Genomic DNA, 230,686 nt, shown 5'->3' with positions numbered 1-230,686 from the left:
ATTTTCGCATCTTAATAAAAAAGACTTATCACAAATTGTTGATTTAATGCTTATTGAAGTAAATAAAACTCTTTCTAAAAAAGAAATTGACTTAGCTGTATCTGATGCGGCAAAAGAATTTTTAACAGAAGAAGGATATGATGAAGTTATGGGAGTACGTCCACTACGTCGTGTAATTGAACAGCAAATACGTGATAATGTGACTGATTTCCATCTTGAAAACCTTGATGCAAAACATCTTGTTGCTGATTTGGAAGATGGTATTTTGGTTATTAAGGAAAAATCAGAAACAGATAAGAAAACTGAAGAAAAAAAAGTGTCTAAAACTAAAAAATCTTCAAAAAAAGATACTGAATAGTTGATAATTTAAAGTTTAATACATAAGAAATAAAGACTCTAACTAAAATTACTTGGTTAGAGTTTTTTTGCAAGGAAAGCAAATTTATCTTTTTTTATTTAACATATTGTTTCTATAAGAAAGTTTTATTTTATAAGACTAAGTCAAAAAAGGCGATTTAACTGAACAATATTAAGAATAAAGTTTAGAATATTCATTATACAAAATTAAGATAACGGCTAAATGATATTAATTTTAGCAAAAGTATTGAAATAATGCTGAAAAAGTGGTAAAGTGAAGTGAAAATAAAATATTTAGGAGGAAATATGGAAATTGACAAATCTGGATTAAAGGACAGTATTCTTAGGGAACTGAGAAGGCAATATGGAAAAACTCTTGAAGAAGCTCATGAATTTGAGTTATATAATGCAATTTCAAAAGTAGCTTTGGATTACGCAATGGAAAAATGGTACAATACTAAAAAGACTTATGCTAAAAAACAGGTAAAGCAAACGTACTATTTTTCAGCAGAATTCCTAATGGGAAGATTTATGGGAAATAATCTGATTAATTTGCAAATTAATGACATTATCAAGGAAACATTGAATGAATTAGGCGTAGATATTAACAAAATTGAAGATCATGAGATGGATGCAGGACTTGGAAATGGAGGACTTGGAAGACTTGCAGCATGTTTTCTTGATTCACTTGCCACATTGGCATTGCCAGGACATGGATATGGACTTAGATACAAATATGGAATGTTTGAGCAAAAAATCGAAAATGGGTTCCAAATGGAATATCCAGATGACTGGACAAAATACGGAGATCCTTGGTCAATAAAAAGAATGGACAGAGTATTTGAAGTAAAATTTGGCGGACAAATTGAAGTTCATCGTGATGAATTTGGGAAAGAATACTTTAAACGAGTAAATACCGAAACAGTTCACGCCGTACCTTATGATGTGCCAGTTATTGGTTATGGAAATGATACTGTAAATACATTGAGATTATGGGAAGCAAGATCACCTGAAGGATTTGACTTAAAATTATTCAATGATCAAACTTATTTACAGGCTTCTGCAAAAGCAGTTCAAGCTGAAGATATTTCAAGAGTATTGTATCCAAATGATACTGAAAAAGATGGAAAACAATTAAGATTAAAACAGCAGTTCTTCTTTACATCAGCTTCATTACAGGATATTATCAGAAGATACAAATCAGTTTTTGGAAATGATTTTTCAAAATTTGCAGAAAAAGTCGCAATTCAGCTAAATGATACACATCCAGTTGTTGCAATTCCTGAATTAATGAGAATTTTCTTGGATAAAGAAAAATTAGGATGGGATGAATCTTGGAATATTTGTAAAAATGTATTTGCATACACAAACCATACAATTTTATCAGAAGCATTAGAAAAATGGGATATTTCACTATTTCAGCCATTACTTCCAAGAATTTATCAAATTATCGAGGAAATCAATAGAAGATTTGTTGCAGAGTTACAGCAAAAATATCCAGGAGATTGGGAAAGAATCAACAAAATGTCAATTATTGGAAATGGACAAGTTAGAATGGCATGGCTTGCCATCGTAGGATCGCACAAAGTAAACGGAGTTGCGGCATTGCATACAGAAATTCTTAAAAACAGTGAATTAAAAGAATGGAACGAATTGTATCCTGAAAAATTCCTAAACAAAACAAATGGAATTACTCAAAGAAGATGGCTATTAAAAGCAAATCCAGAATTAGCTGCATTAATTACAGAATTAATTGGAGACAAGTGGATTACAGACTTATATGAACTTAAAAAATTGGAGCAATACTTGGATGATGACAATGTTTTAAACAGAATTGCTGAAATTAAGCTACATAATAAGGAAAGATTGGCTAAATATATAAAAGATACTACAGGAATTGAAGTAAATCCTCATTCTATCTTTGATATTCAAGTTAAGAGATTGCACGAGTACAAAAGACAGCTTTTAAATGTACTTCATATTATGGACTTGTATAATAGATTAAAAGAAAATCCATATTTAGATATTGAACCAAGAACATTTATTTTTGGAGCAAAATCAGCTGCTGGATATAGACGTGCAAAAGGAATTATCAAATTAATCAATGCCGTTGCAGAAAAAGTAAATAACGACAGCGACATTAACGGAAAAATCAAAGTTGTATTCCTTGAAAACTACAGAGTTTCACTTGCAGAAAAAATATTCCCATCAGCAGATGTATCAGAACAAATTTCTACAGCAAGTAAAGAAGCATCTGGAACTGGTAATATGAAATTTATGCTAAACGGTGCATTAACTATCGGAACAATGGATGGAGCAAATGTTGAAATTGTTGAAGAAGTTGGATTTGACAATGCATTTATCTTTGGACTTTCTGCACAGGAAGTGGAAAATTATCAGGCACATGGAGGATATAATCCATTTGACGAATATAACAGCGTAGAAGGACTTAAAAAAGTTGTGGATCAGTTAGGTGATGGAACTTATGACGATAACCATACAGGAATCTTCAGAGAATTACAAAATTCACTATTATACGGAGTAGATGGCTCTCGTCCAGATGTATATTTCCTATTAAAAGATTTCGCATCATACAGAGAAGCTCAAGACAGGCTTCAAAATGCCTTCAAAGATAAAAGGGAATGGACTAGAAAAGCTCTTAAAAATATTGCAAACGCTGGTAAATTCAGTTCAGACAGAACAATTGCCGAATATGCAAAAGAAATTTGGAATATTGAGCCAGTTGAAGTTCATGACTATATAGAAGATTAATTTTATAGTAAAACTAGTTTAAAATAGAACTCAAAAATTATGACTATTTTACTCAAACTCTAAATTATATAATTTTTATTAGTTCAATTTTAAATGGGTTTGAGAATATATTATAAAGGGAATTGCTTTTTAATTAGAGGAATTCCCTTTTTGTATTAACTATTCTTGCTTTTTCCTTCTGATTTTAGTATAATTTATAATAAGTAAAATGAGTAAAAAATATTATGTATAGTAAAACTAGTTTAAAAAAGAACTCAAAAATTATGACTATTTTACTCAAACCCTAAATTATATAATTTCTATCAGTTCAATTTTAAATAGTTCGAGTATATAATAATTTGGTTTAAAATAGAGCAGAAAATTAGAGAGTCTATTGATTTTTGCATATTATTATTCAAACTTTAAGTGAATTATACAATTTATATTTAAAAAAATAATTAAATTGAGAAAGAAGATTGCAATAAATAATCTAATTTCTAATATACTCTAAAGAAAAATTAAAAAGCTATGTTATAATAAAACAGTTCGTTTTTATAAAAAGAAAAAAGGGAAGATGAATGGATATAAATAAAAATTTGGATTTGGAAGAAATTCGGGAAAAAATTGATAGATTGGATAGCCAACTGGTGAAACTGCTGGAAGAAAGACTGCATATTGTACAGGAAGTGGCACAGTTTAAAAAATTAACTGGAAAGAAGATTTTTGATGAAAAACGAGAAAAGGAAGTTATTCAGAAAAATTTAGAAAGAGTTAAAAATAAGGAACTGAATCATTATATTGAGTTGATTTTAAAGGATATTATGGATTCCAGTAAGGAATACCAGAAGTTTAAAATTGGTATTTCAACTAGATATGTGAATGATTTGGAATTGGAAAATAAAAAACTAGGATATACGGGAGTGCCTGGCTCCTATGCGTACGAAGTACTAATGAACTTGCTTAAGAATAATAAAAATTCAAATATTTATAATATTGAAGAGAATAAAAATATTTTTCATTTTAATTCACATAAAGATTTGGTGGAGGCTGTACATACTAATCAAATTGATATTGCAATATTGCCGATAGAAAATTCTATCGTTGGAGAAGTGCGAGACAGTATTGACTTGATAAATACAAAAAATATCCACATAATTGGAGAAGTCAGACATAAGATTTCACACAACTTGCTTGGTGTAAAAGGAAGTAAAATTGAAGATATAAAAAATATTTATTCTCATGAACAGGCTTTTATGCAATGTTCAGAATTTTTATCAAAGCATGAGTGGCATCTTAATCGAATGACAAATACTGCAATTAGCGGAAAATACATCGCATCAAAAGGTGAAAAAGAAAATGCCTGTATCGCAAATATGAAAACAAAAGAAGTATACAACTTGGAATTACTAAAGGAAAATATTAATAATGAAGAAGAAAACTATACGAGATTTTTTATCATTTCAAATGAGGATATTGTAATTGATGGAAGTGATAAAATAAGTATAGTAACGAGTGCAAATAATGAGTCGGGAGCATTAATTGGATTGTTGCAGATTTTTTATAAATATGGTCTAAATATGGTAAATCTGAAGTCACGGCCAAGAGTAAGTAAACCTTGGGAATATTATTTTTACATTGATTTTGAAGGAAATATGTCTAGTGAGAAAGTAAAAATGGCACTTGATGAAATGAGAGAAAAATCTAATTATTTACAAATTCTTGGAAATTATAAGCTGTATAATTTAGAAATATAAATAAATTTACATTTTAAAATTTTTGATTTTAGCTTGGTTTTAAAGGAGTTTGAGAATAATGAGACTGGATAAATTTTTGGCAAATTCGGGAATTGGAACACGAAAAGAAGTCAAGGATATTTTAAAAAATAAGAAAATTAGTGTTAATGATACTTTTGTAAAAGATGGAAAAATTCAGATTGATGAAGAAAAAGATATTGTAAAATATGAAGATAAGATTATTTATTATAAGCCATTTGTCTATATTATGATGAATAAGCCCGCTGGAGTAATTTCGGCAACGGAAGATAATCATCATAAAACAGTTATTGATTTGTTGAATAACGAATACAGAACTTATGATATTTTTCCAGTCGGACGGCTGGATATTGATACGGAAGGCTTGCTATTGCTTACAAATGATGGAGTTTTGTCACATAATTTACTTTCTCCTAAAAAACATGTAGATAAGAAATATTATGTAAAAATAGCAAATTCTCTTAGTGATGACGATATAAAAATGTTGGAAAATGGAATAAAATTGGAAGAAAACTTTGTAACAAAAAAGGCGAAAGTTGAAATAATTTGTAATAATTCTGAAAAAAATGAAAATTTGGCATATATAACAATTTCTGAAGGAAAGTTTCATCAAGTGAAGAGAATGTTTAAAGCTGTCAATAATGAAGTTCTTTATTTGAAGCGAGTAAAAATGGGAGGTCTTTCGCTGGATGAAAAATTGAAACTTGGAGAATATCGTGAATTGACAGAGGAAGAATTGAATAATTTGAAAGTTTAATTTGCAGAAAGAAGGAAACAATAAAATGGAAAAATATGGATTATTAGGAGAAAAATTGGGACATAGCTATTCAAAGGAAATTCATGAAATTTTTTTTGAGCTGACTGGAAAAAAAGCAAGCTATAAGATGATTGAAAAGGAGATTGGTGAAATTGGGGAATTGATGGAAAGCATAAGAAATGGTGAATTTAATGGTATTAATGTTACAATTCCTTACAAGTTGGAAGTTATTAAATATTTGGATGAAGTATCAGAAACTGCTAAGAAGATTGGGGCAGTAAATACGATAACATGTCGAGATGGCAAGCTGATTGGAGACAACTCTGATTATTTTGGATTTTTGAAAACTTTGGAGTTAAATGATATTGACGTAAAGGGTAAAAAAGTGCTTGTGCTTGGAACAGGAGGAGCTTCAAAGGCTATTTACAATGGGCTGATTGACAGTGGTGCCGAAAATGTTTTTCTTGCTACAATTATTGAAAATGACCCCTTTAATGTGAGGGCGCAAGACAGGTTAATTCATTATTCAGCGATTGCAGGGCTTAGGGATATTGAGCTTATTGTAAACTGTACTCCAGTTGGAATGTATCCTGCGGTTGATAACTGCCCGCTTGAAGAAAAAAACTTGATTAATGCAAATGCAGTGGTGGATATTATTTACAACCCGAAAGAAACAGTTCTTATGATAAAATATAAGTTAAAGGGCGTAAAAGTGGCAAATGGACTAGTAATGCTTATTTCACAGGCAATAAAATCTGAAGAAATTTGGCATAATGAAGAATATAGCAAAGAAATTATAAAAGAGATTCATAAAAGATTAGAAAAAAAATTATACAAATAAAAACAAAGTTGAGAAGAAAGGAAAATTTAATGTTAAAAAAAATAATAATAGGAATACTCATTTTTTCAAGTATTGGTTTTGCACGGACAAATAAGGAGATTATTGATGCAGGAAATGAAAAACAGAAAGGAATTTTTGATAAATATTTTAATTCATCATCAGCAGTAAAAAATGGAACAGCAGTCGCAAATTCTGCCTATGCCGATGTAATGACAAACTTATATAATGAAAATCGTGCATATTTTGATAAAGAATTTGGAAGGCTTACTGGAAATAGACGTTCTAATTTTAGAACAATGTATGCGTTTTATAGTGATTATATTGTGGAATACCGAAAATTTTTACAAAATGCCTTTGGAGCATTTTTGGCTGATACAGGGGAATTTCAGTCATATGCTTACACAAATAATTATTTGTTGCTGGAAACATTCAACTTGAATATGAATACTTATCTTGAAGCTGAAAAAGATGCTAAAACTGTGGACGAAAATATAAATGCAATCTATGACTATTTATATAGCGAAGGAGACAAAATTCAAAAGGAAGATTATAAAGGAATGTCAAGCAGTAAAATGCAGACACTTGTGAATGAAGAGTATGACAAGCTGGAAAGAGTGCTGGATATAAGAGGAAACGAAGGAAAGGAAAAGAAAAAGGCTGCAAATATCGCAAAATCAAGCTTAAAAAAATTAAGAAAACTTTATAGTAATTATGATAAATGGTTTGATGATTATGTGGAGACTTCTTCGTTGTCACGTGAAAATAAAGAAAAATTGAAAAAGTTAGTAAAATTTGAAAATCTTTCAAATATTAAATTTATAATTCAGTCAATTGAAAAAAAATAAAACTATAAATAATAAGTAAAAAAATTCGGAAGGAGTCAAAATGAGTGAGAAAAATATAAATAACAATGAAAATTTAGAAAATGCTAAAGAAGAGAAAAATCAAGTTTACGAAATGGAGAATCTTGAAGTAAATGAAAGGCCTACATTAAAAAGTAGAAAATATGTGAATTTAAGAGATAAAACTGATTATATCGATTTAACAATTTATAACGAACTTGATGATTTTGCGGCAGAAGTATTAGATAGCGACAATTTCTTAAAATATGTGAATGCAAGAAGAGAATATTTATTTGATTCTAACGAAGCTATAAAAAAATATTTTGGGGATGAATTTTTGAATAATAAAGAAAATGAAAACAAATCATAAAATACTTTTTCAGAGTTTTACTATGAATATATGATAAGATATTCAGATTGCTATCTTTATGAATTTATGGCAAAAGGCTATACTGACGGATTTAGGGAATTGCTTGAAAAAAAGGGTATAGATCCTGACAGTCTTGATGTAAATTGGGAAAGTATCCGTTCTAAAGAACTTGAGTATGATGAATCGCTTGTGGACATTTTATATTCAATTATAAATTATGAGCTTGAACATCGTGGATACTCTATTTTTGGAATAAATATGGGATATGAATCAACATTGTATTTCATTGTTCCGCAAAAGGCATTTTCAAGAATTGACAACGAGCCTGAATTATTTACTATTTTTGATATAGGATTTTTAGAAACAATCTATAACGAAATTTATGAAGTGGTAGGAAATCTTGGAATTGAAAATGTTGGAGTTGGAGATTTCCTGGAAAAACGTGGAAACGAGTACTATAGTTTATTTGCTGATGCAAGTAAAAATGTCATAATTGAAAATATTGATGAAAATGATGAGTCGAAAGTGAAAATAATTTTGTAAAAAAGGGAGCAAAGAATGATAAATTTTGAAACTAAAGATACAATGCTGCTTTATAGTCTTGTAAATATGAAGTTGCGTGATGAATTTTTAGATTTAGATGATCTTGTAAATTATTATGGTGTTGATAAAAAAGAACTTTTAGATAGATTTTCAAATGATGGATATGAATATGTGGAAGGGGAAAATCAATTTAAAAAAATATAATTTTGGAAAGTAAAAATTAAAAATTCTATGAAAAAAGGTAGATAATATATGAAAAATATAGTATTGATTGGAATGCCTGCCTGTGGAAAAAGTACGATTGGGTACTGGCTGTCAAAAAAAATTAATTTCCCTGTTATAGATGCAGATAAATATTTGGAAGAAAAGGAAAATAGAGTTATTTCAGATATTTTTTCAAATGAAGGGGAAGAGTATTTTAGAGAACTTGAAACTAAATATTTGAAGGAATTATCGAGAAAAGAAGGAACTATCATTTCAACAGGCGGTGGAGCTGTTAAAAAGAAAGAAAATATTGATATTCTAAAAAAAACTGGGATTGTCGTATTTCTTGATAGAACAATAGATGCCATTTCAAAAGAAAATCATAAAAACAGACCTCTTTTGCAAAATCCTGATAATCTTCAGAAACTGTATGATGAAAGAATAAAGCTGTATAGACGATATGCTGATATTATTATAAAAAACGACGATAGTATAGATATAATTGTCGACAGGATAATTACTTCATTGAAGGGTAAAATTTTATAAAAAGATGGATGGAAAAATAATAATGAAAAAAATATTAATTATAAATGGGCCTAATCTAAATTTTCTAGGAATTAGAGAAAAGGGAATTTATGGAAATCATGATTATAACAGCGTTTGTAAATACATAAAAGAAAAATTTGAAAATGAAGATGTAAAAATCGAGATATTGCAGTCAAATTCTGAAGGAAAAATTATAGATTTTTTGCAGTCAGCATATTTTAATGAAGTTGACGGGATTGTAATAAATCCCGGAGCTTACACTCATTACAGCTATGCAATTTTTGATGCAATAAAATCAGTGTCTATTCCGACTGTGGAAGTGCATTTGAGCAATATTCACGAAAGAGAGGAATTTAGAAAAATTTCGGTTACAGCTCCTGCCTGTATTGCACAGATTTATGGAAAAGGTAAGGATGGGTATGTAGAGGCTGTAGAGCTTCTTTTAGAAAGATAAAAAATATAGAGGATAGAAAAATGGAAGAAAATAATAAAAGTGTTGAAATATGCAGAATAGCATTGAAAATGTCAATTTCTTCACGTGATGAGGAAAAAAAATTGATGCAGGATTACAAAAAAGTTGGTATAAAGACAGCCGCAGTAAATGTTGGTGGTGCAATGCCGCAATCACGTTTTAAATTTATAGAAAGCGCCTTAATGGCAGCCAAAAGAAATAATCTAATTCAAGACGTGCATGCTCATGATGGTGCGGTAATTGGTGCAATGCGGGAAGCAATGAGCCAAATTGAAGCAATTATAAACGGTCTTAGTGTCGGTGGGAAAATTGGGCTGGCAAGAGAAGGGGAACATCTGGCTGTAGCAATATTTTTAAGTGTTGGAATATTACAATTTAATGAAGTGATAACTTCTGTTGCACATCGTTCAGTTTCAATACTTGAAAATGAAAAATAAAATTAAGGAAAGGCTTATTATGGGAAAAAAATTTTTTGATGAAATAGAACTATTTTTGTTTGATATGGATGGATTATTGTTTGATACAGAAACTATTTATGTGGAATATGGACGTGAAGTTGCTAAAGAAAAGGGATATACAATAACAAATGACATTGTGGAAAAAACAACGGGCGTTACAAATGATAAAGCAAGAATATTGTTTAAGGAAGCCTTGGGTGAGGAATTTCCGTATGACGAAATGATGGGAAAAGTTAAAAACTTTATACTGGAAAAAGGACTAAAAGGCGAAGTTCCTCTAAAATTAGGAGCATTAGAATTGCTTGAATTTTTAAAGAAAAATAATAAACAGATGATTTTAGCTACTTCATCGGATTTACATCTGGCAGAGGCATTAACAGAAGGAAAAGACATAAAAAAATATTTTTCCCATTTAGTGACAGCAGAAGATGTTGTTCACGGGAAACCTGATCCGGAAGTATTTCTAATAAGTGCAAAAAAAGCTGGGGCATCTCCTGAAAAAACGGTAGTATTTGAAGATTCGTTCAATGGAATAAGAGCAGCTCACGCAGCTGGGACATTTCCAATTATGGTGCCAGATAAGTTGAAACCAACAGAGGAAATTGAAAAATTGGTTTATAAAAAGTTTGATAACTTAATGGAAGTGCTTGATTATTTTGAGGGGAAGTAAATTACTAAAAACAAAATAGAAATCGATTAATAGGAGTTATTTGTGGCAAATAAGATAACTTCTATTTTTTTGTGAAAATTATTTTATTAAAAGATTTAAATCAATTGAAAAAAAATAGTAAATATAGTAAAATGAATAGTAAAAAGATAAAATTTTAGTAAGGTAAATTTTTTAGTTTTTATGGTTCAGTTTCAAAAAAAGTAAGAAAATTCTAAAAATTTAGGAGGAATGAAATATGGAAAGTAATACTTTTGTAATTGTGGGAACGCAGTGGGGAGATGAAGGAAAAGGTAAAATTATTGACGTACTCTCTCCAAAAGCGGATTATGTAGTTAGATTTCAAGGTGGTAACAATGCTGGACATACAGTTGTTGTAAACGATGAGAAGTTTATTTTGCATTTGCTGCCGTCTGGAATTATTAACTCGGCTGGAAAATGTATAATTGGGGCTGGAGTTGTTGTTGATATTGAAGTATTATTGACGGAAATTGACGAGCTCGAAAAAAGAGGAAAAAAGCTGGATAATTTATTTATCGATGAAAGAGCGCACATAATAATGCCTTACCATATCGAAATTGACAAGGCTAAGGAAGAAGCTATGGGTGAAAATAAAATTGGTACGACTCAAAGAGGAATAGGTCCTTGCTACATTGATAAAATCGCAAGAAATGGAATTAGAATTGGTGATTTACTAGATCCTGAAAGATTTAGGGATAAACTTACTTGGAACGTGAATGAAAAAAACGATATGCTGACTAGATACGGTAAAGGAACTTTCGATTTGGAAGAACTTTACGAAAAATTTATGAAACTTGCTGAAAAAATAAAATTTAGAATATTTGATGCGGTTGTAGAAATCAATGAAGGAATTGAAAACGGAAAAGTAGTACTTTTTGAAGGGGCTCAAGCGTTAATGCTTGACATTGACTACGGAACTTACCCTTACGTAACTTCATCATCGCCAACATCTGGCGGAGTAACAGTCGGAACAGGAGTAGCTCCAACAAAGATCTCAAGAGTGCTGGGAGTTATGAAAGCCTATACAACAAGAGTGGGAGAAGGACCTTTCCCAACAGAGTTAGAAAATACAGATGGAGAAACTTTGCGAAAAGTGGGACACGAATTTGGAGCAACAACTGGACGTCCAAGAAGATGTGGATGGCTTGACTTGGTAATTGGGAAATATGCGGTGTTAATCGACGGATTGACAGACATTGTATTGACAAAACTGGATGTATTGACAGGATTTCAAAAAATAAAAGTGGCAGTAGGTTATGAAATTGACGGAAAAGTATATCATTCTTATCCTGGAAACTTGAGAAAATCTAAAGACTTGAAAATAATTTACGATGAATTAGATGGCTGGAAAGAAGATATTGCACAAATAAAAAATTACGAAGACTTGCCTGAAAACTGTAAAAAATACGTTGAATATATTGAGAAAAAATTGAAATGTAAAATCTCGATGATTTCAGTAGGGCCTGAAAGAAGTCAGAATATTTATAGATATGATTTGGGAGAGTTTGTGAAGTAATTTTTGAAGTTGGAGGAAATTATTTAAGAAATGAAGTAAATTCAAAAGATAAGATTATAGAATTTAGAAAAAGACTTTTGGATAGGAATAAGAATTTTATAAAAGAAAAGCAAGATATTGAATTTGAGAAAAATTATGAAATAAAAAATTTGAATAATGAAATGGAGAGATAAAATGAAAATAAGAAAAATAGCGTTATTAACAATGGTTGGAGTAATTTCTGTGTTGGGATTTTCGTGTAGTAAATCAGGAAATGAAAAAGAAACTTTAGCGATGTCAAAAGAAGCAAAAGCTGGGAAAAAAGCAGAATATAAAAAGATAACTTCAGATGAAGCTAAAAAGATGATGGAAACTCAAAAAGTTATAGTTGTAGATGTTAGAACTTTGGAAGAATATAACGAAGGGCATATTCCAAATGCGATTTCTGTTCCATTGGAAACTATTGAAAATGAAGCAGAAGCAAAATTGAAAAATAAAGATGCTTTAATTCTAGTTTATTGCAGAAGTGGAAGACGAAGCAGGGAAGCAGCATTAAAATTGATTGAAAAAGGTTATACAAACGTGATTGATTTTGGTGGAATAAAAGATTGGAATGGGGAAGTTGTGAAATAATGCAAGCAGGAAAGAGAGCGTTATTGATGAACGATAAAATATAAAAAGATTATTTGAAAAAATAAAAGAATGAGTAATGGAAAAAATATTAGTAGTGTTGATGTTGGCTATAGGAGCAATTTCATTTTCAGCTCCAACACAAAATGTAAAAAAATCTAGGGCTGATAAGTCTGTGAATGAAAATGCTGCACAAAATCTGTCTTTTGGTACAATTACGGTAAAATTGAAAGGTACTAAGCTTTCAAAAACTGATAAAAATAAAATAGAATTAGAATATGAAAATTTTAAGGCAACTGGAAATAATAAAAAAGTTTATACAGAAAAAGACTTTCAAGTAAATGGAAAAAATCCAAAAATTATTATAAATAAAACAATTTCCACTGCAATGATGGAAAATTTTGTTAATAGTGATGAAGAAATAGTTGTAACAGGGTTTTATGAAAATAATGAAGGAATTAAGTATAGACCATTTAATTTTAGTTTTAGTGTAAATAAAGATGAAGTGAAAAAGATGTACTTTAAGGATGGGGCAATTTACATTTGGGATAATTAAGTTAGAAAATTTTGTAAATAAAATTAAGTAGGAGGAATTGAGAAAATGGAAAATATGAGTATATATTCAAATCCGTTGGCGGAAAGATATTCTAGTAAGGAAATGTTGCATATTTTTTCACCTGAGTTTAAATTTAGAACTTGGAGAAAGTTGTGGATAAATTTGGCGGAGGCTGAGAAGGAACTTGGGCTTGATTTTATTACGGATGAGCAGATTGCGGAACTTAAAAAATTTAAAGATGATGTGAATTTTGAAGTTGCAGCAGAATTTGAGAAAAAGTTGAGACACGATGTGATGGCTCATGTTCATACTTATGGAGAACAGGCGAAAAATGCAAGAAAAATCATTCACTTGGGAGCAACAAGTGCGTATGTTGGGGATAATACTGATTTGATTCAAATTAAGGAAGGACTTTTAGTTATTAAAAGAAGAATGCTTGCTTTGATTGAAAAAATGAGAAATTTTGCATTGGAATATAAAGACTTGCCTACTTTAGGATTTACTCATTTTCAAGCGGCACAGCTTACAACGGTTGGTAAAAGAGCGACATTGTGGCTTCATTCTTTACTTCTTGATTTTGAAGAGCTGGAATTCAGACTCGAAAATTTGAGATTTAGAGGAGTCAAAGGGACTACTGGTACACAGGCTAGTTTTAAAGAGCTGTTTGAAGGAGATTTTGAAAAAGTAAAACAGTTGGATGAACTGGTTACTGAGAAAGCTGGATTTAGTAAAAAACAAGGTGTTTCGGGGCAAACTTATGATAGAAAAGTAGATGCACAAATTTTGAATTTATTGTCGAATATTGCTCAATCTTCTCATAAATTTACGAATGATTTTAGACTACTGCAGCATTTGAAGGAACTAGAAGAGCCATTTGAAAAAAATCAAATTGGTTCAAGTGCGATGGCATACAAGAGAAATCCGATGAGAAGTGAAAGAATTTCATCACTTGCCAAATACGTGATTTCAAGTTCACAAACAGGAGCATTAGTTTTTGCAACACAATGGTTTGAAAGAACATTGGACGATTCTGCAAGTAAAAGACTTTCGATTCCGCAAGCATTTTTAGCAGTGGACGCAATCTTGATTATTTGGCTTAACATTATGGATGGAGTTGTCGTTTATCCAAAAGTAATTGAGGCAAATATTCAAAAGGAATTACCATTTATGGCAACCGAAAACATCATTATGGAATCAGTAAAAAAAGGAATGGATAGACAAGAAGTTCACGAAATTATTAGAGAACTTTCGATGGAAGAAACAAAGGAAATTAAATTGAACGGAAATCCTAACAGACTAATTGACAGAATTATAAAAGACGGCAGATTAGGACTGAAAGCGGAAGATATGGAAGGAATCTTGGTTTCAGCTAATTATACTGGATTTGCTGGGCAGCAGACTGAGGATTTTGTGAAGAATGAGATTAATCCGATTTTGGATAGATACAAGGATGAGATTGTTGAAGATAGAGAAGAATTAAGGGTTTAATAAAAAGTGAAAAAGAAAAAACCTCTCACAAGAAGCCAGAACATGGCAAGAATAAAATCTAAAAACACTAACCCTGAGATTTATATTCGGAAATTGCTTTATAAAATGGGATATAGATACAGGGTTAATTATTCGGAGCTTCCAGGAACGCCTGATATTTTTATTTTGAAATACAATACTGCGATATTTGTGAACGGATGTTTCTGGCATAGGCATGAAAATTGTAAAATTGCAACTTTTCCTAAGACACATGCTGAATATTGGGAAAAGAAGTTTAGGAGAAATGTAGAGAGGGATATTGAGGTCCGTGAGAAGCTTTTTGAGATGGATGTTAGTGTTATTACAATTTGGGAATGTGAAGTCAACAAAATACAACGAAATGAAGAATATAGAAAAAAATATCTAAAAATTTTAAGGGATAGGATTGAAAGAGTTTTTAATTATGAAGAAGAGGATATTTCGGTACAAATGGAAGTTGCAGAGAAAAATAAAAAATATATGAAATAGGGAGATATTGCAGTGAAAAGCAAGTTATTATTAATTTTTTTAGTCTTGATATTATCTTTTAACATTTTTTCAAATACAAATTCTAAAGAAAAGCTTAAATTGGCAAAAACATATTTAGATTAGAAAAATTATAGGCAATCTGAAAAAATATACTTGCAATTGGCTAAGTAAAAAGGTATTAATTGCGACATTTTACTAATTTTTTTTAAAACTAATTTCGTACAAAAATTTTTCAAATAGTATAGTTTAAATATGTTCTTGATTTTAAATTTATTAGTATTAAAGGCTCTTAACAAGTCTTCTAGATATATCGGTCTTCTTTGGGTAAAATTCTCTCTCAGAAGACCGTTACTGTTTTCATTATATACTTACCTGTCATGAACAGTAAGAAACTGCAAAATAGAAGTCTATTCTTATCTTCTTTACTTTTTTCCAGCATGAAAATTACTTATCTCTGTCTGATATGAAAATCTTAAAGATTCCTTTGGAGACACTGGTTATCAGCGGTTTTATTGCTTCCAGTATTAAATTTTTACTTTTTGTTTCACTTGATTTGACAATAAACCTAATTCGTAATTTTAATCATATAAATAGAAATCCATTATTTGTAATAGCTCCCTAGAATTATCATCTATATTTTCATTCGCTAATACATCCTTTATTTCCTCTTGCAATTTCATTCTTTCGTTTTTAAATTCTTCCTTTCTTTCAGCATCATAGGCCATATGTGCCATTCTTCCTATTGCTGAAAAACCGAAAGTAAAATAATTAAAAATTGTTGTAAATCGTTTTTTCTTTTTAGTTCTTTTAAATTTCATATATTTTTTATCAATTGAACTTATGTCTAGATTTTCTTGTTTTGCTGATTCAAAAAACTTTTCTAGCCTGCTTACACTATTTCTTGAAAATAATTCTAATCCACGTTCTATTAATTCCTTTACTTTTACCATTTATCTTCCCTCCAACTTATAAATTTATAAACTCTTCTCTGCTTCCTCAATAGAACTGTAACCCTTTTCCAGTACAATGTTTTCCAAATTATTTTCTGCTAAGTTTACATTATTTGTAACACAACTTTGGATATACTCATAATATAATTTCAATGTTTTTACTGAATATGATGATAATTCTCCCTTCAAGTAAGTTTCAATTGAAGTATAGTTGGGTGTGTCATATTTTGAGTATAAAGGACGCCCTTTTGAAGTAACTTTTGGATATTTTTGTATTATTTCTTCTTCCCAATGCAAATAAATTTCTACTATTTTTTGTACCAATTCTTCCTTTTCTTGTGAAATTTCAGGCAAATATTCCTTAATAATTTCGTATTCTTTTGGAGAACTGTATTTCATCATTCTGGCATATTTATCTTGAACAATATTTTCACCACGGTGTTTTGCTAAAATCAAGTCTTCCAAATAACTTTCCAAAATTTCATCAGGCAATGTTTCCCATTGGCTTCTTCTCATAATTTCAAATTCCTGCGGATTATCCTGACAATCAGCTCTTCCTTCCGTATGATGTACATTTTGAAAAAATTCCCATTCTCTTTTTAAAATTTGTCTAATAAAACTTTCTTTTTTACTAATTTCTCTTTCCATTTTCAATTCTCCTATTTTAAATCCAATATTCTTTAACTTTGTTGATTATTTTAAAAATTTTTTATTTTAATCCATCGCAGGATTCCAGTTTCTTAATTTCTCATCTTGAATTTTATTTTGCACAAAAGGCCCATAATCCTGTAAAAAGTCGCTTGTTAATTGTCTTGGAACAATATCTTGATTTTTCATTTCCGTAATTACATCAGCACTTATTTCTTCAATAATTTGAAATTTTCGATTAACTGCACTAGTTGGCAATTTTACCAGTTCTTCAATTAAAAAATAAGTTTTTTCTCCCAAGATTTTCAAGTTTTTTAAGGCTCTTGGCATCCATTTGTAAAAAAGTTTATATTTTTTATTTAATAAAAAAATTATATGTATTGCCTCATTTATAAATTCAGTTTCTGCCAGCCTTGCTGCCACAATTTCATTTCTTTTCATGCACCGCAAGTAGTTATACTGCCCAGATTGTGCCATTTTCATACATCTTGTCGCAATTTTGTTAAGCCGTATATCTTCTGGAAAATATTTTTCCAAACCATTTCTAATTTTTGTGAATTGTCCTGAATTATCCATAAAAATTTCTCCATTAACCGCTGTTGCAAGCAATTCTTCTGGAATTAATCGCCAATCATACAAGTTATCAGGTGCTTTCACATCTCCCAAAAATTTGAAAAACCAGTCATCCATATTAAGGACACCCCGCCGTCCATCTCCAAACTCACTCACATTCAATGCTCTAAATCCCAAAAATTCCTTTGGCAATTCATTAAGCCTTTTTTGCAAATTTAATCCATATTTTTCATAATCTTCTGAACTTAGCCAAATACAGCAGGATGGTCCAAAATCATGATCTTGTGAAATCTCATCATCAAATCCAAAACATTCCGAACCTTCCCCCGCAAGTCCAGCCGCCATTTTTTCAAAAACTTCTGGAAATTCACTTTTTATAACTGGAAGATAAACTTCTTCAAAATATCTTTTTGAAAGTTCCAGCCCTTTTATTTTATTTGAATCCATTTTTTCTCCTTATTCCAAAAATTTAAACCATTTTTTCCTTTACAACTTCAATATTTTCCAAAATATTTTTGTAATTATTGCTTTCTTTCCCAAACGTCTTTTCACAAATTTCAGCACTTTTCTCAAATAATTCCAATGCTTTTTCATATTCATTTTCTGCAAAATAAAAAGTTGCCATATTGTTAAGGACTGCTGCATACAAGTTATGAGTTTTTCCAACTTCCTTTTCGATAAGTTCTAGTGATTTTTGCAAGTATTCTTCTGCTTTTTCTTTATTTTTTATCTTCAAGTAAGGCTGTACAAGATTACTTAGTGTAATTGCATACTGAATAGGATTTTCTCCAACTTTTTCCAATACTTCCAGACTTTTTTCCTGCAACTCAATCGCTTCCTCATATCTTTCAAGCTCCTGATAAAATAAAGCCAAATTATTGCATACGCTCGCATAAACATAGTCATTCTGTAAATTGTTATTTTCGTAAATTTTCATAGTATTAAGATAAATATTCTCTATGTCATCATACTTTTTCATAAATCTGTAAACTTCAGCTAGGTTAAGGCTGCAAGTCGCATAAGGAATACTATCTTTGCCATACTTTTTCTCAATAAAGCCTTGTGCCTTTAATAAAGCATCTTTCGCCGTGTCAAACTCCCCAACATATTTAAGAGTTCCCCCAACTTCATTCAAAATTTTAATATTTTCATTGCTTTCCTCACCAAAAACATCTTCTGTAAGTTCTGCTAATTCTTTTAATACTTTAACCTCTTCCACAACATTTCCCTGTTGCATAAGTTCTTTTCTTAAGTTTGTTAATTCATTTATTCTAATTTTTTTTTCAAATATATTTGACATTTTATATTTCTCCTTTATATTAACTTTATTACTTAATTTTTATGTTATAAAAGTATGATTTGAATCTATTTTAATTATTATTTCTAACAAAAGTTTACCATACAAAATTGCAATCTGCAACAGTATTAAAAATAATTTTAAGATTTCAAAATAGTTTTGCTATAAAATAAAATTATGTTGTTGAAATAAAAAAACTCCTATTATATAATAAAAATAGATTAAATATTTTTAGTGGAAAGAGAGAAAGATAAGATGAATAAAGAAAAAATAGATTTTAAGTACCATCATATAAAGCATTACAAATATCAGGCACAATCAAAGAAAACTTTAATAACTTCAATTTTACTGACATTATTTTTTGCTTTAGTTGAATTATTTGGCGGAATATTTAGTGGTTCACTTGCACTTATTTCAGATTCATTTCATATGTTTTCGGATGTTATTGCACTTTTATTCAGTATTATAGCAGTATTTTATTCAGCCAAAAAGCCAAACAAGAATTTTACTTACGGATTTTTGAGAATTGAGATAATTTCTGCATTCATAAATGGACTGGCTCTTATGATAATTTCAGTCGGAATAGTTATTGAAGCTGTAAAACGGCTTTTTAATCCAGAGCATGTTGATTTTTTTACGATGTTTACAATTGCAGTAATCGGACTTTTGGTTAATATAATACTTATGTTTGTACTTATGAAAAGTTTGAAAAAAGAAAATAATCTTAATGTAAAAAGTGCATTATGGCATTTTTTAGGAGATACATTAAATTCTGTTGGAGTTATAATTGCTGCGATTATTTTAAAATTGACTAACCTTGTTATTTTTGACATAATAATAAGTGTGATTATAAGCATTGTTATTTTTAGTGGCGGTTTAAAAATTTCAAAAGAGGCATTTTTTATTTTAATGGAAGCTGTTCCCAGCGATTTAGATATCGATGAAATTTATGCTAAAATTTTAACAATTGATAAAATAAAGGATATTCATGAATTCCATTTATGGAATATTTCTGAAGAAAATATAAGTATCTCATTTCATATTTTACTTGATGAGTATGATGGTGTAAATGATTACGAAATTGTAAATGATGTGGTAGAACTTTTGAAAAATGAATATGGAATAGAACATGTGACAGTCCAAATTGAAAATCCTGAAATAAATCCACACTTTTAACACATACTTTTAAAAGTGAGAAAATTTTAACTATGAGAGAGAAAGCTGACATTTAGCCAGCTTTTGTTTTTTTATAGAGATTAATCATTGCAACTTTCAATAAATTTATCAAAAATCTTCTGCATTTTCTCATTGCCACGAATTGCCATCATTTCAGGATGCCATTGTACTGCGTAAAAGAATCTATGATTTTTATTTTGAAAAGCTTCTATTATACCATCATTTGCTTTTGCAATAGAAGTCAAATCATTTCCCAAATCTTTTATCATTTGATGATGATAAGAATTGATTCTTGTTTTTTCACCAAAAATTTCAAATAAAATATTATCTTTTTCAATATTTATATCGTGCGTAGGCAGATCAGGAAGCCACTTTTGCATGTGATTAATAGTTGTTCCCGTATATTTTACATCTTGATACAAACTTCCGCCAAAATAGATATTTGCAATTTGCAATCCACGGCAAATCCCAAAAATAGGCTTTCCAGTTTTCATAAACTCATCCAAAATTGTAAGCTCAAATTTATCCCGCTCTGGCGTAATGCTCCCAACTTCCTGCAGACAGTCCTCTCCATATAAAATCGGATCAGGATCTCCTCCTCCAGAAAGCAAAAGACCATCTAAATGCTGAATTTGATCCCTTATAACTTCCATATTTTCTGTTATTGGCAAAATAAACGGTATTCCTCCAGCGTTTATAATCGCCTTGCTGTAATCCACAGAAACTATCGTTTTATGATCATTTAGTCTGTTCGGGTTTAATTCCAGCGAAGTAGTAATTCCTATAATTGGTTTTCTTTTATTGTTCATTTATTAAGTTCCTTTCTTTTCTCAATTTTACTATTATTTTTTATTTGGAATTTCTCACTCTTCCAAAAAAGTCAATAAAATTTTTATAAGTTACCATCTCAATCTCATTTTCGGAATATCCTCTTTTTTTCAAGGCGTTCTTAACATTTCCTAACTCTGTAACATCGTGAAGACCAAGAAGTCCGTCAGCTTCTTCTCCTTCTGGAGTATAATATTCCGCAAAGTCAAGTCCAAATCCAACTTTATCCAGTCCAATTTTTTCAGCTACATACTCTAAATGATTTAAAAGCATTTCCAAATTTTTCTCATTTTCATTTTGACTGACAAAATTGTGGTAACTGTTCATTCCAACCATTCCTCCACGCTCACCGATACATAAAATTTGATCATCAGTCAAGTTCCTCATTGACGGACAAAGGCTTCTGGCATTAGAATGTGAAGCAAAAAAAGGCTTTTTGGAATGTTTGGCAATATCCCAGAATGTTTTATCGTTGGCATGCGAAACATCAAGCAGGATTCCCAACTCATTGATTATTCTCACAGCATCAATTCCAAGTGAAGTCAATCCCCTGTTTTTATCTCCGCTCTGACCTGTTGCAAAAGCGTTTGTTTCATTCCAAGTCATTCCAATATGTCGCACACCAAGCTGATTTAATAAATAAATATAGTCAAGTTTATCTCCAATCCCTGGAAGCCCTTCTATCCCAAGCATAACACCAAACTTTTTATCTTCTTCCTTAACATTTTCCCAATTTTCAAAAATTTTAAAATCAGATGGCTCTTTTATAACCTTTATCAAATCTCTTGCGTGATACAATTCCTCAGTCATTGCTCGCAAATCTGCAAAAAAATATTCTTCAGTATTCTCCACTTCATTCACATTCAAATAAATAACAAAAATTCCTCCAGAAAGTCCTCCTTTCAAGAATTTTTCCTTGTATTTATTTCTGATAATATCCTTATTTCCCTTCTGATATTCCCAGAAATTATCTGTCCACACATCTGCATGCATATCAAAAAACATTGATTTTTTCCTTCTTTCTATGTAAATTTATTTATACTATTTTCTGTACTTCTATTTTTCAAAATAAATTTCATTTATATTTTCATTAATCTTCAAAGTACATTTTGCTCCCATCGGCATTGTTACCAAGTCAGGTTTTTCATGTCCACTTTCAAGTCCATAAATGACAGGCTTTTCATAATCCTTGAAAAAATTTTTTAAAAAGTCCATTAACTCATAATTTTTCCCATAAGTATTCTCACAGCCTGCAAAATTACCTAACAAAACCGCATTACAGTCTTCAAATTTTCCAGCATATTTCAAATGTGTCATCATTCTGTCAATTCTGCTGATTTCTTCTTCGATTTCTTCAATAAAAAATATTTTTCCTTTTGTATCAATTTCATAATCTGTTCCTAAAGTTGTAACAATTATTGAAAGATTTCCACCAGTTAATTCGCCGTTTATTTTTTTATTTTCAAAATCTTTTTTATACAGAAGTGAAGTTTCTTTTTCTGTTCCAGTTTTTTCATCTATTGGATTTTTAAATAACCATTTTTCACCTTTTTTCTTATCCAAGGCATTAAAAAAAGATTTTTTTGTAAACTCATTAAAATCATTAAACATATTCGACTTTATCATAGGACCGTGAAAAACTCCCAAATTACACTTCTGATTAAAAGAAATACTCAAATTTGTAACATCGCTATAACCTACAAAAACTTTAGGATTTTTCTTTATCAATTCATAGTCCAGCTTATCCAAAAGTTGCGAAGCGCTAAATCCCCCCTTCACACAAAAAATTCCTTTAATTTCATCATCAGAAAAAGCCTTGTGTAAATCTTTTACCCTAATTTCAGGCGTTCCCGCCATATATCCTCCAATATTCTCAAAAATACTTTTCCCTAAGACTGGCTCAAAACCTAAGTTTTTCACAGTTTCCTTACATTTTTCAATATCTTCTGCAAAAATAGGCGAAGAAGTGCAAACTAAAAACACTTTATCTCCTTGTTTCAATGGCTCTGGAAAATACATCTTTAAACTCCTTTTTTATTATTTTCTTTAGTTATAAAGTTTTATTTTAAATATTCATTTTGTTGATTTCAATTTTAAAAACAACTTTTGTAACAATTTTTCTTATATTCCCAGAATCATCATTTTCAGAAACATTAAGTTCAGGCTTGTGAACATCATTTGGAAAAAATACAAGAACATCTCCAGTTTTCATAATTATATCAAATGCTTTGTCACCTTCTAAAATTGTAAGATCCTTCTCTTCATCAAAGCTCTTGACTTCCATGTCTCGAATATCATTAATTGCGACTTTTTCAGTTCCATTAATCATAATCTGTACATCCAAATATTTTTTGTGACTTTCCCAAAATTTCTCATTTTCACTTTTCGTAAAATATTTTCCAAGATTCATTTTGATATTGTTATAACCAACATCATAACTTCCATTTACAAGCGATAAAATTTTATTTTCATTTTTTTGGCAAATTCAATACAAAATCGAATATCCTTTGCTAAACTCTTGTTTTGAATTTCATTGTTCACATTTGTAATAATCATTTCTTGCACTCTCCTTCAAAAAAATCACAGTTAACTTTCAACTGTGATTATACCCTTTTTATTAAGAATTTCAATAAAAAAACTTATTTACAACATTTTAATCATCTTTATTTTTCAAAAATTCTTTTTCCAAAATAATCTTATCAATATCTGTTTTCAGATTTTCATTATAAAAGTTCTCAATTACTGTGAATTCACTATTTCTATCTAAATTTTTATCCCAAAATTTTTGAAAATATGGACGTAAAAATTTGTTTATTTCAAGCACAGCTTTCATCTCGCCTTTATGTTTCACAATATTTTGCAGATGTTCCAAAACAAGTGATTTTGTTTCATCAAAAGTTTGAATAGTGTTTATTTTTCCAATCTGTAAAAATTCCCTTGTTTGTGGAATTAGCCAAGGATTACCTATTATTCCACGTGAAAGTATTATACCGTCAAGACTGCAGGAGGATGTTTTTCGTTTTATCTCGGTAGGCTCAAATAAATCGCCATTTCCAAAAAAATTTATATTTCTTGGCATTTTACTTAGTTTTTCAACAATTTCCCAGTTGGCAGTTCCAGAATACATTTGTTTTTGAGTTCGTCCATGCACACAGATAAAATCAAGATTATGCTTATTTGCCAAATTCAAAAATATTTCAGGATTGTCAAAATCTTTATAGCCAACACGTATTTTTATAGAAATTTCAGCATCAATATTTTGTGTTTCCAAAAGAACCTGATCAACTAAGTCATAATTTTCAAGAAGAGCCGAGCCTGCCCTATTTTTTATAATTTTAGGCTGTGGACACCCCATATTTATATTAATTTTTTTAAATCCTAGATTTTTTAGTTTTAAGATTCCTGAAACTAGTTCATCCTTATCTCCACCAAAAATTTGTGTTCCAGTTTGTTGTTTATCATCACACTTTAAAAGTTCATCTATTGTAGTATCATCCTCACGATTCAGTAAATTAGCATTTACCATTTCTGTAAACAAAAAATCTGGCTTAAATTTTTGAAGTATTTTTCTAAAGGAATAATCAGTAGTTCCGGCCATTGGGGCAGTATATATTTTCATTTTTTCTCCTATTTTTTTATTTTACATTATATACTTAAAATGAAAAAAAATCAAATATAGAAAGATATCAGCTTCAATAATTTTCAAACATATTTAAAACAGAAAATTATTTACTTTAAAATTTTGTATAATAATCTATTGACTTTTTGGGAATACGAGTTATAATTAGAATATATAAAATAACAGAATTTAATTTACTGTTATAAAATTTTAGTATACAAATTCTTTAAAGGAGAGGATTATTATGAAAAAAAATAAAAAATTAATGCTGCTTGCAATATCATTGCTTGCTTTACTAAGTTGTACAAGTAATAATGGTAAAGGTGGATTAAAAACAGGAATTGGTGGAACTAGCAGAAATAGCGGAGGTGGAAATGGTAAAGGTTCTGGAAATCCGACAGTTTCAAATCCATCTTCACCAATTTTTCCAGGCGCTCCATCTAACCCAGCAGGTCCCAATCCGTCGACACCGTCAATAAGCACAGATGCGAGATTTCCAAAAATAAATCTTAGCGCGATTCCTAATTCAAAATTAGACATTTTCGCATATAACATTGCTGGAGAAAAACTCGACATACCTAAAACTGCCAGTAGGAATCATTATGAAGTTAAAGACAGGGAAGTTGGATTTTATTTGAATCGTTCAGCTACAAAACCGCTTACTATAGCTGTTCCAACAACAATGGATGTAAAAGCAGGTGGAGGAGCAATGGCATTTTTTGAAGGAAATAGCGTTTACAGTGGAAACACACACTTTTTTACAGATCCTCAGGAAGCCGTTAAGCATTATTTTACAAAACTTATAAACAATGCTGATAAATTGACATTCAATATGGAGCCTAATTCATATTTGTTCGTACTTAAAGGTGTTGAAGTAGAATTGTCTAAAACTGATGTTTCAAATCTTCTTGCCAAAATTCCTGCAAATCAAAGACCAACAATTAATGGTACTGGCTATAAATTAGTTAAATTTGATAATTCCAGACTTTTTGTAGACAAGGATGTAAACTTGGATGACCCTAACGACTTGTATAATAAAGTAGATGTTACAAATTCTACTTTCACTATTAATTCTGGTAAAACAATTACTGGAACAAAAGACAATCAAATTGGAATTAAAGGATTGTATGGATTTGAATATGAATTTGTTCCAAACGATATGAATTATAACCGTGGTACTATCGATATGAAAGGTAGCAACTCAATCGGAGCATACGGTACTGCATCAAACTTTGATAACCGTGGAAAAATTTCTGTTGGTAAAAACTCTGTTGCGATTTACTGGAGTGCAGAATCTGAATTTGACTATGGACTACTTGGACCTTCTGCTCCTATTCCGCACAATTCTGCAAGAAACGACGGAGATATTCTGCTCGGGGAAAATTCTACAGGAATGTATATGGACAAGCCTTACTTTGATAACAAAGGATTTATTACAAATTTAAGCAATGGAAAAATTGAAAGTACAGCACCTAATGTAATCGGAATGTGGTCAAATGTTCGTAACCAGAAGAAAGATCCTGCAGCTTCAGATACTCCACAAGACGTAATTGGAAGTGTCGGGGAAATCAATCTTTACGGAGATAAGTCAATCGGAATCTACGCTGGCGGAGATGGTGCCTATAATGTAGAAAATCAAAAATATTTTGGTTCTACTGGAAAAATCAGAATAGGTGATTCATCTGACAGAAACAACCCAAGCATGGGAATGTACAGCGATAATCCAAATGCAAAAATGATAAATAACGGAATTATAGAAATCGGTAAAGATTCAATCGGTATGGCAGGAATCAACGGAAACACTTTAGAAAACAAAGGAACTATCAGCATCACTAAGGATGGCGGTATCGGAATGTACTTGGCAAATGGTTCTAAAGGTACAAACAGCGGTACAATAACGACTGTTGGAACTCCAAAAGACGTAATCGGTGTAGTTGTGGGAAAAGATTCTGAATTCACAAATACTGGTAAAATACACATTGAATCTGCTGGCGGTGCGGGAATTGTTATTGCTGGCGGAATAATTAAGAATTATGGAGATATTGAAGTTAGTGGCGGTGCCGTAAGAGATCGTGTAGACAACACGAGAACTATTAAAGTTCTCTCAAGTAAAACAAAACCAATCAACGGGGATTTAGGAGTTTACGTAGACACATTAGGAAAAACAAAACCAATTGAAGGACTTTCGAACTTAGGATTACAAAGTGCTGACTTGTTAATCGGAGCTGAAGCTACTGAAAAAACTAATGCTACTGAAGTAACAGTTGGAAATGATGTGCTTGATCCATTTAACAAATCTATTCAGTCAAGCAATATTGCAAACTGGAACGTAAAAACTGGTTCTTTAGTATGGGAAGCTGATTCAGAAATTAAAAATAACAAAGTAGAAAAAGTTACTTTGAAAAAACAATCCTATGCGAAATTTGCAGATAGTGAAACTTCTACAGAAGTGGCTAATGGGCTAGATGAAAAATATACTGGAACTGCGGCAGATTCAAAAGACAAACAAGTATTCAATTACTTAAATACATTGAGTGACAGAAAAGCATTGGCAAGAACTTACCGTGAAATTAATGGAAGTCAATATATCAATGTTCAACAAAGAATTGCACAGACTGATAATATTTTAGACAGCAAACTTTCTGCTTTACAAAAAGAAAATGCTAATAAATCTGGACATCATGTCTCTACTTTCTTTAACAGAGATAAACATGAGGCAAGAACGCCAGAATTAGCAGATTCAAACAGTTCAGCTTACGGAATTTCATATTTATTCAATAACGCTGATGCAAAACAGGGAATTTATGCCGGAACAGTTATTAACAATTTCAAATTTAAAGACAGTGGAAAATCAAAAGAAAATGTAACAATGTTTAAATTAGGCGCTTACAAGACATTTGACTTAAATAATCTTGATTGGACTTTAAGCGGAGATGGATTTGTTTCTAAAAACGATATGAAGAGAAGATTTGTAATCGGAAATAATGTTTATGAAAACAAGGCTAACTACAATGCTTACGGATTTGTAATTAAGAACGAATTAGGAAAAACTTTCCAAGTTGGAGAAAATGTTACAGTTAAGCCTTACGCTGGTCTAAAACTTGGTTATGGTAAATTTTCAAAAATTAAGGAAAAAGATGGAACTTTAAATATGGAAGTTAAAGGAAGCAATTACTATTCTGTAAAACCATCTGCAGGAGTTGAAGTTGGATATTCCGCTCCAATCACAGAAAATACTAAGTTCAAAGCATCTTTAGGACTTGGCTATGAACATGAACTAGGAAAAGTTGAAAGCAAGGCAAACGAAGCTAAATTTACGAATACAAGCGCTAAAATTAACTTAAAAGGTGCAAAATATGAAAGACGTGGAAACTTCAAGAGCGACTTAAAAGTAGGATTTGAAGCAGGAAACTTTAATTTCACAGTAAATGGTGGATATGATACGAAGGATAAAAATTCACACGTTGGTGTAGGACTTGGTGTTTCATTCTAATTTATTTTATATTTGATTTTAAAACAGGGACAGGAATGAATTTGTTCCTGTTTTTTATTTAAAAACTATATCCTTTTTTCAAAAAATCTAAAGTTTTTATTCTAAAAATTTAAAATTTATCAATTTTTTTCACTAAAGCATTTAATTTCTCAAGATAAAATATTTTCAAAGTGAAAATAAACTTAAATAATAGAATAATATAGTACAATATATTGAAAATAAATATTTTCTTATTAAGGAGGAGTCAATATGAAAAAAGTATTAGCAATTATTCTGTTATCATTATTAACAGTAATTTCTTGTACAACTGCTACTGATGGAACAAGAAAAGTTAGTAAAACTGGAGTTGGAGCAGGAATTGGAGCAGCAGCAGGAGCTGTAATCGGACAAGTTATTGGAAAAGATACAAAAGGTACATTAATTGGTACAGCTGGAGGAGCCGCAGTTGGAGCAGCTATTGGAAATATATTTGATAGACAGGAAAAAGAATTAAGAAATAAATTAAAAGGAACAGGAGTGGATGTAAAAAGAACTGGAGAAGGTGAAATCAAATTGACAGCACCTGAAAACATTACTTTTGATTTAAATAGCTACGTAATTAAGCCACAATTTAAAAATACGTTGGATTCAGTAGCAACAGTATTAAAAACTTATCCTGACTCAACAATTGTAGTTTCAGGACATACAGACACAACAGGAAATGATGCAATTAACAATCCACTTTCTGTAAATCGTGCAAATTCAGTAGAATCTTACCTTGAGTCACAAGGTATTTCAAGCTCAAGAATAACTTCACGTGGTTATGGAAGTAAACAGCCAATTGCAAGTAACGCAACAGAAGCTGGAAGAGCTCAAAATAGAAGAGTAGAAATTGCTATAATCGCAAATCAACAATAATCTTTAAAAATTTTTAGGGGTTTTTTCAAATTAAATTTTGAATTAACTCCTTTTTTACGAAGTTTTAAAATGATAGGTAGTATTTTTGAGGTTCAAAAAAATATATATAAAGAAATAACTTGGCTATAGATTAGCCTAATTTTTTACTCTCGTTTTAAACTAAAATTACTATAAAATTTAGGAGATTTTTATGGGAAAAAATATATTATTAAAATTTATGCTGTTAATTGGAATTTTGCTAAGTTTCACATTAAATGCTGGAAATAAAGAAAGTTTTAACAATTTTGAGAAATTTTCATTTAGGATGTCAAATAATCCAGATTATATAAGCTACAGAATAATATCAGGAAATGGGGATAAATATCCTGTTCAGCTAAATGTGGGAAACTATCTGTCTTTTATGCCTTCAAGATATGCTGCAATCAATGTTTATGAATTTTTATCTGATACGTTGAAAAAAGATTTTAAAATTATAAAGGTAAATAAAAAAGGAAAAATAACAGATCAATCTAAAATTATAAAATATTCTTCAAACGATTTTTTTCTAAACTATAAAGATAACGTGGATTTTGAGAAGGCTGAACTAAAGTCGCTAGGAATGGTGTTTGCAGGAGTAAAAAATGTAGGAACAGGAGAATACAAAATAACTGCTTATGGGAACAAGGGAATTTCTGGAGGAATAGACAGTAAAGGGCTAAATTGGTTAAACTTGGCATTTATTCCCACAAATTCAGCATTTTATATAAAAATGACAGGCGATAAAAATTTGGTGTGGAGTCCAAATCGTGACTATAACAGTATTCAATATACATTTTCAGTTGAGAAAGGAAAAGTAGTGGCAGTGGATAAAAAAGGGAAACATTATTTAACTATTTATCAAAAGGATAACTCTCTATTTGTAGATATGGCGAAATATAATCTTGAATTTCGTGTAAATCAGTCTGAAAATCAGTTGGAATATTGGATAAATCATAAATTAAAATATGTGGAAAAATATCAGATTATATAAAAGAAAATTTATACTATTTTTCATCTAAATAGCAAATGTTTAATAAATTTTGAATTGTATACTATTTTCTAATGGGATTTAGTATTGGATTATTCTGTTTAATATAAGTTTTTACTATTTTTATTATGTTTTTTCTTTATTTTCGCAGGATTGCTCATTGCCGCAAATCCTTATCTTACAGTAAAGGTTTATACTGAGAATCTCTGTTGGTTTATTAACAGAAAAAAATTATATTTTACTTATTTTTAAATATTAGGTTTTTATCTTTTATTGGAAAAGTTTGTAATAAATTCATTATTTAAATAGGGTTTAGTGTTAAAATATTTATAAATATAATAAAAAAGGGGATTTTACTCCCCTGCCATTTCTTTAGACTTTTCCGTACAAGCCTTAACGGCTTCCATTACAGTTCCTCTAAATTTACCATCTTCCAGTACTTTCAAGGCGGCAATTGTAGTTCCTCCTGGAGAAGTTACCTCATCTTTCAAAATTCCTGGATGTTTTTTTGTTTCAAGCATCATTTTGGCTGAACCTAACACCGTTTGGGCAATAATTTCATAAGCCCTGTCCCTTGGCATTCCTTCCAGTACCCCGCCATCCGCAAGAGCTTCCATAAATACGTAAACATAGGCTGGTAAAGAGCCACTAATTCCTGTATAGGCATGCATAAGTTTTTCCTCAACTTCAATGCTTTTTCCAAAACTATTCAGTAATTTAAAAATCATACTTTTTTCATTTTCCTGAATGTTATGATTAAAAGAAACTGCCGTCATTCCTTCCATCACTTGAGCAGGCGTGTTTGGCATAGTTCTAATAACTTTTTTGTCAGTTCCAATAATATTTTCAATAAAACCAATGCTAATTCCAGCAGCAATTGATAAAACAATAGTTTTTTCTGACAAGTCATCTTTTATTTTATCCAGTACTTTTGGAATAATATTTGGTTTTACAGAAAGGATGAGAATATCGCTTTCTTTTGTAAGTTCGTTTTCATTTTCTGCTTTTTTTACACCGTACTCTTTTGATAATTCTTGAATTTTTTCCTTGTTTAAATCAAAAATAGCTATATTTTTATTTTCAAGAAAGTTTGAAGATGTAACGCCTTTCAATATAGAGCTTCCCATATTTCCTGCTCCAATAATTCCTAATTTCATTAAATTTTTCTCCTTATTATGATATTAAAAAAATTATTCTAGAAATTTTAAAATTCTAATTTAAATACACACTATTTGCTATTTCTAAAAATTTTTGCACTTCTTTTATAGATAGTTTCGTTATTTCCTAATTTTAGATTTGTAAGGCATGCTACTACAAAGAAATAGTCAGAAAGTCTATTGATATATTGAAGTCCAACTTTATTTATTCCTTCATTTGCTTCAATTACAGCAATCATTTTTCGTTCCAAGCTACGAGTGCTTGTCCTCATAAGATGAAACATGCTTGACATTCTGCTTCCTCCAGGAATTACAAAACATTCTAATTTAGGCAATTGTGGAATATATTCATCCATTCTTTCCTCAAGCCATTTCACATCATTAATTGTTTGCTTATATTCTCGCAATCCATCAGGAGTCGCAAGGTCACTTCCACAGTCAAAAAGCTGCTGCTGTATATTTTCACATTCTTCACGTATCTTTCCAAGTACATCATTCAGCTTTTCATCTTCACGAATTTCAGCAATAATTACTCCAAGTAATGAACAAACTTCATCCATCGTTCCATATGCTTCTACTCTAACATGAGTCTTGCTGACTCTTTGTCCTCCATAAAGTCTTGTAAAACCTTCATCACCATATTTTGTGTATATTTTCATAAATATCAACTTCCTTTTCTTGATTTTTAATAAAGTTTATAAATAATTTATTAATAAGTTTCGCACTTTTTCTAAATATCTCAATTTTTTAATTAAAAATTTCAAAAATCCCTTTAAATATCGTATTTTTCCAATAATCCCACTACTTCAATATGCCCAGTCTGCGGGAACATATCCACAGGAGTAACTTTCGTTAATAAATACCCATTTTCAGCTAAAATCTTCACATCTCGTGCAAAAGTGGCAGGATTGCAGGAAATATAGACAATTTTTTCGATTTTATTCTGTATAACACTCTTTAATGCTGATTCTTCGATTCCTCGTCTTGGTGGGTCAAAAACTATTGCTCCGACATTTTCTCTCTTCAAAATTTTTGGCAGTTCCTTCTCCACTTTTCCATTTACAAATTCTACATTTTGAATGGAGTTTTCACAAGAAGTCAGTTTTGCAGCGAGTGTTGAACTTTCTACACTTTCAATTCCAATAACCTTCTTTATATTTTTTGAAAGCATCATTGCGATTGTTCCTGTTCCAGAAAATGCGTCAATTACTGTTTTTTCGTAGATTTTATCAATATTTTTATTTTCTTCATTCAAAAAGTTTATTGCAGCATCGTAAAGTTTTAGTGCCTGTTTTTTATTAATTTGGAAAAATGAATTTGGATAAATCTTGAATTTTAATCCTTCCATTTCCTCTTCCAAATACTGGCTTCCAAATAAATGGACATTTTTACCTAAAATTACGTTATTCTGTTCAGTTTTTACAGAAATATAGATTGATTTTATGCAGTCATTTTCATCATACATTTCTTCCAGTACTTTTGAAAGCTGATTATACTGCGAATTTTTATTTACGACAACAACTATCATAACTTCATCTTTTTCATTATTTCTAATCATTATCTGCTTCAAAAATCCAGTATTGTTCACTTCATTAAAAACTTTAAATTCCTTTTTTGTACCTGCAAAACTATTTATTTTCTGCAAAAATTTATCAATAATTATTTTGGCAATTTCTGACTTTAGAAGACTTTCTTTAGCCGAAAATACATTGTGGGACTTTCTTGAATAAAATCCTGTCTGAATAATCCCATTCTTTTTGAAAAAAGGTTCAGCTGTCTTGTTTCTATAATTAATTTTTTTATCACTTCCAATAATTTTACTAATTTTTATCTTTTCCAAATCAATTTCAGCAATCTTTGTCAACACTTCTTCAAGCATTTTATCCTTATATTCAAGCTGTTTCTCGTATTTAAGCATTCCAAAATCACAGCCATCAAAATCCTCAAAACTAATTTTGGACAAATCCTCAATCCTGTCCTTTGATGGTTCAATTATCCTAGTTATAAGCCCTCTTGCATACGACTTTTTCACCGAAATAATTTCCACTTCCAATTTATCTCCTGGCACACTCATCGGTACAAATACTGCAAATCCATCAATTCTCCCAAGTCCTTCCCCACCAAATACTATTTTTTCTATCTCAATTTCCAGTTTTTGTCCAATTTTATAATTATTTTTTATTTTATTCATCTCATTCCTTTTTTATTTCAAATATTCTAAAATATTTTTCAATTGCAACCCCATTCCTATTTTTAAACTTTCCTCATCAATATTAAATTTTGGATGATGCAAATCGTAAATTAAGCCTTTTTCTTCCACTCTTGTTCCTAGTCTGAAAAAACATCCAGGGGTTTCATTTAGAAAATAACTAACATCTTCAACATCCATTCTAGGCTGTTTTATTAATTCCAGAGCATTTTCACCGTATAAGTCGACAATATTATTTTCTACTTTTTTTGTCATTTTTTCGTTGTTAATTACAGGAGCATAGCCACGCTTAATATCAACATTTATTGTTCCGCCTAGTGATTCTACAAATTTAGGCAGGTCTTTTTCAAGTGTTTCGATTATAAATGTTCTTGTTTCTTCGGACATTGTTCTTGCAGTTCCTTTCATTTCCACTTTATCGCAGACTACATTATCAGCAAAGCCTCCATTGAATGCTCCGATTGTAATTACAGATTCTTCTCTTGGATCAATTCTTCTGCTAACTATTGACTGCAAGAATTCCATAACTTTTGCTCCAATTAAGATTGCGTCAATTCCTTTGTGAGGCAATGCGGCGTGAGCAGAAGTACCATTTATTGTAAGGTGTATTCTTGCTGATGAAGCGTGTGCTTTTCCATACTTTATCCCAATTTTTCCAAGTTCTATTTCTGGAGCCATGTGTAATGCAAAAAAGGCATCTATTTTTCGAATTGTATCATTTTCAAATTTTAATGCTCCATTTTTTATCATTCTATCAGCACCACCAGTTGTTTCTTCTGCTGGCTGAAAGAAAAATCTCACAGTTCCATGCCATTTATCCTTGTTATCTGCCAAAATCTTTGCTACTCCAAGCTGGATAGTTGTATGTGCATCATGTCCGCAAGCATGCATTTTACCAATGTTTTTTGATTTGTATTCAACTTCATTTTCTTCAAAAATTGGCAATGCATCAATATCCGCACGAGTCGCAACTGTCTTGTTTTCCATATTTTCCTTATCATTATAAATTGTCGCAACCACTCCAGTATTTATAATTTCAAAAAATTCAATCCCATTTTCTTCCAAAAATTTCTTTATTAATTTGCTCGTTTCAATTTCTTCATCCCCAAGTTCAGGATTTTCGTGAATAGTTCGTCTAATCTTTACCATTTCATCATAAATTTTATCAACATTTTCTTTTATAAACTCGTTAATTTTAAGCAATTCCATTTTTCCCTCATCCCTTTCTAAATCTCTGTTTTTTTATAATTTTATTATATCAAAAAATATTGCCTTTGTAAATTTTTGAAAAATAAATGATAATATTTTAAATTGTAATGTAATTACATAAATTGTAATACTAATTACGGCATCAAATTTATAGTGTAAATTTTTATTATAGATTTACCATTCATTTACATAATATAAAAGAGCAAGCCTAATTTGTGTTAAAAGCTCTTCCGAAAGGTTATCGTATTCAATTTCAAGCCCTTTTTTATGTGTATAATAAGGAGGGCTGTCATTCCAGGATCCCATTCCACCAAAAACATTAGAAATTTTGGCTGAATAAAAAAGTCTTGCATTTATTTTGGGTATTTTGAAAAGAGTTTCTCCATAAAAAGTATTTCTTATATTTTCAAAACTTTCACCATTTAAAATGCTAAAAGCTTTTCTAAAGATATTTCCAAAATTTGGAAAATTAATTTTATCAGCTAAAATAGCTATTCTATTCAATACCTCTTTAAAATTTTCGGTATTATCATAAAATTTAGGTTTTGATTTTAGAGGAAGTTTCCATTCATGTTCTGTGTAAATAATATACCATTCATTATTGTAATCTTCCCATTTTGGAGTAAAATAAGTAACTAATTTATTGTCAAAAAAGCAAACTATACTAGCTTGACTTATATTAGTAAAATTAAGAGAATCACTATCTTTTATAGGTAGAGGAATTAAGAACTTAATATTTTGTAATCCTCTATCAATACAATAATCAAACCATTCTTCAATACTTTTAGCCTTATATTTTTTATTATTAAAAATATGAAAGTAGCTTTTTTCGTAATATACAGGTTTATATTTAATTCTGCTTCTTTTTTTTAAAGCACTTTTAGTAGCCAGAACAATATTACATATTTGCGCTATTTCACCATTCATAAAATTAACCTCCATCTTATATTATCTGTTATTTTATTTTTTATTGTATAACAAATCTAAAGTCATAAAATAAACAAAATTTTTACTGTATAATTTATTTTACTACAATTTCGAAAAAAATTAAATATATGTACTTAAAGAAAAAAACTATAATAATATCATAGAGAAATTTAAATAAAATTTCTTAAATATATGCTATAATTAAGTATATTAATCAAAATTTATTTGAAATAGATTTAATATTCAAAAAATATTAAAAAGGAGCTGTTATGAAAAAATTAAATTTAAGAATAGAAGAAAAAGAGTGTATTTTGTATATAAAAGAAAACAAAAACCCAGACTACATTTTAATACAGCCTGTAGACGAAAATGATATCAAAGTTCTAGATAATGAGGTTAAATATATTTCTGAAAATACAAATAAAAATTTTAGTCTTGTTGCATTTAAAATAAATGACTGGAACAGCGAACTGACTCCGTGGGAGATGCCACTTCTTCGTGGAAAAGGAAACTTTGGAAATGGAGCCGATAAAACGTTGAAGTTTATAAAGGAAAAATTAATTCCAAGTTTGGTAGAATTTATGGATATTCAAGATAAGAGTGTGAAATATATTTTAGGCGGATATTCTCTTGCTGGATTATTTTCTCTGTGGAGTGGTTATGAAACTAATACTTTTTATGGAGTAGCAGGCGTTTCTCCTTCTGTGTGGTATGAGGGCTGGATAGATTTTGTAAGAAATGCTGAACTAAAGGCAAATAATGTATATCTGAGCCTTGGAAAACTGGAAGAAACTTCTAAACATAAAATATTAGCTAAAATTGGTGACAATATAAGGGAGTATTCTGAAATATTGAAAAATTCTGGAATTGAAAAAAGTATTTTGGAATGGAATGAGGGAAATCATTTTAATGATTCAGATATACGAACTGGAAAAGGATTTGTTTGGATTTTAGAAAATTGTTAATTTTATTAATTTATAATTTAAATAAGTTGAATAGTTCAAATCCCCTAAAGGTAGAGGCAGATGTGAAATTCGAGATTTTTCGACTATCTAGTTAATCTGTAAATAATATACATAATAACTAGAAGTCTAATAAGTTCATCGCTATTCACTGCTCTAAACCTGCTTGATATGTAATTTGGGCATTGGGATACCCAAATTCAAAATAAGGAACAGTTGCTTTTTTTATACCCAAAAGTGGCAACTTATATTGACGGAGATAGAAATAAAGCGGAAATTTAAGCACAAATAATTAAATATAAAAAAGTGATGTTTAGAAAATTAAATCAAAACATCATTTTTTATTAAAAAAAAGTGAGAAAGGGTATTGACTTTTTTAAAAAATAGGTTATATTACTAGTAAGATATATATAGGAACGTTCTCATATACTTAAATCCAATAGATTATAATAATCATCAGTTATGTAACTGAAATATATAAAGGGAACGTTCCCATAGATAGGAGGAGAAAATTATGATTCTTGAAAAAGAAAGAGAACAGGTAATTGAATGTTCTCTTAAATTATTAAGTGAAGGGCTGACAAATGGGACAGCAGGCAATGTAAGTATTTTTAACAGGAAAAAAGGCTTAGTTGCAATAAGTCCTACTGGAGTGAACTATTCAGAATTAACTCCAGAAATGATTTCGGTCGTTGATTTGAACGGAAAGCTTATTGAAGGTTTAAAACCGTCAAGCGAATTGGAAATGCACATGATTTTGTATAGAAACCGTGAAGATGTAAATGCCGTTATACATACCCATCCAGTGTATACAACAGTATTGGCATGCTTAAGAGAAGATTTACCAGCAATTGATTATATGATTGCTGTTACAGGAGCAACAAAAGTAAGATGTGCAGAATATGCTTCGTATGGAACAAAGGAACTGGCTGAAAATGCCTATAAGGCAATGGGAAGCAGTCTTGCAGTAATACTCGCAAACCATGGATTGACAACAGCTGGAAAAGATATAGCAAATGCTTTCAATATAACAGTTCAGGTAGAGTATATCTCTAATTTGTATATAAAGGCGAGAAATATAGGAGAACCTATTATATTACCTGATAACGAAATGAACAGCATGCTTGAGAGATTTAAAACATACGGACAAATAAAATCTATAAAGTAGGTGATTGCATTGGGAAAAAAAGCAGTTCTGGCATTTGATTACGGAGCTTCGTCAGGAAGATTGGTTTTGGGTATTTTAAATGAGGATACTAAGAAAATAGAATTGAAGGAAATGCACAGATTTAAAAATTGCTCTGTTAAATTAAATCAATATGAATATTGGGATTTTCCTTATTTGTATAATGAATTAAAAGAAGGTTTAAAAAAAGTATTTGCAAAAGAAAGTATTGTTAATAACGAAAATATAGAGGTTCTAGGATTAGGTGTAGATACTTGGGGAGTAGATTACGGATGGATTGATGAAAGAGGAGAATTATTGTCGCTTCCTATATGTTATAGAGATGCGAGAACGGAAGAAGTTTTTGAAGAAGTTCACAGTAAAGTTTCTCTTGAAGAAATATTTAATGAAACAGGAGTGCAGTTTTATTCTTTTAATTCAATTTATCAAATATTTTATGATATACATAAAAGAAAAGTTCTTGAAAAAGGAGCAAAACAGCTTCAATTTATGCCAAATTTATTTGCATATTTTCTTACAGGAAAAAAATCATGGGAATATACAATCAGTTCCACTAGCGGAATGGTAAATATTGATAATAAGAAATGGAGCAAAAAAATATTTGAAAAGTTGGATATTCCTGAAAGCATTGTTGGAGATATAGAACATGGAGGTCAAGTTCTTGCACCATTGAAGGAAACTATTCAGAAAGAACTAGGAATAAAACCTTTGAATGTAATCTTGACTTCATCTCATGATTCAGCAGCCGCAATAGCAGGAGCACCGTTAGTAGAAAATTCTTTATATGTAATAAACGGAACATGGTCAATAATTGGTTTTGAATCAGATGTTCCCGTTGTAAATGAAGAAGCTTTTAAAAATAATATTGTAAATGAAGGCGGAATAGAAAAAAAAGCAAGAGTGCTGAAAATGATACCAGGTTTGTGGATACTGCAGCAGCTGAAAAAAATATTTAATGAAAAAAATCTTGATATAGATTATTCAGATTTTGGAAATATGGCTAAGAAATCAAACTTGATTTCATTTGTTGATTTAGAAAATGAAAGATTTTTACACGCTGAAAAGATGGACATTGAAATAAAAGAATATTGCAGGGAAACTGGGCAAGAAGTTCCAGAGACAGATGAAGATTTACTAAGAGTAGCATACAACAGCTTAAAGAAACAGTACAATAAGAGTATAAAGGAACTAGAAAAACTGGTTGGAAATGAATTTACTTCAATTATAGCAATTGGAGGAGGAATACAGGATAAATTCCTATGTCAGGAAATTTCAGATGAAACAAATAGAGTAATTAAGGCAGGACCAATAGAAGCATCAGCATTTGGAAATATAATAACACAGTTTATCGCTCTTGGACTTGTTAAGAATTTAGAAGAAGGAAGAGAAATTGTAAAAAATTCTGTAGAAATAATAGAATATAAATCTAAAAGAAAGGAGGAAAAATAAATGGCTGAAAAAATACTGGAAATGAAAAATATAGTTAAAACTTTTCCAGGAGTAAAAGCTCTGGATCATGCTTACATTGATTTGTATGCTGGAGAAGTAAATGCTTTTCTAGGAGAAAACGGTGCTGGGAAGTCAACATTAATGAAGGTTCTTACCGGAGTATATCAAAAGGATGAAGGTGAGATAATTTACAATGGAAAAAGTGTAAATTTTAAAAATCCTAAAGAAGCGCAGGAAAATGGAATAAGTATAATTTATCAGGAATTTAACCTGCTGCCTCATCTTTCAGTTGCAGACAATATATTTATTACAAGAGAATTCCAAGGAATGAAAGGGATTGTAAATGAGGCTAAACAAAATGAAGAAGCTCAAAAAATTCTGAATCAGCTAGGATTAAAAATATCACCTGAAGAAAAGGTAATGAATTTAAGTGTAGCGGAACAACAAATGGTGGAAATAGCAAAAGCACTTTCAACACATGCAAAAATATTGATTATGGATGAACCGACTGCAGCTCTTACAGATAGGGAAATTGAAAAACTTTTTGAAGTCATTGAAAATCTTAAAAAGGATGGTGTAGGTATAATTTATATTTCACATAGGATGGAAGAACTTAAAATAATTGCAGATAGAGCAACAGTAATGAGGGATGGTAAATATATAGACACTGTAAATTATAAGGATACAACGAATGATGATTTAATAAAACTGATGGTAGGTAGAGATATAACTGAACAATATCCTGCAAGAAATGTTGAAATTGGTGAAGCTTTGCTAGAAGTTGAAGATTTGTCATATAAAAAACATGTAAAGGCAATAAATTTCTCAGTTAAAAAAGGAGAAATTTTAGGTGTTGCAGGATTAATGGGATCTGGAAGAACAGAAATGGCAAAAGTTATTTTTGGAGCCTATGAAAAATCAGGTGGAAAAGTCTTCATGGAGGGGAAAGAGGTACATATAAAAAATCCTAAGGAAGCAATAAAGTTAGGTATCGCATATTTGACAGAGGACAGAAAAAAAGATGGACTTTTTCTTAATTTATCAATAGAAGACAATATTATGATTGCAAATTTAAATTTAGTATCAGATAAATCAGTCTTAAACAAAGATAAATCTGAAAATATAACAAAGAAATACATAGAAAAAATGAAAATAAAAACTCCATCAAAAGAACAATTCACAAAAAATCTGAGTGGAGGAAATCAGCAAAAGGTTATATTGGCAAGATGGCTTTGTCAAAATAAGAAAATAGTAATATTTGATGAGCCTACTAGAGGAATAGATGTAGGAGCGAAAAGAGAAGTTTATAATCTTATGAATGAACTAGTTGAAACAGGAGCAGGGATTATAATGATTTCATCTGAATTACCTGAAATACTTGGAATGAGTGATAGAGTAATGATTATGCATGAAGGGAAAATAGGTAATATAATAGATATAAAAGATGCAACAGAAGAAAGAATACTATATTTTGCGACAGGAGGAATAAATAAATATGAAAAAGAATAAAATAATGCAACAATTAGTTACATTTGCCAGTTTAATAATAATGATAATATTTTTCTCAATAACATCCAGTCAGTTTTTTTCAATAACAAATTTCATGACAATCGCTTTACAAACTGCTATTATTGGAATTATAGCTATAGGAATGACATTTGTAATAATAACAGGAGGTATTGATTTATCAGTAGGTTCCATTGTAGCCTTTTCAGGAGTTATAATGGGAATGGCAATGAAAGCTGGAATTCCTACAATTCTAGCAATAATTTTAGGATTAGTAAGTGGTATAGCATGTGGAATAATAAATGGACTATTAGTATCTAAAGCTAATTTACCTCCATTTATAACTACTTTAGGTTTAATGATGATTACTAGAGGGCTTGTATTGGCAATAACAAACGGAATTCCAGTTTCAGGATTAAACGATGGTTTTGATAAATTATCAGGTGGAACAGTATTAGGTATTCCAAATCCAGTAATTTATCTAATTATAATAACAGCAATATTTTCTTTTATACTTAAAAAAACAGTCATTGGAAAATATACTTATGCAGTTGGAAGTAACGAAGCCGCTTCAAAACTTTCAGGAGTAAATGTAGATAAAGTAAAATTATTTGTATATGGATTAAGTGGTTTTCTATGTGCTATTTCAGGAATCCTTCTTGCATCAAGACTAATTTCAGCACAACCTACTGAAGGAACAGGATATGAAATGGATGCCGTTGCTGCAGTAGTAATCGGTGGTGCAAGCCTTATGGGAGGTTCAGGATCAATTTTAGGAACAATACTAGGAGCTTTTATAATGAGTACATTGAAAAATGGACTTAATATGCTTAATGTATCAGGATTCTGGCAACAATTTGCCATAGGAGTAGTAGTGCTTGTGGCAGTATATATAGATAGTTTAAAAAATAAAAAATAAATTTAATTTAAAGGAGAGATTTCTTATGAAAAAGTTATTATTATTTTTAGTAGTATTTGCAGCGGTTCTTAGCTGTGGAAAAAGTGAAGACAAAAAAGATGCTGGATCAGGACAAGCTGCAAATTCTGGAGACAAAATTAAAATTGAATTGGTAAGTAAAGGTTATCAACATGAATTTTGGAGATCAGTAGAAGCAGGAGCTAAAAAAGCTGGAGAAGAATTAGGAGTAGAAGTAAACTTTATCGGGCCTGAAAAAGAAACTGAAATTGGTAAACAAGTAGGTATGGTTGAAAACGCAATTAACAAAAAAGTGTCTGCGTTAGGAATCGCAGCTCTTGACCCAGATGCATTGGCAGTAGTAGCAAAAAAAGCTATGGATGCAAAAATACCAGTTGTAACATTTGATTCAAATGTAAAAGGTGACATTACATCAAGTTTTATTGCGACAGATAATAAAGTTGCAGGAGCAATGGCTGGAGAACAACTAGCAAAACTTATAAACGGAAAAGGTAAAGTGGCAATAGTATCTCATAACCCTGGAACAACAACAGCTATAGAAAGAGAAGCTGGATTTAGGGAAGCGTTGGCAAAATATCCAGATATTAAAATATTAAATACACAATTTAGTGACGGGGATAAATCAAAAGCATTGGCAATAACTCTTGATATTATTAATGCAAATCCAGATATTGCAGGAATTTATGGAACAAACGAACCTTCTATTTTTGGTGTTGCTAAAGGAGTAGAAGAAAAAGGTCTAACTGGTAAAGTAGCTCTAGTAGGAATAGACTCATCTGAAGATTTAGCTAAATTCCTTGAAAAAGGAGTTATCTCAGGGCTAGTTATACAAGATCCTTACAATATGGGATATCAAACAGTACAACAATTGTATAAACTTTCAAAAGGTGAAAAAGTTGAAAAAAGAATAGACACAGGAGCAATTCTTGTAACTAAAGAAAATATAGGTAATGCAGATATTGTTAAAAAGATGTTTCCGTTTGGAAGAAAATAAATAAAGATTTAAGGAGTGATACTAATGAACAGATTAAGAGGAGAACTTCCTAAAGTAGGAATTCGACCTGTTATTGATGGAAGAAGAAACGGAGTTAGAGAATCTTTAGAAGAAAAAACAATGGGAATGGCAAAAAAACTTGCAGAACTAATTTCTTCCACATTAAGACATCCTAGTGGAGAACCAGTAGAATGCGTGATTTCTGATACAACAATTGGAGGATTTTCTGAAGCAGCAAAATGCAATCAGAAATTTAAAGATCAGAATGTAGGATTGTCAATAACTGTTACACCTTGCTGGTGCTATGGAAGTGAAACAATTGATATGACACCTGATATTCCAAAAGCAATTTGGGGATTTAATGGAACAGAAAGACCAGGAGCAGTTTATCTTGCAGCAGCATTGGCAGGACATGCACAACTAGGATTTCCTGCATTCGGAATTTATGGACACGATGTACAGGATTTATCTGATGATTCCATTCCTGACGATGTAAAAGAAAAATTACTGAAATTCACAAAAGCTGGATTGGCTGTTGCAACAATGAAGGATAAATCTTACTTATCTGTAGGTGGAGTTTCCATGGGTATAGCAGGATCTATGGTTAATAATGAATTTCTTTTGGACTACTTAGGAATTCGTCCTGAATTCAAAGATATGAGTGAAATTACTAGAAGAATACAAAATGAGATTTACGATAAGGAAGAATATGAAAAAGCATTGAAATGGGTCAAAGAGCATTGTAAAGAAGGATTAGATATAAATAAAGTTTCTAGAACAGAGGAAGTTAAAAATAAAGAATGGGAAACAGTTGTGAAAATGACTCTTATAATAAGAGATATGATGATTGGAAATCCTAAATTGGCTGAAATGGGATTTGTTGAAGAATCTGAAGGAAATAATGCAATAGTATCAGGTTTCCAAGGACAAAGACAATGGACAGATTTTATGCCTAATGGTGACTTTTCTGAGGCTATATTAAATTCATCTTTTGACTGGAATGGAATAAGACAAGCATTTACAGTTGCAACTGAAAATGATGCTTTAAATGGAATATCTATGCTGTTTGGACATCTTTTGACTGGAACTGCGCAAATATTTGCAGATGTTAGAACTTACTGGAGTCCAGAAGCTGTAGAAAGAGTTACAGGTAAAAAATTGACAGGAAAAGCTGAAAATGGAATAATTCACTTAATTAACTCAGGATCAGCTACGTTAGATGCAACTGGAGATCAAATAAGAGATGGTAAACGAGTTATGAAACCATACTGGGAAGTTACAGAAGAAGAAGTTAACAATGCTTTAAAATCTACAAGCTGGCCTGCTGCAGATTATGACTATTTCAGAGGTGGAGGATTCTCTTCATGCTTCCTTACAAAAGGAGAAATGCCTGTTACAATGTGCAGAATAAATCTTGTTAAAGGGCAAGGGCCTGTACTTCAAATTGCTGAAGGATATGCAATTGACATAGACAAAGATATTCATGAATCACTTGACAGTAGAACAAATCCAACTTGGCCAACAACTTGGTTTGCACCTATACTTACAGGTAAAGGAGCATTTAAAGATGTTTATTCTGTAATGAATAACTGGGGAGCAAATCACGGAGCAATATCTTATGGACATATAGGTGATGAACTTATAACATTAGCATCTATGCTTAGAATTCCAGTATGTATGCACAATGTAAATCCTGATAGAATATTCCGTCCTAAAGTTTGGGCAAGTTTTGGAGACATGAATGAAGAAGGTGCTGATTACAGAGCATGTGAAAATTTTGGACCAATTTATAAAAAAATAGGTAAATAGAAAATATCTAAATGAAGGAGTAAAAAAATGCTTAAAAATATACCTAAAAATTTAAGTCCAGAATTGCTTAAAATATTATGTGAAATGGGACACGGAGATGAAATTGTGATAGGAGATGGAAACTTTCCTGCTGCAAGTCATGCACAAAGACTTATCAGGTCAGATGCAAGCGGTGTAGCAGAACTTCTAGAATCAATACTAGAAATATTTCCCCTTGATACGTATGTAGAAAGTGCAGTTTCATTAATGAAAACAGGAAGCGAGTATGTAGGAGAACCTGAAGTATGGAGTGTTTATAGAAAAACTTTAGAAAAACATGAAGAATTTAAAGACTTTGAATTTGTAGAAAGATTTGAATTTTATGAAAGAGCAAAAAAGGCATACGCCATAATTGCTACATCTGAAGAAGCTATTTATGCAAATGTTATTTTAAAGAAAGGAATTATAAAATAACGTATAAATAACAAATATCAAAATAAGGGAACACGATTTTATAGATTTTTAAGCTTTAAATTTTAATCTTTAAATCGTGTTCTTTTTATAGATTACAATTATTAAATATTTTTTAATCATAGATTTTATAATATATTGCGACAAACCGAAAAAATAATTTTATTATATTCAAAAAATAAAAAATTCTAAACTGATATTTAATATTTAAATGGTAAAATATGATATAACATTTATTAATGATTGAAATAAAAAAATAATATTTATGATTTAAGGAAGTAATATAATGAAAATAGAAGAAATAGCTAAATTATCAGGATTTTCAAAATCAACAGTATCTCGTGTGATTTCAAATAATGGTTATGTTAGTAAAGAAACAAAAGAAAAAATATTAAAAATTATTGAAGAGGTAAATTATATACCAAATGGAATCGCCCGTTCCTTATCTAGCAATAAGTCAAATACAGTAGCTGTAATTATACCAGATATTCAAAATTCATATTTTGGAGATATAATAAAGGGAATTTCTAATATAATGGATAAAAATAATTTACATATGCTTGTTTACAGTACTGACGAAAATATAAAGAAAGAAAAAAAGGTATTTCAAAACGTAATTGAACAGAGACCAAGTGGTATTATACTTTCAATATCTCTTCAGCATCATAAAAAAAAGGATATAAAAGTATTGCTTGATTCAGGTATTCCTTTTGTTTTATTTGACAGACAAATTTTTGATGAAACTTTTACGGGAGTATTTTTTGATGATATAAAAGGTGGTTATTTAGCAACAGAAGCATTAATTAATTCAGGACATGAAAATATTGCGATAATTACAGGACCTTTTTCTACAACAAATGGATTAAATAGGTTAGAAGGATACAAAAAAGCAATGTTGGAAAAAAACAAAAAAATATCTGAAGAAAATATATATGAAGGGAATTTTCACTTTGATAGCGGATATGAAAACACAAAAAAAATTCTTGAAAAAAATAAGGAAATAACTGCAATCTTTATATGTAATAATGAAATGACTTTAGGAGCATTGCAGGCAATAAGAGAAAAAAATCTAAAAATACCCGATGACATAGCAATAGTATCCTATGACAATCATAAATATTTTGAAATATTAGGAATAAATATAAGTGCAATAAATAGAGACATAGAAGAAACAGGAATGGAAATAGCAAAACTTTTACTTGAAGAAATGAAAAATAGTAGTAGAAGTAAGAAAATAGTTATTGTATCTCCAACATTGACTCTCAGAAATTCAGAAAAATTAGTAAAAATTAAAGATAAAAAATAATAACGATAATGTAATTATATTTTTACTAAAAATCAAAATAAAATTGATGTAATAACTGTAACATATACAAGAATAATAACAGGAGAAGTTAAGGGGGAAATTATTTTTAACAAAGATAATAAAAAATATAAAGGAGAATAAATGAAAAAGTTAAAATTTACTCGAAACTTTAGGGAAATTAATTCAAAATGTTATCATCATATCAGAAGAGTCAGGACTGGATGCATGAATAATGAAAGTTACAAAGTTATAAATACATCCAGAAATTTTTTAGTGAATTTTTTATATTTTATATTTGAATTATTATCATTTTTATAAATATAACTATTTTATTTAGTCTAATTCTTTTGTTTTATACACTTTTTTCTTATCCTTCATTTTGTACCCGTTATTATTTTCATCATAATGTTTATGAAGAGTTTTTACATCTGCTTCCTTAAAAATCTTACCTGTTTTGGTAATAGGCATTATTACAAATCTTATGCATAATCTTCATCAAGAATTTGAAAAGTATCAATATCGACATTTTTACTTTCTAATGGAACAAATTTTGTGTTATTATTTTCATCTTCAGTAAAATAGTACAAATCTTCATTTTGCTTTACTAAAGAATAGTCTATTACTTCAAAGTTTTTAGGTTTGAATATTTCCAACTTTTTATTTTTATAATAAACATTATTTTTATCCTTAAAAAAATCATTTTTCAAAACTTCAAAGCTATTTACATCCACTCCATTTACTTTACGAGTTTCATAATATACTCCCATTTTATCTTTTCCAATAGAATACCCTTTAGGTTCAAAAGTTTTTATATCAGCACCTTCTATTTTTTGAAAATGATAATAAACGTTATTTTTATCTTTTGAATATTCAGAATAATTTTCGATAGGTTGTAAAGTTTTTAAATCAATTTCTGGAGAAATTTCAACTTTTTCAACAACAACTTCATTTTCTTTTTGATAAAAAGAATATATTCCATTTTTATCTTTTACATGTGTATAATTTACAAATGGCTCAAAAGATTTTGAATCAATTCCTTTCATTAGCATTCCTTCGTAGTAAACTCCATTCTTATCTTTGTAAAAATTTCCGTTTAAATCTTCAAATGTCACAGGGTCTAAGCCCTTTATCATCTTCCCTCTGTCGTAAACAGCATTTTTATCTCTTCCTAATGCATAGCCTTCTATTGCTTCAAAAGTTTTTGCATCTGCCCCTTTAACTTTTTTTACATCGCCATCATAATTATCATAATAATAAACATTATTTTTATCTCGATAATATTCTTTCGATACTTCTTCAAAGCTATTTATATCGGCATTCTGAATTTTTTTTGCTTCTTCTCTTCCAAGATAATAGACACCTTTATCATCTTTAAAAAGAAGTCCATTTTTATTTATTATTTGGAAAGATTTAGGGTTAATGCCTAGCAATTTTTTTCCAAAAGCGTATATATTATTCTTATCTTTCCCATAAATTTCAATAATTTCAAAACTATTACTATCCGCTCCTATTATTTGTTTTATATCAATTTCGATATTTTTTCTGTCGTCATAATTTTCTTCATCTTTGGTATAATCATTATTATCTTTACTTTCCACATAATTAACATAATACACATTATTTTTATCTTTTAAATACAAAATTATCGATGTATCTCTTAATATTTCTAAACTGTTTATATCCATTTCTTTAGTTTTTATTGATTTTAATGTGATTTCACCGTTTTCATATTTATCAAAAGTAAAAATTCCATCTTTATTTCGTAATATACTTGGCATAAAAGGTTGTAAAAAAATCTCACTTTTCTCTGGACTAAACCCTTTAAATTTTATAACCTCATCTCTTGTCACAAAAAACACACTACTCTTATCCTTTGCTATTAAAAATTTTTCCACTTGAAAAGAATTCACATCTACATTTTTCAGCTTTTTATTCTTATAGTAAACATTATCCTTGTCTTTCGCAAAATTATCATTCTCTTCAAAAATTTTAAAAGTCCTAAAATCAATATTTTTTACAATTTCTTTTTTCTCAGAATCTTCCATTGTGTCAATGAAATAAATTTTATTTTTTTCTTTAATATAGCCCGCATTTATAATGTTTCCTGATAAAATAAGCAATGTTAAAATTTTTAACAAATTTTTCCTAATTTTCATATCGACTCCTTTTAAATATCTAATTCTTATACTAAAACCTCGTTTAAAATACAGTAATTTTTTGTTATACATATTATTTTTTTTTAAATTTCTGGTTTTATTATATCATTTTTTTTGAAATTTATACTATTTAATTTCTCTATTTTCTCTAATCTTTTCTCCACGATAATATTCACCATTCTTATCTTTTGCATAGTCATCATTCATTATTTCAAAACTTTCACTGTCTACATTTTTAATTTTCTTTATCATTTTTTCTTTATCTGAAAAATAGTAAACATTTTTATCATCTTTAAAATAATTAAGTTCAATCATATCAAATATATTAGGATTTGCATCACTTAATTCATTTATTTTATAATCAATTCCTCTAAAATTGAAAACAGTAGCAATTTTATCATCATCTGTATTTAAAGTATAAACAGTATTTTTATCTTTAAAAACATAAGGATAATTTGTAATTTCTTCAAAACTATTAAAATCAATATTCTTAATATTTTTATCAATTTTAATTGTTTTTATGCTACTCTCTTTAGTTAATATATAAATTCCATTTTTATCTTTTATTATAGAATTATCGTAAGATTCATTTAATACTTTAAAACTATTTCTATCTATTTTTTCTAATTTATCGCCTTTATAATAAATATTATTTTTATCTTTTCCAAAATAAGAATTTTCTTCTAGTATTCCAAAACTTTTGAAATTTACATCTTCTATTTTTTTTAATTTTCCATTTTTATCATAATAAATGTTAGTTTTGTCCTTATAATATCTGTTATCAATATGTTCAAAAGTGTTTATATCAACTGTTAAAGGTGCTATTTCAACTTCTTTTTCCTCAAAATTAGAAATTTCATATAATGTACCTTTTATTTTGATAAAGTCATTTTCAATTATTTCAACATCATTAGGATTAACATTTTTTACTTTTTTCCATTTAAAGAACAAATTATTTTTATCCTTTTTGTATCTTGTCATAGAAATATTTTGATAAGTCTCAATATCCAAATCATCTAACCTATGAAGTTTATACTCATCCAAATAATAAATATTATTTTTATCCTTGAAATAATCATCCAACGTTTCATTCGCTATTTCAAAACTTTTTGTATCTATCTCATCATTTCTAAATTTTATTAAAGTTTTTTTATTCTCATCAATATAATAGATACCATTTTTATCTTTTATCAAATTTTTGGGTTCTGATATTCTATTTTCATAAATAACTTTAAAGCTGTTAACATCTAAACCTTTTATTTGTTGATTTTCAAAATAGACATAATTTTTATCTTTTAAAATATTTTCACTTAATTCATTAACACTGTTTCTATCTGCATTTTCTAGTTTCAACATTTTATCTTCAGAAAAATAGTAAACATTGTTTTTATCCCGATAATATTTATTATCAAGATAGCTACGTCCATTTATTTTTTCAAAAGTTTTTGCATCCACATTTTTAATTTGTAAAATTTTTCCACCTTTTTGGAAATAAATATCATTTTTATTTTTATAAATAGTTGGATCTTTGCTTGAAATTACTTTAAAGTCATTAAAATCTATATCAATCCCATTTTCTTTAAAATTTATAATTTTTAATTTATCATAATTTTTTCCAAAAGTATAAATTCCATTTTTATCTTTAAACATTGTAATGTAATATCCTTCAACTACTTCAAAAGTTTTTGGATCTATTTTATTTAATTTTTCATCCCAATAATAAACAGAATTTTTATCTTTTGCAATATGATAACCCAAAATCTCAAATGTTTTCGCATCTGCATTCGGCAATTTTTTTAATCCATTTTCTGTTCTATAGTACACACTATTTCCATGAATTTCATAAAAAGGCATCACACGAATATCTGCATTCACAATACTCCCCGCCAAAACAAACAAAAGTAGAATTTTTAACAAATGTCCTTTAATGTTCACAACAACTCTCCTTTTTTATTCTCAAGTTAACAATTCAAATAAAATAATTTTTATTACTTAATCTCCATTTCCTCCTCAAAGTCAACTGGATTTTTCCCTTCCATTTTCTTCCCTTCGAAATAAACGTTATTCTTATCTTTTCCGTATTTTCCAGTCATTGTTACCCTAAAACTGTCTTTATCTGCTCCATTTATTTTTACAAATTTATTTCCATCCATAAAATAAACGCCATTCTTATCTTTGAAATAATAGGAACTGTCCATTGGCGAATAAATTCTTTCAAGAGTTTCTAAATCAATGCCTTTACTATCCAATCGAGTTACTTCTATTGTTTTTTTGTTATCTTCAGTTTCAGTAAATTTATAAACACCATTTTTATCAGATAGTATTATTTCATACCATAATCCGCCATCAAAATAACTAAAATTATCAGAGCTGATTCCTTTTAATTTTTTTCCTTTATAGTAAACGTTATCTTTGTATTTTATCCACGTTCCCTCCAGTTCTATAATTGACCATTCCTCATCTCTATTTTCAATATCTTTAAAATCCATTCCAACTATCTTTTTACCCATACATAGTCACCTAAGTTGTATTTAGGTTCTTTGTAAAAACCAGTATCTAAAGATTCAAATGAACTAGCCTCTGCCCCTTCTATTTTTCAAATTTATCCACGTCAAAATAATAAACATTTTTGCTATCTTTAAAATATCCCAAATCTAAGTTTTTAGATTTTTGAAATCAATTTTTATATTGATTGGAACTATTTTAAATTTGTATTTTCCCTCGTCTTCTTCAATTTTATAAATACCATTTTTATCCCTTATAAGATTAGCCCGCATTTTTTCAAAAGTTTTTGCATCTATTTCTTCTAATTTCTTATTATTTAGATAAATATAATCTTTATCTTTTGAGAAATTACCATAACCAGTATAACTTGAATCTAAAATTTCAAAAGTTTTTAAATCAGTATTTTCTATTTTATAAAGATTATTATCTGATTCATAATAAACATAATTTTTATCTTTATAATAGTTGCCATCAATATGTTCAAAAGTTTTTAAATCTAATCCTTTTATATTTAGTTTTCGAACTTTTATTTCTATATTTTCATTTTCTTTTTCAATATCTTCTAAGAAATATAGTCCATTTTTATCTTTTACTATTTCATAACTTAATTTTTTAAATGTCTTTGGATCAATTCCGTTTAATTTATATTCAAATATATAAAGGTTTTTATCATCTCTCGCAAAAGTATCATCCACCATTTCAAATGTTTTCGGATTTACATAGGATAATTTTTTGAATTTTATTTTACCATCTCTGTTATCCATAAAATAAACATTGTTTTTGTCTTTATAATATTTGCTATAATGTCCTCCAGCAAATTCCAAAGTTGCAATATCTACTCCTTCTATATTTTGCACTCTTGGTATGAAAGTTATGCCATCCTCTGCTCTATCCAAATAAAAAACATTCTTATAATCTTTTATAAAACTCAAATCACTGTTCAATACTTCAAATCCTTTTGGACTAACACCTTCCAATCTCTGTTTGTCAACATATACGCTATTTTTATCTTTTGAAAAAATTCCCAGCTCAAATGTATCAGCATCTGCTCCTTCCAGTTTTTTTAATTCCTGTTTATCTTCAGTCATATCGACATAATAAATCGAATTTTTATCTTTATAAAATGCTTCTTTTAAAATATTCTCAAAACTTGTCACATCAATGTTTAAATTTTTTATTGTTCTTATTTTAGTTTTTCCGTCATCTGTCGTATAAATCTCATAGACATTTTTATTATCCTTTAAGTAACTATCATCAAAAATTTTAAGCCCTTCAATACCAACAGAATCTAGCTTTTCTCCATTATAATAAACATTTTTTCCATCTACTCCATAATTTCCGTTTACAATTTGAAATGTATTTTTATCAGCATTTTTTACTATTTTTACTTTCCGTTTTTATTATCTACAAAATATACGTTATTTCTATCTTTTATATAATTGCTATAAGAAGAATCAATGTCATCAAAAAATTCTAAACTTTTTACATCAATATTCAAATTTATTTTCTCAATTTTTCCATTAGAAAAATAATACAGATTATTTTTATCTTTTACAAAATCATTTAACTCAAGCATTTTATCAGCACTTTTAACATCAATTTCACTTTTGATTTTTTTAAATCATTATCTGAACGATAATAAAAACTGTTTTTATCTTTATAGTAATTTAAAATTTCAAAATACTTAAATGTACTAAAATCAATGTTCAAATTATTTATTTTTTTTGCTTCAATTTTATCGTTTTTTCTGTCATACAAATCGCTATTGCTATTAAATGTCAAATAGTAATTATTTTCGCTTTGAAGAATATAATTATCCTGTCCCATTTCTTCAATAACTCTAACATTATTCGGATTAATTTCTTTTATTTTTTCACCAAAATAGTAAACGCCGTTTTTATCTTTTCCAATTTCCTCGCTCAAAGTAATAAAACTGTTTCTATCAATATTTGGTAATTTTATAAAACCTTGTCCAGCAGGAAACTCATTACTGTATTTAATAACAAAAATATTATTTTTATCTTTAAAATAATAAGTATCTCCCATTATCTCAAAACTTTCCGCATCAGCATCTTTAATATCCTCATTTCCTGTAATGTAAAAAACTCTATTTTTATCTTTTCCTATAAAATTACCAAAATTTTTAAAACTCTTAGAATCCACGTTTTCCATCTTTTTACCGTTATAATAAACATTATTTTTATCTTTTGCGATCATAATAACCCAAAACCTCAAAAGAATTTTTATCTGCTCCTTGTATTTTTTCCAAATTCTCATAGGCATAGTAAATATTATTTTTATCAACAAAATAATCTATGCTAGTAACATCTTTGCTATTTTCTAAAGCTCTAAAAGTTTTAACATCAAGTCCATCTAAAGATATTTTTTTCGTATTTATTTTATTATCCGAAGATATTGGTATACTATCTGTAATCTCAGCTTCAATTTTATATACATTTTTACTATCTTTCACATAATTTTCTTTTACTGTTTCAAATCCTTCAGGCAAAACATCTTTAAGTTTCTTACCATAAAAATAAACATATTTATTATCTTTTGCATAATAATCACCAATAAGCTCTCTATCTTCCTTTAAAGGTTCAAAACTTTCAATATCTACATCTTTTACTTTCGACTTAATCTCATAATATGGCATTTTATAATAAATTTCACCATTTTCCTTTAAATATTCCGCATTTGCAATGCTTCCTGCTAGGATAAATAAAATTAATATTTTTAATAAATTTTTTCTTTTCATACACTTACTCCTTTTTTATAATCTTTAATTTTTAGTAAATAAAATACCTTTTTAACTTTTCAACTTTTTATTTTCTTTCTATTTTTATAAGATTCATATTTTCATCAATTTTATAAAACACATTATTATATTTTATTTCATTGTCTACAATTTTAAAGTAATTTGGATTAACATTATTTAACTTTTTCCCTTGATAATAAACATTGTTTTTATCCTTTGCATATAAGTATTCAATAACTTGAAAGGTTTTGTAATCAGCATTTTCTATCTTTTTTATCTCTACATTTTCTTCATCCACATAATAGACATTCTTTTCATCTTTTATATATTCATCACTTTTTTCGCCATTTTTTTCCTTCAAAAATTTAAGTGTTTTTATATCAGCTTCATTTTTAAATTTAATAAGTGTTTTTCCTTTTTTTATATCATCAGTTTCATCATAATAATAAAAATTATTTTTATCTTTATAAACCCTCATGGAAAAACTTTCAAAAGTATCCTTGTCAATTGGAAAATCCATTTTTTTGGCATATATTTTTTCATTCGAATTATTTTCATAAACAAGATAAAAATCATTTCCGCTTTTAATGATATTGTCAGGAACACTGCTTAACGAAGTCCAAAACTCAAAATTATTCGGACTTACACCTTTCACTTTTTGTCCATAAAAATACAGATTATTCTTATCTTTAGCATAAAAAAAGTCCAAATAAACAAATGTCTCTAAATCAACTTTTTCATCAATTTTTTTCATATCAAAATAAGCATTGTTCTTATCTTTAAAATAATAATCTCCAACCGATTTAAGCGTTTTCGTATCCACATCTTTCAATTCCTTTTTTTCATCAGCATCAAAAACCATTTTCTCATCCTTCACAAAATGACTTCCAAATATTTTAGCACTTTTAGGATCTATCTTTTCAATCTTTTCCCCTTGATAATAAATATTATTCTTATCTTTTGCAAAATCATTTTCCAATATTTCAAAGGATTTTTTATCTATATTTTTTAATATTCTTGTCTTTTCTTCACTCCAGTCCCGATAATAAATTTCTCCATTTCTTTTTATATATTCTGCATTTCCAATATTTCCTGCCCAAATTAACAACCCAAATATTTTTAACAATTTTTTTAAATTCAAAATTATCACTCCCTAAATTTCTTTCGTTTTTAAATAAAATGGCATCAGTAATTTAAAGCCTTTTAAAAATTCCTTTGTCAAATCTTCAAGATTTTCAAATTTTTCAATTTCTTCCACATCAAATTTAACAAGCACTTTTCTGATATTTTTCTCTTTCATATCTTCAAGTAATTTTTCCCTATTTTTTTCACTTCCTTCAATTCTATCCAGCATACAGTTTTCCTTACTTTTTGAAAACTGCACAAAATAATAAAGTGGCTTCTTAATTGGCAAGTCTAAAACCTTATTCTGTCTTTCAAGAGTATTTTCCCCAATTTTACGTTCAACAAAATTCACTTCCATCGAAATTCCGACTTTTTTAGTTTTCTCATTTTTAAAGACTCTAAGTGCAATTCCAGATTCATTTTCAGTATCTCCATCCTGCTTCAAAAACACCCAAAGATAAGGTCTTGCAACCTGTCCTTGATTCATCCAGCTGCTAACTTTCTGCAAATGAAATCCCTCCACATTTTCCTCAACAGATTTGGCTATTTCAGTAAAAATCTTTCGTGCATTCTGTCCATTTTTTCTAAAAAGCTCCATATCTTCCTTTAAATCCCCTGCTTTTTCAGGTTTAATATATTTTCTCCCAGCATAATCTGTATATTCAATTAATGGCTTGTAATAAAATTTTTTATTCATATTTTTTCTCCTTAAATTTTTTTGATTTCAACTTCTTAAAAACTAAATAATCTTAGAAAATTTTTCTGAAAGAATTATAAATACTAAGTTCAAGTTTAAAGAGAGTTTTCTATAAAATTATAACATACTTTCTCAAATTTCTAAAAAGGTTTTAATTTTTTCTTATATTTGCATAAAATAAATTTAAAGGTTTTCAAATGCTTTTTGTATATTATTTCAATTTTTAAATTTTTTGAATATATACTCGAACCCATTTAAAATTGAACTGATAGAAATTATATAATTTAGGGTTTGAGTAAAATAGTCATAATTTTTGAGTTCTGTTTTAAACTAGTTTTACTATAAATTTGATTTTTTTAAAAAATAGTGTATAATAGTATTGATTAAAAAAAGGTTAAAAATAAGGGGTGAAAAAATGAGAATAAAGGGGAATAATGATGGGTTTACACTCATTGAGGTTTTGTTATACATTTCAATTATGGCGATTTTGTTTATGGTAGTTTCTGTGAATTTACATAAACAGAGGCAGAATCAGGAGTTTGCAATTCAGAAGAGGAATATTAGCCAGTTTATCAGAAAAATTCAGCAGTATGCACAGCACAACAGGAAGGAATATGTGCTAGATTTTAAAATATCTGAAAAGAGGGCCTATTTTTTGGATGAAAAAAATGGGAAAAAGGATATTATAGATAAAATGGAGATTTCCCAAAACTTATCTTATATGACAAATAATTCTAATAAAAATGCTGATTTTAGAAGACGTACCACAAATGAAGGGAATTTTGAAAAAGGATTTTCCGTTTATTTGCTGGATAAAAAGGGAGAAAAAATTTATTACAGGATTTCTACAAACACAATAAATGCGGCAAAATATCCGATTATAAGTATTTATAGGGCTAAAAAGCCGATTAATCTTTCGGATGATTATTCAAAGGCTAATTTGTGGGAGGAGGAAATTTAGATGAAAAATGGGGGAAATTTTGAAAATAATGAGATAATTGAGGAAAGAAATAAAAAAATAGATTTTGAGAATATAAAATTTCGTAAAATCGTGAAAAAATCTAATAAAAATGAAAATATAAAAAATTCTGGAAATACAAAAGTGAGTAAAAATAATGACAATAGTCAAACTCAAGAAAACATAAATAAATTTGAAAATAAGGAATTTGACAAATATATTTTGGAAATGCAGAAATTCAGAGAAAAAGAAGCTAGAAAAAAGTATATAAAATCTGAACTTTCACGCAGGAAACAAAATTTAGTAAGGTTTTTTAATATAGAAATAGGAATTGAAGAAGTTAAAAGAACTTGGCAATTTGGAATTTTAATTTTGGTAGGGATTTTTTTGTTTGTGTTTTATCTGAATTTTGTTACTTTTAAAGGGGAGCTTTCTGGAGAAAAGACGCTTTATGTGAAGATTGATGGAAATCGTGGAAGTGTCTTGAAGGTTAATAACAAATATTTGAAAAGTCAGGCGAGCATTGAAAATAAGAAGGGGCTTGAATATGGATTTTACCTTATGCGGTACAAAATTAGGAAAATTGTAAATAAAAATGGCAATATTAAGATTGAAGGGAAAGTATTAGGATATAAAGAATCACGATTAAATGGTGTTCGTAAATATATTTTGGAGATTTTTGATAATTTGTTTATAACTGAAGAAAATTTGTATGCTTTTTCACGTGCTGCGATTCTGGGAGAAAAGGCGGAAGTTTCTAAGGATATGAAGGATAAGTTTAAATACACGGGATTGGCTCATTTAATTGTAATTTCTGGAACTCATATAAGTCTAGTTGTTATTGGAATTGTGAAAATTTTGGATGGACTGTCGCTAGGGTACAGGTTTAAGTATTTAATGGCACTTGTTGCACTCACTTTTTACTGTGCATTAATTGGATTTTCTCCAGGAATTTTGCGTGCTTATATTATGGGAGCGATGATGATTTTGGCAAGGATTCTTTTTGAGCAGGAAGACAGTAAAAAATCTTTGTTAATATCATTTATTGTTATAATTGTACTAAATCCATATTCACTTTTTGATATTTCTATGCAGCTTTCATATGCAGCAGTTGTAGCAATAATATTTGTAAATCCTGAATTTAAGAAAATTTATCAGGAAAAAATTTTGGATAAAATAAAAAACGAAGTATTGAGAAATACTGTAGATTTGATATTTTTAAGTTTAACAATACAAATTACGAGCATTCCTTTATTTTTGTATTATTTTGAAAAACTGCCATTGTTTTCATTTTTATTAAATATTGTAGGAATACCGATTGGAACAGTTGTTATACAATGTTTATTTTTTGCAGTGCTTTTAAATATTTTTAAATTATCTTTATTTAATGGAATAGTAGTTTTTATTACAGAAGTTATTTTTAAAGCTTTTGAAGGGTTCATTTATGCTGGAAGTAAAATTCCGCTCTTACAGATTAGTATCAATGGAAAAGTACCGTTGTGGACGATTTTTGCATATTATGGAATGTTATTTTTTATAACATTTTTTGTAATGCCCTTGTTTACTGCAAAAATTGATATGTATTCAAGTTCTTTTAATACTGAAACAATAAAATAATTATAGAAATGAATTTAAGAACGTTATTAGTAGTATAAATGAAAATTATGATAATAAACATATTTTATAAGTTCCTGTTTCGTGGTATAATAATATGATAAAAAAATAATAAAATTTGAAAGGGAGAGATAGAATATGAGTTTACCAAATTGTCCAAAATGTGGATCAGAATATGTTTATGAGGATGGAAATATGCTAGTTTGTCCAGAATGCTTTTATGAATGGGCTGAAAATGGGGAAGAAAGCAGTGATGAAAACGTTGTGAAAGATTCAAACGGGAATATTTTGCAGGATGGAGACAGCGTTACAATTATTAAGGATTTGAAAGTAAAAGGTGCATCATCAGACTTGAAGAGAGGGACAAAAGTTAAAAATATAAGATTAATTGATGATGGAATTCATAACATCGACTGTAAAATAGATGGTTTTGGTGCGATGAAGCTGAAATCTGAATTTGTAAAAAAAATATAAAAAATAGATTTTTTAATAACTTACTTTAGAAGTTTTTTTCTTAAATATACAACAAAGTAATTTTCATAAGTTTAGATTATTTTAGTTTTTTTATTTTATGTTTATTTAAGCAGAGAGATCAGACGCCATCTCCCTGCACCCACGCTTAACGCAAAACTTTCTTATAAAAGAAAAATAGAACTCACTTTTGAATTTATATTATTCTAATACAAACAACTTTGTACAACTTGAAATTGTTCCAAAAGCTCAAACAGCTATTTTCTTCTAACGAAATTTTGCTTATTAAAGTTTTTACAGATTATTTTGAATAATTATAATTTTTTAATCAAAATAATTGTTATAATTAAATTAAAAATGCTTAGACAAACTGGGATTGGTGCGTAGCACTTTCGCCTATATCTAAAAATATTATAATTTGAAGAAATTAAAATAACTAATATTGCGAAATAAAAGGGGATGGTATATGCTCTCTTTTACGTATAAAAAAATATATATAAATTATAGAAAAAATATTTATTAACAACAAATTATTTTATCCAAAAAAACTGTTATTTAGATAAAAATTACTTAGTTAAACATTTAAGAATTGAATTTATAAAATAAATTGTTAAATAAATTTATTATCATAATTAAATTAAAAAAATAGAATTGGAGAAAGAATGAAGTCAGGATTTATAACAATTGTTGGACGTCCGAATGTTGGGAAGTCTACGCTTATGAATAAGCTTGTGAAAGAAAAAGTTGCGATTGTGTCAGACAAGGCTGGGACGACTAGGGATCAGATAAAAGGTATTGTAAATATTGGAGAAAATCAGTTTATATTTGTTGATACGCCAGGGATTCATAAACCTAAACATTTACTTGGGGAACACATGACTAATGTGGCGTTAGAGGCACTTGAAAATGTGGATTTGATAATGTTTATGCTGGATGGGACACAGGAAATTTCAACTGGGGATATGTTTGTTAATGAAAATGTGCGAAGTGTAAAGACACCAATTGTACTTGTTATTAATAAAATTGATAAAATGTCGGATGAGGAAATTGAGGAGAAGAAAAAGGAAATTCGTGAAAAATTGGGAGAGTTTGATGAAATAATAACTCTTACAGCGGAATATGCAATTGGAATTCATAAGATATTTGAAGTTGCCGAGAAATATTTGTCAAATGATGTATGGTTTTATCCAGAAGATTATTATACAGATTTACCAGTAAATAAGATTGTTGTGGAAACAGTCAGAGAAAAAATTTTACATCATACAAAAGATGAAATTCCGCATAGTGTAGCTGTGGAGATTATAAATGTGGAAACAAAGCCTACAATTAGAAAATATGATATAAATATTTATGTTGAAAGAGATAGCCAAAAAGGAATTATTATTGGAAAAGATGGGGCTATGCTTAAGAAAATTGGGACAGAGGCTAGACGTGAGATTGAGCATCTGATTGATTTGAAGGTTAATTTGAAATTGTGGGTAAAAGTTAAGAAGAAATGGAGAAAAAATAAGAAATTTCTTGATGAAATGGGTTATGGAAAATAATTTTGTTTTTAGGTTATATTAAACCTTATTTAAAAAATAGGAATAAATTTTTATAATAAGGTTGTTTGATAACTAATTCATAATCATTCAATTAAATTGTTTTTTATTATTTTTTGTATATTTTAATTAAAAAATATTTTTTCATATTACTTGTTTTATCTTTTTTACTTTTCGTAGGATTGCTCATTGCCGCAAATCCTACAACCTATGGCTAGTCTACGACATTTTTCAGCACTGACAAAAAACTCGCTATGCTCAAACAGTTTTGCCAGCACAGAAAAATGCTCCGACAGATTAGTTTGTAATAGATTTTGTTTAAAAAGTAAAAATTATGTTTTAATTAGTTGAAAATATTTTTTATCCTTTGTTAGAAAAGGTTGTAATAAATTCGTTATTTAAAAGGGGGTTAGTATTACTATAGCAGGGGTTCGTCAGAAAGTAATAAAAAATAAAAAAATCAAAAATGAAAAATTGTATTATTTGAGAGTTTATAAACTTTTATAAATAAGCAAAAGGTTTGTTTTGAAAGGAGGAAAAATAGAGATGGATTTTAAGATACATTCAAAATTTAAGCCTACTGGAGATCAGCCTCAGGCTATTAAAAAGATTGTGGAAAACTTGGAAGATGGGATTACAGATCAGATTTTGCTTGGGGTTACGGGATCGGGAAAGACATTTACAGTTGCGAATGTTATTGAGAAAATAAATCGTCCAGCTTTGATAATGGCGCCGAATAAAACACTTGCAGCACAGCTTTACAATGAATATAAGCAGTTTTTTCCTGAAAATGCTGTTGAATATTTTGTGTCTTATTATGATTATTATCAGCCTGAAGCGTATATTATGCAAACTGATACGTATATTGAAAAGGACTCTTCAATTAATGATGAGATTGATAAATTGCGGCATGCGGCAACAGCGGCACTTTTGAACAGAAGAGATGTTATTATTGTGGCTTCAGTTTCGGCAATTTATGGATTGGGGTCGCCAGAGGCATATAAAAAGAGATCGATTCCGATTGATGTGGAAACTGGATTTGAGAGAAATGAGCTTATAAAAAGGCTGATTTCACTTAGATATGAGAGAAATGATATTGCATTTGAGCGTGGAAAATTCCGTGTGAAAGGTGATATTCTTGATTTACATCCATCTTATCAGGATACAGGGTACCGTTTTGAATTTTTTGGAGATGATTTGGAAAGTATTTCAGAAATTAATACGCTTACTGGACAGAAAATTAGAAATATAAAAAGAATCACAATAATGCCTGCAACTCACTATTTGACAAATGAAGATACAAAAGTGATGTTTGAGGCAATAAAAAAGGAAATGGAAGAAAGAGTGCATTTTTTCCAAAAGGAAGGAAAACTACTGGAAGCACAGAGAATTGAGCAAAGAACGAAATATGACTTAGAAATGATTGAAGAAATTGGTTATTGTAAAGGTGTGGAAAACTATTCCAGATATTTGACTGGAAAGGGTGAAGGAGAAGCGCCTGATACGTTGATTGACTATTTTCCAGAGGATTTAGTCGTATTTCTGGATGAGTCGCACATTTCAGTTCCGCAGATAAATGGAATGTATAAGGGAGATAGGGCAAGAAAGAAGGCTTTAATTGACAATGGATTTAGGCTTCCAAGTGCTTACGACAACCGTCCGTTGAAATTTGAGGAATTTTTTGAAAAAGTTCCGCAAGCTGTGTATATTTCAGCCACTCCAAGCGATTACGAGCTGGAACATTCAAATGGTGAAGTTGTAGAGCAGCTTGTCCGTCCAACAGGAATTGTAGAGCCAAGTATTGATATTCGTGAAACAAAAAATCAAATTGATGACTTAATGGATGAAATAAAGACAAGAACTGCAAAAAAAGAACGTATTTTAGTAACAACTTTAACAAAAAAAATGGCAGAAGAACTGACAGATTACTATTTGGAATATGGAATAAAAGTAAAATATATGCACTCTGACATTGATACGCTAGAAAGAACAGAGATAATAAGAGGCTTGAGAAAAGGTGAATTTGATGTTCTGGTTGGAATAAATTTGCTGCGGGAAGGGCTGGATATTCCAGAAGTTTCATTAGTGGCAATTTTGGAAGCAGACAAGGAAGGATATTTGCGTTCCAGAAGATCTTTAATTCAGACAATGGGACGTGCCGCAAGAAACGTAGAAGGACACGTTATCTTGTATGCCGACAGAATAACAGGCTCTATGCAGGAAGCCATTGACGAAGTAAACAGACGGCGTGAAGTTCAGGAAAAATACAACTTGGAAAACAACATTAATCCAAAATCAATCGTAAGAGAAATTGCAGAGTCAATCGTAGACTATGAAATTGAAAAAGAAAATGAAGCAAACAAAGCAATTAAACAGTATAAGAGCGAAAAAGACGTGGAAAAGGAAATTAAAAAACTTGATAAACAGATTAAAAAACTGGCTGAGGAGCTTAATTTTGAGGAAGCTATTAAATTGAGGGATAAAATGAATGAATTGAAGAAGTTGTTAATTGAGTTATAGGAGAGTATCAGATATGACAGATGGTGAAAAATCAAAAGTTATAAAGAATTTTTATCAGAGAGATGAGCATATTTACATAAAATACATGGAAAGATATAGTCAAGCTGAAGGGTTAAACGATGTTGATATTTCTGAAATAATAGAAAAATTAGGATATAACGGAAAAGTTTTAGTGAAAAAAGAAAAAAAAGAAGCCATATATAGAATAACAGGAGAATTATTTCATGAAATATTAAAAAAACTGGATTCTTTTAATAAATTTGAAATATTGATATTTTTATTAGAATGTTTAATTGAAAATAGGCGACAAGCATTATCAAAAGTTTCCCAATTTTATAAAAAAAATGATTATGAAAAAATAGAAATAGAATATACAGTAAATCATGTATTATCAATAGATAGATTGTCAATTGAACTAGGATTGGGTTTAATTTTGAAAATTATAATGATGTATCAGAATACAATAGTAATATCTTAGATGATAACAAATATTACGAAATATTAGACTCATTAAAAAAACTTGAAAAATTTAGAAATATTACCATTGAGTTGATAGATGGAAAATATAAAGATAAGTTCATAATTTTTGAAAGAGGTAGATTATTAATATCTAATAGTGGAAAAGAAAAAGATTATGCTCCTTTTTTATTGATGAAATTAAAAATAATAAATTAGAAGAACATAATCAAAATAATATTAGAGATAATCAAATTATTCAAAATTTATATGATAAATTTAGTAATTTTTTGGATTTAAAATAGAAACGATACAAAAATAATAAAGGAATTAGAAAAAAATTTAGGGGGAGGATACAAGTATATTTTTAGGTTTGAAGATAACCTATTAGAATTATTGAGTTATTGGGGAGAATGTGAAGAAAAGGAAAGTCAAAAGATATTTGAATATTTTTTATATAATCCTCAAAAAGATAATATTTATGATAAAAATTTAAATGATAAAAATAGAGTTTTAAGAAAGAGTATAATAAAATTAGAAAATCAATATTTGATTAATAATTTTTTATTTTTAAGTTCTTTAAATTTGTTGTTAGAAGATATTAAGAATAGATATCTACCCGATGATATAATAAAAAGTGCTAAGTTAGACAAAAGTTATAATAGTCTAAATGATAATTTTGAAATTAAAATTTTAAATATGATAGAAAATGAAATTTCTAATTTATGGATAAAACCCAATATAGATCTTGTAGGTTCTCCTGGTCAGATAGATATATTATGTATAAAGAATAGAAAAATTTTAATTATAGAATGTAAAAATTTGAATTTAAAATTTAATACTAAATCAAGAATTAATAGTGAGGAAGTAGATGAAAAAAAGAAATTTCAAGATAAATTGCACAAAAAAGTAGAGTGGGTAAGTAATAATAAAAATAAAATATTAGAAGAAATGTCTGAAAATGATAAACAAAAATATATATTTGAAATAGAAGATTATATAGTTTGTGGCGTAATAGTACGAAAAGAATATTCAAATTCTATATTTAATCAAAATTTGAAATATCCTATTGTAACAAGTAATAAGATTTGTGAATTTATTAAAAATATATAATTATTATAGAAAATTTAAAAAGGGAGTTGAGATGATGTTTATTTTGAAAATGCTGTTAGAAATAGTAATAATGCTTATTTTGTGTGTGATTTTAAATCTAATTTTTGTGAAGAAAATTCTTAGAGTGAAAAATAAGAAGAAATTGCCTTTAAAAAAGGTAAAAACTGTTGTGTTTGATATTAAAAAATTGAAGGAAGATGTGGCTATGTCTGCATTAAAGGGGAAAGAGAAATTATCGTATTATCAAATATTAAAAGGATTAAATAATCTTGCGGAAGATAAGAATATAAAAAAAGTGATTATTGATGTGGATAAGTTGAATTTGACACTTTCACAGCTGGAAGAGATTTCTAAAATTTTTGATAAGATTAGGAAAAACAAGGAAGTAGTGGCAATAGGTACGCTTTTTGAGGAAAGTAGATATAGAGAGGCTTTGCTTGCGGATAAGATTTTTATGTTTGACACAAGGCAGTCAACTATTATTTTTAGGGGATATTTGCATAAGGAATTTTATTTGAAGTCGTTTCTGGAAAAGTTTGGGATAAGGATGAATGTGCTTCATATTGGTAATTACAAGGTCGCTGGAGAAAAATATAGCCATAATAGAATGTCAGAAGAGAAAAAAGAATCAATTAAAAATATAAAAGATAAAGTTTTTAAAGATTTTGTGGAACTGGTAAAAAGTAAAAGAGGGGTTGACATTGAAAATGAAATATTGAGTGGAAATTTGATTTTTGCTGGAGCGAAAAAGGCTTTGGAGTATAAATTGATTGACGGTGTTACTGATTATGATGAGATTGGGATAAATTATGAGGAAGACACTGCTTCAATTGGAGATTACATAGGAATGTTGAAAGAAAAAAAAGAAAAATCAAAAGATACGATTGCTGTGATAAATCTTGAGGGTGTTATTGATGTGAAAAATCCCAACAAAAATATTACCTATGATAATGTTTGTGAAAAACTCGAGGAATTAAAAGAAATAAAGAATTTGAAAGGGTTGGTGTTAAGAATAAATTCGCCTGGCGGGAGTGCTTTAGTTTCTGAAAAAATATATAAGAAATTAAAAAAATTGACTGTGCCAATATATGTTTCAATGGGAGATGTCTGTGCAAGCGGTGGTTATTACATTGCTACAACTGGAAAAAAATTATTTGCGAATAACTTTACTTTGACAGGCTCAATCGGTGTTGTTATGATGTATCCTGAAGTTGCAGGAACAATGAAAAAGTTAGACGTTAATTTGGAAGGATTTGGAAAAGGTGCTGGCTTTGATATGCTGAATCCGTTTGAAAAGTTGGGAGAAGATTCAAAAGAGAAATTAATTCATAATATGAACGAAGTTTATGGCGAGTTTAAGGAACATGTAATGGTAGCCAGAGGAATGAATGATGAGGAACTTGAAAAAATCGCACAGGGAAGAGTATGGCTTGGAAGTGAAGCCAAAAATATCAATTTAGTTGATGAAATTGGAACTCTTGAAGATTGTATAAAATCAATGGCAAATGATTTAAAACTCGATAAATATAAAGTGCAAATAGTGGAGTTAACACAAACTTTAAAAGAAACTCTGTCAGATATAAAAATGCCGTTTGTATCTGAGGAAATTAGGGAAAAGGTTGAATTTTTGCAAGGAAATATGAATCAAGTTTTGTATTATGAGAGTGATATTGAATTATAGTAAGTTTTTCAATCTTTAAAGAAACAAACCTGTTCAATAATTGTATAAATTTTGAAATATAGTGAAATAAATATTATTAGCAAGGAATCAAGCCCCTTTGTTAAAGATAAAGTATATTGAATCACTAAACAAGTATAATGAATCAGAAATGCAAATTTTTAATAAGAATTTTGTGAAATCTAGATATTTTTTATATTTTTATTATAAATTTAGCCAAAATATCTAAAAAAGACTATATTTTTGATTACGCTAAACTTTTAGGAATTATGGAATTGATAAAAAAAGGACAAGAAAGTATAATTAAAATGCTGATGGATAGAATAGAAAAATTAAAATATTCAAAAGATTATTTAGATAAATTAGATTTAGATAATTTAAAGAAGAATATATTGTTTGTTTATATTCAGAATTATATCTTTTCTGATTTTCCTTTAGAAGATCGGCAATTAGTCGAAATAATTAAAGTAAGCATGCCTACATTGAAAAAAAATATAGAACAATTAATAAAACAAGAATACTTAACAGAAATTTCTAAAAGACCAATAACACATATTATAAGCGATAAATTACAGGAAGTTCTTGATTAAAAAGTCAACAGTTTGTTGATGAATTTAAATTTTAATAAATTACGAAAGGAAGTAAAAAAATGAACAAAGTATATTGCTATCCAAGATGCACAACTTGTAAAAAGGCTATAAAATGGCTGGAGGAAAATGGGATTGATTACGAATATAAGCACATTGTGGAAGAAACACCGTCGAAGGAAGATATTAAGAAATATTATAAAGAAAGTGGATTGCCGTTAAAAAGATTCTTTAATACAAGCGGGAATGTTTACAAAGAGCTAAACTTGAAGGAAAAATTGGCAGAGATGTCAGAAGATGAGCAGTTTGAAATACTTGCAAGCAATGGAATGGTATTGAAAAGACCACTTTTGGTAGGGAAGGATTTTGTGCTGGTTGGATTTAAGGAAGCTGAGTGGGTTGAAAAATTGAAATAAACTTGAATTTGCTTAAAATTTATAATTTAATATAGATATTTGATAAAAAGATTATAATTTTTGAGTTTGAAATATTTAGATTAAAAAAAGTATTTTAGGAAAAAAGAATATGATTTTAAAAATTTTGAAAAAATTGAAAAAAATTTTGTAATTGTATTGAAAATTAATGGAAAATGTGATAAACTTAATAAGTTATTGAATAAAAGGATATTCCGCTTTTATTGTTGCTACCAGTTTTGTAAAGGATTTATAAGCAAGAAAAGTTTGTGAATTAGTAAAATTGGTATAGATAGAAAGAATGTCTTAGAAAGAAGGGAGTGAATTTCTTGAAAGAGAAATTAATCGAATTAGTAGAAAAAAATTACTTGAAAGCTGACGTACCTCAATTTAAAGCAGGGGATACAGTTGCAGTTCACTACAAAGTAAAAGAGGGAAACAAAGAAAGAATACAGGTTTTTGAAGGTGTAGTTATTAGAGTTTCTGGTGGAAGTGTTGCTAAAAACTTCACAGTTAGAAAAGTATCTTCAGGAATCGGTGTAGAAAGAATCATTCCTTTAAATTCTCCATTAGTAGAAAAAATCGAAGTTAAGAGAATTGGTAAAGTAAGAAGATCTAAATTATACTACTTGAGAAACTTATCAGGAAAAGCTGCTAGAATTAAAGAAATTAGAAAGTAGCTTCAAGGCTAGCAAAATGCTAGCTTTTTATTTTTATAAAACTAAAAAATTTAAAAATTATAAAATTTCAAATTTAGGAGAGGAAAAATTATGAATATGTTATTGTGGGGAGTATTTTATCTTATTGCAACGTTATTTCTGTTATTTTTCTTTTTTAAGGAAAAACAGGTCATACATTGGATAAGAACTAAAGAAGATGAAATATTGCAGAAAGTTTCACTTGAGAGAAGCGATAGAAGTTTTATTGCAGGGAATATATTAACAATAGTTGCATTAATTATTACATCAGTATTTTTCGTGATTGTTGATAAAACGCCAGATTCTGATATTTTTATAAAAGTTTGGGGAATTCTTGGAGTGTTTATTATAAATTTAATAATTTATGTTCTAAGAAGACAACATGAATGGATTTTTTTACTTAATCTTGTAATGTTGTTTTTGAGCAGATTAATGTTTAATATTATGGATATAAATTTTCATATTTATTTGGGAATAAATGTTGTAATTTCATTGATTCTTATTTATTTGTTTAAAGATTTACCAAAAGAAAAAATTGATGAACAAATGATTCTAAAGGAAGCTGTGTATGGAAATAAAAAAATGGAGAATATATTGACTGAGGCAAAAGTAAAGAATGAAAGCACAGAAGAAATTTTTAAAAAAATGTTTCCAAAGGAAAATATTACAGTAGAAGAGAGAATTAAAAGAGAAGAAAGAAAAAGAAGTACATTTGGGAAAGCAATTTCAAGAATTGATAATGCTTTAGTTGCAATTATTTTAGTGGGACTGATACAAATGTTTTATATAGGAAATTATGTAATTCCTACAGGTTCAATGGAACCTACAATTAGGATTCAAGATAGGGTTTTTACGAATATGGTTAAATATCATTTTTCACACCCTAAAGTTGGACATATAATTGCGTTTAAAGAACCGATGGAAAATAAACTGATGTTTACAAAAAGAATAGTTGGAGCAGCCGGAGATACTTTACAAATTGCAAAAGGGAAAATGAGTATAACAGAATTTAGAATCGCAATTCTTGACAGCGAACCAAAAATTGAATATACTGGCGATGAAAAACACGACAAACTTGAAGAAGCAAAATATGAAAAAGAATTACAGGAACGTCAAGTTAAAGAAGTTGGTGGAGCAATGATAATAAATGGACAGGAATCAGAAATTTTAAAAAGAGTAACACCTCAAAAATTATATTTACCTGAAGGAATTCTTATGAATAATAAAATTTATATTCCTAAAAAAGGTGATAAAGTAAAACTAGATAAAGTCATTGCAATTGATAAAGTATTTAGAAAAACGGAAGACAAAGATAATACTTTAATTGGTCAAGTAAACTGGGAAAGCTACTATGATGGAAAAGGTTACAAAAAATTAAGTGGAAAAGAGTTTTTAGATTTAATAAAGACAGATAAGAATTTTAAAGATATAATAGGAAGTAATGATATCTATAAAGCTAGCCCTGATAATGTGCTAACTAATAAATACTATACGTTTACTTTAAAAGTTGAAGGTAGAGATGAAATGGTTATGCCAATTATGGACTTTAAGTATAATGATGAATTGTTTAAGAAGTTGTTAAATGGAGAAACTATAACACTTGATACTAATTATTACATGGCTATGGGAGATAACACTTCAAATAGTCATGACACAAGATACTTTGGGCTTGTAGCAGAGCCAAGAATTAAGGGTGAATTGCTTGTAAGATGGTGGCCATTGACTAGAATTGGGCTATTATAATTTAAGAGCATTTACATTTATAAGTGTATTTATTTTAATAATTAAAGAAGAGTTTGATAAAGTTAAATAAAAATGGAGAATAAAATGGAAAATATTGTCGATGAATTGGTTAAAATTCATAATGAGAGCTTTAAAAATAAAGTTGAAGATAAATATTTTTCTGAAATGATGTTAAGTGAGCAGTATGAGATATACTGCTTATTTAATTTTGTGAGAGAAAATATTTTTATAGAAAAATTAAAAAAAGAAGATAAAAATAAAATTTTTGAAAAAAGTCAAAAAGAAAAAACGGATTTTGGTAAAAATGAAAAATTTGAAAAAAATATGTTGGGATATGTCGCATTTTATGGTACAATAGAGAGCATAGATATTTTTGAGGTAGCAATAAAAAAAGAATATCAAGGACAAGGTTTTGGCGAAAAATTGTTAATTGAAAGTATGAAAAATCTGATTAAGGATAATGAAAATATAAGAATTAAAAATATACATTTTTCAGGAGAAAAATTTTTGCTGGAAGTTAATGAGAATAATGAAAAAGCGCTAAAACTTTATAAAAAAATTGGATTTGAAGAAATTTATGTAAGGAAAAATTATTATGGGAATAATGAAAATGCAATAATAATGATGAAATCTATTTAAATTTAGATTTTAAAATTCTGAATAGTTTTTTATTATGTCATTAATTTTTGATAGAATAACGGAATCTATTGGGGGAATTGTAAAGAGGAAAGTTGAAAATTAAAAGATTTTTTTAAAATAAAAGCAGGGAGAGATATGAGAGAGAATAGTATTTCGTTAGAATTAAAAAAACAGATAACGCCAAGTATTTTCGTAATCGGAGAGGAATATTATAATAAGAGTTTGGGGAATATAACTGCACTTTTCGCTGATGGAAATTTTATAACGGTGGAAGGTGAGTACAAGGAAAACAGCCTTTGTAAGACATCAATTACGGTAGAACAGAAAAAAGGGGAATTTATCGAAGCAAACTGTGATTGCATGTTTTTTAAGAATAATAAGAAAAATTGTTGTAAACACGTTGTAACTTTGGGGATGATGGCAGATCATTCAGAAAAAATTTCAAAAGTTATTGGGACAGATGAAATTGAAATGATGTTTGAAGATGATTTTGAGGAAGATAATAAAAAAATAGCTAAGATTAAGCAAAAAGAGCAAAATATTAGAACTGAAAAAGCTACTGTGAAAAATTCAGAAAATGATAATAAAAATAAATCAAGACAGAGATTAAAACTAAAAAGTGAAAATACAAAAAATTAGATAAAACAGTTGAAACTTTTGAAAAGAGGAAAATATTCAAAATGGTGCATTTACAAATTTTGATAAAAAAATAAAAATTTGGAAATTAAATTTGAAACAATTGAAACAAATACTGAAAAAGCTGTAAAAGATGAAATTGAAAAAGAGAATATAGATTTTCAAAAAAAGAAAATAAATGAGGAAATATTGGAAAATGTTGAAAGTATTTCTAAAAAAATTAATGAAATTTATAATCTTTATTTAGAAATCGAAAATATTCAAGCTGATGAAAAACAAGAAATGAGACTGGAAATAGAAATTGATGAAGGAAGTTATAGCGACTATAAATATGGGTATGACTATAATCAGGAAAATAATGTGCCAGACTATATTTTGCGAATAAAGACAGGATTTAAGAAAATATATTATGTAAAAGATATTTTGAAGTTTATTGAGGCTATTGTGAAAGAAAGGGAATATGAAGTTACTTCCAAAATTACTTACAGTCCTAAGAACTGTTTTTTCAATGAAACAAATAAAAAAATAATCAATGCAATTTACGAATACAGCAAAGAGATTCAAAGTGTTATAGATAGCGGAATTAAAGATAAAAAAGGCTTGAAAGTATATGAAATGCTTTTAAATAAACTGCTTGTAGCTATGGAAAAAGGAAAAAATCTTATTTTGTTAGGGGAGCAAAAACAGATAATGAGCAGTTATGAGCCTTTATTTGTAATCGAAAATGGAAGAATTATGATGAGAAATATAGAAAAAATCTCAGAAAATAGCCCGTTTTATTCTTTTTCAAATGATACAACGAAAGTCTTTAAGATGGATGCAAATGAGGAAAGATTTTTCGGAAAGTTTGATTCTCTAGATACAGATTTATTTAATCAGCTTTCGTTTGAGGATAATCAGAAGCTGGGAGCAGTTTTGAGATATGAGAATGTAAATGTTGCTGAATATATTGAAGAAGATGGAAATATTGATATTTTTGTTTCAGAAACTGATGAAAAGGAAGTAGTGAAGGTTAATCTGTCAAATACTATTTGTGCAATAAAGAAAAATGGAAAATATTTTATTCCAAGAAAAAATATGAATTTATTCAAGGAACTAAGAAAACTTGTAGAAAGTTATTCAATTGCAAGTATAGAATTGACAGAAGGTACTTATAATATAAATTATGAAGGTCTAGGGAAAATTTCAGAATATATTGATAAAAAATATTCAAACAAGGTAAAAATTCATTTAGACAATAAAATAAAAAATGCAAGAAATATAGATGTTCATATTGGAATAAAGAAAGTGGAGCATAATTTCTTGAATATCAGTTTTAATATTGAGGGAATAAAGACTGAAGATGTGGAAATTGTGATGGAAGCCATTAAAAATGAACAAAAATACATAACGCTTTCAAGTGGAGAACTTGTAAAAATTGCCAACAAAAGTATTGAGGAATTAGTTGGAATTACAGATTCTATTTCCAATCTGAAAGTAGGAGAAAATAAAATTTCTAAAATAAAGGCATTGCAGCTTGCTCAAGTTTCAAAAAATATTCAGGAAGAACTTGTAAAAATGGATGAATTTAAGGATTTGTTCCATAAAATAAAAAATCGGCAGGAAATTGAGCCACATAACATAAATGTAAAATTATTTCCATATCAAAAATTAGGATTTAACTGGTTAAAAAATATGTATGATATTGGATTTGGTGGAGTTTTAGCCGATGATATGGGTCTTGGTAAGACTTTGCAGACAATTTCGCTATTAAATGAGATTTATCAGGAAAACAGAGATTTTTCGGCATTGATTATTGTACCAAGTTCATTATTATATAATTGGAAGGAAGAGATTATCAAGTTTACAGGGATAAGTCCAACTCTAATTGAAGGAACGGCAGTTCAAAGAAAAGAAATTATTTTAAGAAAATCAAAAGGATTTATGATAACAACTTATCAGGCTTTGAGAAATGATATAGAGGAATATAAAAACAGAGAATTTGACGTAGTAGTGCTAGATGAGGCTCAAAATATAAAGACAACGACATCTCAAATAAAGAAGGCGGTTATGAAAATCAATAGCAAAGTTAATTTTGCATTGACGGGAACGCCAGTTGAAAACAATATTTTAGAATTATGGTCAATCTTTGATTTTGTAATACCTGGTTATCTCGATAATTTGACAAAATTTAAAAAAACTTATAAGGAAGCCATTGCAAATCCAAATTCTTCTAAAATAAATAATCTACGTGAAATCATAGCTCCATTTTTGTTAAGAAGAACAAAGAAGGAAGTGCTGACTGAATTGCCAGACAAGATTGAATCAAATATGGTTGTAACATTAAGTAAGGAGCAAAAGCAGCTATATATGTCCTATATTAAGCAGGCCAAGAGTGAAATGAAGAAATTCAACAAAAATGACAACAATAGAATGAAAATACTTGCAATCTTGACAAAACTTAGACAAATCTGTAATTCGCCAACTTTATTCAAGCAAGACTATAAAGGTGAGGTAGCAAAGATAGAAGTACTTCGGTATTTACTTCCAGATATTACAGAAAATGGGCATAGATTATTGATTTTTTCACAATTTGTAGGTACTTTGAAGGAAATTGAACAAGAGCTTGTAAGTATGGGGATTGAATATTTTTATATTGATGGAAACGTAAAGTCTAAGGAAAGAGTTGAGATTTGTAACAGATTTAACGCTGGACAAAGACAAGCTGTCTTAATTTCTCTAAAAGCAGGTGGAACAGGATTAAATCTTGTTGGAGCGGACGTTGTAATCCATTATGATCCATGGTGGAATATTGCTGTGGAGAACCAAGCAAGTGACAGAGCATATAGAATTGGACAAAAAAAAAGTGTGCAAGTTATAAAACTTGTGACAGAAGGGACAATTGAGGAAAAAATCATAAAAATTCAAGAAAATAAACGTCAATTAAGCGAGAATTTACTAGAAAGTAAAGACGGAGAGAAAGTCCTTTTTGAAATGAGTGATAAGGAATTAATGGAATTATTAAGCTAAACTAAAAAATTTACATTATTATTAGTAAATTTTAGTTGCATTTTTTACATTCATTTGGTATAATAATTCTAGAAAATTAATATGGAGGTGGCATTATAATGCTAGATAAAATTAAATCAATAGTAGTAGATCAATTAGGAGTAGATGAAGATCAAGTAACTGAAGATGCATCTTTTGTTGATGATTTAGGAGCAGATTCGTTAGATACAGTTGAATTAATCATGGCTTTTGAAGAAGAATTTGACATTGAAATTCCTGATGAAGATGCACAAAAAATTAAAACAGTTAAAGATGTAATTGAATACATCGAATCTAAATAAATAGATAAAACTTTTGGGGGACTTTCCCCCCTTTTTTTATTGAAAAAAAAATGAAAAAATGTTAAAATAATCTTATTGTAAAAAAGTTATTATTAAAATAATAAAATAAATAAGTAGTTGTTTGTAATTTTTATAAAAACAAGATTACTATTAATAAATACTTTTTTTATAATATTTATGTTTTTTCTTTTTTTAAGCAAAGGGGAACAGTCGCTATCCCCTTTGCAAACCCAGCTCGTCTAAGCATTTTTTGAAAACAAAATCGAAACTCGCTACGTAAAACTACGCTCAAACAGTCGATTTTATTTACAAAAAATCACGACAATTTTAGTTTAATTAAAACAGTTAATTTAACTAAAACAAATAATAAGCAAAATTTCGTTAGAAGAAAAATAGTTGTTTGAGCTTTTGCAGTAAATTTTAAATTGGATAAAGTTATTTAAATTAAAAATAATCTATATTCAAAAGCGAGTTCTATTTTTCTTTTATAAGAAATTTTGCGTAAAGCGGGAGTGCAGAGGTATGGCGTTTGATACCTCTGCTTAAAATAAATAATATAAGAGAAAAATTAAAATATTATCTCAATAAATTAAATATATTTAAAATAAAAAAAATAAAAGATGAGAGGTGTATTAATGAGAAGAGTAGTGATTACAGGAATAGGACTGGTAACTCCGTTGGGAACTGGAAAACATAAGGCTTGGAAAAATTTGTTGGCTGGAGAATGTGGAATTGATAAGATTACACAGTTTGATACTTCGGAACATTCAGTGCATATTGCAGCGGAAGTGAAAGACTTTGTGCCTGAAAATTATATTGAAAAAAAAGAATTGAAAAAAATAGCTAGATTTTCGCAATTTGCGATTGCGGCTTCTAAAGAAGCGTTGGAAGATGCTAAACTTGAAATTACAGAAGAAAATGCTGATAGAATTGGAGTGATTATCGGTTCAGGGATAGGGGGACTGGATGTAATTGAGCAGGAAGTGGAAAAGCTTGTTACTAAAGGGCCTAAAAGAGTATCACCATTTTATATCCCAGCGGCAATCTTGAATATGGCTTCTGGAAATACTTCAATTTATATTGGAGCAAAAGGTCCTAATAAGACTGTTGTTACAGCTTGTGCTTCAGGAACAAACTCAATTGGAGATGCTTTTCAAGCAATTTTATTAGGAAAAGCTGATGCAATGGTAGCTGGAGGGACAGAAGCAACTGTAACTCCATCGGGAATAGCAGGATTTGCAAACTTGAAAGCATTGTCAACTAATCCGGATCCTAAAACTGCATCACGTCCATTTACAGCGGATAGAGATGGATTTGTACTTGGGGAAGGTGCTGGAGTGCTAGTGCTGGAAGAATTGGAACACGCTAAAAAACGTGGAGCAAAAATTTATGCAGAAGTTGTTGGATATGGAGAAACAGGAGATGCTTTTCATATGACAGCTCCATCTGATGGTGGAGAAGGAGCGGCAAGAGCGTTTAAAATGGCTTTGGAGCAAGGAAATATTAAACCAGAGGAAGTTGGATACATTAATGCACATGGAACATCAACACCTGCAAATGATAAAAATGAAACACAAGCAATAAAAACAGCATTTGGAGAACATGCGTACAAACTTGCTGTAAGTTCTACAAAAGGTGCGACAGGACATTTATTAGGTGGAGCAGGTGGAATTGAGGCAGCATTCTTGGCACTTGCGATTTCAGAAGGAATCATGCCTCCAACAATAAATTATGAAAATCCAGATCCATTATGTGACTTAGATTATGTACCAAACAAACCAGTTAAAAGAGATATTGAAGTAGGAATGTCAAGCTCACTAGGATTTGGTGGACACAATGCCGTTTTAGCATTTAGAAAATATAAATAATAAAAATATTTTGAAATAACTAAGGGGAGAATAAATATTAATTTTCCCCTTGATTAAACAATAAAAAATAAGATAGAATAATAGAAAATAAAAGGAGGTGAGACGGATGGAAATAAATAGGAATAGAAACGCTGATGAATTAATGAAAAAAATAGGATACGAATTTAAAAATAAAGAGTATTTGGAAGAAGCGTTGACACATAGATCGTATTCCAATGAAAGCGAGAAGGATAGAAGATTTAATAATGAAAAGCTCGAATTTTTAGGAGATGCGATTTTGAATCTTATAACAACGGAGTATATTTATGAACTTTATGAAAAAAAGACAGAAGGAGAACTTGCAAAGCTTAAAAGTCAGATTATAAGTGAACCTGTATTTTCAACTATTGCGAGTGAACTTGAGCTAGGAGAGTATTTATACTTGAGTAATGGTGAAATTATGTCTGGCGGAAGACACAGAAGATCTATTCTAGGGGATGCTTTTGAAGCTTTGATTGGTGCGATTTTTAAGGATTCCGATTATTATACTGCGAAAAATATTGCATTAAAATTTTTACTTGGAAAAATAAATAAACTTGAAGAAATAGAAGGAACAGGAGACTATAAAACAGTTTTGCAGGAATTTGTACAAGGAAAGTACAGAAAAATGCCTGAATATAATTTGATTAAAACTAGTGGACCTGACCATGACAAAGTTTTTGAAATGTCTGTAAGCTGGAATGATAGAATTCATGGTATAGGAACTGGAAAAAGTAAAAAAGAGGCAGAAAAACATGCTGCAAGAGAAGCTCTCGCAAGATTAAAAAAATCAGAAAAGTAAAAAAATGCAATCAAAAAATAGGAGAACAGGATGGGAAAAGTAGCGTTATATCCAGGAAGTTTTGATCCAATAACGAAGGGGCATATTGATATTATAAAGCGTTCTTCAAATTTATTTGACAAGTTAATAATAGGAATTTTTAAAAATTCTACAAAATCAAAGGCTTGGTTTTCTGATGAAGAAAAAGTTGAAATGATACAGGAAATCTTAAAAAAAGAGAATATTAATGCTGAAATAAAAATTTTTAAGGGATTATTAGTCGATTTTATGTGCAAAGAAAATGTAAATATTCTGATAAGAGGATTACGAGCATTGTCAGACTATGAGTATGAGCTGCAGTTTACCTTGACAAATAAAACACTTGCAAAAAGTGAATTTGAAACGATATTTTTGACAGCTTCAAGAGAATATTTATATTTAAGTTCGAGCCTTGTAAAAGAAGTGGCTTTAAATAAGGGAAATTTGAGATTTTTTGTGACAAAGAATGTAGAACAACGTTTGATTGAGAAGGTTAAAGAACTGGAAAAACATTAAAATTGGTGTTTCACAGTTAATAAAAAGAAAAAAAACATAATTTTGTTAAAAAAATTTGATAAGATAAAAACGTAAAAAATAAAAGGGGAACTCAAAATGGCTGTAAAAAAGGAGAAAACAAAATATATATGTTCAGAGTGTGGATATAATTCACTAAAATGGCTTGGAAAATGTCCTAACTGTGATTCGTGGGGAACATTCGAAGAGGAAATTGATATAAAAAGTACATTTAGGAATGTGGAATCAAAGGAAGTTTCGATAAGCAAGATAACAGAAATTGAAATAGAAAAGGAATTTCGGATGGTAACGCCTTTTGAGGAATTTGACAGAGTCCTGGGAGGCGGGCTGATAAAGGGAGAAGTTGTATTAATTACAGGAAGTCCAGGGATTGGAAAATCAACTTTTCTACTTCAATTATCGCAAGAATATGCAAAAATTGGAAATGTATTCTATGTTTCTGGAGAAGAATCACCACGACAGATAAAGCAGCGTGCAGAACGTGTCAATGTAAAAAGTGAAAATTTGTATATTTTGAATGACACAAATATTGAAAAAATTGAAAGTGTAATTTTGAAGGATAAGCCAAAAGTTGTTGTAATTGATTCGATTCAGACACTTTATTCAGAAAATGTTAATTCCATTCCTGGAAGTGTAACTCAAATTCGTGAAACAACTTTAAAAATCATTGAAATTGCTAAAAAAAATGAAATTGCATTTTATATTGTGGGACATGTTACAAAGGATGGGAAACTAGCGGGACCAAAACTATTGGAACATATGGTAGATGCAGTATTGCAGATTGAAGGGGAAGAAAACAATTACTACAGAATTATCCGTTCAATAAAGAATCGTTATGGATCTACAAATGAAATTTCAATTTTTGATATGAAAGAAAATGGAATTAGTGAAGTAAAAAATCCGTCTGAATTTTTTATAAGTGATAGAGATGAAAAAAATATTGGAAGTATTATTGTACCAATTTTTGAAGGAAGCCGTGTGTTCTTATTTGAAGTGCAGTCGTTGCTAGGAACTCCGAATTTTGGAATGCCACGAAGAACAGTAGAAGGATACGACAAAACTCGTGTAGAGATATTGAGTGCGGTGCTGTCACGTTCCTTGAAGGTAGATGTAAATTCAAAAGATATTTATATAAATATTCCAGGCGGAATTGACTTGAATGATAGAAGTTCTGATTTAGCAGTGGTTTTTTCGCTTTTATCCTCAGTAAAGGGAGTGCCGATAAGCCAGAAAATAGCGGCTATTGGTGAATTAGGTCTGAGAGGAGAGGTAAGAAAGGTTTCTTTTATTAAAAATAGAGTGAATGAACTAGAAAAGATGGGATTTTCAGGAGTGTATCTTCCAAAAAGCCATCAGGCAGACTTTGAGAAGGAGAAAACAAAAATAAAACTTAATTATATAAGTAACATAAGTGAACTTGTTGAGAGGGTAAGGTAAGCCAAACGGAGCAAAAAGGCGAAAGGATAATAAAGATGATAAAAAAGGCAGTTAATAAGAAGAAAATATTGGAGCATATATTTGATAGGGTAGCACCGGGAACAGCTTTAAGAGAAGCAATAGACAAAATTCAGGAAGCAAAGTTGGGAGCATTGATTGTACTGGGAAATCCTAGCGATCTGAAAGATGTGATGGGAGGTGGATTTGAGCTAAATACTGTATATTCGCCACAAAAAGTTTATGAACTGTCCAAAATGGATGGTGGGATTATTTTGTCAGAGGATATAAAAACAATTTATGGAGCAAATATTCAATTACAGCCAAATTATTCCATAGAAACAGATGAAAGCGGAACAAGACATCAGGCAGCACATAGAATCGCTCAACAAAAAGGAAATTTAGTTGTAGCAGTTTCTGAGAGAAGAAATAAAATAACAGTGTATTATGGTAAATTCAGATATTTGCTAAATGAAATTGGAGATTTGCTGACAAAATCTTCACAGGCAATAACGGCCCTTGAAAAATATTCCATTGCGATTGAAAAAAATCACGTGAACTTGTCAATTCTTGAGTTTGACAACATGGTAACACTTTATGATATTGTAGAATGTGTTAGAATGTATGGACTGCTTTTCAGAATGTCGGAAGAATTGATTGAATACATGGCAGAGCTTGGAAGTGAAGGACGGCTTATAAAAATTCAGTATGAAGAAATAATGTTAAATAAAAATGAAAGTTTTGATGCTCTTATAAAGGACTATAAAATAAGTGAGAAAACAGCAGAAAAAATTGGTTTAAGAGTGAAATCCTTAACGAAAGAGGAATTGCTGGATGATGAAAAAATCGTGTGTTTACTTGGATTTGATACAAATATTATAAATTTTGATGAAAAGATAGAGCCTCGTGGTTACGGACTTTTGAGCAATATAACAAAAATAAGCAAAAAGGATAGAGAAATTCTTGTAAAGGAATTTTCAAACGTTCATTCGATCTTGATGTCAACAGCCTCAGATATTGCGAAAATAAAAGGAGTTAGTAAATATAAGGCTGAACACATTAATAAATCACTAAAACGTATAAAAAATAGAACTGTAATTGACAGGGAATAAAATATTAATCGAAACTAAGAAGAATTATAAAAATAGAAAAATTAAGAAGGTAGGTAAAAATGAAAGATAAAAGAGTAACTGTTGGAGGGCAGGCTGTTGTGGAAGGGGTTATGATGAGAGGACCTAAAGCAATCGCAACTGCTGTTCGTAAGCAGGATGGAAGTATTGTTTATAAAAAAATAACACTTACTGAGAAAAATAATAAATGGTTAAAAGTGCCTTTTGTTAGGGGAGTTATAGCACTTTATGATGCAATGGTAGTTGGGACGAAAGAGCTTATTTTTGCATCAAATCAGGCTGGACTGGAAGAGGAGAAATTGACAGATAAACAAGTTGGATTTACTGTTTTGACCTCAGTTTTGATGGGAATTGCAGTGTTTATGTGGTTGCCATCTGCTATTGGAGGATTTTTCTTTAAAGATAATGTTTTGATGGCAAATATTGTTGAGGCTGTTATAAAGTTAATTCTTTTTTTAGGATATATCTATGGAATTTCATTTTTGAAGGATATACAGCGAGTTTTTGAATATCATGGAGCAGAACATAAAAGTATTATGAATTACGAAATGGAAAAGGAATTAACACCAAAAAATGCAAAAGAATGCACAAGATTTCATCCAAGATGTGGTACAAGCTTTCTTTTACTTGTAATGTTTATAAGTATTTTAGTATTTTCAACAGTTGATTTATTTTTTAAAGTTCCAACTGGACATTTTACGATGCTTCTTTATAAATTAGTGACAAGAATACTGTTTGTACCATTTGTTGCTGGACTTTCTTACGAAATACAGCGTTGGACAAGTTATCATTTGGATAATGTTTTTGCTAAAATGATAGCTGTTCCAGGAATGTGGCTACAAAAAATTACTACAAGCGAACCTGATGAAAGTCAATTGGAAGTTGCGATTGTAGCATTAAATGTGGCATTAGGAAATGAAGTTACGAATGCGACAGAAGTCTTTGAATAGATATTTGAAAATAAAATTTGTAAGCACTTTATGTAAAGTGCTTTTTTATTTATATAAAAATTAATAAAATAAGTAATTTCAAAAGATTATTTCAATGATTACTATCTTAAGTTTTAGAATATAAATTAGTAAATTAAAATACCAATAGAAATCAAATATAATTTTTAATTAACCTATGTAAAAATGAAAATTTTGGGTAAGTTTTAGAAAAACTTTTTATAAATCAGTTTAAATGTCTATTTTATTTGATTAATTTTTAATGATAATAAGTTTTTATATAAATAAAAAAGATGAAATTAAGTTGATTTTTAGAATTTGTTTGGTACAATGAAAATGTGATAAAAATTCAGTATACAAATGTATTGAAATTTTGAAAATTATTTGATGATATAAAAAATAAGTAAATTTGTTTTGAAAAATAAAAATCACTTAAAAATCACCTAATCATTTCTATATATTCTTTTTTTTGAGTTATTTTTTTATATAGTCAATGTGAAAATTTTCTTTAAAAATTTCTAATACAAAATAACTTTAAATTTAGATAAATTATAACTATTTTACTCAAGTTCTGTATTTTTAGTTTTTATTGTTTAATTTAATTTTAAAGTTTTTTGTAATTATCACAAAATTTTATATTCAGAGCAAAGGAGAAGAGTAAAATGACAAGTAATCTTAGAAAAATTTCGCAAGAATTACGTGCATTTGCGAAAAGAACAAAAGACTTTAAATATACAGAAGCTGCCTTGATTGTTTTTGCAATGACAGGACTAGTTTTCACAACAAATAATCTTTTTGCAACAAAAAAAGATTCCAGTATTCAGAATCAAGTTAGCCAAATAAACACATCAATAAATCAGATACGTACAGAATTTAAAAAAGCAAGAAAAGAAAATGATAAATTAGTTAAAAATACAAACTTAGAATTAATTCAATTAATGGAACAAGGAGACCATGTTGTTAAATCGCCTTGGAGCAGTTGGCAATACGGAATAAACTATTTCAATAATAATTGGAATGGAGTTTATAAAGGGCGTGGAGATAAAAAGGCGAAGTACCCTTATGAAGGAATATTTGAACGAAGCCTTGATGTCTATGAAAGATCAATTTCTCCAGATAGTAGCAACTATGGATTATTAGGAAGAAATAGAAGACCAAATTTCGCTTCAGGTTCAGCAGCAGGATATGGTATAGCAAGTTTCAAACCTGTAAAAGAGCCAATCATTCCATTTGAAGTGAATGCAAGCATCAGACCAAGAAATATTAACAAATCAGCAATTACAATAGCCGATAAAACAGCAGTTACACCTACATTACCAGAGGCAATTAGTTTTACACCGCCAAGTCCAGTTATTAGTGTGCCTGAATTGCCAACATTACCTGCTCCTCCAACATTTAATATAAAATTAGGTTCATTTTGTAATAACATAACAGGCTGTGTAGGTAATGGAGAACAAGGGGGACTTCATTCAGGAAATGCAAGATCATTTTCTAATGGTTCTATAACAAGCGGAAGTTTAGTAGTTGGACAACCTGGAGTTGTTCACTCTTGGGCAACTCCTGGACCTAGTGGTTATGGTTCGTTTGATTCTACACTATTAAAAATATATTTTGATGTAACAGGAGGTGGAACTGCTACATTAGACGCTGACTTAACAATTGATTCAATACGAGATTCATCAATTACAGATAGTAGATCGTGGAATTCACAGCCATTTTTGGTTGGTGGTTCGAGAATAGCGACATTAGATAATGCGCCTAATGGAGGAATAGTAAATAATGCTGTAGTTAACTTAGTTGGACCTTTAGTTACAGGGTTTGAAGCACAATCAGATACAATTGGAAGTGGTACAAGAGAGCTAAAAAATGCTAAAACTATAACAGATGAGGCTGAAAAAACAAGTACTGCATTAGATGCAGTTTTAGCTAAAGGATCTGAAATAGAACTTAATTTGCCTCCTTATGCTGGCGGCGGAAAAATCAAAGTAAAAAGAACTGCAGAAGGTTTTACAGGATATAAAGTTGGATTAATAATGACATATGAAAACGATGACACAAGAGCAGCTAGCCTATATAAATTGACAAATGATGGGACAATTAAATTTACAGGAGAAAAATCAATAGGAATACAAGTATATGCTCCTGGTTCAGCATCTAATGTTGAAGTTGCAAATAATGCAAATGGAACCATATCTGTAGGTGGAATTGAAAGTTATGGTATGAAATGGTCATCACGAGTTTCAAATAATAGTACAATGGAAAATACTGGAAATATTGAAGTTTCAGGTGATGGGACAACAACGCCTCCAGGTGGTACTCCAGTTATAGGAAATTCTTTATCTTCAGGAATTGCAGTTGTTGAAGACGGAGATAATCAAGGGGCAAATGCAATAAGAGCCTATACAGGAAAAGTAAAAAATAATGGAACAATTAAAGTATCAGGTGGTAAGGGTAACACTGGTATGGTATTGATTGTAAATGCCGCTGATGATATAACTAATGATACAAAAGGAACAATTACAGTCAGCAGTACAGAAAAAAGACAAAATATTGGTATGAGAGTAGATAAAGGAACAGTTTCAACAGATGCTCCTGGAACTCCTAAAGCAATAAATGATGGTACAATCAATCTGGATGGAAACTCATCAATAGGAATGGTTGGAACAAATGCTGACGTTGTAAATAATGCTAATAAAACAATAGGAACTACTAGCGGTAAGACAATTATTAATGGAATTGGTATGGCAACTAGTGGTGGAAAACTTGAAAATAATGGAACGATTGATTTACAAGGAACAGGAACTGCAACAAATATTGGTGTTTATTTGGAAAAAAACACAACAACTGGAACTAATCCATCTGGAACTCTTGGAGCAAATAGTACTGTTAAGGTAAAAGGAGACAACTCTACTGGTGTATTAGTTAAGAATGGAACATTAAATTATGGAGGAGATACAACTGTCGAAGGAAATGGAGTTACAGGATTAATCATAGGAGACAATACTGCTACGAATACTGCTGTTGTAACGGCCGCAAAGACAGGAACAGTTACTGTAAATAATGGAACTTCAACATCCGCTGGAATTTATTCGTATACACAAGGTAAAAGTACAGTTAAAAAAGGTTCTTATGGTATTGTTGTTGGGAAAAATTCAAAACTTGTAAGTAGTGGAACAAATAATGTTAATGTTGATGTAAATGTTACGGGAGCTGAATCCATAGGGCTATATTCTGGAGAAAATGCTGAGCTAGAAGTTGGTAATCATACAGTAAAAGCCTACGAAGGAGCAGTAAACTATGATGCTGAAAAAGGTTCTACATTGACATTGAAAGGAACAGGAACTGCAACTACAGGACAAAAATCATTGCTATTCTATACAGGATCAGACAATACAAACCAAGGAAAAGTCTTTATAAATGGAACTATGACGGCAACTATTGAAGGAGGAACTACTCCTAATACTAGAGGTAACGCTTTTCTTTATGTTGGAAATGGTGGAGACTTTGGAAAATCTCAAATTGAAAACTGGGCGAAGAATAACTTTGGAGATGGAACAAAGACAACTTTAAGCAATCTTACATTGAACATGAATCAAGGATCAAGACTATTTATTGCACAAAATGTTAAGATGGACTTATCTGATACGACTGGAAATACAGTTTCATCTGCTACAGGTGCACATATAAATGGAACTGACTACAAGACATTTATGCTATACTTGAGTAAATTAACAATTAATCAGGATGTAAATTTAGATGACACAACTGATGCATATAATCAGCTTGAAATATCAAATTCATCAATAACAAATGCAAACACTAAGACAATAACAGGAACAAAGGCTGACCAAGTTGCAATGGCTCAAGAAAATGACAGCAAGTTGTATGCAAGAAATGAAGTTACATTATCAAACGAGGGAACAATCAACTTGAGTGGAACAGGCTCTACAGGAATGTATGCCAAATTTGGAGAATTGCACAACAAAGCTACAGGAGTTATGACAATTGGTGATAAATCGACGGCTATTTATGGAATTGAGGATTCATTGATTGAGAATGCAGGAAAGATTACGATTGGTTCAAATTCGACAGGGCTGTATTCAGAAGGGGCTAAGACACAGACAATAGCAAATACAGGAACTATTGAATCAGCTGGAAATGATTCGGTTGCAATTTCATACAAGCCTGATGCGGCGCTTGCTTCAGGAACTGTACTTGAAAACACAGGTAAAATAACTATGACAGGTGACAGAAATACGGCAATTTATGCAACAGGGACACCTGGATACATAGCTAAGAACAGTGGAACTATCACATTGGGAGATTCTGCATCAATTACAAGCCCTAATGTGGCACTTTATACAGACCACAATACTGTAACATTGCAGAATGCAGGAACAATAGAGTCTGGAAACAATACAATTGGAATCTATGGACATAATGTAGACAATGCGGGAGACCTTAAGATAGGAAATGCGGCTGTTGGAATTTATTCGCAAAGCGGAAATGTAAACCTTAATGGAGGAACAATCACAACTGGAACAGATGAGGCTGTCGGAGTTTACACAGTAGGAAGCGGACAGACAGTAATAAATAATGGAACAGCGTTTAACATTGGAAACAACTCATTTGGGTTTGTAAACGTGGGAACAGGAAATACAATAATTTCAAGCATTGCAAACGTGGGGCTTGGAAACAACAATGTGTACCTTTACTCAAATGATGCGTCAGGTACAGTCACAAACTCTACGGCTATAACTTCTACTGGTGAACAAAATTACGGTATCTATTCAGCAGGAACTGTAACGAACAATGCAAACATTGATTTATCAAGCGGAAAAGGAAGCGTGGCAATATACAGTATAAAAGGCGGAACTGCAACAAATAATGCGACAATTACAGTGGGAGAATCAGATGTTGCAAATAACCTTTATTCAATAGGAATGGGTGCAGGATACTCTACAACTGACACAGGGAACATCGTAAACAGAGGAACAATCAATGTAAACGGAAAACATAGTATCGGAATGTATGCGAGCGGGGCAGGAAGTACGGCAACAAATGATGGAGATATTGTACTGAATGCAAGCAACACTACAGGAATCTATGTTGATAATGGAGCGACTGCAGTTAATAATAAATCAATTACGACTGGTTCAGGAAGCTATATGAATGCAGTAGGGGTATATCTTGGAAAAGACTCTAAGCTGATAAACAGTAATGGGGCAACAATTAACATAAATGCCAGAAACGGTGTAGGAGTTTACTTGAAAGGTGGAACGATAGCAAACTATGGAACTATTACAGTAAATGGAGCTTCCAAGACGAACAACAACGATATAGATGGAAATATAATATACCAGTTTACAACACCTGATACAGGAAAAGGTGTAGGAGGCGTATCGATTGACGCGCCAGCGGGAGCACAGTCAGCTACAATTACCTTGAATGGTGTTCCGCAAACGCCAGTAGTAGTAAATACAGCAGGAAGAAACCCTATAACAGTTTCAGCTTCAAGCATCGGTCTGTATGTAAACACTTCAGGAGTTGACTACACAAGATCGATAGAAGGGCTTCAAAACTTGACAAGCGAGGCTGACCTGATTATCGGTGCTGAAGCGACAAGCTCTACAGATAGCAAATATATCCTTGTAAATGACCCTAATATCATAAATCCATACAGACAGGCAATGCTAAGCAACCCTAACATCAAATGGAACGTATATTCTGGATCGATTGGATGGATAGCAACTCCGACACTTGACTCAGATGGAGTAATAACAAGCCTGTACATGGCTAAAATTCCATACACAGCATGGGCAGGAAGAGAAGAGTCTCCAGTAAACAGCACTGACACATTCAACTTTGCTGACGGATTGGAACAAAGATACGGTGTCAAGACTCTTGGAACAAGAGAACGTGAACTATTCCAAAAACTAAATGGAATTGGAAACAACGAGGAAGTGCTGCTGTATCAAGCATTTGATGAAATGATGGGACATCAGTATGGAAATGTTCAGCAAAGAATCAATGCGACAGGAAACTTGCTTGATAAAGAGTTCAAGTACCTGAAACATGACTGGAGAAATCCGTCTAAACAAAGCAACAAGATTAAAGTATTCGGCATAAGGGATGAATACAATACAGATACGGCAGGAATTATTGACTATACAAGCAATGGCTATGGAGTGGCTTATGTTCATGAAGATGAGAAAGTTAAGATGGGTAATTCTGATGGATGGTATGCAGGAGTTGTAACTAACAGATTCAAGTTCAAGGACATCGGTAGATCAAAAGAAAATCAGACATTATTTAAGGCTGGAATATTCAAGACAATGTCACCTAAGAAAGATTACAACGGAGCACTGCAGTGGACAATCGGAGGAGATGTATTTGCAGGTATTAACGATATGAAACGTAGATATCTTGTAGTGGATGACATATTTGAGGCGAAGTCTGACTATCATTCTTATGGAGCAGCTTTAAAAACAGATTTAGGATATGATATAAGATTAAGCGAAAGAACGCATTTCCGTCCTTATGGGGCATTGAAGATGGAATACGGAAGATTTAACAGCATCAAGGAAGACAGAGGGGAAATGAGACTAGAAGTAAAAGGAAACGATTACTTCTCTGTTAAGCCTGAAGTAGGAATGGAATTCAAATTTGTTCAGCCGCTAGCAGTAAGAACTAAGTTATCTGTAGGATTGACTGCAGCTTATGAGAATGAACTAGGAAAAGTTGGAGATGTAAACAACGAAGGAAGAGTTAGATATACTACAGCCAACTGGTTCGGAATCAGAGGAGAAAAAGACGATAGAAAAGGAAACGGTAAGTTTGACTTGAATATCGGAGTGGACAACACAAGATTCGGAGTAACAGTAAATGGAGGATATGACACTAAAGGTAAGAACGTAAGAGCAGGAATAGGATTCAGAGCTATTTACTAGAACGAAGATAAAATACAGAATAAAAAAGAGAGGACAGTAGAACTTAGGTTTTACTGTTCTTTTTTTCCTCATAGATTGTATAATATACTCGAATTTAAGATTGAACTGATAGAAATTATATAATTTAGGGTTTGAGTAAAATAGTCATAATTTTTGAGTTCTATTTTAAACTAGTTTTACTATAAATAATACTGAATTCCATTTAAGAAATGAAATTATTAGAAACTTTTTTTATAGGGGGATAAAACTAATATCGTCAAATAATTAAAATAGAAGTTTTAGGATTTGTGACAATAAGCAATCCTGCGAAAATAAAAAGAAAAAATATAGTAATATAAAAAAAGTAAAAAATAATTAAATTAAATGACTATGGATTAGCTATTAAACACCCCTATTATAAAATTCTTTTTTATTTTTAAGCGATAGTACAATATAAAAAATCATTAAATATATGAAGTGCAAAAATCAAGTTTTGAAATGAGTGAAGATTTTGATATAGGAAGAATAACTTATTATAAAAAAAGGGTATACTGAGTGATACCCTTTTAACTTATATTCAAATCGGTTTTTAGAAAACTAAATAAAATAGAAATTTGAAAAATAATCATAGATTTTAAACTTATTTTATGATTGATTATAAAATCTCAAATTCCTTAGTATTTTTAACATCAAGAGTAACAGTTGCTTTTGTAAAAGATACTTCATATAATGCCATAAAGTTTTCTCCTTCATCAATATTCTTTTTTACTTCTGGTATTTTTTCTATAAATTTGTTTTTTAAATCTTGAACAGTTTTTTGGCTTTTTCTTATAATTCCTTTAGCTTTAACGTGTTTTAGACCATCTATGGGGATTGTTGTAAAAGCTACTTTGTTATTTTGTTCAAATTCTACTGTTTTTTGACTATTCTTTAGTGTTAAAAAATATAAAATTTTCTCTTCAGGATTATAATAAAATCTTACAATTCTTACATTAGGCTGATTGCTGGAGTCTGAAGAAGCTATTGCCATATCAGTAGTTTTTTCCATGATTTCTAAAAAGTTATTTGTTATATCCATAATTTCCTCCTTAAATTTATATTTTAAATTATACTTCAAAATGGTATCAAAATATGATACTATTAAAATAAAAAAATTGGGAGAAAAATGAAAAAATCAGAACGGATTAATGATATGATGATGTATCTTAATAATAAAGAGACTTTTAATTTAAAAGATATTATGGAAAAATATAGTATTTCAAAAATACAGCTTTAAGAGACATAAGATCTCTTGAGGAAATTGGAATGCCAATTTATTCTTTTAGCGGGAGAAATGGAAGGTATAAAATTTTAAAAATAAATTGCTCTCTCCTGTCTTGTTCAATGTAAATGAAATATATGCGTTATACTTCACTATGCTTACGTTAAAAGGCTATAAAACAACACCTTTTCATTTAGATATTGAAAAATTGAAAGAAAAATTTAAAAGCTGTCTTCCACAAAATCAAATGGAAGAAATTAATAAAATGGAGGCAATATTAAATTTTGAAGTTTCAAAGCATCAAAAGGAAAGTCCGCTTTTAAAGAAAATTCTTGAAAATTCAATAGAAGAAAAAGTTTGTAAAATTTTGTATAAAGAAGAAAAGAAAGATAAATATTATTTTGTTCAGTTTTTCAAAATATCATCTGCTTACGGGCAATGGCTTGCTTCAGGATATGATTTTGAGGATAGGGAAATTAAAAATTTTCAATGTGATAAAATTATCCATTTGGCAGAAGATGATAAATTTGAACCAATTTCTTTTGAAAAGTTTGTTAATTTAAATTCAGATATGTATAAAATTCATGATTGCAATATGATAAATTTTGAGCTTAAAATATAGTTTAAGTAAAGAATTATAGTTTTGTAGTTATATATGTTGAGGTAGTTTTAAAATTGAGCTCAAAAGTTATGACTATTTTACTTAAACTTTAAATTTATATAATTTTAGTAGTTTAATTTAAAATAGATTTTAGGATATATTATAAAAATTTTAGAAATTATTTAAATTAATTGTATAAAAAAATTTCATCAGTTGAGAAAAGAGATGAAATATGTTATTATTAAAGAACAAAAAATGTAAGAAATGGGTGAAATTATGGAACAGACAGTATTTTCCGTAAGTGATATAAATAGGGAAGTTAAAATGTTTTTGGAGGGGACAAGTACTTTTAAGAACATTTTTATTGAAGGGGAGCTTTCTAATATTACATATTATCGTTCGGGACATTTGTATTTTACGTTAAAAGATGCAAGTGCAAGTGTGAAATGTGCTATTTTTCGTTATAAATATAGAGGAGTGCCTGAAGACTTAAAGGAAGGGGATTTAGTAAAAATTCGAGGTAGCGTTACGCTTTATGAAGCAAATGGAAGTTATCAGATTGTAGCAGATTTTCTTGAAAAAAGTAATTCTCTTGGGCTGCTTTATGAGAAAATGGAAATGCTTAAAAAGTTGTATTTTGAAAAGGGGTATTTTTCTGATGAAATAAAAAAACAGTTACCCAAATTACCTATAAATATCGGTGTTGTAACGGCTGATACAGGAGCAGCAATCAGAGATATTATAAATACAACGCATAAAAGATTTCCAAATGTGAATATTTACCTTTATCCAGCAAAAGTTCAGGGAGAAGGCTCAGCACGGGAAGTTTCGGCAGGGATTGAGTTTTTTAATAGAATGAATGAAGAGAAACAGCTTGAAATAGATACGCTTATTGTTGGACGTGGTGGAGGAAGCATTGAGGATTTGTGGGCATTTAATGAGGAAGCTGTGATAGAAGCCATTTATAAGTCTGAGATTCCTGTAATTTCAGCGGTAGGGCATGAAATTGACAATCTTCTTTCAGATTTAGTCGCTGATAAACGGGCAGCTACACCAACTCAGGCAGCAGAAATCTTGATTCCTGAAAAAGATAAATTAACAGATGAACTGGAAAGTAAAAAGAATCTTTTGAGTAAATTACTTTTAAATAAAGTTACAATGATGAAAAAAGAGCTGGAATACAGAAAAAATAATTATTATATAAAGAATTTTGCAAATATTCTGGATAATAAAAAATTTGACTTGATGGAAAAAGAACAGAAATTATCAAGAGAACTTAGAAGAATTGTACAAAAATCACGAGAACAGCTGGATTATCGAAAACAGAGATTTGACAGAATTAATTTGCAAAAAATAATTTTAAGTGAAAAAGAAAATTTAAAGAAAAAATCAGCCGAGCTTAATCAAATAATACTGGAATTTTTTGAAAATCGAAAAAAGGAACTCAAATATAAAAAGGCACAGCTTTCGAAATATTCAGTAAGTGATATTTTGAAACAAGGTTATACAATAACTCGAAAAAATGGGAAGATTGTTAAGAGAGGGATTGAGCTTAGCAAGGAAGATAAGCTGGAGATAGAGTTTTCAGATGTTAAGAAGAAAGTGGTTGTTAAGTAATTCAGAAATATTGAATACTTTAGAAAGTGGTGTATGAAGAATGTCTAAAAGAGATAATTATTTATCATGGGATGAATATTTCATGGGAATTGCATTTTTGTCTGGAATGAGAAGTAAAGATCCGTCTACACAGGTGGGAGCATGTATTATTGATGAAGATAAGAAAATAATAGGAATTGGATATAACGGGTTTCCAATGGGAAGTTCTGATGATAGTATGCCTTGGGATAAAGAAGGAGAATTTTTGGATACGAAATATCCTTATGTTGTGCATGCTGAACTGAATGCTATTCTTAATAGTATAAAATCATTGAAGAACTGTACTATTTATGTGACACATTTTCCATGTAATGAATGTGCAAAAGCAATCGTACAGTCGGGAATAAAAAAGGTAATATATTTTTCCGATAAACACAAGTCGCTTGATTCTACAAAGGCTTCAAAAAGGATTTTTGAAAATGCACAGGTAGAAACGATACATCTTGAAATTGAGAAAAAAGCAATAAATATTCAGTTTAAAGATTAAATACAATTTAATAAAATTTGTGAAAAAGTATTGTTATTTTTAGTTGAGAAAAAAGTAATATTAGTATATAATGTATTTAAACTTTTGAAAATTTTAAAAGAGGTGAGACTAATGGAAGCAACAGCAATTAAAAAAGTGGTAGCAATGGGAATCGGTGCAGCGATTTATATTGTATTATCAAGATTTGTAGCAATTCCGACACCAATTCCTAATACGACATTACAAGTGACATTTGCTTTTGTAGCGTTGATGGCATTTATATATGGTCCTGCAGTTGGTCTAGGAATTGGATTTATTGGGCATACGCTTAATGATATTTCAGGATATGGAAATGTGTGGTTCAGCTGGGTTGCAGCGGCGGCATTTTTTGGACTGGCAACTGGATTTTTAGGAAAAATTGTTAAAATCGAGAATTTTAATGGAGCAAAAATTGTAAAATTTATAGTGGGAGAAGTAATTATAAGCTTGATAAGCTGGGTAGTTCTAGCTCCAATTATTGATATTGCAATATATAAGGAACCGCAGGCAAAAGCATTTGCACAAGGAGTTACAGCGGCACTTGGAAATATGATAGTTGTAGCAATTTTAGGTACAATTTTAATATTTGCATTTTCAAAAACAATAGTAAGCAAAGGAAGCTTAAAACAGGAATAATACAAATAACCCGCATTTTTCAAAATAGTTTTAGATGGCTATGAGAAGATTAGGCGGGTATTTTGTTTAATCTTTATAAAATAAAAAGTTTACAATTTAGATTACTGAATAGATTTAAATAAAAATATATTTTCAACTCGAAAGGAGGAGAGTTTGGACGAAAATAGAAAAATTGCTGTAAATTTTGAAAATTTTACATTTAAGTACGAAAGTCAGTCGGAACCTACATTACATAATATAAATTTGAAAATTTATGAAGGGGAGAAAGTCGTTATAATAGGGCCGTCAGGCTCTGGGAAAAGTACTTTGGGACATTGTATAAATGGACTTGTTCCTTATTTTTACAAGGGGGAAATAACAGGAAAGTTTGAGATTTATGGGAAAAAGTGCAAGGAAGTATTTGAACATTCTAAATATGTGGGAACTGTTCTTCAGGATTCGGATGCACAGTTTGTTGGGCTTACTGTTGCGGAAGATATAGCGTTTGCTCTGGAAAATGATGAAGTAAAGACACAGATTATGAAAGAGAAGGTAAAGAAAATAGCAAAATTTGTAAAAATTGAAACACTGCTTGACTTGAAGCCGCATGATTTATCTGGGGGACAGAAGCAGAAAGTGTCACTCGCTGGAATAATGGTGGACGATACCAATATTGTTCTTTACGATGAACCGCTTGCAAATCTTGATCCTTTGAGCGGAAAATATGCGATTGAACTTATAGATGAGCTTCATAATAATAAAAAATTGACTACAATAATTATAGAACATAGACTTGAGGATGTATTGCACAGGGGAATTGACAGGATTATTGTTGTAGATGGAGGAAGAATCGTTGCTGATGACACGCCTGACAATATTTTGAACGGAAATTTGTTAAGTAAGATGAATATAAGAGAGCCTTTGTATATTTCCTTGCTAAAATACAGTAATGTCAACCTTGAGAAATATAGCAGTATTTCTAATATTGAAAAGATTGACTTTTCCGAAGCAGAAGACGGCATTTTAAACTGGATAAAATATAATTCTCCCAAGGCAAGGGAAAAATCTGAAGAAACATTATTAAAACTTGAAAATATCTCATTTTCATACAATGAGAAAAGAAAAATATTAAAAAACATAGATATAGATGTAAAAAAAGGTGAAATGATAAGCATAGTTGGTTCAAATGGAGCGGGAAAATCGACGCTGTCAAAGGTTATCGCAGGATTTGAAAAGCAGGACAAAGGAAAGATTTTTTATAAAAATTTGGACATAAGTGATGAAAATATAACAAAAAGAGCTGAGAAAATAGGTTTTGTGTTGCAAAATCCGAATACAATGATTTCAAAAGTTACAGTTTTTGATGAAGTTGCATTAGGGCTAAAAACTAGAGGAGCTTCAGAAGATGAAATAGAAAAAAGAGTTATTGAAATTTTGGAAATATGTAAATTAAAGCCATTTAGAAAATGGCCTATAAAAGCACTTAGCTATGGGCAGAAAAAAAGGGTTACAATAGCATCTGTCCTTGTATTGCAGCCTGAGATGATAATAGTGGATGAGCCGACAGCAGGGCAGGATTTATTTCATTATAGGGAAATAATGGAATTTTTGAAACAGCTGAATGAATTAGGGATTACAATTTTATTTATAACGCATGATATGCATTTGATGCTAGAGTATACTGACAAGGCATACGTTTTTAATGAAGGTAAAATTATAAAATCAGGAAATCCAGCACAGATTTTGGCAGATAGAAATGTATTGGAACAGGCAAATTTGAAGGAAACTTCACTTCACTATGTGGCGGAAAAGACCGGGATAAATTCCGAAGAGCTTATAAGAACATTTGTGCATTATGAAAAAGAGCAGAAAAAGGCAGGTGATTAGATGGCAGGTACATTTTTACTGGAATATATCGAAAAGGATTCTGTGATTCATAGACTAAATGGAGCGACAAAACTAATTTGTTTCATATTATGGACTGTTGCAATTATGTTTACTTACGATACGAGGCTTCTTTTAGCTTTGACATTTTTAGGATTTGTACTTTTTAGAATTTCCAAAATAAAGTTTAATGAAATAAAAATTGTATTTTATCTAATTACTATTTTTCTTGTATTAAATTTAATTATGATTTTTTTATTCTCTCCTCTTGAAGGAACAAAAATTTATGGAACAAGGCATGATATTTTAAAAATTTTTGGAAATTATGTGATAACGAAGGAACAGCTATTTTATGAGTTTAATATATTTATAAAGTATTTTTCGGTTATTCCTGTCGCTTTACTGTTTATAATTACAACAAATCCAAGTGAATTCGCCTCTTCATTAAACAGAATAGGTGTGCCGTACAAATTTTCTTATGCAGTTTCGATTGCACTTAGATATATTCCAACTGTGCAGGAAGATTTTATAACCATTAGTAAGGCACAGCAGGCAAAAGGAATAGATATTTCCAAAAATGTAAAATTAATAACAAGAATAAAAAATATATCCTATACATTAATGCCGTTAATATTTTCAAGCATTGAAAAAATAGATATTATAAGCAATGCAATGATTTTAAGAGGATTTGGAAAAAGAAAAAAGCGAACGTGGTATCAGGCAAGAAAAATGAAAATGCCAGATGTTATAGCAATCTTTGTAACAGTAATATTCGTAATTATTTCAATTGTACTTATAAAAATAAATGGTGGAAGATTCTATAATCCTTTTGTAAATTAGGAAAATTTGACTGTGAAATAAGATTTGAATTTTTAAGGAGAGGAATGATTGGAAAATGGTTAATATTGGAAATGACTGGGATGAAATTTTTAAAAAAGAGAAAGAATTTGAAAAAGATTACTATTTAAATTTGAGAAAATTTTTAATGAAAGAATATAAGACAAAAACAATTTATCCTGATAAAAATGAGATTTTTTCTGCATTTAAGCTAACTAGTTATAAGGACTGCAAAGTTGTAATTTTAGGACAGGATCCGTATCATGGCGAAAATCAGGCACATGGACTGGCATTTTCTGTAAAGCAGGGAGTTGCCTTGCCACCTTCCCTAAAAAATATTTATAAAGAAATTGAAAATGAATTTGGGTATAAAATGAGTAAAAATGGATTTCTTGAAAAATGGGCAAAACAGGGAGTATTACTTTTAAATACAGCACTTACTGTAGTCGCTGGAAATGCCAACTCACATTCAAAAATAGGCTGGGAAATTTTTACAGATAATGTGATAAAATATTTGAATGAACGTGAAGAGCCAATAATTTTCATACTTTGGGGAAATAACGCCAAAAGCAAGAAAGCCTTTATTGATATAAATAAACATTATATTCTGGAAAGTGTTCATCCAAGCCCATTATCTGCAAGCCGTGGTTTTTTTGGCTGTGGACATTTTAAGAAAGCTAATGATGTCTTGAAAAAGCTGGGAAAAAAAGAAATTGACTGGCAAATATAAAAATAAAAACTATAAAATTAGAGTAACATTGCTATATGAGTCAAGTTCTCTTATATTTAAAAATATAAAGTTACTGTATCAACCAGATTCTACAGAATTTTTTAAAATAATTATTTAAATTTTATGAAAGGGAGGAGTTTTTGTGAATTTTAGAAAATCAACTTTTGATGATGTGGACAGAATTTTGGAAATCATTGAAAAGGCAAAAATTGAATTGAAGAAGTTAGGGCTGGATCAATGGCAAAATGGATATCCAAATAGGGAAGTTATTGAAAATGATATAAAGTTGGGAATTAGTTATGTTCTTGAAGATATTGAAAAAAATAGAAATGAATTAGAATCAGAAAATTTAAAAAAAATTTTAGGAACAATTGTTTTATCGCCTGAAAAGGAAGAACCGTATTCCAAGATTGAAGGGAAATGGATATCAGATGATGATTATATCGTAATCCACAGGCTGGCAGTTAATTCTGAAATAAAGAATAAAGGAGTTGCAACAAAGATATTAGAATTTTCGGAAAAAGAATGCATAAAAAACAAAATACTCAGTATAAAAACAGATACGCATGAAAGCAATGAGCCAATGAAAAAGTTTCTTGAAAAAAATGGATTCAGTTATTGCGGTGTTATTTATTTAGATAGAGAGCCTGACGTTGGTGAAAAGAGAATTGCTTATGAGAAAATAATAAAAATATCGCATAAATTATTTTAATTATTTGTTTTTAAACCTTCAAATGAAACATTTTTTATATTTTTTGATATATTCAATCTATAAAATAAATCGACGGAGCTTTTATTTGTTCAACTACGACTGTTCGACGACTGGAAGGAGGAGTTTCGGAGTTGGGCAAATAAAAGTCGTAGTCTAGCCATAGGTGAAGGATTTGCGGCAATGAGCAATCCTGCGAAAAAAATAATAAAAATAGTAAAACTGTTATTAAATAAACTAACATTTAAAATATAAACTATATTGAGGACAAGAAGTTTTAATTCCTTGCTAAACATTATGAAATGGAGTGTTTTTTTGAAATAAAAAGATATTAAAAGAGATAAAAAAACAAATATTAATAAAAACAACTTATAACATAAGAAGTATAAAAAATCATTAATTTGCATAATAAAAAATAAAAATTAAATATTTATAAGATTAGAACAGTATCAAAAGTTTAGATTGTAAAATAGTAAAAAAAGAAATGGAGTGTGAGATTGTTATGAGATTTGAAACAAAAACAATACATGGAATAAGAAATGGAAAAAAGAGAGAACTTTGGGGAACAAATGTTAATTTTGCTTCAACTTTTCCTGTTGCGGAATTTGGAGTGACGCAGGAATTTGAATATTCAAGAGTTTCGGCTCCTACGAGAAATGAGCTTGAAGAAATACTTGCCGCATTGGAAAATGGTAAATATGGATATGCCTTTTCATCGGGAATGGCGACTACAACGTCTGTATTTACAATGTTTAAAGCTGGAGATCATATTATTTTAGGTCAGGATATTTATGGTGGGACTTATAGGATTGTTCATGATATTTATTCAAAATTTGGATTGGAATACACTTTTGTCGATACAACTGATTTGGATAATATTAGAAATGCTATTAAAGAAAATACAAAGGCTATCTTTATTGAAACTCCGTCAAATCCATTGCTTGATGTTACGGATATGGGAGGAGTTGTAGAGATTGCAAAAGAGCATAACTTGATAACAATTGCAGACAATACTTTTATGACTCCATATTTGCAAAAACCGCTTGATTTTGGGATTGATATTGTAATTCATAGTGCAACTAAATTTTTATCTGGGCATCATGATTTGCTGGCTGGAGTTGCGATTACAAATGATGAGGGACTTGCGGAAAAAATTAAATTTTCACAAGTTGCGGCTGGAGCTTTAATTTCTCCATTTGACAGCTGGCTTTTGATGAGAAGTCTTAAAACATTGAAACTTAGAGTGGAAGCGGCACAAATGAATGCGGGAAAACTAATAGAATTTTTTCAAAGCCATGATGCGGTTGATAAAATTTACTATCCTACTTTGGATACAAATAAAGGTAAAAAAATTCATGAAAGTCAAGCAACAGGTGGAGGTTCAGTATTCTCATTTACTTTAAAGGATGATTCAAAAGTAAAAATGTTTTTTGAAAACTTGAAAGTGGCATTATTTGCAGCGAGTCTTGGTGGAGCAGAAACATTAGTAACTCATCCAAGTACAATTACGCATGCCGAAATGCCTGATGAAGAAAAAGAGGCTAGAGGATTTACAAATTCATTGATAAGAATAGCTGTTGGATTTGAGAATATTGATGATTTGATTGAAGATTTTAAACAGGCGTTGGAAAAATAAAGAATAAAGGAAAAACAGATGGCAACAAAAAGAAGAAGAAAAACTGGAAGAAGTTCGAAAGCTGGAAATGAAAAACTGATTGCTGCAATAATTACTGTGTTATTAGCAATATTTGGATTTGCATACAATGGAGTGAATTTAGGATTTGGTAAAAAAAGATCAAAAACAAGTAATTCTAAAAAAAATACAGCTTCAAGAAGTACAAATACTAATTATTCAAATAGTGCAGCTGTGCAGAATCCAACTATTCTGAAAGGTTATCAAGCTATAAAAGTAAGTGATGGAGATACCATGAACGTTCAGAAAGTGGAAAATGGGAAATTTACTGGAGAAATTATAAAAATCAGGATGTTTGGAATTGATGCTCCTGAAAAGTCGCAGGATTATGGGAGCGAGAGTAAGCAGGCGTTGGAAAAGATGGTAAATGGAAAGACACTTGAAATTGAGGAGAAAAATAGGGATAGATATGGCAGAACGGTGGCTGTAGTCTATGCTGACGGGAAAAATGTAAATGAGGAAATGGTAAAAAATGGAAATGCGTGGTGGTATCAGGAATACGACAAAAATGATGCTAGAATGCAGGCTTACCAGGAAAATGCCAAAAAGAATAAACTTGGCCTGTTTGGAAAAAAAGGATATGTAGAGCCGTGGAATTACAGAAGAGAGAAAAAGGCGGCGGCAACAAGTAGAACAAAAAACAGATAATGAGTTTAAGTAATTGTATTAAATGAAAAAAAGAACTATAATAAAGAAAAGGTGATGAAATGTTTATAGATGAAAGTGTAATTACAGTAATTTCTGGAAATGGAGGAGATGGAGCAGCTACGTTCAGACGTGAAAAATTTGTTCAGTTTGGAGGGCCTGACGGTGGAGATGGCGGAAAAGGTGGAGATATCGTCTTTATCGCTGATCCAAATATTAACACGCTTGTAGATTTTAAGAGCAGTAAAAAATTTAAGGCACAAGACGGAACAAAAGGGGCTGCTGCACGTTCTACTGGAAAATCAGGTGAAGACTTGATTATAAAAGTTCCAGTTGGAACAATGATTAGAGATTTTGAAACAAATAAACTGCTGCTTGACTTGGACAATCCAAATGAAAAAGTAATATTTCTAAAAGGTGGAGATGGCGGACGTGGAAATATCCATTTCAAGTCATCAGTAAAAAAAGCTCCAAGAATAGCAGAAAGTGGTCGTGAAGGTGTAGAATTAAAAATAAAGCTGGAATTAAAATTGCTGGCTGATGTGGCTCTTGTGGGTTATCCAAGCGTAGGAAAATCAAGTTTTATTAATAAAGTATCAGCTGCCAAATCAAAAGTTGCAAGTTACCATTTTACTACATTAAAGCCTAAATTGGGAGTTGTAAGAATGGGAGATGAGGAAAGTTTTGTTGTGGCGGATGTGCCAGGTCTTATTGAAGGAGCTCATGAAGGAGTAGGGCTTGGGGATAGATTCCTAAAGCATATTGAAAGATGTAAATTGATTATTCACATTGTGGATATTTCAGGATTAGATGGACGTGATCCTAAGGAAGATTTTGTAAAAATAAATCACGAATTAAAAAATTACAGTGAAAAATTGGCAAATAAACCTCAAATTGTTGTGGCTAATAAGATTGACATGCTTTATGAAGATGAAAAATATGATGAATTTGAAAAATTTGTTAAAGAAAAAGGTATAAGATATGTTTACCCAGTCTCTGTAATTGCAAATGAGGGACTAAAGCCGGTTTTATCAAAGGCATGGGAATTAATTCAGGAAATACCTAGGGAAGAACTGGAAGAAGTTCATTCTGTTGAAGAGCTGATTCAGGAAAATAATAAAAAAGATGACTGGATTGTTAAGAAAACATCTGACAATGTATTTGAAGTAGATGGACGTATTGTGGATGATGTGCTTAAAAAGTATGTGTTTATTGGAGAAGAAGGAATAATAAATTTCCTTCAGAAGATGAGAAGTCTTGGAATGGAAACAGAGCTTGAAAAAGCTGGGGTTGAAGAAGGAGATATTATAATTATTGCTGGGTATGAATTTGAATATATAGTTTAGTAATAAATTTTTTTTAAAAGATTTTCAGTAAAGATGTGGTTTACTTATAATGGGAGGTAAAGAAGATAGCAGTAAGGAAAAAAGGAATTGTAATCGCAGGTGCAACTGGAGTAGGAAAAACAGACTTATCGATAAAGCTTGCTAAAAAGATAGATTCAGCAATTATATCAGCAGATGCTTCTCAGATTTATAAGGAGCTGGATATAGGAACAGCTAAGATAACAAGTGATGAAATGCAGGGAATACAGCATTATATGATTGATGTTATAAACCCTGATGAAGACTATTCTGTGGGAGATTTTGAAAAAACTGTAAATAATATTTTGAATGAAAATGGTGAAAAAAATGAGAAAAATATTATTATTACAGGCGGAACAGGACTTTATATAAAATCAATTACAGATGGATTTGCAAAACTGCCATCAAAAAATGCAAAAATCAGAGCTGATTTGGAAAGCAAAAGTATTGAGGAGTTACAGAAAATTCTCAAAGAAATGGACGAAAAATCGTATAATGAAATTGATTTGTCTAATAAATTGAGATTGGTTAGAGCAATTGAAGTTTGTATTTTGACCGGCGGAAAATTTAGTGAGCTACGTATACAAAATATAAGAAATAATAATTATGAGTTCTTAAAGATATTTCTTACTAGAAATAGAGAAGAACTTTATGAACGGATTAATAAAAGAGTTGAAATTATGATTGCAAAAGGACTTGTAGAAGAAGCAAAAAAAGTATATAATAAATATACAGAAAGTCTTTATAAAATATCTTCAATCGGATATAAGGAACTATTTAAATATTTTGAAGGGAAAATCACGCTGGATGAAGCGATTGATGAAATAAAAATGGAGAGCAGAAGATATGCAAAAAGACAGATGACATGGTTCAAAAAAGAAAAAAACTATATTACTTATAATTTATCAGAAATGTCTGAAAAGCAAGTGCTAGATGATATTTTGAAAAAATGGGAAAAATTTTAGAAAGGAGAATACAGGAAAATCCTGTAAAAAAAACATGAAAATATTAGAATATTTGGTACCAGAAAGAATAAAAGTAAATTTAGAAGGTAAAACAAAGGAAGAAATTATTAAGGAAATGGCACAATTATTTGTGAAAAGTGAAGTTCTTAAGCCAGAAGACCTGGAAGAATTTGTAAAGGAAATAAATGAAAGAGAAAAATTGACACCAACTGGAATGCAAGACGGAATAGCTATTCCGCATGCCAGAACACCACTTGTAAAAGAACTTTCCCTTGCTCTAGGAATTTCTCATGAAGGAGTAGATTTTGAAAGTATGGATGGAGAACCTTCAAAATTAATTTTTATGATTGCGGCTCCAGAAGAAACAAAAAAAGAACATTTAGATTTATTGGCGGAGATTTCAAAATTATCTTATGAGGAAGAATTAGTAGAAGAATTAAAAACTGCTTCAACAATAGAAGAAATTACAAATAAATTAAAAAAAAGTTAATAAAATCATAAAAAAAAGAAGTTTTCGTATTGAATTTAAAGGAATTTTTATATAAAAAAAACAATTTTTGTATTTTATTTGAAAAATTAATTGTATTTTTTTATATAATTTGGTATAATAAGGGTAAGTGATGATAGGTAAGTGATTTAATAGTGATTTCATATTCAATTATTGTTATGAAATTAAAAAATTAGGAGGAAGATCGAATGAAAAAGACAATATTCTTTTTGGTTGGAATAATGATGGTTTCGTCAATAGGTTTCTCTGCTGAAAAAAAGAGCTTAGAAAGTAGCTTAAGTTCAATTGAAAACCAATTCAATGAATTAATCAAAAAAGAAGAAGCACAAAAAGAAAGCTATAGACAGCAAAAAGCACAATTGGAAGCTGAAGTAGAAGATTTGAAATCTAAACAAACAAGTAGAGAAAAATTATTAGAAAAATTAAAAGTAGATTCAGAAGTAAGATGGCATAGAGACAAATATAAAAAAATATTAAACAATGCCGAAACTATCTACAAAAACATTAACAAAAGCATAGCAGAAAAAGAGAAAAAAATTGCAGAATTGGATACATTATTGTCAGTAATGAATTAATGGAAAGGAATGGTAATTAAAAGATGAAAGCGAAAAAATTATTATTGTGTGGGATAGTAGCAGCATTATCTGTTCCAATGATGGCAGCTTCTCCACAGGAAGTATTGAGACAAGCTAGAGACGATTACTATAAAAGCATGAAAGCACCTAAAGAACGTGAAATGACAACAGAAAAAATAGTAACAATTGATGAAGACGGTGTTGTAGAAGAAAAAGAGAGAGTTAAACCTAAATCACCAATTGAAAAGCTTGAATATAATGCAGCTAAGGCAGCAGCAAGAGTGGACTTCTATGAAAGAGTAGTAAGAAGTGTGCAAAGAGAAGAAAAAGAATTAGGAGAATTTGACAGCGTTCTTGGAAGAGATGGTGTTAAAAATAGTGCTAAAAAAACTAGAAGAACAGCTAAATAAAACAAGCTAATTCAGTTATTTTAAACAAAACAATATTTTAAATAATATGTTAGAAAGGAAAATCGATGAAAAAAATATTAGGATTAGCAGCTGTAATGGTGCTAGCAATGAGTCAAGTATCATTTTCAGCTCCAACAAATACTGATGCCGCAGTACAAAGATTAGTTAAAGTGGCTAAACAAAGACAGGCACAACAAGCTAAAGAAGCAGCAAAAGGTGTTGTAGAAGAAGAAGTTATCGTAGTTCCAGTTGAAGAAACTGTAGAAACACCTGGTATGAGCCCAGAAGCACGTCAAAAAGCAGAAACTGCTAGATTACAAGCAAAAGAAAGAGCAGAAAAAGCAAGAGAAGCGGCTAGACAAAGAAAAACAAAAACAAGAGATTTAAGAGCTCAAAGAAGAAATATGTCTGAAAGTAAAATGATGGACGTAGAAATTCAAAGAATTAGAAAAAGAGTAGATCAAATCAACGGTAACATTGAAAAATTCCATAAAACAAACGAAATGTTAGATCAAATGGAACAAAGATTAGACGCTATTCAAGATAAAATGAACTAAGAGTAAATTAAAAAATTTTAAAAAAATAAATTTGGATGAATTAGAAAGGAAATAAGAAATATGAAAAAAGTAGCATTATTATTAGTAGGATTAGGAGCTTTGTCTTGTACAAATGCAAAATTAGTAGATTATAACACAACTAGATTAAATCATATTGAAGATTACTTAGATGAAAACAGACCAAATCCAGGTAGCCAAAAATATAGATCATTAGAAAGAGAGGCTGAAAAATGGGTAGACGAACAACAACAACAATAATTGCATTAGGGTTGTTAGTTGCTTCACCATTGATGGCAAGAAGGCTGACAACTACTCAAATGAGAGAAAATACAATTAGAATTAACGCTCTTGAGTTAGAAGAGCCAGCTCCAGAACCAATTCCAGAACCAACTCCAGAACCACCAAAAGAAGAAACATTTGTGTTCGATTCTGGAAGATTGAACTTTGACTTTGATAAATCTGTAGTTAAACCACAATACTACGAATTATTAAGAAACGTTAAAGACTATGCTGAACAAAAAGACTTGAAACTTACAATTATAGGACATACAGATTCTAAAGGATCAGATGCTTATAATATGGCTTTAGGTATGAGAAGGGCAGTAGCAGTTAGAGATAAATTGATAGAATTTGGATTAGATCCTGCAAGAATCCTAGGTGTAGAATCAAGAGGAGAATCTGAACCAATCGCTCCAAATGATACTGATCAAGGAAGATTTGAAAACAGAAGAATCGAATTCAAAGCTACAAAATAGTAATAACCAGTATTAATAAAAATATTTTTATAAATTGTCTAGTTATTTCGATATTGAAATAATTAGGCAATTTTTTTTTGGAAAAGTTTTAGAATTATAGTGAAATAAATTTAATTTTAGTGTATAATATAGGAAATATTTTTATATAAAGGAGTCTGATAGAAAATGTACTAAACTTATGTAAATTTATATTATTTAATAGAATGAAAAATATATAAATTATAAAATTAATTTTAGTATAATTTTAAAATATATTCGAATTTTATATATCTAAATAAAAAAGTAAATGTAATTACAGAAAGAGGTGAAAAAATTATGTGGTTTACAAAATCACAAAATGAAGTTTTGAAAGAATTAAATGTAAATCCTAAGGTTGGATTGACAAAAGATGAAGTAAATGCAAGGCTTGAAAAATATGGACAGAATAAATTAAAAGGAAAAGCCAAAAAGACATTGATGCAATTATTTATTGCACAGCTTCAGGATATGCTGATTTATGTATTAATTGCGGCAGCTGTGATAAATCTGATAGTGGATATTAAGCACGGCTGGACAGATGCTTTGATTATAATGGCGGTAGTACTTATAAATGCTATAGTTGGAGTGGTACAGGAGTCTAAGGCTGAAAAGGCACTTGAAGCACTGCAGCAAATGACAACTCCTAAGAGCTTGGTTCGAAGAAATGGAGAAGTTATAGAGGTTAATTCAGAAGATTTGGTTCCAGGAGATATTTTGATAATAGATGCTGGTAGATTTATTCCAGCAGATGTAAGGCTTATAGAGAGTGCCAATTTACAAATTGAAGAGTCGGCACTTACGGGAGAATCAGTACCAAGTGAAAAAAATGCTGATTTTATTACCAAAGATGAAAAAATTCCTGTTGGAGATAAGGAAAATATGGCATTTATGTCAACCATGGCTACTTATGGACGTGGTGAAGGTGTTGTAGTTGCAACAGGAATGGAAACAGAAATTGGTAAAATTGCAAAAATACTTGATGAAGATGAAAATACATTAACTCCTCTTCAGATAAAGCTAGATGAACTTGGTAAAACTCTTGGTTATATTGCAATGGGAATTTGTGCTGTAATATTTATTGTTGGAATTATTCAAAAACGTCCTATCTTAGAAATGTTTATGACGTCAATAAGTCTGGCAGTTGCTGCTATTCCTGAAGGGCTTGTTGCAATTGTTGCAATCGTACTTGCGATGGGTGTAAATAAAATGTCAAAGAAAAATGCGATTGTAAGAAAATTGCCTGCTGTTGAAACATTAGGAGCAGTAAATATAATTTGTTCAGATAAAACAGGAACATTGACTCAAAATAAAATGACAGTTGTAAAAACTTACACATTTGATAATTTGAGAGATATACCTTCAGAAGGTAGAGATTTTGTGGCAAATAAGGATGAAACTGAGTTAATCCGTTCGTTTGTTCTTTGTTCAGACGCTTCAATTGACAGCGGACAGGATATTGGAGATCCGACAGAAGTAGCACTGGTTGTACTGGGAGACAGGTTTAATCTTGAAAAAAATACTTTGAATACAGAGTATAAAAGAATTAGTGAAAATCCATTTGATTCAGACAGAAAATTAATGTCAACCTTAAATGAAGAAGGGGATGGCAAGTATAGAGTCCATACAAAAGGTGCTATTGACAATATTCTGGTAAGAGCGGATAAAATTCTGTTAGATGGAAAAATTATTGAACTGACAGAAGAAATGAAGGAAAAAATATTAAAAGTTGCGACAGAAATGTCGGATGATGCGCTTCGTGTGCTTGGAGTGGCTTTTAAAGATGTGGATGCTGTGATTGCTCCAGAGGAGATGGAAAAAAATCTGGTTGTAGTTGGAATTGTTGGAATGATTGATCCTCCAAGAACGGAAGTAAAAGATTCGATAACAGAAGCGAAAAATGCTGGAATTACTCCGATTATGATTACAGGAGATCATAAAAATACCGCAGTTGCTATTGCGAAAGAATTAGGAATTGCTACAGATATAAGTCAAAGTTTGACTGGTACTGAAATTGATGAGCTTTCAGATAAGGAATTTTCTGAAAATATTGGTAAATATAGAGTTTTTGCAAGGGTTTCTCCTGAACATAAGGTAAAAATCGTAAGAGCGTTTAAGGAAAAAGGTAATATTGTTTCAATGACAGGAGATGGAGTAAATGATGCGCCGTCGCTTAAATTTGCCGATATTGGTGTCGCTATGGGAATTACAGGAACTGATGTTTCCAAAGGTGCAAGTGATATGATTTTAACAGATGACAATTTTACTACAATTGTTCATGCGATTGAAGAAGGAAGAAACATTTATAACAATATCAAAAAAACGATAATTTTCTTACTTTCATGTAATTTGGGAGAAATAATCTGTATTTTTCTTTCAACATTGCTAAATTGGGATTTGCCGCTTATTGCAACACAATTATTATGGGTAAACTTAGTTACTGATACTTTACCAGCGTTAGCACTTGGAATTGATCCGGGGGATAAGGATGTAATGAAACGTCAGCCAAGAAATCCTAAGGAAAGTTTCTTTTCTGAAGGTGCAGGAATGCGGGCAGTAATTGGTGGAACATTAATTGGTTTGCTGACATTAGCTGCATTTTATATTGGAATTAACGAAACTGGAATGATTGGGAACTTAGGACAGCTGGAAGCAATGGCAAAAAATGGAAATGAAGCTGCAAAACACGCATTGACACAAGGTAGAACAATGGCGTTTATCGTGCTTACGGTGTCGCAGTTATTTTATTCATTAACAATGAGAAATAGCCAAAAAACAGTATTTGAAATTGGAATTTTCAAGAATAAATATTTAATTTATTCAATTATAATTGGAATTGCATTACAAATAGGATTGACTTCATTTGCACCAATTGCACAAGTATTTAAAGTAACAAAAATTTCATTTGAAAATTGGGATATTGTCTTGCTGTTTGCACTAATACCATTCGCAGTTAATGAAGTAATAAAGCTAATTTCAAGAAAGAAAAGTAAGTAAAAAATTATAAAAAGTTAAGTTTTAATTTCAAGAAACCTTGACAAATGCTGAAAATGTGGTAATATATAGTAAATGATTTAGTTTATAAATTTAAATTTGGAGGAGATACAATGTCAAAAAAAGAATTTGTAGATGCTTATGCAAAAGCAACAGGAGAAACTAAAAAAAGAGCAGAAGAATTAGTTAACGCTTTTTTAGGAACAACAGAAGAATTTTTAGTAAAAGGTGAAACTATCCAATTTGTAGGTTGGGGAACTTTTGAAGTGAAAAAAAGAGCTGCTAGAGAAGGAAGAAATCCATCAACTGGTAAACCAATCAAAATAAAAGCTAAAAAAGTTGTAAAATTCAAAGTTGGAAAAAAATTAGCTGATAAAGTTGCTGGAACTAAGTAATAAAATATTTTATTTTTTATAAATTAAAGCTATCTTGAAGATTATTTATTTTTTCAAGATAGTTTTTTTTATATCATTTTATTTTGATTTATAGTTATTTTAATTATATTAAATCTAATTTTTACAGGGATATTATACTAAACTTCATTTAAATAATGAAATTATTATAAGTTTTTTCAATATAGGATAAAAATTCAACATTTCAAAACAATTAAAATATGATTTTTAGTCTAAATAAAGCGACGGAGCTTTTGTTTGTTCAACTACGACTGTCTGACGACTGAAAGGAGGAGTTTTGGAGTTGGGCAAATAAAAGTCGTAGTCTAGCCATAGGTGTTGCGTAGCAATCTTGCCATACATTTTGATTTTCAGGATAAATCTTTATTGCAAGATAAGGATTTGCGGCAATGAGCAATCCTACGAAAAGAAAAAATATAGTGATTAGTTTAATAATTATAAATTAGCTAAGAAATATCCCTGTTATAAAAATTTATTTCTATTTTCAAAAAGGGTTTAGTATAAAATGTTTAGAGAGAAAAAGCAAAAAATAAATCAAAAAAAATTGTTATAAAGGAAATAATAATATTGCTTTAAAGAGAAAAAAATGTTATTATTTCATAGTAGGAAAAAATATTATCTAAAATTCGTTGAAAGGATAATATTTTGTTAACTCAAAACTTTAAGAATATATTTGAAAATTATTTTGAATGTTTTGGGAAAATTTGTAGGATAGTAGGAAAGAGAGGAAAAATTGATGAAAAAATTATTGATTTTGATGAGTGCTTTGGCACTTATGATTTTGAGTTGTGGTAATTCTGGGAGTGGAAGTAAAAGTAGTGATGGAGCTGGTACAGGCTCTAAGAAGTATAGAATTGGAATTACACAGATTGCATCACATCCAGCACTTGACAGTGCAAGAGAAGGATTTAAGGATGCTTTTAAAGAGGCAGGGATTGAGGCTGATTTTGATGAGAAAAATGCCAATGGTGAAACAGCTAATGCAAATTTGATTGCTAATAACTTTGTTAGTTCAAAAGAAGACTTGATTTTTGCAATTGCGACAAATGCAGCTCAGCCAGCTTCACAGGCAACGAATGAAATACCAGTTGTATTTTCAGCGATTACAGATCCACAGGCTGCTGGGATTTTAAAGGATAATGTGACTGGTGTAAGTGATAGAATGGATGTAAAACAGCAAATAGAATTGTTATTAAAATTAAATCCAAATATAAAAAATCTTGGAGTAATTTATAATTCATCAGAGCAAAATTCAAAAATTCAAGTAGAAGATTTGAAAAAAGCGGCAAAAGAATTAGGAATCAATGTGGTTGAAAAAAGTATTGTTCAGGCAAATGAAATACCACAGGCAGCAGATAGCCTGGTAAGAGAAGCAGATGCAGTTTATTTGCCAACAGACAATCTTGTAGCATCAGTAGTAAGTCTGATTACAGAAAAAGCAACTACTGCTAAAAAAATAGTATTTGGCGGTGAAGCGGCCCATGTAAAAGGTGGTGCTTTGATTACACAAGGTGTTAGTTATTACGAAATAGGAAAAGAAGCTGGTAAAATGGCAATTGATATTTTGAAAAATGGCAAAAAGCCGAATGAAATTAAATTTAAGACTATGCCTCTTAATGAAATTGTAGTAAATGCAAAAACACTTGCAGCACTTGGAATTTCATTACCTGAAGATGTAAAATCCAAAGCTAAGCTGGTTCAATAAAATTTATAAAAAATAAATATGTTTAAGAAAGAAAGGAAAAAGAATGAAAAAAATACTGTTAATAATAATAAGTATGTTAATGCTGGCATGTGGAAACAGCAACGATACAGTGAGTGGAAATAAAGATTCACAATCATCAGAAAATAAACAAAGCTATAAAATCGGAATAACTCAATTTATGGAACATCCGTCACTTAACTTAACAAAGAAAGGATTTGAAGATGCATTCAAGGAAGCTGGAATAAATGCTGATTTTGATGAAAAGAATGCAAATGGGGAAGTAACAAATGCTAATCTTATTGCCACAAATTATAAAGCGGATAAAAAAGATTTAGTATTTGGTATTGCAACACCATCTGCACAAGCATTGGTAAACAATATTTCAGACATACCAGTGCTATTTTCAGCGGTAACTGATCCTGCAAGTGCAAAACTTTTGAATCCAAATGTAACAGGAACAAGTGATAAAGTCGAAAATGTAGCAGGACAACTAGATTTACTTTTAAAAATAAAACCTGATGTAAAAAAAGTTGGAGTTTTGTATAATCCATCAGAGCAAAATTCAGTTGTGCAAGTTCAAGAAATTCAAAAAGTTGCTAAGGAAAAAAATATAGAAGTTGTGTTGCAGGGAATAAGCAATTTTGGTGAACTGGCACAGGCTACTAAAAATTTATTGGGAGTAACTGATGCATTGTATTTACCAACAGATAATCTTGTTGTATCAGGGGCAAACTTTGTCGCTTCCGAAGCGATTGCAGCTAAAAAACCTGTAATTGCAAGTGAAAACTCTTCTGTAGAACTGGGAGCATTGTTCACAATGGGGCTTGACTACTACGCATTAGGAAAACGTACTGGAGAAATGGCAATCGAAATTCTTAAAGGAAAACCTATTTCTCAAATTCCTTTTGAAACTTCAAAACAAATGAAACTGTACGTAAACCAAAAAACAGCACAGGCATTAGGACTGGATATAAAAAATCCATTGTTTAATGGAGCTGAATTTGTAGGTAAATAAATAACAAATCAGAGAAAACAGAACAGAAAAGAAAGAGAGAAAAAAGTTAAATGAATGAATTATTAGTATTTTTACAAAGTCTTCCAGAGGCTTTTAAAACTGGATTTATATATTCGATAATGGTTATGGGAGTGTATTTGACTTATAAAATACTCGATTTTCCAGATATGTCGGTGGATGGGACATTTCCACTTGGAGGATTTGTATTTGCGGCATTTGCACTTTCTAAAAATGGTTTTTTTGGAATAACAAGTCCGATTATGGGACTGATTCTTGCGGTTATATGTGGAATGATTGCAGGATATGTGACAGGAGCCTTGCACGTTTATTTAAAAATTAACGGACTGCTTTCAGGAATTTTAGTAATGACGGGACTTTATAGTATAAATTCCAGAATTGTTGGAATGCCTAATGTATTTATATCGCCAGAAAGAAGTATTTATGAAATAATTTCTTATGAAAAGAACTTTATACCTTTTTCAATTATATTTGTAATTTTACTTGTATTGAAAGGGCTTTATGACTATAAAATTAAAGAAAATAAATATATGGTTAGAAGTCTTGCTGTTTATACTATTTTTGTAATTGGACTTATAATTTATGTTGCAAATACAAAAGATGTAAAACTTATGCTTACAATACTTATCGCATTTATTATAAAAATGATTATTGATTATATCTTGACATCAAAATTTGGATTTGCATTAAGAGCATTAGGTAATAATGAGCAGCTTGTAGTCAGTCTTGGGGTAAATGAAAAAAGGCTAAAAATATTTGGATTAATGCTGGCAAATGGAGTCGTGGCATTAGCAGGTGCATTATTTGCACAAAATATTAAAGTTGCAGATTTGCAGTCTGGAGTAGGAACAATTGTTATTGGTCTTGCGGCAATTATTTTAGGACTTGGAGTATTGAAAAAATCACAAGTAATAAACGAAATTTCCATTGTTACAATCGGCTCTTTAATGTATTATTTCATAATAAATCTAGCTCTAATGTCAAACAGCTGGACAAGAAATATGTATGAAGGACTTCATTTTAGTGATAATGTTATAAAGATACTGGAAGTTAAACCAACAGATGTAAAAGTTATAACAGCGATAATTCTTGCAGTAATTTTATGGAATGAATTAATTCAAAAAACTAAAAAAGGTAAGAAAAAAGTAAAATTAATTGAGAAGGGAGAGGCAAATTAATGATAGAGTTAAAAAATTTACATAAAACTTTCTTCTCTGAACTGGGAACAGAAAAACAAGTATTTAAAGGCTTGAATTTTACAATAAATGACGGGGATTTTATAACAATTATTGGAAGTAATGGTGCTGGAAAGTCTACACTTTTGAATGTATTAAATGGACAAATCATACCAGATGGAGGGAATGTTGTTTTAAACGGAAATGATATAACAAATGTAGAACAGCATAAAAGAGCAAAATGGATTTCACAAGTTTACCAAAATCCAACAATGGGAACAGCTCCATCAATGACAGTGCTGGAAAATTTGTCAATGGCTAAAAATAAAGGAAAGCGTTTTAACTTTACTTTTGGATTAGATGTAAAAAATATCGAATTTTATAAAAAACAATTGGCAAGTTTAGGACTTGGACTGGAAAATCAATTGTTTACACAGGTAGGACTTCTATCTGGTGGGCAAAGACAATGTTTATCATTAATAATGGCAACTCTAAATCGTCCAGATATATTACTGCTGGATGAGCATACAGCAGCACTTGATCCTCAGACTTCAGAAATAATTTTGGAAAAAACAAAGGAAATTATTGAAAAAAATAATATAACAAGTCTTATGATAACACATAATATGCAAGATGCTATAACTTATGGAAATAGACTTATTATGCTTCACGCGGGAGAGATAATTTTTGATATAAAGGGTGAAGAAAAGAAAAGATTGACAGTGGAAAAATTGCTTGAAATGTTTAAAACAAAAGATGCAAAGTTATCAGACAAAGATATCTTTTAAAATTTAACAATTTCAAAACATAACCTAAAAAAATTGATAATGGAAATTCAAAGATTTTGGGTTATGTTTTTTTTATTATTTTTAGAATAGTTTTGTATAAAAAATAAAAATATTTGTAATAATTCATAAAACTATCGAAAAACATTTATGATTTAAATAATTCAATAAAAAATATTTTTATATTCTTAAATTTGTTTTTTGTAAAAAATTTGGAGATAATACTATAAATACTTATTATTAAAAAAATATTTAGTTAAATTACATTATTATAGAGATAGTTATAAGTTAATATTTTATTGAAAAATCAGATTAATTTTAGAAATTTTAAACATAGAACTATTTTGAATATTTTTTAAAAACTATATATGAAGAATATTATAGTAAAACTAGTTTAAAACAGAACTCAAAAATTATAACTATTTCACTCAAAACCTAAATTATATAATTTCTAGCAGTTCAATTTTGAATGGGTTCGAGTATATATTTAAAAATAGTAAAAACATATGTAGGAATCTGGTTTTATATTTTTTAAAGTATGAAAATGAGAGAAAATAGGTTTATTTTTAATTTAAGAATTTTTGAAAAATGGAGTTTAGAAACATAAGAACAGAAATAAAAGGTAATTTAAAAAGATAAAAGATAAGAATTATGTGAATAGACTAAAATATTAGAATTATGAAAATGTTTTAAAAATTAATATAGAATTTGTAAAGAAGAATCCAGCTGTCAATAATAGACTGAAATTAATTAAAATAATTGAAATTGAGAAGTTTTTATTTATTAAATAGGAACTATATTTTTATTTTAATTGACTTGAAATTCAAATTAAAGGTTCTAACATCAATTTTGCAAAATCCAACTAAAACAATAGTTTTTCATAGGTGTATTTAAATTATAATTAATACAAATTTATGTAAAATATTTTTTTGTAAATACTATTGACATTTTTTTAAATTTGATATATTAAATGGGTGATAAAATTTCTAAGAGATTTTACTCATTTCCTTTGTACGAAGATATATTTTCGTGATATATCTTCATTTCTTAATATATAGAGAATTAGTTAAAATAACATAACTTTTCTGAATCAAATTCTTAATTTTTAGTTTTAACTAAGTATTATAAAAATCATAGTGCATAAAAAATATAAATGTTTAAAATAATCAATTAATTTAGAGTATAAAATTATTAAAGTTTTGAATCACTAAAATCACTAAAAATCACACTTTAAAAAAATACTTTTTGATATATTTAAAATTTATATTTTTTTAAATAAACTTTGAAATTATAATGCTAGTTCAAGCAAAAATTAGAAAAAATTGTTATCTCAGAGGAATAATTAAAGAGAAGTATCACAAAAAAAATTAAAAGGAGAACATGTTTATGACAAATAATCTTAGAAAAATTTCGCAAGAATTACGTACATTTGCGAAAAGAACAAAAGATTTTAAATATACTGATTCTGCGTTAATAACTTTCTTAATGACAGGTATGATTTTTACTGCAATGAATATATTTGGGGCAAGTGAAGATTCAGGTATTAAAAATCAAGTTACTCAAATAAATTCTTCAATAAATCAAATACGTACAGAATTTAAAAAAGCTAGAAAAGAAAATAATAAATTAGTAAAAGATACAACATTAGAATTAATACAATTAACAGAACAAGGAGACCATGTAGTTAAATCGCCTTGGAGCAGCTGGCAATATGGTATAAATTATTTCAATAATAATTGGAACGGAACTTATAAAGGTAGAGGAGACAAGAAAGAAAAATATCCTTATGAAGGAATACTTGAAAGAAGTACTGATCCTTATGAGAGATCTGTATCACCTGAAAGTAAAAATTATTCATTACTTAGCACAAGCAGCAATCCTCGTTCAGCTTCATCAAACAATAGACAGGGATTGTCAGGTTACGGTATAGCAAGTTTTAGAAAAGTAAATGAACCAATTGTAGCGTTTGAAGTAAGTGCAGGAATTAACCCAAGAGTATTTACAGCTCCAACAGTTACTCCGCTTTCAGCTACACAGCCTAACTTACCACGGGCTATAAACTTTACACCGGTAACGCCAGTTTTAGTGCCACCAACAGTGGATGCAATAACAATACCAACGATAACAGTTCCTGGAACTGGAAATGGTGATGATATGTATATTAGAAATGGGGCAAGCATGACTGCTTTAGCAGGAAGCCTTTCTAACTCAGACGTAGGGATGATTGGTCAGTACAGTACATCTGGTGGTACAATGAATGTAAATGTAAACAATGGTTCTACAATGGATATAAGTACTTCAGGAGTAACGTTTACAGGACATAAAGGTCCTAGCCATAATGGTGGAAGTACATATTCGACAGATTTAAACACGACTGGATATCCTGGTTATGCTGCAATGAAATTAGTAGGTGGTCACGAAATAAAAATAGACAATACAACTATTAATTTTAAAGGAACAGGAACAAACTATCAAAGATGGTTATTCCACACAGATGGTCATAATGATAATGGAAACTCTACTTGGAATATAGGAAGTGGATCAAATATTAATATAGATGGAACTAAATTGGTAATGTATACTTCTCAGTATCATGGTAGTGGAAATACAACAGTAGGGATGACAAACAGTGGTAATATAACTACATCAGCTACTGGAAGTGACAACTACATATGGATGACACTGGAAGCTGGAGCATGGCCTGCAACAAGGGTTATGGCTTTCGAAAATAAAGGTACTATCGCATTAAATGGTACAAATGACACTCTTGTCCTTTTAGGAGCAGAATATCAAAATACAGGAGGTTTCACATTTATAAATGATGGAACTCTTCAACTTAAAGGAGCAAATAATAAAGGAATACTAGTAAAATCTGGACATAATTATTTAAGTTCTGAGATATTATTAAATCAACCAATGGAAATCTCAGGAAACAATTCAGTTGGGGTAGGATTCTTAGGCTATGCAGAACTTGAAGGGGGAAAAGCATATAATGATGGTAAATCTGCAAACAATGCAGTTATTCCACTTCTTACTACTTCAAGAGAATCTGTATTAAATGTAGATTTGAAAGATAATGAAAAATCTACAGCATTATACTTTAATAATAATGGATCAACACCATTTGTTCTTAATAACTTTAACTTGACATCTACTAATGGTACAAAAAATACTTTAGTATATGTTGAAGATGGTGTAGTAAATCTTAATGCAACTACTGCTGGTAAGATTGAGATAAAAGACGGTAAAAATAATGTTGGAATTTATACAAAAGCTTCTGATGCTTTCACAAATAAAGGGACAATATCTATAGCTAATTCTGATAGTTCAGTAGGAATTTATGCAAAATCATCTGGTGCAGTAACTAATACAGGTGCAATAAAAGCTACAGGGAAATCAGTAAAAGCTATAGTTGCAGATGCTTCAACAATAACAAGTAGTGGTAAAGTAGATGTAACAGGTACAGCTTTAAGTGATAGTGATGGTGCAGTTGGATTAGTTGCAACAAATGGAGGAAGTTTAACTCAAACTGGTGGTGGAGACATAACAGTTGATGGAAGTGCTTCAATTGGTGCATTAGGTCAAAGTGGAGGTACTGTTGACATTACAGGTGGTACTATAAAAGCTACAGGAGGTGCATTTAATACATATGCACAAGGTGGTACAGTAAAATTAAATGGTACAACAATTAATACAGAACAAAAATCATTGGCATTCTATGCAGATAATACAGGTGGAACAGGGAAAATTAATTTCACAGGTGCAACTACTGCAAATATAGCAGGTGGTACTGATGCTAATACAAGAGGTACTGCGTTCTATTATAAAGGTAGTGGATATTCTCCATTTACAGCATCTGATATAGGAACTTGGGCGGCAAATACATTTAGTGGTACAATAAATAATTTAACACTTAATATGGCAAGCGGATCAAGATTATTCATAGCTTCTGATGTAGCTATGAACTTATCGGATACAGCAGGTAGTGGATTAGCAAGTTCTTTAGGAGCAAATATAGTAGGAAATGACTATAAAACATTTATGCTATATTTAAGTAAATTAGCATTAAACCAATCAATTGATTTAGATAATGCAAATGATGCATATAATCAATTAGAAATTTCAAATTCATCAATTGATAACAACAATAGTAACACAATAACAGGAACTCAAGCAGGACAAACTGCAATTGCACAAGAAAACTTAACAACTAACAGAAATGCCGTTACATTAAACAATGATGGTTCAATCAACCTTAGCGGTGCAAACTCAACAGGTATGTATGCTAAGTTTGGAGTTCTTAATAATAATGCAACAGGAACAATTACACTAGGAGATACATCAACAGGTCTTTATGGAGTAGGAGATAGTATCTTAACAAATACAGGAACAATTACAATGGGAAGTAATTCAACAGCTATGTACTCTGAAGGTTCAACAACTCAGGGTGTAACAAATGCGGGTACTATAACAAGTGCCGGAACAACTTCAGTAGGTGTTCTATTTAAACCAGCGGCAACTCTTGCAGCGGGTGCAGTTCTTGGAAATACTGGAAATATAACATTAGGAGATAGCAGTGTAGGTTTATATGGAGACAGTACAGCTACAAATTATACTACATCTAACTCAGGAAATATAACAGTAGGTCAAAATGGTATTGGTATGTTCGGATATGCTTCTGATGTATCAGGAGGAATAATTACAGTAGGAGATAAAGGTGTAGGTGTATATTCTCAAGGTGGAAATGTAAACCTTACTGGAGGAACAATTGCTACAGGAGCTTCTGAAGCAGTAGGTGTATATACAGTAGGAAATGGACAAACTATAACAAATAGTGGAACAACATTTAACTTAGGAAACTCATCAGTTGCAATTGCAAATTCAGGTACTGGAAATACAATTAATTCAACAGTAGCAAATGTTGGATTAGGAAATAACAATATTTATGTTTACTCAAATGATGCTGCAGGTACAGTTACTAACTCTACTAACTTGTCAGCAACAGGTAGTGGAAACTACGGTATTTACTCAGCAGGAACTGTAACAAATTCAGGTAATATGGACTTTGGAAACGGTATCGGAAATGTAGGTATCTATTCAATTGGTGGAGGTACAGCAACAAATACAGGTACAATCACAATTGGTGCTTCAGATGCAGCAACAAACGCATTTGGAATAGGTATGGCAGCAGGATACCAAAACAGTGACACTGGTAATGTTATAAATAACGGAACAATAAACGTAAATGGTGAATACAGTATCGGTATGTACGCAAGTGGAGCAGGAAGTACAGCAACAAATGGAGGAAACATAGTACTAAATGCAAATAATACAACAGGTATTTATGCTGATAACGGAGCAACTGTAACAAATACAGGTAATATTTCAACAGCTTCAGGAAACTATTCAAAAGTTGTTGGTGTGTACTTAGGAAGAGGATCAACACTTAATAATACAGGTTCTATTAATATAGATGGAGCAAGTGGAGTTGGAGTATACTTAAAAGGTGGAACAATTGCTAACTACGGTAATATAACAGTAAATGGAAGTAGTAACCAAGCCGATACTGTGCAAGAATTCACTACACCTCCAACAGGTAAAGCAGTAGGTGGAGCAGCAATAGACGCACCTGCAGGAGCTCAAACTGCAACAGTAACAATAAATGGAGTGCAACAAACACCGGTTGTAGTAAATACATTTGCTACAAATCCAATTGATGTATCAGCATCAAGCATTGGTCTTTATGTAAATACATCAGGAAAAGACTTCACAAATTCAATTAATGGATTAGGAAACTTAACTCAAGAAGCTGATTTGATTATTGGTACAGAAGCAACAGAAATGACAAATAGTAAATCAATTTTAATAAACGATCCTAGAATCTTAGATCCATATAACAATGCAATTAGAACAAGTGGAGTTGCTAACTGGAATATTTATTCTGGAGGATTAAACTGGCTTGCAACACCAACATTGAATCCAAATGATGGAACAATGACAAGTATTTATATGGTTAAAATACCATATACAGCTTGGGCTGGAAGAGAAGAAACACCAATAAACAGTTCTGATACTTACAACTTCTTAGATGGATTGGAACAAAGATACGGTGTTGAAAATCTTGGAACAAGAGAAAGAACATTATTTAGTAAATTAAATAGCATTGGAAAAAATGAAGCTGCATTATTCTATCAAGCAGCAGATGAAATGATGGGACACCAATACGGAAACCTTCAACAAAGAATTAACTCTACAGGAAACTTGCTGGATAAAGAGTTGAATCACCTTCAAAGAGACTGGAGAAATCCATCTAAACAAAATAACAAAATCAAAGTATTTGGTATGAGAGATGAATATAGCACAGATACTGCAGGAATTATTGACTATACAAGTAATGTTACTGGAGTAGCTTATGTTCACGAAGATGAAAAAATTAAGATGGGTAACTCTGATGGATGGTATGCAGGGGTTGTAAATAACAGATTTAAATTCAAAGATATTGGTAAATCAAAAGAAAATCAAACTATGATTAAATTAGGGGTATTCAAAAAGATGTCACCTAGCAGCGATCATAACGGATCATTACAATGGACAATTGGTGGAGACGTGTTTGCAGGTATAAACGAAATGAAACGTAGATACCTTGTTGTAGACGAAATATTCGAAGCTAAATCTAACTACAATTCTTATGGAGCAGCGTTGAAAACAGATTTAGGATACGACATAAGATTAAGCGAAAGAACACATTTCCGTCCTTACGGAGCATTGAAAATGGAATATGGAAGATTCAACAACATCAAGGAAGACAGAGGGGAAATGAGACTAGAAGTTAAAGGAAATGATTACTTCTCTGTTAAGCCTGAAGTAGGAATGGAATTCAAATTTGTTCAACCATTAGCAGTAAGAACTAACTTATCAGTAGGATTGACTGCAGCTTATGAGAATGAACTAGGAAAAGTTGGAGATGTAAATAACAAAGGAAGAGTTAGATATACTACAGCAGACTGGTTTGGAATCAGAGGAGAAAAAGACGATAGAAAAGGAAACGGTAAGTTTGACTTGAATATCGGAGTGGACAACACAAGATTCGGAGTAACAGTAAATGGAGGATATGATACTAAAGGTAAGAACGTAAGAGCTGGAATAGGATTCAGAGCTATTTACTAGAACGAAGATAAAATGTAGAATAAAAAAGAGAGGACAGTAGAACTTAGGTTTTGCTGTTCTTTTTTTGATAAAAAAAAGGTATAATATTTATAAGGATAAAAATATAGATAATTCATTTAAAATTGAAGTCAAAATATGTAAAAATCGTTGTAGTTGTTAAAAAACACAATAATCTTTTATTTTTATTTTAAATAGAAAGTGTTGCATATTTTTTAGGAGGGATATTATGAAAAAAGTATTCATAGGAGTAAATATAATTTTATTGTGGATCACGATTTGGCATTTTTATAGATTTCCAATAACTGAAAATATGAGTTTGTCTCTGCACAATAAAAAAATTTATAGAAGGCTGATATTTAATACAATTGATTCGCTTGTTAAAGATAAAAATGACTTATTATTTAATATTAATTTTGGCGGGGAAGAGCAGGATGATGTAGGAAGAGCGTATGTGAAAGGATTGATGAAAAAAGGAGATGTGTGGATAGGATATGTTTACTCTTTTGATGAAATTATAAAAGAAAGTCCAGCTTATGCTAGCAATCCACCAAATGGAGATGAATTGGTAGTGGAAGAATACGTAAATAAACATTCAGGATATTTTTATGTAACTTCAAATGAGACTAAATATCATTTAACAAAAGAAGAAGTAATGAGAAAATTTAATTTAAAAGTATTAAGTTTAAAAAATCCTAAATTTTTTGTAGATAAATTTGGGACGGATAGAGAATTGTCAAATTGGCATAAATATACTTATGAACTGCCACAAAGTAAATTAAAGGATAAGAAAGATATAAAAAACGCAAAGAATATTGAAAAAAGAATAAAGAGAAGAAGAATTTTATGGTTAGTTATATTAATTCTTTGCTTAAAATTACAGGTATCATTTTTAGTAAAAGATAAAAAGGAGACGATACATAATGATTAATTTTATTGAAATAACAAATGAACTTTTTAAAAATAGCTTTGTAAATAAATTAACTGTAGAAGTTGTTTCTCTTAGATTGCTGCTGGCAGTTATTTTTGGTGGAATTGTTGGATATACACGTGAAAAAGATAATAAACCTGCAGGATTTAGAACGCATATATTGGTATGTTTTGGAGCGGCGGTTATTTCTATGGTACAGGATCAGTTGAGACTTAATATTCTGGAACTTGCCAGAGTAAATTTAAAATTATCTGGGGTTATAAAAACAGACTTGGGAAGGCTAGGTGCTCAAGTTGTAAGTGGGATAGGATTTTTAGGTGCAGGAAGTATAATGAAAGAAAAAGGGGAAACTGTTGGAGGTATGACAACTGCTGCTGGAATATGGGCAACAGGCTGTGCAGGACTTGGAATAGGATGGGGATTTTATAATTTAGCAATTCCAGCAATAGTATTTATGCTTGTAATAATAGTGATATTTAAAAAATTTGAACCTAAAATTGTAAAAAAAATAAAAGTTTTAAAATTTGAAGTAAAATTCATGGAAAATCAAAATTATGCCAAAGGGCTTTTGGCAACATACGAAGTATTTAATCAGAAATTGATAAAAATAACACAAATAGATAAAAATCAACCTGAGAATACAGTAATTTTTACTGTAAATATGGATGAAAAAATTGATATTTCTGATGTAATTGTATCACTTTCAGCGATTAAGACTGTGGAAGTTGTGAAAGAGAACTATAACTAAAAAAGGAGCCTTTGATGCTCCTAAATTTTTTATTTATCTCGATAATGTGAACCACATTGCCATATTTCTAATGTATTATAGTAAAACTTATTTAAAACCAAACTCAAAAGCTATGACTATTTACTCAAACCATAAATTTATATAATTTTAGCAGTTTAATTTAAAATAGGTTTGAGCATATTTACAATTTTAAAAACAATTAGGTTTGCTGTATCAATTCTGACACTCCAATATCCAGCAAGATTTCCCGATAATTGTTCAGGTTTCTGTACAATGATATCTATATCTTTAATTAGATTTTTTTTTATAATTTTTTTGTCTTGAGTTTGCCAATAGAGATATTCTTCCTATATCTCATCAGACCATACTTTTTTCACTATTCCACCTCAATTAATTCGTGTTCTTTTAATGTAGTTTTTCCCTCTTTTACATTTTGGATTGATTGATTTAGACGTTCCAAATTTTGTTTGCTATACAAAAAGTTTAGATAATTAGAAATTTGGCTCTGATTTTTATATTATTATAAATTTTAAAAAATATTTTATATTTTCTAAATACCGTAATTACAGTCTTTGTTGAGTATATTATAAATTTTTTGAAAAAATTTAAAAAAATTTTCAAAAAAGAGTTGACAAAACTATTAAATAGTGATATATTATATCTGTTAGCAATCATATAAGAAGAGTGCTAATAAATAAAAATAATTTAAACTAAAAAAAGAAGGTGATGTGTATGGAACAGAACTTTACGCAAAAAAGTATTGAGGCTATTTCAGAGGCTAATAACTTTGCGATTAGATATAGACATTCTGATATAAAGGTGGAACATTTGTTGCTTGCACTTGTGGGGCAGATGGATGGATTGATTCCTAGCGTGCTTAAGAAAATGGGAATTGATACGACTGATATGATTAGGAAAATTGAAAGCAAACTGGAAAGTTTTCCTAAGATTGAAGGCGGAAATAGTGAGCCAAGAGCGAATAGTGAATTAAATAGAGTTCTCGTTGGAGCAAGAGATATTGCAAAGAAAATGGGAGACAGCTATATTAGTACAGAACATTTGTTTTTGGCAAGTTATGATAATAACAGCTTTTTAAAAGATTATGGAATAAATAAGAAACAGTTTGAAACTGTACTTGAAAATGTAAGAGGAGGTAGAAAAGTTATGACAGATAATCCAGAAAGTACATATGAAGCATTAGATAAATTTGGAAAAGATCTTGTTGAACTGGCTCGAAAAGGTAAACTTGATCCAATTATTGGAAGAGATAATGAAATCCGACGGGCTATACAGATTTTATCAAGAAGAAATAAAAATAATCCGATTCTGATTGGTGAGCCTGGAGTTGGGAAAACAGCTATTGCAGAAGGGATTGCACAAAGAATACTAAAGGGCGATGTGCCTGAAAATTTGAAGGATAAGACAATTTTCTCGCTTGACATGGGTGCCTTGGTTGCAGGGGCGAAATATCGTGGGGAATTTGAGGAAAGATTAAAAGCGGTATTGGAAGAAATTGAAAAAAGTGAAGGAAGAATAATTCTTTTCATTGATGAAGTACATAATATTGTGGGAGCAGGAAAAACAGAGGGATCTATGGATGCTGGAAACCTTTTGAAGCCAATGCTTGCACGTGGGGAAATAAAGGTTATCGGAGCTACTACAATTGACGAATATAGAAAATATATTGAAAAGGATGCGGCACTTGAGCGTAGATTTCAGCCTGTAATGGTAGATGAGCCGACTGTGGAAGATACAATTTCAATCTTACGTGGATTGAAAGAAAAATTTGAGATTTTCCATGGAATCAGAATTACGGATAATGCGATAGTTACAGCGGCTACAATGAGTGACAGATATATAAATGACAGGTTTTTGCCAGATAAAGCGATTGACTTGATTGATGAGGCAGCTGCGAAAGTTAAGACTGAAATTAATTCAATGCCGACAGAATTGGATGAAGTGACAAGACGTGTTATGCAGCTTGAAATTGAAAAAGTGGCACTTGAGAAGGAAAAAGATCAGGCTTCTAAAGATAGACTTGTTACATTGGAAAAAGAATTGGCAGAACTTAACGAGAAAAAAGCCGCATTTAAGGCACAATGGGAAAGTGAAAAGCAGGAAGTTGAAAAAATTCAAAATATTAATACAGAAATTGAGAAAATTAAACTTCAAATTGCTGATGCACAAAGAAAAAATGACTATAACAAACTGGCTGAACTGCAATACGGTAAACTGCCAGAACTAGAAAAACAAAGAGCAGATGAAGAAGAAAAAGCCAAAAATCAAAATCCAAGTGCAAATAAATTATTAAAACAGGAAATTGACAGTGAAGAAATAGCAGAAATTGTTGGAAAATGGACTGGAATACCAGTTTCAAAATTATTACAGGGAGAACGTGAAAAAATCTTACATCTTGCAGAACAAATGATGAAAAGAGTAATCGGACAAGATGAAGCGATTACATCAATAAGTGATACAATAATCCGTTCACGTGCTGGATTAAAAGATCCAAACCGTCCAATCGGTTCATTCATCTTCTTAGGACCAACAGGAGTAGGTAAGACTTATTTGACAAAAACTCTTGCATTTAACCTGTTTGACGATGAAAGTAATATTATTAGAATTGATATGAGTGAATACATGGATAAATTCAGTACCACAAGATTAATCGGAGCACCTCCAGGGTATGTAGGATATGAAGAAGGTGGGCAATTGACAGAAGCTGTAAGAAGAAAACCTTATTCAGTAATCTTATTTGACGAAATCGAAAAGGCTCATCCAGATGTATTTAATATTCTGTTGCAACTACTTGATGATGGAAGGCTTACAGATGGAAAAGGAAAAGTTGTAGACTTTAAGAATACAATTATCATTATGACTTCAAATATTGGAAGTGAAATCATATTGGAAGATCCGCAAGTTTCAGAGTCTACAAAAGAAGCTGTGTTAAACGAAATGAAACATAGATTCAAGCCAGAATTCTTAAACAGAATTGATGATATTATCGTATTTAAAGCATTAGGAAAAGAAAGTGTGAAAAATATTATTTCACTTATTCTTGATGAAATAAACGATAAATTAAAGGAACAATATATAAAAATTGAATTTACAGACAAAGCTCTAGATTATATTGTAAACGAGGCTTATGACCCAGCTTATGGAGCAAGACCTCTAAAACGTTTTGTTCAAAAAGATATAGAAACTAACTTATCAAAAATGATTTTGAGCAACGAAGTACCTGAAAATAGTACAGTTGTGCTAGATAGCGATGGGGAAAAATTAATTTATAATGTAAAGAAATAGATTGATGTTTGTACAGCGGAATCAAAAAATAATTTTTTAGAAGGAAGCACCAAAAATGGTGTTTCTTTTGTTTAATACTAAAATTTATTTAAATTATAAACTTTTTTTAAAAATTTATGTCAATGAAAAAATTTTGTGAAATAAAAAGAAAAACATAGTAATACAAAAAAATATTTATTTATAAAAATATCTAAAAATAATTTAGTTGAATGATTATAAATTATTTATCAAACAATTTTATTATAGAAACTTATTCGTATTTTTAAATGGAGTTTAATATTAAATGGTAAAGAGTATTGATTAGAGCAAAATTAAAGTGAAGATATTTCAAAAATTTGGAAAAAGCAATAAAATATGGTAAAATGTAATGAAAAACAAAAATAACAAAATATAAATAATAAAATACTTAATTTAGATTTAATAATTTGGAAGGTGGCTTAAAATATGGATTTTACAAAAGTCAAAGAAAATGAGGAAAAAGCAATTTTAGAAAAAAAAGAAATTGTTGAAAAGGATTTTTGGCGACAAAAATATCATATTCAAGGAATTGTGGGGTTAATCAACGATCCAAACGGATTTTCACAGTTTAAAGGAAAATATCATATGTTTTATCAATGGAATCCATTAGGAACCGATCATAAAAATAAGACATGGGCTCATAGTGTAAGTGATGACTTGCTACATTGGAAAAGGCTAAAAACGGCTTTGCGACCTAATACCAGGTATTCTAAGGATGGCGTTTATTCTGGGAGTGCGATTGTAGATGATGAAAAACTTTATTTGTTTTATACAGGAAATGTGAAAGATTCTGATGGAAATAGGGAATCTTACCAATGCTTAGCAGTTTCAAGTGACGGAGAAAATTTTGAGAGATGGGAGCCAAGCATTGTAAATCAGCCTGACGGATACACTCGACATATAAGAGATCCAAAAATTTGGAAAAAAGATGGGAAATTTTATGCGGTAATTGGTATTCAAAGTGAAGATTTGGAAGGAAAAGCAGTTTTATACAGTTCAGAAAATATAAAAGACTGGAAATTTGAAGGGGAAATTGCAGGAGCAAATCATGGAAAAATTAAAGACTTTGGATTTATGTGGGAATGTCCTGATTACTTTCAGTTAAAAGATGAAAAGACAGGAGAAATAAAGGATTTATTGGTCTTTTCACCGCAAGGATTAGAGCCAGAAGGAGATTTATACAACAATAAATATCAGACAGGATATTTATTTGGAAAATTAGATTATAAAAACCCTGAATTTGAAATCTCATCAAACTTTGTGGAAATTGACAGAGGGAATGACTTTTATGCACCACAGTCAATGGAAGATGATAAAGGAAGAAGGCTTATTGTAGGCTGGATGGGAATTCCAGAAGAAGAAGATTTTCCAACTGTAAAAAATAAATGGCTTCACTGCCTAACTTTACCAAGAGAACTTAAAGTAATAGATGGAAAACTTTATCAAGTGCCTATAAATGAAATGGAAAGTATCCGTGGAGAAAAAATTGAGTTTAGTGGAAAAGTTACTGGAGAAGTGAAAGTTGGAACAGGAGTAACTTATGAATTAAAAGCTAAATTTACTGATTTTAATTCTGATTTTGGATTAAAATTGCGAACTGGTAAAAATAGTGAAACAGTTTTAAAATTTGACTATAATGATAAAAAATTCGTATTGGATAGAACAAAGGGAGAACAGCCTGATAAAAGATTAAGAAAAGTCTATTTAGGAGATATTTCGGAGCTGGAACTTACTATATTTGTTGATAATTCTTCTGTGGAAGTGTTTATTAACGGCGGACAGGAAGTATTTTCTTCACGAATATTCCCTGAAAAAAATGCAGATGGAATAAGTGTATTTGCAGATAAGGATGTAAATGTGGAAATAGAAAAATGGGAATGGAAATAAAGTTATGGCGAAAGAAACACATAAATGTGTTTAGTCGTTTTTATTCCAAAAAAAATCACGACATTTTAATTTTAGTGCAACAGATTCTTAAATAAATATCAAGCAAAATTTCGTTAAAGAAAAAATAACTGTTTGAGATTTTGGAATATATTTTAAATTACGTTCAGTTATTAATGTTAAAATAATCTTTTTTCAAAATCGAGTTTTATCTTTTCTTTATAAGAAAGTTTTGCGTAAAGCGGGTGTGCAGAGGTATGGCGTCTGATACCTCTGCGTAAAAACTAATATAAATATAAAATAAATTTAGATTGTTTAAAAATATTTATAAAAAATATTGTTATAAATTGTTTAATAAATTAGAAGGGAAGAAATTGGTAGAGAAAAATAGAAATAATATAAAATTAGACATAGTAAATTTACTGGATGAGATTCAGAATGGAAAATACAGTAATATCCAGTTGAATTACTATTTTTCTAAAAATAATTATACAAAAAAAGAAAAAATGTTTATTACAAATGTAATAAATATTGTGATAAAAAATTTGATTTATATTGATTATCTGATAGGGAAAAGTGTTAGAAATGTGAAAAAACGCAAAATAAAGCAACTTTTGAGAATTTCGGTTGCTCAATTATTTTTCATGGAATCGGATAATGTGGGAGTTATTTTTGAGGCTGGGGAAATTGCAAAAATTTTGAATGCACATCAAGCTGGATTTGTGAATGCAACTTTGCAGACGATTTTGAAAAATAAAGAAAAATTTGATGAGGAAATTCCAAAAGATAACAGGGAAAGTATTGTTTTGTCATATCCGCAATGGTTTGTGAATAAGATGAAAATTGATTATCCTAATGATTATTTGGAAATGCTTAAATCTTATAAAAAAAGAAGTTATTTGTCAGTTAGATTTGATAAGAATAAAATTACGAGTGAGAAATTTCAGGAATTGCTGAAAAATATTAAGACAGATGTCTTATTTTCTGTTGGGGAAGTTTATTATTTATCAAATGCGAATATTTTTGATACGGAAATTTATAAGAATGGGGATGTTGTGATTCAGGATGCATCGTCTTATCTGGCTGTGAGAAATTTAGGCGTGGAAGATGGAGAAACTGTACTTGATGCCTGCTCTGCTCCTGGTGGAAAATCCCTTGCGATTTTACAGCTGTTTAATCCGAAAAAACTGATTTCCACTGATATTCACGAGCATAAAGTGAAATTATTGAATGAACTTAAAAGTAAATATGGTTACAGCAATTTTGAAGTGAACTTAAATGATGCTACACAAATTGAGAATTTAGATACAATGTTTGACAAGATACTTTTGGATATGCCCTGCAGCGGACTTGGAGTTCTTCGGAAAAAGCCTGAAAAAATATATGATTTGACAGCAAATGATATAAAAAATTTAAAGAAACTTCAGAAAAAAATATTTGAAAGTGCATATAAATCTTTGAAAAATGGTGGAGAAATAGTTTACAGCACTTGTACATTTTCTAAAAATGAGAATACTAATAATATTCAGTATTTTCTCGAAAAATATGAGGATTTGGAAATTATGGAAGTAGAGATTCCTGAAAATATTGACAATATAAGAGATGAATTTGGGGGAATTTATATTTCATATAAAAATAAATATTTAGATGGGTTTTATATTGCAAAATTAAGAAAAAAATAAAAAATTTTTGAGTATAGTAAACTAAAAATGAAATTAAATTTTTTAGAGCTAGTTTATAAAATAGAAATAAATTTGGAAACGAAATATTCTATAAAAGTACCGAAAAAATAATTGAAAGGACATATTTGGAATGCGATTTGATTTGGATGATGATGTAAAATTCATATTGGAACAACTGAATAAAAACGGAACAGGATTTCTTGTTGGTGGAGCAGTTAGAGATAAAATTCTAAATAAGGATCCCGGTGATTATGATTTCGCAACTGATATAGGTTATTCAGAATTAAAAAGAATCTTTGCAGATTATAGCCCAAAAGAAATGGGAGCCCATTTTGGGATTCTTATGATAAATGTCAATGGAAAAAGTTATGAAATAGCAAAATTTCGTAAAGAAACAGGAGTTTACAACAGCAGATACCCAAAGGAAATAAAATTTGTAAAAACAATTGAAGAAGATCTAGCAAGACGTGATTTTACAATAAATTCACTTGCTTACAGCAAACAAACTGGAATAGTTGATTTGTATGGCGGAAGGCAGGATATTAGAAGGAAAGTTATAAGATTTGTAGGAAAACCTAAGTTAAGGATAGAAGAGGATGCACTTAGAATTTTGAGGGCCTTTAGATTTGTTTCAAAGTTAGGATTTAATTTGGATAAAAAAACATCAGAAGCTATTTATAAAAAAAGGAAATTTTTGTCAAAAATATCTAAAGAGAGAATTTTTGACGAATTAAGTAAAATTTTAATGGGGAAGTATTCAAAAAAAGCTTTTATCGAAATGAAAAAATTACGAGTTTTAGAAATAATAATTCCAGAATTTCGTTATACCTATAATTTTAATCAGAATAATCCCAATCATACTGATGACTTGTTTAACCACATTATAAAAGTTATTCATCTTTGTGATTACGATTTGATAACGAGATTTGCCGCACTTTTTCACGATTTAGGAAAAATAAATGTTAAAATTATTGATGCAAAAGGTATTTTTCATTTTTATGGACATGAAAAGGAAAGTGCATTAATCGCGGAAGAAGAGTTGAGAGAGCTTAAAGCTTCTAATGATTTTACAAATTCAGTAAAAAAAATTGTAAGAAATCATATGTTAATTTATCAGGACGTTTCAGATAAGACATTGAAAAAGCTGATTATAGAAATGGAAGAAAAAAATTTGAAAAGACTTTTCAATTTATTTTATGCAGATTTAAATTCTAAAGGAATTAGCAGAAAAAAAGAAAATGAAAAGATTTTGCAAAATTTTTGGGATAAAATTGAAAATATAAAAAAACAGGGGAAAATACCACAGTTTAATGATTTGGATATAACTGGAATTGATTTGATTAATCTTAAATTTAGCAATCGCGAAATTGGAGAAGTCAAAAATAAACTGTATGAACTTGTGTTAGGGGATGAAATTGAGAATGAAAAGGAAGCGTTGTTAAAATATATTGTAAAGTATTATAACCTGAATGATAAATTTGAGTATGAAAATTCGTGCGGTGCAATTGTATTTAATGAAAATACTGAGAAAATTTTGCTTGTGAAAATGCACAATGGTAACTGGGGATTTCCAAAAGGGCATATCGAAAACAATGAAACAAAGGAAGAAACAGCAATTCGTGAAGTTCAGGAAGAAACAAATGTAAATATAAAAATTATTCCAAATTTTGAACGTGAAATAAAGTATATTCCAAATGAAAAAACTATTAAGAAAGTTACGATTTTTGCAGGAATTACACAAGATGAAGATGTCAAGATTGATACTTTTGAAATTGAGGCTTTTCAGTGGTGTACTTATGAAGAAGCATTAAAGCTAGTTACTTATAAATTACAGAAGGATGTACTGGAAAAGGCAAGAAAAGTATTTGTAAAGTCGAAGACAGGTTAGAGTTTAGAAAAATAAATGTATGAGGAAAATAAAGTAAAAAAATGAAAACAGAGAAAATTTTAGGTTATGAAGTTCACAGAAAAAAAGTAAAAAATATAAATTTACGAATAAAGCCCAATATGGAGGTTTATATTTCTGTGCCAATGAATTTACATCGTGATCACATCGAAAATTTTATCCGTTCTAAAGAAGGATGGATAAAAAGTGTTTTGAAAAAAGTTGAAGATGTTAAGGAAAAACAGAAGGGCTTTGAATACAAAACTGGTGAAATTCATAAATTTTTGGGAAAAGAATACTATTTAACTGTGAAACTAGGAAACTTTAATGGAGTGAATTTGGTAAATAATGAAAAAAAGCCGAGTATAATTTTAACAGTTAATGAAAATATTTTGGAAAATATTGACGAAAAGAAAAAAATTATGGAAAAATGGTATTTTGAAAATGCAAAAAAATTATTTCCGAAAATTATGGAAAAATGGCTAAAAATATTGGATGAACATGTGGAAAAAGTATCAATAAAGCCTATGAAGACTAGATGGGGTTCGTGTAATTATGTAAAAAAGTATATAAATCTTAATACGGAGCTTATAAAAAGAACACCTTTTGAGATAGAATATGTGGTTTTACATGAATTGACTCATTTAAAATATCCAAATCATGGGAAAGGTTTTTACAATTATATCGAAAGATATATGCCAAATTACAAAATTGCTGAAAAAATGCTAAATGCTAAACATTAAGAATATTTTTTCTTTAATACTATTTCCCGTTTAAATAGCAAATGTTTAACAAATTTTGAATTACATACTATTTAGTAAGGAATTAAAACTTTTGGTTCTTAACATAGTTTCTATTTTATAAGAAGATTTAATATTGGATTATTTTATTTAATATCAGTTTTTTACTATTTTTATTCGTTTTTTTCTTTTTTTCGCAGGATTGCTCATTGCCGCAAATCCTGCACCTATGGCTAGACTACGACTTTTATTTGTCCAACTCCGAAACTCCTCCTTGCAGTCGTCAAACAGTCGTAGTTGAACAAATAAAAGCTCCATCAGTATTAAATTATATTTTAATCATTTAGCAATATTAGGCTTTTATCCGTTGTTTAAATGAGGTTTAGTATAAATTAAAAGAGGAACTATCATTCAAAGACAGTTCCTTTATTTTTTTATTGACTTAATTAATTAGTATCTGTTATATCATAATCCACTAAAATTTCAATTTCTCCATTTTCATAAACAAAAAGTCCAGTAACAGCTTCGTGAGGCAAGTCACTATGCATTTTCTCGGCTGCTTTACGAATATATCCTTTTTGTGTTTCATCATCAGTAGGACAACCAGCACAGTCGCTATGCCCTGCCACAAAGATATGGTCAGATTTATGTTTATTAACTGAAATTAAAACAACCTTATCTTCTATTTTTTTTAAATACTCCTCATCACTAACAATTTTATTTACAGCTCCTGCATCAGTAATGGTATCAACAAAAGTATATCTATAATTACTTCTGATATATTCATTCAAAATATGAATAAATCTACCATCCATACAGCATACTAAAGTACAAAACATAATATCCTCCCTCATTCAAACAACTATAGATTTTAAATTGTTACAAATTTGAATTTGCTTGAAAAATATCTTAAAGATGTTGAAATTATAGCATATTTATTGGTAAAAATCAAAAATTTTAACTTAATAAATTTTCTAGAAAATATTCAATCACATATTCTGCACATTTTATTCCATCAACTGCCGCTGACATAATTCCGCCAGCATACCCTGCGCCTTCTCCGCAAGGCATAAGTCCTTCGATATTTGAGAAAAATCTTTCATTTCTAGGAATTTTCACTGGAGATGAACTACGGCTTTCAACACCTGACAAAATTGCGTCATAACTGGCAAAACCTTTTATTTTTTTATCCATTAAGGTAATTCCTTCTTTTATAGAATCGTTTATAAATTGTGGAAAAATTTCATTTAAGTTTGCAAATTTGTAGCCTGCTAGGTAGCTTGGCTTTACTTTTCCTAATTTTGTTGAGATTTTATTATTTACAAAATCACCAAATAGCTGAATAGGGGCTTTGTAATCTTTTCCACCAAGCTCGAATGCTTTTTCTTCCAATTTTCTTTGAAATTCAACTCCAGCCAGAACACTTTCTCCTGGAAAATCCTCGGGAAATACATTTACCAAAATTGCTGAATTTGCATTTTCTAAATCTCTCTGTGAATAACTCATTCCATTTACGACAAGTCTGCCTTCTTCACTTGAAGATGGTACAACGACACCTCCAGGACACATACAGAAAGTATAAACTCCACGTCCATTGCTTGTCTTTACATTTAATTTGTATTCTGCGGCTGGCAATTTATCAGTAAATTTTCCATATTGCGAATAATTTATCATACTTTGAAGATGCTCAATTCTGACTCCTACCGAAAAAGTTTTCCGTTCCATTGCCACATTTTCTTCGTTCAACATAAAGAAAGTTTCTCTTGCGCTATGTCCAATTGCGAGAACTACAATATTTGTTGGGATTTCATAAATTTTATTTTCATCAGAATTTTCTACATTTTCAACTAAAATGCTTTTTATTTTGTTATTTTCAGAATTAGATTTTTCATAATTTATTTTTGTTAATTTTGTGCTAAATCTGTATTCTCCCCCAAGACTTTCGATTTTATGCCTGATTTTACGCATTATTTCGATTAATTTATCGGTTCCAATGTGGGGTTTGGACATATAATTTATTTTTGGATCAGCACCAGCGAGAATTAATTCATCATAAACCTTTTGAATCCGAAAATTATTTGTATTCGTGTTTAGCTTCCCATCTGAAAATGTTCCGGCTCCTCCCTCTCCAAACTGTACATTTGAATACTTATCAAGTTTTCCAGTTTTGAAAAAATTATAAACATCCTTTTCACGCTCATCTACATTTTTTCCTTGCTCAATGATAATTGGCTTTAGTCCAGCTTCAGCAAGCACAAGTCCAGCAAAAATTCCAGCAGGACCGCTACCCACAACAACAGGACGTTTCACATTTTCATTTTCTGTAAAATTCTCAATTTTATCCCCAGAATAAGGTTTTTTCTCAATTTTTCGCACATTTTTCACATTTTCAAATCTTTTCTTTTCTGTTTCCTCATCAAAATTAAAAGAAATATCGACTGCATAAACAAATACAACATTATCTTTTTTTCTGGCATCAATCGCCTGTCCTGCTATTTCAAATGATTTTACTTCATTCTCATTGATTTTGTAAAGTTTGTAAACTGTTTTTTTTAAATCATTTTCGTTGTGTTTTACAGGCATTTTTATATTATTTATTCTAATCATTTTTCTCCTTATTAGTTTAGTTGTTTTTAAAAGTTTTTAACATTATTTTTCATTTTAAATAGTAAATTTGCTATAAATCTATTTTAGCAATAGAGTTAAAAGTAAATAATTTATAAAATTTATTATTAATATATTTAATTTAGCAACATTTAGTATTTTTTTTAAAGATTTTCTCCTAAAAAATATCCAGATGTCCAAGCCCATTGTAAGTTAAATCCGCCGCATTCACCATAAACATCCAGTATTTCACCAGCAAAATGAAGGTTTTTAATTTTTTTTGATTCTAAATTTTCTAGATTTACTTCACTTAAAGGAATACCGCCAGCGGTAACCTGAGCTGCTTTAAAGCCATTTGTATCAATAATTTTTATTCTATATTTTTTTAAAGTTGTACAAATTTTGCGAATTTCGTTGTCTGTAAGTTTATTTATACTTTTCGATAATTTTTCAATTCCTGCCGATTTTGTCAAAAATTGTCCCAGTTTTTTATTGACAACTCCATTAAAAAATTGTTCCATTGTAAAATCCTTTAATATTGTCCGACGTTTTTTCAAAATTTCAAAAATTTCATTATAAGTAAATTTTGGCATAAAATCAATTTCAAATTCCACGTTTCTGTAAATTGGGAAAACATACGAAATATTAAAAACTACATTTCCAGAAATGCCAAAATCAGTAAACAGCAGTTCACCATCATAAGTACAGATTTTTTCCTTTTCACCGTTTCTATTTTCTCCAAAAGCTGTAATTTCCACATCTGACTTAATTCCTTTTAGACCTTTAATTTTTTCTTTTTCTGCCTTTAGCTGTACAATAACAGGCGTTAATTCGGTAACAGTATGCCCAAAGGTCTTTGCCAGCTCATAGCCGCTTCCGTTCGAACCAAGTTCAGGATACGATTTCCCACCAGTTGCAAGCACTATCTTTTTGGTAATTATTTGTTTTTTATCTTCAGAAATTATCTTAAAATCAAACATTTCCTTCTCAATTTTTGTAACATAAAAGTCTGTAATTATATCTATTCCAAGACTTTGTGCATAAAATCTAAGTCCATCTACAATTGATGCAGCTTGTCCGCTAAGAGGATAAACTTTACCACGGTTTTCTTCATTACAAATAATCCCAACTTCATCTTCAAAAAATCTCATTGCATCTTCTGAAGTAAAACTCTCCAAAATTTTCTCAATAGGCTGCTTCATTTTCTCAATTCCAAAATAATTTCTATTGGAAGCATTTACATTTGTCAAGTTGCATCGTCCATTTCCAGTTGTAAGTACTTTTTTCAGAACTCTGTCCTTTCTTTCCAGAATGACAACATCCCTTCCGTTTTTCTTTGCAGTAATCGCTGTCAGAAAACCTGACGCACCACCACCAATTATGGCTATTTCTCTTTTCATCTTATAATTCCATTCTCCTAAATATTTATGATAAATTTTTTAAATTTTATTAATTTTTTGTTTAAATGCTAATTTATAAAATAAAAACGAGCCGTGTGCTCGTTTTTTTGTATGAAAGAAGTCTAAATGTAGAGATGGGGCGTCTCTATTAGACAGTTATTTATATCACATATATGTATATTTGTCAATATTCTAAAAAAATTCAAAATTAATTTTTTGTTGTAAATATTTAAAATTTATACTTCCAATATTTACAAATATTGGAATTTACCTTGCTTTTTTATTTAGAATATGTTATTCTTTGCTTATGAAAATATTGAAATTTATGAAAAAAAATAGTATATTATAGAGTAGTTAAATTTTATGAAAAAATAGGAGGTAATATGGCTTTAATTATACAGAAATATGGCGGAACTTCCGTTGCAAATGCCGAGAGGGTAAAGGAAGTGGCTAAAAGAGTTGTAAAGTATAAAAAGGCTGGACACGATGTAATCGTTGTTGTTTCTGCACCGGCTGGGAGGACTGACGAGCTGATAAAAAGAGCTTATGAGTTGTCAGATTCGCCGAATAAACGTGAATTTGATATGCTTTTGACTTCAGGAGAGCAGATTTCGATTGCATCACTTGCGATTGCTGTAGCTGATATGGGGGAAAAGGCTGTTTCGTTAAATGCTTTTCAAGTTAATTTTAAAACGACATCTGTGCATACAAAAGCTAAAATTATTGACATTGATACACAAATTATACAGGAAAAACTAAATGATGGAAATGTAGTGGTATTTGCTGGATTTCAAGGAATTACTGAAAATAATGAAATTACTACGCTTGGACGTGGTGGTTCCGATACAACCGCTGTTGCATTAGGAGCAGCTCTTAATGCTGATGAAGTAGAGATTTACACTGATGTTGACGGAGTTTATACAGCAGATCCAAGAATTGTAAAAAATGCAAAAAAATTAGAAACAATTTCTTATCAGGAAATGCTGGAACTGGCTGCCTCAGGAGCAAAAGTCCTGCATCCAAGATCAGTTGAAATTGCAGCAAAATATGGTATAAAAATACATTTACGTTCATCATTTGACGATTCTGAAGGAACGATTGTGCAAAGGGAAGAAGGATTTGATGAAATAGGAAATCAAAATATTGACATAAAAGGAGAAGCTATGGAAAAAGTAAAAATCGCTGGTATTACCTCTTCTAAAAATGAAGGAAAAATAACACTTTTTGGAGTACCTGATAAGCCAGGAATTGCAGCAAAAGTATTTTCTAGACTTGCTAAGGAAAAAATTAATACAGACATAATTTTGCAAAGTTCAAGTGTAAACAAAGAATTAAATAATATATCATTTACTGTAAAAAGTGATGATTTAAAGGAAGCTGTGGCTATTTCGGAACAGATAAAAGAGAATATTGGGGCTGAAGGTGTTTCATATGAAGAAAAAATTGCAAAAGTCTCTGTTGTTGGAATCGGATTAAAAAGTCACTATGAAACTACTGCCGAAATATTTGATACACTTGCTGAAAATAATATAAATATAGATATGATTTCTTGCTCAGAGATTAATGTTTCTTGCATTATTCATGAAAATGATGTGGAAAAAGCAGTAAATGCACTTCATAAAAGATTCATTGAAATGGACAGCTAAGCTAGAAATAAAATATCAGAATAACCAAAAGAGAGGACTTTAGAAAATATGAAAATAGGAATTATTGGATTAGGAACTGTAGGAGAAGGAGTTTTTAAGGTATTAACAAATGAAAAGGAAAGCATTTTTGAAAAGTCAAGAGCTGATATTGAAGTAAAATATGCGTGTGATTTAAATATTGAACGTGAATTTTCATTTGATTTTGACAAATCAGTTCTTACAAATGACTACAAAAAAATATTAAATGATCCTGAAATTAAGATTGTTGTAGAGCTAATCGGTGGAGAAACTATTGCAAAACAGATAATTATTGAAGCATTTCAAGCTAAGAAAAGTGTCGTTACAGCAAACAAGGCACTAATTGCAAAATATGGAGTAGAATTATTTCAATTAGCAAAGGAAAATGGAGTTTCATTCCTGTTTGAAGCTGCTGTTGGCGGAGGGATTCCTATTGTAACACCTTTGATGGAAAGTCTAGTTGCAAATACAGTTACTGAAATTCGTGGAATTATGAACGGAACTTCAAATTATATTTTGACAAAAATGAAAGAAGATAATTTATCATTTGATGAAGCACTAAAAATTGCTTCTGAAAAAGGGTATGCGGAAGCTGATCCTACTTATGATGTAGATGGAATTGATGCAGGACATAAAATAAATATTCTTGCCTCACTAGCCTATGGAGGTTCAATCAAGTTCAAAGATATGCAATTATCAGGAATAAGAGAAATCAGCACAGTTGACATTTTCTCAGCAAACCAACTAAACTCAACTATAAAATTAATTGCAAGCTCAAAACTTTTATCTGATAAATCAGTACAAATTTCAGTAGAGCCAACATTAATTCCAAATAGTGAAATTTTAGCAAAAGTTGATGATGTTTACAATGCGATTGAAACAACAGGTTCTTATACAGACAAAACTTTATTTTATGGAAAAGGTGCAGGAATGGATCCAACTGCATCAGCTGTAGTTGCGGACATCGTAAAAATTGTAACAAGAAACCATATTGAATCAGATTATTTCTTTAATTCTACAAAAGTATTTGAAATTGTGGACTCAAACACAGTGAAAGATTCTTACTATATAAGAGTTTCAGATGACTTTGATATAGAAAATTCGCCATTTGAACTAATAAATCAAATTGAAAATTACTATATCATCTTGGCAAATAATATTTCAAAAAATGAAATTAATGAAATTTTGAAAGATGCAAAAGAGAAGCTTATATTGAGAGTTATGAAATAATATATTTTTATAATTTACATAATTAAAGGGGCATTTTTATGCCCCATTTTTTGTATTTTTATTATTTTGTTTCTTTTTCTTTAAATGAATTTATAAAATCAATTCTTTCTTCACATTTTTTAGCAACAAACTGTATAAAATCACTCCAGTCGCCTGTTAGTGGACCTTTTTCCAGACTTTCAAAATAAATTGCTCTTTCCGACTTTTCAATAATTATCGGAGGATAGCCATTTTTCATAAGTTCAAAATTTAGAAGCAGTCTGGAAGTTCTTCCATTTCCATCTAAAAATGGATGTATTTTGACAAATTCACCGTGTAAAATAGTCGCTCTTTCTATCGGATGCAACTCATTTGCCTCATTTCTATACCATAACATTAATTTTTCCATTTCAGGAAGTATCATGTAAGGCTGTGGTGGAATATGCTCTGCACCACTTATATAGACTGGGACTCTTCGATACTGTCCCGGATTTATATTTTCAATGCCTTTTGTTATTAAACTGTGAATATTTCTTATCTCTTTTTCTGATAGTTCTGTATCATCTTTTATAATTTCTTCCAAATAATAAATGGCTTCAGCATGCCCTATTATTTCAAGATGTTCTCTCATAGTCTTCCCACCAACAGTTATCCCTTCTTCCAGCAGAACTTTTGTTTCCATCAATGTAAAAGTGCTTCCTTCAATTGCATTGCTGTTGTATGTCCATTTTATTATCAGATCCTCTCTTAATTGTTTCAATAAATGTTCATTAAGTTTTGTTTCTTTGTATTTATTTAATTTTTTATTTATTTCTTCAAAATTTATTTCATATTTTTTTATTTTCATATTATTCCTCGCTTTATTATTTTAAAAATAAACTTGAAAACTATAACTATTTTCTCGAAACTTTTGTTTTATTTGACTTTTATAAACTTAATTTAATAAAACAAGTATATCAAATTTTTTTTTTGAAATACAATTTTGATTCTTAAGAAAAAGAAAGAATATAAAAAATCAGAAAATCCTTCTAAAAGTCATTTCTGATTTCATTTAATACAAATTATTTCACAATGTCTAAAATATCCTGTGTAACCTGCTCTTTTGTTAATCTATTATTTTTAAACGACACATCTGGAGCCACTCTATCAGTAAATTCTTTCTTAATACCATAATTTAACACTTTCATATCAGAAGCCCCGTAGAATCTCGCAATTTTTTCTCCAAATCCACCGTCAATTACACCATCTTCTAGTGTAACAACTAATTTATGTTCTGCTTTTAATTCGTTTAACAATGTTTCATCAATCCCTGAAGCATATCTTGGATTAATTAATGTTGCATCAATTCCATTTTCTTTTAAAAGTTCTTTTACTTCTTTTCCTAATTTGTAAAAGTTACCTAGCCCTAAGATTGCTACATCTTTTCCTTTTTCAGTAACAAGATATTTGTTTAAGTCGCTAAAATCTTTTTGTACATTTCCTGTATCTTCTGACAATTGAGAAGGCACTCTTATTGCAACTGGATGCCCTTTGTATTCAATTGACCAGTCCAGCATTGCGAAATATTCTTCCTTGCTTGTTGGAGCTAGAAATACGATGTTTGGAATATTTGACACTAATGAGATATCAAACCAGCATAAATGGGTAACATCACTCATTCCACCTAGTCCTCCGCCGAAAATAAGAATGGTAGCTGGATTATTATTTATTGCCAAATCTTGAGAAAGCTGATCGTAAGTTCTTTGAATAAATGTGCTAAAAACTCCATATATTGGTTTTCCTCCATTTTTAGCCATTCCGGAAATCATTGCTACAGCCTGTTCCTCTGCAATTCCGACATCAATAAACTGTTTTGCAAATTTTTCTCTTCTATCCCTTGTAAATCCTAAAACAGTTGGTGTTCCAGAAGTTATAACAGCTACTGTCGAATCTTTTTCCATTTTATCCATCAAAAATTCAGCAGTATCATTACTCAATCCACCAGAATATGAATTACGTTTTTCTCCTGTTTCTGGATCAAAAGGCATTCCATAGTGCCAAGTTTCCTTATCTTTTTCAGCATAAGGCAGTCCTTTTCCTTTTTGAGTATGCACGTGAACAACTATTGGATGATCAATATCTTTTACTTTCTCAAAAACTTCTATCAAAGCTTTCAAGTCATTTCCTTTATCCACATAAATATAGTCAAGTCCTAATGATTTAAAATAATTATTTTGAGCCTGTCCGTTACTTTCTCTTAATTCTCTTAAATTTTTGTAAAGCCCTCCGTGATTTTCAGCAATCGACATATCATTGTCATTTGCAATAATAATCATATTTGTATTAAGTTCAGAGGCTACATTAAGCCCTTCAAATGCTTCTCCGCCACTAAGAGAACCATCCCCAATAATTGCAATTATATTTTCTTTTACACCACGTAAATCTCTCGCTTTAGCAAGTCCAGTCGCTAGACTCACAGATGTCGAAGTATGCCCGATTTTAAAGAAATCATGTTCACTTTCATCTTGATTGGTATACCCCGAAACTTCCGAATACCTATCCAAATCTAAAAATCCAAATTTTCTCCCAGTAATAATTTTATGCGGATAACATTGGTGTGAAACGTCAAATACAAATTTATCAACAGGTGAATTAAACACTTTGTGTAATGCAATTATTAGTTCAACTGCTCCAAAGTCAGGTCCCACATGTCCCCCTTTATTACTAACTCTGTGAAGCATTGCATCCCTAACATCCTGTGCCAATACTATTAATTCTTCTCTACTCAATTTTTTTAAGTCTTTTGGAGAATTTACCTTTTCTAATGCCATTTTTTTCCTCCTGTAATTCATAAAATTTCTTTCCTGAATTGTAACAAATATCCCTTATAATTTCAAATGCTTTTTTCTTATTAGTAATTATGCCTTTTAGTAATAACTAAATCTAAATTTTTAAATTTTGATATTTTTTTGAAAATTAAAAATATTTTTAATGGTTTAAATTATAATAAATTAACTTTGAGATTAATCAAAAAAAATTGTTGACAATAAATATTAAATATAGTAAAATAAATATATGAATAAATGTTCATACGTTTAAATAAAATAAATTTGATAAATAAAAAATGGAGGTTAAGTTCATGAAAACTAATGAATGCACATTGTTTATTGACGGGGTAGACTGCCCAAATTGTGCTGCTAAGATTGAACGTAAATTAAATACATTGCAAAGGATTAAGGCGGCTACTGTCGATTTCCTTGGAAAACGAGTTATTATAGAATCTGAGAATTTTTCGCAAGATGAATTGGCAAAATTTATTCAAGAGGAAGTAAGCAAAATTAAGGACGGAGTAAAGATTTCTACTAAAAAGCTTCATGCTCACAGCCATAGTCACTCACATTCTCATGCACACGCTCACTCCCATGATCATAGTCACGCTCATGGAGAAGAGGATACTGATAAAATAAAGAAAAAATTATTAATTGGTGGAATTTTATTTGTTTTAGGAATTTTTATTCCAAAAACTCTATTTATTCCTAAATTAGCTGTATTTTTAATAAGTTATTTCATAATCGGTGGTGATGTGCTGCTGTCTGCTGTAAAAAATATTTTGAAGGGTCAAGTCTTTGACGAAAACTTTTTGATGGCTATTGCTACAGTTGGTGCATTTGCTATTGGAGAATATCCTGAAGGTGTGGCTGTTATGCTATTCTATCAACTTGGAGAACTGTTTCAAGGCATTGCAGTTAATAATTCAAGAAAATCTATTATAGCGTTAATGGACATTCGTCCTGATTATGCAAATCTTAAAACTGATAATGGAATAAAAAAAGTAAATCCTGAAGAAATAAAAGTCGCTGACATTATTGTAGTAAAACCAGGAGAAAAAGTACCTTTGGATGGAAGAATTATAAATGGAAATTCAGCTTTTGACACTTCTGCACTAACAGGAGAATCGTTGCCACGTGAAGCAAAAACAGGAGACAACGTCCTAAGTGGATTTATAAATAAAACAGGACTTGTGGAAATTGAAGTTGCAAAAGTGTTTTCAGAATCAACTGTTTCCAAAATACTTAACTTGGTGGAAAATGCCAGCAGTAAAAAGTCAAAAACAGAAAATTTTATTACAAAATTTGCAAAATATTATACTCCAGCAGTTGTAATAACAGCTTTAATTATGGCAATTTTCCCTCCATTGTTAATTTCAGGCGCAACATTTACAGATTGGATTTATCGTGCTTTAATTTTCCTTGTTGTATCTTGTCCATGTGCTTTGATTATCTCTATTCCATTAGGGTTTTTTGGTGGAATTGGTGGTGCTTCAAAACACGGGATTCTGGTAAAAGGTGCAAATTATCTGGAAGCATTGAATGATGTGGAAAGTGTCGTTATGGACAAAACTGGAACTTTGACAAAAGGTGTTTTCAAAGTTACTGAAATAAACGTTGAAAATAATGTAAAAATAAATGATTTTGAAAATAATAAAACTGATTTGACACAATCTTTACTATTAAAATACGCCGCACACATTGAAAAATTTTCAAATCACCCTATTGCTCAGTCAATAGTTTCTGAATATGAAAATACTGCTACAAAAATTGATGAAAGCGTTATAAAAGATTTTGAAGAAATTTCAGGATTTGGAATAAAAGCTAACATAAATAACCATCAGATTTTGGCTGGAAACTCTAAACTGATGAACTTGGAAAATATTAAATTTACTGAAAAAGAGAATTTAGGAACTGTAATTTACATTGCATTTGATGGGCAATATATCGGAAATATCCTAATTTCTGATGAAATAAAAGCAGATTCTCCAAAAGCAATCAAGGGAATGAAGGCAAACGGAATCAAGGAAATTGTAATGCTTACTGGCGATAACAAGGCAATTGGTAAAAATATCGCCCAAAAACTTGGAATTGACAAAGTGTTTGCTGAACTGCTTCCAAATGAAAAAGTTGAAAAATTGGAAGAAATTTACAAGACTAAAAGTGAAAAAGGGAAAGTTGTATTCGTAGGAGATGGAATAAATGATGCTCCTGTACTTGCCAGAGCCGATATTGGAATCGCAATGGGAGGTGTTGGAAGTGATGCCGCCATCGAAGCTGCCGATGTTGTAATAATGAATGACGAACCTTCAAAAATTGTAACTGCTATGAAAATAGCTAAAAAAACTAAAACAATTGTTTGGCAAAACATTACTTTAGCATTTGCTGTAAAATTAATAGTTCTAATTCTAGGGCTTTTTGGGGATGCAACAATGTGGGAAGCTGTATTTGCAGACGTTGGTGTTGCCTTGCTTGCAGTATTAAATGCAACTAGAGTTTTGAAATATAAAGTTGATGAAAATTAAAATGTAAATAAAAAATCGGAAGAAAATATCTGACAAATTAGATTAACTTCTGATTTTTTTTATAAAAAGAAAAGTTTGCAAATAATAATAAAATTTGCTATCATAAATTTGAGAAAATTATTTGAAAATATATAATTGCAAGGAGAGATGGCTGTGGGAAATATTATTTCTATGAATGATATGAAAAAAAAGGAAATTCTTGATATTTTAGAGCTGGCAAGAAAGATTGAAGATTGTTCGGAAGAGAAAAAATTAAAATTTTTACATGGAAAAATAATTGCAACATTATTTTTTGAACCAAGTACACGAACAAAAATGTCTTTTGAATCAGCAGCAATGCGATTGGGAGCTAATATTCTCTCATTACCGCCTGTAGAACAGTCGTCTGTTCAGAAAGGAGAATCATTTACTGATACAATCAAAATGGTAGAAAGCTATTCAGATTTAATAGTTGTAAGGCACCCGCTTGACGGAGCGGCAAAACTTGCCTCAGAAACTTCAAAAAAGCCTGTGATTAATGCAGGAGATGGATCAAATCAACATCCTAGTCAGACTTTACTTGATTTATATACAATTCTTGATGAAAAAGGAACACTTGAAAATTTAAAAATAGCATTTGTTGGAGATTTGAAATATGGAAGAACAGTTCACTCACTTGCAAAAGCACTTACACACTTTAATCCATCAGTAATGTATTTTGTAGCACCGCAGTCATTGCAGATGCCTGAATATTTACTGGAAGATTTGAAAAAAAATGGGATAAAATATGAGATTTTAGAAGATTTTAGGAATTGCCTTGATAAAATTGATGTTTTTTATATGACCAGAATTCAGAAAGAACGATTCCCAGATATTAAGGATTATGAGAAAGTAAAAGGAATTTATGTTATAAATTGTGAAAATATAGTTGGAAAATGTAAAGAAGATATGATAATTCTCCATCCTTTGCCAAGAGTAGATGAGATTGAAACAGATTTAGATGATACAAAATATGCACTATATTTTAAGCAGGCCAAAAATGGTATTCCAGTAAGGCAGGCTATGATGATGAGCGTGTTAGGTAAAAATAAGGAGTTTTTTAATCAAGATACAGAATATAAGAGTTCCCAAAATATTAATTATATAAAAAATATAAAATGTAATAATCCAAAATGTATTTCAAATCACGAAAATATTCAAGCAAAATTTATTTGTATAAACGAAAATTCTGAAAACTTAGATGGAAATAATTTAAAAGAAAAAACGAAATATAAATGTTTTTATTGTGAAAAAGTAATTTTGGAAGATGAAATAAAAATTCAATAGTTAATTTAAAAATAGTTTATTAAAGAAAGGAAAAGAAATGCCTAAAATAATTATAGAATCAAAAATATCTTCTAATGGTGCAGGAGATAGGTTTAAATTAAAAATAAATGATGAAAAAATTGTAGAAGTAAAATTTAATGAAAAAACAGAAATTGATGTAGACTATGGAGAACAAATGCTTCAAGTATACAATAATTTTTTAATAAAAACTCCTAAAAAAGTTATAAATGTGGAATCAGATAATCAAAACTACAGAATAACACTTCATTTTAAAGCATGGGGAATTACTTTTGTTTTTCAGATTCTAATGGCAATGTTAATTATGAATTTACATCAAATAGCTGTTTTTATTGCAATTCCAATATTTATTTTAGAAATTTTGATTCTAATTTTTATGGGAATGTTTGAAATAAAAGAAGTTAAAAGGAGGGAAGATTAGAATGGCTAGAATTGATGAGAGAGCAAAAGATAGAATATTTGTTGCGCTAGATTATGATAATATGGAAGATGCAAAAAGACTTGTAGAGAAACTTGGAGATAATATTTCAATGTATAAAGTTGGACTTGAGAGCTATCTTAATACAGACGGAAAATTAATAGATTATTTGCACGAAAAGGGGAAAAAAGTATTTTTGGATTTAAAATTTCACGATATAACGAATACTGTGAAAATGGCTTGTGCGAATGCTATAAAAAAAAATGTATTTATGTTTAATATTCATTGTTCAAATGGAACCAAAACTATGAGAGAAGTTGCTGAATTGGTAAAAGAAAGTAAATCAGAAAGCCTTTTAATTGGAGTGACAATTTTGACAAACTTGGGTGAAAATGATATTTTTGAAATGTATAAAAGTGACTTAAAATTAGGGGAAATTGTTTTGAATCTTGCAACGCTTGCTAGAAATAATGGAATGCATGGAATTGTGTGTTCACCGCAGGAGGCAAAGGATGTAAAGGAAAAATTAGGAGAGAAATTCGTAACAGTTTGTCCTGGAGTACGTCCTAAATTTACATTAAATGCTGATGGGAAAAGTAATGATGACCAGACACGAATTATGACGCCGGCAGATGCGATAAAACAGGGGGTAGATTTTCTTGTAGTTGGGCGCCCAATAACTAGGGCTGCAAATCCAGCAGAAAGTGCAAAATTAATTCTGGAGGAAATTTCAGAAGCATTATAAAGGATTATTTCAAAGAAATAAAAAATTAAAGTAATAAAAAAAATCAAATTTTAGAATAGAATAAATACAATTCAAAGATAACTGTATTAAAATAGAGTGTACAAAATTTAAAAAAATAAGGAGAAAATTTATGAAAAAAAATTTATTGTTATTAACATTGGGAATTTTGGCAGTATGTCAGTTAGGGTATAGTGAAAATACAGATGTTAAAGTTGAAAAAACTCAAATTGAGGATGTAAAACAAACTCAAGACGAGGTAAAAACAAATGAAATGGAAAATACAGAAAATACAGAAACAGAACTAAAACAATCACAAGAACAAGAAGCAGAAGAAACAAATCAAGCACCAAAACAAGTTCAAAAGCAAGCACCGAAAACTAAAAGACTTACTCCAGAACAAGAAAGAAGATTAGAAGCAAAAGCTAAAAGAAATAAAGAAAAAAATATGACATTAGATGAAAAATTGGATTTTCAGATTTTAAAAATGGAAAGATTGCTAAAAAGTTTAGAAGGAAGATAAAAAATACAGTATTAAGGAAATATGAGTATATCTATAAAACTTAGGAGTAAAACATGGAAGATAACAAGATTATCATTCTAAAAAATGGCATTGATGTTTTTGGAAATAAAATTGAAATTTTGATAAATAATGAAATTATTGAAAAAATTTCTGAAAAAATTGATGAAAGCAGATTTAAAAATAACGAAAATGTCAGAATCATTGATGTTGAAGAAAAATTAATAATGCCAGGAGTTATTGATGTGCATACGCATATGAGAGAACCAGGAATTACCTACAAAGAAGATTTTACAACAGGTTCACGTGCGTGTGCCAAAGCTGGTATTACGACTTTTTATGATATGCCAAATACAATTCCGACGACCACAACGTTAGAAAATTTGCTGGAAAAGAAAAAATTAGCAAGTAAAAAGTCAATTGTAAATTTTGGATTCCATTTTGGTGGAAGTAAAAATGATAACATTGAGGAAATAAAAAAGGTTTTGAGAAATGGCGAAGCAAACACAGTAAAAATTTTTATGAATGTAACAACTGGAGAGATGCTTATCGAAGATGATAAAATCTTGAAAAAGGTATTTGAAAATTCTGAATTGGTACTGGTTCACGCTGAAAATGATATGATTGATAAGGCAATGGAATTAAATAAAAATTATGGAAAAGGGCTTTATGTTTGTCATATCCCATCAGCGGAAGAATTAAAAAAAGTTATAAGTGCCAAGAAAAATAAAGAATTAAATACAAAAGAGCATTCAATTTATGCTGAAGTTACGCCTCATCATTTATTTTTAAATACTGAGATTCGTGAAAGTACAGAGCGGAATAAAATGCTTCTAAGAATGAAACCTGAATTAAGAGAAAAATCTGATAATAAATTTTTGTGGGAGGCAATAAATCAAGGAGAAGTTGATACAATTGGAACAGATCACGCACCACATCTAATAAGTGAAAAATTAGAAAAAATTACGTTTGGAATGCCAGGAGTAGAAACTTCACTTGCACTTATGATAAATGCCTTCAACGAAGGGAAAATATCACTTGAAACAATACAAAAGTTAATGTGTGAAAATCCTGCAAAAATAATGAAAATTGAAAAAAGAGGAAAGTTACAGGAAGGTTTTTTTGCCGATATAATTGTAGTTGATACACAAAAAGATTGGATTGTCGGTGTAGATGACACAATTGAATCAAAATGTGGCTGGACTCCTTATGAAAACTGGAAATTAAAAGGGAAAAACACCATGACAATTGTAAATGGAAAAATTATTTATGAAAATGCGAAAATTAACGATATTCATAAAGGAAAAGAGATCAAATTTTCAGAATAAATCATGTACCTATATGTTAATAACTAATAAATAGTTTAGAAATAAAACAAAAATCAAAATTTGAAAGGAAATGGTAAAATGGCTAATTTAACATTGGAAGAAAAAGTGGCAAAAGCATTATTTGATGTAAAGGCAGTGAAAATCAATGTAGGAGAGCCTTTTACATTTGCATCTGGAATAAAGAGTCCAATTTATTGCGATAATCGTTATGTATTAGGATTTTCAGATGATAGAGATACAATTGTAGAAGCATTTGTTGAAAGAATTGACAAAAATGTGGATGTGATTGTGGGAGTTGCAACTGCTGGAATACCTTGGGCCGCATTTATCGCTGACAGAATGAAAAAACCGCTTGCGTATGTTAGAAACAAACCAAAAGATCATGGTGCGGGAAAACAGATTGAAGGTGCAGAAGTAAAAGGGAAAAAAGTCGTTGTAATTGAAGATTTGATTACAACAGGAAAAAGCAGCCTTATTGCAGTTGATGTGCTTCAAAAGGAAGAAGTGAAGGAACTGGAAGTAAAATCAATTTTTTCTTATGGATTTGACAGTGCAAAAGCAAATTATGCGAAATACAATTGTAAATTCAGTTCACTTTCAAATTTTGATGTTTTAATAAAATTATTGGCTCAAACGGATTATTTGACACAGGAAGAAGCAAAAATTGCTTTGGAATGGAGTAAAAATCCTGAAAAATGGGGAAGATAATAAATTTATAGAAACCTGATTAAGTTGGCTATAATTTTTTAGTTTAAAAAAATAAAAAAATATTGTAAGTTAATATTACGGTTAGAAAGAAGGAATAATATGAAAAAAATATTATCAATTATTGTAGGACTAATCCTGATGCTAACATTAGCAAGTTGTCAAAATGGTAAAAAATTTGCTGAGAATGATTTTAAAGCATCAATGGAAGCTCTTCAAAAAGGTGATTTTTCTAAATTAAACTCTGATAAGGAGTCAGTTGAAGCGTTACAAGTATTTAGTGGAGCATACAAAAAATTAACTTACAAAATCAATAAAGTAACAGAAGAAAGCAAAGATAAAGTTCTTGTAAATGTTACTATGAAATATCCTGATTTATCAGAAGCAGGAAAGATATTCCAAAATAAATTATTAAAAGAAACACAAAAGTTAGAGGGAAAATCAGATGCTGAAATAGAAAAACAAAGTATGCAGTTTTTAAAAGAATCAATAGATGAAAAATTAAATGACAAAAATTTAAAATATTTAGAAGAAACATTTGATATGGTATATGTAAAACAAAATGGAAAATGGGAATTAGAAGGGAATAATCTTCAATTTATCAAAGTAGTTTCATTTAATTATAAAATGTAAAATATAATTATCTAATCCTTCTAATAAAATCAATCGAAATTATTACAGTAAAAAATATTCTGTCAAAACTACTTGAAATTTTAAAAATGTTATGGTATAATAATTACTGTAAAATATAGATGTGATTTTATAGGAGGAAAATGTTATGGATAATAATAAATTTAATGAGCAATCAAAAGAGCAGTTAGAAAAAGAGATTCAAGAATTAAAACGTCAAAAGGAAATACGGGAACTTCAAAAACAAAAAGAAGAACTTGAAAAGACAATGTTTGGAAGTATAGGAGGCAGTGAAGCCAAAAAGAATAAAGAAATCAATGAAAGAAATGAGGATAACAAAGAAGAAATAAAATCATCTTCGAATAAGAAATTATTGACTTTATTAGGTATTGCAGCATTATTTATCATCATTATAGGTTCAGGAATTCTTTATATTAATGCACAAAACAAGAAAAAAAAGGAAAGTGTAAAAAAATCAGCAGTTTCAACAATCTTACAAAGTCAAAATATGGCTAGTATAACAACACCGCAACCAAATACAACTGGAGGAAGTGGAAAAGAGGCAGCAGAAAATACATTAAAAGAAGCAATTGACATCTTGCAAAAGGGTGATTATTCTTCAATAACAACAGATAAAAATGAACTTGATTCAATGAATTTATTTAAGGAAGCATACAAAAAAATAAGTTACAAAATAAATAATGCAACCGAAACTCAAGGAAAGGTTATTTTAAATGTAACAATGAAATATCCTGATTTATCTGAAATAAAGACGCTTGTCAATAAAAAAGTTATCGATAATGCACAACAACTTAAAGGACAATCAGAAGCATCTATAGAAAAGCAGACAATGAAATGGATGAAGGAGTTTATTGACCAAAAATTAAATAATTCCAATTTAAAATATTCTGAGAAAACATTTGACTTAACATATACAAATGTAAATGGTGAATGGACTCAATCTAATGAAGCAAATTCAGATTTTAATAAAGTAATGACATTTGATATGGATATGTAGAAAATTTAATAACCACAGTATATAATTTACTGTTAATAAAAAATGTTAATTTTTGTGGGAGGATATTATGGATGATAACCAATTTGGTGAAAATGCAAAAGAGCAGTTGGAAAGAGAAATAGAAGAATTAAAACGTCAGAAAGAAATTCAGGATTTACAAAGACAGAAAGAAGAGCTTGAAAAAACAGTTTATGGAAGCGTTGCGGGAAGCAGTGCTAAAAATATAAATAAAGTAGAAAAGCCTATTAGAAATATAAATAATCCAGAAATAAATAAACAAGAAGACGAAGAAGAGGAAGCTGAAGAAAAATACGTTTCAAACAAAATGACGACCATCCTAGCTGCAGCAGTTGCGATATTTATTGTTTTAGTTGGATCTGGGATTTTTTATCTGAGAAGTCAAAATAAGAAGAAAAAAGAAAATCTGAAAAAAGAAATGGCAGCAATATCACAAAATCAAAATATACCAACTGTAACAAACGCTCAAACTCCTGAAACTGTGCAACAGCAGGAACAAAAAAAGGTAGAGCAGCCAAAAGTTGAAGAAAAAAAAGAGTTGCCTAAGGAAAGTAATGAGAAATTAGTTGTAAAAAGTCCAGTAGGTGTAAAAAAAGGAAGTTATTGTATAAATCCGAGCCCCAGTGAATCGGCATTCGATACTGATACTGTAGAAGATTCATATGCACAGCATGGATATATGGCAGATATTTCATTTCAGGACTGTGTAATTAATAATGGAAGTTCTTTAAGACATACAGGACCTGTAACAGTAACTGTAAATTTTGCTGAAGAAAAAAATTATGACGCTGTTATGAATAGAAGCAAATGGTATTTGGAAAATGGCCAAATTAGAAGAGTAAGTGGAAGTGACAGTACATCTTTATATTTTAATGGATGGCTAATGTATAAACAAAGTAATTAATCAAAAATAAAATTATAAATCAAGGGTAGAAGTTATTGCCCTTGTTTTGTTATATAGGTTTTAGAATTTTTAATAAAAAATTTTGATATATAATTGACTTTTTTTTGAAAATAATCTATAATTTGATAGAACTCTTGCATATATAATTTAGTATTGGATTACTGAAATAAAATAATTTTGGTAAAAATTTTAAAAATAAAATTATCATAGTTTTAAGTAATTTAAATTATGTAGCAGGTTTTAAAGTTCAGAAAAGGAGTAAAAATTGAAAAAAATACAATTTATAATAATTCCTACGATATTGTCCTTTGGATTAATAATATCTGCGGCATTAATTTCAAATGCCATGAACAAAGCAAATAAAGATGAAAACAGAATTACAGTAAAAGGAGTAGCGGAACGTAGAATAAAAGCAGATAAGGCACTCATAAATATCGTAATTTCTGATAAAAATGAAAATCTCGACGAATTAAAAAAAAGTATATCAGAAAAAGAAAAATTGGCAACAGATTTGATTAAAAATCTAAAAATTGATTCAAATGATTATAGTATTGGAAATTTAAGAATTCAGCCAAATTATATTGAAGCTTCATCGAATGTAAAACAGCAGACAACAGCAATTTCTACTCCAATTATGCAAAATGCTAAAATTTCAGATTACGAGGGAGTTGAAACAATTTCTATTGTAACGAAGGATATTGACAAAGTCGAAGAGTTTTTTCAAAAATTATTAGAGTTAAAGTTGCAAAGTAACAATATTCAGATAAACGAGCCAGAATTTTTTATAACGAATATCGAAAGATATAAAAAAGATATGGTAGTAGATGCTTCTCGAAATGCTGAAATAAGAGCAATTGAGATGTTAAAAGTAAATAACAATGAAATTGGCGGACTAAAAAATATTAGTCAAGGGCAATTTGAGATACTAGAAGACACGGAAGATGTAAGAAAAATCAATGAAAATGAGGCTAATCAAATTTATAAAAAAATGAGAGTGGTAGTAACTGCAACTTATTTAATAAAATATTAGTTAGAGAAATCAAGTTTATTTTTAGAATAAATAGTAAGTTAAGTTAAAAAATAAATCATAAAATAAAGTAAAAATTTAGGAGGAAAAAATTAATGAAACCAGCAGCAGAATTAAGACAAGGAAGTACATATAGAAAGGACAACATCCCATATTTAATATTAAAAGCTGAAAGACATCAGTCAACATCAGGAAAAAGACAAAGAGCAGCAGAAGTAAAATTTAAAACAAAAGAGTTAATCTCAGGAAAAATACAAGAAATCACAGTTTTAGCAACTGAACTTATGGACGATATTATTCTTGATAGAAATCAAATGCAATTTTTATATGAAACTGATGGAGAATATAATTTCATGGATCAGGAATCTTTTGAGCAAATTACTTTATCAGCTGAAGATTTAGGAGATGCAGTAAATTTCTTGGAAGAAGAAATGATTATTCAAGTATTGATGTACGAAGGAACTCCAGTTGGTGTAGAATTACCAAATACAGTAATTAGAGAAGTAACTTATACAGAACCAGGATTAAAGGGTGATACAATTGGACGTGCGACAAAACCAGCAACTGTATCTACAGGGTATGAATTGCAAGTGCCTTTATTCGTAGCAATTGGAGATAAAATCAAAATTGACACGAGAACTGGTGAATATATTGAAAGAGCAAATTAATAACAATTCAGAATTATAATAATAAAAAATGCGGCTATCGAAAAAACGGTAGCTTTTTTTGAAAAGACAAGAAAAAATTAATAAAAAATTAAAATATAAAAAAGAGGTAAGTTTTATGAAAAATGATAAAATAAAAAGAGTTGAAAAAATGGAAAAAGTTATGGATAAATCAGCGGATATTTTTAGAGAGTTGAATGAAGCATTAGACAAACTGGAAGAAAATTTAACAGATTATAAAAAACTGGATGAATATTACAGCAGCGAAAACTGGTTTTTAGATGTAGAAGATTATAATAATGGTATTTTACCACAAGATTTGAAATGTGGAGTTTTGAGTGAAGACGGGGCTTATAATTTGTTTGGGGAAAACCATGAACTGGCAATTAGGATGGTAGAGATTGCAGCTAGGATGTTGAAAAGATAACAAACTCTGAATTTATGAATATTTAAGAGAATATAATTTAGAATATTTTTAAATTTAAATAGGAGTTTTAAAAAAAAATATGGAAAAAACATATCAAATAAAAATATGGAAAATTATTCAAATAATATTTTATAATCTTTTGGTATCTTTTATACCGTTTGTAATTATTGGAGAGTTTTTATTGCAGATTCCTCAAATTTTTCCTGTTACATTTTTAGTTATAATTTTTTATACTTTGATAAGTTGTTTCAGAAAAGAAATTATCGTAAAGCGTAATAAAATTAGTTATTTTAATTTTGCTGGAGAAGAAAAGGTTTTAGATATCATAAAAAATGATGTGCGGATAGTGGAAAGTGTAGAAAGTCATATAAAAAGTTTAAGAATAAAAGTAAAGAGATATTTGAAATTTACAGAAAATGGAAAAAGATATTTGAAAAATATTTCGTGGATAACTTCAAAAGAAGGAAATGAATTGAAGATATATATTTGGAAATATAAGTATTTATTTAAAAGAAAAGTTGGAAAATATGAAAATGATATTTTTGAAGAGAAAAATTTTAATATTCCAGGAGAAAAACTTGCAATTTTAAAGGAAATGGATATAAAAATAAAATTTTTTGTAATATCGATCATTAATTTTATAATTTTTATATCTTTTTCAGAAAAAGGAACTGAAAAATTTATAATTCATTTGATTTATGCTATTATTGTAGAAACTATTTTAATAATCGTTTATATTGCGTATTATTCGAACATGAAGGAAAAAATTCAGAAAAAACTTCCTCAAAATATAACGATAGATAATTTAAAAATAATAATAGATAAAAAAGAATTTTATAAATCTGATGTAAAAAAAATAACTATGACAGGATTAAAAATTATGGAAAAATCATATTTTAAAATTTTAGATGTTCCAAAAGTATTCATAATAGAAAGTAGTATCAGGAAACAGAAATTTCTTATTGTGCCAAGCGGAGTAAATGCGAAATGGAAATATCCTGAATATGTATTGCTGTTTAAGAGTATTAGAAATTGGTGCTTTGAAAATGGGGTTGAATTTATCATAAATGGATATTAAAATTTTTCTAAAATATAAATTTTGAAATTATGAAAGTTGAGACAAATTGATAAAAAAATTTATGAAATATCATTTTCTGAAAAGAAAATTATAATAAAAAATGAAATAATTTATTATTTTGAATATAATAAACTAAAAGAAACTGTTTCGATTGAGGAATTTGATGAAAGAACTATTGAAACAGAATACGTGTATAAAACAGGAGTTAGTCTGTTTTGGGAAATTATAAAGCCTCATCCTAGAAATGTAGATAGAAATAGGTACAAAAAATTAGTGAAGTATAGGAAACTAAAATTTTTAAATGGCAATAAAATTGATGTAAGTGAATTGGATGATTATGAGTTCAAAAAATTGGGGGATTATATCGAAAGTTTGAAAACGAAAAGGATGATTTTAGATGAGCAAAAATTTCATATGAAGGATAAATTGATAAATGAGTGGATTTGGAATCATGAGTCAAGAAAAATGAGCCGGGAAAAACTTCAAGAGAAATATAATGAGCAGATAGAAGACAATGAGGCACGAGAAAAATTTTTATCAAATTATGAGAAAAAAGTTTTTAAAATCAGAAAAGACGAACTTTTGAGTGATTTTAAGAAAAATTCGGGATTTGTAAATTTTCTAAATTTATCGTTTACAGAAGTATTTTATTATGTTTTAACATTGCTAATTCTTGCATATATAAAATTTTTAAATCCAGCTATAGTAATAATAATTTTTTATAATAATTGTAAAATTTTTATTAAAAAAATAATTTAAGAAAAAGCTGGAAGCAATGATTTACAGTATAGCTTTTTATCAAGATAGAATAGTTATAAACTTTGGATATAATATTAACAGAATAAAAGCTGAGGAAATTATGAGTATGGCTGTGGATAAAGCGAGTAAATATAATTTGGAGTTTAGAATATCTAAGAGAAGTGAGGATATACGTTGTAATTTTGGTATAACTTTTACAAAAATGCTAGATTACGAATTGGTTAAGAGGGAACGAAAGAAATTTTTGGAAATCTTGGAAGAAATACCAAAATGGTGTGTTATGAATAATATTGAATTTAAGATAGAAAAATAAGAAAAGAAAGGTGAAATTTATGGAAGAAAAATTTTTGAATTAGGAGATTATTCATTTTTAAAAAAGAGTAAAATACAGAGGTCTAATTTAATAAAGGTTACAATTTTTTATATAACAACAGGAATCATGAAGGCTTTTATTATGTTTTTCTAGTAATTGCCTTAGCTTTTAAATTAACAATACCAATTTCTGTTGCAAAATATTTATTCTACAGCGCCAATTTCAATATTTTTATTTTTGTATATCAAGGTTTTAAACATTGGAAAACGTATTTTCAGATAATAAATTCTCCGAGCAGATTAATTTTAAATGACTTTGAAATTGCGATTGATAAAAAGAAATTTTCTTATGAAGATATAAAGATAATAAAAATGACACATCCAAAATCTTTAAATGATAAAAGAATAATAATGATTCAAAAAAATGGTAGTAAATATAAAAATTTTTTGTATTTTTTATAAAAAGAGATTATTCTCAAAATTATTTAGCAATTTTTTTACAAATACGGAAAATATGTCAGGAAAAGAAAATAGAGTTTGTTGTAGAAGAGAAAGAGTATAATAATATTTTAGAAAATAAATAAAAAAATCAAGGGGTTGATTGAGATGAAGAATAAAATAATTAGAGGGTTAGTTTTTGTATTTTTAGTTTTGGGAATATTTTCTTGTTTTAGAAAAGAAAAGATAAATGAGACAATTGATGTAAATAGAGATGAGAATAGAATTTTAGTTGCATCATTTAATGCTATGCGTCTTGGTGAGAAACAAAAAGATTATCGGACACTTGCGAAAATTTTAGAAAAGTTTGATTTAATTGGGATAGAAGAGGTTATGAATGAGAAAGGAGTTAAGAAAGTTCAGGCGTATTTGGAAAAGTTGACAAAAGAGAAATGGGATTATATTATTTCGGAAAATTCTGTAGGAAGTGAAAATTATCGTGAATATTTTGCATTTATTTATAGGAAAAGTAGATTTTCTGAAGCGAGAGAGCTTGGATTTTATAAGGAAAAGGATGAGAATGAGTTTATGAGAGAGCCGTATGGTGCATATTTTAAAGCAGGAAACTTTGATTTTGTTTATGTTATTGCACATTCGGTTTTTGGTGATAAAGAAAAGCATAGACTGCTTGAGGCAGCAAATTATGTCAATGTTTATGAATATTTTTCTAAATTGACAGATGAGGATGATATAATTATCGCTGGGGATTTTAATACGCCTGCTGACAATATGGCTTTTAAAAATATGACTGATAAATATAACGTCAAGTATATTTTAAATCCTGAAGAAAATTTGACCACACTTTCGGATAGTAAACTTGTAAGTTCTTATGATAATTTTTTCATAAATTTTGAAAAAACAAAAGAATTTACTGGAAATTTTGGAGTTTATAACTTTATAAAAAATAATAACTATGCTATAATAAAGAAATATGTGTCAGATCATTTGTTGATATTTTCAGAATATTCAACATTGGAGGATTTAGATTATTAAATAAATTTGTTAAAGTTAAAATTTATTTTGTTAGGAAAAAATATTATCAAGTAAACTGAAACTGTTGAGAAAATCTAAAAAAGTATCAATGAAAAAGAAAGGAAATAAATGAAAGAAAAAATATTGAATAAGAAGTTTGTTTATAAAAAAGTGCTTAATATTGGGTTGCCTGTGGCAATTGAAAATATGATTTATGCACTTATGAACTTTGTTGATATGTTTATGGTGGGGAAAGAAATTGTAACGCTTGGACTGGGGACAGTTGCTGTTGCAGGATTAGGTTTTGCAAATCAGATGTTTATGATTTTTATGACTTCACTTTTTGGGATGAATAGTGGCGGTGGAATTTTGGCAGCTCAGTATTTTGGGAATAAGGATTACAAAAATCTGAAGAAATGTCTTGGGATAACAATAATTGTAGGGTTTTTATTTTCGCTGCTATTTCTTTTTACAGGATTATTTACGCCAAAACTTGTAATTTCAGTATTCACAAATGATAAAAAAGTTATAGAAATAGGGGCTTCATATTTACGTATAGTAGCGTGGACTTATCCACTTGTGGGAGTTGGTTTTGCCTTTAATATGCAACTTCGTGCAATAGGGAAAACCAAATATTCATTTTACTCAAGTGTAATAGGGCTTTTGATAAATGTGTTTATTAACTATGTTCTGATTTTTGGACATTTTGGATTTCCTGCGATGGGAGTACGTGGTGCTGCAGTTGCAACAGTTATTGCGAGAATTATAAGTACTTTTTATATAATTTATATAATTTACAAGTTAAAATTGCCAATTGCAGGGAAAATAAATGAATTATTTGATTTGTCAATGGAATTTTTTGTAAAAGTTATGAAAATATCGCTTCCTGTGTTTATTCATGAAATATTGTGGGTACTTGGAGCAAGTGTATATGTAATGATTTTTGGAAGAATGGGGACAAATTTTGCGGCTGCCGTTCAGGTTGTAAAATCAATTAGCAGTCTTGTATTGACATTGTTATTTGGACTTTCGAGTGCAACTTCGGCTATAATTGGTAATGAGATTGGTGCTGGAAGAGAAGAAAATGCTTATGACTATTCAATAATTTTATTAAAGGTAGCTGTTATTTCAGGAATTATTATTGGAGCAATTGTATTTGTTTTCAGTCCATTTATTCTGCAACATGTAAATGAAAAAAGTTATCCGTTAGCAAAAGAGGTTGTAAAGGCGGAGGTATTTGTAATTTTTGTAAAAGCAATAAGTTTACAGCTGTTAGTTGGAATTTTACGTTCAGGAGGGGATACGCTCTGGACAATGTTTGTTGATTTGATTCCGCTTTGGTTTATTGCAATTCCAGTAACATATTTTTCTGGATTATATTTAGGATTTCCAGTTGTATTTGTATATTTACTTTCATGTAGTGATGAAATTATAAAAATATTTCCGTGTATTTGGAGATTGAAGAGCAAGAAGTGGATAAACAATCTAGTTAGTTAGAAATTTGGGTAAAAATAAAAAAGGATGATTAAATTGAGAATAAAAAAATAAATTTAAAATAGTGAAGGAGAGAATAAATTAATGAATTTAAGAAGAAAAAAGTATTTATTAATTGGTATTTTAACAGCCTTTACAATTTCATGTTCCACAATAAAAACTCCTCCACTTGGAGTAAATTATGAAGGTCCATTGAGAGATAGTGATAACGTCGAGTTTCATTATGATTTGACTTATCTGGATAAGGATGGGAATATTCGATATGACAGGAAGATTTGGGAGGCGACTTATAAGGTTGTGGATGAAGCAAAGGATTATCTGATTGTGGAGATGTTTTTGTTTAATGATATCTATAATAAGGATAAAGAGCATTTTCCAGAGTTTGCTAAGGAGTATACAAGAAGGCTTATTAAAAAGAAGATGGAAAATCCTGATTTGAAGGTATATGTGCTTTCAGATGAGAATAATAATTTATACGGGGCTTTTGAGCATCCGTTTATTACGGATATGAAAAATGCTGGGATTGATGTTATAATGGTGGATATTTTTAAGCTGAAGGATACTTTCCCTTGGTATTCGCCAATTTGGAGAACATTGATTGCACCTCACGGAAATCCGCAGGGGAAAGGATGGATTGGGAACTTTTACGGGCCTATGTGGCCTAAATTGACTTTGAGAAATTTATTGAGGGCATTGAATGTAAAGGCCGATCACAGAAAAATATTTTTAAATGAGGAAAATGTTGTAGTTTCAAGTGCTAATATTCACGATCCTAGCTATTTTCATGAAAATGTGGCAATATCGGCTAATGGAGAAATTACAAAGGATGTTCTGCATGGATTACAGCTTGTGGCTGAATTTTCAGATGGGAAGATTGATGTAACTGAGAAACAGGAAAATAAAATAAATAATATACAAATTGGAAATTTAACGGATAATCAGACAAGTGAGACAAATAATTTTTCTGAAAGTGAAACTGAAAAACAAGTTAAAGAAATTGAGAATAAGAAGAAAGAATTTGTGGAAGAGGAAACAAGAAGATTTTCACAAACTGGAGAACTTCCTGAAAAAAGTCAAAATTCTGAAAACGAAAATCAGAAAAATGGAGATACGATTACAAGATTTGATGATGAAAATAATAAGTATCAGCTTCAGTTTGTGACAGAGGCAAAAATAGGAGAGCATCTGGATAAGGATATTGACAGTGCGAGAGCAGGGGATGAAATACTTATGGGTATGTATTTTCTGGCTGATAAAGGTGTTGTCGATAGATTGATAAAAGCTGCAAATCGTGGTGTAAAAGTTCGGATTATTTTTGATAGAAGTAGAGATGCTTTTGGAATGAGTACGAACGGACTGCCTAACAAACCTGTTTCTAAGAAATTGAAGAAAAAAACTAAAAATAAAATAGAAGTGAAATGGTATTTTACGAATAATGAGCAATATCACACAAAGATAACACTAATCAAAAAAACAGATGGCAATGTTATAATACATACAGGTTCGGCTAATTTAATCAAAAAAAATATACGTGGTTATATAATGGATGCTAATTTTAGAATTTTGACAAATAATAATTCTAAGCTGACAAAAGATATTTATACATATTTTGATAGATTATGGGAAAATAAGGATGGTTTGTTTACCATAAACTTTGATGATGAGCCAACTACGAAGGCAAGTGCAGATTTTATGTATAAAATTTTAGATGCAGCACAATTAGGATCATTTTAGATGAAAAAATATATAGAAAATATATTAAATTAAAAAATTATAAAAATAAAAAGAATTTGAAAGAGAGGAATGAGAAACGAATGAAAAGAAAAATAATGTTAGTGGTAGTAATTTTAGCTATTGGTATGATGTCAGTTTCTTGCTTTAAAAAGAAAAAGGATAATAAGAAAAATAATCAGCAGACACAACAGCAACAAAATAAGGACATTAATACTGATATTTTTAATCTTGGAGGACAGGCTCAAGGAAATCCAAATATACAAAATTTAACTCCTGAGGAACAGCAAAATTTAATTGACAATCAAATTGATCCTGCAAAAGTTTCGGAAGCATTGACAAAAGCTCAAAATGGAGATAAGGAATCAATTATGTCGCTAGCACAGCTTTATTATAATTTAAAAAATATGGATAAAGTTAAACAAATTTTACAATATGGTGTAGATAAAAACTATCCCGAAGCAATTTATAACTTGGCTGTGATTTTTAAAGAAGAAGGAAATATGGCAGAAGCAAATAAATTGATTGCAAGACTTCCAAAAGGTTCTACAACGACTGCTGGTAGACAGCAAATGAGACAAATAAAAATGCGTCCTGGTGCAGAAGCATACAATAGAGGTATTGATTTAATAAAAGCAAAAAGATATAAAGAAGCTAAAGTGGAATTTGAAAAAGCATATAATGCTGGGATAAAGGAAGCTGACATACGTGTGGCACTTTTAAATAAAGAACTTAAAAATGAGTCAGAAGCGATGAAATGGTTCCAAAAGGCTGCAAACCGTGGTGTTAAAGAGGCAAATTATGAAATTGGAGCAATTTTATATGATGGCGGTAAACAGACTGAATCACGTCCATACCTTTTAAAAGCGTATAATGCTGGGAATAAAGGACTTGCAATGCCAATCGCAATGTCATACCATCAACAAAATAATATGACAGAGGCTTTGAAATGGTATAAAATAGCTGCAAAAAATGGAGATAAAAATGCTGCGGCTACTGTTGAAAGAATTGAAAAGGGTGGAGTAGTTGAAGAAAAGAAAAATGACAAACAGCCAAAAACATTCCTAGGAAATGTAAACTCATCTCAAAGCTTGACAGAAAGCACTCTTAATAACGTAAAAAGTAAAAGTAAAGCAGAAGAAGCTTCAAAAGTTGAAATTAAAGCTGAAAAACCAAGTACAGTTAAGCAGCAGCAACCTGTACAAACAGTAAAATCTGACGAAAAATCTTCAGATGTAAATATTGATGAAATTATGAAGAAAAAAGCGGCAGAATACAATAAATAAAAATACAGGAAATAAAAATTTTTTAATATTGACATTTGTAAAAAAATATTATATACTTGTTTTACAATAAAGTTATTTGAAAATCAAATAAATTATAATACAATTTAATAAAACTTATCAAGAGAGATATTAGGGAACGGCCCATTTGAGTATCCAGCAACCTGTAATTACAAGGTGCTAAGTCCGGCATATGAATGCGAAGATAAGAAACAATTCTCTTCCTTTCTAGGAAGAGATTTTTTTTAAGTCAAAATATTTTATGTATTGAAATTGGAAATTATAAGTTTTAAGATTGATTGTTGTAAATTAAGTTGTGTTTATAGAAAAAATTAGGAGGAAAGAAAATGGCTAAAAAAATTTACTTTACATCAGAATTTGTATCACCAGGACATCCAGATAAAATCTGTGATCAGATTTCAGATTCGATATTAGATGCTTGTCTTGCAGATGATGAAAGTTCAAGAGTGGCATGTGAAACATTTGCGACTACTGGGCTTGTAGTCGTTGGGGGAGAGATTACAACTAAGACTTATGTGGATGTTCAGAAGATTGTTAGAGATAAAATTTATGAAATTGGATACCGTCCAGGAATGGGATTTGACTCTGACTGCGGTGTGTTAAATACTATTCATTCACAGTCGCCTGATATTTCGATGGGAGTCGATACAGGTGGAGCTGGAGATCAGGGGATTATGTTTGGAGGGGCAGTTAATGAAACTGAAGAATTAATGCCTTTGGCACTTGTATTATCACGTGGAATTATTCAAAAATTAACTGAGATTACTAGAAATGGTACACTTGCCTGGGCAAGACCAGATGCAAAGGCACAAGTTACGTTAGCTTATGATGAAAATGGAAAATTGTTAAATGTTGATACAGTTGTTTTATCAGTACAGCATAACGAAGATGTAACAAATACACAAATTGAAAAGGATTTGAAAGAGCTTGTTATAAAACCTGTGTTGGAAAAATATAACTTGAATATTGAAAATGTGAGAAAATTTCATATTAATCCAACTGGAAGATTTGTAATAGGAGGGCCTCACGGAGATTCTGGACTTACTGGAAGAAAAATTATAATTGATACTTATGGTGGATACTTTAGACATGGTGGAGGAGCCTTTTCTGGAAAAGATCCATCGAAAGTTGACAGATCGGCAGCTTATGCGGCAAGATGGATTGCCAAAAATATTGTTGCAGCAGGTTTTGCTACAAAATGTGAAGTTCAGCTGTCTTATGCGATAGGTGTCGTTGAACCTGTGTCAATTCGTGTAGAAACATTTGGAACTGGAACAGTTGAAGAAACAAGAATTGAAGAGGCTGTTGCAAAATTATTTGACTTGACACCAAATGGAATCCAAAAATCATTAAACTTGAGAAAACCATCATTTAGATACCAAGATTTAGCGGCATTCGGACATATTGGAAGAACTGATATTGATTTACCTTGGGAAAAATTGGATAAAGTTGAAGGATTGAAAGAAGAGTTGGGAAAATAATTCAAAAATAGGGAGTGAATAAGTCACTCCCTTTAACTTTTTATTCATTAGAATATTTTTCAAAAGCCTTTTCAAATCCAATTGTATACATATCAAAAAAGAAATTTATATTTTTTTCAGGAATATCGCCTAACGCTTTCATTACATCTTTTGCAAAATGAAGAGGACTGTCACCTCTTGCAGTTACCATCTTTCCATCAATTACTGATTCTGATTTCACAAAATTTTCAGAATTTGTATAATTTTCATTATCTTTTATTTCAGCAAGATTGTTTACAGTATGTTTGCAGTCATTTAGAAGTCCATTAGTTGCAAGGAAATAAGCGGCATCACAAATTGCCCCAACAACTTTATTTGGATTATTCTTAAATTTTTTTACAAGTTCAATAATTGTGTAGTTTGTTTCAAAGCTCTGATTTCTCCAAGTTTTTCCTCCAATTAAAATCAATCCGTCAGTATTGTCTTCGGTGATTTCTTCTAATGTCATATCAGGCAGCATTTTTAAATTACCCATTGATACTTTAACATCCTTATCAGTTGAAGCATAACTTACTGAATAATTTTGAGTTATATTTTCTTCATTTAATGCCGAAGCTAGAAATGCAGTTTCCCAGTCTGCAAATTCATCTAAAATTAAAAAAACTATATTTTTCATTATCATTTTGTCCTTTCTTAGTTGCAATCAACTTTCTATTTTAAAACCAAATAAAATTATTTCATTTTTAATAGTTTAATTTTAAAAAGTTTTAAAAGAATTGAAAATATTATAAATTATAATACAAAGAAAGTCAAATTTTTAATTTTTTCCATTTTCTTATTTTTGTCCTGAAAGTTTTAAAAGGAGCGACTGTATTTGTATGAATCCATTTCCAGATTGGCCAGTTGCTTGGTGTGGAAGAAGCCCATTGTCGTTGATTTTGCTCAAATAACTCCTTTTCTGTGTAAATTTCAATTAAATCAGTTATTTTTTTTACGGTTATATTAAATTCTGCAATTAATTTTTTTATTGAATAATTTTCATACTTTTTATAAAATGATTGATAAAGCCCACTTAAATTATTCCACTTGTAATTTTCTGATGGAGTAATAACTGTTTCATTATTTTTATTTTTTTCTTCCCATAAAAGTATTAAATTCATCCATCCCAGCTGGTAAGCAATCATCTGAGCAGGGCCTCTGTCCACTCCTTCTACCAAAGTATCTTTATTTTCATCTGTTATTTCTATAAATTCATTAATAAATAATACCGCTCTTTTATTTATTTCATCTATCAATTCTTTTTTACTTGAATATTCTTGCATAATTTTTCTCCCTATTTTTTAACAGGCTGTCTTATCACTGTCTTCAGTTTATTTATATCTGCCTTTCTTGGATTGCTCAAATAAATTTCATGATGATATCTTTTTTCTATTAATTCTATATTATATCCATTATTTTGTGCAAATTCATTCATTCTTTGGATAGTTTCAGGTTCATCATTGTAGCTTCCTGTATGCATACATTGTACACAAAGTCCTTCGTTATAGCTGAAAAATTCAACTTTTGAAAAATCTTTTTTCTTTTTTTCAGTAGCATACTTTATAGCCCATTCCACATCTCCCTTTTTAATAAAATCAGGTACTCTAATTAAAGAAATCCAGTTAAATAATTCCTTGTTTAACAAATAATTTTCATTCTCTACATTTTCCTGCCACCAAAGCCCTTCTAGTGGCGGAACAACATATTCAAAAAATCCTTCAATTTTATATTGTGTCTTGTAACTCATCTTAAGAGTGTAGGCAACTCCATATAGCATTTCAACTGCTTTCTGATACTCCCCATCTTTTTCGTTGGGATTTCCTTTTCCTCGGACTGCTATAAAATTCATTTTAGGAATTTCTATAATTTCAGGTTTTTCTGACGGTCTATAAAATTTTTTAAATTCCTTCTTAAAATCAAATGCCATAATTATCATATCCTAGTTATTATTTTATACTGATATAAATGTGAATTTCTGTATTTTCATAATCATTACCTGCTATATATTCTTCAAAATCATATGTATAATTTCTTATATCAGATTTTTCCTTCCCAAATTCTTCCCAGAATTTATACCAAAATTCTCCAACAGCATTTACAGGGTTACCAAAAATCACAAATTTTGCATATTTTCCTTTAGGAATTTCTAGACTTGTCATATCTTCAGGAATTTCATCAATTTTATTTTTCACTTCACAGCCTGTAAGACAGTCGTACTCAAAGCCATTTTCATTACTGTAATTATAATAGACTCCAATAGCATTATTGTTAATTCTGTCCTTTATATTTTTGGCACCTTCTTCAGAATACAGTTTTTCCCATAAATTTGAAATTTTTTCAGACATTGTTTCATCATCTTTCACTCTTGTTTTAAATCCAACAAGAGTTTTTTCTTTAATTTCTACTATTTCATATTTCATAATTATCATCTCCTATTATTATTTTATACTGATATAAATGTGAATTTCCATGTTTTCATAGCTTTCACCTGATATTTCATAATTATCTTTAGTTATATATTCTTCAAAATCATATGTATACTTTCTATTATCCGAAAAATCTTCACTCAATTCTTTCCAAAATTTATCCCAAAACTCTCCAACTGCCTTTTCAGGATTTCCAGTAATTACAAATTTTGCATATTTTCCATCAGGGATTTGTATTTTTATCATATTTTCAGGGATTTTATCTATTGTATCCTTTACTTCACAACCTGTAAGACAGTCATATGCAAGTCCATTTTCATTACTGTAGTTATAATAAACTCCCATAAGATTACCGTTTTTTCTATCTTTTACATTTTTGACACCTTTTTCAGAATACAAATCTTTCCATAAATTCCAGATTGTATCATGTGCTGTTTTTTCTTCCTTTATTCTTGCCTTTAATCCAACAAGAGTTTTTTCTTTAATTTCTACTATTTCGTATTTCATAATTATATCACCTTTATTAATTTATTTATATTGTTTTAAAAATTCTTCAGTTGGCTCTATAATCTGTATAACATCTATCAGAAGATTATCAGGACCTTCAAAAATAAAATGCCTCTGTCCCCATTCCTCATTTTGTATTTCTAGCAATATGTTCATATTTTTATCTTCTGAAATCCTTTCATATATTTTATCAACATCTTCAACTTCAAAATTTAATATAATTCCTTTGGATTGTTGCCTAAATCTTTCTGGAATTGTTTCATGGTTTTTATCTATAATTGCTATCTCAAAGTTATTCTCATGTTTCAAACTGATATACCAATCGCTGACAAATGTTTCTTTAAAATTAAAATACTTTTTTATAAAATTTCCTGTTATCTCTATGTTATCACTTAAAATTACAGGATAAAAACTATTTAACATAAAAATTCCTCCTCTTTAAAATTTTCTATAGATATTATAATACAAAAAATATGACAAGAGTATGTCATATTAAAAAATAAAATTTTGATTTATAAAAATATATTTGTTAAGAAAAATTTAAAAAAAAATACAACAATAAAATATTGCCATATTTATTAATTTTTATAATTTATCTCATCAATTCTGGACCATAACCAAAACCAAGATATTTGTAAATAGCATTATTTATGGTGTAATCTTGAATTACTCCCCATGTATTAGGATATTTTTTTACATATACTTTGATATCGTTTTCCATATATTGTAAATTATTTCTTTTAACTAATTGCAAATAAAATTCAGAACCTTTTTCTAGCAAAAAGTTTTGATATTGTTTATTGTTCATTTTTGAAATTTTTTTCTTTTCTTCATTGCTAATTTTTTTTATGTAATTTTCTAATTCAGAGGCATGAGCTGTAAAATTAGGACCTTTAATATGCACAGTTAGGACAGCTGTACCATTTTTAATTTCGGCATCCAATACTCTGTATGAAATTTTTGAGTTTGCGATTATTAAATAATCTGCAGAATTTTTTAATGATTTATTTGTCTGACTTGCTGCAATATCTTCTAAATTTTTTTTACGTTGATTGCTTACATTTTTTCCCCAAATTTCATTTGTACCTTCCACAGAGTTTGTAAAAACATTCTTCTTAACATTTTCAGGACTTGTGTGAAATTTCATAAAATCATAAAAGCTGTTAATTACGGTTTGTTTTTCATCATTCGAAGCATTATTTTTAGCATTAGAAAATCCAAAGATGCTAAAAAATAAAAATGTTACTGTTAAAAATTTTTTCATTTGCAACACTTCCTCTCGTTTTTAATATTTTAGAAAATTATAGCATTTTATTCTTGAAAAAAACTTTGAAAAATATTTTCCTATTTATAATTTTCCTTCATTTTTATAATTTTTTCAAACAAAATTTTCTTTATTCTCTCTGGCTCCCTTACCTTCAAATGTTCTCCAAAAGATAGAAGATAGCCGTAAATCCATTCATTTTCAGGATATTCCATTATAATTTCAAAATCGCCATTTTCCATTTTGTTTATATTCTCTTCAGAAAATTCATCATAGACACGGTATGCTTGTGATTTATCTATTTTGACTATGATTTTTATAGTTTCTACCGTATTTTTCTTGTTATTTATTTCAAAGTCTTTGATTGTTTTTTCAAAATATTCGTTTGTTAAGGTTAGATTTTTGATTCTTGTTATTTTAAATTGACGAATATCATTTTTTTTGTGGCAATAGGCAAATAAGTACCATGCTTTTTCTTTAAACCATAAATTTAAAGGGTCTGCTGTTCTTTCATAATGTTCGCCTTTTGTGTTAAAATAGTTAAATTTTACGGTTTGTTTAGTTAATATTGCCTCTTTAATTTTTTCAAATAAAGTACTATCATCGCAATTATATCTTGAAAAGTCTATTTTTATCCAGTTGTCTGACTTTTTGTTAAAAATAGTGCTTAATTTTGAAAGAGTTTTATTGTTATTAGGATAATTAGTAGCGTTTAAGCTTTGAAGTGCATAAAGTATTTCATTTTGCTCGTCTTGTGAAAGTAGCGATTTATTTATGACATAGTTATCCATTAGTTTTATTCCACCAGATTTTCCCCTTTGAAAATATACTGGAATACCAGCAGAAGAGAGAATGTCAATATCTCTATAAATCGTTCTGACTGATACTTCAAAATGTTCAGCAAGATCTTTTGCAGTAATAGCTCTTTTCTCCAGCAATAAATATACAATTTCAAATAATCTGTTGATTTTCATAATAACTAAACTCCTTAAAATATTAGATAGAAAAAAAGGAGAAATGCCTACTAAGAGACAGAACTCCTTATTCCAAAGTTTTTTATGATTTTTTTTTAATCATTTTATATGATTTTATTATTTCTTGTTTACACAAGAATTATATGTAAAGAATATATTTATTTATAAGAAATTAATTCACAAATTAACTAAATGGATTAATTGCCCATCTAAATGTCTTGTTGTAAAAATTACTGTCTAAACTAGAAACTGTTACTCTTTTACTTCCAGAAGAAGCATGAATAAACTGTCTATTACCCATGTAAATTCCTACGTGAGAAATACGACCTTTTCCAGTTGTTTCAAAAAATACCAAATCACCTTTCGTCATATTCATTGATGAAATTCTTGGTTTAAATGTTGCTTGTGAACTTGAAACTCTAGGCAAGTTTACATTAGCAGCTTTTTTGAATACGTAACCAACGAAGCCTGAACAATCAAAACTGTTAGGACCAGTTGCTCCCCAAACATACGGTGAACCTAATTTTGTTTGTGCGAAAGAGATAATTTGATCTCTTACTGCTGTGGAAGAAGTTCCACCACTATTCACCTCTCTTGGTTTAGGTTTTGATACAACTGCTAAATCTATAGTTTTATTACTATAATGATTTTTGATTGTACTTTGTAAATCTGCAAATGATACAGCAGAAATAATCAAAGCTCCAGTTAGCATCAATATTTTCTTCATTAGAACCTCCAATCTACCTTTGAACTTTGGTAAACTTATTATAGCAAAATCAACTTTTTTTTTCATTTTTTTAAAATTAATTTTAAATTAAAATAAAAAGGAAAGTAATTAAAAGTAATAATTGTTGGTTTAAAACTGTAAATCTGGTTGAAATTTTTTCTTGAAGTTTTTAAAAGATATTGTTATAATATAGAAAAATTAAAAATGAAATATAGAAAGGATGATAAAAATGAAAAAATTGATTTTAATTGGAATAACAATTATTTCAGCAATGGCTTTTGCTGATACAAACACAAAAAAAATTCTTGAAGAATACAGAAAAGAAGCTCTTCAAGATCAAGCAAGAAAAGAAGTTAGAGTAAAACCTGAAAAAAAAGCGATCAAAACAATTAACGTAACACCAGTTACTGAAAATGTCGAAGAAGTTGTTGTAGAGGAAGTTGTTGAAGATAATACTGGTATTGTAGATGATTCTTTACAAAATATTGACGCTGCAATTGAAAAAGTGAATTTTTATTTAAGAAATAACCCAGAAAAATTTGAAAAACTTGAAAGACGTTACAGAGCTGTTGTTGGACAAGAATAGTTTTTTTATGGAGGCACTTTATAGTGCCTTTTTATATTTGTAATATAATTTTAGATATGTAATAGTTATATTATTTTTGATTTGCTATTTAGTCTTTTTATGGATGTTTAGGAGTTAAACTGAAATTGAAGTTATTTATTGCAAAAAAATAGAGAATAAATTATAAAAACGCTTGATATAATGTATGTTATATGGTATTATAATAATACCGCTTTAAAATTAAATTTAAATATTTTTATTACTTTTAAATACACTAAATTTAAAAATATACATTTTTTAAACTGTTTTGATTTTGAAGAAATTAATCGTATCAATATTGAAATACTTATGTTTTTATATTTGATATTTTGGATTCAAAACGGTGTGAATGAATTTATTAAAACGCCGAAATTAGATGATTTATTTGCGAAAAAGAGCACAGGTAGAGCAGTTCTGATTTTGATAATAATAATAATAATAATGTTTGCCTTTAAAAATAGAATTACAAGTTCATTTACATTTTTAGATGGAATAACTCAGTCAGTAAACTTTAGGTTAGTAAAAGTAAAAAGTATGTTGTACACTCAGGTTTTAAAATTAAAATCACGAGTTAATGATATCAGTTATGTTGAAGACTATGCTGAAAATAATAAAAATAGAGATTTTGAATTACAAAAAAATAAAGTTCAGAATATGGAACTTGCATATTTAAAAGAAGAAAATGAAAAATTACGGCAAATGCTTGGGATGCGTCAAAAAAATCCAGCTGAATTTATAGCGGCAGATGTTGCACTTGTGGAAAATGGTAATTCATCTGAGAAAATGTATATAAATAAGGGATCTGCACAAGGAATAAAAATAAATCTGCCAGTAATGTTTGATGGTTATCTTATTGGGAAAATTTCTAAGGTAAGTGAAGAATATTCAGAAGTGACACTGTTAACAAGTAAGACTTCAAAATTAAGTGTCGTTTTAAATGGTTCTGATCAGCAAATATTACGTGGAAATGGTAATGGAACTTTCTCTGTGCAAAATTATAATGAAGGTAAAGTAGATAAAAATACAATATTTAATATAGAAACTTCTGGAGTTAGTGATGTTCTGCCAAAAGGAATAAGAATAGGAAGTTTCAAAGTAACTGAAGTAAATGCATTTAATAAAATGAAAGAAATTAGATTTAAACCAAGTTTTAATATATTTGATATTCAAAGTGTATTAGTTTACAAATGGAGTGTTAATGATACTATAAATACTCAGATACAAAATCAAGTGAAGGCTGAAGAACAGCAAAATAAAGAAAATTCACAAACAAATTAAAGAAAGTTGTATTAATATATACAAAATAGTGATAATTTAATAAAAATCACTATTTCAAAAATATAAAAAGAGGTGAGTTTGATTATGTTAAAACAATTAACAATAACAAAAAAAGTTATATTATTATTTTTATTGGTATCAGTATTTTCTTTTTCTAAAGATTTTTGGGAAAAAAGAAACTTTACAGTAAACGTTACTGAAGATGCAACAATTAATGGTAAAAAAAGAAGTAAAAGTTATGTGATGTCTTATAATTCTGGGACAATGAAATTAACAATTACAGCTCCAAGTGTAAATAAAGGAGAAGTGTATACTTTCAGTGGAAGCAAGAAGACAATCTATTATCCAAGTCTAAAACAGACTGTAACGCAAAAAGTTGAGAAAAGTGAAGCAAATATATTATCTGTATTTAATAAATTAAGAGATATAACTTCTAAAAAAACGCAAACTAGAAATGGAGATACATTTACATTTTCTAATAATTGGCTGACTGCGATAAAAAGTAGTGGAAATACTGTGAATTTTAGTGACTATAAATCATCAAACGGGTATAGTTATCCAAGTAAAATATCTGTAAGTGATGGAAGTTCTCAGATAATTTACAGATTGTCTAATTTTAGATAATAAAAAATTTAAACTGATATGAAATAAAATGAAGATATGAAAATAATAAAGACAAATTGTATTGTTTTAAAGAAAGTAGAAATGAGAGAGGCGGATTTACTAGTAACATTGTTTAGTAAAGATTATGGAAAAATCATGGCAACAGCATATGGAATTCGAAAATCAAAAAAAAGAGATGTTATTTCTTTAAATCCGCTTAATAAAGTTGAAGTAACACTTATACAAAAAAATAATTATTATATCGTGAAAGATATAGAAATAATCAAAAATTTTAAACATATTATGAAAGATATTGAAAAATTGGAAATTTCATTATATGTATTAGACAGTATAGATAAGATTTACTATACAACAGATGAAAATGGAGATTTTTTGATAAATTACTAGAAATATTAAGTTTTATTGATGTTCTTCCATATATAAAAAAGGCTATAAATATTATATTTTATTATCATTTTTAAGAAGAATAATGATAGAACAAGGAATTTATGATATTAATGAAATTAGTTTGATACTAGAAAAAGAAAAATCGGAAAATATTAGAAAGTATAAGGAAATTTTAAAAATTTCAAAAAACAGTTTAGAAAATTCTGAAATTCAGGAAAAAATGGAAATATATGTAGATTTTCTAAAAAAATAGTTATAATTTTTGAAGATTTTATAAATTCAAATTTACAAACTAATATAAAATTAAAGAAATTTATTATGGAGGAATTTTATGGAAATTAAAAATGTTGCTGATTATATTAAAGTTGACACAATAAATTTAAATTTGGAATCAAAAAATAAAAATGCAGTAATTAAAGAATTGTATGGTAACTTAAAAAAAACAAATTTAATAAAGGATGAAGAACAGGGATTAAATGATATTCTTGCAAGAGAAGAAATGGGCTCAACTGGAATTGGTAAAAGGATAGCATTACCTCATGCAAAAACAAAAGCAGTAGATGAATTGATTGTGACTTTTGGGATTTCAAGAAATGGAATAGCATATAATTCAGTAGATGATGAAAATGTAAATATTTTCTTTATGTTTCTATGTCCAGAAAATAAAAGTCAAGAATATTTAAAAGTATTGGCAAGAATATCAAGGTTAATAAGAGAAGACAAATTTATAGATAATTTGTTGAAAGCTGAATCAAATGAACAAATTATTGAAATTATTCGAACAGAAGAGATGAATGGATAACAAGTCGTATTAAATTATTATAGAAATAATTTTTAATAAATTAACATATAACCCTGTAAAATTAATAAAATATTTTAAAAAAGATTAGGGGGAATATTATGAGATGTCCGTTTTGTGGTTATGAAAATACAAAAGTAGTAGATAGCCGTGCTTATTTTGAAGGAAACTCAATTAAACGACGGCGTGAATGTGAGAAGTGTGGTAAAAGATTTACCACTCATGAAAAAGTTGCTGAACTATCGTTGGTTGTTGTAAAGAAAAATGGTGAAAAACAGCCATATTTACGTGAAAAAGTTTATAATGGAATTGTAAGGGCGTTTGAAAATAGACATATTGATATAGAAAAAATAGAAGAAACAATAGATAAGATTGAGCGTGAAATATTGACTTCATATTCAGGCGAGATAAAATCAAGTGAATTAGGTGAAAAAATACTTTCATACCTAATAGATTTAGATGAAATTGCCTATGTGAGATTTGCCTCGGTCTATAAAAAATTTGATAGTTTAGATAGTTTTATAAAAGAAATAGAAAAAATAAGAAATGATAAAAACAATCAAGATAGATATAAAAAATTAAAAATACAGGAGGAATAATGAGAAAGCTACGTATAATAGGAAATATCATATTTTTCAGTTTAGTAGTTTACTTTATTGGGCAAAGTGCAAGAATCTTTTTTAATAAAAGATCTATGCAAAACAATTTGATCAGTACAGATAAAGAAATAAAAGAGCTTAACGATAAAAAAAATAGATTATTAAGTCAAGAAAAGAATTCAGATGAAGATGAAAAAACTGAAAAATTTGCGAGAAATAATTTGAATTTAAAAAAAGAAGGAGAAGAAACTTATAAAATTTCAGAATAATTTGTTAATAAATTATTGAAGTTAATTTTTATAAGTCATAGTATAATGAACAATATTTTTGATATGGAAAATTTAAAAAATAAATTAGAGCTATATAAAATAGAAGATGAGAAGAATAAATATGTTTTTAGAGCAAATTTAAGATATATGATTTCATCGTCTATTTTTTATAATAATTGTTATTATAGCAGGATATTCTTTATATAAAGGAATTGCTGGAATTGAAAAACTAACAACTATAAAAATTGTTTTTATTGCGATTCTTTTTGGATATGTTATCGTTGCATCTTTTCTTTTATTCAGTTTTAAGATTGTGATTGAAGATAATAAAATATTTTTAAAAAAAATAACCATTAATATTGAAGATATTGAAAGTGCTAGTATAAAAATAATTAGAGTAAGCTCGAGTAAAGCAGATAAATTTTTAGAAATAATAACAAAAGATAAAAAAAGAATACAAATTAGATTAAATATTAACAATGAATTGTTATTTTTAAAATTAATACAAAATAAAATTGGAGAAAAATTGGATATTTAAAAATATTCAGGAAAGGTAGAAAAATGAATATAAAAAAAATGATTGTAATAATTAATGTCCTAATATGCAGCTTCATGTTTGGAGATGACGGTTCTGTAAAAAAAGCGCTTGTAAAGGTTTATGCAGCTCATCAGATGTATAATTATGCATCACCTTGGCAAAATGGGCAGGACTACAATTCAACAGCAACAGGATTTATAATTGATGGAAACAGAATTATTACAAATGCTCATGCCGTATTAAATGAAAAATTCCTACAAGTTAGAAAAGAAGGAGATTCTAGAAAATACAAGGCAAATGTAAAATTTATCTCTGAAGAATATGATTTGGCTATGATTGATGTAGAAGATAAATCGTTCTTTAATGGGACAACTACATTAAAATTAGGAACATTGCCTCAAATTCAGGATAATCTTACAGTTTATGGTTATCCACTTGGTGGGGATAAACTTAGTACGACTAGAGGTATAGTTTCTAGGATGGAGCATAATACGTATACTTTAACAAATCAAAAATTTTTAATAGGGCAAACTGATGCGGCCATTAATAGTGGAAATAGTGGAGGACCTGTTTTAAGCAATGGAAGAGTTGTTGGAGTTGCATTTGCGGGACTTACCCAGGCAGATAATATAGGATATTTTATTCCTGTAAATATAGTTAATAATTTTTTAGATGATATAAAAGATGGAATTTATGACGGGCCACCAAAATTAGGAATACAATGGGCAAAACTTGAGAGCACATCACAACGTCAAATGTTAGGATTAAAAAATGATTCAAAAGGTATTATTATAAAAAAAGTTTTCACAAATTCGCCATTTTATGGAGTTTTACAAAGAAATGACGTATTGTTAAAATTAGATGGGCAGAATATTGAGTCAGATGGAACAATTGAGTTTCGTAAAAATGAAAAAACAGACTTTAATTTTATAAACCAGGAAAAGAAATACGGACAAAATCTAAGTTATGAAATCATAAGAGATAAAAAAATTCAAAAAGGGCAAGTCACATTAAAGAAAACAGATATAAAGTATAGTGTTGTAAAAAGTACAAAATTACAGGATGCACCATCATATTATGTATATGGGGGATTAATATTTGAACCTCTTACAACAAATTATATTACAGCACTTTCTCAAGCACGACCATCAAATACACTTGCTGCAATATATGATAGAGAAGATTTGTTCAAGGATTACAATGGATTGGTGATTTTAGTAAGAGTTCTTCCATTTGATGTGAATCTTGGATATTCTGAGCTTGAAAATAAGATAATTACGAAGGTTAATGGACAAAAATATAAGGATTTTAATGATTTTGTACAGAAAGTTAAAAATACAAACAGTGAATTTATTGTTTTTGAAGATGAAGACAGTAATGAAATAGTACTTGATGTGGCAAAAGTTAAGGCTCAAAAAGCAGAATTGATGGACAATTATAACATTTCACATGAAATGTCGAGTGATATAAGATAATAAAACTAATTTAGGAGAAGAAAAGAATAAATATGGTAGAATTTTTTATTGCATTTAAGCATATTATTGAAAGAAAATTTCAAAGCATATTTTCAGTTCTTGGAGTTGCTATTGCAGTAACAGTTTTCATTGTTTCATTAACTGTTTCAAACGGACTGGAAAAAAATATGATAAATTCATTATTGACAATGAGTCCACATATTCTTATAAAAAATAAAAAATCAACTTTTTTTGAAAATTATAATGAAATCATAGAAAAAATAAAAAAAATAGATGGTGTAAAAGCTGTTATTCCACAAATAAATAGTCAATCAATAATAAAAAGCAATGGTTTGGCAAAAGGTGTGCTGGCTGATGGAATTAGTCCAGAAAATGTAAAAAATGGCTTAAATCTAAAAATCGTAGAAGGAAATGACAATATTGCAGAGCTTAATTCAGTTCTTGTTGGTGAACAATTAGCGATAGAGATGAACTTACAAGTTGGGAAAGAAATAAGCCTTGTGTCTGCTGAGAATAAAGAAATAAAATTAATTGTCCGAGGTATTTTTAAAACAGGATTTTTAGATTATGATTCAAATCTTGCGATTGTTCCATTAAAAACTATGCAAATTTTATCTGAACAAGGTGAATCTGCAACAGAAATTGGAATAAAGGTTGAACAGCCTCAAAAAGTTGAAAATGTGTTGAATCAAGTAAAAAATGTTGTTAATCGTGATGAATACGGTGTGATAAGCTGGAAGACGATAAATCAGAATCTTTTAAAAGCAGTACAGTTTGAAAAATTTGTGTTAATTGCGATTTTAAGTTTACTTCTCGTTATTGCAAGTTTTGCTGTATCGGTAATTTTAAATATGATTGTACGTGAGAAAATTAAGGATATTGGAATTTTGAAATCAATTGGATATACAAATAAAAATGTTCGAAGAATTTTTACTATAGAAGGATTGATAATTGGCGTATTTGGGATGGTTTTGGCAAGTGGATTGTCGCCACTTGTACTTATAGGGTTAAAAATTTTATTTAAGGAATATATGAAAGGTGGAACTTACTATCTGGAAGAGTTGCCTTTGTATATTTCACAAAAGGAACTTCTTATTATTTATGGAGTAACATTTGTAGTTGTATTTTTGTCAACAATCTTCCCGGCAGCCAGAGCAGCCAGATTAAAACCTGTGGAGGCGTTAAAATATGAATAAAATAATAGAATTGAAAAATGTTAATAAAATTTATAAGACAAAAGTTGAAAATATTCATATTCTAAAAAATATAAACTTGGCGTTTAACAAAGGAGATTTTATTTCGATACAAGGTAAGTCAGGAAGTGGAAAAACATCGCTTTTAAATATACTTGGTCTTTTAGATGAGCCGACTGATGGAGAAATTTATATAGGCGGAGAAAAGATACACTATAAAAATGAAAAAGCAAAAACAGCAATAAGAAATAAAAAAATAGGGTTTGTTTTTCAATTTCACTATTTGCTAAATGAATTTACAGCACTTGAAAATGTTATGATGCCTGCACTTGTAAACAAAAATATGAATAAGAATGAAATTAAGAAAAAAGCAAAAGAACTGCTTGCATTAGTGGGACTTGCAAAACGTATAAAACATAAACCAATGGAGCTTTCAGGAGGGGAAAAGCAGCGTGTGGCAATAGCAAGGGCGATGATTAACGATCCTGATATAATACTAGCTGATGAACCTACAGGAAATCTTGACACAGAAACAAGTAATATGATAAATGAACTATTTATGAAAATAAATCAGGAAAGAAATCAGTCAATAATAATAGTTACTCATAGTCTGGAACTAGCAAATTTGGCTACTTATAAGTATAAAATTGAAAATGGTGAATTTAATATGATTTTACCAACAATACAATTTTAGGAAATTTTGATAATGGAAAAAGAAAAAATTTATCTGCATTATGATATGGATGCCTTTTTTGCTGCAATTGAGCAAAGGGATAACAAGGAACTTAGAGGAAAGCCTATCGCAATAGGACATGGAGTTGTTACAACGGCAAGCTATGAAGCTAGAAAATATGGAGTAAAATCTGCAATGCCAACAGTTCAGGCTAAACGGCTATGTCCAAATCTTATCGTTGTGAGCCTTAGAAAAGGTGTTTACTTTGAAGAGGGCAGAAGAATACAGGGATTAATAAAAAATGTATTGAAAAAATCTGAATTTACATCTGTTGATGAAGGTTATATTGATATTACAGAATTTATTCGAAATAAAAATATGAAACTTGATAAAAGAGATGAAATTTTAAAGATTGAAAGATTTATAAAAAAATTTAAAAAATTTATTTATGATAATTCTAAGCTTACTTGCTCAGTTGGTATAGGTTTTAGCAAGATAAGTGCTAAAATTGCAAGTGATATTGATAAGCCAAATGGCTATTTTATATTTAGAAACCGTGAACATTTTTTAGATTATATTTATAATAAGGAACTTGGGATAATTCCAGGAATCGGAAAAAAAACAAGGGAAGTATTGAAATTATTTAATATAACGAATGTCTTTCAACTCTATGAAATTGAAAAAAATGAGTTAATCAGAAGATTTGGGGAAAGTAAAGGAGAGTATCTGTATAATGCTATTCGTGGCTTGCATTCTTCTGAAATAAATACAGATAGAAAAAGACAGTCTTATGGACACGAAGTTACTTTTAATCAGGAGGAAAATGATATTTTTGTATTACATGCTGAATTAAAAAAGCAATCAGAAAGATTGAGCAGCAAACTTATTGAGAAAAATGAATTTGCTAAAACTGTTACAATAAAAATCAGGTATTCCAATTTTGTAACCCATACCCGTTCAAAGACTTTGAAAAGTGCAACTAATGATATAAACAAAATATATGAAGCAGCAATCGAAAATCTAGAATTCTTTGAAAAAAAAGATGAAGTACGACTTATTGGAGTACAGCTTAGTTCAATTTTGAAAAGTAATGTAGTTCAGTTATCATTTGATGATTTAAAATAGATTATTAAAAAATTTGAGAAAAATTATTTAAGTTGGGAAGTGAAAGTAAATGACTTTAAATGAAAAAGAAATATTAAATTACATTGATGAAATAAATCTCTTGTTAGAAAAAGCCTATGTGCCTTATTCAAAATTTCCTGTAGCAGCATTGTTAATCGATAATAATGGAAAAAAGCATAAAGGAGTAAATGTTGAAAATGCATCCTTTGGACTTACGCTTTGTGCTGAACGTAATGCGATTACAACAGCGGTTACTGAAAATATGAAGAAAATAAAAGTACTTGTTGTAACAGGAAAAACACCTGAGCCAATTAGCCCTTGTGGAGCGTGTAGACAGGTAATAAGAGAGTTTTCTGACAACGATACAGTAATAATTTTAGCAAATAAAGATAAAAAATATAAAATCACTTCATTGGAAGAGCTTTTGCCATATTCATTTGGACCAGAAGATTTGTAGAAATTTATAATATTTTTTAAATAATTAATAAATTATTATATTTTTTACAGTTTTTACTTGGCAAAATCAAAAAAATAGGTTATAATGTAATTGAAAATAACGTGTGTTATATAGAAATTATAAATATAAATTTATATTATTAGGGAGTGATTTTTATGAAAAAGTTTGTACTAAAGAAAATGTTTCTAGTTTCAATTCTATCTATAGGTCTTAGTACTATTTCAATGGGAGCGGCATTTATAACATCGTCAAAAGACAATGCAATTAATATAAGACAATCTGCCAATACAGATTCTAAAGTTATTGAAACTGTTACAAATGGACAGATATTGGAAAGCAATGAAAAATCTGGAGAATGGCATAAAGTAACTTATTACGATAACGATATAAAAAAATCATTTACTGGTTATGTTCATGAAGGTCAATTAAAGGAAATTGTAGGAAAACTTACTATAACTTCGAGCGAAGGATACAGTAATATAAGAGAAAAACCAACAACAAAATCTACTATAAAAACGAGATTAAAAACAGGACAAACTGTTTACGCAATAAGCAAAACAGATGACAACTGGTATTATATAAGATATAATGGAAATGAGCACGGATATATTTTCAGTAATCAAGTAAGTAAAAAATAAATTTAGAATAGTTTAGAAATAATTAATTATAAAGTAAAAAAATGGCAGGAAGTATTAATATATACAATCCAGCTATTTTTATATCCAAGAATTTATTTCAAAAATAAAAAATGAAATTTGATAAAAATTGATTTGATAACTTTGTTAAAAAAATAAAATTTAATTCTTAAGTATCCATATAAGAGGCTCTCATTAAAAAAACTGCTTATAATAAATATTTTTCTTATAGTTTTTATGTTTTTCTTTTATAAAGCAAGGGAAATCAATCGCCATTTCCCTTGCAACCCTGGCTTGTCTAAGCATTTTTTTGAAACAAAAACAAAACTCGCTGACGCTCAGACAGTTGTTTTTATTCCAAAAAAATCACGACATTCTATATTAAATTATAAAGATTATTGTATTTAAGTTTCAGGCTTTTACATTTTAAAAATATTAAATAAGCAAAATTTCGTTAAAGGAAAAATAACTAAATACGAATGTATTTCTTTCGTCATAATTTTTTATAATGATAGAACTTATTTATGTTAAAATAACTTTTGTTTGCGAAAGTGAGCGTAGTTTTACGAAGCGAGTTTTATTTTTTCTTTATAAGAAAGTTTTGCGTAAAGCGAGGTTGTAAGGGCATGGTGTCTGATGCCCTTACGTTACAAAAAAATTGAATAGAAAAAACATTATTAATCATAATATTTAATAAATTGAAATAAAAAAGTCCTTTAAGATAGATACTTAATGATAAATTTAATTAAAGGATATTTAGCTGTATAATAGCATAATCTTGTAAAAAAATAATTTTAATTTCATAATTTTTTATTTCTTCTCTTTAAACGGGAAATAGCACTAACTATACATCTCATTCAGCCTTGCTTCAACAGTTTCATCATTTAAATAATCATCATATTCCATTTCTTTTTCTAAAATACCTTTTGGTGTAATTTCGATTATTTTATTTGCAATTGTTTGAATAAATTCGTGGTCGTGTGTTGTGAATAAAATTGTTCCGTTAAATCTTTCCAGCGATTTATTTAACGATGTAATTGATTCAAGATCTAAGTGATCTGTTGGGTTATCTAATAATAGTACGTTTGCATTGGATAGCATCATTTTTGAAAGCATGCAACGAACTTTTTCCCCTCCAGAAAGAACTTTGGCCTTTTTTTTCGCCTCTTCTCCTGAGAATAGCATTCTTCCTAAGAATCCACGTACATATTCTTCATGCTGGTCAGGTGAAAATTGTCTTAGCCAGTCAATCAATGACAAATCTACACCTTCAAAAAATTCAGAGTTGTCTTTTGGAAAATAACTTTGAGAAGTTGTAACTCCCCATTCAACAGTTCCTGAATCTGGTTCTAATTCTCCAGCTAGAATTTGGAAAAGAGTAGTTTTTGCAATGTCATTTTTTGATAAAATAACAACTTTGTCTCCAGTATTTATCGTAAAGGAAATATTGTTAAGAACTTTTTCACCATCAACAGTTTTGGTTAAGTTCTCAACTTTTAACATATTGTTCCCAGCTTCTCTTTCAGGCTTAAACTCAATGTATGGATATTTTCTGTTAGAAACTTGCATATCTTCAAATTGCAATTTTTCAAGCTGTTTCTTACGGCTTGTAGCCTGTTTTGATTTTGAGGCATTGGCAGAGAAACGTGCAATAAAGTCTTGCAATTCCTTTTTCTTTTGCTCCATCTTTTTATTTTGGTTTCTGATTAATTCTTGCATTAATTGATTTGATTCGTACCAGAAATCATAGTTTCCAACAAACATTTTAATTTTTCCGTAATCAATATCAGCAATATGAGTACAAACCTTGTTTAAAAAGTGTCTATCATGCGAAACTACAAGTACAGTTGTGTTTTCCAAGTCCATCAGAAAATCTTCTAGCCATTTTACTGCGTGCAAGTCAAGTCCATTTGTAGGCTCATCTAATAATAATATGTCAGGATTTCCAAAAATAGCCTGTGCAAGCAGAACCTTTACTTTTTCAGGTTCTGTTAACTCTTTCATCAGTTTATGATGAAGTTCAGAAGGAATTCCTAAACCAATAAGGAATTTTTCAGCATTTGTTTCAGCTTCCCAGCCATCTAGCTCTGCAAATTCCCCTTCAAGTTCAGCCGCTAAGTTTCCGTCTTCTTCTGTAAATTCAGTTTTTGCGTATAGGGCATTTTTTTGCATCATAATATCGTATAATTTTGCATGTCCCATCATTACTACATTTAGCACTTCTTCATCTTCGTAAGCAAAGTGATCCTGTTTTAAAAATGATAACCTTTTATTTTTTTCTATAATAACTTCTCCAGAAGTAGAATCAAGCTCCCCAGTTAACACTTTCAAAAAAGTTGATTTTCCAGCTCCATTCGGTCCAATGATACCGTAACAGTTTCCTTCTGTAAATTTAATGTTTACTTCATCAAAAAGTTTTCGTCCACCGAACTGGACAGATAAATTACTTGTTGAAATCAAAAAATTTCCTCCTTAAATATTTATATTTTACTTGTATTATATCAAAAATTTTCACTAAAAACAAAATAAATTTATTTAAAACCTTTATTTTTTTCAAAATAATTGGTAAAATATACGAAAGAAAAATTTTAAAATGATAGAAATAGAATGGGGAAAATTATGAACAAGACAAATTTTCATACTCACAATTACCGATGTGAACATGCCGTTGGAAATGTGGAAGATTATGTAAAAGTAGCAATTAGAGAAGGTTATACTGAACTTGGAATATCAGATCACGCTCCAATGCCTGAATATTATAAAAACAATAGAATGAAAGAAGAAGATTTTAACGGATATCTGAAGGAAATAGAAGAAGCACAGGAAAAATATGGAGATAAAATCAAGATTTATAAATCACTGGAGATTGAATATTTTCCAGAATTTATTGAAAAATACGATAGATATAGAGAAAAATTAGATTATCTTGTTTTAGGACTGCATGCCTTTAGAAAAGATGGAGATGATACAAATTACAATGCTTGGAAGATACAGACAGGGGAAGATGTGCTAGCTTATGCGAAATATATGGTTGAGGCTATAGAAAGTGGTAAATTTGACTACATTGCACATCCAGATTTGTATGTAATAAATTATCGGACTTGGGATGAAAACTGTGAAAAAGCAGCGCACATGATTTCAAAAGCATCAGAAAAAATGGATGTACCGCTTGAAGTAAATGCAAACGGAATAAGAAAAACATTTGAAAGACATCCAGACTGGGACAGATATATGTATCCATACAAGGAATTTTGGGAAATTGTGAAGCAGTATAATGTTAGAACGATAATCGGTTCGGATGCACACGATTTTAACAGAATGGAAGACAAAGAGATGGAAATTGCAAGAGAGTTTGCAAAGGAAATTGGTCTGAATGTAATTGAGAGTATTTTTTAGAATTGTAAAATTTAACAGGAGGAATTAAATTGAAGAAAATAATTTTATTTATTTGTATTTTGATAGGGGTAAGTTCATGTGATATGATTGCTGAAAATATTCAAGAATCAAAAACTAAATAGACCATCTATCATTGTTGGAAAGAATCAAAATACGATTGGCTTGGAACTTTTAGAAAAAAGTACTGAAAAAATATTGTGGAACAGGATGGAATTAATAATACCTAAAAATTCAAAAATAGATGAAGTAAATGGAAGATTAGAATACGATGAACAAGCATTAGAAATAGAATTTAAATATATTCCTAATAAAAATAACGATGAGATTTGTTTTGATGTACCAACTTCGTTTAAAGAATGGTATAAAAAAAGAAATAATGAGCTATATCTTATGTATGCTAATAATTTTCAATCTACAAAGAGTAATATGAGATTAGCTGAAAAAATAGCAAAAGAAAATGACTTTATTGAATGTAAGAACGGATTAATATAAAAATTTTTATAAAATTAAGATTGAAGAACCAAAGGAAAGGAGTGCATGGTATTATTTGTCATGTAATAAATAAAAATGGATAATAGTTTTAGATTTTTAAAAGGTTCAAAAATGACACATCCTACGACAGGTATAACTTTGGAGTATTTGGATAAATCTGATGCGGTTTGTTTTGTGCTGTTTAATGAAGCAAAAGAAAAAGTAATTTTAGTGAAACAGTTCAGACCAGGGTCTAAAGATTATGAAATTGAAGTTTGTGCTGGGCTAATTGATGGAGATGAAAAACCTAGAGCTGCTGCATTTAGAGAGCTGAAAGAGGAAACGGGGTATATGGAAAAAGATGTTGCGGATATTGAGGAATTACCGCAGGGGCTGTATGTATCACCAGGATATACTACTGAGAAATTATACTTTTTTAGTGCAAGACTAAAATCTGATGATATTAAGCCTGTAGAGCAGTCACTTGACCATGGGGAAGAAGTAGAAGTAGTATGGGTCGATGTGAAGGATATTACAAAGATGTCAAGAGATATGAAAACAATACTTGCAGTAACTTATTTTTCAAAAGAAGATAAATAATTTTAATCTATAATATTGACTTTTGTACCAAAAAAGAAGGGAGGAGACTATGAAGATATTTTTACCATTGCCTTTAATAATACTAATTTTTTATCTAATTTATGTAGTTTTTTTGGTAATTATGAAAAAAATTAGATTTAATGCAGAAAATTTGGAAGAACTGGATGGAGAATTTATATTTACTTTTATAAAAAGAATAAAAAAAGAACAGATATATTTCAATATTGATGAGGTTAAGATGTGTATTTTAACACGGATTTTTATTCACCAGGGAACTTTTAAAACGATAAATTTTAATATCTTTTTGAATGATGGATATAGCTTGAGATTGAGGAAAAAGAATGAATGTTTATTATTTTTGCAAGTATGTCGAGAGAAAAGGGAGGAGCTGTATCAGAAAATTCTAAGTATGATACCTGCAGATATGACAGTTATTTCAATTATTGAAAAAGAGCTTGATAATTTTAAACGTTAAAAACAGCATTATGAAGGGGAAATGAAGAATGGGTTTATGGAATTTTTTTAAGAAAAATAAAAAAGTGCAGTCAGGTGTCTGTTTTTCAAATGAAAAATCCTCTATAGAGCTTGTAAAAAGTTTTTTGGAAACTTATGCAGATGAAATTAGGACAGTTTCAACAGAAGACGGGAATAAATTGACTGAAAAAACGAGGAAATTTTATTTTGAGCTAAATGACGGAAGAAAGATAACAATAGTCGTAAATCCAGATAGAAATTTTCTCTTAAAAGAAAAAATAGGAATAGAAATCTTTTTAGAAAAACTGAATTCAGAAAGTTTTATAAATCTAAGTGAAGAGGAGTTTTCTAAATATAACAAGCTATTTGTAACTGTAGAAGCGATTAATAAGGAAGAAATGAAAGATGAAGAGAAATTATTGGATAAAACCACAAATTTTCTTAGAAAATTTCATAAATTTATTATACAGAAGAGCTTGAATCATTATCATTTTGGCAATAGGAAGATGGTTCGAAACCCTGAAAAATGGGAAGTTTCAGATTTTATTCCACCACTTTCAGAAAAAATGTTCACTGAATATAATTTAGAAATAACAAACAATGATATTGAAAGAAAGAATAAAAATATAGACAGAATAAAGCAGAACAGTTTTCCATATAATGAAAATATGGAAGTAAACATATCAGAAACAAATGTGCAAATACGTAAAAAGTGGGATATTATAAGAAGAATAGTGGCAATAGTGATGATACGCCTTGCCGCTGAAACTTATCTTGAAAAAAAAGAAAATGGGCAAAAAGAATTAGAAACAATTATCGATATTTTTGAAAAGAAATATGAGTTTAAACAAGTCTTATCAGAGCGTGAAAAAAATTATCTGGAAAATCCATCAGATGATAAGGAATTAAACCTGGAATTTTATTTTATGTTAGAAACTGCAAAAATGCTATTGTGGGTGTTATCGCTTATTGATATTGAATTTGAAGATTTTAATACATTTTGTGATGTTTCTATGTTTATAGATGGATTAAAATACGAAAAACTAAAATCTTTTGCAAGAAAGTGTGAGATGCGTTCAAAAAATAAGATTTTAGATATGCTAGACTATACATATAGGTTAAACTGGGCAAATGTTGAGATAAAACTAGAAGGGTATAATAGAATTGTAAATGAGAGTATTGTGTATTTTAGCAGGCTTGCTCTAGAATGGGTAGTTAAGGATGGAAAAAATATGGAAGAGATTATAATTCATACATAAATTTATAATGTTGGTTAAAAATTTTTATTTATAATTTATGTTATAAAAACCTAAAAATAGTTAATAATCAAAACAATCAAATTTAAATAAAAATTTAGACTATTTAAATAGATTTAATTAAAAAAAGGGCGTATAATAAAATAATTTGAAAAATTAATTGACAATAGATTTCAAAAATGATAATATTAAAACATAGAATTTAAAAGAAATTTTTGTAATTATAATGTGTAGAAGGAGAAAATTTAAGATGAAGAAAATCGCAATCTTAACAAGTGGAGGAGATTCACAGGGGATGAATACAGCGATAAGAGCTGTCACTAAAGCTGCTATAAACAAAGGAATGGAAGTTTATGGTATAAGAAGAGGATACAAAGGAATGCTTGAAGATCAGATTTTTCCATTGACATTGTTAGATGTAAGCGGAATTGCTGATAAAGGAGGAACAATTTTATTATCAGCAAGATTGCCAGAATTTAAGGATCCTGAAGTTAGAGCAAAAGCGGCGGCTAATTTAAAAAAATATGGAATTGACGGATTAGTTGTAATCGGTGGAGATGGATCATTTCATGGAGCACACTATTTGTACGAGGAACATGGTATTAAAACAATTGGAATACCTGGAACAATTGATAATGACGTAGCGGGAACTGACTATACAGTTGGTTATGATACAGCATTAAATATAATTCTAGATGCTATTTCTAAATTAAAAGATACAGCAACTTCACACGAAAGAACATACTTAGTTGAAGTAATGGGAAGAAACTGTGGAGATTTGGCTCTTTATTCTGCAATAGCAGGAGGAGCAAGTGGAGTAATGATCCCAGAAGCTCAAAGTTCTATCGATAAAATAGCCGAAGTAATCAAAAAAAGACGTGCAGAAGGTAAATTGTACGATATAATCGTAGTTGCAGAAGGTGTTGGAAATATTATGGATATTAAGGATGAATTAGCTAAAAAAGTTGATACAAATATAAGAGTTACAATCTTAGGACATATTCAAAGAGGTGGAGCACCAACAGCATTTGACAGAATATTAGCAACAAGATTAGGAGTAAGAGCGGTTGAGCTTATCGAAGAAGGAAAAGGTGGATTAATGGTTGGAATTCAAAGTGAAGAAGTAACAACTCATAAATTATCTTACGCTTGGGAAAATTATTCTAAAACATCTGCTTCTGATTATGCAATCGCAAATATGTTATCGTTATAATTGTTAAAGTCTTTATTAGATAGATTTAACAGTTTAAAAAATAAATGAATATTTCTTACGGAAGTAGGAGTTCATTGATAAAATAAGGCAATGAAATTTTAAATATCAAATTTTAGGAGGAAAAATGAAAATTAAAATGACTAAAGTTGTTTGTACTATCGGTCCAAAAACTGAAAGTGTTGAAATGTTGACAAAATTAGTAGAAAGCGGAATGAACGTAATGAGATTGAATTTTTCTCATGGTGATTTCGAAGAACATGGAGCTAGAATTAAAAATATTAGAGAAGTAATGAAAAAAACAGGTAAGGAAATAGGAATTTTATTAGATACTAAAGGACCTGAAATCAGAACTGGAAAATTAGAAGGTGGAAAAGACGTATTATTAGAAACTGGTAAAAAAGTAACTATTACTACTGATTACTCTTTCGTTGGAAATGCTGAAAAATTTGCAGTTTCTTATCCTGGAATTGTTGATGACTTGTATGAAGGAACAACAGTATTATTAGATGACGGTTTAGTTGGATTAAAAGTTGAAAGCGTTGATAAAGCAGCTGGAGAAGTTCACTGTGTTGTTACAAATACTGGAGAATTAGGAGAAACTAAAGGTGTAAACTTGCCGGATGTTTCGGTTGGATTACCAGCATTAGCTGAAAAAGATATTGCTGATTTGAAATTTGGTTGTGAACAAGGTGTTGACTTTGTAGCGGCTTCATTTATAAGAAAAGCATCTGACGTTGCTGAAGTAAGAAAAGTATTGGATGACAACGGTGGGAAAAATATCCAAATTATTTCAAAAATTGAAAGCCAAGAAGGTGTTGATAACTTCGATGAAATCTTGGAATTAAGTGATGCAATCATGGTTGCTAGAGGAGATTTAGGAGTAGAAGTACCTGCTGAAGAAGTTCCATTTATGCAAAAAATGATGATTAGAAAATGTAATAAAGTTGGAAAACCAGTTATTACTGCAACACAAATGTTAGATTCAATGATTAGAAACCCACGTCCTACAAGAGCAGAAGCAGGAGACGTTGCTAATGCTATCTTAGATGGTACAGATGCAGTTATGTTATCAGGAGAATCTGCAAAAGGTAAATATCCAGTAGAAGCTGTTAAAATGATGGCTACTATTTCAAAAAGAACAGATGAATTTAAAAAATTCAAAACTATCGAAACCCCAGATGGATCAGAAATTACTGTTACAGAAGCAATTTCAAGCGGTGCTGTAAGTACTTCTCATGCATTAGATGCTAAATTAATCGTATGCTGGACAAAAACTGGTAGAGCGCCAAGAATGATTAGGAAATATGGACCAACTGTACCAATTATTGCTTTGACTGACAATGAACAAACTGCTAGACAATTGGCATTAGTAAGAGGAGTTAGAGCTTACGTAGAAAAAGGATTGGATAAAACAGATGATTTCTTTGCAAGAGCAAGAGAAATAGCAGCTAATCACGAAGAAGCTAACAAAGGTGATTTAATAGTAATGGTAACAGGAATCTCTAAAGAAGGAACAACTAATACATTCAGAGTAGAAAGAGTTGGAGAATAATTAAAAATCTGATTATTTAACCACATCACACACAATAAGTAATTATAAATATTTTATGAGGGAAATGGTTCTTATACCTTTCCCTTTTTAAAATAGTATAGTTATTTTTTTAAAATTTTTATATTGTCTAATTTTATAATTTAAATAAAAATGTAATATTTAAGGAAAGGGGTGAAATAAATAATATGAAGAAATTAAATGATTTGATAGATGTTTTTGCAAAATTGCCAGGAATTGGTAGAAAAAGTGCAGCTAGAATTGCATTTGATGTACTTGATAGAAGTGAAGCTGATATTGATAGAATGCTTGAAATAATAAAAGATTCACATGCTAATATTAAACATTGTGAAATTTGCGGAAACTTATCTGAAAATGATATTTGTGAAATTTGTGCCAACGATAAAAGGGACAAGGAAGTTATATGCGTTGTTGAAGGAGTGCGAGATGTAATTGCTTTTGAAAAATCTGAAACATATAATGGACTTTATCATGTACTTGGTGGAAAGATAGATCCATTAAATGGAGTTACAATTGAAGATCTGAATTTGAGAAAGTTAATGAATAGACTAAATGAAGATGTAAAAGAAGTTATACTGGCTTTAAATCCTGATTTAGAAGGTGAAACCACAAGTCTATATTTAACAAAATTTTTAAAAGAGAAGAATATTAAAATTTCTAAAATTGCGAGCGGTATTCCAATGGGAGGAAATATTGAATACACAGATATGGCAACACTAGGGAGATCTCTTGAGGGTAGAGTTAATGTGGATGATGTAGATAAATAGCCTACTTATTTTGTCTAGTTTTAAGTGCTAGAACTGCTATAGTTTATAATAGTTTTGTAGTAAAATTTCTGTTGAAGAAATCTAGGTATATAAAAAAACAAATTGTGTAAATTCAAATATATTTAATACGAGTTTACACAATTTTTTATTCATAAATTCTTTTTTATTTTATCCATACATCTCTTCAATCTTTTCATCATCAATTCCGAATAGATAAGTCAGTATAAATCCTCCTACATATGCTCCAAGCATTGCGACTATAAAGTAAATCCAAGATCCAGGAACAACAATAAGTAGTCCAAATAAACCTGAAACACCTTGAGAAATTGTTCCTAAATGAAATAAAACTGCAAGAACTCCACCAAATCCAGAACCTAGGCAAGCTGTAATAAAAGGTTTTCCTAATGGTAAAGTTACAGCATACATTAATGGTTCACCAATTCCAAGTATTCCAACAGGAATAGAATCTCTTACCATATTTTTAAGCCGTTGATTCTTAGTTTTTATATAAATTGCAATCCCTGCGCCAACTTGTCCTCCACCTGCCATCATAAGTATAGGAAGCAGATAGTTAATTCCTTTTGTAGGGCCTGTCGGATCATTAAGTAAGGTGTGTATAGGAGTTAAAGCTTGATGTAGTCCAACTGAAACTAAAGGAAGGAATCCAGCTGCCAGTATATATCCTCCCAATATTCCTAATTTCTTATATGAGAAATCAAGAATAGCGAATATAAAGCCTGTTACAACAGTTCCTAAAGGCTGAATTATTATTAGGGCTATAAATACACCTATTATTAAAGTTAGAAGAGGAGTAAAAAATGTATCAAGCATTACAGGAACTATCTTTCTTATATTTTTTTCCAAATATGCGACTATTATTCCCATAAATAACGATGCAAGCAGTCCTCCCATTCCAGGTGCAAAAGGCTTACCTGTAAAAGGAAGTATAACTGCACTCTTGTCTTCAACTTTAAAAAGTAAAGGCAATGCTGGATTTGTGATAAATATTGATCCCATAATTCCGCCAAGCACTGCAGTTCCGGCAAATTCTTTTGCTGCATTCATTCCTACATAAATCGCAAGATATCCAAACATAACAAATCCGATACTTCTTATCGCAGCAAACCACCATACTGTATTATAAGCATTTTTGGTTGCAACATTTATTACATTTGTAAGTCCCATTATTAATCCTGATGCGATTATTCCAGGTAATAGAGGTACAAATATATTTGCAATTTTTTGAAAAAATCGTTGGACAGGACCATTATATTTTTGTTTATTTGCTTTCTTATTTTTATTTGCTACATCCTTTACGTTACTATCTGAAAATCCTAGAGCAATACCACTAAGTTTTGAAAATTCATCTCCTACTGCATTTACTTTTCCAGGCCCTAGTATTATCTGTAAAGTTTCAGCATTTACTACGTTCAGTACGCCATCAACTTTTTTTAACTTTTCTAAATCTACTTCATTTTTAACTTTAACTCTAAGTCTTGTCATGCAGACTGCGTTTGAAGCAATGTTTTCCTTACCGCCTAAAATATCATAAATTTCCTTTGCTGTTTTTTTTGCATCCATAATGCTCATCTCCTTTGTAAGTTGAAGTTTCAAAATCTTTTAATTAAATAGTTAAAGATAAATCTATTAGATAGAGGCATTTTTATTTTTTTACAAAAGAAAATTTTTGCCAAGGTTTGATGTAATCAATTAAAAATATTTCTTCATCTGCTATTTTTCCAACAACATTTGATTTTCCAGTATTTTTCATTTCTGTTTTTGCAATTAAAAGTTCCCCTGCGTAATGTCCAAATTCGCTACTTTCAATAATTATATCTCCCTTTTTTATTATTTCAGGAGCATTGAAAATTTCAAAATTATGTTCTTTATATTTTACACGGCTATTTGTAGAACGGATTAGATTTTCAGAAATATCACCTCTATTAAAGTGAAATTCATCAAAAATTATTTTTTGTTCTATTTCAGGAACATTTTTTTCAAGTTCAATTGAGAAACTTACCATATCTTTACGTACCTTTTTAAATTCTTCTAGTTCTTCATCAGTTGGATAGCAGTTTGAAATAATTATATCGTCAATTGTTTCTAGTGCGACAAAATGTTTGAACTGAACTATCAATGGTAAATTACGATGCATTTCCAAAGTTGGTAATCCTTGCGTTACTGGCTTAGGACCAAAACTGTTTTTAGCTTGTGAAGTTATAAATGCGGCTGTTCGTAATCCATATTTTGCAAAATTTTCTGTACATTTTTTGAAAAATTCCAATCCTAATCCTGTGTGGATATGAGGATAAAAGTTATGGCATCCTATTAGATTATTTTTATTTGGGCGGTAATCCATAATTGTATCGATATAATGAGTATCGTTGCTCATATTTATCTCAATTTTTAAATTTTCCTTATTAAATGTCATAATGCTTTCCTGCAATCCAGTAAATCCAATATCAAGCCTAATTCCGTCAGCTCCCATTTCCTTAAAAAATGCTAAATTATCATAACTTATTCCTAAGTCATCAAAAACTTTTGGATTCACATCCAGAATAATTTCAAATCCTTTTTCCTTGGCATAATAATTTACTTTTTTAAATTTTTTTAAAATTATTTCTTTATCCTCTGTAGAAGAGAGCAGACAACTGAATATTCGGCTAAAGCCAGCATCAAAAGATTTATCAATATAACTTATCAATTCTTCTTCAGTTGTCTTTCCAGGATAAATAGAAATTCCTAATTTTCTCATTTTGTGTTATTTCCCTTCTTCTATCAATTTTTATTCTTGTGCTTCAGCATGTTCTTCTGCCAATAATTTTTTCTCGTAGGCATTAAAGAAAGGATAGTAAATTGCAACAGAAATTATAATAAGAAGTATATTTAAAATAACTGCTCTAAAATCTCCATTTGTTGCTAAAAATGCTCCTATCGGCCCAGGTAGAGTCCAAGGTGGTGTTGAAGTTACACGGTTTACCAGTTCTGCTACCATTGCGAAATAAGTGATAGAAGCATTAACTATTGGAACAATTATAAAAGGCGGTAATAATGTAGGATTTAATACTATTGGAGCTCCAAAAATAATTGGCTCGTTTATGTTGAATATTGAAGGAAGGATTGCTGCTTTTCCTAGTGTCTTACCGTAAGTTGATTTTGATTTTAATAGCAGTAATAATGCAAATCCTATTGTCCTGAACCGCCAATCCAGATAAACCATTGATATAAAGGTTCTGCCGCGATATGAGGAATATTTTGTCCATTTGCCAAAGCTGTGGCATTTTGTTCAAGAAGCATAAGCCATAACGGACGCACAACAGATCCGACAATTGAATCGCCGTGAATTCCAAAGCTCCAGAAGAACGTAATCATAAATACAATAAGGATTACAGAAAACCAAGAGTCACTAAATTTCAGAACAGGTTTTATAATTGAGCCTATTATATCGTGCAAATCTATATTTAGCCAGTAAGTCAAAATTGTCAATGTGAAAATAATTATTGCCGCTGGAGTTAAGGCTTCAAATGAGCGTGCAACTGATTCTGGCACAGCTTCAGGCATTTTTATTCTAAATCCAGTTGTTGTAGTCATTCTATATACTTCAACTGCAAATATTGCCGCTATTATTCCTACAAATAAACCTGCAGAGCCTAATCTTGACATTTGCAGTGCATATCCAATATCTTCCTGAATAAGCTGAGAGCCTTTTGTACCCTCTTCAACAATAATTTGTACTGCTTTTCCACCGATAGTTTGATTTATCACTTCAATCGGATTAATCATTTTTGGCATAATTGTAAGTAAAAATGCACAGACTGACAGGATTGATCCTGTAATCCCGTCCAATTTATATGATTTTGAAAGGCTGTAACCTATTCCCATAACAGCATAAAGACCCATTATGAACATTGTCATACGGTAGGGCAGCAGCATTTGTACCGCATGTTTTTTTGCTAAAACTGAAATTGCCCATTCTTTTGGAAAAGGTGGGAACGCTAAAATTAAAAATATTGACCCGACAATGATTAGTGGCAATGTGGAAACTATACCGTCCCGTATTGCCCTTAAATGTCTTTGTTCTGATATTTTTGCCATTTTTATTGAAAGTTGTTCTAAAACTGCCATAATTCTACTTCCTTTCCTGTTGCGATATTGTTTTTGTGAATTGTTAAGATATTAAAATTTATTTATTTTGTATTAATTCTTGAATTTGTTTTAATAGTTTTGGACCTCCGAGTGGGCTATACCCTTGCGGAGTAATCATTGCACACGGTACACCTGCTTCGCTTGCTTGGGCATTTAGTGTATCAAATCTGTGTCTTATTTGAGGAGCAACCATTGCCACGTCATATCCATTTTTTACTTCTTCTTCAAATTGCTGCGTACTCACAGCCTTCACTTCAATTTCTACGTCTTTTGCATTTGCTTCTTTTTCAAGAGCCTTTACTGCTACCGCACTAGACATTCCTAATGAACATACAAATAATACTTTCATAAAATCCTCCTAATTTTTATTTTTCAATTTTTATAGTTTTTGTATCAACTCTATTCAAAATAGTGTTAGTTTTCCAACTATCTGTTTTATAAACCTATTGCTTTTCAAGGTTATCAATTCTTTTATACATTTTTATCATACCTTCAATTAAGGTTTTTGCCTCAATTGCTGTCATCAAATGATCCTGTGAGTGAACGAATAGGACTGAAGGTGTAATACCTTTGCCATTTACTTCTGCCTGAATTATTTCCGTCTGAACATTGTGAGCGGATAGCAGAGCCTCATCAGCTTCTTTCAATAAATTTTCAGCTTTTTCAAAATCCCCTTTTTCTGCCTCGCTTAATGCTTCATAAGCTAATCCTTTTGCAGTTCCAGCACTATTTACAATTTCAAATACAACTAATTCCATTTGTTCCTTATCCATAATTTCTTATTTTCCTCCTTTTTGATATTTTTCTCTATTTTCATAATAATCCTTAAACTGTGGTAAATATTTTTCGTGTGCATCTAGAAGTTCATTCAAAACCTTTCTTCCAATTGTAGTTCCAGGAACTAATGGATTTGTAGTGAAAGCCTGCAATGCGGTGTAATAATTTCCTGTAACAGCCGCTTCCACAGTCAGTTCTTCCATTGCCTTCATTAGCTGAATATATCCTCTCTGTCCAGCATTTGGAAATTTACCGAATGTTATAGGTTTAGGTCCGTTTGCTGTAATGTATGAGGAAATTTCAACTGCCGAATTATATGGTAAATCTGCGATAGCTCCTTTGTTTCTAGTATTTACCGCCATTATTATGCCTTTGTCATTGTAGATAGCGCTAATTAATTCACAGGCTGCATCAGAGTAATAAGCGCCACCTCTTTGTTCAAGCTGTTTAGGTTTTTCCTTCAAATTTACATCCTTGTAAAGTTCAAAAAGTTCTGCTTCAACTCTTTTAACAATTTCCCCTCTTGTTCCATTCTCCTTATATGATTTCAGCCCTTCAGCCAGCATTTCATCCTGTAAGTAATAATATCTATGATAGTCACAAGGCAGCATTCCCAAATTTTTTATCTGATCATAATCGTAGTTTATGCTGACAATATTTTTTACACCGAGATTTTCCTTATCCTGCCTCTTGTCCCATAAATCTGATGTAAGCTCATTTCCTTTCTTGTCCCATACCTTGTACCAGACAAAGTGATTCAGCCCTGCAAATTGGAATTTAAACTCGCTAATATCTTTTTCATAAAGGCTTGCACAATCCATCTGAGTATGTACTGGAATATTGCAAAGTCCGACAACTTTTTCAAAATTTCCATAGTTTAGTACAGCTTCTGTTACGATTCCCGCAGGATTTGTAAAATTAATAAGCCAAGCATTTGGAGCAAGTTCCTTAATATCCTTCACAATATCAAGTATTACAGGAATTGTACGAAATGCCTTGAACATTCCCCCAGCTCCATTTGTTTCTTGTCCTAGGAGTCCATTTTCAAATGGTATCCTTTCATCTTTTATTCTCGCATCAAGAAGCCCTACACGAAACTGAGTTGTTACAAAGTCTGCATCCTTTATAGCTTCCCTTCTATCCAGCGTCAAATAAACCTTGCAGTTAATACCAGCCTTTTCCACCATTCTTTTAGCCAAATTTCCAACTATTTCTAATTTTTCTTTCCCTTCCTCAATATCAACTAGCCATATTTCCTTAACTGGCAATTCCTTTATCCTTTTAATAAATCCTTCTATCAGTTCAGGAGTATAGCTGGAGCCTCCACCAATCGTTACAATTTTAATTCCATCCCTTTTTTCCATTTTACTGTCCTTTCTAAATTGCTAAATATTTTTTTCAGAATATTCATGTATCAATTTTGCTATATTATTATCGTATTGTTTTAATTTTTCAGTTGCCATATCTCTATCAATATCCAAAAGTATCATAGCAATAGCTGTTTTTACATCATTTCCAGCTTTTTTCAAAACGGAACTTGCAATTTCATAATCAGTCCCAGTAGTTTTCATTATTATTCTTTTCGCTCGCTCAACTAGTTTCTGATTGGAAGTTTTTACATCCACCATGTAGCCTGAAAATACTTTTCCAAGTTTTATCATAAGTGTAGTAGAAATCATATTAAGTATCATTTTCTGAGCTGTTCCTGCTTTCATTCTGGTAGAGCCTGTCACAATTTCAGCACCAACAGGGACTTCTATTGGATATTGACTGACTTTGGATAAATCAGAATTTTTTGAGCAAGTTATACTTCCCGTAACTGCCCCAACGCTGTTTGCATATTCTATTGATCCTAAAACATAAGGGGTTCTGCCAGAAGCCGCAAGTCCTATAACTACATCATTTTCAGTAAGATTAATATTTATTAAATCCTGTTTTCCAAGTTCTGGCTTATCTTCAGCATTTTCCTTAGCCTTGAATATCGCTTCATTTCCACCGGCAATTATTCCTTGAACTTTTTCAAAGGAAACTCCGTAAGTAGGAGGACATTCTGACGCATCAAGAATTCCAAGTCTTCCCGATGTTCCTGCACCAATATATATAATTCTTGTTTCTTTTTTATATTTTGACAATATGGCGTCTATCAGCCGTGAAATGCTATCTAATTCTTTTTCTACGCAAAATGCCACTTTTTTATCTTCCTCATTTATTCTTTTCACAACTTCAAGGCTATCCTGTAATTCGATATCCTTGCTATTAGGATTATTTTCTTCAGTAGACAATTTTTCAAGTTCAATCATTATTTATCACACCCTTTAAGTTAAGTCTAAAACTAGTTCTTTACACCATAATTATATCTCGATTTTTCTTAAATGGAAGTCTATTTTTAAATTTATCTGAAAAATTTGTTTAAAAGAGAAGAAAAATGCTGATAAACTTAAACTCTATTAAAAAAAACAAGAGCATAATTATTTTTTACACTCTTGCTTATTTATAGATGGTTAAAGTTACTGTTTATTAAATTCATTTGTTAAAAACCATAGATATAACCGATATAAAATTTATACTTTTTATTTTATTAAACTAAATACAAAATATGGAAGAAACCCCATGCACATACTTGAAAAAATAATCCAAAGTCCCGACACAGTCTCCACAATTTTTCCTGATAAATCCTTTTTCAAAAATTTTACTATAAAATATATCGAAACTATCAATATTACAAGCAATGTTAATCCACCAAAGAAAAAGTATTCTTTATAGGTATGGGTAAGCCCAAGAATAACAAGAAGATATTCAATAACAAAAAGTAGGCTTAAAACAACCACAGCCTTTTTTCTCCCCCAAAGTTTGCTATATGTCTGTACTCCATACTCTTCTTCATCAGTTCTTCTTGTTTTTCTTCCAATTTCCAATACGATTCCGTTTAAATAATTTAATGCAAAAAGAGGAATTAATGCAAAATCAATATTATGTCTGTACCGTTGTAATATAAAAACGTCAAAAATATTTTTTGGTACAATGTATTGTGTAGCTTCTACAATAACAAGAGTAATGAATACCATTATTACAACGTGGGAGAGAGCATAAATCAAAATTCTTTTTGTAAGCCATTTTTTTATAAAAAATTCTTTTGCCATTAAGAACATATAAATCCATACAAATATCATAAAATAAATAATTTCAGGATCTATAACGTGTGCAAGCATTATTTGTATTATAACAGTTACAATTCCTGTTTTTCCTAATGTTTTTAAGGAAATTATACCTCTTTGAACAGGACGGTAAGCCCTGTATTTTAAGTCTTCCTCATAATCCTTAAATTCATCTGTAATTCTTAATTGAAAGAAAAACATAAAAACTATGATAAATAGAGCGATTATTTTATATTGAAATATCCCTATTTTAACTCCGTTTGTAAAAAGATACATAATTTTTGAATTGTATAACAAACTTGTATAAATGTATCCTGACAAAGTAAAAATCAATACGAAAAAAGAGTTTTTTCCCAATGGAAACCGTTCATTCAAATATATTTTGAAATTTTTTATATTTTGGATTATTGATTTTTTTGAATTTATATTACTTTGGCTCATTTATTTCTCCTCTTACAATATTATATATAAATAGATTTTACTGACAATAGAAGTCAATCATGGAAAGTAAATATCCTGTATTACTGTCTACTGGTGTACTTTCAATAAAATCTTTAATTTTATACCTTAATATTAATTTTTTTTCATTATATTGTTCACGCTTTTCAATGGTCATTGCTCTATCCAGAGAATGACTAAACGGACTTCCTGAACTTGCAATGCCTTCTATAATTCCCCCTAAAAAATCAAAAAACAGTCCTCTTGCTTTAGAACGCATATGAGTCTGATACTTTTCATCGAGATATGATAAATCTGCCTCGCTTTTTTCTGCTGAAAGATAAAATCTTTTCAAAGCTCTCCTGTCATATAATGAAAATAATTTTAATCCTTCCTGAATTAATTCTTTTGCTTCTGTTTTCATAAAATTTCCTTTCTGAATTTAAATTTTTAAATTTTTTCAACTATTTCTTCCAGCCTTTTATAATCCGTCTTGCTGTTATGCCTTTTATCCATTGGAATTTCAATTTCGATTATTTTAAATATTCCAAATTTTTCTTTTAGTTCTTTAATTTCACTATCCTCAGATAAATTTCCTTTAAATCCAGGGTTTCTTTCGGCAAAGAGATATAATTTATTATTCTTGGAAGTAAGGACTGATTTTTTTAAGTTTTTACAAAATGAAAAGGCAGTTTCTACAGTAAAAGGATAATAAATGTTTTCTTCAATCTGTATTCGCCCTTTAACTCTTCCTAGCAGTATAAGTTGACCTTTTTTGTTAATATATCCCATATCTCCTGTTCTATGCCATTTTTCATTTGGTTTTTTCTCAACATTTAAATATCCGTTTACTACATTTTCTCCTTTTACAAGTATTTCACCTTTTAATGCTGAAAAATCTTCAACATTGTTATCTTTTAAAATTTTATTTTTTTCAGACGTTTTTTCTAATTCTTCTATTTTAAGTTCTATTTCATTAACTATTTTTCCAGCGAGAAGTCCATCACCATTTTTCATATTTTCAATATCTTCTTCTGTTATGTATTCAAAATTTAATACTGATATGGGTTCAGCCTCTGACGCTCCATACAAGGCTATAATTTTAGCATTTGCGAAAACATCTTTAATCTTTTTCATAAGGCTGTAAAAGACAGGAGCTCCACCTGTGTATACCTTTTGAACATTTTCAAGCATTATTTTTTCATCTTTGCAAAATTTCACGATGTTTTCAAATATGGCAGGAGGCAAGATGATGTTTTGTATATTATTTTCTGTTATTTGCTTAACAATATTCCCAAAATTTGACTCGACAGGTTTTCGCCAGTTCAAATCAGGAATAAAGGTAGTTGTTCCTGTTGCCATATGTGAAAGAAGAAATATCGGGAATGAAGAATAAACAGCTGTTTCTTTTTCAAATTTTAGATTTTTTTCAAGCACATTGTGCTGTCCAAGTAAAAATTCATGCGTTCTCATAATAATTTTTGGAAAGCCTGTACTCCCGCTCGTAAAACTGATAAGAGCAGGTGTACTTCCGTCAATTTTTTCGTTTTGAATTTTTTTCTGATTTTTATTTTTTTCATATATCGAAAGTTTTTCAGAATGTTCCATCATTTTAATATAATTAATTTTTTTGCCAATTTTTCTGATTCCTTTTAAAAAGAATCCTTTTAAAAGTATTTTTCCGCTTCCAATTATTCCGTCAGGGGAAATCATTTCGCAACATTTATTTATATGCTCAATACCAGCATACGGATCAATAAACACAGCCTGCAGTCCCATTTTAAATATTGCAGTCAGAATAAGATAAAATTCTATGCCAATGGGGACAAAAACAACGATTTTATTTCTTTTTTTAAATCCTTTTTGTGTCAAGTAACTGCAAATTTCATCTGATTTTGTATCAATTTGAGTAAAAGTAATCTTATTTCCTGTTTTTAAATCAAATAATGCTGTATTGTCTGGATATTGTTTTCTCAAATCTTTAATTTTGTCAATTATTGTCATTCTACACCGCCTTTTATTTAAAGTTCCTTTATAAACAGGGCATATCTTCTTAACTCATCTCCTAGAAGTGAGCCGATATTTTTTGATATATTTTTTTCGTGCATCAAGGCATAAATCACATTTTTATAGCCTGAATGTTCTGCTTCCTTTACAAGTTCATCTATCAGAATATATCCCATCCCTTTTCCATTATATTTGGGAGAAATTGCAATCGTTTTAAGAATCATAGTTTCTACTTTTTCTTTGTATTGAAGTTCGGCATAATCAGGTATTCCAAATACATATCCAATTAGTTCATCTTCTTTTAGATAAAGCATTTTAAAGAATTTTTTTACAATTTTATCTTCATAGCTCATATACATTTTCAAAAATATTTCTCTATCCAATTCAGAATAAAGAAAATTATTTTTAAATGCCTCAATTGTCAAGTCGTAAACTTTATTCAGTATAGTGATTAAATCCTCATTTTCTGCAGATTTTACTGTTATATCCTTATAATAGTCAAATTTTTTCAACTTTTCAATTTTTTTAGATAAATGCCCCCTTTGAACAGGATTCATATTTTCCATTATTGTTGAAATATAGTAGGTAAGTGGCTTAAAACCAATTTTTTCAAAGAGTTCCACATAATAGTCTTCATTCCAAGGTTCCATAAGAAATGGCGAACGATGTCCTTTGTCAGTAACATAACGATATGTATTCCAAGTAGTTCCATTTAAAGGACCTATTATTGTTTCTATACCATCTTTTTAAGACTTTCAAAAATTTCATTAAATATTTCTGTTCCATTTTTTCGATATTTTTCCAAAATATTTACATTTCCAATATATGATGTTGCCTTTTCATTGCAATTTGGACGATTGTGCCATAAATTAAGGCTTCCAGCCATTTCTTCGTTTTCATTATAAAAAGCAATAATTTCAGATGGACGTTCTATTTGTATTTTTGGAATTTCATTTTGTGAAATCTTATTTTCCCTAATATATTTTTCTAAATAGTTTTTATTTATTCGATTATTTTCTGTTATTGTGTATCGCTTGATTTTCATTTTTAAATTTTCTCCTTTTTGATAATTTATTTTATTTATATTATACTAAATCCCGTTTAAACAATAAATTTATTACAAACTTTTTTAATTAAAGGATATAAATCTAGTATTTTCAAATAATTCAAGATGTATTTTTTTACAGAGTATGGTATAAATTAATCTGTCGGAGCATTTTTTTGTGATGACAAAACTGTTTGAGCATAGCGAGTTTTTTGTCAGTGCAGAAAAATGTCGTAGACTAGCCATAGGTTATTGCGTAGCAATCTTGCCAAATATTTTGATTATCTGAAAAAGTCTTTACTGCAAGATAAGGATTTGTGGCAATGAGCAATCCTACGGAAATAAAAAAGAAAAAAAGTTAAATGAATATGAATTATTTATCAAATAACCCTGATATAAAAATTTATTCTTGCTTTTAAACGAAGTTTAGTATTAAACTCTAATATGTCTAAAAATAAATTGATTTATTAAATATTCGATTTTAAATAATAAGTTTTTATAACATTCCTAATCCTAGTAATAATATAGAACAGGCAAAAACTATTCCAGAAGCTATAAATACCTTTGTTTCTCCACTAAGTTCCTTTTCCTTTTCAATAATATAAAAAATCTTCATACTTGTTTCGTAAATAAATATTCCGCCAAATATAAAAATTACTATTCCAATTAGCATTTTAAAATCCCAAATTCTTGACAAGGCAAGATAATTTATTATAAAGAAAGCAAATGCCTTTCCAATGCTTCCCATCAAAAAATTCATTCTAAATGTTTCCCGTTTTATATTTCCAGCGTTATCTCTTATTAAATTTATAATTCCAAAATGCAGTGAAAAGGTGAATATATAAATAAGATACATTTTATTTTTATCAAGTATGATGCTCATAGCAAGCCAGATTGCTGTTGTAAATGCTATTGTCAAAAGTCCTCTGAGAGAATCTTTTACTTGCCCTCTTACCTTTGGCGTGAAATGATAATAGCCAAGATACATTATTAGTGGTGGAATAAGCCATTTTATTCCTCCAATTATCATAACGATGTAAAGAAAAAATAAACTTGCAGTTTGTGCAACTCTTGTAAGCGTAGTCTTTTTTCTATTCAATATTATAATTATAAAAAGTATCATTATTACCCAAAATTTATACATCAGCTCCTGTGCTGTCAAATATAAATTTAATCTTAGAAATAGATACACAAAAAGCGGCACAAAAAGATTATCCAGTCCGTTCCATGAAATAACTTCAAGAATCATTGTAAGGATACTTAGCAGAAGAGAAACAAGTACAATGTTTATACTTCCGATATCACTGAAAAACAGAAAGAAGTTTATACATATGAAGTATGTTGTCAGAAAGAATGTTGCCGAGCCTTCTATCGATTTTGTTCCAAATCCTGTATTAAATTTATACTTGCTGTAAAATTCCCCTATGAGAGCCGCAAAGGCATCGGAAAACATAAGAATTATAAGCGGAAGAGCGTACATTACCTTATCTTCATTTGATACAATCCACAATCCAAGAATACTTATAATAAAGTATATATCTCCGAAAGTTTTCCTGTTTTTTGTTTCCAGCACTTTTTTAAATCCTGTTATTTTATGCTTTACTATCCTAATGGAAATAAGTAACATAAGAAAAACTGCTCCAAGCATTATAACTGAACTTTTTTTTTCAAATATAAAGGGAAGTGCCAGCCCTCCGATTCCTGAGCCTATGTGCAGAATTTTTCGTATAAGTTCTGAATTTAGCTTTTCACTTTTTTCAAGTTGATTCAACAAAAGGAAAAACAGGATAAAAGCTGCTAGAACAACTATCATTTTAACTATTTCCATATTTTATCACCTTTTCAACTACAAAATCAGTATAAAAAAATGTCTTGTCCTTTTCGTGAAGGCTTTTATCAAATTCTTTCAACCTATGAAATTTGTTTTTTATATCTTCTTCTCCTTCTACAGATTCTAATTTTGATGAATTTCTCTCCACAATTAAGTTCCAGTATGCCAAGATTGCATTATTATCAGCATTATCATAAATTTTTTTCATTAATTTTTTGTAATTTTCCAAAGACATATACTCAAATATATCACTTAAATTAAATTTGTTTATTTTAAAATCTATTCCATCAAGATATTCCTCAACAGAATTCTGGACAATTTCCAATTTATGAAGATTTTTCTTGATATTTTCAAAATTTTCTTCTCGCAAAAAGTAAGGCAGGCAGTCCAAACGGTAATTTCCTGTCATAATGTAGTAAATATAAGGATTTTCATAACTATCCAATTCACAAAGGGCGTATCTGCTTCTTTCCTTCATTTCTTCAGAAATATTTTTTTCTGCATATCTAAAAAATTCCTTGTCTCTTCCAAGTTTTCCGACCACATATCTGGAAAAAAACAGTTTAAACATCAGTTTCCATCTAAAATTATTCCAATGACTGTTATAATACTCAGTTCTTTCCTGCCTTGATTTTTTTTCAAGCAGTTTTACAATTCTTTTTTTATTATGCACAAAAGGAAGTATCCTTTTCCTGAAAATCTTAAAAAATTTTTCAAATTTTCCAATATGAATTATACCATTTTCAATCGCTTCCTTATTAAAATCCCAGTAATTTTTCACACTTTCTTCAAGATTTGACCTTATCTTTTCATACATCCCAATTCTTTCAGATGAACTTTTTATCCCCATAAACTTTAACATTTCCTCATACGAAAAACTTTTAAATACTTCTCTTTTAAGTTTAGCAAGAGCTATCTGTGGAAAACTTATATCAAGAGCCACTATTTTTTGAGGATTTTTAGTAAGCATCGAAAATACATTATCTCCCGCCGACAAAATTCCAAAGCATATATCTTTTTCATTTATATCAAGGCTTTCAAGCAATATTTCTGTATCTTCCCAGCATTGGGAATACCTTATCAAAGAAAAATCAACTTTATTTTCTTTTACTTCACTTTTCAATTATGTTCCTCCTAATTTGTTTGTAATTTTAAATTTTTAATAAAAATCAGTCGTCTAATTTTTTTATTATTCCCGTACTTCCGTCAAATTGAACTATATCTCCTGTTTTTAAAGCTGTTGTCACTCCCTGCACTCCAACTATGGCAGGTATATTCATTTCACGTGAAATAATTGCACTATGAGACAAAAGACTCCCCTTTTCCACTATAAGCCCCTTTAATAAAGGAAAAACCATAACCCAGCTTGGATCTGTGGATTTTGTTACAACTATATCTCCATCTTCAACTTCCGTATTCATCGGATTTAATACAACTTTTACCTTTCCTTTGACAATTCCTTTGCTGCATCCTGTTCCCATTAAAGTATTTTCATCCAGTTGTGAATTTTCTGCCAAATCTTCATAATAAAAATTTTCTCCTAGAAATCCTTTCGTTAAAAATCTGTCAGGGAGAATTGCCTCTGTTTCGTATTTCTTGTATTGCTCTTTTCGCAGTTCTATAAGTTTTTTTAAATCAACATCAATTATTGAGCCGTCAACAAGTCCAAAAATTTCATCGACAGTAAGGTAGAATACATCTTTTTCATTATTTATAAGGTTATCGTTTTTCAGATGAGTTCCCATTTTTTTCATAATTTTTCTTACTGTTCCAAAAACCTTTGTCCGTTCATATCTTAGATTTTCTCTCAATTTTATAAATTTTTTTGCATAAAATACAGTTTTTTTCAATAAATATTTCTTTACAGGACTTATTTTTAGATTGTCATATATTTTTTTCTGTTCTTCTGATATGTTTCTTTTAGTGTGTTCCTGAATATTTTCTGTCATTGAAAGAGAAAATATCATTTTTATCAGAAATATTGGTTCTTCCTTTAATGTAGGTGCTTCCAGTTTCAGTTCGTGGACGGTTCTGTCACCAAACTTTTCCATATATTCATTAAAAAGAAAATTAAACTTTGTATTTTCAGTTAATTTTAGCACATTAATCCTTGATTCGTCATTATTTTTTATTATAGTTTTTATTTCATTCTGTAAAGAGTTATCCTGCCTTAGCATATTGCTCATTTTTTTTATATATCTTGAAGGTTCAACGCTTATCATATCATTTCCTTCCTGAGCGATAAGAATATTATGTTTTTCTTCAAAATTTTCTTTTATATATTTTTCTGCCATCTTTTTTGAAAGTCCAAACCATACCATCACAAGAAAGTCATTTATAATAGGGATTTCCCAATTTTTTAGAAATTTATTCTCAAGAAACTTGTAGTATTTTTTCAGTTCTTTTATATTTTTGTTGTCAAGGTTACTATTTTTTCCATTGAGATTTTCATCTATAATCTTATAAAATTTGTCTGCTTTTTTTTCTATGAGAAACATATTCATAAATAGTGTAAATCCTGCCTTATATTTTTCCAGCCTATTCCTAAATTTTTCCCAGCCTGTCATTTTCTCTTCTGCTTCCAGAAGGTTTTCGTTAAGATTTTCTTCTGACAGTTCCTTTTTTACTCCCATCATTTGTTCCATAAACTTGCTGTTGCCTTTGGAATTTGGAAATAACATTAGAAGCTTGTACCAGTTTATAAGGTTATAGTAGACTCTTCCTTTTAGCAGGCCCAGCATATTGTCATATACAACCTGATAACTTTCTACAACTTTGGCAGGCACTCCTGTTATTTCAGAGAATCTTTTATAGACATCGGAATATGCCTTTCTTATAAAGCTGAATGTGAGTGGCAATGTAATTTCGGGATAGCTTTCTACGATGTTGCTGTTATCCCATATTATTGTATTGGACGTTTTTTCATTTGTTTTTTCCAATGTAGTTATGGGCCTTGCCTGCAATATATACAGTTTTCCTTTTTCAAACGCCCATTCCATATCCTGAGGCTTTCCATAATATTTTTCAATATTTATTATGTTTTCACCAAGTTCATGTATTTCATCGTTAGTTAAAACTTCCTCTTCAATATTTATTTCTTCTGTTTTTATTTTCTGATTTTCAAAATCTAAAACCTGTCTTATCTTTTTTGTTCTTATTTCCTTTTTAATTTTTTTCGTTTTTTTGTCATAAATAAACAAATCTCCATTTTCGTCTCCGTCAACAATACTTGTTCCTAGTCCATAAGTGCCAGAAATAACAGCTTCATCATAATTTCCATTTACGGGATTTACGCTGAATCCAACTCCAGCCTTGTCAGAATTTATCATTTCCTGAATTATTACGGCAGGGACATTTATTTCATTATTTATGCTTCCTTCTTTTCTATATTTCATGACATGTGAAGAAAATGATGAAATCCACACATCTTTTATTTTTTCAATCATATTTTCCTTTTTGATATAAAGAAAAGTCTCGAATTGTCCTGCAAAAGAAAAGCTGCTGCTGTCTTCCTCTATTGAAGATGATCTTACGGCATAATATTTTCTATCTTTTACTGTACTTTCTATTTCTTCCTGAAAGTCTTTGCTGATTTTGTGGTCTGTTATAACTTTTATTATATTTTCTATTTTTTGTTCTGCATTTTCGTTAAAAATGCTGTTCCAGTCATTTATTTCATAATAGTTTTCTGTATTTCTTCCATTTTCCTTTATTTCGTTTAATATAACTTCTTTAAAATATTTATTTGTAATTATTGAAAAATTTGGCACATTAAATCCCTGAATTGCCAGTTCAAATAAATTCTGGGCTTTTTTCCCTATTTTTTCTTCAAGCACATTGTTATCATTGTGATTTTTTAATGTACTAATATTATAAATATATTTCATAACCTTTATTTCCTTTTCTAAAAAATTATATTTTTCATTATATTATAACCTCATTAAACTTATTTGTAAATATGCACATTTCTTTTGAAATCGAACGAAAGCTTAGAACATGAGAAGAACAGTTATAAAAAAATTGCCTGCGATTAAATATTAAGAGCACAAATATTTTAAGTTAAACTTTAAAAAAATATTCACTTTTCAAAAAAAAAATGATATAATTCCTATTATTTTAATTGTTTGGAAAGGAGAAAATGATAGAAATATGGAATTTTATAATTTTATTTATTTGGAAAATAAAAAGATTGTAATTGACAAGTTTTTTCTTATTATGATTATTTTTGTAATTGCATTTGTGTTATTTGCATTCTGGAAATGGTTTAAAGGGAGCATTTCTTTGAGAGATAAGCAGCTTAGCATGCTTGGTTTAATGATTATTTTTTTATTTGGATTATATCATTTTGAAAATTACAGAGCTAATAATAATCGAGAAAAAGTTTATAAAAATTCAGCAAGCGTTATAAAAAAACTGGCGGAAAAATTTAAAGTTGGAGAAAATGAGATTTTTATAAATACTCCCGAAATAACAGAACATACAGTTTATAAAATAAGGGATAAGTTTTATCAGATTCATTGGGTAGACAATAATATTCTGGTTGAACAAATGACAGTTCCTTACGTAGATGAAATTAAAACATTTAAAGAATAGCGAAATTTCTTATTTTTTAAAAGGAAAGATAATAAAGAAAGTGAGATGATGTAATTTGGATTTTATAATTCCTGTAGCGATAAAACTTACAATTGGATTTATTGCTTTAGTAGTATTTATGAATTTAAACGGACGAAGCCAGCTGGCACCGACTTCAACAGAAGATCAGATAGGAAACTATGTTCTTGGGGGAATCATTGGTGGTGTAATTTACAATCCGAGCATAACAATAGTTCAGTTTTTAATAGTACTGTTAATATGGGGACTGTTAATGACAACAATAGATTTTCTAAAAAATTCAAACAAAAATGTAAAAAAAATGATAGACGGGCAAATTGTATACTTAATAAAAGGCGGAAAAATGATAACGGAAAATTTTGCTCAGGCAACTCTTTCTATTCCTGATTTCTATACGAAATTAAGAACAAAAGGGATTTTCAAAGTATCGGAGATTGAAGATGCATTTATGGAATCAAATGGACAATTAATTGTTATACAAAAAAATGATGAAAATTATTCAAGTTTACTAATTTCGGAAGGAAAAATTCTGCAAGAAAATCTTGAACATATTGGAAAAGATGACAAATGGCTTTTGGAAGAACTTGCAAAGTATAATGTTTCTGATATTAATGATATTTTTTTAGTTGAATATGATGGCGATGATAAACTTTTTATTGTGAGAAAATAATTTTAAATAAAAGATACTCAGACAGTAGTGTGATATTGCCTGGGTATTTTTTGTATACAGAATAGAAAAAAGTAAAAAAAAGTAATTTACAGAATAAAGATTTTACAGTATAATATGAACAAAGGAAAATAGAGTGATATTATTGAAAATAACTGGTTAGAAAAATTTTGAAATAATATTTAGAAGAATAAATTTATATTGAGGAGGAAAATTAATGGGAAAAAAAGCATTAGTAATCGGGGCTGGAGGAGTGTCAAATGTAGTATGTCACAAATGTGCACAAAATTCGGAAGTATTTAGTTCAATTATGATAGCTAGCCGTACAAAGGCAAAATGCGATGAAATCAAGGAAAGAATTGAAAAAAGTAAATATGCTGGAAGAATTAAGATTCAAACTGCAAAGGTGGATGCAAATAATGTGTCTGAGTTAGTGGCATTGATTAATGAATATAAGCCTGATATTGTGATAAATGTGGCTTTGCCATATCAAGATTTGACAATTATGGATGCTTGTCTTGAAACTAAGACTGATTATTTGGATACAGCAAACTATGAGCCTTTGGACACAGCCAAATTTGAGTATAAATGGCAATGGGCGTATAAGGAAAAATTTGAAAAGGCTGGGATTACTGCCATTTTAGGAAGTGGATTTGATCCAGGTGTTACTGGAGTGTTTTCAGCATATGCACAAAAGCATTATTTTGATGAAATAAATTACATTGACATTCTTGATGCAAATGCAGGAGATCACGGTTACCCGTTTGCAACAAACTTTAATCCAGAAATTAATATTAGAGAAGTGACAGCTAATGGAAGTTACTGGGAAGATGGAAAATGGGTAGAAACAGAACCGATGGAAATTAAAAGAGTATACAATTTCCCACAAATTGGTGAAAAGGATATGTACTTACTGCACCATGAAGAATTAGAATCGCTTGCAGTTAATATTAAAGGTATTAAAAGAATTAGATTCTTTATGACTTTTGGACAAAGTTACCTGACTCACTTAAAAGTGCTTGAAAATGTTGGAATGACTTCAATTGAGCCAATAGAATTTGAAGGAAAGAAAATTGTTCCATTGCAATTTTTAACAGCAGTATTACCTGATCCAGCTTCGCTTGGGCCTAGAACAAAAGGTAAGACAAACATTGGAAATATTTTTAGAGGTAAAAAAGATGGCGTAGAAAAAACTTATTATGTATACAATGTATGCGATCATCAGGAATGTTACAAGGAAGTTAGCTCACAAGCGATTTCTTACACGACAGGAGTGCCTGCGATGATTGGAGCTGCAATGGTACTTACTGGTGAATGGAAAAAGCCAGGAGTGTTTAATGTAGAAGAAATGAATCCAGATCCATTTATGGAAGCATTAAATAAATTTGGACTACCTTGGCTTGAAGATTTTAACCCGACATTGGTTGATTAAAAAAATATTACAGTAAAATAAATTTTTAAAAATCAGACTGCTGAAAGATGTTAGATCTTATATTTTTTAGCAATTTGATTTTTTTTATAAAAATTTTTAAAAAATTTGTGAAGATAGTATTTTAAAATTTAAAAAAATAGGGTATAATTAAGTATGAAAAAAATATAAATTTTATAGGAGGAGAAAATGAAAAAAATTGTTACAATTTTTAGTGTAATTTTTGCATTAATGTTAGTCGTAGCTTGTGGAAATAAGCCAGCTACAGGAGAGCAGGTAAAAGATGGTAAAACATCTGCAGATGCGACAAATTCTAAAAAAGCGGTTGCAGTAGTGTATTCTACTGGAGGTAAAGGTGACAAATCATTTAATGATGCAACTTTCAGAGGATTAGAGAAAGCACAAAAAGAATTAGGAATCACGTTTAAAGAATATGAGCCAAAAGACCCGTCAACAGAAGCAAAAAATGCTTTAACACAATTTGCAGAATCTGGAGAATTTGACTTGATTATAGCAGTTGGATACAGCATGAAAGATTCATTAGTTGCAGTAGCTCAGGCTTTCCCTGATCAAAAATTTGCAATAATTGATGAAACTGTAAATGGACTACCAAATGTTGCTTCTATTTTGTTTAAAGAACAAGAAGGATCATTCTTAGTAGGAGCATTGGCTGGAATGATGGACAAAACAGGAAGTATTGGATTTGTGGGTGCGAACGAATCTGAACTAATTAAGAGATTCTATGCAGGGTATACACAAGGTGCAAAATATGTAAAACCAGATATCAAAGTTTTACCTGTATATATTGGTGGAACTAACTCATTTAACGATCAAGCATCAGCAAAAGCTAAAACTGAAACATTAATTCAACAAGGTGCAGATGTTATTTATCATGCTGCTGGAGCAAGTGGACTAGGAGTATTCCAAGCAGTTAAAGAAAAAAATGTTTATGGAATTGGTGTGGATTCTAACCAAGATAATTTGTATCCAGGAATAATTTTGACATCTATGATGAAATATGTTGATAACGCAGTATTTGATGTTGTAAAATCTACTATAGATGGAAAATTTGAAGCAAAATTACAAGTTTTTGGAATCAAGGAAAATGGAGTAGGAACAACTAACTTTGAATTTACAAAAGATAAAATTGGAGAAGAAAACATCAAACGTCTTGAACAAATTAAACAAGACATTAAAGATGGTAAAATTCAAGTAAAACCTGCATTATAATTATTTTTCAAAAAATAAAACATAAAAATTAAAGTGTAAAAATTTACTAAAATAAGTTATTTGAATACTCAGTACAATAATAAATGGTTGTTTGAGAGTGGAAATTGATTGATTGCCATTCTTTTGCAACCTTTTTATCTTTTCTTTATTCTTTACCTTAAAATTTTTATTAAACTATTAATCTGAAATTGGAATAAAAAGATTTTAATTTTTAAAATGGAATTTAATAATATCAATATATTTAGGAGATGATTTTATGAGAGCAGTTGATATAATTGAGAAAAAACGTGACAACCTTAAACTATCTGATACAGAGATAGAGTTTTTATTAAATGAATATTTGACTGGAAATATTCCTGATTATCAGATGTCAGCATTTCTTATGGGAGTTTACTTTAATGATATGACACAGGAAGAACTGTTGAAATTTACAATGGTAATGAGAGACTCTGGAGATGTGATAAAATTTGATGAGATAGATAGATTTCTTGTGGATAAGCATAGTACAGGAGGTGTTGGAGATAAGGTTACAGTAATACTTTCCCCTATTTTATCAGCACTTGGGATGGGAAATGTAAAGTTATCTGGAAAAGGACTTGGGCATACTGGAGGAACAATTGACAAGTTTGAGTCAATTAAAGGATTCAAGTTTTCAACGACAAAAGAGGAGCTTGTAAAAATTGCTAATAAAACTGGAGTTGGGCTGATGGGATACAGCGACAAGATAGTCCCTCTTGACAAGAAGCTGTATTCTTTACGTGATGTGACTGCAACTGTTCCAAGTATTCCGTTAATTGCCAGCAGTATTATGAGTAAGAAATTAGCAATTTATTCAGATGTTATAATTCTTGATGTAAAAGTTGGGGATGGAGCCTTTATGAAAGATTTGGGGCAAGCTAAAAAATTGGCTGAAAGAATGATTGAAATTGGAAAAGGTGCTGGAAGAAAAGTTAAGGTTGTACTTAGCAATATGGATGAACCGCTTGGGCATGCAATTGGAAATGCAAACGAAATTATAGAAGCAATTGAATTTTTAAAGGGAAATGGTGCTTCTGACGTAAAAGAAGTCGTTTATACAATTGCAGGACTTGCCTTGAAAGAAAAAGGTGAAGTAGCAGAACTTAGCAAAGCGAAGGAAAAAATTGATGAAGTAATAAAAAATGGAAGCGCATTACAGATATTATCAGAATTTATCGGAGAAAGCGGTGGAAACAAAGATCTTATAAATGACTATGGACTACTTCCAAAAGCCAGCTATGTAATGGAAATTTTTTCTAAAAATGAAGGATATATAAAAAAAATAAAAACAGAAGAAATTGGAAAAGCAGCAATGATTATTGGTGCAGGTCGTGCTAAAAAAGAAGATGAAGTTGACCATGCAGTTGGAATAAATATCTTTAGAAAAGTTGGAGAAAAAATAGGAAAAAATGAAAAAATTGCTGAAATTTACTATAATGATGATAAAAATGTGAACGAATCTAAAAATATGGTTATAGATGCATTTGTAATAACATCAGAAAAAGTTGAAGAGCCAAAGGCAATTTTTGAAATAATAGAATAATATTAAAGTTTAAGTGCATTTGATAGAATTTTTAAGATTAAATTTTTAATTTTTTTGTTCTGTCAAAAGCACTTTTTGTAATAGACAAAAACATAATAAATGATATAATAAATAGATTTTTAATAAATTTAAAATATTAAAATTTTTAGGAGTGAGAAAAATAGTTATAGATAAAAGAAAAAGTGTAATGCTTGTAATGACTTGTATTATTTTTATGATGACTTATTCAAGTTTAGCGGGAACCCCTACTTTTAGTCGTAAACTAAGTATTTTTGTAGATGAAAATAATTTAAGCCATGAGGACATTTACGATTTAATTGTGAAAATCAATCAATTCAAGAGCAGAGATAATAAGCAGTTGGCACAGGAATTGAAAAAAATTGGAAAAAGAAAAGAAAAAGAGAAACAAAACAATGATTTATTTTTATCATTAGAAAAAAATCAGGATATTATATTTTCTAGGGATGGAAATTGGCAAAAAATAGATAAAATTTCTAAAAATAATCAGAATATTTATGTTTTTTTATGAAAAGAAATGAAAATAACTTGAGAATACGGGAATAAATGCCAAATATTTTATAAACTATAAAAATAAATAAAGAAAGGAAAGATAAAATGTTAAAGAAAATAGGAGAAAAGATATTTGGAACATCAGATGATAGAGAAATAAAGAAAATGCAAAAATTGGTAAATAAAATCAATGAAGTTGAACCACTTTTTGCGAAATTGACAGATGAACAATTGAGCCATAAAACAACAGAATTTAAAAAAAGATTAGAAAAGGAAACATTAGATGACATATTAGTGGAAGCATTTGCAACAGTTAGAGAAGCTTCAAAAAGACTTATGGGAATGCGTCACTATGATGTTCAGCTCATCGGTGGAATGATTCTTCACAAAGGAAGCATTGCAGAAATGAAGACAGGGGAAGGTAAGACTTTGATGGCTACACTTCCAATCTATTTAAATGCTTTGACTGGTAAAGGAGTGCATGTCGTAACAGTTAATGACTATCTTGCTAAACGGGATAGAGATATTATGGCAGGACTTTTTGAGTTTCTAGGATTGACTTCGGGAGTAGTTGTTGGAAATATTACCCCAGAGCAAAGAAAAGAGGCATATAACTGTGATATTACTTATGGAACAAATAATGAATTTGGATTTGATTATTTGAGAGACAACATGGTTGGAGAACTTGAAGAAAAAGTTCAGCGTGGACATAATTATGTTATTGTCGATGAGATTGACTCAATCTTAATTGATGAGGCAAGAACGCCACTTATTATTTCAGGAGCTGCTGAAGAAACTACAGAATGGTACAATACTTTTGCTGAAGTAGCAAAAGTGCTTAAGAGAAGTTACAAGACAGAAGAAATTAAAGACAAAAAAAATACTGTAATTCCTGATGAAGACTGGGAAGATTATGAAGTTGACGAAAAATCGCACACAGTTACAATTACTGATAAAGGAATAAAAAATGTTGAAAGAATATTAAAAATTGATAACTTGTATTCACCAGAGTATGTTGAACTTACGCATTTCTTGACACAGGCTTTGAAAGCAAAAGAGTTATTTAAGCTAGATAGGGATTATATTATTAATGATGATAATGAAGTTATCATAGTTGATGAATTTACAGGACGTCTTATGGAAGGAAGACGTTATTCAGATGGGCTGCATCAAGCGATTGAAGCAAAAGAAAAACTGGAAGTTGCTGGAGAAAATCAGACTCTTGCAACAATTACATTACAAAATTATTTTAGAATGTATGAAAAACTGTCAGGAATGACGGGGACTGCAAAAACAGAAGAAGATGAATTTAAACAAATTTATAATCTAAAAGTTATTGTAGTACCTACAAATAGACCTGTTGCCAGAGTTGATCTGCCAGATGTTATCTATATGAATAAAAAAGCTAAATATAAAGCAATAGCAAGAAAAATAGAAGAACTTTATGAAAAAGGGCAGCCAGTCCTTGTCGGGACAGCTTCAATTCAGCATTCAGAAGAAGTATCAGCTTTACTAAAAAAAGCAAGAATACCGCATGAAATATTAAATGCAAAACATCATGAAAGAGAAGCTGAAATTATTGCACAGGCTGGACGTTTCAAAACAGTAACAATCGCTACAAATATGGCTGGTCGTGGAACAGACATAAAACTTGGTGGAGATGCAGAATCTTTCGCAACAAAAGTTGCTGTTAAAGGAACACCTGAATATGAAGATGTATACAAAACTTATGTAAAAGAATGTGAAGAAGACAAAAAACGTGTTATCGAAGCTGGAGGATTGTTTATTTTAGGAACAGAAAGACATGAAAGCAGACGTATAGATAATCAGTTGAGAGGGCGTGCTGGACGTCAAGGAGATCCAGGGACATCAGAGTTTTATCTTTCATTAGATGACGATTTAATGAGATTGTTTGGTGGAGATAGACTAAAAGCCATGATGAAAATGTTAAAAATTGACGAAGATGAAGAAATTCGTCATAAACAAATCAGTAAAGCTGTAGAAAATGCACAAAAACGTATTGAAAGCAGAAACTTTTCATCAAGAAAAAGTCTTATTGAATATGATGATGTAAATAATACTCAAAGAGAAGTTGTCTATGAACAAAGAGACGCTATTTTGAAAAATGAGAATTTGAAAGAATTAATTACAAATATGATTTCAGATACTGTAGATGACATTGTAAATTCAGCTTATGTGGGTGAAGGAAATGGTGAAAAAGACTTTAATTTATTGTCTGATAAGCTTTATGAAACATTTGAATATGAAATTTCAGAAGATTTACAAAATGCTAGTGCAGATGAAATTTCAAATAAAGTCTATGATGACTTGATAAAAATTTATGATGAAAAAGAAGAAGCAATAGGACAGGAAGTCTTTAGAAGAATTGAAAAATATATTATGCTGGAAGTATTGGACACTAAATGGAGACAGCATTTGAAAGATTTGACAGAATTGCGTGAAGGAATAAGATTACGTTCTTATGGACAGAGAAATCCTATTCATGACTATAAAATTGTCGCTTTTGATATTTATAATGAAATGATTGATGCAATAAAACGTGAGACAAGTTCATTTATATTAAAACTAAGAGTTCGTGGCGAGGAAGATACAAATAACTTGACACATGAAGAAGTTTCAAATGTAAGATATGAGCATGAGGAAAATGAAATGTTAGGAGATGATGTTTCAGATAGAACATCAAATGACTCACAACGTCCACTTTCAAGAAGAGAAAGAAGAGAACGTGAAAGAAGAAATGTATAATACTTTTTGATCTGATAAACTAAAAATATGGTATTAAGAAAATTTATACCATATTTTTTATTTATATAATTATTATTTTATTTGAAATTCTAAGAAAAATAGGTTAAAATATAACAATAATAAAAAATATTGAAACTAAATAAGGGGGAATGCGGATGAATAAAAATGTAGCGGCCTTTTTTGACATAGATGGAACAATTTATAGAGATTCTTTGCTAATTGAGCATTTTAAGATGCTTGTGCAGTATGAATATATTGATATGATGACTTGGGAAGGGAAAGTTAAAGAAAAATTTTCTAAATGGGAAAATAGAACTGGGGATTATGACGATTATCTTGATGAACTTGTACAGACTTATATGGAAGCTCTAAAGAATTTTAGCAAGGAGGATATGGATTTTATTGCTAAAAGGGTAATGGAGCTAAAAGGTGACAAGGTTTATCGCTATACACGTGAAAGATTAAAGTATCACAAAGAAAGAAATCATAAAGTTATAATTATTTCTGGGAGTCCAGACTTTCTTGTAAGCAAAATGGCTGAAAGGTATGGAGTTAAAGATTATAAGGCCTCTATTTATGAAGTTAATGAAAATGGTATTTTTACAGGAAAAGTAACTCCAATGTGGGATGCCAAAAGTAAACAAAAAGCAATAGCAGATTTTTGTAAAATGTACGAAATAGATTTGACAAAATCATATGCTTATGGGGATACAACTGGTGATCTGACAATGTTTAAAAACGTAGGAAACGCCATTGCTATAAATCCTGCTAAAAAATTACTTCAAAAAATAAAAAGAGATAAAGAATTGAAGGAAAAAGTAATGATAGTTGTAGAAAGAAAAGATGTTATCTATAAATTAAAAGCAGATGTGGATATTATATAAATTGACGTTAAACGAATATATTTTTCAATCAGAAATATAATTTGATAAAATAACTTTTTGTAAATATCTAAAAATTAAATTAATTAAAGAAAAGATGATAATCATGGATAAAAATTTAAAGATAGTTTATTTAGACAGAGTTACAGCTGGGCCGATTAATTTGAAAGAAAGATTTTCTAAATATGGTGAATATATTGAGTATGGAGATACTGATTCTAGCGAAATTGACGAAAGAATAAAGGATGTGGATGTTGTAATAACGACCCGGATAAAATTGCGGAAAAAGCAATTTGAGAAGGCTGAAAAACTTAAATTGATACTTGTTACAGCGACAGGATTTAACCATATTGATGTGAAAAGCGCAAATGAGTTTGGGATAAAAGTGGCAAATGTTTCGGGGTATTCGACTAATTCTGTGGCACAGCTTGCGATTACTTTTTTATTGAACGGATTGACACCTGTTAATAGATATTATGATGAAGTTAAGGATGGAAAATGGATGGATATTACTGTTCCTGATTATCAGAAATATCCGATAGACGATGTGAATGGAAAAATATTAGGAATTGTAGGATTTGGAAATATTGGTAAGAGAGTCGCTCAAGTCGCAGAGATATTGGGAATGGAAGTGATGGTTGCGAAGAATACTGAAAAAGATAATGCAAAAACTGGCTCTGTAATTGAAAAAGATGGATTTTTACGTTATGATTTGGATGAAGTGCTTGAAAAATGCGATATTTTGACACTTCATGTCCCGCTGACTGATTCAACACGAAATCTTATAAATCTTGAAAAAATGAAAAAAATGAAGAAAAGTGCGGTAATTTTGAATCTTGCAAGAGGGCCTGTAATAAATCAGGAAGATTTGTATTTTGCACTAAAAAATAAAACAATAAAATCAGCGGCCATTGATGTTACAAGTGTTGAGCCAATTGAAAAAAATTCTAAATTATTTCAGCTGGATAATATTTTAATTACACCGCATATTGCTTGGAAATCTGAAAAAAGTATGATAAAACTGATGGACGATGTTGAGAAAAATTTAAAATTGTTTCTTGAAGGAAGACTGGAAGGCTTAAAATAGGGAAAGCTTTTCAAAAATATTACAGAAAATTCTGTACTAGACTAATATTTTAAGAAATGCTTTTTACAAAAAAATTTTACTAGAAAGGTGAAAGAGGTGAAAGATAAATGTTAATAAATAATTTTAGCGGGATAAAACTTGAGTTTGATGGACTTTATTATGGAGGAAATTATGAAATTGAAATTTTTCCAGATGGGAGATTTTATTATTCATATATTGAAAATACTTCAGTTGAGCTAAAAAAAGGATCTTTCCAGATTAATCAGAAGGAAATTATGATTTTTGAAGAAATGATGGATTATTTTGAACTTTTGAAAAATCAAAGTAATTATATGATAAATGAGTTTAATTTCGGGAATGGAGTGCTTGTTATTCAGAAAAATAATGGACGTGAGGAAAAAATTAGGCTTGGCAAGGAAATGATGTTTGAATATGCCAAAACATTAATTGATAAATATACAAAAAAATCAAAAAGGCTCTTTTTACTGGATACTTATTTGGAAGGAGCTAAATATATCAGAAATTTTGCAATTAAAATTAAAGATGAAGTTCAATTGGATTTATTTCGTGAATTTAACGGCATTTCGCTAAATGCAGTCGCTATGTATAATTCCAAAAAGGAAAAAGTTGGATATTTGCCGAAAAACCAAAGTGAAATTATTGCAAGAATGATTGATGCTGGGAAAAAGTTTATCGCAGTACCGATTCCTTATGATGAGGAGATAGCTCTTAAAATTTACCTTGTAGATTAATTAATAAAAAATTAAAAAATAATATTGACAAATAAATGTTTTTGATGTAAAATAATACTAGATAATTAAAATTAAATTAATTTAAAAAATAGTACTATTATTTAATTGTCAAAAATAAAAGAGGGGGAATAATTATGGGATTCAGATTGAGTGTAAAAGGGCAAGAAAATGAAATTTTACTTGATAAGGAAAGCATTCTGGATGTAAAATACATTTCTGAAACGCCCGATGACTCGAATGCGAGAGCAACGGACTTGGGAGTAATCTTGGAAATTCGTGGGAAAATACTGGCAGCAGCAAATGGCGATACAGAAGACGACACAAGAAAAGTAGCACAATGGTCGTTAGTACCATCAGAAGCAAGCGATGCCTACAGACAAGCCAGTCTTGAAATAATTTCAGCAGGACAGATGGTAAGAAAAATCGATATGACAAACGTATTTGTAGTTGATTATATTGAGGAATATGGAAATCAAGCTGGAACTGGAACTTTTTCACTAAAAATAAAACAGAAGAAGGAAAAGGTGAAGGAAGTGGCAATCGAAGGCGGATATGCAACACAGGAAGCCTAGTTTAGTGAATTAGAATTTTGAAAATTCTAAAATATATCAAAAATATAAAAGCATTTTTGAACTTTGGAAAATTTTTGTAAGTAAAATTATATAAAAGTAAAAATAATCTCTTTTTTCCTAAATTTTATCTAGGATTAGAGGTTATTTTTTTATTAATGCTATTCCCTTTTAAATAGCTGATGTTTAATAAATTTTGAATTACATACTATAGTAGTAAAGAATTAAAATGTTTTGTCCTTAATGATAGTTTCTATTTTATAATGAGATTTAATATTAGATTATTTTCCATTTAAATAGGGATAAATATAAGAGAGATTGAATGCATATTAAATTTGAGAAAAAATGTAAAAAATGGTAAAATATATAAATATAAATATTGTTAAAATTAAAAAAAGAAATGAGGAATAATTAAGTTGAAAAGAGCGGTTATATTGGATACGAGTGCGATTATGTATAGAAGTCATTTTGCACTAATGGGAATGAGAAATAGTAACGGAATGTCTACTGGAGCAACATTTGGGTTTATTAATACGCTGGAAAGTGTGATTAGGGAGTTTAGGCCTGATTATTTAGTGGCTTGTCTAGATGTGAAAAGAAGTGAGCTGGATAGAACTGGGGAGCTGGAAACGTATAAGGCACATAGGGAAAGTATGCCTGAAGAACTGGTTATGCAGATTAATACTATTATGAAGGTATTGGATGGGTATAGAATTCCGAAATATAAGAAGGATGGGCAGGAAGCGGATGATGTTATTGCCACTTTTGCCACTAAATTTTCTAATGATGAAGATGAGCAGATTGAGGTTTTTGTAATAACTGGGGATAAGGATTTGGCACAGCTTGTAGATGGAAAAATTAACATTGCCTTGCTTGGAAAAGGGGATAAAAATTCTGCATTTAAACATATAAAGACTAATGAAGATGTAGTTGAATATTTGGGAGTTACGCCTGATAAGATTCCTGATTTGTTTGGACTTATGGGAGATAAGTCGGACGGAATTCCAGGAGTTGCTGGGATTGGGCCTAAAAATGGAGTGAAACTTATTACGACTTATGGAAATTTGGAAGGAATTTACGAAAATATTGACGAAATAAAGGGAAAACAGAAGGAAAAATTACTGAGTGATAAGGAAAATGCCTTTATAAGTCGGGAACTTGCAACTGTGAAGCGAGAACTTGATATTGAATATGATAAAAAGAAATTGAAATTTGAGGAAAAGGATTTTGACAGCCTTTTGGAACTTTATGAAGAACTTGATTTTAAAAGATTTTCTAAAGCTGTGGAAGAAGAAAAGGAAAGATTCTTGCAAAATGGTAATCAGAAGGAACTTACTGAAGAAGAGAAGTTAGTTTTAGAAAAAAATAAAAAAATTACTGAAGAAAAATTGGAAAAAGAGAGACTTGAAAGAGAAAAAATTGAAAAGCAGGAATTGGAGTATGATAATGAAAATCCGATTTTTGATGGAATTTCACATTTTTATGAGCATGTAGAGTATGAGCATAATTCAGAAATAGACAAAAAAATTGATGAAATTCAAGTTTTAAAAGAAAAATTGGCAATGGAATACGAGGCTCAGAAGAAAAAGCAGGAAGAGACCGCACTAGAAAATCAGAAAACTGAAAAAACCAAGAAAATTAAAGATGAAAAAGTGTATTTTAAGAAAAATTATGGAAAAGTTGTGAGCTGGAATGATGCTTATTCTGTGATTGAGAAAATGGATAAAAAAGTAGCAATTTTTGAGAATATGCTTGGACTTTCTATTTGTGATGAAAAAACGAATATTGTGCTTTTGGATAGTGAATTGAAAAATATCTTACAAAATGAAAATCACGAAAAATCAGGAGCTGGAGTTCAAATTAACTTGTTCAGTTTAGGTGAGAATACTGATGAAAAGGAAGATAATAAAAAAAATATTGAGGATATTTATAAATTATTACGTGAGAAAGAAATTATTGCCTATAATGTGAAAGAGTATATGAAAAGTGGGGAAAGTGAGTATTTTGGATATTCTGTTGGTGGAAAAACTTATGGGGTAAATGAAGAGAGATTCGGGATAAAATGCACGGAATACTTTGATGTTTTGCTTGCAAGATATGTACTTGGAACGGAAAGTTTACAAGAAATTGAGGAAATAATTCTAGATGAGTTCGGTGTTGAGATTGCAACTTTTGAGGAGCAATTTAAAAAGGAACGAAGAAAGAAGGATTTTAGCGATGTTTCTGATGATGCGATTTGTGAGTTTTTATCAAAGAGAACGTTTTTTATTTATAAATTGGAAACAATTTTTAGAAATAGATTACAAAATGAGCAGTTCTTAAATATATTTGACAAGCTAGAAAGTCGATTAATACCAGTATTGGCACAAATGGAAGAAACTGGAATAAAAATTGATAAAAAATATTTCAGTGAATTCCAGAATGAGCTGGAAGAAAAGATAAATATGCTCCAAAGCGATATTTATAAACTTGCTGATAGGGAATTTAATATTGATTCACCACAACAATTAGGAGAAGTTTTGTTTGAAAAATTACAGATTCCATCAGGTAAAAAGACAAAAACTGGATATTCAACAAATGTGGAAGTTCTGGAAATGATTGCAAATAATGGAGAATTGACAGAAGATAAACGGATGATTGGGAAAAAGTTGCTGGAATACAGGGCTTATAAGAAATTATTGTCAACATACATTGAGCCAATTCCAAAACTGGCAGATAAAGAGGAGAGAATCCATACGACTTTTAATCAAAATGGTACATCTACTGGACGGCTTTCGTCAGCAAATCCAAATTTACAGAATATTCCTGTGAGAACAGATGATGGAATAAGGATTCGTACTGGTTTTGTCGCAAAGGAAGGGCATAGCTTGATTTCATTTGACTATTCACAAATTGAATTGAGAGTTCTGGCTGAATTGTCAAAAGACAGGCATTTAGTAAAGGCGTATCAGGATAATCAGGATTTGCATGACTTAACGGCAAGAAAGATATTTTTCAAAACCGAAGAAGATGAGATTTCACGGCATGAGAGAAGTATTGCAAAAGTAATTAATTTTAGTATCCTGTATGGAAAAACGCCGTTTGGATTGTCAAAGGAACTGGGAATTACAGTTCAGGAGGCTTCGCAATATATTACGACATATTTCGAGGAATATCCGAGAGTTAGAAAATTTTTGGATATTGTAACAGAAACGGCTAAACTTCACGGTTTTGTAGAAACTTTTTACGGTACGAGAAGATACATTAGCGGAATTAATTCAACAAATAAAAATGTACAGGCACAGGCTGTAAGAATGGCGATAAATACTGTCGTTCAGGGAACAGCGGCAAATATTATAAAAAAAGTTATGATTGAACTTCATGAGGAATTTAAAAATGATGAAAATATAAAAATGCTTCTTCAAGTTCATGATGAGCTGATTTTTGAAGTTCGAGATGAATTTGCTAAGGAATATATGAAAAAAATAGAAAACATTATGGAAAATACGGTTAAATTTAAGAAAGTTCCGTTAAAAGCTAATGGAAGTGTGGCTAAAAATTGGGGATTATTAAAGTAATTATATATTTTATATATGATAGAAATATATATTATATATTTGACTAATTGTTTTGGAATTGTTAGAATAATACTATATAAGGAAGGAATCAGAACAAAAAATGGTACAAATAAGAAAACTGGAAAATTATTTAAAGGGATTAAAAGACGGTACTGGAATCGGAATTGCCTACATTCCCTTTGGAGTTGCAATTGGACTGATTTCAGCTAAAAGTTTTTCTCAAATTTTGCCAATGATTGGGCTTACATCGTTTGGAATGTATGCAGGTGGGGCTCATTCATTACTGTTAAAGGTGCTTTATGTGATGAAGTCGCCTCCAATTGAAGTGATTTTATCTATTGTTCTTATCAATTTAAGATATTTATTGTTAAATATTGTTATTTTTAGACAGCTTGGTGAAAAAACTCCTATTTTTCAGAAGTTTCTGGTAGGCGTGGGGCTTACTGATGAAACTATAACATATCTAACATTGAAAAAGGCCAAAAATGCATGGTATATGATGGGAGTAAATACAATTCCATATTTTTGCTACTGTTTTGGTACAATTTTTGGAACAATATTTGGTGAAAAATTGCCAGAATCACTTATGACAAGTATGAATTTTGTGCTTTATTCAATGTTTTTCAGTATGTTAATAATGGCTTTGAGTCAAAATTTTAAATATATAAGAATTGTTTTGCTGGCACTTATTATAAAAATGGCATTTTCATTTTTGCCTATTTTAAATAAGGTAAGTTCAGGATGGGTTATGATTTTAACGATGTTTTTGGCAAGTTTTATATACGCACAGCTTTATTATAATGAAAATCCTGAAAAGCAGGAAAACAATGAAATTAATAAAGGGAAAGGAAGTGATAAGATTGAATTATAACGAAAATTTAGGGATTTTAACAATGATTTTGATGACACTCATAATCATGACGGTAATACTGAGGACATTGCCAATATTTGTAAAAATTCCAGAAAACAACTTAAAAGTTAATAAGTTCTTTGAAGCACTTCCTTATACAGTACTGACAGTATTAGTATTTCCAGATATTTTCACTTCTACTGGAAGTACAAATTTTGATATAATAAGAGTTCTGATTGGAATGGTAATCGTGGCATATTTAACTTTTAGGAAGACAAATCTGGGAATAATAATAATTGTTTCTATTGCAGTGATATATTTTTTAGGGACTTTGAAAATTTATTTGAAATGATGAGAATTAAATTATGTATTTTCAATAAGCAAAATTTCGTTAGAAGAAAAATAGCTGTCTGAGCTTTTGGAATTTATTTAAAATTACGAATGTTTATTCATAATTAAAATAATCTATATTCAAAAGCGAGTTCTATTTTTGTTCTAAAAGAAAGTTTTGCGTAAAGCGGGAGTGCAGAGGTATGGCGTTTGATACCTCTGCTTAGATAAACTGAAGTAAATAAAAAATAATAGAAAAAACAAATGTTCATTGAGATTTTACAAAATTTATTTATAAATCAAATAAAAAGAAAAAATTTTATTTAACAACAGTCAATTTATTATTTTCAATTTTTATATCCTTTATCATTTGAAATTTTTCAACGCCTGATAAATTCAAAATTTCTTTTTTTTCAAGCTGACTAAAAGCATAATTTAACCCTGTTCTGATGATGGGTTTTTTATCAAGATCAATTTCTTTGTTTTCTTTTGTCAGTCTTACAATTTGAAAATCATCAAGATAAAGGTTTGATTTCATTGGGTCATAATGAATATCAGTTGCAAAGGTCATCGTTCCGTTAATCTGATCATTTAGTGCGTCATTTAGGTATTCTGCTTCAATAACTAGCTTATCATTTTCAAAATGTACTTTTGGATTAAATAGCTTTATTTTTCCAAGAGGGTAGGATTTTTCTATTGGAAACTTAGAAGCAACAGCACTTTTTACCATAGAATCTGGAATTTTTAACTGATTTTGAGTGTAAATATAATAACCTAAGCCCGCAACTAATACAATAACTGAAAAAAATAAAAATTTAAATAATTTCATAGTTATAACTCCTTTTTAAATTAAGTTCCGTTTTGGAAATTTTACTGAATTTATAAACTTCATTTCCAAAATCAAGTAACTATATCACTTAATTATGTAAAAATATTTTGAAAAAATATTTAATAGTCTTTGAAGACTGCTAAATAGAATAAAAGTAACAAAGTTAGGTATTAAAATAAAAACTTTTTATTGAAAAACCTATAAATATTAGGTATAATAATACTATAATAACTAGAATATAAGGAGGATATGAACAAAATTAAAGTTCATTAAATATAATGGAAGAATTGGAAAAAACACGAAAAATAGTAAAAACATCATTTTTTATAGCAGTTGTAACTATTGCTGTGCTTCTTGTGTTTCCATATGATATGAAACCAAAAGAGTGGCAAATTTATGCGAACAGTTACTTTATAACTACATTGGGGCTTACAGCGGGTGGAGCTGCTATTGGTATTCTTTTGGGAATGCTTTTAGCATTCTTAAAATTTCAGAAAACCAATATAGAAATTTTAGATATGATAAAAGATGTTATTATCGATGAATATGTTGATATAATGCGAGGAACTCCCATGGTTTTACAGCTTTTGACATTATCTTTTGTAGTTGTAATACTTAACAATTACTGGATTGCATTAATTGCTTTAGGACTTAATAGTGCAGCTTATGTAGAAGAGACAATCCGTTCTGGAATTGAAAGTATAGACAAGGGGCAAATGGAAGCTGCAAGAGCAACTGGGATGCCTTATAGAATGGCAATGAATGAAATTATAATGCCACAGGCAATAAAAAATATTTTGCCAGCACTTTTAAATGAATTTATAAATTTATTTAAGGAAACAGCCGTTGTGGGATATATTAGTGTTGTTGACATTACAATGAACAGTAAAAGTTTACAAGCTGTATACTATAGTGTAAAACCAATATTGTTTACTGGTTTGGTTTATTATATCAGCGTGAAATTATTCTCATTTATTGGGAAACGATTGGAGATGAGATTAAAGGAAAATGATTAGTTTTAATAAAAAATATAGAGAATCAGCTTCATTTCAAGGTATTACTGAATTAAAAGAAGTTGAGATGATAAAAATAAAAGATTTGAAGAAAAAATATGGAGAATTAGAAGTTTTAAAAGGAATTAGTACAGAAATAAAGGAAGGGGAAGTAATTTCGATTATAGGACCTTCTGGAAGTGGGAAATCAACATTCTTACGTTGTATAAATAGGCTTGAAGAACCTACATCAGGAGAGATTAAAATAAATAATAAAAATATTTTGGAACGGAAGGCGGATATAAACAAAATTCGTGAGGAAGTCGGAATGGTATTCCAGCACTTTAATTTGTATCCTCATAAAACTGTACTGGAAAACATTACTTTGGGACCAATTAGATTAAAAAAAATGCCAAAAGCAGAGGCAGAAAAACTGGCAATAGAATTATTGGAAAAAGTGGGACTTGCTGATAAGAAGGATGTTTATCCAAACAAGCTATCTGGTGGGCAGAAACAAAGGGTTGCAATTGCAAGGGCATTAGCAATGAATCCTAAAGTAATTCTGTTTGATGAACCAACATCGGCACTTGATCCTGAAATGATAGGTGAGGTTCTGGAAGTTATGAAGGAGCTTGCAAATGCGGGAATGACAATGATTGTGGTAACACATGAAATGGGATTTGCTAGAAATGTTGCAAATAGAGTATTTTTTATGGATGGAGGATATATTCTGGAAGATGCAAAACCGCAGGATTTATTTGATAATCCAAAAACAGAAAGAGCAAGAGAGTTTTTAGAAAAAGTGTTAAATCACTAAAAGATTATTAGTTAAAACAGTTTTAAATAAAATTAAATAGAGAAAGAGAGGAAAAAATATGAAAAAAATATTTTTGATGATAACATTAGTAATTTTTGGAATTATATCGTGTGGAAAAAAAGATAATGGGGAGAAAAAATTAAGAGTAGGACTGAATGCAGTTTTTGCTCCGTTCGAATATGTTGAAAATGGACAAGTTACTGGATTTGATGTTGATCTTATAAATGAAATTGGAAAAAATCTTGGATATAAAGTTGAAATTATTGATCAGTCATTTGATGGATTGATTCCAGCATTGAAAGCGGGAAAAATTGATATTATTGTATCTGGTATGAGTTCAACTGAAGAAAGAAAAAAATCAGTAGATTTTACAGATGATTATTTTGTTTCAAAAGAAACTTACATAAGAAAAAAAGGTAATACTGCAGTTACACCAGCTACATTAAGTGGTAAGAAAATTGGAGTTCAGCTTGGAACAATTCAAGAAATAGAAGCAAAAGAGATTAATGGAGCAACTGTTGTGCCAAATGAAAGTACAGTAAATACTATTTTAGATTTAAAAGCAGGAAAAATTGATGTAATTATTCTTGAAAAAGCAGTAGCTGAAGAATACATGAAGAAAAATCCTGAAATGGAAATTTTTGATGAAAAACCAGCTAAAATTGGAATGGCAATGGCTCTTAACAAAGGAAAAAATCAAGAGTTGGTAAAACAAATAAATGATGAATTGAAAAAAATGAAAGAAAATGGGAAATATAATGAATTAATTAAAAAATATGGCCTTGAAAACAGCCAAAAATAAAATACTTTATTAAAATAGGAGGAAGAACAAATCATGAAAAAGCCTACATTAGTTGCAGTTTCTTCACTGGTCGCAATGGCGGTGCCCACAGTATCTGAAAAAATGACAACTTCTGCTATGCGAAAAGACATAATTCGTCCAAATGTGGCGGATATTCAACAGGATGTAAAAAATGATATACCAACATTGGATACACCAAATCCTGAAAAAATAGCCTCAGCTAAAGCAACGGATAATCCTGATTTGATAACAGTTGCATTGACACAGGACGGTACTGGAACAAGAATTGTTAATAATAAATCTTCATTACCATACCAAAATTCTGATAAAAATGCAATTAATCCACAACAAGCACAACCAAAACAGCAAACAGAAACAGTACAGCCAGTAGTTCAAGCACAAACTAATCAGACTGAAACTGTTTCTGAAATTCAAGAAAAATCAATAAATAATCCACAAAGAGTACAGATTTCAAAATCAGAGATTATATCTCTTAAATCAAATGAATTAAGTTTTCATAAAAATAGTACTGATTTAAAGAAAGAAGCATATTCTGTACTACGTGATATAAAGGATTATGTCGAAAAAAATGATTATGTTGTATCAATTATTGGATATACTGATAAAAGCGGTGCTTCTTCTTATAATAAACGTTTGTCGCTTAGAAGAGCTGAAAAGGTTGGTTCAAAATTAATAGAATTTGGACTTTCTAAAGACAGGATAGTAGATTTAGTAGGACGTGGAGACAGTAATCCAATCAAAACTAATGATACAAAAGAAGGAAGAGAAGAAAACCGTAGAGTAGAATTTAGATTTGTAAAAAGAGGACAAGTATAGAATTATAGAATCTCTTTTAGAAAAAAGTGATAATTAGAGTAATAATTTCTAAATATCGCTTTTTATATTGTAGTAAAACTATTAAAGAAAAAGAGCATATTTATAAAAATAAAAAATAGGAGAGAAATTAATTTGATGAAAAATAATGAAAATATTGAACAGATAGAAAATGGAGAAAGTCATATCGAAAGAGATATAAAAAACGCAAAAGAAATTCTGGAGAGAATGAATCCTAATCAGAAAATTAATTATCATACAATTTTAACAAAACTTATTTCAGATTGGGAAAACAAAGATATTCGTCCCAAAATATTAATTCACAGCTGCTGTGCTCCATGTAGTACATATACCTTGGAATTTTTAACACAGTATGCAGATGTTACAGTTCTTTTTGCAAACAATAACATTCATCCAAAAGCAGAATATGTAAAAAGAGCCTTAGCACAGGAAGAATTTATTAAGAAGTTTAACGAACGTACTGGAAATAATGTTGGATTTATTGAGGATGAGTACAAGCCGATGGATTTTTATAAGGCTGTGAAAGGGCTGGAAAAGGAAAAAGAAGGTGGAGCAAGATGTACAGTCTGTTTTCAGATGAGACTTGATATTGTGGCAAAAAAAGCTCAGGAATTAGGATTTGACTATTTTGGAAGTGCCTTGACATTGAGTCCGCATAAGAATAGTCAATTAATAAATACATTAGGGCTGGAAATTCAGGAAATTTTTGATGTGAAATATCTTCCATCCGATTTCAAGAAAAATAATGGATATAAACGCTCTGTCGATATGTGTGCAGAATATGACGTGTATAGGCAATGTTATTGTGGATGTATATTTGCAGCCATGGATCAAGGAATTGATTTAAACGAGTATAAATAGAAGTTAGAAGATATTAAAAAACTGATTTGTTAGAAAATTATAAAAAAATTAAAAATTTGCCTTGAAAAATAAATAAGAATAAGATATAATGTACTTGAAAAGGATTAATAAAAGTTAGGTATTAAAAAGTTAGGTCATAATAGAAGCGAGCAAGTCTAAGTCTTCCTGGTTCAGTCAGGTATTAAAAAGTTAGACCATAAAGGAGCGAGCAGTCTAAGTCTTCCTGATTTATTAATCATTATATTTAAGGTATTTTTAGGCGATATTATTATGTATCGCCTTTTTAAATAAAAAGGGGATTAAACGAACGAAAGGAAAAGTAAATGATATTTTATAACATTAACATCAAGTTATTTAAAGTATTTAGGAATCTATGAAAATAAAGCTTCGCTAAAAGTAAAGAGGCCATTTATAGGAATAGTTTTTAAGATAAATAATAAGGAGTATTTTGCACCATTATCTTCTCCAAAATAAAAACATAAAAAAATGAAAACTAATATAGATTTTTCAAAATAGATAAAGGTAGCTTAGGAATTATTAATTTTAACAATATGATTCCAGTTATTAATAATGATTTATGTAGAAAAAAATTGGATTTAAAAATGTTAAGTAAAAGTTTAAATACAGAGGATATAAAATATTTTAGACTATTAAAAAATCAATTGGAATATTGTGAAAAGAATAAAAATATTATATTTGCAAAAGCTGAAAAAATATATAATATTTTTATAAAAAATTTTGAAGAATTGAGTGAATCACAGAAAAAAATGTATAGAAGAGTAAATAACTTTAAGGTGTTGGAGTATGCTTCAAAAGAATTTGAAAAGGAATACATAACAGAATTACTTTAAAATTGAAATTAGAAGTGATTTAATTTAATAGAATGATATTAAACGGATTTGAGTATATATAAGAGATTAAATAGAAAATAGAAATAAAATAACAAGAATGAGGATTTAGAAGATGAGAATTTTAATTGTAGAAGATGAGAGAATGATAAACGATATTATATCTAGAACATTAAAAAAGGAAAATTACAGTGTTGATAGCTGTTTTGATGGAGAAGAAGCGTTAGATTATATTTTTTCTACAGAATATGATGTGCTGATATTAGATATAATGTTGCCTAAACTTGATGGGTTTGAAGTATTGAAGAGAATACGGAATAAAGGTATACAGACACCAGTTTTATTTTTGACTGCGAGAGAAAGTGTTCAGGATAGAGTAAAAGGGCTGGATTATGGAGCTGATGATTATTTAGTAAAGCCGTTTGATTTTGAAGAATTGCTTGCACGTATTCGTGTAATTCTTAGAAAAAATAGTATAAAATCTGATTCAGTAGGAAATGTTTTTAAATTAGCAAATCTTACAGTTGACTGTAATACACACACTGTATATAGGGATGAAAAGAAGATAAAATTATCTCCAAAAGAATTTTCAGTGCTGGAATATATGATAAGAAACAAAAAAAGAGTTATTTCCAAAGAAAAAATTGAGCAGCATATTTATGATTTTGACTCTGAAAGAAATAGTAATGTGATTGAAGTACATATAAGGCTATTGAGAAAAAAAATTGATACAGATTTTACGCCTAAATTGATTCATACAATAAGAGGTGTAGGATATGTCTTAAAGGAAGAAAATGAATAAGAATACTAGTAATAATTTTGTTAATAAGCTAAACAATAAAAAAAGAATTTCAATAAAAACAAAAATTGCATTATGGTATACAAGTATGATAATTATAATTGTACTGTGTTTTTTAGGAACAATGTTTTATATAAGTTCTATCGCAGTAAAAAATTCGGTTTATAAAAGGCTTAAAACAACAGTAGAAAAAATAAACCAGAATATTGAGTTTGAAGATGGTGAATTAATGATTGACAATAATCTTAGCGTTATAACTAATGATATTTTTATTTCGATTTATGATAAAAATTATGATTTTATATACGGAAATACAAATATTGATTTAGAAGTTTCAAAAAATTCTGCTGAAAGTAATAAGTTAAAGATAATAAAGCAGGAAAACTCAAATTCGAAATGGTATGTTTATGATATAAGAAAGAATCTTGATGGGTATGGTGAAATATTGATTAGAGGAATTACACCTTTTTCTAGCCTTGAAAAAAATATAGAACTTATTATCTTGATATTCATTGTTATATTTCCATTTTTAATATTTGTTTCAGTTTTAAGTGGAAAATTTATAACAAAAAAATCCTTTAGTCCAATTGAGCAAATAGTAAAAACAGTTAATAAGATTTCAAAGGGAGATGATTTGTCTCAAAGGATTAATTTGAAAAATGGGGAAAGAGAAATTTATGATTTAGCAGAAACTTTTGACCAGATGTTTAATCGTTTGCAGGAGGCATTTGATAGAGAAGCTCAGTTTACATCGGATGTTGCTCATGAATTAAGGACTCCACTTTCAGCAATTCGTATGCAAAGTGAATATAGTTTGAAATATTTGAACTTAAATGAAGAATCAAAAGATATATTAAAAAATATTTTAGAAAAATCCAAAAAGATGTCAAGTTTAATTTCTGAATTGCTTATGCTTGCAAGAATGGATAAAAAAAATCAAAAACTTAATATCAAGAATGAGAATTTGAATGAAATTATTCAGTTAGTTATTGAAGTTGAAAGCAATTATGCTAAAGAAAAAAATATTAAAATTATTTACGATGAGAAAAATGATATTTTTGCAGATGTTGATAAAGATATGCTTACACGGGTTTTTATAAATCTTATTTCAAATGCGATTACTTATGGAAATGAAAACGGAACAATAAAAATAACTTTAAATAAAATAGAAAATGAATCTGAAAACACTGATGTACAAAAATCAAAAATAAAATGTCAAATTATTGATGATGGAATAGGAATTTCAAGTGAACATATTAATAAAATCTGGAATCGTTTTTATCAGGTTGAATCTTCTCGTTCCACTGATAATTCAGGACTTGGGCTTTCTATTGTAAAATGGATAATTGAAGAGCATAAAGGGACAATTATGGTAGAAAGTGAGTTAGGGAAAGGAACTGTTTTTACTTTTTACTTACCTGAAAAAATTTTGTAATTTAACTAAATAGATTATTTTGATTAATATATTTTTATTTATAGAAAGGGAAAAAAATGAAAATACTAGAAAAAAGAATGACACCATTTTTAATTTTAGCAATGTTATCTGCTTCAGCTGACATAAATTTGTATTCTGCAGAAATAACAACTGTAACAATAAGAAACAATAGAGTGAAAATAAATTTGGAAAGAGCTAAAAAAATTGTTTTTGAACATTCTAAAATACATTCAAATAATGCAAAATTGACAAAACTTATTTTAGAAAAAGAAAATAAAAAATATGTTTATGCAATTGAATTTTATTATAAAAATAAAAGATATAGATATAATGTCGATGCAAATACAGGAAAAGTAATCACATATAGTTCTACTGAAAGACTTATATCTGATTCTCGTTGGGGCGTTGGAAAAGATATAACATTCCAAGCGAAAAATGCA

Annotated in this window: 212 protein-coding genes, 4 pseudogenes and 1 riboswitch (2 of these 217 only partly in view); of the genes and pseudogenes, 159 read left to right on the top strand and 57 right to left on the bottom strand. The window is 29.6% G+C overall.

Annotated features, from left to right (window positions below; translation table 11 throughout):
* The 18 genes from FVE75_RS07095 to FVE75_RS07015 all read left to right on the top strand — a co-directional run.
* Positions 1 to 358, top strand: the 3' end of a protein-coding gene (locus tag FVE75_RS07095; protein ID WP_147005860.1) for an AAA family ATPase. 1,802 nt of this gene lie to the left of the window's left edge; only the last 358 of its 2,160 coding nucleotides appear in the window; its start codon lies beyond the left edge, outside the window; its stop codon occupies positions 356 to 358.
* 305 nt (positions 359 to 663) lie between these two features.
* Positions 664 to 3,129 carry a glycogen/starch/alpha-glucan phosphorylase gene (locus FVE75_RS07090; protein ID WP_147005859.1) on the top strand — a complete coding sequence of 822 codons (2,466 nt, stop codon included), beginning with the start codon at positions 664 to 666 and terminating at the stop codon, positions 3,127 to 3,129.
* Positions 3,130 to 3,686: 557 nt separating this feature from the next.
* Positions 3,687 to 4,862: a chorismate mutase gene (locus tag FVE75_RS07085; RefSeq protein WP_147005858.1), complete on the top strand. Its 1,176-nt coding sequence runs from the start codon at positions 3,687 to 3,689 to the stop codon at positions 4,860 to 4,862.
* Between the two features lie 58 nt (positions 4,863 to 4,920).
* Positions 4,921 to 5,637, top strand: coding sequence for a pseudouridine synthase (locus FVE75_RS07080; RefSeq protein ID WP_147005857.1), 717 nt, complete (start codon positions 4,921 to 4,923; stop codon positions 5,635 to 5,637).
* Positions 5,638 to 5,662: 25 nt separating this feature from the next.
* Positions 5,663 to 6,478 carry a shikimate dehydrogenase family protein gene (locus FVE75_RS07075; RefSeq protein WP_147005856.1) on the top strand — a complete coding sequence of 272 codons (816 nt, stop codon included), beginning with the start codon at positions 5,663 to 5,665 and terminating at the stop codon, positions 6,476 to 6,478.
* A 29-nt stretch (positions 6,479 to 6,507) separates the two neighbouring features.
* Positions 6,508 to 7,323, top strand: coding sequence for a hypothetical protein (locus FVE75_RS07070; protein ID WP_147005855.1), 816 nt, complete (start codon positions 6,508 to 6,510; stop codon positions 7,321 to 7,323).
* Positions 7,324 to 7,363: 40 nt separating this feature from the next.
* Positions 7,364 to 7,690 carry a hypothetical protein gene (locus tag FVE75_RS11480; RefSeq protein WP_232052485.1) on the top strand — a complete coding sequence of 109 codons (327 nt, stop codon included), beginning with the start codon at positions 7,364 to 7,366 and terminating at the stop codon, positions 7,688 to 7,690.
* 30 nt (positions 7,691 to 7,720) lie between these two features.
* Positions 7,721 to 8,233, top strand: a complete 513-nt coding sequence (locus FVE75_RS11475; protein WP_232052484.1) for a hypothetical protein — start codon at positions 7,721 to 7,723, stop codon at positions 8,231 to 8,233.
* A 15-nt stretch (positions 8,234 to 8,248) separates the two neighbouring features.
* Positions 8,249 to 8,437: a DUF4250 domain-containing protein gene (locus FVE75_RS07060; RefSeq protein ID WP_026746664.1), complete on the top strand. Its 189-nt coding sequence runs from the start codon at positions 8,249 to 8,251 to the stop codon at positions 8,435 to 8,437.
* Between the two features lie 48 nt (positions 8,438 to 8,485).
* Positions 8,486 to 8,983, top strand: a complete 498-nt coding sequence (locus FVE75_RS07055; RefSeq protein WP_147005854.1) for a shikimate kinase — start codon at positions 8,486 to 8,488, stop codon at positions 8,981 to 8,983.
* Between the two features lie 22 nt (positions 8,984 to 9,005).
* Complete coding sequence (aroQ, locus tag FVE75_RS07050; RefSeq protein ID WP_147005853.1) at positions 9,006 to 9,437, top strand: type II 3-dehydroquinate dehydratase; 432 nt, start codon at positions 9,006 to 9,008, stop codon at positions 9,435 to 9,437.
* A gap of 20 nt (positions 9,438 to 9,457) precedes the next feature.
* Positions 9,458 to 9,892: a HutP family protein gene (locus FVE75_RS07045; RefSeq protein WP_006804726.1), complete on the top strand. Its 435-nt coding sequence runs from the start codon at positions 9,458 to 9,460 to the stop codon at positions 9,890 to 9,892.
* A gap of 19 nt (positions 9,893 to 9,911) precedes the next feature.
* Positions 9,912 to 10,583, top strand: a complete 672-nt coding sequence (locus FVE75_RS07040) for an HAD family hydrolase (protein ID WP_147005852.1) — start codon at positions 9,912 to 9,914, stop codon at positions 10,581 to 10,583.
* Positions 10,584 to 10,818: 235 nt separating this feature from the next.
* Positions 10,819 to 12,117 carry an adenylosuccinate synthase gene (locus FVE75_RS07035; protein ID WP_147005851.1) on the top strand — a complete coding sequence of 433 codons (1,299 nt, stop codon included), beginning with the start codon at positions 10,819 to 10,821 and terminating at the stop codon, positions 12,115 to 12,117.
* Positions 12,118 to 12,291: 174 nt separating this feature from the next.
* A complete protein-coding gene (locus FVE75_RS07030; protein WP_083378199.1) occupies positions 12,292 to 12,729 on the top strand; it encodes a rhodanese-like domain-containing protein in 438 nt (145 codons plus the stop codon).
* Positions 12,730 to 12,805: 76 nt separating this feature from the next.
* Positions 12,806 to 13,282 carry a hypothetical protein gene (locus tag FVE75_RS07025; protein WP_147005850.1) on the top strand — a complete coding sequence of 159 codons (477 nt, stop codon included), beginning with the start codon at positions 12,806 to 12,808 and terminating at the stop codon, positions 13,280 to 13,282.
* A gap of 45 nt (positions 13,283 to 13,327) precedes the next feature.
* Complete coding sequence (gene purB / locus FVE75_RS07020; protein WP_147005849.1) at positions 13,328 to 14,770, top strand: adenylosuccinate lyase; 1,443 nt, start codon at positions 13,328 to 13,330, stop codon at positions 14,768 to 14,770.
* A 6-nt stretch (positions 14,771 to 14,776) separates the two neighbouring features.
* Positions 14,777 to 15,277, top strand: coding sequence for a very short patch repair endonuclease (locus tag FVE75_RS07015; protein WP_147005848.1), 501 nt, complete (start codon positions 14,777 to 14,779; stop codon positions 15,275 to 15,277).
* Positions 15,278 to 15,855: 578 nt separating this feature from the next.
* On the opposite strand, the gene FVE75_RS07010 is transcribed toward FVE75_RS07015, so the two are convergent.
* The 4 genes from FVE75_RS07010 to FVE75_RS06995 form a co-directional block, all read right to left on the bottom strand.
* Complete coding sequence (locus tag FVE75_RS07010; protein WP_147005847.1) at positions 15,856 to 16,227, bottom strand: hypothetical protein; 372 nt, start codon at positions 16,225 to 16,227, stop codon at positions 15,856 to 15,858.
* A gap of 24 nt (positions 16,228 to 16,251) precedes the next feature.
* Complete coding sequence (locus tag FVE75_RS07005; protein WP_147005846.1) at positions 16,252 to 16,875, bottom strand: DUF4125 family protein; 624 nt, start codon at positions 16,873 to 16,875, stop codon at positions 16,252 to 16,254.
* 66 nt (positions 16,876 to 16,941) lie between these two features.
* Positions 16,942 to 17,895 (bottom strand): DUF4037 domain-containing protein, encoded by a 954-nt coding sequence (locus tag FVE75_RS07000; RefSeq protein WP_147005845.1) that lies wholly within the window; start codon positions 17,893 to 17,895, stop codon positions 16,942 to 16,944.
* 22 nt (positions 17,896 to 17,917) lie between these two features.
* Positions 17,918 to 18,748, bottom strand: coding sequence for a tetratricopeptide repeat protein (locus tag FVE75_RS06995; RefSeq protein ID WP_147005844.1), 831 nt, complete (start codon positions 18,746 to 18,748; stop codon positions 17,918 to 17,920).
* 252 nt (positions 18,749 to 19,000) lie between these two features.
* Here FVE75_RS06995 and FVE75_RS06990 point away from each other — a divergent pair, with 252 nt between their 5' ends.
* Positions 19,001 to 19,921, top strand: a complete 921-nt coding sequence (locus tag FVE75_RS06990; RefSeq protein WP_147005843.1) for a cation diffusion facilitator family transporter — start codon at positions 19,001 to 19,003, stop codon at positions 19,919 to 19,921.
* 80 nt (positions 19,922 to 20,001) lie between these two features.
* Here FVE75_RS06990 and FVE75_RS06985 read toward each other — a convergent pair whose 3' ends face one another.
* The 5 genes from FVE75_RS06985 to FVE75_RS06965 all read right to left on the bottom strand — a co-directional run bounded on the left by FVE75_RS06985 (position 20,002) and on the right by FVE75_RS06965 (position 24,368).
* Positions 20,002 to 20,730: a gamma-glutamyl-gamma-aminobutyrate hydrolase family protein gene (locus tag FVE75_RS06985; protein ID WP_147005842.1), complete on the bottom strand. Its 729-nt coding sequence runs from the start codon at positions 20,728 to 20,730 to the stop codon at positions 20,002 to 20,004.
* Between the two features lie 40 nt (positions 20,731 to 20,770).
* Entirely contained in the window at positions 20,771 to 21,754 is a 984-nt protein-coding gene (locus FVE75_RS06980; RefSeq protein WP_147005841.1) for a dipeptidase, read from the bottom strand.
* Positions 21,755 to 21,805: 51 nt separating this feature from the next.
* The gene (locus tag FVE75_RS06975) at positions 21,806 to 22,768 is read right to left on the bottom strand and encodes a S66 peptidase family protein (RefSeq protein WP_147005840.1); all 963 of its coding nucleotides are present in this window, start codon (positions 22,766 to 22,768) and stop codon (positions 21,806 to 21,808) included.
* Positions 22,769 to 22,814: 46 nt separating this feature from the next.
* Positions 22,815 to 23,159 (bottom strand): YhcH/YjgK/YiaL family protein, encoded by a 345-nt coding sequence (locus tag FVE75_RS06970; RefSeq protein ID WP_232052483.1) that lies wholly within the window; start codon positions 23,157 to 23,159, stop codon positions 22,815 to 22,817.
* Positions 23,160 to 23,402: 243 nt separating this feature from the next.
* Entirely contained in the window at positions 23,403 to 24,368 is a 966-nt protein-coding gene (locus FVE75_RS06965) for a tRNA dihydrouridine synthase (RefSeq protein WP_232052482.1), read from the bottom strand.
* Between the two features lie 244 nt (positions 24,369 to 24,612).
* Here FVE75_RS06965 and FVE75_RS06960 point away from each other — a divergent pair, with 244 nt between their 5' ends.
* The 3 genes from FVE75_RS06960 to FVE75_RS06950 all read left to right on the top strand — a co-directional run bounded on the left by FVE75_RS06960 (position 24,613) and on the right by FVE75_RS06950 (position 29,767).
* A complete protein-coding gene (locus tag FVE75_RS06960; RefSeq protein ID WP_147005839.1) occupies positions 24,613 to 27,861 on the top strand; it encodes an autotransporter outer membrane beta-barrel domain-containing protein in 3,249 nt (1,082 codons plus the stop codon).
* A 249-nt stretch (positions 27,862 to 28,110) separates the two neighbouring features.
* Entirely contained in the window at positions 28,111 to 28,758 is a 648-nt protein-coding gene (locus FVE75_RS06955; protein WP_147005838.1) for an OmpA family protein, read from the top strand.
* A gap of 190 nt (positions 28,759 to 28,948) precedes the next feature.
* Positions 28,949 to 29,767, top strand: coding sequence for an oligoendopeptidase (locus FVE75_RS06950; RefSeq protein WP_147005837.1), 819 nt, complete (start codon positions 28,949 to 28,951; stop codon positions 29,765 to 29,767).
* 350 nt (positions 29,768 to 30,117) lie between these two features.
* Here FVE75_RS06950 and proC read toward each other — a convergent pair whose 3' ends face one another.
* The 5 genes from proC to FVE75_RS06925 form a co-directional block, all read right to left on the bottom strand.
* The gene (gene proC, locus FVE75_RS06945; protein ID WP_147005836.1) at positions 30,118 to 30,921 is read right to left on the bottom strand and encodes a pyrroline-5-carboxylate reductase; all 804 of its coding nucleotides are present in this window, start codon (positions 30,919 to 30,921) and stop codon (positions 30,118 to 30,120) included.
* 71 nt (positions 30,922 to 30,992) lie between these two features.
* Positions 30,993 to 31,580 carry a cob(I)yrinic acid a,c-diamide adenosyltransferase gene (locus FVE75_RS06940; protein ID WP_147005835.1) on the bottom strand — a complete coding sequence of 196 codons (588 nt, stop codon included), beginning with the start codon at positions 31,578 to 31,580 and terminating at the stop codon, positions 30,993 to 30,995.
* Between the two features lie 113 nt (positions 31,581 to 31,693).
* Positions 31,694 to 33,112: a 23S rRNA (uracil(1939)-C(5))-methyltransferase RlmD gene (rlmD, locus tag FVE75_RS06935; protein WP_147005834.1), complete on the bottom strand. Its 1,419-nt coding sequence runs from the start codon at positions 33,110 to 33,112 to the stop codon at positions 31,694 to 31,696.
* A 12-nt stretch (positions 33,113 to 33,124) separates the two neighbouring features.
* Positions 33,125 to 34,339 carry a M20 metallopeptidase family protein gene (locus FVE75_RS06930; RefSeq protein WP_147005833.1) on the bottom strand — a complete coding sequence of 405 codons (1,215 nt, stop codon included), beginning with the start codon at positions 34,337 to 34,339 and terminating at the stop codon, positions 33,125 to 33,127.
* A gap of 174 nt (positions 34,340 to 34,513) precedes the next feature.
* Positions 34,514 to 35,266 (bottom strand): RNA polymerase subunit sigma, encoded by a 753-nt coding sequence (locus FVE75_RS06925; RefSeq protein ID WP_147005832.1) that lies wholly within the window; start codon positions 35,264 to 35,266, stop codon positions 34,514 to 34,516.
* Between the two features lie 269 nt (positions 35,267 to 35,535).
* On the opposite strand from FVE75_RS06925, the gene FVE75_RS06920 reads away from it, so the two are divergent.
* The 9 genes from FVE75_RS06920 (at position 35,536) to FVE75_RS06880 (ending at position 45,865) form a co-directional block, all read left to right on the top strand.
* On the top strand, positions 35,536 to 36,231 hold the full coding sequence (locus FVE75_RS06920) for an alpha/beta hydrolase-fold protein (protein ID WP_147005831.1): 696 nt from the start codon (positions 35,536 to 35,538) through the stop codon (positions 36,229 to 36,231).
* 511 nt (positions 36,232 to 36,742) lie between these two features.
* Positions 36,743 to 37,396 (top strand): L-fuculose-phosphate aldolase, encoded by a 654-nt coding sequence (locus FVE75_RS06915; RefSeq protein ID WP_147005830.1) that lies wholly within the window; start codon positions 36,743 to 36,745, stop codon positions 37,394 to 37,396.
* 9 nt (positions 37,397 to 37,405) lie between these two features.
* On the top strand, positions 37,406 to 38,863 hold the full coding sequence (locus FVE75_RS06910) for a rhamnulokinase (RefSeq protein ID WP_172618795.1): 1,458 nt from the start codon (positions 37,406 to 37,408) through the stop codon (positions 38,861 to 38,863).
* A complete protein-coding gene (locus FVE75_RS06905; RefSeq protein WP_147005828.1) occupies positions 38,864 to 40,372 on the top strand; it encodes a sugar ABC transporter ATP-binding protein in 1,509 nt (502 codons plus the stop codon).
* Positions 40,359 to 41,288 (top strand): ABC transporter permease, encoded by a 930-nt coding sequence (locus tag FVE75_RS06900; protein ID WP_147005827.1) that lies wholly within the window; start codon positions 40,359 to 40,361, stop codon positions 41,286 to 41,288. The genes FVE75_RS06905 and FVE75_RS06900 overlap by 14 nt, the downstream gene beginning before the upstream one ends.
* 25 nt (positions 41,289 to 41,313) lie before the next feature.
* Complete coding sequence (locus FVE75_RS06895; RefSeq protein WP_147005826.1) at positions 41,314 to 42,300, top strand: ABC transporter substrate-binding protein; 987 nt, start codon at positions 41,314 to 41,316, stop codon at positions 42,298 to 42,300.
* 24 nt (positions 42,301 to 42,324) lie between these two features.
* Entirely contained in the window at positions 42,325 to 44,109 is a 1,785-nt protein-coding gene (locus tag FVE75_RS06890) for an L-fucose isomerase (RefSeq protein ID WP_147005825.1), read from the top strand.
* Between the two features lie 27 nt (positions 44,110 to 44,136).
* The gene (locus FVE75_RS06885; RefSeq protein WP_147005824.1) at positions 44,137 to 44,562 is read left to right on the top strand and encodes an RbsD/FucU family protein; all 426 of its coding nucleotides are present in this window, start codon (positions 44,137 to 44,139) and stop codon (positions 44,560 to 44,562) included.
* A gap of 283 nt (positions 44,563 to 44,845) precedes the next feature.
* Entirely contained in the window at positions 44,846 to 45,865 is a 1,020-nt protein-coding gene (locus FVE75_RS06880) for a LacI family DNA-binding transcriptional regulator (protein ID WP_147005823.1), read from the top strand.
* Between the two features lie 333 nt (positions 45,866 to 46,198).
* Here the strand turns inward: FVE75_RS06880 and FVE75_RS11720 are convergent, their stop codons facing one another.
* The 10 genes from FVE75_RS11720 to FVE75_RS06855 all read right to left on the bottom strand — a co-directional run bounded on the left by FVE75_RS11720 (position 46,199) and on the right by FVE75_RS06855 (position 55,106).
* The gene (locus FVE75_RS11720) at positions 46,199 to 46,333 is read right to left on the bottom strand and encodes a hypothetical protein (protein WP_269472150.1); all 135 of its coding nucleotides are present in this window, start codon (positions 46,331 to 46,333) and stop codon (positions 46,199 to 46,201) included.
* 11 nt (positions 46,334 to 46,344) lie between these two features.
* Positions 46,345 to 48,021: a DKNYY domain-containing protein gene (locus FVE75_RS06875; RefSeq protein ID WP_172618794.1), complete on the bottom strand. Its 1,677-nt coding sequence runs from the start codon at positions 48,019 to 48,021 to the stop codon at positions 46,345 to 46,347.
* Between the two features lie 126 nt (positions 48,022 to 48,147).
* Complete coding sequence (locus tag FVE75_RS06870) at positions 48,148 to 49,956, bottom strand: DKNYY domain-containing protein (RefSeq protein ID WP_147005821.1); 1,809 nt, start codon at positions 49,954 to 49,956, stop codon at positions 48,148 to 48,150.
* A 53-nt stretch (positions 49,957 to 50,009) separates the two neighbouring features.
* The gene (locus FVE75_RS11470) at positions 50,010 to 50,531 is read right to left on the bottom strand and encodes a DKNYY domain-containing protein (RefSeq protein ID WP_232052481.1); all 522 of its coding nucleotides are present in this window, start codon (positions 50,529 to 50,531) and stop codon (positions 50,010 to 50,012) included.
* Positions 50,532 to 50,675: 144 nt separating this feature from the next.
* Positions 50,676 to 51,875 carry a DKNYY domain-containing protein gene (locus FVE75_RS11465; RefSeq protein WP_232052674.1) on the bottom strand — a complete coding sequence of 400 codons (1,200 nt, stop codon included), beginning with the start codon at positions 51,873 to 51,875 and terminating at the stop codon, positions 50,676 to 50,678.
* A 35-nt stretch (positions 51,876 to 51,910) separates the two neighbouring features.
* Complete coding sequence (locus FVE75_RS11460) at positions 51,911 to 52,102, bottom strand: hypothetical protein (protein ID WP_232052480.1); 192 nt, start codon at positions 52,100 to 52,102, stop codon at positions 51,911 to 51,913.
* Entirely contained in the window at positions 52,090 to 52,743 is a 654-nt protein-coding gene (locus tag FVE75_RS11455) for a DKNYY domain-containing protein (RefSeq protein WP_232052479.1), read from the bottom strand. The genes FVE75_RS11460 and FVE75_RS11455 overlap by 13 nt, the downstream gene beginning before the upstream one ends.
* The gene (locus FVE75_RS11450; RefSeq protein WP_232052478.1) at positions 52,727 to 53,284 is read right to left on the bottom strand and encodes a DKNYY domain-containing protein; all 558 of its coding nucleotides are present in this window, start codon (positions 53,282 to 53,284) and stop codon (positions 52,727 to 52,729) included. Before FVE75_RS11450 ends, FVE75_RS11455 begins: the two co-directional genes overlap by 17 nt.
* Positions 53,285 to 53,351: 67 nt before the next feature.
* Entirely contained in the window at positions 53,352 to 54,434 is a 1,083-nt protein-coding gene (locus FVE75_RS06860; protein WP_232052477.1) for a DKNYY domain-containing protein, read from the bottom strand.
* 3 nt (positions 54,435 to 54,437) lie between these two features.
* Positions 54,438 to 55,106 (bottom strand): sakacin A production response regulator, encoded by a 669-nt coding sequence (locus tag FVE75_RS06855; RefSeq protein ID WP_147005819.1) that lies wholly within the window; start codon positions 55,104 to 55,106, stop codon positions 54,438 to 54,440.
* A gap of 415 nt (positions 55,107 to 55,521) precedes the next feature.
* Between FVE75_RS06855 and FVE75_RS06850 the strand changes: the two genes are divergently transcribed.
* The 23 genes from FVE75_RS06850 (at position 55,522) to FVE75_RS06745 (ending at position 87,203) form a co-directional block, all read left to right on the top strand.
* On the top strand, positions 55,522 to 56,067 hold the full coding sequence (locus FVE75_RS06850; RefSeq protein WP_147005818.1) for a type II secretion system protein: 546 nt from the start codon (positions 55,522 to 55,524) through the stop codon (positions 56,065 to 56,067).
* Positions 56,068 to 57,681 carry a ComEC/Rec2 family competence protein gene (locus FVE75_RS06845; protein ID WP_147005817.1) on the top strand — a complete coding sequence of 538 codons (1,614 nt, stop codon included), beginning with the start codon at positions 56,068 to 56,070 and terminating at the stop codon, positions 57,679 to 57,681. It abuts the gene before it with no gap.
* Between the two features lie 135 nt (positions 57,682 to 57,816).
* Positions 57,817 to 58,152, top strand: a complete 336-nt coding sequence (locus FVE75_RS06840; RefSeq protein ID WP_021744002.1) for a zinc ribbon domain-containing protein YjdM — start codon at positions 57,817 to 57,819, stop codon at positions 58,150 to 58,152.
* 659 nt (positions 58,153 to 58,811) lie between these two features.
* The gene (gene era, locus FVE75_RS06835; protein ID WP_147005816.1) at positions 58,812 to 59,693 is read left to right on the top strand and encodes a GTPase Era; all 882 of its coding nucleotides are present in this window, start codon (positions 58,812 to 58,814) and stop codon (positions 59,691 to 59,693) included.
* A 543-nt stretch (positions 59,694 to 60,236) separates the two neighbouring features.
* The gene (gene uvrB, locus FVE75_RS06830; protein WP_147005815.1) at positions 60,237 to 62,210 is read left to right on the top strand and encodes an excinuclease ABC subunit UvrB; all 1,974 of its coding nucleotides are present in this window, start codon (positions 60,237 to 60,239) and stop codon (positions 62,208 to 62,210) included.
* A 13-nt stretch (positions 62,211 to 62,223) separates the two neighbouring features.
* On the top strand, positions 62,224 to 62,688 hold the full coding sequence (locus FVE75_RS06825; RefSeq protein ID WP_147005814.1) for a hypothetical protein: 465 nt from the start codon (positions 62,224 to 62,226) through the stop codon (positions 62,686 to 62,688).
* Positions 62,689 to 63,215: 527 nt separating this feature from the next.
* Positions 63,216 to 63,779 carry an NERD domain-containing protein gene (locus FVE75_RS06820; RefSeq protein ID WP_147005813.1) on the top strand — a complete coding sequence of 188 codons (564 nt, stop codon included), beginning with the start codon at positions 63,216 to 63,218 and terminating at the stop codon, positions 63,777 to 63,779.
* 34 nt (positions 63,780 to 63,813) lie between these two features.
* Positions 63,814 to 65,460, top strand: coding sequence for a signal peptide peptidase SppA (gene sppA, locus FVE75_RS06815; protein WP_147005812.1), 1,647 nt, complete (start codon positions 63,814 to 63,816; stop codon positions 65,458 to 65,460).
* Between the two features lie 272 nt (positions 65,461 to 65,732).
* Complete coding sequence (locus FVE75_RS06810) at positions 65,733 to 66,047, top strand: hypothetical protein (protein ID WP_172618793.1); 315 nt, start codon at positions 65,733 to 65,735, stop codon at positions 66,045 to 66,047.
* Between the two features lie 59 nt (positions 66,048 to 66,106).
* A complete protein-coding gene (locus FVE75_RS06805) occupies positions 66,107 to 66,460 on the top strand; it encodes an arsenate reductase family protein (protein ID WP_147005810.1) in 354 nt (117 codons plus the stop codon).
* A 326-nt stretch (positions 66,461 to 66,786) separates the two neighbouring features.
* Complete coding sequence (gene rplS, locus FVE75_RS06800) at positions 66,787 to 67,137, top strand: 50S ribosomal protein L19 (RefSeq protein ID WP_021768283.1); 351 nt, start codon at positions 66,787 to 66,789, stop codon at positions 67,135 to 67,137.
* Positions 67,138 to 67,227: 90 nt separating this feature from the next.
* Positions 67,228 to 68,898 carry a signal peptidase I gene (gene lepB / locus FVE75_RS06795; RefSeq protein ID WP_147005809.1) on the top strand — a complete coding sequence of 557 codons (1,671 nt, stop codon included), beginning with the start codon at positions 67,228 to 67,230 and terminating at the stop codon, positions 68,896 to 68,898.
* Positions 68,899 to 68,982: 84 nt separating this feature from the next.
* Complete coding sequence (locus FVE75_RS06790) at positions 68,983 to 69,537, top strand: GNAT family N-acetyltransferase (protein WP_172618792.1); 555 nt, start codon at positions 68,983 to 68,985, stop codon at positions 69,535 to 69,537.
* A gap of 135 nt (positions 69,538 to 69,672) precedes the next feature.
* Complete coding sequence (locus FVE75_RS11445) at positions 69,673 to 70,176, top strand: hypothetical protein (RefSeq protein ID WP_232052476.1); 504 nt, start codon at positions 69,673 to 69,675, stop codon at positions 70,174 to 70,176.
* 78 nt (positions 70,177 to 70,254) lie between these two features.
* Positions 70,255 to 73,182 (top strand): DEAD/DEAH box helicase, encoded by a 2,928-nt coding sequence (locus tag FVE75_RS06785; RefSeq protein ID WP_232052475.1) that lies wholly within the window; start codon positions 70,255 to 70,257, stop codon positions 73,180 to 73,182.
* 98 nt (positions 73,183 to 73,280) lie between these two features.
* On the top strand, positions 73,281 to 73,502 hold the full coding sequence (locus FVE75_RS06780; protein ID WP_026748316.1) for an acyl carrier protein: 222 nt from the start codon (positions 73,281 to 73,283) through the stop codon (positions 73,500 to 73,502).
* A 635-nt stretch (positions 73,503 to 74,137) separates the two neighbouring features.
* Positions 74,138 to 75,370: a beta-ketoacyl-ACP synthase II gene (gene fabF / locus FVE75_RS06775; RefSeq protein ID WP_147005807.1), complete on the top strand. Its 1,233-nt coding sequence runs from the start codon at positions 74,138 to 74,140 to the stop codon at positions 75,368 to 75,370.
* A gap of 106 nt (positions 75,371 to 75,476) precedes the next feature.
* A complete protein-coding gene (rnc, locus tag FVE75_RS06770; protein WP_147005806.1) occupies positions 75,477 to 76,190 on the top strand; it encodes a ribonuclease III in 714 nt (237 codons plus the stop codon).
* Positions 76,191 to 76,220: 30 nt separating this feature from the next.
* Positions 76,221 to 76,724: a pantetheine-phosphate adenylyltransferase gene (gene coaD, locus FVE75_RS06765; RefSeq protein ID WP_147005805.1), complete on the top strand. Its 504-nt coding sequence runs from the start codon at positions 76,221 to 76,223 to the stop codon at positions 76,722 to 76,724.
* A gap of 96 nt (positions 76,725 to 76,820) precedes the next feature.
* Complete coding sequence (gene radA, locus FVE75_RS06760) at positions 76,821 to 78,179, top strand: DNA repair protein RadA (protein WP_147005804.1); 1,359 nt, start codon at positions 76,821 to 76,823, stop codon at positions 78,177 to 78,179.
* Positions 78,180 to 78,214: 35 nt separating this feature from the next.
* Positions 78,215 to 79,288 carry a DNA integrity scanning diadenylate cyclase DisA gene (gene disA, locus FVE75_RS06755; protein ID WP_147005803.1) on the top strand — a complete coding sequence of 358 codons (1,074 nt, stop codon included), beginning with the start codon at positions 78,215 to 78,217 and terminating at the stop codon, positions 79,286 to 79,288.
* A gap of 59 nt (positions 79,289 to 79,347) precedes the next feature.
* A complete protein-coding gene (locus FVE75_RS06750; RefSeq protein WP_147005802.1) occupies positions 79,348 to 80,256 on the top strand; it encodes a DUF1385 domain-containing protein in 909 nt (302 codons plus the stop codon).
* Between the two features lie 659 nt (positions 80,257 to 80,915).
* Entirely contained in the window at positions 80,916 to 87,203 is a 6,288-nt protein-coding gene (locus FVE75_RS06745) for an autotransporter-associated N-terminal domain-containing protein (RefSeq protein ID WP_147005801.1), read from the top strand.
* A 634-nt stretch (positions 87,204 to 87,837) separates the two neighbouring features.
* On the opposite strand, the gene FVE75_RS06740 is transcribed toward FVE75_RS06745, so the two are convergent.
* Positions 87,838 to 88,260, bottom strand: coding sequence for a pyridoxamine 5'-phosphate oxidase family protein (locus tag FVE75_RS06740; protein WP_147005800.1), 423 nt, complete (start codon positions 88,258 to 88,260; stop codon positions 87,838 to 87,840).
* Between the two features lie 337 nt (positions 88,261 to 88,597).
* On the opposite strand from FVE75_RS06740, the gene FVE75_RS11085 reads away from it, so the two are divergent.
* From FVE75_RS11085 to FVE75_RS06605, 27 genes are all read left to right on the top strand, one after another.
* Complete coding sequence (locus tag FVE75_RS11085) at positions 88,598 to 89,065, top strand: hypothetical protein (RefSeq protein WP_197735181.1); 468 nt, start codon at positions 88,598 to 88,600, stop codon at positions 89,063 to 89,065.
* Positions 89,066 to 89,320: 255 nt separating this feature from the next.
* Complete coding sequence (gene xseA / locus FVE75_RS06730) at positions 89,321 to 90,661, top strand: exodeoxyribonuclease VII large subunit (protein WP_147005799.1); 1,341 nt, start codon at positions 89,321 to 89,323, stop codon at positions 90,659 to 90,661.
* A 40-nt stretch (positions 90,662 to 90,701) separates the two neighbouring features.
* Positions 90,702 to 91,187, top strand: coding sequence for a deoxycytidylate deaminase (locus FVE75_RS06725; protein WP_147005798.1), 486 nt, complete (start codon positions 90,702 to 90,704; stop codon positions 91,185 to 91,187).
* Positions 91,188 to 91,298: 111 nt separating this feature from the next.
* Complete coding sequence (locus tag FVE75_RS06720) at positions 91,299 to 91,841, top strand: ECF-type riboflavin transporter substrate-binding protein (RefSeq protein WP_147005797.1); 543 nt, start codon at positions 91,299 to 91,301, stop codon at positions 91,839 to 91,841.
* Positions 91,842 to 91,994: 153 nt separating this feature from the next.
* On the top strand, positions 91,995 to 93,707 hold the full coding sequence (locus FVE75_RS06715; RefSeq protein ID WP_147005796.1) for an ABC transporter ATP-binding protein: 1,713 nt from the start codon (positions 91,995 to 91,997) through the stop codon (positions 93,705 to 93,707).
* Complete coding sequence (locus FVE75_RS06710; RefSeq protein WP_147005795.1) at positions 93,708 to 94,544, top strand: energy-coupling factor transporter transmembrane component T family protein; 837 nt, start codon at positions 93,708 to 93,710, stop codon at positions 94,542 to 94,544.
* A gap of 55 nt (positions 94,545 to 94,599) precedes the next feature.
* The gene (locus tag FVE75_RS06705) at positions 94,600 to 95,271 is read left to right on the top strand and encodes a uracil-DNA glycosylase (protein WP_147005794.1); all 672 of its coding nucleotides are present in this window, start codon (positions 94,600 to 94,602) and stop codon (positions 95,269 to 95,271) included.
* 142 nt (positions 95,272 to 95,413) lie between these two features.
* Positions 95,414 to 95,983: a GNAT family N-acetyltransferase gene (locus FVE75_RS06700; protein WP_147005793.1), complete on the top strand. Its 570-nt coding sequence runs from the start codon at positions 95,414 to 95,416 to the stop codon at positions 95,981 to 95,983.
* Positions 95,984 to 96,482: 499 nt separating this feature from the next.
* Entirely contained in the window at positions 96,483 to 97,616 is a 1,134-nt protein-coding gene (locus FVE75_RS06695; RefSeq protein ID WP_147005792.1) for a trans-sulfuration enzyme family protein, read from the top strand.
* 18 nt (positions 97,617 to 97,634) lie between these two features.
* Positions 97,635 to 98,321 carry a thermonuclease family protein gene (locus FVE75_RS06690; protein WP_147005791.1) on the top strand — a complete coding sequence of 229 codons (687 nt, stop codon included), beginning with the start codon at positions 97,635 to 97,637 and terminating at the stop codon, positions 98,319 to 98,321.
* A 59-nt stretch (positions 98,322 to 98,380) separates the two neighbouring features.
* A complete protein-coding gene (obgE, locus tag FVE75_RS06685) occupies positions 98,381 to 99,664 on the top strand; it encodes a GTPase ObgE (RefSeq protein WP_147005790.1) in 1,284 nt (427 codons plus the stop codon).
* A 65-nt stretch (positions 99,665 to 99,729) separates the two neighbouring features.
* Positions 99,730 to 100,647, top strand: a complete 918-nt coding sequence (gene miaA / locus FVE75_RS06680; RefSeq protein ID WP_147005789.1) for a tRNA (adenosine(37)-N6)-dimethylallyltransferase MiaA — start codon at positions 99,730 to 99,732, stop codon at positions 100,645 to 100,647.
* A 34-nt stretch (positions 100,648 to 100,681) separates the two neighbouring features.
* Positions 100,682 to 101,137, top strand: a complete 456-nt coding sequence (locus tag FVE75_RS06675; RefSeq protein WP_147005788.1) for a PTS sugar transporter subunit IIA — start codon at positions 100,682 to 100,684, stop codon at positions 101,135 to 101,137.
* 206 nt (positions 101,138 to 101,343) lie between these two features.
* Positions 101,344 to 101,730, top strand: coding sequence for an adhesion protein FadA (locus tag FVE75_RS06670; RefSeq protein WP_147005787.1), 387 nt, complete (start codon positions 101,344 to 101,346; stop codon positions 101,728 to 101,730).
* 23 nt (positions 101,731 to 101,753) lie between these two features.
* Positions 101,754 to 102,140, top strand: coding sequence for a hypothetical protein (locus FVE75_RS06665; protein ID WP_147005786.1), 387 nt, complete (start codon positions 101,754 to 101,756; stop codon positions 102,138 to 102,140).
* 65 nt (positions 102,141 to 102,205) lie between these two features.
* On the top strand, positions 102,206 to 102,697 hold the full coding sequence (locus FVE75_RS06660; RefSeq protein WP_147005785.1) for a hypothetical protein: 492 nt from the start codon (positions 102,206 to 102,208) through the stop codon (positions 102,695 to 102,697).
* Between the two features lie 60 nt (positions 102,698 to 102,757).
* Positions 102,758 to 102,955, top strand: coding sequence for a hypothetical protein (locus FVE75_RS06655; RefSeq protein ID WP_147005784.1), 198 nt, complete (start codon positions 102,758 to 102,760; stop codon positions 102,953 to 102,955).
* On the top strand, positions 102,928 to 103,452 hold the full coding sequence (locus FVE75_RS06650; protein WP_147005783.1) for an OmpA family protein: 525 nt from the start codon (positions 102,928 to 102,930) through the stop codon (positions 103,450 to 103,452). Before FVE75_RS06655 ends, FVE75_RS06650 begins: the two co-directional genes overlap by 28 nt.
* A gap of 315 nt (positions 103,453 to 103,767) precedes the next feature.
* Entirely contained in the window at positions 103,768 to 106,464 is a 2,697-nt protein-coding gene (locus FVE75_RS06645; RefSeq protein WP_147005782.1) for a calcium-translocating P-type ATPase, PMCA-type, read from the top strand.
* A 110-nt stretch (positions 106,465 to 106,574) separates the two neighbouring features.
* The gene (locus FVE75_RS06640) at positions 106,575 to 106,856 is read left to right on the top strand and encodes an HU family DNA-binding protein (protein WP_147005781.1); all 282 of its coding nucleotides are present in this window, start codon (positions 106,575 to 106,577) and stop codon (positions 106,854 to 106,856) included.
* Positions 106,857 to 107,610: 754 nt separating this feature from the next.
* Positions 107,611 to 108,579, top strand: coding sequence for an ABC transporter substrate-binding protein (locus FVE75_RS06635; RefSeq protein WP_147005780.1), 969 nt, complete (start codon positions 107,611 to 107,613; stop codon positions 108,577 to 108,579).
* A 43-nt stretch (positions 108,580 to 108,622) separates the two neighbouring features.
* Positions 108,623 to 109,594: an ABC transporter substrate-binding protein gene (locus FVE75_RS06630; protein WP_147005779.1), complete on the top strand. Its 972-nt coding sequence runs from the start codon at positions 108,623 to 108,625 to the stop codon at positions 109,592 to 109,594.
* Positions 109,595 to 109,644: 50 nt separating this feature from the next.
* Complete coding sequence (locus tag FVE75_RS06625; RefSeq protein WP_147005778.1) at positions 109,645 to 110,790, top strand: ABC transporter permease; 1,146 nt, start codon at positions 109,645 to 109,647, stop codon at positions 110,788 to 110,790.
* A complete protein-coding gene (locus FVE75_RS06620; protein ID WP_147005777.1) occupies positions 110,790 to 111,575 on the top strand; it encodes an ABC transporter ATP-binding protein in 786 nt (261 codons plus the stop codon). Before FVE75_RS06625 ends, FVE75_RS06620 begins: the two co-directional genes overlap by 1 nt.
* Before the next feature lie 1,383 nt (positions 111,576 to 112,958).
* Entirely contained in the window at positions 112,959 to 118,739 is a 5,781-nt protein-coding gene (locus tag FVE75_RS06615; RefSeq protein ID WP_147005776.1) for an autotransporter-associated N-terminal domain-containing protein, read from the top strand.
* 226 nt (positions 118,740 to 118,965) lie between these two features.
* Positions 118,966 to 119,667 carry a hypothetical protein gene (locus FVE75_RS06610; protein ID WP_147005775.1) on the top strand — a complete coding sequence of 234 codons (702 nt, stop codon included), beginning with the start codon at positions 118,966 to 118,968 and terminating at the stop codon, positions 119,665 to 119,667.
* Complete coding sequence (locus FVE75_RS06605; RefSeq protein WP_147005774.1) at positions 119,660 to 120,415, top strand: MgtC/SapB family protein; 756 nt, start codon at positions 119,660 to 119,662, stop codon at positions 120,413 to 120,415. Before FVE75_RS06610 ends, FVE75_RS06605 begins: the two co-directional genes overlap by 8 nt.
* A 155-nt stretch (positions 120,416 to 120,570) precedes the next feature.
* On the opposite strand, the pseudogene FVE75_RS06600 reads toward FVE75_RS06605, so the two are convergent.
* A pseudogene (locus tag FVE75_RS06600) lies at positions 120,571 to 120,750 on the bottom strand (type II toxin-antitoxin system YoeB family toxin); the annotation flags it as partial.
* Positions 120,751 to 121,147: 397 nt separating this feature from the next.
* Here FVE75_RS06600 and clpB point away from each other — a divergent pair.
* The 5 genes from clpB (at position 121,148) to FVE75_RS06575 (ending at position 129,930) form a co-directional block, all read left to right on the top strand.
* Complete coding sequence (gene clpB / locus FVE75_RS06595; RefSeq protein WP_147005773.1) at positions 121,148 to 123,718, top strand: ATP-dependent chaperone ClpB; 2,571 nt, start codon at positions 121,148 to 121,150, stop codon at positions 123,716 to 123,718.
* 444 nt (positions 123,719 to 124,162) lie between these two features.
* Positions 124,163 to 125,623 carry a glycoside hydrolase family 32 protein gene (locus FVE75_RS06590; protein ID WP_147005772.1) on the top strand — a complete coding sequence of 487 codons (1,461 nt, stop codon included), beginning with the start codon at positions 124,163 to 124,165 and terminating at the stop codon, positions 125,621 to 125,623.
* 371 nt (positions 125,624 to 125,994) lie between these two features.
* Positions 125,995 to 127,302, top strand: coding sequence for a 16S rRNA (cytosine(967)-C(5))-methyltransferase RsmB (rsmB, locus tag FVE75_RS06585; RefSeq protein ID WP_147005771.1), 1,308 nt, complete (start codon positions 125,995 to 125,997; stop codon positions 127,300 to 127,302).
* Positions 127,303 to 127,432: 130 nt separating this feature from the next.
* Positions 127,433 to 129,190: an NUDIX domain-containing protein gene (locus tag FVE75_RS06580; RefSeq protein ID WP_147005770.1), complete on the top strand. Its 1,758-nt coding sequence runs from the start codon at positions 127,433 to 127,435 to the stop codon at positions 129,188 to 129,190.
* Between the two features lie 41 nt (positions 129,191 to 129,231).
* Complete coding sequence (locus FVE75_RS06575; protein WP_147005769.1) at positions 129,232 to 129,930, top strand: M48 family metallopeptidase; 699 nt, start codon at positions 129,232 to 129,234, stop codon at positions 129,928 to 129,930.
* A gap of 443 nt (positions 129,931 to 130,373) precedes the next feature.
* Here the strand turns inward: FVE75_RS06575 and FVE75_RS06570 are convergent, their stop codons facing one another.
* The 3 genes from FVE75_RS06570 to FVE75_RS06560 all read right to left on the bottom strand — a co-directional run bounded on the left by FVE75_RS06570 (position 130,374) and on the right by FVE75_RS06560 (position 133,931).
* Positions 130,374 to 130,766 (bottom strand): carbonic anhydrase, encoded by a 393-nt coding sequence (locus FVE75_RS06570; protein WP_232052474.1) that lies wholly within the window; start codon positions 130,764 to 130,766, stop codon positions 130,374 to 130,376.
* Between the two features lie 118 nt (positions 130,767 to 130,884).
* Positions 130,885 to 132,534, bottom strand: coding sequence for an NAD(P)/FAD-dependent oxidoreductase (locus FVE75_RS06565; protein WP_147005768.1), 1,650 nt, complete (start codon positions 132,532 to 132,534; stop codon positions 130,885 to 130,887).
* A gap of 161 nt (positions 132,535 to 132,695) precedes the next feature.
* Positions 132,696 to 133,931, bottom strand: a complete 1,236-nt coding sequence (locus FVE75_RS06560; protein ID WP_147005767.1) for a BaiN/RdsA family NAD(P)/FAD-dependent oxidoreductase — start codon at positions 133,929 to 133,931, stop codon at positions 132,696 to 132,698.
* Positions 133,932 to 134,314: 383 nt separating this feature from the next.
* Here FVE75_RS06560 and FVE75_RS06555 point away from each other — a divergent pair, with 383 nt between their 5' ends.
* Together FVE75_RS06555 and FVE75_RS06550 are read left to right on the top strand one after the other, a co-directional pair.
* Entirely contained in the window at positions 134,315 to 135,577 is a 1,263-nt protein-coding gene (locus tag FVE75_RS06555) for an aspartate kinase (protein WP_147005766.1), read from the top strand.
* A gap of 48 nt (positions 135,578 to 135,625) precedes the next feature.
* Positions 135,626 to 136,825 (top strand): homoserine dehydrogenase, encoded by a 1,200-nt coding sequence (locus FVE75_RS06550; RefSeq protein ID WP_147005765.1) that lies wholly within the window; start codon positions 135,626 to 135,628, stop codon positions 136,823 to 136,825.
* 61 nt (positions 136,826 to 136,886) lie between these two features.
* Here FVE75_RS06550 and FVE75_RS06545 read toward each other — a convergent pair whose 3' ends face one another.
* Together FVE75_RS06545 and FVE75_RS06540 are read right to left on the bottom strand one after the other, a co-directional pair.
* On the bottom strand, positions 136,887 to 137,651 hold the full coding sequence (locus FVE75_RS06545; protein ID WP_147005764.1) for a Fic family protein: 765 nt from the start codon (positions 137,649 to 137,651) through the stop codon (positions 136,887 to 136,889).
* A 214-nt stretch (positions 137,652 to 137,865) separates the two neighbouring features.
* Complete coding sequence (locus FVE75_RS06540) at positions 137,866 to 139,614, bottom strand: 1-deoxy-D-xylulose-5-phosphate synthase (RefSeq protein WP_147005763.1); 1,749 nt, start codon at positions 139,612 to 139,614, stop codon at positions 137,866 to 137,868.
* 308 nt (positions 139,615 to 139,922) lie between these two features.
* On the opposite strand from FVE75_RS06540, the gene FVE75_RS06535 reads away from it, so the two are divergent.
* The 22 genes and pseudogenes from FVE75_RS06535 (at position 139,923) to metK (ending at position 161,490) form a co-directional block, all read left to right on the top strand.
* On the top strand, positions 139,923 to 142,136 hold the full coding sequence (locus FVE75_RS06535) for a heavy metal translocating P-type ATPase (protein WP_147005762.1): 2,214 nt from the start codon (positions 139,923 to 139,925) through the stop codon (positions 142,134 to 142,136).
* A 147-nt stretch (positions 142,137 to 142,283) separates the two neighbouring features.
* Positions 142,284 to 143,216, top strand: a pseudogene (gene pyrB, locus FVE75_RS06530) (aspartate carbamoyltransferase); the annotation flags it as partial.
* On the top strand, positions 143,190 to 143,441 hold the full coding sequence (locus FVE75_RS11790; protein ID WP_332069805.1) for a hypothetical protein: 252 nt from the start codon (positions 143,190 to 143,192) through the stop codon (positions 143,439 to 143,441). The pseudogene pyrB and the gene FVE75_RS11790, both read left to right, overlap by 27 nt.
* Before the next feature lie 37 nt (positions 143,442 to 143,478).
* Positions 143,479 to 143,880 (top strand): hypothetical protein, encoded by a 402-nt coding sequence (locus FVE75_RS06525; protein WP_147005760.1) that lies wholly within the window; start codon positions 143,479 to 143,481, stop codon positions 143,878 to 143,880.
* A 1-nt stretch (position 143,881) separates the two neighbouring features.
* A complete protein-coding gene (gene pyrF, locus FVE75_RS06520) occupies positions 143,882 to 144,622 on the top strand; it encodes an orotidine-5'-phosphate decarboxylase (protein ID WP_147005759.1) in 741 nt (246 codons plus the stop codon).
* A 130-nt stretch (positions 144,623 to 144,752) separates the two neighbouring features.
* Positions 144,753 to 145,142: a hypothetical protein gene (locus FVE75_RS06515; protein ID WP_147005758.1), complete on the top strand. Its 390-nt coding sequence runs from the start codon at positions 144,753 to 144,755 to the stop codon at positions 145,140 to 145,142.
* A 53-nt stretch (positions 145,143 to 145,195) separates the two neighbouring features.
* Entirely contained in the window at positions 145,196 to 146,467 is a 1,272-nt protein-coding gene (locus FVE75_RS06510) for a dihydroorotase (protein WP_147005757.1), read from the top strand.
* 78 nt (positions 146,468 to 146,545) lie between these two features.
* Positions 146,546 to 147,175 (top strand): orotate phosphoribosyltransferase, encoded by a 630-nt coding sequence (gene pyrE, locus FVE75_RS06505; protein ID WP_147005756.1) that lies wholly within the window; start codon positions 146,546 to 146,548, stop codon positions 147,173 to 147,175.
* Between the two features lie 99 nt (positions 147,176 to 147,274).
* On the top strand, positions 147,275 to 147,805 hold the full coding sequence (locus FVE75_RS06500; RefSeq protein WP_147005755.1) for a hypothetical protein: 531 nt from the start codon (positions 147,275 to 147,277) through the stop codon (positions 147,803 to 147,805).
* A 145-nt stretch (positions 147,806 to 147,950) separates the two neighbouring features.
* Positions 147,951 to 148,820 carry a hypothetical protein gene (locus tag FVE75_RS06495; protein ID WP_147005754.1) on the top strand — a complete coding sequence of 290 codons (870 nt, stop codon included), beginning with the start codon at positions 147,951 to 147,953 and terminating at the stop codon, positions 148,818 to 148,820.
* Positions 148,821 to 148,887: 67 nt separating this feature from the next.
* The gene (locus FVE75_RS06490; RefSeq protein WP_147005753.1) at positions 148,888 to 149,742 is read left to right on the top strand and encodes a hypothetical protein; all 855 of its coding nucleotides are present in this window, start codon (positions 148,888 to 148,890) and stop codon (positions 149,740 to 149,742) included.
* Between the two features lie 265 nt (positions 149,743 to 150,007).
* Positions 150,008 to 150,772: an SIMPL domain-containing protein gene (locus FVE75_RS06485; protein ID WP_147005752.1), complete on the top strand. Its 765-nt coding sequence runs from the start codon at positions 150,008 to 150,010 to the stop codon at positions 150,770 to 150,772.
* A 92-nt stretch (positions 150,773 to 150,864) separates the two neighbouring features.
* Positions 150,865 to 151,437: an elongation factor P gene (gene efp, locus FVE75_RS06480; RefSeq protein WP_147005751.1), complete on the top strand. Its 573-nt coding sequence runs from the start codon at positions 150,865 to 150,867 to the stop codon at positions 151,435 to 151,437.
* Positions 151,438 to 151,552: 115 nt separating this feature from the next.
* Positions 151,553 to 151,861: a DUF4298 domain-containing protein gene (locus FVE75_RS06475; protein WP_147005750.1), complete on the top strand. Its 309-nt coding sequence runs from the start codon at positions 151,553 to 151,555 to the stop codon at positions 151,859 to 151,861.
* Positions 151,862 to 151,940: 79 nt separating this feature from the next.
* Positions 151,941 to 152,939, top strand: coding sequence for a hypothetical protein (locus FVE75_RS06470; RefSeq protein WP_147005749.1), 999 nt, complete (start codon positions 151,941 to 151,943; stop codon positions 152,937 to 152,939).
* Between the two features lie 36 nt (positions 152,940 to 152,975).
* On the top strand, positions 152,976 to 153,698 hold the full coding sequence (locus FVE75_RS06465; RefSeq protein WP_147005748.1) for a hypothetical protein: 723 nt from the start codon (positions 152,976 to 152,978) through the stop codon (positions 153,696 to 153,698).
* Positions 153,699 to 153,714: 16 nt separating this feature from the next.
* Positions 153,715 to 154,011, top strand: coding sequence for a hypothetical protein (locus tag FVE75_RS06460; RefSeq protein ID WP_147005747.1), 297 nt, complete (start codon positions 153,715 to 153,717; stop codon positions 154,009 to 154,011).
* Positions 154,012 to 154,616: 605 nt separating this feature from the next.
* Positions 154,617 to 155,501: an endonuclease/exonuclease/phosphatase family protein gene (locus tag FVE75_RS06450; RefSeq protein WP_147005746.1), complete on the top strand. Its 885-nt coding sequence runs from the start codon at positions 154,617 to 154,619 to the stop codon at positions 155,499 to 155,501.
* A gap of 108 nt (positions 155,502 to 155,609) precedes the next feature.
* Positions 155,610 to 156,977, top strand: a complete 1,368-nt coding sequence (locus tag FVE75_RS06445) for an MATE family efflux transporter (protein ID WP_147005745.1) — start codon at positions 155,610 to 155,612, stop codon at positions 156,975 to 156,977.
* Between the two features lie 81 nt (positions 156,978 to 157,058).
* Positions 157,059 to 158,708: a phospholipase D family protein gene (locus FVE75_RS06440; protein WP_147005744.1), complete on the top strand. Its 1,650-nt coding sequence runs from the start codon at positions 157,059 to 157,061 to the stop codon at positions 158,706 to 158,708.
* A gap of 80 nt (positions 158,709 to 158,788) precedes the next feature.
* Complete coding sequence (locus FVE75_RS06435) at positions 158,789 to 159,991, top strand: tetratricopeptide repeat protein (RefSeq protein ID WP_147005743.1); 1,203 nt, start codon at positions 158,789 to 158,791, stop codon at positions 159,989 to 159,991.
* A gap of 111 nt (positions 159,992 to 160,102) precedes the next feature.
* Positions 160,103 to 160,200: riboswitch (SAM riboswitch) on the top strand.
* A 135-nt stretch (positions 160,201 to 160,335) separates the two neighbouring features.
* Entirely contained in the window at positions 160,336 to 161,490 is a 1,155-nt protein-coding gene (gene metK / locus FVE75_RS06430; RefSeq protein WP_147005742.1) for a methionine adenosyltransferase, read from the top strand.
* 40 nt (positions 161,491 to 161,530) lie between these two features.
* Here metK and FVE75_RS06425 read toward each other — a convergent pair whose 3' ends face one another.
* From FVE75_RS06425 to FVE75_RS06385, 9 genes are all read right to left on the bottom strand, one after another.
* Positions 161,531 to 162,145 (bottom strand): DJ-1/PfpI family protein, encoded by a 615-nt coding sequence (locus FVE75_RS06425; RefSeq protein WP_147005741.1) that lies wholly within the window; start codon positions 162,143 to 162,145, stop codon positions 161,531 to 161,533.
* A 133-nt stretch (positions 162,146 to 162,278) separates the two neighbouring features.
* Positions 162,279 to 162,791: a ClbS/DfsB family four-helix bundle protein gene (locus FVE75_RS06420; RefSeq protein WP_147005740.1), complete on the bottom strand. Its 513-nt coding sequence runs from the start codon at positions 162,789 to 162,791 to the stop codon at positions 162,279 to 162,281.
* An 11-nt stretch (positions 162,792 to 162,802) separates the two neighbouring features.
* Entirely contained in the window at positions 162,803 to 163,435 is a 633-nt protein-coding gene (locus FVE75_RS06415) for a GyrI-like domain-containing protein (protein ID WP_147005739.1), read from the bottom strand.
* A gap of 19 nt (positions 163,436 to 163,454) precedes the next feature.
* The gene (locus tag FVE75_RS06410; RefSeq protein WP_147005738.1) at positions 163,455 to 163,928 is read right to left on the bottom strand and encodes a GyrI-like domain-containing protein; all 474 of its coding nucleotides are present in this window, start codon (positions 163,926 to 163,928) and stop codon (positions 163,455 to 163,457) included.
* Between the two features lie 18 nt (positions 163,929 to 163,946).
* Positions 163,947 to 164,441: a GyrI-like domain-containing protein gene (locus FVE75_RS06405; RefSeq protein WP_147005737.1), complete on the bottom strand. Its 495-nt coding sequence runs from the start codon at positions 164,439 to 164,441 to the stop codon at positions 163,947 to 163,949.
* A gap of 21 nt (positions 164,442 to 164,462) precedes the next feature.
* Positions 164,463 to 164,864, bottom strand: a complete 402-nt coding sequence (locus FVE75_RS06400) for a VOC family protein (RefSeq protein ID WP_147005736.1) — start codon at positions 164,862 to 164,864, stop codon at positions 164,463 to 164,465.
* Positions 164,865 to 165,033: 169 nt separating this feature from the next.
* Positions 165,034 to 165,705 carry a hypothetical protein gene (locus tag FVE75_RS06395; protein WP_147005735.1) on the bottom strand — a complete coding sequence of 224 codons (672 nt, stop codon included), beginning with the start codon at positions 165,703 to 165,705 and terminating at the stop codon, positions 165,034 to 165,036.
* 80 nt (positions 165,706 to 165,785) lie between these two features.
* On the bottom strand, positions 165,786 to 166,679 hold the full coding sequence (locus FVE75_RS06390; protein WP_147005734.1) for a helix-turn-helix transcriptional regulator: 894 nt from the start codon (positions 166,677 to 166,679) through the stop codon (positions 165,786 to 165,788).
* A 184-nt stretch (positions 166,680 to 166,863) separates the two neighbouring features.
* Positions 166,864 to 167,406 carry a C40 family peptidase gene (locus FVE75_RS06385; protein WP_147005733.1) on the bottom strand — a complete coding sequence of 181 codons (543 nt, stop codon included), beginning with the start codon at positions 167,404 to 167,406 and terminating at the stop codon, positions 166,864 to 166,866.
* A gap of 229 nt (positions 167,407 to 167,635) precedes the next feature.
* On the opposite strand from FVE75_RS06385, the gene FVE75_RS06380 reads away from it, so the two are divergent.
* From FVE75_RS06380 to FVE75_RS06315, 15 genes are all read left to right on the top strand, one after another.
* Positions 167,636 to 167,992, top strand: coding sequence for a hypothetical protein (locus tag FVE75_RS06380; protein ID WP_147005732.1), 357 nt, complete (start codon positions 167,636 to 167,638; stop codon positions 167,990 to 167,992).
* Positions 167,993 to 168,355: 363 nt separating this feature from the next.
* A complete protein-coding gene (gene mreC / locus FVE75_RS06375; RefSeq protein ID WP_232052473.1) occupies positions 168,356 to 169,288 on the top strand; it encodes a rod shape-determining protein MreC in 933 nt (310 codons plus the stop codon).
* Positions 169,289 to 169,372: 84 nt separating this feature from the next.
* A complete protein-coding gene (locus FVE75_RS06370; RefSeq protein WP_147005730.1) occupies positions 169,373 to 169,912 on the top strand; it encodes a hypothetical protein in 540 nt (179 codons plus the stop codon).
* Between the two features lie 81 nt (positions 169,913 to 169,993).
* Positions 169,994 to 170,299: a DNA repair protein RecO gene (recO, locus tag FVE75_RS11440; protein WP_232052472.1), complete on the top strand. Its 306-nt coding sequence runs from the start codon at positions 169,994 to 169,996 to the stop codon at positions 170,297 to 170,299.
* A gap of 82 nt (positions 170,300 to 170,381) precedes the next feature.
* Positions 170,382 to 170,552, top strand: a complete 171-nt coding sequence (locus FVE75_RS11435; protein ID WP_232052471.1) for a hypothetical protein — start codon at positions 170,382 to 170,384, stop codon at positions 170,550 to 170,552.
* A gap of 78 nt (positions 170,553 to 170,630) precedes the next feature.
* The gene (locus FVE75_RS06360; RefSeq protein ID WP_147005729.1) at positions 170,631 to 171,101 is read left to right on the top strand and encodes a PTS sugar transporter subunit IIA; all 471 of its coding nucleotides are present in this window, start codon (positions 170,631 to 170,633) and stop codon (positions 171,099 to 171,101) included.
* A gap of 98 nt (positions 171,102 to 171,199) precedes the next feature.
* Complete coding sequence (gene nrdR / locus FVE75_RS06355; RefSeq protein ID WP_147005728.1) at positions 171,200 to 171,697, top strand: transcriptional regulator NrdR; 498 nt, start codon at positions 171,200 to 171,202, stop codon at positions 171,695 to 171,697.
* Entirely contained in the window at positions 171,697 to 171,966 is a 270-nt protein-coding gene (locus tag FVE75_RS06350; RefSeq protein WP_147005727.1) for an FtsB family cell division protein, read from the top strand. Before nrdR ends, FVE75_RS06350 begins: the two co-directional genes overlap by 1 nt.
* A 313-nt stretch (positions 171,967 to 172,279) precedes the next feature.
* Positions 172,280 to 172,504 (top strand): hypothetical protein, encoded by a 225-nt coding sequence (locus FVE75_RS11430; protein WP_232052470.1) that lies wholly within the window; start codon positions 172,280 to 172,282, stop codon positions 172,502 to 172,504.
* 23 nt (positions 172,505 to 172,527) lie between these two features.
* Positions 172,528 to 173,979 carry a S1C family serine protease gene (locus tag FVE75_RS06340; RefSeq protein WP_147005726.1) on the top strand — a complete coding sequence of 484 codons (1,452 nt, stop codon included), beginning with the start codon at positions 172,528 to 172,530 and terminating at the stop codon, positions 173,977 to 173,979.
* Between the two features lie 32 nt (positions 173,980 to 174,011).
* Positions 174,012 to 175,175, top strand: a complete 1,164-nt coding sequence (locus FVE75_RS06335; RefSeq protein ID WP_147005725.1) for an ABC transporter permease — start codon at positions 174,012 to 174,014, stop codon at positions 175,173 to 175,175.
* Positions 175,168 to 175,866 carry an ABC transporter ATP-binding protein gene (locus FVE75_RS06330; RefSeq protein ID WP_147005724.1) on the top strand — a complete coding sequence of 233 codons (699 nt, stop codon included), beginning with the start codon at positions 175,168 to 175,170 and terminating at the stop codon, positions 175,864 to 175,866. Before FVE75_RS06335 ends, FVE75_RS06330 begins: the two co-directional genes overlap by 8 nt.
* Before the next feature lie 12 nt (positions 175,867 to 175,878).
* Positions 175,879 to 176,970 carry a DNA polymerase IV gene (gene dinB / locus FVE75_RS06325; RefSeq protein WP_147005723.1) on the top strand — a complete coding sequence of 364 codons (1,092 nt, stop codon included), beginning with the start codon at positions 175,879 to 175,881 and terminating at the stop codon, positions 176,968 to 176,970.
* A 49-nt stretch (positions 176,971 to 177,019) separates the two neighbouring features.
* Complete coding sequence (cdd, locus tag FVE75_RS06320) at positions 177,020 to 177,427, top strand: cytidine deaminase (protein WP_147005722.1); 408 nt, start codon at positions 177,020 to 177,022, stop codon at positions 177,425 to 177,427.
* 155 nt (positions 177,428 to 177,582) lie between these two features.
* Positions 177,583 to 178,065 carry an SH3 domain-containing protein gene (locus FVE75_RS06315; RefSeq protein ID WP_147005721.1) on the top strand — a complete coding sequence of 161 codons (483 nt, stop codon included), beginning with the start codon at positions 177,583 to 177,585 and terminating at the stop codon, positions 178,063 to 178,065.
* An 837-nt stretch (positions 178,066 to 178,902) separates the two neighbouring features.
* On the opposite strand, the gene FVE75_RS06310 is transcribed toward FVE75_RS06315, so the two are convergent.
* Positions 178,903 to 180,522, bottom strand: a complete 1,620-nt coding sequence (locus tag FVE75_RS06310; protein ID WP_147005720.1) for an ABC-F family ATP-binding cassette domain-containing protein — start codon at positions 180,520 to 180,522, stop codon at positions 178,903 to 178,905.
* Between the two features lie 159 nt (positions 180,523 to 180,681).
* On the opposite strand from FVE75_RS06310, the gene FVE75_RS06305 reads away from it, so the two are divergent.
* The 9 genes from FVE75_RS06305 (at position 180,682) to recR (ending at position 187,809) form a co-directional block, all read left to right on the top strand.
* Positions 180,682 to 181,458, top strand: a complete 777-nt coding sequence (locus FVE75_RS06305; protein WP_147005719.1) for a histidinol-phosphatase — start codon at positions 180,682 to 180,684, stop codon at positions 181,456 to 181,458.
* Positions 181,459 to 181,487: 29 nt separating this feature from the next.
* Entirely contained in the window at positions 181,488 to 181,580 is a 93-nt protein-coding gene (locus tag FVE75_RS10945; RefSeq protein WP_172618791.1) for a lipoprotein, read from the top strand.
* On the top strand, positions 181,546 to 181,950 hold the full coding sequence (locus tag FVE75_RS06300) for a hypothetical protein (protein ID WP_172618790.1): 405 nt from the start codon (positions 181,546 to 181,548) through the stop codon (positions 181,948 to 181,950). Before FVE75_RS10945 ends, FVE75_RS06300 begins: the two co-directional genes overlap by 35 nt.
* Positions 181,951 to 182,025: 75 nt before the next feature.
* Positions 182,026 to 182,529, top strand: a complete 504-nt coding sequence (locus FVE75_RS06295; RefSeq protein ID WP_147005717.1) for an NUDIX hydrolase — start codon at positions 182,026 to 182,028, stop codon at positions 182,527 to 182,529.
* 49 nt (positions 182,530 to 182,578) lie between these two features.
* Positions 182,579 to 183,004 (top strand): hypothetical protein, encoded by a 426-nt coding sequence (locus FVE75_RS06290; RefSeq protein ID WP_147005716.1) that lies wholly within the window; start codon positions 182,579 to 182,581, stop codon positions 183,002 to 183,004.
* A gap of 28 nt (positions 183,005 to 183,032) precedes the next feature.
* On the top strand, positions 183,033 to 184,262 hold the full coding sequence (locus tag FVE75_RS06285) for a DUF4272 domain-containing protein (RefSeq protein ID WP_147005715.1): 1,230 nt from the start codon (positions 183,033 to 183,035) through the stop codon (positions 184,260 to 184,262).
* A 247-nt stretch (positions 184,263 to 184,509) separates the two neighbouring features.
* Positions 184,510 to 185,472: a 6-phosphofructokinase gene (gene pfkA / locus FVE75_RS06280; protein ID WP_147005714.1), complete on the top strand. Its 963-nt coding sequence runs from the start codon at positions 184,510 to 184,512 to the stop codon at positions 185,470 to 185,472.
* 124 nt (positions 185,473 to 185,596) lie between these two features.
* Positions 185,597 to 187,024 (top strand): pyruvate kinase PykF, encoded by a 1,428-nt coding sequence (gene pykF, locus FVE75_RS06275; RefSeq protein WP_147005713.1) that lies wholly within the window; start codon positions 185,597 to 185,599, stop codon positions 187,022 to 187,024.
* Between the two features lie 185 nt (positions 187,025 to 187,209).
* Positions 187,210 to 187,809: a recombination mediator RecR gene (gene recR / locus FVE75_RS06270; protein ID WP_147005712.1), complete on the top strand. Its 600-nt coding sequence runs from the start codon at positions 187,210 to 187,212 to the stop codon at positions 187,807 to 187,809.
* A gap of 168 nt (positions 187,810 to 187,977) precedes the next feature.
* Here the strand turns inward: recR and FVE75_RS06265 are convergent, their stop codons facing one another.
* From FVE75_RS06265 to FVE75_RS11420, 12 genes and pseudogenes are all read right to left on the bottom strand, one after another.
* The gene (locus FVE75_RS06265) at positions 187,978 to 189,390 is read right to left on the bottom strand and encodes a PTS transporter subunit EIIC (protein ID WP_147005711.1); all 1,413 of its coding nucleotides are present in this window, start codon (positions 189,388 to 189,390) and stop codon (positions 187,978 to 187,980) included.
* A gap of 82 nt (positions 189,391 to 189,472) precedes the next feature.
* Positions 189,473 to 190,564, bottom strand: a complete 1,092-nt coding sequence (locus tag FVE75_RS06260; RefSeq protein ID WP_147005710.1) for a DUF871 domain-containing protein — start codon at positions 190,562 to 190,564, stop codon at positions 189,473 to 189,475.
* A gap of 30 nt (positions 190,565 to 190,594) precedes the next feature.
* Positions 190,595 to 191,904, bottom strand: a pseudogene (locus tag FVE75_RS06255) (PTS sugar transporter subunit IIC).
* Positions 191,905 to 191,992: 88 nt separating this feature from the next.
* Positions 191,993 to 192,304: a PTS sugar transporter subunit IIB gene (locus FVE75_RS06250; protein ID WP_147005709.1), complete on the bottom strand. Its 312-nt coding sequence runs from the start codon at positions 192,302 to 192,304 to the stop codon at positions 191,993 to 191,995.
* A gap of 94 nt (positions 192,305 to 192,398) precedes the next feature.
* A complete protein-coding gene (locus tag FVE75_RS06245; RefSeq protein WP_147005708.1) occupies positions 192,399 to 192,728 on the bottom strand; it encodes a PTS lactose/cellobiose transporter subunit IIA in 330 nt (109 codons plus the stop codon).
* A gap of 6 nt (positions 192,729 to 192,734) precedes the next feature.
* On the bottom strand, positions 192,735 to 194,096 hold the full coding sequence (locus FVE75_RS06240; RefSeq protein WP_147005707.1) for a 6-phospho-beta-glucosidase: 1,362 nt from the start codon (positions 194,094 to 194,096) through the stop codon (positions 192,735 to 192,737).
* Positions 194,097 to 194,117: 21 nt separating this feature from the next.
* Complete coding sequence (gene murQ / locus FVE75_RS06235; protein ID WP_147005706.1) at positions 194,118 to 195,032, bottom strand: N-acetylmuramic acid 6-phosphate etherase; 915 nt, start codon at positions 195,030 to 195,032, stop codon at positions 194,118 to 194,120.
* Between the two features lie 270 nt (positions 195,033 to 195,302).
* Positions 195,303 to 196,328, bottom strand: coding sequence for a UbiA family prenyltransferase (locus FVE75_RS06230; RefSeq protein ID WP_147005705.1), 1,026 nt, complete (start codon positions 196,326 to 196,328; stop codon positions 195,303 to 195,305).
* Positions 196,329 to 196,365: 37 nt separating this feature from the next.
* Entirely contained in the window at positions 196,366 to 196,749 is a 384-nt protein-coding gene (locus FVE75_RS06225; protein ID WP_021746198.1) for a hypothetical protein, read from the bottom strand.
* Positions 196,750 to 196,775: 26 nt separating this feature from the next.
* Entirely contained in the window at positions 196,776 to 198,329 is a 1,554-nt protein-coding gene (locus FVE75_RS06220) for an AMP-binding protein (protein WP_147005704.1), read from the bottom strand.
* A 17-nt stretch (positions 198,330 to 198,346) separates the two neighbouring features.
* A complete protein-coding gene (locus tag FVE75_RS11425) occupies positions 198,347 to 198,955 on the bottom strand; it encodes a GNAT family N-acetyltransferase (RefSeq protein ID WP_232052469.1) in 609 nt (202 codons plus the stop codon).
* Between the two features lie 110 nt (positions 198,956 to 199,065).
* A complete protein-coding gene (locus FVE75_RS11420; protein WP_232052468.1) occupies positions 199,066 to 199,377 on the bottom strand; it encodes a hypothetical protein in 312 nt (103 codons plus the stop codon).
* 178 nt (positions 199,378 to 199,555) lie between these two features.
* Here FVE75_RS11420 and FVE75_RS11865 point away from each other — a divergent pair.
* Positions 199,556 to 199,765, top strand: a pseudogene (locus FVE75_RS11865) (hypothetical protein).
* A gap of 108 nt (positions 199,766 to 199,873) precedes the next feature.
* On the opposite strand, the gene FVE75_RS06210 reads toward FVE75_RS11865, so the two are convergent.
* The 3 genes from FVE75_RS06210 to FVE75_RS06200 are packed head-to-tail and all read right to left on the bottom strand — an operon-like array spanning position 199,874 to position 205,095.
* Entirely contained in the window at positions 199,874 to 201,205 is a 1,332-nt protein-coding gene (locus tag FVE75_RS06210) for a diacylglycerol/polyprenol kinase family protein (protein WP_147005703.1), read from the bottom strand.
* Positions 201,192 to 202,331 carry a DUF3419 family protein gene (locus FVE75_RS06205; RefSeq protein ID WP_147005702.1) on the bottom strand — a complete coding sequence of 380 codons (1,140 nt, stop codon included), beginning with the start codon at positions 202,329 to 202,331 and terminating at the stop codon, positions 201,192 to 201,194. Before FVE75_RS06205 ends, FVE75_RS06210 begins: the two co-directional genes overlap by 14 nt.
* A 46-nt stretch (positions 202,332 to 202,377) precedes the next feature.
* A complete protein-coding gene (locus FVE75_RS06200; RefSeq protein WP_147005701.1) occupies positions 202,378 to 205,095 on the bottom strand; it encodes a PEP/pyruvate-binding domain-containing protein in 2,718 nt (905 codons plus the stop codon).
* Between the two features lie 262 nt (positions 205,096 to 205,357).
* Here FVE75_RS06200 and FVE75_RS06195 point away from each other — a divergent pair, with 262 nt between their 5' ends.
* The 14 genes from FVE75_RS06195 (at position 205,358) to FVE75_RS06130 (ending at position 222,030) form a co-directional block, all read left to right on the top strand.
* Positions 205,358 to 205,801 carry a DUF3290 family protein gene (locus tag FVE75_RS06195; protein WP_147005700.1) on the top strand — a complete coding sequence of 148 codons (444 nt, stop codon included), beginning with the start codon at positions 205,358 to 205,360 and terminating at the stop codon, positions 205,799 to 205,801.
* A 55-nt stretch (positions 205,802 to 205,856) separates the two neighbouring features.
* Positions 205,857 to 206,489: a DUF421 domain-containing protein gene (locus tag FVE75_RS06190; RefSeq protein WP_147005699.1), complete on the top strand. Its 633-nt coding sequence runs from the start codon at positions 205,857 to 205,859 to the stop codon at positions 206,487 to 206,489.
* A gap of 214 nt (positions 206,490 to 206,703) precedes the next feature.
* The gene (locus FVE75_RS06185; RefSeq protein ID WP_147005698.1) at positions 206,704 to 207,918 is read left to right on the top strand and encodes a saccharopine dehydrogenase family protein; all 1,215 of its coding nucleotides are present in this window, start codon (positions 206,704 to 206,706) and stop codon (positions 207,916 to 207,918) included.
* Positions 207,919 to 208,104: 186 nt separating this feature from the next.
* Positions 208,105 to 209,145, top strand: a complete 1,041-nt coding sequence (locus FVE75_RS06180; RefSeq protein ID WP_147005697.1) for a BMP family lipoprotein — start codon at positions 208,105 to 208,107, stop codon at positions 209,143 to 209,145.
* A gap of 256 nt (positions 209,146 to 209,401) precedes the next feature.
* Positions 209,402 to 210,706 carry a thymidine phosphorylase gene (locus FVE75_RS06175; protein WP_147005696.1) on the top strand — a complete coding sequence of 435 codons (1,305 nt, stop codon included), beginning with the start codon at positions 209,402 to 209,404 and terminating at the stop codon, positions 210,704 to 210,706.
* Positions 210,707 to 210,857: 151 nt separating this feature from the next.
* A complete protein-coding gene (locus tag FVE75_RS06170; protein WP_232052467.1) occupies positions 210,858 to 211,235 on the top strand; it encodes a hypothetical protein in 378 nt (125 codons plus the stop codon).
* Positions 211,236 to 211,321: 86 nt separating this feature from the next.
* Positions 211,322 to 213,982 (top strand): preprotein translocase subunit SecA, encoded by a 2,661-nt coding sequence (secA, locus tag FVE75_RS06165; protein ID WP_147005695.1) that lies wholly within the window; start codon positions 211,322 to 211,324, stop codon positions 213,980 to 213,982.
* A 155-nt stretch (positions 213,983 to 214,137) separates the two neighbouring features.
* Positions 214,138 to 214,866 (top strand): HAD family hydrolase, encoded by a 729-nt coding sequence (locus tag FVE75_RS06160; RefSeq protein WP_147005694.1) that lies wholly within the window; start codon positions 214,138 to 214,140, stop codon positions 214,864 to 214,866.
* Between the two features lie 103 nt (positions 214,867 to 214,969).
* Positions 214,970 to 215,950 (top strand): NAD(P)-dependent oxidoreductase, encoded by a 981-nt coding sequence (locus FVE75_RS06155; protein ID WP_147005693.1) that lies wholly within the window; start codon positions 214,970 to 214,972, stop codon positions 215,948 to 215,950.
* Positions 215,951 to 216,057: 107 nt separating this feature from the next.
* A complete protein-coding gene (locus FVE75_RS06150) occupies positions 216,058 to 216,702 on the top strand; it encodes an HIRAN domain-containing protein (protein ID WP_006803752.1) in 645 nt (214 codons plus the stop codon).
* Positions 216,703 to 216,836: 134 nt separating this feature from the next.
* Positions 216,837 to 217,274, top strand: coding sequence for a hypothetical protein (locus FVE75_RS06145; protein WP_021743260.1), 438 nt, complete (start codon positions 216,837 to 216,839; stop codon positions 217,272 to 217,274).
* Between the two features lie 413 nt (positions 217,275 to 217,687).
* Positions 217,688 to 220,828 carry a DNA polymerase I gene (polA, locus tag FVE75_RS06140; RefSeq protein WP_147005692.1) on the top strand — a complete coding sequence of 1,047 codons (3,141 nt, stop codon included), beginning with the start codon at positions 217,688 to 217,690 and terminating at the stop codon, positions 220,826 to 220,828.
* Between the two features lie 100 nt (positions 220,829 to 220,928).
* Complete coding sequence (locus tag FVE75_RS06135) at positions 220,929 to 221,699, top strand: AzlC family ABC transporter permease (RefSeq protein ID WP_147005691.1); 771 nt, start codon at positions 220,929 to 220,931, stop codon at positions 221,697 to 221,699.
* Positions 221,656 to 222,030: an AzlD domain-containing protein gene (locus FVE75_RS06130; RefSeq protein WP_232052466.1), complete on the top strand. Its 375-nt coding sequence runs from the start codon at positions 221,656 to 221,658 to the stop codon at positions 222,028 to 222,030. Before FVE75_RS06135 ends, FVE75_RS06130 begins: the two co-directional genes overlap by 44 nt.
* 297 nt (positions 222,031 to 222,327) lie before the next feature.
* Here FVE75_RS06130 and FVE75_RS06125 read toward each other — a convergent pair whose 3' ends face one another.
* On the bottom strand, positions 222,328 to 222,837 hold the full coding sequence (locus FVE75_RS06125; protein WP_147005690.1) for a DUF1439 domain-containing protein: 510 nt from the start codon (positions 222,835 to 222,837) through the stop codon (positions 222,328 to 222,330).
* Between the two features lie 278 nt (positions 222,838 to 223,115).
* On the opposite strand from FVE75_RS06125, the gene FVE75_RS06120 reads away from it, so the two are divergent.
* The 10 genes from FVE75_RS06120 to FVE75_RS06075 form a co-directional block, all read left to right on the top strand.
* Complete coding sequence (locus tag FVE75_RS06120) at positions 223,116 to 223,853, top strand: amino acid ABC transporter permease (protein WP_147005689.1); 738 nt, start codon at positions 223,116 to 223,118, stop codon at positions 223,851 to 223,853.
* Positions 223,854 to 223,917: 64 nt separating this feature from the next.
* A complete protein-coding gene (locus FVE75_RS06115; RefSeq protein ID WP_147006456.1) occupies positions 223,918 to 224,646 on the top strand; it encodes an amino acid ABC transporter ATP-binding protein in 729 nt (242 codons plus the stop codon).
* Between the two features lie 58 nt (positions 224,647 to 224,704).
* Positions 224,705 to 225,448: a basic amino acid ABC transporter substrate-binding protein gene (locus FVE75_RS06110; protein WP_147005688.1), complete on the top strand. Its 744-nt coding sequence runs from the start codon at positions 224,705 to 224,707 to the stop codon at positions 225,446 to 225,448.
* A gap of 33 nt (positions 225,449 to 225,481) precedes the next feature.
* Positions 225,482 to 226,285: an OmpA family protein gene (locus tag FVE75_RS06105; RefSeq protein WP_147005687.1), complete on the top strand. Its 804-nt coding sequence runs from the start codon at positions 225,482 to 225,484 to the stop codon at positions 226,283 to 226,285.
* Between the two features lie 135 nt (positions 226,286 to 226,420).
* Complete coding sequence (locus FVE75_RS06100; RefSeq protein WP_021744515.1) at positions 226,421 to 227,164, top strand: epoxyqueuosine reductase QueH; 744 nt, start codon at positions 226,421 to 226,423, stop codon at positions 227,162 to 227,164.
* Positions 227,165 to 227,497: 333 nt separating this feature from the next.
* Positions 227,498 to 227,638, top strand: coding sequence for a type III toxin-antitoxin system ToxN/AbiQ family toxin (locus FVE75_RS11715; RefSeq protein ID WP_147006455.1), 141 nt, complete (start codon positions 227,498 to 227,500; stop codon positions 227,636 to 227,638).
* Between the two features lie 77 nt (positions 227,639 to 227,715).
* The gene (locus FVE75_RS11710; RefSeq protein ID WP_269472149.1) at positions 227,716 to 228,015 is read left to right on the top strand and encodes a type III toxin-antitoxin system ToxN/AbiQ family toxin; all 300 of its coding nucleotides are present in this window, start codon (positions 227,716 to 227,718) and stop codon (positions 228,013 to 228,015) included.
* A gap of 112 nt (positions 228,016 to 228,127) precedes the next feature.
* Positions 228,128 to 228,814 (top strand): response regulator transcription factor, encoded by a 687-nt coding sequence (locus FVE75_RS06085; RefSeq protein WP_147005685.1) that lies wholly within the window; start codon positions 228,128 to 228,130, stop codon positions 228,812 to 228,814.
* Entirely contained in the window at positions 228,807 to 230,246 is a 1,440-nt protein-coding gene (locus tag FVE75_RS06080; protein WP_147005684.1) for a HAMP domain-containing sensor histidine kinase, read from the top strand. The genes FVE75_RS06085 and FVE75_RS06080 overlap by 8 nt, the downstream gene beginning before the upstream one ends.
* A gap of 56 nt (positions 230,247 to 230,302) precedes the next feature.
* Positions 230,303 to 230,686, top strand: the 5' portion of a protein-coding gene (locus FVE75_RS06075) for a PepSY domain-containing protein (RefSeq protein WP_147005683.1). 348 nt of this gene lie beyond the right edge of the window; 384 of the gene's 732 nt are visible here — the first part of the coding sequence; it begins with the start codon at positions 230,303 to 230,305; the stop codon falls past the right edge of the window.

The sequence above is a fragment of the Leptotrichia hongkongensis genome, from assembly GCF_007990635.1.
Lineage (GTDB): Bacteria > Fusobacteriota > Fusobacteriia > Fusobacteriales > Leptotrichiaceae > Leptotrichia > Leptotrichia hongkongensis.
Note: the sequence above shows the minus strand (reverse complement) of the source record. Positions and strands in the feature narration are given on the sequence as shown.

What these genes read in the sequence shown, in the direction of transcription:
- FVE75_RS06145 (WP_021743260.1), top strand. Translation starts at nt 216,837, where the DNA reads ATGGGATTCAGATTGAGTGTAAAAGGGCAAGAAAATGAAATTTTACTT.
- xseA (WP_147005799.1), top strand. Translation starts at nt 89,321, where the DNA reads ATGGAACAGACAGTATTTTCCGTAAGTGATATAAATAGGGAAGTTAAA.
- fabF (WP_147005807.1), top strand. Translation starts at nt 74,138, where the DNA reads ATGAGAAGAGTAGTGATTACAGGAATAGGACTGGTAACTCCGTTGGGA.
- FVE75_RS06380 (WP_147005732.1), top strand. Translation starts at nt 167,636, where the DNA reads ATGAAAAAATTGATTTTAATTGGAATAACAATTATTTCAGCAATGGCT.
- FVE75_RS06665 (WP_147005786.1), top strand. Translation starts at nt 101,754, where the DNA reads ATGAAAGCGAAAAAATTATTATTGTGTGGGATAGTAGCAGCATTATCT.
- FVE75_RS07070 (WP_147005855.1), top strand. Translation starts at nt 6,508, where the DNA reads ATGTTAAAAAAAATAATAATAGGAATACTCATTTTTTCAAGTATTGGT.
- FVE75_RS06515 (WP_147005758.1), top strand. Translation starts at nt 144,753, where the DNA reads ATGAAAAAAAATTTATTGTTATTAACATTGGGAATTTTGGCAGTATGT.
- FVE75_RS06460 (WP_147005747.1), top strand. Translation starts at nt 153,715, where the DNA reads ATGATTTACAGTATAGCTTTTTATCAAGATAGAATAGTTATAAACTTT.
- FVE75_RS06780 (WP_026748316.1), top strand. Translation starts at nt 73,281, where the DNA reads ATGCTAGATAAAATTAAATCAATAGTAGTAGATCAATTAGGAGTAGAT.
- FVE75_RS06750 (WP_147005802.1), top strand. Translation starts at nt 79,348, where the DNA reads ATGAAAGATAAAAGAGTAACTGTTGGAGGGCAGGCTGTTGTGGAAGGG.
- FVE75_RS06285 (WP_147005715.1), top strand. Translation starts at nt 183,033, where the DNA reads ATGGGTTTATGGAATTTTTTTAAGAAAAATAAAAAAGTGCAGTCAGGT.
- FVE75_RS06400 (WP_147005736.1), bottom strand. Translation starts at nt 164,864, where the DNA reads ATGTTAAATAGTTTTTATCCTGTAATTTTAAGTGATAACATAGAGATA.
- FVE75_RS06240 (WP_147005707.1), bottom strand. Translation starts at nt 194,096, where the DNA reads ATGGAAAAAAGGGATGGAATTAAAATTGTAACGATTGGTGGAGGCTCC.
- FVE75_RS06550 (WP_147005765.1), top strand. Translation starts at nt 135,626, where the DNA reads ATGAAAATAGGAATTATTGGATTAGGAACTGTAGGAGAAGGAGTTTTT.
- FVE75_RS06390 (WP_147005734.1), bottom strand. Translation starts at nt 166,679, where the DNA reads ATGAAAATCAACAGATTATTTGAAATTGTATATTTATTGCTGGAGAAA.
- FVE75_RS06470 (WP_147005749.1), top strand. Translation starts at nt 151,941, where the DNA reads ATGGAAAAAACATATCAAATAAAAATATGGAAAATTATTCAAATAATA.
- obgE (WP_147005790.1), top strand. Translation starts at nt 98,381, where the DNA reads ATGTTTATAGATGAAAGTGTAATTACAGTAATTTCTGGAAATGGAGGA.
- FVE75_RS06265 (WP_147005711.1), bottom strand. Translation starts at nt 189,390, where the DNA reads ATGGATGCAAAAAAAACAGCAAAGGAAATTTATGATATTTTAGGCGGT.
- FVE75_RS06950 (WP_147005837.1), top strand. Translation starts at nt 28,949, where the DNA reads ATGGGAAAAAATATATTATTAAAATTTATGCTGTTAATTGGAATTTTG.
- FVE75_RS06360 (WP_147005729.1), top strand. Translation starts at nt 170,631, where the DNA reads ATGGAAATTAAAAATGTTGCTGATTATATTAAAGTTGACACAATAAAT.
- coaD (WP_147005805.1), top strand. Translation starts at nt 76,221, where the DNA reads ATGGGAAAAGTAGCGTTATATCCAGGAAGTTTTGATCCAATAACGAAG.
- FVE75_RS06405 (WP_147005737.1), bottom strand. Translation starts at nt 164,441, where the DNA reads ATGAAATACGAAATAGTAGAAATTAAAGAAAAAACTCTTGTTGGATTA.
- FVE75_RS06085 (WP_147005685.1), top strand. Translation starts at nt 228,128, where the DNA reads ATGAGAATTTTAATTGTAGAAGATGAGAGAATGATAAACGATATTATA.
- FVE75_RS07040 (WP_147005852.1), top strand. Translation starts at nt 9,912, where the DNA reads ATGGGAAAAAAATTTTTTGATGAAATAGAACTATTTTTGTTTGATATG.
- FVE75_RS06410 (WP_147005738.1), bottom strand. Translation starts at nt 163,928, where the DNA reads ATGAAATATGAAATAGTAGAAATTAAAGAAAAAACTCTTGTTGGATTT.
- FVE75_RS06740 (WP_147005800.1), bottom strand. Translation starts at nt 88,260, where the DNA reads ATGGATATAACAAATAACTTTTTAGAAATCATGGAAAAAACTACTGAT.
- FVE75_RS06660 (WP_147005785.1), top strand. Translation starts at nt 102,206, where the DNA reads ATGAAAAAAATATTAGGATTAGCAGCTGTAATGGTGCTAGCAATGAGT.
- FVE75_RS06200 (WP_147005701.1), bottom strand. Translation starts at nt 205,095, where the DNA reads ATGAAATATATTTATAATATTAGTACATTAAAAAATCACAATGATAAC.
- FVE75_RS06745 (WP_147005801.1), top strand. Translation starts at nt 80,916, where the DNA reads ATGACAAGTAATCTTAGAAAAATTTCGCAAGAATTACGTGCATTTGCG.
- FVE75_RS06490 (WP_147005753.1), top strand. Translation starts at nt 148,888, where the DNA reads ATGGATGATAACCAATTTGGTGAAAATGCAAAAGAGCAGTTGGAAAGA.
- FVE75_RS06575 (WP_147005769.1), top strand. Translation starts at nt 129,232, where the DNA reads ATGAAAACAGAGAAAATTTTAGGTTATGAAGTTCACAGAAAAAAAGTA.
- FVE75_RS06475 (WP_147005750.1), top strand. Translation starts at nt 151,553, where the DNA reads ATGAAAAATGATAAAATAAAAAGAGTTGAAAAAATGGAAAAAGTTATG.
- FVE75_RS06115 (WP_147006456.1), top strand. Translation starts at nt 223,918, where the DNA reads ATGATAAAAATAAAAGATTTGAAGAAAAAATATGGAGAATTAGAAGTT.
- FVE75_RS06650 (WP_147005783.1), top strand. Translation starts at nt 102,928, where the DNA reads ATGGGTAGACGAACAACAACAACAATAATTGCATTAGGGTTGTTAGTT.
- FVE75_RS06350 (WP_147005727.1), top strand. Translation starts at nt 171,697, where the DNA reads ATGAGAAAGCTACGTATAATAGGAAATATCATATTTTTCAGTTTAGTA.
- FVE75_RS06895 (WP_147005826.1), top strand. Translation starts at nt 41,314, where the DNA reads ATGAAAAAGTTATTATTATTTTTAGTAGTATTTGCAGCGGTTCTTAGC.
- FVE75_RS06150 (WP_006803752.1), top strand. Translation starts at nt 216,058, where the DNA reads ATGTTAATAAATAATTTTAGCGGGATAAAACTTGAGTTTGATGGACTT.
- FVE75_RS06425 (WP_147005741.1), bottom strand. Translation starts at nt 162,145, where the DNA reads ATGAAAAATATAGTTTTTTTAATTTTAGATGAATTTGCAGACTGGGAA.
- FVE75_RS06510 (WP_147005757.1), top strand. Translation starts at nt 145,196, where the DNA reads ATGGAAGATAACAAGATTATCATTCTAAAAAATGGCATTGATGTTTTT.
- proC (WP_147005836.1), bottom strand. Translation starts at nt 30,921, where the DNA reads ATGAAATTAGGAATTATTGGAGCAGGAAATATGGGAAGCTCTATATTG.
- FVE75_RS06940 (WP_147005835.1), bottom strand. Translation starts at nt 31,580, where the DNA reads ATGAAAATATACACAAAATATGGTGATGAAGGTTTTACAAGACTTTAT.
- FVE75_RS06105 (WP_147005687.1), top strand. Translation starts at nt 225,482, where the DNA reads ATGAAAAAGCCTACATTAGTTGCAGTTTCTTCACTGGTCGCAATGGCG.
- FVE75_RS06535 (WP_147005762.1), top strand. Translation starts at nt 139,923, where the DNA reads ATGAAAACTAATGAATGCACATTGTTTATTGACGGGGTAGACTGCCCA.
- recO (WP_232052472.1), top strand. Translation starts at nt 169,994, where the DNA reads ATGAGAGAGGCGGATTTACTAGTAACATTGTTTAGTAAAGATTATGGA.
- murQ (WP_147005706.1), bottom strand. Translation starts at nt 195,032, where the DNA reads ATGATTGAACTTGAAAAATTGTCTACTGAAGAAAATAATCCTAATAGC.
- disA (WP_147005803.1), top strand. Translation starts at nt 78,215, where the DNA reads ATGATAAAAAAGGCAGTTAATAAGAAGAAAATATTGGAGCATATATTT.
- FVE75_RS06580 (WP_147005770.1), top strand. Translation starts at nt 127,433, where the DNA reads ATGCGATTTGATTTGGATGATGATGTAAAATTCATATTGGAACAACTG.
- FVE75_RS06995 (WP_147005844.1), bottom strand. Translation starts at nt 18,748, where the DNA reads ATGTCAAATATATTTGAAAAAAAAATTAGAATAAATGAATTAACAAAC.
- FVE75_RS06110 (WP_147005688.1), top strand. Translation starts at nt 224,705, where the DNA reads ATGAAAAAAATATTTTTGATGATAACATTAGTAATTTTTGGAATTATA.
- uvrB (WP_147005815.1), top strand. Translation starts at nt 60,237, where the DNA reads ATGGATTTTAAGATACATTCAAAATTTAAGCCTACTGGAGATCAGCCT.
- FVE75_RS06435 (WP_147005743.1), top strand. Translation starts at nt 158,789, where the DNA reads ATGAAAAGAAAAATAATGTTAGTGGTAGTAATTTTAGCTATTGGTATG.
- FVE75_RS06415 (WP_147005739.1), bottom strand. Translation starts at nt 163,435, where the DNA reads ATGGCATTTGATTTTAAGAAGGAATTTAAAAAATTTTATAGACCGTCA.
- clpB (WP_147005773.1), top strand. Translation starts at nt 121,148, where the DNA reads ATGGAACAGAACTTTACGCAAAAAAGTATTGAGGCTATTTCAGAGGCT.
- FVE75_RS06880 (WP_147005823.1), top strand. Translation starts at nt 44,846, where the DNA reads ATGAAAATAGAAGAAATAGCTAAATTATCAGGATTTTCAAAATCAACA.
- FVE75_RS06130 (WP_232052466.1), top strand. Translation starts at nt 221,656, where the DNA reads ATGAAATTAATAAAGGGAAAGGAAGTGATAAGATTGAATTATAACGAA.
- FVE75_RS11420 (WP_232052468.1), bottom strand. Translation starts at nt 199,377, where the DNA reads ATGAAAATCAAGCGATACACAATAACAGAAAATAATCGAATAAATAAA.
- FVE75_RS06885 (WP_147005824.1), top strand. Translation starts at nt 44,137, where the DNA reads ATGCTTAAAAATATACCTAAAAATTTAAGTCCAGAATTGCTTAAAATA.
- FVE75_RS07025 (WP_147005850.1), top strand. Translation starts at nt 12,806, where the DNA reads ATGGAAAAAATATTAGTAGTGTTGATGTTGGCTATAGGAGCAATTTCA.
- FVE75_RS06840 (WP_021744002.1), top strand. Translation starts at nt 57,817, where the DNA reads ATGAGTTTACCAAATTGTCCAAAATGTGGATCAGAATATGTTTATGAG.
- FVE75_RS06725 (WP_147005798.1), top strand. Translation starts at nt 90,702, where the DNA reads ATGTCTAAAAGAGATAATTATTTATCATGGGATGAATATTTCATGGGA.
- FVE75_RS06915 (WP_147005830.1), top strand. Translation starts at nt 36,743, where the DNA reads ATGATTCTTGAAAAAGAAAGAGAACAGGTAATTGAATGTTCTCTTAAA.
- FVE75_RS06395 (WP_147005735.1), bottom strand. Translation starts at nt 165,705, where the DNA reads ATGAAAAAATTTTTAACAGTAACATTTTTATTTTTTAGCATCTTTGGA.
- FVE75_RS06445 (WP_147005745.1), top strand. Translation starts at nt 155,610, where the DNA reads ATGAAAGAAAAAATATTGAATAAGAAGTTTGTTTATAAAAAAGTGCTT.
- FVE75_RS06210 (WP_147005703.1), bottom strand. Translation starts at nt 201,205, where the DNA reads ATGGAAATAGTTAAAATGATAGTTGTTCTAGCAGCTTTTATCCTGTTT.
- FVE75_RS07030 (WP_083378199.1), top strand. Translation starts at nt 12,292, where the DNA reads ATGAAAATAAGAAAAATAGCGTTATTAACAATGGTTGGAGTAATTTCT.
- FVE75_RS06925 (WP_147005832.1), bottom strand. Translation starts at nt 35,266, where the DNA reads ATGAATGGTGAAATAGCGCAAATATGTAATATTGTTCTGGCTACTAAA.
- FVE75_RS06975 (WP_147005840.1), bottom strand. Translation starts at nt 22,768, where the DNA reads ATGTATTTTCCAGAGCCATTGAAACAAGGAGATAAAGTGTTTTTAGTT.
- FVE75_RS06195 (WP_147005700.1), top strand. Translation starts at nt 205,358, where the DNA reads ATGGAATTTTATAATTTTATTTATTTGGAAAATAAAAAGATTGTAATT.
- FVE75_RS07060 (WP_026746664.1), top strand. Translation starts at nt 8,249, where the DNA reads ATGATAAATTTTGAAACTAAAGATACAATGCTGCTTTATAGTCTTGTA.
- FVE75_RS11455 (WP_232052479.1), bottom strand. Translation starts at nt 52,743, where the DNA reads ATGATCGCAAAAGATAAAAATAATGTTTATTATAACGGTAAAAAGATG.
- FVE75_RS06525 (WP_147005760.1), top strand. Translation starts at nt 143,479, where the DNA reads ATGCCTAAAATAATTATAGAATCAAAAATATCTTCTAATGGTGCAGGA.
- FVE75_RS06120 (WP_147005689.1), top strand. Translation starts at nt 223,116, where the DNA reads ATGGAAGAATTGGAAAAAACACGAAAAATAGTAAAAACATCATTTTTT.
- FVE75_RS07000 (WP_147005845.1), bottom strand. Translation starts at nt 17,895, where the DNA reads ATGGATTCAAATAAAATAAAAGGGCTGGAACTTTCAAAAAGATATTTT.
- FVE75_RS06340 (WP_147005726.1), top strand. Translation starts at nt 172,528, where the DNA reads ATGAATATAAAAAAAATGATTGTAATAATTAATGTCCTAATATGCAGC.
- FVE75_RS07035 (WP_147005851.1), top strand. Translation starts at nt 10,819, where the DNA reads ATGGAAAGTAATACTTTTGTAATTGTGGGAACGCAGTGGGGAGATGAA.
- FVE75_RS06905 (WP_147005828.1), top strand. Translation starts at nt 38,864, where the DNA reads ATGGCTGAAAAAATACTGGAAATGAAAAATATAGTTAAAACTTTTCCA.
- FVE75_RS06385 (WP_147005733.1), bottom strand. Translation starts at nt 167,406, where the DNA reads ATGAAGAAAATATTGATGCTAACTGGAGCTTTGATTATTTCTGCTGTA.
- FVE75_RS06610 (WP_147005775.1), top strand. Translation starts at nt 118,966, where the DNA reads ATGAAAAAAGTATTCATAGGAGTAAATATAATTTTATTGTGGATCACG.
- FVE75_RS06675 (WP_147005788.1), top strand. Translation starts at nt 100,682, where the DNA reads ATGAAAATATTAGAATATTTGGTACCAGAAAGAATAAAAGTAAATTTA.
- dinB (WP_147005723.1), top strand. Translation starts at nt 175,879, where the DNA reads ATGGAAAAAGAAAAAATTTATCTGCATTATGATATGGATGCCTTTTTT.
- FVE75_RS11460 (WP_232052480.1), bottom strand. Translation starts at nt 52,102, where the DNA reads ATGCTTGAGTTAAATGATTTTGTAAAAGATAAAAATAATCTGTATTAT.
- FVE75_RS06330 (WP_147005724.1), top strand. Translation starts at nt 175,168, where the DNA reads ATGAATAAAATAATAGAATTGAAAAATGTTAATAAAATTTATAAGACA.
- FVE75_RS06440 (WP_147005744.1), top strand. Translation starts at nt 157,059, where the DNA reads ATGAATTTAAGAAGAAAAAAGTATTTATTAATTGGTATTTTAACAGCC.
- FVE75_RS06955 (WP_147005838.1), top strand. Translation starts at nt 28,111, where the DNA reads ATGAAAAAAGTATTAGCAATTATTCTGTTATCATTATTAACAGTAATT.
- FVE75_RS06565 (WP_147005768.1), bottom strand. Translation starts at nt 132,534, where the DNA reads ATGATTAGAATAAATAATATAAAAATGCCTGTAAAACACAACGAAAAT.
- pfkA (WP_147005714.1), top strand. Translation starts at nt 184,510, where the DNA reads ATGAAGAAAATCGCAATCTTAACAAGTGGAGGAGATTCACAGGGGATG.
- FVE75_RS11710 (WP_269472149.1), top strand. Translation starts at nt 227,716, where the DNA reads ATGATTCCAGTTATTAATAATGATTTATGTAGAAAAAAATTGGATTTA.
- FVE75_RS06640 (WP_147005781.1), top strand. Translation starts at nt 106,575, where the DNA reads ATGTCAAAAAAAGAATTTGTAGATGCTTATGCAAAAGCAACAGGAGAA.
- FVE75_RS06220 (WP_147005704.1), bottom strand. Translation starts at nt 198,329, where the DNA reads ATGACAATAATTGACAAAATTAAAGATTTGAGAAAACAATATCCAGAC.
- FVE75_RS06615 (WP_147005776.1), top strand. Translation starts at nt 112,959, where the DNA reads ATGACAAATAATCTTAGAAAAATTTCGCAAGAATTACGTACATTTGCG.
- FVE75_RS06545 (WP_147005764.1), bottom strand. Translation starts at nt 137,651, where the DNA reads ATGAAAATAAAAAAATATGAAATAAATTTTGAAGAAATAAATAAAAAA.
- FVE75_RS06500 (WP_147005755.1), top strand. Translation starts at nt 147,275, where the DNA reads ATGAAAAAAATATTATCAATTATTGTAGGACTAATCCTGATGCTAACA.
- FVE75_RS06560 (WP_147005767.1), bottom strand. Translation starts at nt 133,931, where the DNA reads ATGAAAAGAGAAATAGCCATAATTGGTGGTGGTGCGTCAGGTTTTCTG.
- recR (WP_147005712.1), top strand. Translation starts at nt 187,210, where the DNA reads ATGAAGAAATTAAATGATTTGATAGATGTTTTTGCAAAATTGCCAGGA.
- FVE75_RS06890 (WP_147005825.1), top strand. Translation starts at nt 42,325, where the DNA reads ATGAACAGATTAAGAGGAGAACTTCCTAAAGTAGGAATTCGACCTGTT.
- FVE75_RS06185 (WP_147005698.1), top strand. Translation starts at nt 206,704, where the DNA reads ATGGGAAAAAAAGCATTAGTAATCGGGGCTGGAGGAGTGTCAAATGTA.
- FVE75_RS06260 (WP_147005710.1), bottom strand. Translation starts at nt 190,564, where the DNA reads ATGAGAAAATTAGGAATTTCTATTTATCCTGGAAAGACAACTGAAGAA.
- FVE75_RS06960 (WP_147005839.1), top strand. Translation starts at nt 24,613, where the DNA reads ATGAAAAAAAATAAAAAATTAATGCTGCTTGCAATATCATTGCTTGCT.
- FVE75_RS06980 (WP_147005841.1), bottom strand. Translation starts at nt 21,754, where the DNA reads ATGTTTTTTGATATGCATGCAGATGTGTGGACAGATAATTTCTGGGAA.
- FVE75_RS06985 (WP_147005842.1), bottom strand. Translation starts at nt 20,730, where the DNA reads ATGAACAATAAAAGAAAACCAATTATAGGAATTACTACTTCGCTGGAA.
- FVE75_RS06225 (WP_021746198.1), bottom strand. Translation starts at nt 196,749, where the DNA reads ATGAAAACAGAAGCAAAAGAATTAATTCAGGAAGGATTAAAATTATTT.
- FVE75_RS06625 (WP_147005778.1), top strand. Translation starts at nt 109,645, where the DNA reads ATGAATGAATTATTAGTATTTTTACAAAGTCTTCCAGAGGCTTTTAAA.
- FVE75_RS06100 (WP_021744515.1), top strand. Translation starts at nt 226,421, where the DNA reads ATGAAAAATAATGAAAATATTGAACAGATAGAAAATGGAGAAAGTCAT.
- FVE75_RS06850 (WP_147005818.1), top strand. Translation starts at nt 55,522, where the DNA reads ATGAGAATAAAGGGGAATAATGATGGGTTTACACTCATTGAGGTTTTG.
- FVE75_RS07055 (WP_147005854.1), top strand. Translation starts at nt 8,486, where the DNA reads ATGAAAAATATAGTATTGATTGGAATGCCTGCCTGTGGAAAAAGTACG.
- FVE75_RS06965 (WP_232052482.1), bottom strand. Translation starts at nt 24,368, where the DNA reads ATGAAAATATATACTGCCCCAATGGCCGGAACTACTGATTATTCCTTT.
- efp (WP_147005751.1), top strand. Translation starts at nt 150,865, where the DNA reads ATGAAACCAGCAGCAGAATTAAGACAAGGAAGTACATATAGAAAGGAC.
- FVE75_RS06590 (WP_147005772.1), top strand. Translation starts at nt 124,163, where the DNA reads ATGGATTTTACAAAAGTCAAAGAAAATGAGGAAAAAGCAATTTTAGAA.
- FVE75_RS07005 (WP_147005846.1), bottom strand. Translation starts at nt 16,875, where the DNA reads ATGGAAAGAGAAATTAGTAAAAAAGAAAGTTTTATTAGACAAATTTTA.
- FVE75_RS06555 (WP_147005766.1), top strand. Translation starts at nt 134,315, where the DNA reads ATGGCTTTAATTATACAGAAATATGGCGGAACTTCCGTTGCAAATGCC.
- radA (WP_147005804.1), top strand. Translation starts at nt 76,821, where the DNA reads ATGGCTGTAAAAAAGGAGAAAACAAAATATATATGTTCAGAGTGTGGA.
- pykF (WP_147005713.1), top strand. Translation starts at nt 185,597, where the DNA reads ATGAAAATTAAAATGACTAAAGTTGTTTGTACTATCGGTCCAAAAACT.
- FVE75_RS06620 (WP_147005777.1), top strand. Translation starts at nt 110,790, where the DNA reads ATGATAGAGTTAAAAAATTTACATAAAACTTTCTTCTCTGAACTGGGA.
- FVE75_RS07090 (WP_147005859.1), top strand. Translation starts at nt 664, where the DNA reads ATGGAAATTGACAAATCTGGATTAAAGGACAGTATTCTTAGGGAACTG.
- FVE75_RS07085 (WP_147005858.1), top strand. Translation starts at nt 3,687, where the DNA reads ATGGATATAAATAAAAATTTGGATTTGGAAGAAATTCGGGAAAAAATT.
- FVE75_RS06705 (WP_147005794.1), top strand. Translation starts at nt 94,600, where the DNA reads ATGGTTAATATTGGAAATGACTGGGATGAAATTTTTAAAAAAGAGAAA.
- FVE75_RS06825 (WP_147005814.1), top strand. Translation starts at nt 62,224, where the DNA reads ATGACAGATGGTGAAAAATCAAAAGTTATAAAGAATTTTTATCAGAGA.
- FVE75_RS06655 (WP_147005784.1), top strand. Translation starts at nt 102,758, where the DNA reads ATGAAAAAAGTAGCATTATTATTAGTAGGATTAGGAGCTTTGTCTTGT.
- FVE75_RS11445 (WP_232052476.1), top strand. Translation starts at nt 69,673, where the DNA reads ATGAGAGAGAATAGTATTTCGTTAGAATTAAAAAAACAGATAACGCCA.
- FVE75_RS06290 (WP_147005716.1), top strand. Translation starts at nt 182,579, where the DNA reads ATGAAGATATTTTTACCATTGCCTTTAATAATACTAATTTTTTATCTA.
- sppA (WP_147005812.1), top strand. Translation starts at nt 63,814, where the DNA reads ATGTTTATTTTGAAAATGCTGTTAGAAATAGTAATAATGCTTATTTTG.
- FVE75_RS06450 (WP_147005746.1), top strand. Translation starts at nt 154,617, where the DNA reads ATGAAGAATAAAATAATTAGAGGGTTAGTTTTTGTATTTTTAGTTTTG.
- FVE75_RS06900 (WP_147005827.1), top strand. Translation starts at nt 40,359, where the DNA reads ATGAAAAAGAATAAAATAATGCAACAATTAGTTACATTTGCCAGTTTA.
- FVE75_RS06805 (WP_147005810.1), top strand. Translation starts at nt 66,107, where the DNA reads ATGAACAAAGTATATTGCTATCCAAGATGCACAACTTGTAAAAAGGCT.
- FVE75_RS06695 (WP_147005792.1), top strand. Translation starts at nt 96,483, where the DNA reads ATGAGATTTGAAACAAAAACAATACATGGAATAAGAAATGGAAAAAAG.
- FVE75_RS06125 (WP_147005690.1), bottom strand. Translation starts at nt 222,837, where the DNA reads ATGAAATTATTTAAATTTTTATTTTTTTCAGTTATTGTATTAGTTGCG.
- lepB (WP_147005809.1), top strand. Translation starts at nt 67,228, where the DNA reads ATGAATATGTTATTGTGGGGAGTATTTTATCTTATTGCAACGTTATTT.
- FVE75_RS06315 (WP_147005721.1), top strand. Translation starts at nt 177,583, where the DNA reads ATGAAAAAGTTTGTACTAAAGAAAATGTTTCTAGTTTCAATTCTATCT.
- FVE75_RS11480 (WP_232052485.1), top strand. Translation starts at nt 7,364, where the DNA reads ATGAGTGAGAAAAATATAAATAACAATGAAAATTTAGAAAATGCTAAA.
- FVE75_RS07075 (WP_147005856.1), top strand. Translation starts at nt 5,663, where the DNA reads ATGGAAAAATATGGATTATTAGGAGAAAAATTGGGACATAGCTATTCA.
- rlmD (WP_147005834.1), bottom strand. Translation starts at nt 33,112, where the DNA reads ATGAATAAAATAAAAAATAATTATAAAATTGGACAAAAACTGGAAATT.
- pyrE (WP_147005756.1), top strand. Translation starts at nt 146,546, where the DNA reads ATGGCTAATTTAACATTGGAAGAAAAAGTGGCAAAAGCATTATTTGAT.
- FVE75_RS11475 (WP_232052484.1), top strand. Translation starts at nt 7,721, where the DNA reads ATGATAAGATATTCAGATTGCTATCTTTATGAATTTATGGCAAAAGGC.
- FVE75_RS06250 (WP_147005709.1), bottom strand. Translation starts at nt 192,304, where the DNA reads ATGAAAGTATTATTTGTATGTTCATTAGGAATGTCTAGTGCGGTAGCA.
- FVE75_RS06175 (WP_147005696.1), top strand. Translation starts at nt 209,402, where the DNA reads ATGAGAGCAGTTGATATAATTGAGAAAAAACGTGACAACCTTAAACTA.
- FVE75_RS06635 (WP_147005780.1), top strand. Translation starts at nt 107,611, where the DNA reads ATGAAAAAATTATTGATTTTGATGAGTGCTTTGGCACTTATGATTTTG.
- FVE75_RS11450 (WP_232052478.1), bottom strand. Translation starts at nt 53,284, where the DNA reads ATGAAAAGAAAAAATTTATTAAAAATATTAATTTTATTTATCCTAGCA.
- FVE75_RS06230 (WP_147005705.1), bottom strand. Translation starts at nt 196,328, where the DNA reads ATGAGCCAAAGTAATATAAATTCAAAAAAATCAATAATCCAAAATATA.
- FVE75_RS06160 (WP_147005694.1), top strand. Translation starts at nt 214,138, where the DNA reads ATGAATAAAAATGTAGCGGCCTTTTTTGACATAGATGGAACAATTTAT.
- FVE75_RS06155 (WP_147005693.1), top strand. Translation starts at nt 214,970, where the DNA reads ATGGATAAAAATTTAAAGATAGTTTATTTAGACAGAGTTACAGCTGGG.
- FVE75_RS06295 (WP_147005717.1), top strand. Translation starts at nt 182,026, where the DNA reads ATGGATAATAGTTTTAGATTTTTAAAAGGTTCAAAAATGACACATCCT.
- FVE75_RS06710 (WP_147005795.1), top strand. Translation starts at nt 93,708, where the DNA reads ATGGCAGGTACATTTTTACTGGAATATATCGAAAAGGATTCTGTGATT.
- FVE75_RS06370 (WP_147005730.1), top strand. Translation starts at nt 169,373, where the DNA reads ATGTTAAAACAATTAACAATAACAAAAAAAGTTATATTATTATTTTTA.
- pyrF (WP_147005759.1), top strand. Translation starts at nt 143,882, where the DNA reads ATGGCTAGAATTGATGAGAGAGCAAAAGATAGAATATTTGTTGCGCTA.
- FVE75_RS06855 (WP_147005819.1), bottom strand. Translation starts at nt 55,106, where the DNA reads ATGAATAAAAAATTTTATTACAAGCCATTAATTGAATATACAGATTAT.
- FVE75_RS06245 (WP_147005708.1), bottom strand. Translation starts at nt 192,728, where the DNA reads ATGGATAAGGAACAAATGGAATTAGTTGTATTTGAAATTGTAAATAGT.
- FVE75_RS06645 (WP_147005782.1), top strand. Translation starts at nt 103,768, where the DNA reads ATGTGGTTTACAAAATCACAAAATGAAGTTTTGAAAGAATTAAATGTA.
- FVE75_RS06135 (WP_147005691.1), top strand. Translation starts at nt 220,929, where the DNA reads ATGGTACAAATAAGAAAACTGGAAAATTATTTAAAGGGATTAAAAGAC.
- FVE75_RS06970 (WP_232052483.1), bottom strand. Translation starts at nt 23,159, where the DNA reads ATGAATCTTGGAAAATATTTTACGAAAAGTGAAAATGAGAAATTTTGG.
- FVE75_RS06420 (WP_147005740.1), bottom strand. Translation starts at nt 162,791, where the DNA reads ATGCAAGAATATTCAAGTAAAAAAGAATTGATAGATGAAATAAATAAA.
- FVE75_RS11435 (WP_232052471.1), top strand. Translation starts at nt 170,382, where the DNA reads ATGATAGAACAAGGAATTTATGATATTAATGAAATTAGTTTGATACTA.
- FVE75_RS06930 (WP_147005833.1), bottom strand. Translation starts at nt 34,339, where the DNA reads ATGGAATTGCTTAAAATTAACGAGTTTATAAAAGAAAATGTTGATAAA.
- FVE75_RS06630 (WP_147005779.1), top strand. Translation starts at nt 108,623, where the DNA reads ATGAAAAAAATACTGTTAATAATAATAAGTATGTTAATGCTGGCATGT.
- FVE75_RS06080 (WP_147005684.1), top strand. Translation starts at nt 228,807, where the DNA reads ATGAATAAGAATACTAGTAATAATTTTGTTAATAAGCTAAACAATAAA.
- FVE75_RS06305 (WP_147005719.1), top strand. Translation starts at nt 180,682, where the DNA reads ATGAACAAGACAAATTTTCATACTCACAATTACCGATGTGAACATGCC.
- era (WP_147005816.1), top strand. Translation starts at nt 58,812, where the DNA reads ATGAAGTCAGGATTTATAACAATTGTTGGACGTCCGAATGTTGGGAAG.
- FVE75_RS06875 (WP_172618794.1), bottom strand. Translation starts at nt 48,021, where the DNA reads ATGAAAATTAGGAAAAATTTGTTAAAAATTTTAACATTGCTTATTTTA.
- FVE75_RS06690 (WP_147005791.1), top strand. Translation starts at nt 97,635, where the DNA reads ATGGCAACAAAAAGAAGAAGAAAAACTGGAAGAAGTTCGAAAGCTGGA.
- FVE75_RS11720 (WP_269472150.1), bottom strand. Translation starts at nt 46,333, where the DNA reads ATGCCTATTACCAAAACAGGTAAGATTTTTAAGGAAGCAGATGTAAAA.
- FVE75_RS06540 (WP_147005763.1), bottom strand. Translation starts at nt 139,614, where the DNA reads ATGGCATTAGAAAAGGTAAATTCTCCAAAAGACTTAAAAAAATTGAGT.
- FVE75_RS07045 (WP_006804726.1), top strand. Translation starts at nt 9,458, where the DNA reads ATGGAAGAAAATAATAAAAGTGTTGAAATATGCAGAATAGCATTGAAA.
- FVE75_RS06180 (WP_147005697.1), top strand. Translation starts at nt 208,105, where the DNA reads ATGAAAAAAATTGTTACAATTTTTAGTGTAATTTTTGCATTAATGTTA.
- FVE75_RS11470 (WP_232052481.1), bottom strand. Translation starts at nt 50,531, where the DNA reads ATGGGTAAAAAGATAGTTGGAATGGATTTTAAAGATATTGAAAATAGA.
- FVE75_RS06495 (WP_147005754.1), top strand. Translation starts at nt 147,951, where the DNA reads ATGGATAATAATAAATTTAATGAGCAATCAAAAGAGCAGTTAGAAAAA.
- metK (WP_147005742.1), top strand. Translation starts at nt 160,336, where the DNA reads ATGGCTAAAAAAATTTACTTTACATCAGAATTTGTATCACCAGGACAT.
- FVE75_RS06670 (WP_147005787.1), top strand. Translation starts at nt 101,344, where the DNA reads ATGAAAAAGACAATATTCTTTTTGGTTGGAATAATGATGGTTTCGTCA.
- FVE75_RS06335 (WP_147005725.1), top strand. Translation starts at nt 174,012, where the DNA reads ATGGTAGAATTTTTTATTGCATTTAAGCATATTATTGAAAGAAAATTT.
- FVE75_RS06790 (WP_172618792.1), top strand. Translation starts at nt 68,983, where the DNA reads ATGGAAAATATTGTCGATGAATTGGTTAAAATTCATAATGAGAGCTTT.
- rnc (WP_147005806.1), top strand. Translation starts at nt 75,477, where the DNA reads ATGGAAATAAATAGGAATAGAAACGCTGATGAATTAATGAAAAAAATA.
- FVE75_RS06990 (WP_147005843.1), top strand. Translation starts at nt 19,001, where the DNA reads ATGAATAAAGAAAAAATAGATTTTAAGTACCATCATATAAAGCATTAC.
- FVE75_RS06720 (WP_147005797.1), top strand. Translation starts at nt 91,299, where the DNA reads ATGGAAGCAACAGCAATTAAAAAAGTGGTAGCAATGGGAATCGGTGCA.
- FVE75_RS07080 (WP_147005857.1), top strand. Translation starts at nt 4,921, where the DNA reads ATGAGACTGGATAAATTTTTGGCAAATTCGGGAATTGGAACACGAAAA.
- FVE75_RS06920 (WP_147005831.1), top strand. Translation starts at nt 35,536, where the DNA reads ATGAAAAAATTAAATTTAAGAATAGAAGAAAAAGAGTGTATTTTGTAT.
- nrdR (WP_147005728.1), top strand. Translation starts at nt 171,200, where the DNA reads ATGAGATGTCCGTTTTGTGGTTATGAAAATACAAAAGTAGTAGATAGC.
- FVE75_RS06570 (WP_232052474.1), bottom strand. Translation starts at nt 130,766, where the DNA reads ATGTTTTGTACTTTAGTATGCTGTATGGATGGTAGATTTATTCATATT.
- FVE75_RS07010 (WP_147005847.1), bottom strand. Translation starts at nt 16,227, where the DNA reads ATGGTAAAAGTAAAGGAATTAATAGAACGTGGATTAGAATTATTTTCA.
- FVE75_RS06605 (WP_147005774.1), top strand. Translation starts at nt 119,660, where the DNA reads ATGATTAATTTTATTGAAATAACAAATGAACTTTTTAAAAATAGCTTT.
- cdd (WP_147005722.1), top strand. Translation starts at nt 177,020, where the DNA reads ATGACTTTAAATGAAAAAGAAATATTAAATTACATTGATGAAATAAAT.
- purB (WP_147005849.1), top strand. Translation starts at nt 13,328, where the DNA reads ATGGAAAATATGAGTATATATTCAAATCCGTTGGCGGAAAGATATTCT.
- FVE75_RS11085 (WP_197735181.1), top strand. Translation starts at nt 88,598, where the DNA reads ATGCTTACGTTAAAAGGCTATAAAACAACACCTTTTCATTTAGATATT.
- FVE75_RS06845 (WP_147005817.1), top strand. Translation starts at nt 56,068, where the DNA reads ATGAAAAATGGGGGAAATTTTGAAAATAATGAGATAATTGAGGAAAGA.
- aroQ (WP_147005853.1), top strand. Translation starts at nt 9,006, where the DNA reads ATGAAAAAAATATTAATTATAAATGGGCCTAATCTAAATTTTCTAGGA.
- secA (WP_147005695.1), top strand. Translation starts at nt 211,322, where the DNA reads ATGTTAAAGAAAATAGGAGAAAAGATATTTGGAACATCAGATGATAGA.